191 protein-coding genes and 3 pseudogenes (2 of these 194 running past the window's edge) are annotated in these 227530 nt (G+C 73.3%); 89 read left to right on the top strand and 105 right to left on the bottom strand.

The features are described 5' to 3' along the window. Positions 1-38 carry the start of a methylmalonyl-CoA mutase gene (scpA, locus tag ACF09E_RS09800; protein ID WP_392204670.1) on the bottom strand. It extends 2137 nt beyond the left edge of the window, so 38 of the gene's 2175 nt are visible here — the first part of the coding sequence; its start codon is at positions 36-38; the stop codon falls past the left edge of the window. After that, the gene (locus ACF09E_RS09795; protein ID WP_392204669.1) at positions 38-1849 is read right to left on the bottom strand and encodes a methylmalonyl-CoA mutase family protein; all 1812 of its coding nucleotides are present in this window, start codon (positions 1847-1849) and stop codon (positions 38-40) included. The genes scpA and ACF09E_RS09795 overlap by 1 nt, the downstream gene beginning before the upstream one ends. A gap of 93 nt (positions 1850-1942) precedes the next feature. Between ACF09E_RS09795 and ACF09E_RS09790 the strand changes: the two genes are divergently transcribed. Beyond that, on the top strand, positions 1943-2218 hold the full coding sequence (locus ACF09E_RS09790) for a hypothetical protein (protein WP_392204668.1): 276 nt from the start codon (positions 1943-1945) through the stop codon (positions 2216-2218). A gap of 69 nt (positions 2219-2287) precedes the next feature. Here ACF09E_RS09790 and ACF09E_RS09785 read toward each other — a convergent pair whose 3' ends face one another. Continuing rightward, on the bottom strand, positions 2288-2758 hold the full coding sequence (locus tag ACF09E_RS09785; protein ID WP_392204667.1) for a hypothetical protein: 471 nt from the start codon (positions 2756-2758) through the stop codon (positions 2288-2290). A gap of 74 nt (positions 2759-2832) precedes the next feature. Continuing rightward, positions 2833-4134: a hypothetical protein gene (locus ACF09E_RS09780; RefSeq protein ID WP_392204666.1), complete on the bottom strand. Its 1302-nt coding sequence runs from the start codon at positions 4132-4134 to the stop codon at positions 2833-2835. A 198-nt stretch (positions 4135-4332) separates the two neighbouring features. Between ACF09E_RS09780 and ACF09E_RS09775 the strand changes: the two genes are divergently transcribed. Both ACF09E_RS09775 and ACF09E_RS09770 read left to right on the top strand, forming a co-directional pair. Continuing rightward, positions 4333-5037: a DUF2470 domain-containing protein gene (locus tag ACF09E_RS09775; protein ID WP_392204665.1), complete on the top strand. Its 705-nt coding sequence runs from the start codon at positions 4333-4335 to the stop codon at positions 5035-5037. Between the two features lie 137 nt (positions 5038-5174). Next, complete coding sequence (locus ACF09E_RS09770) at positions 5175-7451, top strand: MMPL family transporter (protein WP_392204664.1); 2277 nt, start codon at positions 5175-5177, stop codon at positions 7449-7451. A 9-nt stretch (positions 7452-7460) separates the two neighbouring features. Here the strand turns inward: ACF09E_RS09770 and ACF09E_RS09765 are convergent, their stop codons facing one another. Then, on the bottom strand, positions 7461-8393 hold the full coding sequence (locus tag ACF09E_RS09765; protein ID WP_392204663.1) for a TIGR03564 family F420-dependent LLM class oxidoreductase: 933 nt from the start codon (positions 8391-8393) through the stop codon (positions 7461-7463). Positions 8394-8529: 136 nt separating this feature from the next. On the opposite strand from ACF09E_RS09765, the gene ACF09E_RS09760 reads away from it, so the two are divergent. The 3 genes from ACF09E_RS09760 to ACF09E_RS09750 are packed head-to-tail and all read left to right on the top strand — an operon-like array spanning position 8530 to position 10810. After that, positions 8530-9084 (top strand): HD domain-containing protein, encoded by a 555-nt coding sequence (locus ACF09E_RS09760; protein ID WP_392204662.1) that lies wholly within the window; start codon positions 8530-8532, stop codon positions 9082-9084. Then, the gene (locus tag ACF09E_RS09755) at positions 9081-9746 is read left to right on the top strand and encodes an RNA polymerase sigma factor (RefSeq protein ID WP_392204661.1); all 666 of its coding nucleotides are present in this window, start codon (positions 9081-9083) and stop codon (positions 9744-9746) included. The genes ACF09E_RS09760 and ACF09E_RS09755 overlap by 4 nt, the downstream gene beginning before the upstream one ends. After that, on the top strand, positions 9743-10810 hold the full coding sequence (locus ACF09E_RS09750) for a CU044_5270 family protein (protein WP_392204660.1): 1068 nt from the start codon (positions 9743-9745) through the stop codon (positions 10808-10810). The genes ACF09E_RS09755 and ACF09E_RS09750 overlap by 4 nt, the downstream gene beginning before the upstream one ends. A 3-nt stretch (positions 10811-10813) precedes the next feature. On the opposite strand, the gene ACF09E_RS09745 is transcribed toward ACF09E_RS09750, so the two are convergent. Continuing rightward, positions 10814-11749, bottom strand: a complete 936-nt coding sequence (locus ACF09E_RS09745; protein WP_392204659.1) for a glycerophosphodiester phosphodiesterase — start codon at positions 11747-11749, stop codon at positions 10814-10816. A gap of 329 nt (positions 11750-12078) precedes the next feature. Between ACF09E_RS09745 and ACF09E_RS09740 the strand changes: the two genes are divergently transcribed. Then, on the top strand, positions 12079-13677 hold the full coding sequence (locus ACF09E_RS09740; protein ID WP_392204658.1) for a hypothetical protein: 1599 nt from the start codon (positions 12079-12081) through the stop codon (positions 13675-13677). Between the two features lie 55 nt (positions 13678-13732). Here ACF09E_RS09740 and ACF09E_RS09735 read toward each other — a convergent pair whose 3' ends face one another. The 4 genes from ACF09E_RS09735 to ACF09E_RS09720 all read right to left on the bottom strand — a co-directional run bounded on the left by ACF09E_RS09735 (position 13733) and on the right by ACF09E_RS09720 (position 18611). After that, entirely contained in the window at positions 13733-15175 is a 1443-nt protein-coding gene (locus ACF09E_RS09735; RefSeq protein WP_392204657.1) for a GH1 family beta-glucosidase, read from the bottom strand. An 82-nt stretch (positions 15176-15257) separates the two neighbouring features. Then, the gene (locus ACF09E_RS09730; protein ID WP_392204656.1) at positions 15258-16181 is read right to left on the bottom strand and encodes a carbohydrate ABC transporter permease; all 924 of its coding nucleotides are present in this window, start codon (positions 16179-16181) and stop codon (positions 15258-15260) included. A 4-nt stretch (positions 16182-16185) separates the two neighbouring features. Next, positions 16186-17187 (bottom strand): carbohydrate ABC transporter permease, encoded by a 1002-nt coding sequence (locus tag ACF09E_RS09725; protein ID WP_392204655.1) that lies wholly within the window; start codon positions 17185-17187, stop codon positions 16186-16188. Positions 17188-17273: 86 nt separating this feature from the next. Next, positions 17274-18611 carry an ABC transporter substrate-binding protein gene (locus tag ACF09E_RS09720; RefSeq protein WP_392204654.1) on the bottom strand — a complete coding sequence of 446 codons (1338 nt, stop codon included), beginning with the start codon at positions 18609-18611 and terminating at the stop codon, positions 17274-17276. 369 nt (positions 18612-18980) lie between these two features. Here ACF09E_RS09720 and ACF09E_RS09715 point away from each other — a divergent pair, with 369 nt between their 5' ends. Beyond that, the gene (locus ACF09E_RS09715; RefSeq protein ID WP_392204653.1) at positions 18981-20012 is read left to right on the top strand and encodes a LacI family DNA-binding transcriptional regulator; all 1032 of its coding nucleotides are present in this window, start codon (positions 18981-18983) and stop codon (positions 20010-20012) included. Between the two features lie 254 nt (positions 20013-20266). Here the strand turns inward: ACF09E_RS09715 and ACF09E_RS09710 are convergent, their stop codons facing one another. Then, positions 20267-22003: a glycoside hydrolase family 6 protein gene (locus tag ACF09E_RS09710; protein WP_392204652.1), complete on the bottom strand. Its 1737-nt coding sequence runs from the start codon at positions 22001-22003 to the stop codon at positions 20267-20269. 1179 nt (positions 22004-23182) lie between these two features. On the opposite strand from ACF09E_RS09710, the gene ACF09E_RS09705 reads away from it, so the two are divergent. From ACF09E_RS09705 to ACF09E_RS09690, 4 genes are all read left to right on the top strand, one after another. Further along, positions 23183-23608: a DUF4328 domain-containing protein gene (locus tag ACF09E_RS09705; RefSeq protein WP_392204651.1), complete on the top strand. Its 426-nt coding sequence runs from the start codon at positions 23183-23185 to the stop codon at positions 23606-23608. Between the two features lie 193 nt (positions 23609-23801). Then, positions 23802-24305: a hypothetical protein gene (locus ACF09E_RS09700; protein WP_392204650.1), complete on the top strand. Its 504-nt coding sequence runs from the start codon at positions 23802-23804 to the stop codon at positions 24303-24305. A gap of 22 nt (positions 24306-24327) precedes the next feature. Then, a complete protein-coding gene (locus ACF09E_RS09695) occupies positions 24328-27459 on the top strand; it encodes a tetratricopeptide repeat protein (RefSeq protein ID WP_392204649.1) in 3132 nt (1043 codons plus the stop codon). A gap of 83 nt (positions 27460-27542) precedes the next feature. After that, the gene (locus ACF09E_RS09690; RefSeq protein ID WP_392204648.1) at positions 27543-27998 is read left to right on the top strand and encodes a pyridoxamine 5'-phosphate oxidase family protein; all 456 of its coding nucleotides are present in this window, start codon (positions 27543-27545) and stop codon (positions 27996-27998) included. Positions 27999-28176: 178 nt separating this feature from the next. Here ACF09E_RS09690 and ACF09E_RS09685 read toward each other — a convergent pair whose 3' ends face one another. From ACF09E_RS09685 to xylA, 4 genes are all read right to left on the bottom strand, one after another. Then, positions 28177-28830 carry a lactate utilization protein C gene (locus tag ACF09E_RS09685; protein WP_392204647.1) on the bottom strand — a complete coding sequence of 218 codons (654 nt, stop codon included), beginning with the start codon at positions 28828-28830 and terminating at the stop codon, positions 28177-28179. Then, positions 28827-30230: a lactate utilization protein B gene (locus ACF09E_RS09680; RefSeq protein WP_392205005.1), complete on the bottom strand. Its 1404-nt coding sequence runs from the start codon at positions 30228-30230 to the stop codon at positions 28827-28829. The genes ACF09E_RS09685 and ACF09E_RS09680 overlap by 4 nt, the downstream gene beginning before the upstream one ends. Before the next feature lie 29 nt (positions 30231-30259). Further along, positions 30260-30976 (bottom strand): (Fe-S)-binding protein, encoded by a 717-nt coding sequence (locus ACF09E_RS09675; RefSeq protein ID WP_392205004.1) that lies wholly within the window; start codon positions 30974-30976, stop codon positions 30260-30262. Positions 30977-31236: 260 nt separating this feature from the next. Further along, complete coding sequence (xylA, locus tag ACF09E_RS09670; RefSeq protein WP_392204646.1) at positions 31237-32406, bottom strand: xylose isomerase; 1170 nt, start codon at positions 32404-32406, stop codon at positions 31237-31239. 138 nt (positions 32407-32544) lie between these two features. On the opposite strand from xylA, the gene ACF09E_RS09665 reads away from it, so the two are divergent. The 4 genes from ACF09E_RS09665 (at position 32545) to ACF09E_RS09650 (ending at position 37573) form a co-directional block, all read left to right on the top strand. Continuing rightward, a complete protein-coding gene (locus ACF09E_RS09665) occupies positions 32545-34149 on the top strand; it encodes an FGGY family carbohydrate kinase (protein ID WP_392204645.1) in 1605 nt (534 codons plus the stop codon). Positions 34150-34236: 87 nt separating this feature from the next. After that, complete coding sequence (locus ACF09E_RS09660; protein WP_392204644.1) at positions 34237-35448, top strand: ROK family protein; 1212 nt, start codon at positions 34237-34239, stop codon at positions 35446-35448. A 209-nt stretch (positions 35449-35657) separates the two neighbouring features. Further along, complete coding sequence (locus tag ACF09E_RS09655) at positions 35658-37094, top strand: WGR domain-containing protein (RefSeq protein ID WP_392204643.1); 1437 nt, start codon at positions 35658-35660, stop codon at positions 37092-37094. Next, positions 37091-37573 (top strand): hypothetical protein, encoded by a 483-nt coding sequence (locus ACF09E_RS09650; RefSeq protein WP_388795372.1) that lies wholly within the window; start codon positions 37091-37093, stop codon positions 37571-37573. Before ACF09E_RS09655 ends, ACF09E_RS09650 begins: the two co-directional genes overlap by 4 nt. Positions 37574-37628: 55 nt before the next feature. On the opposite strand, the gene ACF09E_RS09645 is transcribed toward ACF09E_RS09650, so the two are convergent. The 3 genes from ACF09E_RS09645 to ACF09E_RS09635 form a co-directional block, all read right to left on the bottom strand. After that, entirely contained in the window at positions 37629-38051 is a 423-nt protein-coding gene (locus ACF09E_RS09645) for a DUF350 domain-containing protein (protein WP_361851732.1), read from the bottom strand. 144 nt (positions 38052-38195) lie between these two features. Next, positions 38196-38798: an HdeD family acid-resistance protein gene (locus tag ACF09E_RS09640; RefSeq protein WP_392204642.1), complete on the bottom strand. Its 603-nt coding sequence runs from the start codon at positions 38796-38798 to the stop codon at positions 38196-38198. Positions 38799-38925: 127 nt separating this feature from the next. Then, positions 38926-40314 carry a dipeptidase gene (locus ACF09E_RS09635; RefSeq protein ID WP_392204641.1) on the bottom strand — a complete coding sequence of 463 codons (1389 nt, stop codon included), beginning with the start codon at positions 40312-40314 and terminating at the stop codon, positions 38926-38928. 212 nt (positions 40315-40526) lie between these two features. Between ACF09E_RS09635 and ACF09E_RS09630 the strand changes: the two genes are divergently transcribed. Further along, positions 40527-41084 (top strand): DoxX family protein, encoded by a 558-nt coding sequence (locus ACF09E_RS09630; RefSeq protein ID WP_392204640.1) that lies wholly within the window; start codon positions 40527-40529, stop codon positions 41082-41084. A gap of 83 nt (positions 41085-41167) precedes the next feature. After that, positions 41168-42124: a glucose-6-phosphate dehydrogenase assembly protein OpcA gene (gene opcA, locus ACF09E_RS09625; protein ID WP_392204639.1), complete on the top strand. Its 957-nt coding sequence runs from the start codon at positions 41168-41170 to the stop codon at positions 42122-42124. Between the two features lie 48 nt (positions 42125-42172). On the opposite strand, the gene ACF09E_RS09620 is transcribed toward opcA, so the two are convergent. Next, positions 42173-43360: a cytochrome P450 gene (locus tag ACF09E_RS09620; protein ID WP_392204638.1), complete on the bottom strand. Its 1188-nt coding sequence runs from the start codon at positions 43358-43360 to the stop codon at positions 42173-42175. 294 nt (positions 43361-43654) lie between these two features. Here ACF09E_RS09620 and ACF09E_RS09615 point away from each other — a divergent pair, with 294 nt between their 5' ends. Beyond that, positions 43655-44827 carry a cytochrome P450 gene (locus ACF09E_RS09615; protein ID WP_392204637.1) on the top strand — a complete coding sequence of 391 codons (1173 nt, stop codon included), beginning with the start codon at positions 43655-43657 and terminating at the stop codon, positions 44825-44827. A 139-nt stretch (positions 44828-44966) separates the two neighbouring features. Here the strand turns inward: ACF09E_RS09615 and ACF09E_RS09610 are convergent, their stop codons facing one another. After that, positions 44967-45443 (bottom strand): hypothetical protein, encoded by a 477-nt coding sequence (locus ACF09E_RS09610; protein ID WP_392204636.1) that lies wholly within the window; start codon positions 45441-45443, stop codon positions 44967-44969. A 178-nt stretch (positions 45444-45621) separates the two neighbouring features. Further along, complete coding sequence (gene surE / locus ACF09E_RS09605) at positions 45622-46530, bottom strand: 5'/3'-nucleotidase SurE (RefSeq protein ID WP_392204635.1); 909 nt, start codon at positions 46528-46530, stop codon at positions 45622-45624. A 312-nt stretch (positions 46531-46842) separates the two neighbouring features. Between surE and ACF09E_RS09600 the strand changes: the two genes are divergently transcribed. Together ACF09E_RS09600 and ACF09E_RS09595 are read left to right on the top strand one after the other, a co-directional pair. Further along, positions 46843-48150, top strand: a complete 1308-nt coding sequence (locus tag ACF09E_RS09600) for a hypothetical protein (protein ID WP_392204634.1) — start codon at positions 46843-46845, stop codon at positions 48148-48150. 122 nt (positions 48151-48272) lie between these two features. After that, positions 48273-48476: an EF-hand domain-containing protein gene (locus ACF09E_RS09595; protein WP_361855722.1), complete on the top strand. Its 204-nt coding sequence runs from the start codon at positions 48273-48275 to the stop codon at positions 48474-48476. Between the two features lie 307 nt (positions 48477-48783). Here ACF09E_RS09595 and ACF09E_RS09590 read toward each other — a convergent pair whose 3' ends face one another. Beyond that, a complete protein-coding gene (locus ACF09E_RS09590; protein ID WP_392204633.1) occupies positions 48784-49788 on the bottom strand; it encodes a hypothetical protein in 1005 nt (334 codons plus the stop codon). An 8-nt stretch (positions 49789-49796) separates the two neighbouring features. Beyond that, positions 49797-54527: a DUF6531 domain-containing protein gene (locus ACF09E_RS09585; protein ID WP_392204632.1), complete on the bottom strand. Its 4731-nt coding sequence runs from the start codon at positions 54525-54527 to the stop codon at positions 49797-49799. 391 nt (positions 54528-54918) lie between these two features. Here ACF09E_RS09585 and panD point away from each other — a divergent pair, with 391 nt between their 5' ends. The 4 genes from panD to ACF09E_RS09565 all read left to right on the top strand — a co-directional run bounded on the left by panD (position 54919) and on the right by ACF09E_RS09565 (position 58170). Then, a complete protein-coding gene (gene panD / locus ACF09E_RS09580) occupies positions 54919-55362 on the top strand; it encodes an aspartate 1-decarboxylase (RefSeq protein WP_392204631.1) in 444 nt (147 codons plus the stop codon). 29 nt (positions 55363-55391) lie between these two features. After that, entirely contained in the window at positions 55392-55736 is a 345-nt protein-coding gene (locus ACF09E_RS09575) for a GNAT family N-acetyltransferase (RefSeq protein ID WP_392204630.1), read from the top strand. Beyond that, the gene (locus tag ACF09E_RS09570; protein WP_392204629.1) at positions 55733-56413 is read left to right on the top strand and encodes an arylsulfatase; all 681 of its coding nucleotides are present in this window, start codon (positions 55733-55735) and stop codon (positions 56411-56413) included. Before ACF09E_RS09575 ends, ACF09E_RS09570 begins: the two co-directional genes overlap by 4 nt. 365 nt (positions 56414-56778) lie before the next feature. Further along, positions 56779-58170: a transglycosylase family protein gene (locus ACF09E_RS09565; RefSeq protein WP_392204628.1), complete on the top strand. Its 1392-nt coding sequence runs from the start codon at positions 56779-56781 to the stop codon at positions 58168-58170. On the opposite strand, the gene ACF09E_RS09560 is transcribed toward ACF09E_RS09565, so the two are convergent. After that, on the bottom strand, positions 58051-59055 hold the full coding sequence (locus ACF09E_RS09560; RefSeq protein WP_392204627.1) for a DMT family transporter: 1005 nt from the start codon (positions 59053-59055) through the stop codon (positions 58051-58053). The two genes, ACF09E_RS09565 and ACF09E_RS09560, sit on opposite strands and share 120 nt — an antisense overlap. A 257-nt stretch (positions 59056-59312) precedes the next feature. Here ACF09E_RS09560 and ACF09E_RS09555 point away from each other — a divergent pair, with 257 nt between their 5' ends. From ACF09E_RS09555 to ACF09E_RS09545, 3 genes are all read left to right on the top strand, one after another. After that, complete coding sequence (locus ACF09E_RS09555; RefSeq protein WP_392204626.1) at positions 59313-60026, top strand: (2Fe-2S)-binding protein; 714 nt, start codon at positions 59313-59315, stop codon at positions 60024-60026. A gap of 88 nt (positions 60027-60114) precedes the next feature. Further along, positions 60115-61599: an SDR family NAD(P)-dependent oxidoreductase gene (locus ACF09E_RS09550; RefSeq protein ID WP_392204625.1), complete on the top strand. Its 1485-nt coding sequence runs from the start codon at positions 60115-60117 to the stop codon at positions 61597-61599. Between the two features lie 292 nt (positions 61600-61891). Then, complete coding sequence (locus ACF09E_RS09545; protein ID WP_361861679.1) at positions 61892-62062, top strand: hypothetical protein; 171 nt, start codon at positions 61892-61894, stop codon at positions 62060-62062. 91 nt (positions 62063-62153) lie between these two features. Here the strand turns inward: ACF09E_RS09545 and ACF09E_RS09540 are convergent, their stop codons facing one another. Genes ACF09E_RS09540 through ACF09E_RS09530 form a run of 3 tightly spaced genes read right to left on the bottom strand, consistent with a single transcriptional unit; the run spans position 62154 to position 65066 of the window. Then, positions 62154-63560, bottom strand: coding sequence for a lipase maturation factor family protein (locus tag ACF09E_RS09540; RefSeq protein WP_392204624.1), 1407 nt, complete (start codon positions 63558-63560; stop codon positions 62154-62156). A 22-nt stretch (positions 63561-63582) separates the two neighbouring features. Further along, a complete protein-coding gene (locus tag ACF09E_RS09535; RefSeq protein ID WP_392204623.1) occupies positions 63583-64134 on the bottom strand; it encodes a DUF1990 family protein in 552 nt (183 codons plus the stop codon). Beyond that, complete coding sequence (locus tag ACF09E_RS09530; RefSeq protein WP_392205003.1) at positions 64131-65066, bottom strand: YndJ family protein; 936 nt, start codon at positions 65064-65066, stop codon at positions 64131-64133. Before ACF09E_RS09530 ends, ACF09E_RS09535 begins: the two co-directional genes overlap by 4 nt. Before the next feature lie 198 nt (positions 65067-65264). Here ACF09E_RS09530 and ACF09E_RS09525 point away from each other — a divergent pair, with 198 nt between their 5' ends. The 8 genes from ACF09E_RS09525 to ACF09E_RS09490 all read left to right on the top strand — a co-directional run bounded on the left by ACF09E_RS09525 (position 65265) and on the right by ACF09E_RS09490 (position 75487). Beyond that, the gene (locus ACF09E_RS09525; protein ID WP_392204622.1) at positions 65265-66452 is read left to right on the top strand and encodes a DUF6777 domain-containing protein; all 1188 of its coding nucleotides are present in this window, start codon (positions 65265-65267) and stop codon (positions 66450-66452) included. A 160-nt stretch (positions 66453-66612) separates the two neighbouring features. Next, the gene (locus tag ACF09E_RS09520) at positions 66613-68592 is read left to right on the top strand and encodes a SpoIIE family protein phosphatase (RefSeq protein WP_392205002.1); all 1980 of its coding nucleotides are present in this window, start codon (positions 66613-66615) and stop codon (positions 68590-68592) included. 258 nt (positions 68593-68850) lie between these two features. Continuing rightward, positions 68851-70197 (top strand): wax ester/triacylglycerol synthase family O-acyltransferase, encoded by a 1347-nt coding sequence (locus ACF09E_RS09515; protein WP_392204621.1) that lies wholly within the window; start codon positions 68851-68853, stop codon positions 70195-70197. 84 nt (positions 70198-70281) lie between these two features. Next, positions 70282-71154, top strand: coding sequence for an Fpg/Nei family DNA glycosylase (locus tag ACF09E_RS09510; RefSeq protein ID WP_392204620.1), 873 nt, complete (start codon positions 70282-70284; stop codon positions 71152-71154). A 39-nt stretch (positions 71155-71193) separates the two neighbouring features. Then, positions 71194-71952 (top strand): LytTR family DNA-binding domain-containing protein, encoded by a 759-nt coding sequence (locus tag ACF09E_RS09505; RefSeq protein ID WP_361862347.1) that lies wholly within the window; start codon positions 71194-71196, stop codon positions 71950-71952. A 99-nt stretch (positions 71953-72051) separates the two neighbouring features. Further along, entirely contained in the window at positions 72052-72468 is a 417-nt protein-coding gene (locus tag ACF09E_RS09500; RefSeq protein ID WP_392204619.1) for a hypothetical protein, read from the top strand. An 83-nt stretch (positions 72469-72551) separates the two neighbouring features. Further along, the gene (locus tag ACF09E_RS09495) at positions 72552-74291 is read left to right on the top strand and encodes a cation acetate symporter (RefSeq protein ID WP_392204618.1); all 1740 of its coding nucleotides are present in this window, start codon (positions 72552-72554) and stop codon (positions 74289-74291) included. Continuing rightward, positions 74288-75487, top strand: coding sequence for a sensor histidine kinase (locus tag ACF09E_RS09490; protein ID WP_392204617.1), 1200 nt, complete (start codon positions 74288-74290; stop codon positions 75485-75487). Before ACF09E_RS09495 ends, ACF09E_RS09490 begins: the two co-directional genes overlap by 4 nt. A 50-nt stretch (positions 75488-75537) precedes the next feature. On the opposite strand, the gene ACF09E_RS09485 is transcribed toward ACF09E_RS09490, so the two are convergent. From ACF09E_RS09485 to ACF09E_RS09475, 3 genes are all read right to left on the bottom strand, one after another. Beyond that, a complete protein-coding gene (locus ACF09E_RS09485) occupies positions 75538-76041 on the bottom strand; it encodes a hypothetical protein (protein ID WP_392204616.1) in 504 nt (167 codons plus the stop codon). Positions 76042-76299: 258 nt separating this feature from the next. Then, positions 76300-76713: a PaaI family thioesterase gene (locus ACF09E_RS09480; RefSeq protein ID WP_392204615.1), complete on the bottom strand. Its 414-nt coding sequence runs from the start codon at positions 76711-76713 to the stop codon at positions 76300-76302. Between the two features lie 4 nt (positions 76714-76717). Then, positions 76718-77275 (bottom strand): sigma-70 family RNA polymerase sigma factor, encoded by a 558-nt coding sequence (locus ACF09E_RS09475; RefSeq protein WP_361862127.1) that lies wholly within the window; start codon positions 77273-77275, stop codon positions 76718-76720. Between the two features lie 270 nt (positions 77276-77545). Here ACF09E_RS09475 and ACF09E_RS09470 point away from each other — a divergent pair, with 270 nt between their 5' ends. Next, the gene (locus tag ACF09E_RS09470) at positions 77546-78763 is read left to right on the top strand and encodes a CapA family protein (RefSeq protein ID WP_392204614.1); all 1218 of its coding nucleotides are present in this window, start codon (positions 77546-77548) and stop codon (positions 78761-78763) included. Positions 78764-78841: 78 nt separating this feature from the next. Here the strand turns inward: ACF09E_RS09470 and ACF09E_RS09465 are convergent, their stop codons facing one another. Further along, positions 78842-79246, bottom strand: a complete 405-nt coding sequence (locus tag ACF09E_RS09465) for a universal stress protein (RefSeq protein ID WP_392205001.1) — start codon at positions 79244-79246, stop codon at positions 78842-78844. A 147-nt stretch (positions 79247-79393) separates the two neighbouring features. Between ACF09E_RS09465 and ACF09E_RS09460 the strand changes: the two genes are divergently transcribed. Continuing rightward, positions 79394-80263 carry a polysaccharide deacetylase family protein gene (locus tag ACF09E_RS09460; protein WP_392204613.1) on the top strand — a complete coding sequence of 290 codons (870 nt, stop codon included), beginning with the start codon at positions 79394-79396 and terminating at the stop codon, positions 80261-80263. A gap of 63 nt (positions 80264-80326) precedes the next feature. On the opposite strand, the gene ACF09E_RS09455 is transcribed toward ACF09E_RS09460, so the two are convergent. Next, complete coding sequence (locus tag ACF09E_RS09455; RefSeq protein WP_392204612.1) at positions 80327-80989, bottom strand: class F sortase; 663 nt, start codon at positions 80987-80989, stop codon at positions 80327-80329. Positions 80990-81491: 502 nt separating this feature from the next. Between ACF09E_RS09455 and ACF09E_RS09450 the strand changes: the two genes are divergently transcribed. Next, entirely contained in the window at positions 81492-82010 is a 519-nt protein-coding gene (locus tag ACF09E_RS09450; RefSeq protein WP_392204611.1) for a hypothetical protein, read from the top strand. Between the two features lie 107 nt (positions 82011-82117). On the opposite strand, the gene ACF09E_RS09445 is transcribed toward ACF09E_RS09450, so the two are convergent. The 3 genes from ACF09E_RS09445 to ACF09E_RS09435 all read right to left on the bottom strand — a co-directional run bounded on the left by ACF09E_RS09445 (position 82118) and on the right by ACF09E_RS09435 (position 83834). Continuing rightward, positions 82118-82675, bottom strand: coding sequence for a hypothetical protein (locus ACF09E_RS09445; protein ID WP_392204610.1), 558 nt, complete (start codon positions 82673-82675; stop codon positions 82118-82120). A gap of 167 nt (positions 82676-82842) precedes the next feature. Further along, complete coding sequence (locus tag ACF09E_RS09440; protein WP_392204609.1) at positions 82843-83607, bottom strand: hypothetical protein; 765 nt, start codon at positions 83605-83607, stop codon at positions 82843-82845. 95 nt (positions 83608-83702) lie between these two features. Beyond that, a complete protein-coding gene (locus ACF09E_RS09435; protein WP_361860124.1) occupies positions 83703-83834 on the bottom strand; it encodes a hypothetical protein in 132 nt (43 codons plus the stop codon). A 1161-nt stretch (positions 83835-84995) separates the two neighbouring features. Between ACF09E_RS09435 and ACF09E_RS09430 the strand changes: the two genes are divergently transcribed. Next, the gene (locus tag ACF09E_RS09430; protein ID WP_392204608.1) at positions 84996-85808 is read left to right on the top strand and encodes an SAM-dependent methyltransferase; all 813 of its coding nucleotides are present in this window, start codon (positions 84996-84998) and stop codon (positions 85806-85808) included. Next, on the top strand, positions 85805-87970 hold the full coding sequence (locus ACF09E_RS09425) for a putative bifunctional diguanylate cyclase/phosphodiesterase (protein ID WP_392204607.1): 2166 nt from the start codon (positions 85805-85807) through the stop codon (positions 87968-87970). Before ACF09E_RS09430 ends, ACF09E_RS09425 begins: the two co-directional genes overlap by 4 nt. 141 nt (positions 87971-88111) lie before the next feature. Here the strand turns inward: ACF09E_RS09425 and ACF09E_RS09420 are convergent, their stop codons facing one another. After that, positions 88112-90289, bottom strand: coding sequence for a hypothetical protein (locus ACF09E_RS09420; RefSeq protein ID WP_392204606.1), 2178 nt, complete (start codon positions 90287-90289; stop codon positions 88112-88114). 130 nt (positions 90290-90419) lie between these two features. Then, positions 90420-91331, bottom strand: a complete 912-nt coding sequence (locus ACF09E_RS09415; RefSeq protein WP_392204605.1) for a LysR family transcriptional regulator — start codon at positions 91329-91331, stop codon at positions 90420-90422. A gap of 97 nt (positions 91332-91428) precedes the next feature. Between ACF09E_RS09415 and ACF09E_RS09410 the strand changes: the two genes are divergently transcribed. The 5 genes from ACF09E_RS09410 (at position 91429) to ACF09E_RS09390 (ending at position 96443) form a co-directional block, all read left to right on the top strand. Further along, a complete protein-coding gene (locus ACF09E_RS09410) occupies positions 91429-92154 on the top strand; it encodes a succinate dehydrogenase (protein ID WP_392204604.1) in 726 nt (241 codons plus the stop codon). Between the two features lie 3 nt (positions 92155-92157). Beyond that, positions 92158-94113 carry a fumarate reductase/succinate dehydrogenase flavoprotein subunit gene (locus ACF09E_RS09405; RefSeq protein ID WP_388795227.1) on the top strand — a complete coding sequence of 652 codons (1956 nt, stop codon included), beginning with the start codon at positions 92158-92160 and terminating at the stop codon, positions 94111-94113. Further along, on the top strand, positions 94110-94859 hold the full coding sequence (locus ACF09E_RS09400; RefSeq protein ID WP_392204603.1) for a succinate dehydrogenase/fumarate reductase iron-sulfur subunit: 750 nt from the start codon (positions 94110-94112) through the stop codon (positions 94857-94859). Before ACF09E_RS09405 ends, ACF09E_RS09400 begins: the two co-directional genes overlap by 4 nt. Positions 94860-95199: 340 nt before the next feature. Next, complete coding sequence (locus ACF09E_RS09395; protein WP_392204602.1) at positions 95200-95592, top strand: tyrosinase cofactor; 393 nt, start codon at positions 95200-95202, stop codon at positions 95590-95592. Positions 95593-95615: 23 nt separating this feature from the next. Then, on the top strand, positions 95616-96443 hold the full coding sequence (locus tag ACF09E_RS09390; protein WP_361858837.1) for a tyrosinase family protein: 828 nt from the start codon (positions 95616-95618) through the stop codon (positions 96441-96443). 24 nt (positions 96444-96467) lie between these two features. Here ACF09E_RS09390 and ACF09E_RS09385 read toward each other — a convergent pair whose 3' ends face one another. Next, positions 96468-98828 carry an ATP-binding cassette domain-containing protein gene (locus ACF09E_RS09385; protein ID WP_392204601.1) on the bottom strand — a complete coding sequence of 787 codons (2361 nt, stop codon included), beginning with the start codon at positions 98826-98828 and terminating at the stop codon, positions 96468-96470. A 121-nt stretch (positions 98829-98949) separates the two neighbouring features. Beyond that, positions 98950-99981 carry an LLM class flavin-dependent oxidoreductase gene (locus ACF09E_RS09380; RefSeq protein ID WP_392204600.1) on the bottom strand — a complete coding sequence of 344 codons (1032 nt, stop codon included), beginning with the start codon at positions 99979-99981 and terminating at the stop codon, positions 98950-98952. A 111-nt stretch (positions 99982-100092) separates the two neighbouring features. Between ACF09E_RS09380 and ACF09E_RS09375 the strand changes: the two genes are divergently transcribed. Together ACF09E_RS09375 and ACF09E_RS09370 are read left to right on the top strand one after the other, a co-directional pair. Beyond that, the gene (locus ACF09E_RS09375) at positions 100093-100584 is read left to right on the top strand and encodes a hypothetical protein (RefSeq protein ID WP_392204599.1); all 492 of its coding nucleotides are present in this window, start codon (positions 100093-100095) and stop codon (positions 100582-100584) included. A gap of 191 nt (positions 100585-100775) precedes the next feature. Then, positions 100776-100994 carry a dodecin gene (locus ACF09E_RS09370; protein ID WP_338491675.1) on the top strand — a complete coding sequence of 73 codons (219 nt, stop codon included), beginning with the start codon at positions 100776-100778 and terminating at the stop codon, positions 100992-100994. A gap of 173 nt (positions 100995-101167) precedes the next feature. Here the strand turns inward: ACF09E_RS09370 and ACF09E_RS09365 are convergent, their stop codons facing one another. Further along, positions 101168-102208, bottom strand: coding sequence for a vWA domain-containing protein (locus ACF09E_RS09365; protein ID WP_392204598.1), 1041 nt, complete (start codon positions 102206-102208; stop codon positions 101168-101170). Between the two features lie 360 nt (positions 102209-102568). On the opposite strand from ACF09E_RS09365, the gene ACF09E_RS09360 reads away from it, so the two are divergent. From ACF09E_RS09360 to ACF09E_RS09350, 3 genes are all read left to right on the top strand, one after another. Then, the gene (locus ACF09E_RS09360) at positions 102569-103816 is read left to right on the top strand and encodes an extracellular solute-binding protein (RefSeq protein ID WP_392204597.1); all 1248 of its coding nucleotides are present in this window, start codon (positions 102569-102571) and stop codon (positions 103814-103816) included. 137 nt (positions 103817-103953) lie between these two features. Then, the gene (locus ACF09E_RS09355; RefSeq protein WP_392204596.1) at positions 103954-104811 is read left to right on the top strand and encodes a GNAT family N-acetyltransferase; all 858 of its coding nucleotides are present in this window, start codon (positions 103954-103956) and stop codon (positions 104809-104811) included. Continuing rightward, a complete protein-coding gene (locus ACF09E_RS09350) occupies positions 104808-105710 on the top strand; it encodes a lysophospholipid acyltransferase family protein (RefSeq protein ID WP_392204595.1) in 903 nt (300 codons plus the stop codon). The genes ACF09E_RS09355 and ACF09E_RS09350 overlap by 4 nt, the downstream gene beginning before the upstream one ends. On the opposite strand, the gene egtD is transcribed toward ACF09E_RS09350, so the two are convergent. Genes egtD through egtA form a run of 4 tightly spaced genes read right to left on the bottom strand, consistent with a single transcriptional unit; the run spans position 105605 to position 109900 of the window. Then, positions 105605-106570: an L-histidine N(alpha)-methyltransferase gene (egtD, locus tag ACF09E_RS09345; RefSeq protein WP_392204594.1), complete on the bottom strand. Its 966-nt coding sequence runs from the start codon at positions 106568-106570 to the stop codon at positions 105605-105607. The two genes, ACF09E_RS09350 and egtD, sit on opposite strands and share 106 nt — an antisense overlap. After that, complete coding sequence (gene egtC / locus ACF09E_RS09340) at positions 106567-107319, bottom strand: ergothioneine biosynthesis protein EgtC (protein WP_392204593.1); 753 nt, start codon at positions 107317-107319, stop codon at positions 106567-106569. The genes egtD and egtC overlap by 4 nt, the downstream gene beginning before the upstream one ends. Continuing rightward, positions 107319-108644 (bottom strand): ergothioneine biosynthesis protein EgtB, encoded by a 1326-nt coding sequence (gene egtB / locus ACF09E_RS09335; RefSeq protein ID WP_392204592.1) that lies wholly within the window; start codon positions 108642-108644, stop codon positions 107319-107321. The genes egtC and egtB overlap by 1 nt, the downstream gene beginning before the upstream one ends. Then, complete coding sequence (gene egtA, locus ACF09E_RS09330; RefSeq protein ID WP_392204591.1) at positions 108641-109900, bottom strand: ergothioneine biosynthesis glutamate--cysteine ligase EgtA; 1260 nt, start codon at positions 109898-109900, stop codon at positions 108641-108643. Before egtA ends, egtB begins: the two co-directional genes overlap by 4 nt. 227 nt (positions 109901-110127) lie before the next feature. Here egtA and ACF09E_RS09325 point away from each other — a divergent pair, with 227 nt between their 5' ends. Both ACF09E_RS09325 and ACF09E_RS09320 read left to right on the top strand, forming a co-directional pair. Beyond that, positions 110128-110961: a TIGR02452 family protein gene (locus ACF09E_RS09325; RefSeq protein WP_392204590.1), complete on the top strand. Its 834-nt coding sequence runs from the start codon at positions 110128-110130 to the stop codon at positions 110959-110961. Positions 110962-111038: 77 nt separating this feature from the next. Continuing rightward, a complete protein-coding gene (locus ACF09E_RS09320) occupies positions 111039-111209 on the top strand; it encodes a hypothetical protein (RefSeq protein ID WP_392204589.1) in 171 nt (56 codons plus the stop codon). Positions 111210-111322: 113 nt separating this feature from the next. Here the strand turns inward: ACF09E_RS09320 and ACF09E_RS09315 are convergent, their stop codons facing one another. The 4 genes from ACF09E_RS09315 to ACF09E_RS09300 all read right to left on the bottom strand — a co-directional run bounded on the left by ACF09E_RS09315 (position 111323) and on the right by ACF09E_RS09300 (position 115083). Continuing rightward, the gene (locus tag ACF09E_RS09315) at positions 111323-112741 is read right to left on the bottom strand and encodes a flotillin family protein (protein WP_392204588.1); all 1419 of its coding nucleotides are present in this window, start codon (positions 112739-112741) and stop codon (positions 111323-111325) included. Positions 112742-112824: 83 nt separating this feature from the next. After that, positions 112825-113055, bottom strand: coding sequence for a hypothetical protein (locus tag ACF09E_RS09310; protein ID WP_361849883.1), 231 nt, complete (start codon positions 113053-113055; stop codon positions 112825-112827). A gap of 14 nt (positions 113056-113069) precedes the next feature. Further along, positions 113070-113777 (bottom strand): alpha/beta fold hydrolase, encoded by a 708-nt coding sequence (locus ACF09E_RS09305; protein ID WP_392204587.1) that lies wholly within the window; start codon positions 113775-113777, stop codon positions 113070-113072. A gap of 43 nt (positions 113778-113820) precedes the next feature. Further along, complete coding sequence (locus ACF09E_RS09300; protein WP_392204586.1) at positions 113821-115083, bottom strand: MFS transporter; 1263 nt, start codon at positions 115081-115083, stop codon at positions 113821-113823. A gap of 153 nt (positions 115084-115236) precedes the next feature. Here ACF09E_RS09300 and ACF09E_RS09295 point away from each other — a divergent pair, with 153 nt between their 5' ends. From ACF09E_RS09295 to ACF09E_RS09285, 3 genes are all read left to right on the top strand, one after another. After that, complete coding sequence (locus ACF09E_RS09295) at positions 115237-116271, top strand: LacI family DNA-binding transcriptional regulator (protein ID WP_392204585.1); 1035 nt, start codon at positions 115237-115239, stop codon at positions 116269-116271. Between the two features lie 109 nt (positions 116272-116380). Continuing rightward, entirely contained in the window at positions 116381-116650 is a 270-nt protein-coding gene (locus tag ACF09E_RS09290) for a hypothetical protein (protein WP_392204584.1), read from the top strand. A gap of 151 nt (positions 116651-116801) precedes the next feature. After that, a complete protein-coding gene (locus ACF09E_RS09285; protein WP_392204583.1) occupies positions 116802-117989 on the top strand; it encodes a thiolase family protein in 1188 nt (395 codons plus the stop codon). 60 nt (positions 117990-118049) lie between these two features. Here the strand turns inward: ACF09E_RS09285 and trxA are convergent, their stop codons facing one another. The 5 genes from trxA to ACF09E_RS09260 all read right to left on the bottom strand — a co-directional run bounded on the left by trxA (position 118050) and on the right by ACF09E_RS09260 (position 125696). Continuing rightward, entirely contained in the window at positions 118050-118415 is a 366-nt protein-coding gene (gene trxA / locus ACF09E_RS09280) for a thioredoxin (protein WP_361849873.1), read from the bottom strand. A gap of 125 nt (positions 118416-118540) precedes the next feature. After that, complete coding sequence (locus tag ACF09E_RS09275; protein WP_392204582.1) at positions 118541-119965, bottom strand: GH1 family beta-glucosidase; 1425 nt, start codon at positions 119963-119965, stop codon at positions 118541-118543. A gap of 83 nt (positions 119966-120048) precedes the next feature. Then, a complete protein-coding gene (locus ACF09E_RS09270) occupies positions 120049-121152 on the bottom strand; it encodes a DUF1996 domain-containing protein (protein ID WP_392204581.1) in 1104 nt (367 codons plus the stop codon). Positions 121153-121179: 27 nt separating this feature from the next. Beyond that, positions 121180-123378 carry a discoidin domain-containing protein gene (locus ACF09E_RS09265; RefSeq protein ID WP_392204580.1) on the bottom strand — a complete coding sequence of 733 codons (2199 nt, stop codon included), beginning with the start codon at positions 123376-123378 and terminating at the stop codon, positions 121180-121182. Positions 123379-123500: 122 nt separating this feature from the next. Beyond that, a complete protein-coding gene (locus tag ACF09E_RS09260; RefSeq protein ID WP_392204579.1) occupies positions 123501-125696 on the bottom strand; it encodes a discoidin domain-containing protein in 2196 nt (731 codons plus the stop codon). Positions 125697-125887: 191 nt separating this feature from the next. Between ACF09E_RS09260 and ACF09E_RS09255 the strand changes: the two genes are divergently transcribed. Then, positions 125888-126907, top strand: coding sequence for a LacI family DNA-binding transcriptional regulator (locus ACF09E_RS09255; protein ID WP_392204578.1), 1020 nt, complete (start codon positions 125888-125890; stop codon positions 126905-126907). Between the two features lie 94 nt (positions 126908-127001). On the opposite strand, the gene ACF09E_RS09250 is transcribed toward ACF09E_RS09255, so the two are convergent. The 4 genes from ACF09E_RS09250 to ACF09E_RS09235 are packed head-to-tail and all read right to left on the bottom strand — an operon-like array spanning position 127002 to position 131635. Beyond that, the gene (locus tag ACF09E_RS09250) at positions 127002-128402 is read right to left on the bottom strand and encodes a GH1 family beta-glucosidase (protein WP_392204577.1); all 1401 of its coding nucleotides are present in this window, start codon (positions 128400-128402) and stop codon (positions 127002-127004) included. A gap of 35 nt (positions 128403-128437) precedes the next feature. Continuing rightward, positions 128438-129277, bottom strand: coding sequence for a carbohydrate ABC transporter permease (locus tag ACF09E_RS09245; RefSeq protein ID WP_361861951.1), 840 nt, complete (start codon positions 129275-129277; stop codon positions 128438-128440). A gap of 49 nt (positions 129278-129326) precedes the next feature. Beyond that, positions 129327-130319: a sugar ABC transporter permease gene (locus ACF09E_RS09240; RefSeq protein ID WP_361861945.1), complete on the bottom strand. Its 993-nt coding sequence runs from the start codon at positions 130317-130319 to the stop codon at positions 129327-129329. Between the two features lie 11 nt (positions 130320-130330). Continuing rightward, positions 130331-131635, bottom strand: a complete 1305-nt coding sequence (locus tag ACF09E_RS09235; protein WP_392204576.1) for an ABC transporter substrate-binding protein — start codon at positions 131633-131635, stop codon at positions 130331-130333. 172 nt (positions 131636-131807) lie between these two features. Here ACF09E_RS09235 and ACF09E_RS09230 point away from each other — a divergent pair, with 172 nt between their 5' ends. Both ACF09E_RS09230 and ACF09E_RS09225 read left to right on the top strand, forming a co-directional pair. Continuing rightward, on the top strand, positions 131808-133115 hold the full coding sequence (locus tag ACF09E_RS09230; protein ID WP_392204575.1) for an ROK family protein: 1308 nt from the start codon (positions 131808-131810) through the stop codon (positions 133113-133115). 69 nt (positions 133116-133184) lie between these two features. Beyond that, positions 133185-134633 carry a dihydrolipoyl dehydrogenase family protein gene (locus ACF09E_RS09225; RefSeq protein ID WP_392204574.1) on the top strand — a complete coding sequence of 483 codons (1449 nt, stop codon included), beginning with the start codon at positions 133185-133187 and terminating at the stop codon, positions 134631-134633. Positions 134634-134640: 7 nt separating this feature from the next. Here the strand turns inward: ACF09E_RS09225 and ACF09E_RS09220 are convergent, their stop codons facing one another. After that, the gene (locus ACF09E_RS09220) at positions 134641-135288 is read right to left on the bottom strand and encodes a TetR/AcrR family transcriptional regulator (RefSeq protein WP_392204573.1); all 648 of its coding nucleotides are present in this window, start codon (positions 135286-135288) and stop codon (positions 134641-134643) included. Positions 135289-135478: 190 nt separating this feature from the next. Between ACF09E_RS09220 and ACF09E_RS09215 the strand changes: the two genes are divergently transcribed. Together ACF09E_RS09215 and ACF09E_RS09210 are read left to right on the top strand one after the other, a co-directional pair. Then, on the top strand, positions 135479-136894 hold the full coding sequence (locus ACF09E_RS09215; protein WP_392204572.1) for a purine-cytosine permease family protein: 1416 nt from the start codon (positions 135479-135481) through the stop codon (positions 136892-136894). A gap of 197 nt (positions 136895-137091) precedes the next feature. Then, complete coding sequence (locus ACF09E_RS09210) at positions 137092-138756, top strand: amidohydrolase (protein ID WP_392204571.1); 1665 nt, start codon at positions 137092-137094, stop codon at positions 138754-138756. Positions 138757-138881: 125 nt separating this feature from the next. Here ACF09E_RS09210 and ACF09E_RS09205 read toward each other — a convergent pair whose 3' ends face one another. From ACF09E_RS09205 to ACF09E_RS09195, 3 genes are all read right to left on the bottom strand, one after another. Beyond that, complete coding sequence (locus tag ACF09E_RS09205) at positions 138882-139526, bottom strand: DUF305 domain-containing protein (RefSeq protein ID WP_392204570.1); 645 nt, start codon at positions 139524-139526, stop codon at positions 138882-138884. A gap of 94 nt (positions 139527-139620) precedes the next feature. After that, on the bottom strand, positions 139621-140025 hold the full coding sequence (locus tag ACF09E_RS09200) for a DUF6153 family protein (protein ID WP_392204569.1): 405 nt from the start codon (positions 140023-140025) through the stop codon (positions 139621-139623). Positions 140026-140077: 52 nt separating this feature from the next. Then, positions 140078-140425, bottom strand: a complete 348-nt coding sequence (locus ACF09E_RS09195) for a tetratricopeptide repeat protein (RefSeq protein ID WP_392204568.1) — start codon at positions 140423-140425, stop codon at positions 140078-140080. 120 nt (positions 140426-140545) lie between these two features. Between ACF09E_RS09195 and ACF09E_RS09190 the strand changes: the two genes are divergently transcribed. Together ACF09E_RS09190 and ACF09E_RS09185 are read left to right on the top strand one after the other, a co-directional pair. Then, positions 140546-141514 (top strand): pirin family protein, encoded by a 969-nt coding sequence (locus ACF09E_RS09190; RefSeq protein WP_392204567.1) that lies wholly within the window; start codon positions 140546-140548, stop codon positions 141512-141514. Between the two features lie 504 nt (positions 141515-142018). Continuing rightward, positions 142019-143401 (top strand): FAD-dependent oxidoreductase, encoded by a 1383-nt coding sequence (locus ACF09E_RS09185; RefSeq protein WP_391165374.1) that lies wholly within the window; start codon positions 142019-142021, stop codon positions 143399-143401. Between the two features lie 259 nt (positions 143402-143660). Here ACF09E_RS09185 and ACF09E_RS09180 read toward each other — a convergent pair whose 3' ends face one another. Beyond that, positions 143661-144362, bottom strand: coding sequence for a TetR/AcrR family transcriptional regulator (locus tag ACF09E_RS09180; RefSeq protein ID WP_392204566.1), 702 nt, complete (start codon positions 144360-144362; stop codon positions 143661-143663). 293 nt (positions 144363-144655) lie between these two features. Between ACF09E_RS09180 and ACF09E_RS09175 the strand changes: the two genes are divergently transcribed. Continuing rightward, positions 144656-145345: a DUF1345 domain-containing protein gene (locus ACF09E_RS09175; RefSeq protein WP_392205000.1), complete on the top strand. Its 690-nt coding sequence runs from the start codon at positions 144656-144658 to the stop codon at positions 145343-145345. A 75-nt stretch (positions 145346-145420) separates the two neighbouring features. On the opposite strand, the gene ACF09E_RS09170 is transcribed toward ACF09E_RS09175, so the two are convergent. Beyond that, positions 145421-146482 (bottom strand): zinc-binding dehydrogenase, encoded by a 1062-nt coding sequence (locus tag ACF09E_RS09170; RefSeq protein ID WP_392204565.1) that lies wholly within the window; start codon positions 146480-146482, stop codon positions 145421-145423. A gap of 251 nt (positions 146483-146733) precedes the next feature. Between ACF09E_RS09170 and ACF09E_RS09165 the strand changes: the two genes are divergently transcribed. Beyond that, positions 146734-149949 (top strand): bifunctional cytochrome P450/NADPH--P450 reductase, encoded by a 3216-nt coding sequence (locus tag ACF09E_RS09165; RefSeq protein ID WP_392204564.1) that lies wholly within the window; start codon positions 146734-146736, stop codon positions 149947-149949. Positions 149950-150019: 70 nt separating this feature from the next. On the opposite strand, the gene ACF09E_RS09160 is transcribed toward ACF09E_RS09165, so the two are convergent. The 18 genes and pseudogenes from ACF09E_RS09160 to ACF09E_RS09075 form a co-directional block, all read right to left on the bottom strand. Next, positions 150020-150646, bottom strand: coding sequence for a TetR family transcriptional regulator (locus ACF09E_RS09160; protein WP_391165369.1), 627 nt, complete (start codon positions 150644-150646; stop codon positions 150020-150022). 270 nt (positions 150647-150916) lie between these two features. Continuing rightward, positions 150917-152281: pseudogene (locus ACF09E_RS09155) on the bottom strand (NAD(P)/FAD-dependent oxidoreductase). Between the two features lie 381 nt (positions 152282-152662). Further along, a complete protein-coding gene (locus tag ACF09E_RS09150) occupies positions 152663-154852 on the bottom strand; it encodes a SpoIIE family protein phosphatase (RefSeq protein ID WP_392204563.1) in 2190 nt (729 codons plus the stop codon). Positions 154853-155033: 181 nt separating this feature from the next. Further along, positions 155034-155897, bottom strand: coding sequence for a phytanoyl-CoA dioxygenase family protein (locus ACF09E_RS09145; RefSeq protein WP_391165366.1), 864 nt, complete (start codon positions 155895-155897; stop codon positions 155034-155036). A gap of 346 nt (positions 155898-156243) precedes the next feature. After that, positions 156244-157911, bottom strand: coding sequence for a transporter (locus tag ACF09E_RS09140; protein WP_392204562.1), 1668 nt, complete (start codon positions 157909-157911; stop codon positions 156244-156246). Beyond that, positions 157908-158180, bottom strand: a complete 273-nt coding sequence (locus ACF09E_RS09135; protein ID WP_392204561.1) for a hypothetical protein — start codon at positions 158178-158180, stop codon at positions 157908-157910. Before ACF09E_RS09135 ends, ACF09E_RS09140 begins: the two co-directional genes overlap by 4 nt. A 128-nt stretch (positions 158181-158308) precedes the next feature. Next, complete coding sequence (locus ACF09E_RS09130; protein WP_392204560.1) at positions 158309-159409, bottom strand: phosphotransferase family protein; 1101 nt, start codon at positions 159407-159409, stop codon at positions 158309-158311. After that, positions 159409-160647 (bottom strand): acyl-CoA dehydrogenase family protein, encoded by a 1239-nt coding sequence (locus tag ACF09E_RS09125; RefSeq protein ID WP_392204559.1) that lies wholly within the window; start codon positions 160645-160647, stop codon positions 159409-159411. The genes ACF09E_RS09130 and ACF09E_RS09125 overlap by 1 nt, the downstream gene beginning before the upstream one ends. Before the next feature lie 29 nt (positions 160648-160676). Next, positions 160677-161459, bottom strand: coding sequence for a glucose 1-dehydrogenase (locus ACF09E_RS09120; protein WP_391165360.1), 783 nt, complete (start codon positions 161457-161459; stop codon positions 160677-160679). Between the two features lie 3 nt (positions 161460-161462). Continuing rightward, a complete protein-coding gene (locus ACF09E_RS09115) occupies positions 161463-163142 on the bottom strand; it encodes a class I adenylate-forming enzyme family protein (protein ID WP_392204558.1) in 1680 nt (559 codons plus the stop codon). 42 nt (positions 163143-163184) lie between these two features. After that, a complete protein-coding gene (locus ACF09E_RS09110; RefSeq protein ID WP_392204557.1) occupies positions 163185-164741 on the bottom strand; it encodes a long-chain fatty acid--CoA ligase in 1557 nt (518 codons plus the stop codon). A 100-nt stretch (positions 164742-164841) separates the two neighbouring features. Next, the gene (locus tag ACF09E_RS09105) at positions 164842-166098 is read right to left on the bottom strand and encodes an aspartate aminotransferase family protein (RefSeq protein WP_392204556.1); all 1257 of its coding nucleotides are present in this window, start codon (positions 166096-166098) and stop codon (positions 164842-164844) included. Positions 166099-166115: 17 nt separating this feature from the next. Then, positions 166116-167231, bottom strand: a complete 1116-nt coding sequence (locus ACF09E_RS09100) for a zinc-binding dehydrogenase (protein ID WP_391165356.1) — start codon at positions 167229-167231, stop codon at positions 166116-166118. A 29-nt stretch (positions 167232-167260) separates the two neighbouring features. Beyond that, positions 167261-168619, bottom strand: coding sequence for an NAD-dependent succinate-semialdehyde dehydrogenase (locus ACF09E_RS09095; protein ID WP_392204555.1), 1359 nt, complete (start codon positions 168617-168619; stop codon positions 167261-167263). Between the two features lie 26 nt (positions 168620-168645). Further along, complete coding sequence (locus ACF09E_RS09090; RefSeq protein WP_392204554.1) at positions 168646-169350, bottom strand: transporter; 705 nt, start codon at positions 169348-169350, stop codon at positions 168646-168648. After that, entirely contained in the window at positions 169347-170741 is a 1395-nt protein-coding gene (locus ACF09E_RS09085; RefSeq protein WP_392204553.1) for a flavin monoamine oxidase family protein, read from the bottom strand. Before ACF09E_RS09085 ends, ACF09E_RS09090 begins: the two co-directional genes overlap by 4 nt. After that, positions 170725-171660: an alpha/beta fold hydrolase gene (locus ACF09E_RS09080; protein WP_392204552.1), complete on the bottom strand. Its 936-nt coding sequence runs from the start codon at positions 171658-171660 to the stop codon at positions 170725-170727. Before ACF09E_RS09080 ends, ACF09E_RS09085 begins: the two co-directional genes overlap by 17 nt. Next, entirely contained in the window at positions 171653-173188 is a 1536-nt protein-coding gene (locus tag ACF09E_RS09075; protein WP_392204551.1) for a flavin-containing monooxygenase, read from the bottom strand. Before ACF09E_RS09075 ends, ACF09E_RS09080 begins: the two co-directional genes overlap by 8 nt. Before the next feature lie 612 nt (positions 173189-173800). Here ACF09E_RS09075 and ACF09E_RS09070 point away from each other — a divergent pair. Beyond that, complete coding sequence (locus tag ACF09E_RS09070; protein ID WP_392204550.1) at positions 173801-175249, top strand: APC family permease; 1449 nt, start codon at positions 173801-173803, stop codon at positions 175247-175249. On the opposite strand, the gene ACF09E_RS09065 is transcribed toward ACF09E_RS09070, so the two are convergent. Further along, positions 175246-175848, bottom strand: coding sequence for a helix-turn-helix domain-containing protein (locus tag ACF09E_RS09065; protein ID WP_392204549.1), 603 nt, complete (start codon positions 175846-175848; stop codon positions 175246-175248). The two genes, ACF09E_RS09070 and ACF09E_RS09065, sit on opposite strands and share 4 nt — an antisense overlap. A gap of 750 nt (positions 175849-176598) precedes the next feature. Here ACF09E_RS09065 and ACF09E_RS09060 point away from each other — a divergent pair. The 3 genes and pseudogenes from ACF09E_RS09060 (at position 176599) to ACF09E_RS09050 (ending at position 180518) form a co-directional block, all read left to right on the top strand. Next, positions 176599-177834 (top strand): helix-turn-helix domain-containing protein, encoded by a 1236-nt coding sequence (locus ACF09E_RS09060; protein WP_391165348.1) that lies wholly within the window; start codon positions 176599-176601, stop codon positions 177832-177834. A 322-nt stretch (positions 177835-178156) separates the two neighbouring features. Continuing rightward, a pseudogene (locus tag ACF09E_RS09055) lies at positions 178157-178327 on the top strand (pirin family protein); the annotation flags it as partial. A 121-nt stretch (positions 178328-178448) separates the two neighbouring features. Further along, a complete protein-coding gene (locus ACF09E_RS09050) occupies positions 178449-180518 on the top strand; it encodes a SpoIIE family protein phosphatase (protein ID WP_392204548.1) in 2070 nt (689 codons plus the stop codon). A 62-nt stretch (positions 180519-180580) separates the two neighbouring features. Here ACF09E_RS09050 and ACF09E_RS09045 read toward each other — a convergent pair whose 3' ends face one another. Next, positions 180581-182080 carry a cryptochrome/photolyase family protein gene (locus ACF09E_RS09045; protein WP_392204547.1) on the bottom strand — a complete coding sequence of 500 codons (1500 nt, stop codon included), beginning with the start codon at positions 182078-182080 and terminating at the stop codon, positions 180581-180583. Between the two features lie 176 nt (positions 182081-182256). Beyond that, positions 182257-182436, bottom strand: a complete 180-nt coding sequence (locus tag ACF09E_RS09040; RefSeq protein WP_361860010.1) for a DUF6480 family protein — start codon at positions 182434-182436, stop codon at positions 182257-182259. Between the two features lie 324 nt (positions 182437-182760). On the opposite strand from ACF09E_RS09040, the gene ACF09E_RS09035 reads away from it, so the two are divergent. Further along, positions 182761-184281 (top strand): catalase, encoded by a 1521-nt coding sequence (locus tag ACF09E_RS09035; protein WP_392204546.1) that lies wholly within the window; start codon positions 182761-182763, stop codon positions 184279-184281. A gap of 73 nt (positions 184282-184354) precedes the next feature. Here ACF09E_RS09035 and ACF09E_RS09030 read toward each other — a convergent pair whose 3' ends face one another. After that, entirely contained in the window at positions 184355-185440 is a 1086-nt protein-coding gene (locus tag ACF09E_RS09030; RefSeq protein ID WP_392204545.1) for a mechanosensitive ion channel family protein, read from the bottom strand. A gap of 232 nt (positions 185441-185672) precedes the next feature. Between ACF09E_RS09030 and ACF09E_RS09025 the strand changes: the two genes are divergently transcribed. Next, the gene (locus ACF09E_RS09025; RefSeq protein WP_392204544.1) at positions 185673-187802 is read left to right on the top strand and encodes a SpoIIE family protein phosphatase; all 2130 of its coding nucleotides are present in this window, start codon (positions 185673-185675) and stop codon (positions 187800-187802) included. A gap of 69 nt (positions 187803-187871) precedes the next feature. Here ACF09E_RS09025 and ACF09E_RS09020 read toward each other — a convergent pair whose 3' ends face one another. From ACF09E_RS09020 to ACF09E_RS09010, 3 genes are all read right to left on the bottom strand, one after another. Next, positions 187872-188111, bottom strand: a complete 240-nt coding sequence (locus ACF09E_RS09020; RefSeq protein WP_392204543.1) for a hypothetical protein — start codon at positions 188109-188111, stop codon at positions 187872-187874. Positions 188112-188326: 215 nt separating this feature from the next. Then, positions 188327-189022, bottom strand: a complete 696-nt coding sequence (locus ACF09E_RS09015) for a sigma-70 family RNA polymerase sigma factor (protein WP_392204542.1) — start codon at positions 189020-189022, stop codon at positions 188327-188329. Positions 189023-189172: 150 nt separating this feature from the next. After that, complete coding sequence (locus tag ACF09E_RS09010; RefSeq protein WP_392204541.1) at positions 189173-189847, bottom strand: hypothetical protein; 675 nt, start codon at positions 189845-189847, stop codon at positions 189173-189175. A gap of 236 nt (positions 189848-190083) precedes the next feature. On the opposite strand from ACF09E_RS09010, the gene ACF09E_RS09005 reads away from it, so the two are divergent. Both ACF09E_RS09005 and ACF09E_RS09000 read left to right on the top strand, forming a co-directional pair. Beyond that, positions 190084-191307: an MFS transporter gene (locus tag ACF09E_RS09005; protein WP_392204540.1), complete on the top strand. Its 1224-nt coding sequence runs from the start codon at positions 190084-190086 to the stop codon at positions 191305-191307. Then, positions 191304-192407 carry a sugar ABC transporter permease gene (locus ACF09E_RS09000; protein WP_392204539.1) on the top strand — a complete coding sequence of 368 codons (1104 nt, stop codon included), beginning with the start codon at positions 191304-191306 and terminating at the stop codon, positions 192405-192407. The genes ACF09E_RS09005 and ACF09E_RS09000 overlap by 4 nt, the downstream gene beginning before the upstream one ends. A gap of 24 nt (positions 192408-192431) precedes the next feature. On the opposite strand, the gene ACF09E_RS08995 is transcribed toward ACF09E_RS09000, so the two are convergent. After that, the gene (locus tag ACF09E_RS08995; protein ID WP_392204538.1) at positions 192432-193667 is read right to left on the bottom strand and encodes an acyl-CoA dehydrogenase family protein; all 1236 of its coding nucleotides are present in this window, start codon (positions 193665-193667) and stop codon (positions 192432-192434) included. 141 nt (positions 193668-193808) lie between these two features. Here ACF09E_RS08995 and ACF09E_RS08990 point away from each other — a divergent pair, with 141 nt between their 5' ends. After that, positions 193809-195596, top strand: coding sequence for a CoA transferase (locus ACF09E_RS08990; RefSeq protein WP_392204537.1), 1788 nt, complete (start codon positions 193809-193811; stop codon positions 195594-195596). Further along, positions 195593-197257, top strand: a complete 1665-nt coding sequence (locus ACF09E_RS08985; RefSeq protein ID WP_392204536.1) for a class I adenylate-forming enzyme family protein — start codon at positions 195593-195595, stop codon at positions 197255-197257. Before ACF09E_RS08990 ends, ACF09E_RS08985 begins: the two co-directional genes overlap by 4 nt. A 44-nt stretch (positions 197258-197301) precedes the next feature. Here the strand turns inward: ACF09E_RS08985 and ACF09E_RS08980 are convergent, their stop codons facing one another. The 9 genes from ACF09E_RS08980 to ACF09E_RS08940 all read right to left on the bottom strand — a co-directional run bounded on the left by ACF09E_RS08980 (position 197302) and on the right by ACF09E_RS08940 (position 207092). Further along, positions 197302-198111 carry a metal ABC transporter solute-binding protein, Zn/Mn family gene (locus tag ACF09E_RS08980; RefSeq protein ID WP_392204535.1) on the bottom strand — a complete coding sequence of 270 codons (810 nt, stop codon included), beginning with the start codon at positions 198109-198111 and terminating at the stop codon, positions 197302-197304. Beyond that, positions 198060-198938: a metal ABC transporter permease gene (locus ACF09E_RS08975; RefSeq protein ID WP_392204534.1), complete on the bottom strand. Its 879-nt coding sequence runs from the start codon at positions 198936-198938 to the stop codon at positions 198060-198062. Before ACF09E_RS08975 ends, ACF09E_RS08980 begins: the two co-directional genes overlap by 52 nt. Next, positions 198935-199570 carry a metal ABC transporter ATP-binding protein gene (locus ACF09E_RS08970; RefSeq protein ID WP_392204533.1) on the bottom strand — a complete coding sequence of 212 codons (636 nt, stop codon included), beginning with the start codon at positions 199568-199570 and terminating at the stop codon, positions 198935-198937. The genes ACF09E_RS08975 and ACF09E_RS08970 overlap by 4 nt, the downstream gene beginning before the upstream one ends. A 93-nt stretch (positions 199571-199663) precedes the next feature. Continuing rightward, positions 199664-200437: a polysaccharide deacetylase family protein gene (locus ACF09E_RS08965; protein ID WP_392204532.1), complete on the bottom strand. Its 774-nt coding sequence runs from the start codon at positions 200435-200437 to the stop codon at positions 199664-199666. A 189-nt stretch (positions 200438-200626) separates the two neighbouring features. Continuing rightward, the gene (locus ACF09E_RS08960) at positions 200627-200815 is read right to left on the bottom strand and encodes a CsbD family protein (protein WP_392204531.1); all 189 of its coding nucleotides are present in this window, start codon (positions 200813-200815) and stop codon (positions 200627-200629) included. A 111-nt stretch (positions 200816-200926) separates the two neighbouring features. Continuing rightward, positions 200927-201289 carry a hypothetical protein gene (locus tag ACF09E_RS08955; protein ID WP_392204530.1) on the bottom strand — a complete coding sequence of 121 codons (363 nt, stop codon included), beginning with the start codon at positions 201287-201289 and terminating at the stop codon, positions 200927-200929. Positions 201290-201586: 297 nt separating this feature from the next. Continuing rightward, positions 201587-202837, bottom strand: coding sequence for an MFS transporter (locus tag ACF09E_RS08950; RefSeq protein ID WP_392204529.1), 1251 nt, complete (start codon positions 202835-202837; stop codon positions 201587-201589). After that, a complete protein-coding gene (locus tag ACF09E_RS08945) occupies positions 202834-205842 on the bottom strand; it encodes a DUF6271 family protein (protein WP_392204999.1) in 3009 nt (1002 codons plus the stop codon). The genes ACF09E_RS08950 and ACF09E_RS08945 overlap by 4 nt, the downstream gene beginning before the upstream one ends. A 41-nt stretch (positions 205843-205883) precedes the next feature. Continuing rightward, complete coding sequence (locus ACF09E_RS08940) at positions 205884-207092, bottom strand: phytanoyl-CoA dioxygenase family protein (protein WP_392204528.1); 1209 nt, start codon at positions 207090-207092, stop codon at positions 205884-205886. 404 nt (positions 207093-207496) lie between these two features. Here ACF09E_RS08940 and ACF09E_RS08935 point away from each other — a divergent pair, with 404 nt between their 5' ends. From ACF09E_RS08935 to ACF09E_RS08915, 5 genes and pseudogenes are all read left to right on the top strand, one after another. Then, a complete protein-coding gene (locus ACF09E_RS08935) occupies positions 207497-208354 on the top strand; it encodes a hypothetical protein (protein ID WP_392204527.1) in 858 nt (285 codons plus the stop codon). Between the two features lie 85 nt (positions 208355-208439). Then, a complete protein-coding gene (locus ACF09E_RS08930) occupies positions 208440-208673 on the top strand; it encodes an acyl carrier protein (RefSeq protein ID WP_361854490.1) in 234 nt (77 codons plus the stop codon). 7 nt (positions 208674-208680) lie between these two features. Continuing rightward, positions 208681-209208, top strand: a pseudogene (locus ACF09E_RS08925) (4-phosphopantetheinyl transferase); the annotation flags it as partial. Between the two features lie 391 nt (positions 209209-209599). Continuing rightward, on the top strand, positions 209600-210832 hold the full coding sequence (locus tag ACF09E_RS08920) for an AI-2E family transporter (RefSeq protein ID WP_392204526.1): 1233 nt from the start codon (positions 209600-209602) through the stop codon (positions 210830-210832). A gap of 134 nt (positions 210833-210966) precedes the next feature. Further along, complete coding sequence (locus ACF09E_RS08915; RefSeq protein ID WP_392204525.1) at positions 210967-212613, top strand: glycosyl hydrolase family 8; 1647 nt, start codon at positions 210967-210969, stop codon at positions 212611-212613. Here the strand turns inward: ACF09E_RS08915 and ACF09E_RS08910 are convergent. Beyond that, positions 212590-214266, bottom strand: a complete 1677-nt coding sequence (locus tag ACF09E_RS08910; RefSeq protein WP_392204524.1) for an FAD-dependent monooxygenase — start codon at positions 214264-214266, stop codon at positions 212590-212592. The genes ACF09E_RS08915 and ACF09E_RS08910 overlap by 24 nt on opposite strands. 234 nt (positions 214267-214500) lie before the next feature. On the opposite strand from ACF09E_RS08910, the gene ACF09E_RS08905 reads away from it, so the two are divergent. After that, on the top strand, positions 214501-214911 hold the full coding sequence (locus ACF09E_RS08905; protein ID WP_392204523.1) for a hypothetical protein: 411 nt from the start codon (positions 214501-214503) through the stop codon (positions 214909-214911). Between the two features lie 163 nt (positions 214912-215074). Here the strand turns inward: ACF09E_RS08905 and ACF09E_RS08900 are convergent, their stop codons facing one another. Together ACF09E_RS08900 and ACF09E_RS08895 are read right to left on the bottom strand one after the other, a co-directional pair. Further along, complete coding sequence (locus tag ACF09E_RS08900; protein WP_392204522.1) at positions 215075-216415, bottom strand: carboxyl transferase domain-containing protein; 1341 nt, start codon at positions 216413-216415, stop codon at positions 215075-215077. Between the two features lie 86 nt (positions 216416-216501). Beyond that, a complete protein-coding gene (locus ACF09E_RS08895; RefSeq protein WP_392204521.1) occupies positions 216502-217023 on the bottom strand; it encodes an SRPBCC family protein in 522 nt (173 codons plus the stop codon). Between the two features lie 77 nt (positions 217024-217100). On the opposite strand from ACF09E_RS08895, the gene ACF09E_RS08890 reads away from it, so the two are divergent. Continuing rightward, the gene (locus tag ACF09E_RS08890; RefSeq protein ID WP_392204520.1) at positions 217101-217691 is read left to right on the top strand and encodes a TetR/AcrR family transcriptional regulator; all 591 of its coding nucleotides are present in this window, start codon (positions 217101-217103) and stop codon (positions 217689-217691) included. Between the two features lie 107 nt (positions 217692-217798). On the opposite strand, the gene ACF09E_RS08885 is transcribed toward ACF09E_RS08890, so the two are convergent. After that, complete coding sequence (locus ACF09E_RS08885; RefSeq protein WP_361861622.1) at positions 217799-218257, bottom strand: cyclic nucleotide-binding domain-containing protein; 459 nt, start codon at positions 218255-218257, stop codon at positions 217799-217801. A 190-nt stretch (positions 218258-218447) separates the two neighbouring features. Here ACF09E_RS08885 and ACF09E_RS08880 point away from each other — a divergent pair, with 190 nt between their 5' ends. From ACF09E_RS08880 to ACF09E_RS08865, 4 genes are all read left to right on the top strand, one after another. Next, positions 218448-219218 (top strand): amino acid ABC transporter ATP-binding protein, encoded by a 771-nt coding sequence (locus ACF09E_RS08880; protein WP_392204519.1) that lies wholly within the window; start codon positions 218448-218450, stop codon positions 219216-219218. Between the two features lie 115 nt (positions 219219-219333). Then, the gene (locus tag ACF09E_RS08875; RefSeq protein WP_392204518.1) at positions 219334-220194 is read left to right on the top strand and encodes a glutamate ABC transporter substrate-binding protein; all 861 of its coding nucleotides are present in this window, start codon (positions 219334-219336) and stop codon (positions 220192-220194) included. A 10-nt stretch (positions 220195-220204) separates the two neighbouring features. Next, on the top strand, positions 220205-220870 hold the full coding sequence (locus tag ACF09E_RS08870) for an amino acid ABC transporter permease (RefSeq protein WP_329285723.1): 666 nt from the start codon (positions 220205-220207) through the stop codon (positions 220868-220870). Next, complete coding sequence (locus ACF09E_RS08865; RefSeq protein ID WP_392204517.1) at positions 220867-221781, top strand: amino acid ABC transporter permease; 915 nt, start codon at positions 220867-220869, stop codon at positions 221779-221781. The genes ACF09E_RS08870 and ACF09E_RS08865 overlap by 4 nt, the downstream gene beginning before the upstream one ends. A 91-nt stretch (positions 221782-221872) precedes the next feature. Here ACF09E_RS08865 and ACF09E_RS08860 read toward each other — a convergent pair whose 3' ends face one another. Both ACF09E_RS08860 and ACF09E_RS08855 read right to left on the bottom strand, forming a co-directional pair. Next, a complete protein-coding gene (locus tag ACF09E_RS08860) occupies positions 221873-222631 on the bottom strand; it encodes an anti-sigma factor domain-containing protein (protein WP_392204516.1) in 759 nt (252 codons plus the stop codon). Then, entirely contained in the window at positions 222628-223212 is a 585-nt protein-coding gene (locus tag ACF09E_RS08855; protein WP_361860458.1) for a sigma-70 family RNA polymerase sigma factor, read from the bottom strand. The genes ACF09E_RS08860 and ACF09E_RS08855 overlap by 4 nt, the downstream gene beginning before the upstream one ends. A gap of 225 nt (positions 223213-223437) precedes the next feature. Here ACF09E_RS08855 and ACF09E_RS08850 point away from each other — a divergent pair, with 225 nt between their 5' ends. After that, positions 223438-224049 (top strand): fasciclin domain-containing protein, encoded by a 612-nt coding sequence (locus tag ACF09E_RS08850; protein WP_361860460.1) that lies wholly within the window; start codon positions 223438-223440, stop codon positions 224047-224049. 88 nt (positions 224050-224137) lie between these two features. On the opposite strand, the gene ACF09E_RS08845 is transcribed toward ACF09E_RS08850, so the two are convergent. Next, positions 224138-224632 (bottom strand): MarR family winged helix-turn-helix transcriptional regulator, encoded by a 495-nt coding sequence (locus ACF09E_RS08845; RefSeq protein WP_392204515.1) that lies wholly within the window; start codon positions 224630-224632, stop codon positions 224138-224140. Between the two features lie 126 nt (positions 224633-224758). On the opposite strand from ACF09E_RS08845, the gene ACF09E_RS08840 reads away from it, so the two are divergent. Both ACF09E_RS08840 and ACF09E_RS08835 read left to right on the top strand, forming a co-directional pair. After that, positions 224759-226399: an SDR family oxidoreductase gene (locus ACF09E_RS08840; RefSeq protein ID WP_392204514.1), complete on the top strand. Its 1641-nt coding sequence runs from the start codon at positions 224759-224761 to the stop codon at positions 226397-226399. Between the two features lie 76 nt (positions 226400-226475). Next, positions 226476-227530: the 5' portion of a cryptochrome/photolyase family protein gene (locus ACF09E_RS08835; RefSeq protein ID WP_392204513.1), read on the top strand. Its footprint extends 325 nt past the window's final position; 1055 of the gene's 1380 nt are visible here — the first part of the coding sequence; its start codon is at positions 226476-226478; the stop codon falls past the right edge of the window.

Below are 227530 nucleotides of genomic sequence, written 5' to 3'. Positions count from 1 at the left end.
ACCCCGAGCTCGATCCCGGAGAAGTCGGGGATGGACATCAGGACACTCCCATGCGGTCGAGGGCGGTGGAGAGCAGGGCGACGGCGTCACAGCCCGCGAAGAGGTACGAGTCGACACCGGGGTGGTCCCCCGGGCGGCCGGCGAGGAGGACGTGCCCGGCACCCGCCGCGCGCAGCCCGGCCGCCGCGGTCGCGGCCTGCTCGGCGTAGAGCGCGTCGCTGGAGCAGAGGCAGGCCTCGCGCGCGCCGCTCTCCTCGAAGGTGCCCTCGGTGACCGGCTCGATGCCGCCCGCCTGGAAGAGGTTCGCGGCGAAGGAGAGGCGGGCCGAGTGCGCGGCCGCCGGGCCGAGCGCCGCGAGGTAGACGCGGGGCCGGGAGCCGGTCGCCGCCAGGTGCGCGTCCGAGCGGGCGCGCAGCGCCTCGTACGCCTCGTCGCGGCGGACCCGGGGGAGGCCGCCGGTCGGCTGCGCGGGCGCCGGGGCCCGCTCGACGGGCTTCTCCGTGAGGTGGGGGAACTCGCTGACCCCGGTGATGGGTTCGCGGCGGGTCGCGAGCCTCCTGCTGCGCGCGGACCACGTCTCGGCCAGGCGCTCGCCGATCGTGCCGGACCGCAGCGCGGCCTCTTGGCCGCCCGCCTGCTCGATCGACTGGAAGAAATCCCAGGCCGCGTGGGCGAGTTCGTCGGTGAGGCGCTCCACGTACCAGGAGCCGCCCGCCGGGTCGACGACCCGGGCGAGGTGCGACTCGTCGATGAGGACGGTGGAGGTGTTGCGGGCGATCCGGCGCGCGAAGGCGTCCGGCAGTCCGAGGGCGTCGTCGAAGGGGAGCACGGTGACGCTGTCCGCGCCGCCCACGCCGGCGGCGAGCGTGGCCACCGTGGTGCGCAGCATGTTCACCCAGGGGTCGCGGCGGGTCATCATCACCGGGGAGGTGACCGCGTGCTGCCGCTGGGCGCCGGCCGCCGGGGCGCCGCAGACCTCGGCCACCCGGGCCCAGAGCCGGCGCGCCGCGCGGAGCTTGGCGATGGTGAGGAACTGGTCGGCGGTCGCCGCGTAGCGGAACTCCAGCTGGGCGCAGGCCTCGGCGACGCTCAGCCCGGCGGCGGTCAGGCCGCGCAGGTAGGCGACGCCGGTCGCGAGGGAGCAGCCGAGCTCCTGCGCCGCGGAGCCGCCGGCCTCGTGGTACGGCAGCGCGTCCACGGTCAGGGTCCGCAGCCCCGGGTACCGGTCGGTGCAGCGGCGGGCGAGACCGGCCACGGAGGCCAGGTCGTAGGCGGCGGTCCCGGTGCGGGCCTGGTGGCCGAGCGGGTCCGCGCCGAGGTTGCCGCGGGCCGCGTCGTCGGCGACGCCGCGCTCCGCGTACAGGTCGAGCAGGCGCTCGGCGGCGGCCGCCGTCTCCTGGCCCGCGTCGAGGACGACCGGTGCCAGGTCGAGGTAGACGCCGTCGAGGACCGCGGCGAGCGAGGAGACCGGGATGCCGGCGCCGAGCCAGAGGGACGTGACGCCGTTCTCCAGGTCGGCGAGGACGGCGTCGTTGTCGGCGGCGAGGTGCCGCTGGCGCACGTCCCAGCCGCCGAGGGTGTTGCCCTCGGCGCGTCCGCCGCGCACGAACGGCGCGAAGCCGGGGAGGCCGGCGTCGGGCGCGTTCTCGGGCGCCGTGTCCGCCGTGTAGAGCGGACGGACGTGGAGGCCGTCCTCCAGGAGTGTGGAGAGGGCGTCCTCGGCGGCGTCGCCGGACACCTCTTTGCCGGACTTGCGCAGGACGCCTGCCACAAGGTGTTGCCACTGTTCGTGTGGCGCTTCGGGGAATTCGGACGCCAGGGTGAGCCCGTCGTCAGGCAGGACCGTCATGCTCGGATGCTAGGGGAGATCGACAAAGCAGCAGGAGAGCACGCGACTGTGACCTTCTTCTCGTTGTCAGTGGCGGCTGGGACGCTGTCTCGTATGGACAGGGACGAGGAGCTGCTGAGGGGCCGGGTCTACGGCCAGGACCACGACGACCCCCGGCCGGGCCCGCGGCCCGGCCGCGTCTACGTGGAGCTGGTGGGCGGTCCGCTCGACGGACTGCTGCTCGACGTCACCGACCGGACGCCGGAGCAGCGGGGGGCGGGCGTGGCCCTGGAGACGGAGCTGGGGCGGTTCGGTGCCGGGGGCCGGTCGCTGTACGACCCGCGCCCCGGCGATCCGGGCCGCCTCGACTGGTCCGCCGACGCGCCCTGACGGGCGGGGAGGGCGGCGGCGGTCCGCCGGTCCGCCGGTGGTCTCCGGGGCCGGCGCCCGTCGCGGGGGTCAGCCCAGGACGGAGGAGAAGTTGTCCAGCTGGATCCAGGTCACCTTGTTGGTCGCCTGGGGGCCGTAGACGTTGACGGCGCCGGCCGTGTTGGCCTCGATGCGGATGGCGTTGATGCCCAGGCTGTTGTTACGGGGGCAGACGCCGCGGGTGAGCTTGGGCGGGCGGATGGTGGCGGGGAGGGTGCCGAGTCGGCCGTCGGCGGTGAACGAGCAGGTGACCGTCCCGCGCAGCTGGAGGAACTCGGTCCCGGCGAGCCGGATCACCCGGGCCTCGACCGGCGCGCCGGGCTCGTTGGTCACGGCCGCGTCCACCGTGACCGGCGTCCAGTCGACGACGGTCTGGCAGCCGTCGACGGGGTCCGCGGCGGCGGCCGGGGTGGCCGTGAGCACCGGGCCGGCGACGACGGCGGCGGGGGCGGCGAGCGCCGCGGTGAGCAGGGAGCGGCGGCTGGTGTGGGGCTGGGTCATGGTCGGTTCTCCGGGTTCGGCGGGGTGCGCGGGCTGCGGGGCGGGGCGGTGCACGGGGCGGTTCGGGCGGCGGTTCATCGCCAGGCGACGGTGACGCCGTCGAAGTCGATCCAGGTGATGGCGTTGTCGCTGGTGGCGCCGTACACGCGGAGGGCGCCGGTGACGTCGGTCTCCAGCCGGCACACGCAGCGGCCCGTGTTGTTGTTGCGGGGCACGTTCTGGCGGGTCAGGTGGGTCGCGCGCAGCCGGTGCGGCAGGGTTCCGATTCTGCTGTCGGCGGTGAGGCCGGGGGAGCAGGCGACGGTGCCGCGGAGCTGGAGGTAGGTGGTGCCGGCGAGGGCGATCAGCCGGCCGCGCGGGCGGTCGGCGCCGGGGGACACGCCGGGTTCGAGCGCGAGGTCCTCCCAGTCGGCGAGGACCTTGACGCCGTCCACGGCGGGCCTGGTGGGGTACCAGCCGATGGTGACGTCGCGGGAACCGGTGGTGCCGGGGACGGTGTTGCTGAAGCCGAAGAGCAGCCGGGTCTCGCCGGTCGCGGGGTCGACCTCGGCGGTGACGCCCTCGGGCTCGCGGCGGGTGAGGCCGTCGGCGTTGGTGACCACCTGGCGGTCGATGCGCAGGCCGGTGGTCCACGAGTACGAGGTGAGGAAGGCGATGCCCGGGAAGACGTCGGCCGTGTCGTACGGAGCCCACTGGTAGGCGTAGAGGACGTCGCCCAGCGCGGTGTAGCCCTGGGAGACGAGGGTCTTCTTGAGCGGGTGGGGCGTGGGCACGTCGGGGGTGACGTCCTCGCCGGCCGGCATGACGAAGGTGGTGCCCACCGGGTTCCACCGGCCCGCGGCGGCCTCGGCGGCGTCGTAACGGGTGAAGTGCCGCTTCCCGTCCTTGTGGTACATCACGCACAGCAGCCCGCTCACCGGGTCCAGCGACGGGCCGGTGCTCGACGTGCTGCCGGGCGGGGTGAACTTCTGGCCCTGCGGTATCTGGGCGCCGTCGAGGACCGCGCCGTCGACGAAGCGGAACCGGGTGACGGCCTTGCCGAAGGCGGCGTTGTCGGCCGAGAGCTGCAGCGGGCCGACCTCGGTCCAGAGGTAGGTGTCGGCGCCCACGGGCTCGGCGCCCATGGAGAGGCCGTGGCCGAAGCCCTTCAGCTGCATCGAGCCGGTGATCGCGCCGGTGCGGCGGTTGATGCGGTTGAGCCAGAGATTGCCCTGCGGGGCCGTGGCGGAGCTCTCGACCTGGAGGACGAAGACGTGTCCGTTGACGGTGTCGGTGGCGATCGCCTGCGGGGCGGGGCCCTTCACCAGGTCGACCGTCTGGATGAGCCTGCCGGTGACGCCGGACAGGTCGACGCCGTTGGCGTCCGTGGTTCCCATGCTTTCTCTCCCCCTGGGGTGTCCGTGGATGCGGAATCGAAAGGGAGATCATCACATGAGCTGTCAGGTGCCCGACGCCAGGCCGGATCCGGGTGTTCCGTAGCGGATCGAGGATGAGTTAGCTTAGGCTTACCTAAGTAGGGCTTCTGAGCGCAGGCTCGGTGGCCTGCCCTCGTCACCTGTCCCGGGAGAAATCGGATGCGTCCCTTCACCACCCGCGTCACACGGCCCACCCCCGCCGAGCGCGTGCGATCGATCCTGGCCGCCGCCCACTCCATGACGGTGGTGTCCGACGGACACCACCAGGAGGTGCACCTCCTGGACGGGACCGGACCCATGGGGCACATCCACCTCCACGACCCCTCCGAGGAGAGCCACACCGGGGGAACCGGCCGGATCCCCGTCCGCCTGGAGTTCACGGACATCGCCCCCACCCCGGTCCGCGACCGCCTCCGGGGCCGCGTCACCCTCACCGGACTCCTCTCCGCTCCCTACCAGCCGGAGGCGGCCACGAGCATCTGCATGGAGTTCGGCCAGGCCCTCCTGGAGGACGCCGACGGCCGCACCTACATCACCCTGGAGGAACTCCACGCGACCGACGTCGACCCCATGGCCTCCTGCGAGGCCTCCATGCTGACCCACCTCGTCGACGGCCACGGCGAACTCGTCCCCCTGCTGCTGCGGCTCGTCCGGCCCCGCCCCGCCCGGGACATGGTCCGCGCCCTGCCGGTCGCGCTCGACCGGTACGGCATCACCCTGCGCCTCGAACACCCCACCGGCCACCAGGACGTCCGGCTGCCCTTCCCCACCCCCGTCACCGACATCGACGAAGCAGGCCCCCGCATCCACGCCCTGCTCGCCGCGGCCCGCCGCTCCTCCCACCCGAACAGCCTTCTCACCTGACCTGACCTGCCCGAACGTCCCCCCGACCCGGTCGAGATGCCGGACGGACGAGCCGGGCCAACAATGGACGGGTACACCCGCGCACGGTCGGTGCGGGGGACCGCTCGGGGACTTCCCTACCGGACACGGCCTTGCCCATGAACGCAGGAAGCCCGGCCGCCACCCGGCCGACACCCCCCAAGGGTGCGCTGTACCGACTGGGGCGCTGGTGCGCCCGCCACTTCATCGTCGTCATCGTGGTCTGGCTCGCGGCGATGGTGGGGCTCCAGATCCTCGACAGGGTCGTCGGAGGCCAGTACTCCGACGACTTCGACCTCCCCGGGGTGCAGTCGACGGAGGGCCTCGACGCCCTCCAGGCACACGACCCCGCCGCCGCGGGCTACGCGGCCCAGATCGTGCTGAACAGGTCCTCCGGGCCGCTCACCGACGAGGCCTCCGCCGTCAACTCGACGGTCGCCGCCCTGCAGAAGCTGCCCGACGTCATCGCCGTGCAGAACCCGCTGCCGCCGCCCGGCACCACGCCGCCCGCCCTCCCGGCCGGGGTCCCCAACACCGGTCCGCTGTCCACGGACGGCAAGACCGCCTACATCACCGTGCGCTTCAGCGAACAGCCCTCCACCCTCGGCACCGGCTACCTGCCCGGGGTCGACTCCGCCGTCCAGCCGCTCCGGGACGCCGGCGTCGAGGTCGAGTACGGCGGTCCGCTCGGCGAACTCGCGCGGCCCGAGGCCGACGACCGGACGAGCGAGGCCATCGGCTTCGCCGTCGCGATCGTGGTCCTCCTCATCGGCTTCGGCAGCGTCATCGGCGCCGTCATGCCCCTGGTCACGGCCCTCCTCGGGGCGATCTGCGGCCTCGCCCTCCTCGGCCTGACGGCCGCGGCGTTCACCTTCGGCACGGTCTCGCCCACCCTCGCCACCATGATCGGCCTGGGCGTCGGCATCGACTACGCGCTCTTCCTCATCACCCGGCACCGCCAGAACCTCATGAACGGCCACGATCCCGCCGAGTCGGCGGGCCTCGCGACCACCACCAGCGGACGCGCCGTCCTGGTCTCCGGCTGCACGGTCATCATCGCCCTCTCGGGACTCTGGGTCTCCGGCGTCAGCTTCATCGGCAAACTCGGCCTCGCGGCCGCCTTCACGGTCGTCACCGCCGTCCTCGCCGCCCTCACGCTCGTCCCCGCCATGCTCGGACTCGTCGGCCGGCGCATCGACCGCTACCACGTGCGCAAGCCGGTCGCCGAGACCGACGCCGAGCCCGGCGAACCCGCGCACGGCACCTGGCACCGGTACGCGCAGCGCGTGGAGAAGCGCCCCTGGTGGTTCCTCACCGGCGGCGTCGTGGTGCTCCTCGTCCTGGCCTTCCCGCTGCTCTTCATCCAGCTCGGCCACATCGGCGACGGCGCCGATCCCGAGTCCTTCACGGACCGGCGCGCCTACGACCTCGTCTCCACCGCCTTCGGCCCCGGCGCGAACGGCCCGCTGACCCTCGTCGTCGACCAGACCGCCGTGCCCTCCGCCGACCGCGCGGACCTCGCGGACAAGCTCAAGCAGTCCCTGACCGGCGTCCCCGACGCCGCCTACATCACCCCGCTCCAGCCCACCCCCGACGGGGACGTCCTGGTCGGCACCGCCTACTCGGTGGCGTCCCCGCAGGACGAGAAGACCACCCGGCTGACCAACCACCTCGTCGACGACGTGCTGCCGCAGGCGGTGGCCGGCACCGACGCCCAGGGGTACGTCACCGGCACCACGGCCGCCCAGGTGGACTTCCTCGACCTGGTCTCCAGCCGGCTCCCGCTGATCATCGCCGTGGTGGTCGGCCTCGCCTTCCTCGTCATCCTCACCGTCTTCCGCGGCCTCCTCGTCGCGGTGAAGGCCGCCGTGCTCAACGTCCTCTCCATCGCCGCCTCGTACGGCGTGGTCGTGGCCGTCTTCCAGTGGGGCTGGGGCGGACCCGCCCTCGGCGTCTCCGGCAAGGTGCCCATCGAGAGCTACGTGCCGATGATGATGTTCGCCATCGTCTTCGGCCTCAGCATGGACTACGAGATCTTCCTGCTGTCCCGCGTCCGCGAGGCGTGGCTGCGCACCGGGGACTCCAAGGCCAGCGTGGCCCACGCCCTGGAGATCACCGCCCGGGTGATCACCTGTGCCGCCCTCATCATGGTCAGCGTCTTCGCGGCCTTCATCGTCTCCGACAACATCGTCGTCAAGATGCTCGGCCTGGGGCTCGCGGCCAGCGTCCTCATCGACGCCACGGTGGTCCGCCTGCTGCTCGTGCCCGCCGTGATGACCCTGCTCGGCAAGCACGCCTGGTGGACCCCGCGGTGGCTGGACCGGATCCTGCCCCACCTGGACACCGAGGGCGAGGGGGATCCGGAGCCGGCGCCGGCCGGGGCGAAGAAGGGATGAGCCCGGAGCTCAGCCGCGCGACAGTTCGCCCAGCAGCCGCCAGGTGCGCACCCGGCCCTCCTCACCGTCGAGTTCGGTCGCCGTGAACACCACCTCCGTCGCCCCCGCCTCCCGGTAGCGCCGCACCTCCGCGGCGACCGCCTCCTCGTCGCCGATGACGGCGACCTCGGCCGCCCCCGCGGCGCCGGACGCCTCGATCGCCCGCCGGTACGACGGAATCCGCTCGTACAGCGCGAGCTCCGCGGCCGCCCGCTCCCGCACGGCCGCCACCCCGGACCGCGCGGTGACCACCCCCGGGACCAGGGCCACCACCCGGGGCGCGGGCCGGCCGGCCGCCTCCGCCGCGGCGGTCACGGCGGGCACGATGTGCTCGGCGAGCGCGCGCGGCCCCGCCAGGAACGGCAGGATCCCGTCGGCCAGCTCACCGCTGACCCGCAGGGTCTGCGGTCCCATCGCCGCGACCAGCACCGGCACCGTCGGCCGCGCGCCCGGCACCTCCGCCGAGTAGGGCGTCGTCGCCGTCAGCAGCTCCCCGTGGAAGTCGGCGGTGCCCGTCTCGAGCAGCGGGCGGAGCGCCGTCAGGAACTCCCTCAGCAGCCCGACGGGCCGCCGGTACGGGATGCCGAAACCGGTCTCGGTCAGATGCCGGGTGCCGAGGGCGAGCCCGAGGTGGTAGCGGCCGCCGGTGGCCGCCTGGGCGGTCTGCGCCTGGCTGGAGACGAGGAGCGGGTGGCGGCCGAAGACGGGGACGGCGGCGGTCCCGACGTGCAGCCCCGGCACCTCCCGCCCGACGATCGCGGCCAGCGAGGGAGAGTCGTACGCGAAGGTCTGGCCGAACCACGCCGAGTGCAGGCCCGCGTCGCGCGCCTCCCGCGCGAGGCGCACCGTGCTGTCGATCGTGCGCCGGACCGTGGTCGAGCCGAGCGTTATCCCGAGAGTCATACCGGCGCCAACCCGCCCGTCCGCTAAGGGGATTCCCGCCCTTCTGTGAAGAGTGTGTTGCACGGAGGCGGGGCCGCGCGCGGCGCCCGGCGGGGGAGGCGGGAGACGGCTCCGGCCACCCCGCGATGATGGGGCCATGATGACTCTCGCCGAAGTGGACGCGCTCGCCGGCCGCGCGCACGCCGGACAGACCGACAAGACCGGTGTCCCGTACGTCGAACACGTCCGCGCGGTCGCCGCCGGCCTGGCACCGCTCGGCCCCCACCTGGCCATGGCGGGACTGCTCCACGACATCGTCGAGGACACCGACTGGACGCCCGAGCGGCTCCGCGCCGCCGGGATCCCCGACCGCGTCGTCGACCTCGTCGTGGCCGTGACCAACACCCCCGGCACGGACTACGAGGAGAAGATCCGCCGGATCACCCGGGACCCCGAGGCCACCCTCGTGAAGATCGCCGACAACGCCCACAACAGCCGCGCCGACCGGTCCGCCGCCCTGCCGCCCGCACAGCGGGAACGGCTCGCCGCCAAGTACCGGGCGGCCCGCACGGTGCTGTGGGCGGCGGCCGACCCCGAACGGATCGCCACCGTCCTGCGCATCGTCAACCCCGACCTCCTCGCGGAGCTCCCCGAGCCCTGTGACGCGCGTCACCGGAACCCGCTCAGGGAGCCGGACAGACGAGAGACGTGAACATCGACCTGCGCACCCGCATCCGGGCCGGAGACCCCTCGGCCTACGCCGAACTCTTCGACTCCTACGCCCGGAGCGTCTACAACCACGCCTTCCGGCTCACCGGCGACTGGTCGGTCGCCGAGGACGTGATGGCGGCCACCTTCCTGGAGGCCTGGCGGCTCCGGCAGAAGGTGGACCCGGACGGGGGCTCCCTGCGGCCCTGGCTGCTCGGCGTCGCCACCAACGTCTCCCGCAACCACTGCCGCGGCAACCGCCGCTACCGTGCGGCCGCCGAGGCGTACGCCGCCGCCGGACGGGCCGACGCCGCCGTGCCCGACCACGCCTCCGAGGTCGCCGGCCGGATCGACGACCGCCGCCGCATCGCCGCCACCCTCCGGGCCCTCGGCACGCTCCGCCGCACCGAACGCGAGGTGCTCGTCCTCTGCCTCTGGGAGGGCCTCGCCTACACCGAGGTCGCCCGGGCCCTGCGCATCCCCGTCGGCACCGTCCGCTCCCGCCTCTCCCGGGCCCGCGCCAAGCTCCGTACCGGCGCCGAGGCCGAACTCGCCCGGGAGAGAACCGAACCGGCCCCGGGAAAGCGGGAACCCGCCTCCCGCACCCGACAGACAACAGGTGATCGCGAGAACGCGGTCCGGCCCGCGCAGGAAGGAATCCGATGAACCCCGAACCCGACGAGACCCGTACGGCGAACCGGCTCCACCCCGGAGGCCTTCCCGCGATCGAGGAGCACGACCTCCCCCCGGGCCGCCACCAGTTCCACAAGGAGCGCCTGATGAGCCAGATCCACGACGACCGCCGCACCGCCGCGGCCGCGCGCACCCCGCGCAACCCCCTGCTGCGCAAGGCGATCCTGCTGCCCGCCGTCACCGCACTCGCCGGCGCGCTCGCCGTCGGCGTCCTCGTCCTGACCCCCGGCGGCACGCAGCACACCGACGACCGCGCCGCCGGCCCGGCCCTCACCACCAGCATCGGCGCGGCCGACGCCGCGGGCGCCCCCCGGCTCCTCGACCGCATCTCGCTCGCCGCCGCCGGGGCCGAGGTGCCGAACGGCCGCGCCGGCCAGTACATCTACATCGAGACCCGCGCCGCGAACACCCACGTCAAGACCGTCGACGGCCGGAGCAGCCTCGTCAGCGACCCCCTCCACACCCGGCAGTCCTGGCGCTCGCCCGACGGCCTCAAGGGCTGGCTCATTGAGCCCGGCAACACCGGCCCCGAGGGCATCACCCTGGAAGGCCGCGACGAGAAGGGCGACGTGCCGACCCCGCACCTCGGCGCGCCCTCCCACGACTACCTCGCGACCCTCCCCACCGATCCCGACGCGCTGCTGCGGAAGATCTACAAGGAGACCGAGGGGCAGGGCAACGGCAGGGACCAGCAGGCCTTCACCACCATCGGAGACCTCCTCGGCGAGAGCTGGCCCACTCCGAAGCTCGCCGCCGCCCTGTACCGGGCCGCCGCGAAGATCCCCGGTGTGGTGAAGGTGGAGGAGGCCACCGACGCCGCCGGCCGCAAGGGCGTCGCCGTGGCCCGGCTCGACGAGCACAGCGGCGAACGCACCGAGTGGATCTTCGACGCCACGACCTACGCCTTCCTGGGCGAGCGCACCGTCCAGGTCGAGGGCGACGGCGGAGAGGGCGGCCTCATCAAGCCCGGAACCGTCGTCTACACCCACGCGGTGATGGTCCGGGCCTTCGTCGACGGCATCAAGGTCGTGCCGTAGCCCTCAGGACACCCGGCCGGACGACCAACCGCCCAGCTCCGTCGGGCGGTTGGTGATGATCCCGTCCACCCCGAGCGCGTCCAGGGCCTTCCACCGGGTCGGGCTGTCGACCGTCCAGACGTTCACGGCGACACCCGCCGCGTGCAGATCGCCGACCACCTCCGGACGGGCGGACAGCGCCCGGTCCGAGGGGTTGTACGACGCCAGGTGCAGGTCCGCCGCGAGCGCGACGGGGTCCGCGTCCAGGGTGTCCCGCAGCAGCCCCAGGGGGAGCTCGGGGGCCAGCTGGTGGACGTACCGCAGGTGCGAGACCTCGAAGCTCTGGACGAAGACCCGGTCGCTCATCCCCTGCGCGCGCACCAGATCGACGATCCGGCGCACCTGGTCGAGGGTGTGACGGCCCTTCACCTCCAGGAGCAGATTCCCGCCGCGCCGGCGCAGGTCCGCCAGCTGGGCCTCCAGCGTGGGCACGTGCGTGCCCGCGAAGGACGGCGCGAACCAGGAACCGGCGTCGAGGGAGTCCAGCTCGGCGGCGGTCAGCGAGCGGATCGGACCGGTGCCGTCCGTCGTGCGGTCGACGGTCGCGTCGTGGAGCACGTACGGCACGCCGTCCACGCTGGGCTGCACGTCGTTCTCGATCCACACGGCCCCGCCGCGCCGGGCGACCTCGCCGGCGACCAGGGTGTTCTCCGGGGCGGCCGACGAGGCCCCGCGGTGCGCGATCACGGTCACCGGGGCGCCCGCCGGACGCAGCCAGGGACTCGTCGCCGCGGCGCCGCCCGGTCCCGGGCGGACGGCCGGACGCAGGGCCGCCAGCGAGGGCGGGGCGGTGGTGACGAGCACGACCGCGAAACCGGCGAGGGCGGTGACGACGACGGCCGGGCCTGCGGTCCCGCGGAGCCGGCGGAACCGGGCGGCGGGCGAGTGAGGGTTGCTCATGATCGCCCACCCTAAGGGGAGGCGGGCCCGCCGGGCCGGACCGGGGAGCGGCTTCCCGCGTCGCGCCGGGAGCCCGCCGGACCGGCGGCCGCGGAAGAGCTCCGGAGGCCCCCCGCGACACGTCACCCGGAAACCGGCGAGGGCCCGCACACCGCCCGTGCCGCCCGAAGTCCGACCCGTCCCGGGCGCGCCGGAATGACCGGATCCTCCTCGCCGGCGCACCCGGTGTCGACCCGTCACGACCGACGAGAACACGTTTGCTTTTCGCTCGCGCGTTCTGGAACCCTCCGTTCGACTTGTCGACCCAGGAGCAACGGAGACAACCCCACATGCCCACAAGGCGCATACGCCGCACGTGGCTCACGGCCGTCGCGACGGCCTCGCTCGCGTTCACCGGCCTCGCGGCACCCGCCCAGGCGGAGGACCTGCCGCCGACGGCCCCGCAGAGCTGGATCCAGGAACCCCGCACCACCGAGAAGACCGCCTCCCCGTTCGGCACCCGCGCCTGGACCGAGCCCGGCGGCGCCGCCTCCCCGGGCGACTTCACGATGGCGCCCGGCGCGATGAACGCCGAGACCACCGCACGAGTGGCCCGACTGGACTCCGTCCTGCCCAAGTCGGGCGTCCAGAACCTGCTGACCGCGGCCAACCGGACCGCGCAGCCCTGGTGCTCCCGCGACCCCTTCGGCACGGCCCCCGACCCGGACATCAAGTACTGCCTGCAGAGCGACGACTCCGTCTCGCAGGAGTGGGTCCCCCAGGGCATGACCGGCGTCTCCGACGCCAAGCTCAACGAGCTGTGGGGCGAGGCCGGCAACATCCAGCTCTTCGCCTCCTACGACGGCTGGGACCCGGGCCGCGAGAACGACCCGCTCCCCTCGGCCGGCGACTGCACCACCGCCGAACTGGAGGCGAACGACGCCTGCAACCAGAAGGGCGTCCGCGTCACCTTCGTCCAGACCCGCACCAACCCGGCCACGGGCACGTCGGAGGTGAAGTACCGGCACGTGCTGCTCGGCTGGACCTACGTCAACTCGGCCGACCACGTCTCCTTCGACGGCCTGCACGCCGCCGAGTACCCGATCCAGAAGGGCGTGCACGCCGGCGGGATCGTCTGGTACGGCAACTACCTCTACGTCGCGGACACCCGCAACGGCCTGCGCGTCTTCGACATGCGCACCATCATGGACCTGGACCCGGACGGCGACCCCACGACGCACGACGCGATGGGGGCCGACTCGGACGGCGTGAAGACCACCGCCAACGTCGAGGACAAGACCAAGGTCGGCCGCCACAACAACGTCTGGTACAGCTTCGGCTACCGCTACGTGATGCCCCAGGTGGCCGCCTGGAAGTTCAAGGCGGACCAGACCAACCCCAAGGGCTCGTACGCCTGCGTCTCCACCGGAGCGCCCAAGGCCTCCTACATCTCGCTCGACCGCAGCACCACCCCGGACCGGCTGATCATGGGCGAGTACTGCCGGCCCGAGAGCGGCTACCCGTCCACCGGCCGCATCGCCTCCTTCCCGGTCGCGGCCCTGGAGGGCCGCTCGGCCGACGTCCCCGCGCAGGGCTGGGCGAACTACCTCCCCCTGACCAACGGCGGCGCGCAGGGCGCGGCGGTCGACGGGGGCACCCTCTACCTGAACGAGTCGAAGGGCACCGACGAGCCCGGCAACCTCTGGCGCCACACCTGGGACACCAGCGGGCGACTCGTCGCCTCCGGGCAGCCCGTCAAGACCGCCCGCGGGGCCGAGGACCTGTACATCGAGCGCGGCACGGGCCGGCTGTGGTCCCTCTCCGAGCACCGGCCGGGCCAGGCCTCCGACTGCAAGGCGAACCGCGCCTCCGGCGACCCGGAGGGCACGGACTACTGCCAGCGCGTGCTCTACGGACACAAGCTGAGCTGGCTCGACGCCCAGCCGTAGCGGAACACGGGAAGGCCGTACCGGACCACCGGCACGGCCTTCCCACCCGGGCGGGTCAGACGCCGTCGGGAGCCAGCAGCTCACCCGTCCGCGCCACCCGCGCGTACCAGCGGGCGCTGGACTTGGGCGTCCGCTCCAGGGTGTCGTAGTCCACCCGGACCGCGCCGAAGCGCTTCGCGTAGCCGTACGCCCACTCGAAGTTGTCGAGCAGCGACCACAGGAAGTACCCGCGGACGTCCGCCCCGTCCTCGATCGCCCGGTGCACGGCCTCCAGGTGCGCGTGCACATAGGCGGCGCGCTCCGGGTCGTGCACCGAACCGTCCGGGGACACCACGTCCTCGTACGCCGCCCCGTTCTCACTGATGACCAGCGGGAGACGGGGGTACGCCGCCGACACCCGGGTCAGCAGGTCGTACAGGGCGCTCGGGTCGACCGCCCAGCCCATCGCGGTCGGCTCGCCCGGCGCCCGGTGGAAGGCGACCGAGTCCGCGCCCGGCCACGGCGAGTGGTCGCTGGCGCCGTGACCGTCGTCCTGCGGCTTCTCCGCACCCTCCGGCACCTGTGAGACGAGCGTCGGGGTGTAGTAGTTGATCGCCAGCAGGTCCAGCGGCTGCCGCGCGGTCGCGGTGTCGCCGTCCTCGACGAAGGACCAGTCCGTGACCTGCGCCGTGTCCCGGATCAGGTCCTCGGGGTAGGCCCCCTCCAGCATCGGGCCCAGCCAGATCCGGTTGCCGACCGCGTCGATCCGGCGGGCCGCGTCGAGGTCCTCGGCGGACCGCGTCAGGGGACGCACCTCGTGGAGGTTGAGCGAGACCGAGATCTGCCGGTCGGCGGGGAGCGAGGAGCGGAGCGCCTGGACCGCCAGACCGTGCCCGAGGTTCAGGTGGTGCGCGGCGCGCAGCGAGGCCACCGGGTCCGTCCGGCCCGGGGCGTGCACCCCGGAGCCGTACCCCAGGAAGGCGCTGCACCACGGCTCGTTGAGGGTGGTCCAGCGGGTCACCCGGTCGCCGAGGGCGTCCGCGACGATCCCCGCGTACTCGGCGAACCGCTCGGCGGTGGAGCGCTCGGGCCAGCCGCCCGCGTCCTCCAGCTCCTGCGGCAGGTCCCAGTGGTAGAGGGTGAGCGCCGGCTCGATCCCGGCGCCGAGCAGCTCGTCGACGAGCGCCCGGTAGAAGTCCAGTCCCTTCTGGACCGCCGGACCGCGCCCGGTGGGCTGGACGCGGGACCAGGACACGGAGAACCGGTAGGCGTTCAGGCCGAGTTCGGACATGATGCCGACGTCCTCGCGGAACCGGTGGTAGTGGTCCACGGCCACGTCGCCGGTGTGCCCCTCGAAGACCCTGCCGGGGGTGTGCGAGAAGGTGTCCCAGATGGACGGGGTGCGGCCGTCCTCGGCCGCCGCTCCCTCGATCTGGTACGCGGCGGTGGCGGCGCCCCAGAGGAAGCCGGACGGGAACGAACGGGTGGCGGTGAGCGGCCGGGTTTCGGACGCGGTCATAGGAGAGGGCTCCCAACGCGGTTGCGGGGTCGGTACGTTCGGGACGTGCGAGAGGTTCGGAGGGGGCGGCCGGCGCGGCGGTTCAGCTCTTGACGGCGCCGGCCGTGATGCCGCCCACGATGTGCTTGCCCAGGAAGGCGAAGACCAGCAGGAGCGGCACGGTGGAGATGAGCGCGCCGGTCAGCACGACCGCGTGGTCCACCGTGTGGTTGCCCGCGCCGAGTCCGGCGAGCGCCACCTGGAGGGTGGGGTTGCCGTCCGGGGTGAGGGCGATGAACGGCCAGAAGAAGTCGTTCCAGGCCTGGACGAAGACCAGCATGCCGAGGACGGCCATGGCGGGCCTCGCCACCGGGAAGACCACGTGCCAGATGATCCGGAGGCTGTGCGCGCCGTCCATCCGGGCCGCCTCGACCAGTTCCACCGGCAGCGCCTCGACGAGGAACTGCCGCATGAAGAACACGCCGAACGCCGCGACGAGCGAGGGCAGCACGACGGACTGGAGCTGGTCGAACCAGCCGAGGTCGGTGATGATCTGGTACAGCGGGATCACGCTGAGCTGCGGCGGGATCGTCATGGTGGCGACCACCAGGGAGAGCAGCAGGCCCCGGCCCCGGAACGGCAGCTTGGCGAAGGCGAATCCGGCGAGCGTGGAGAACAGCACGGTGGACAGGGCCACCAGGCTCGCCACGACCGTGGTGTTGATCAGCGCCTCGCCCATGTCGACCTGGTTCCAGGCGAAGGAGAGGTTGTCGAGGAGGCGCTTGCCGGGAAGCAGCGGCGCCGGGGCCTCCACGACCCGCTCGCCGCTGTGCGAGGCGGCGACCACGTTCCAGTACAGCGGGAAGAGCGAGACGAACGCGGCCGCGACCAGCAGCAGGTAGGTGAACGGCCCGGCGTGGTGCTGGCGGCCGGCCGCCCGGCCGAAGCGCCGCCCGAGGCGTGCGGTCGCCGGGGCGGCGGCCGGGGTCCCGGCGCCGGCCGGGCTCCTGTCGAGTGTCTGCGCCATGAGGTCAGCCCCCCAGCTTCTTGCGGTTGTGGCGGGAGACGAGGGCCTGCACGCCGCCGACGAGCAGCAGGAGCAGCAGCATCACCCAGGCGATCGCCGAGGCCTGGCCCAGGGCGCCGGTCACCCAGCCCTTCTCGTACATCAGCAGGCTCAGCGTCTGGAACTGGTTGCCGCTGCCGCCGCTGATCCCGACGCTGCCGCCGAAGAGCATCGGCTCGCCGAACAGCTGGGTCGCGCCGATGGTGGAGACGACGACGGTGAAGAGGATGGTCGGCCGGATCGACGGGATGGTGACGCTGAGGAACTGGCGCCAGCGCGAGGCCCCGTCGAGCGACGCCGCCTCGTACAGGTCCTGCGGGACGGCCTGCATGGCGGCCAGGTAGATCAGCGCGTTGTAGCCGGTCCACCGCCAGGTGACGATCACCGAGATGGCGATCTGCGCCGGCCACTTGGAGGACTCCCAGTTCACCGGGTCGATCCCGGCCCAGCCGAGGAGACCGTTGATCATCCCGTAGTCGGTGTTGAACAGCTGGGCGAAGACCAGGGTCGCCGCGGCGATCGAGGTGGCGTACGGCGCGAGGATCGCGACCCGGAAGAAGCCCCGGCCGCGGAGCTTGTAGTTGAGGAGGTGGGCCAGGCCCAGCGCCATGAGCAGCTGGGGGACGGTGGAGATGACCCCGATGGTGAAGGTGTTGGCGAGCGCGTTCCAGAAGAACTCGCTGGTCGCGAGGTCGGTGTAGTTCTCCAGGCCCTTCCAGCTCGGGTCCCCGCCGAGCTCCACCCGGTGGAGCGAGAGCCAGCCGGTGTAGATCAGCGGGAAGAGGCCGAAGGCGGCGAACGTGAGGAAGAAGGGAGTGACGAAGACGTACGGGATCGCCTTGATGTCCCAGCGGTAGAGCGTGCTGCGCAGGCCGCCGGGGGAGCGGCGGGCGCGCGGGCCGGGGGAGGAGGGCGGTGCGGCGGGCGGCGGGGAGCCGTCCGGCTTCGCCCGAACGGAGGTGGCCACGGGGGCGTCCTTCCAGGGTCGATGCGTGCGGTGCTGCGGACGGTGCCGGGCCGCCGCGCGTCGGGGCGGCCCGGCAGGTGTCCCCGCTACTGGTCGATCTTGTCGTCGACCAGCTTCTTGACGTTCTCCCAGGCCTTGACCGGGTCGGTGCCGCGCTGCTCGATGTCGAGGATGCCGTTGTCGGTGAGGAAGGTCTTGACCTGGCCGTCGTAGCGGCTGATCGAGGCCGGGGTGATCCCGGAGGCGGCGCTGGAGAAGATCCTGCCGACCGGGGTGTCGCCGAAGTACGGGAGCTTCGCCTCCTGGACCGCCGAGGAGGTGAGCGTGTCCTTGGACGAGGGGATGTTTCCGTTGACCGCGAAGACCTTCGCGTGCTGGGCCGGAGCCGTCAGCCAGGCGGCCAGTTCGGCGGCCTCCTTGGTGTGCTTGCCCGCCTTGGGCACCGCGAGGAAGGAGCCGCCCCAGTTGCCGGCGACCGGCGGCGCGGCGATGTCCCACTTGCCCTGGTTGGCGGGACCGGCCTGGTCCTTGATGATGCCGGTCATCCAGCTGGGGCAGGCGACGGTGGCGAACTTCGAGTTCTTGAAGGCCGCGTTCCAGGTGCCCTTCTCGTCGAACTGGCGCAGCTTGGCGGTCAGTCCGCCCTGGGCGGCCTTGACCGCGGTGTCCCAGGCGTTCTTCACGCCGGGGCTGTTCTCCCAGTCGAGCTTGCCGGCGGCGTCGGCGTACTGCACCGGGTCGCTGGAGACCACGGCGTTGAAGAGCCCGCTGGCCGAGTCGTGGAAGGCGGTCCCGGCGGGGGCGGCGGCCTTGTACTTCTCGCCGGTCGCGATGAACTTGGCCCAGTCGCCGGACCAGAGCTTGCCGACGGCCTCGCGCTCGGTGGGCAGCTTGGCCTTGGCGAACAGGTCCTTGTTGTAGCAGATGGCCATGGGGCCGATGTCGGTGCCGAGGCCGATGACCTTGCCGTCGCCGGTCGTCGCCTGCTTGACCTTCCAGTCCAGGAAGGCGTCGATCCTGGCGCCGCCCTCCTTGCCGAGGTCGACCCACTTGTTCGCCATGGCCGGGCCGGTCGCCTCGGCGATGTAGCCCACCTCGACGGCCTGGATGTCGGCGACGCCGCTGTTCTGGGCGAGACGCAGCTTGAGCGTGTCCCAGTACTTCTGGCCGTCGGAGACGTTCGACTCCTCGATCTCGATGTTCGGGTGGAGCCGCTCGTACTCGGCGTAGAGCTTCGCGCCGGTCTTGTCGTCGTAGCCGAACGAACCGAAGGTCCCGATCCGCAGCGTGATCTTCTCGCCGCCGCCCTTGCCGCCGCCCTCGTCGTCGCTGCCGCAACCGGTGAGCAGGGTCGTGCCGGTCACGACGACGGCGACCGCCGCGATCGCCGCACGGCGTCCGCGTCTGCTGCTGGAAGTGCGCATTCCACTCTCCTCGTCCAAGGTGGTGCTCGTTGTGCGCCCAGAGGCCCGGCCGGCTGATCGCGGCTCGGCGGCGCCCGCCAGGACTCGATGCAAGGTTGTGTGCGTCCCGGGTGGGAGCGCTCCCACGTCGTTGCCGGAAGGTTGCTGCCTGGCGGGGGCGAGTGTCAAGACATGAACGCGGATTCGTTACCGGAAGGTTTTCCGGGGGTTTCGCGGACCTGGGCGGGCCCCGTCGCGTCATCTCCTGAACACACGTCATGGCGTCCGGGCGCGACCTTGGACTAGTGTGGGAGCGCTCCCATCCGCTGGGCCGACCTCGGCGCGGCGCTGGTGAGCTGCGCGTGGTCCTACGAGGGGAGTTCGGGAGCGGTGAGCGGACGGCAGAGCGGCAGACCCACCCTGGAGCAGGTCGCGGCCAGGGCCGGGGTCGGCCGGGGAACGGTCTCCCGGGTGATCAACGGCTCCCCCCGGGTCAGCGAGCGGACCAGGACGGCCGTCGCCCGGGCCGTCGCCGAACTCGGCTACGTCCCCAACCAGGCCGCCCGCGCCCTCGCGGGCAGCCGCACCGACGCGATCGCGCTGGTCATCCCCGAGGCCGAGGCCCGGCTCTTCGCCGAGCCCTACTTCCTCGACCTCATCCGCGGGGTCAGCGCCGAACTCGCCGAGGCCGACAAGCAGCTGCTGCTCACCCTGGTCCGCAGCGAGCAGGAGCGGCAGCGCTTCGAGCAGTACCTGGCGGCCCAGCGCGTCGACGGCGTCCTGCTCGCCTCGGTCCACGGGGACGACCCGCTGCCCGACCGGATCCGGGAACTGGGGCTGCCGGTCGTCATGAACGGACGCCGCGCGGAGGCGGAGCCCGTGCCGTACGTCGACTCCGACAACATCGGAGCCGGGCGCGCGGCGGTCGCCCACCTCGTGGGGCGGGGACGGACCAGGATCGCGACCGTCACCGGGCCCCTCGACATGTACGTGGCACGGGCCCGGCTCGGCGGCTACCGCGCGGGGCTCGCGGAGGCCGGGCTCGCCCCCGACGAAGGGCTCGTCTCGACGGGCGACTTCACCGAGGAGGGCGGCCGGCGGGCCATGCGCAGGCTGCTCGACCGCAGTCCCGACCTGGACGCGGTCTTCGCCGCCTCCGACGTCATGGCGGCCGGGGCGCGGGCCGCGCTGCGGGAGGCCGGCCGGCGGGTGCCCCGGGACGTCGCGCTCGTCGGCGTCGACGACTCCCCGGTGGCGCGGCTGATGGACCCGCCGCTGACGAGCGTGCGGCAGCCCATCGAGGAGATGGGCCGCACGATGGCCCGCATGCTCATCCGGGAGATCCAGGGGATGGAGACGGAACCCGGGGAGCCCCGCCGGCACGTGCTGCCGACGGAGCTGGTCGTACGGAGGTCGTGCTGAGCGGCCCGCGGGGCCGTCCGCGAGCGGGCGGTACCCGGGCGCGGCCGACGCGCGGCGGGTCCGGCGACCGGCCGTGACGATTCCCGCAGCCGACGCGCGACGGGTCCCGCCCCGGCGCGCGACGGCTGGTGCGGCCGACCGTGACGGGCTCCGGCGGCCGGCCGTGCCGTCTCCGGCGTCGGCTGTGACGGTTCCCGCGGCCGGCCGTGACCCGCGAGGGGGTGGGGCCGGCCGCGGGGTCTCCGTGGGAAGGGCTACAGCGCCGGGTGGGCGTTCTTCAGGAGCTCCTGGAACTGGGCCGAGAACCACTGCCCCGAGATCGGGGCGTCCGGCAGCGCGCCCGACATGCTGTTCCCGTTGCGGGCGTTGCCCGTGTACGTCGGGTCGCACATCCGGTCGAAGCCCTTGCCCTCGTTGTTCGGGATCTCCTTGCTGGCGCCGTCGGACTCGCCCGGGGGCTTGACCCAGACGTACGCGTCGATGCCCGCGGCGGGCGCCGCCTGGGGCCGCTCGCCGAGGCCGGCCCCGGACTGGTTGCACCAGTTGCCGAGGTGGATGCGCCGGTCGTAACGGCCGCCGTTGACGTACGTGTCGACGCTCGTGGTGGCGCCCGGACCGGTGGGCCGTGCGGTGCCGCCCCAGCCGTTGCGGGAGGTGTCGATCAGCATGCCGAGGTTGCCGTCGAAGCCGAGCGATACCAGCTTGGCGCGCATGGCCTGGGCGTACGACAGTTCGTCGGTGTACCGGTTCCAGTCGACCCACTTCGACTGGCGTACGGAGGTGCCGTTGACGCTGTCGGCGATGGTGAAGTGGTCCTCCTTCAGGGCGCTGTAGTTGGCGGTGTTGACGATGAAGCCGTGGACGTCGGCGAGGGTCGAGCCCTCGGCCGTGGCGGCCTGCTTGAACAGTTCGGCGGACGGGCCGAAGTTGTCGTCCCAGCCCAGCCAGCCGTGGTGGCCCGCGTCCACGTAGTTGTAGACGTTGCCGATCGCGCCCAGCTTCCGGAGCGCGTAGCCGACGCCGGTGATGTAGTTGCCGTTGGCCTTCATGACGTCGCAGTTGGGGGTGGCCGTCGGGCGGCCCGAGACGTTGGTGACCAGGTTCGGGAGCGAGTCGATCTCGACCGTGGTGACGATCCGCAGGCCCGCGTACTTGGCGTCGGCGAGGATCGCGGCGATCGGGTCGATGTACTCGGTCTTGTAGCGGTTGATCTCGGTGGGGCCCAGCTCGCCGTTGGAGGCGAGCGCGGCGCAGTCGCGGCCGGGCAGGTTGTAGACGACCAGCTGGACGACGAGCTCGCCGGAGCCCTTCTGTTCCAGGGCCTCGTCGAGGTGGGCGCGCAGCCCCATGGAGGTGCTCGACCCGTTGATGGCGGCGATCCGGTCCAGCCAGACGGCGGTGGGCTGGTCGGCCACCTTCGAGCCGCCCGGTTCGGCCGCCGCCTTCGCGGACCATTCGGGGTTCACGTACACCTTGGCTCCGGCGTACGGGTTGTCGGCCCTGCCGCCGGTCGGCGGCGGCGTGGTGGGGGGAGTGGTGGGCGGGGTGGTCGGGGGAGTGGTCGGCTCGGTGGCGCCGTTGCAGACGACCCCGTTGAGCCTGAAGACGGCGGGCACGGCGTTGGTGCCGCTGTAGGAGCCGTTGAAGCCGAAGGAGGTCGACCCGCCGGTGGCCAGGGCCCCGTTGTAGGAGAGGCTCTTGGCGGTGACGGCGGCGCCGGACTGGGTGAGGGTCGCGTTCCAGCCCTGGGTGACCTGCTGGTTGCCGGCGTAGGTCCACTCGAGGGTCCAGGAGGCGACCGGGTCACCGGTGTTGGTGACGGTCACGTTGGTGCCGAAGCCGGTGTTCCACTGGTTGGTGATCTGGTAGTCGACCCTGCAGCCGGGGGCGGCGGCGCCGGCGCTCGCGGTGCCGAGGACGGTGGCGGTGGCGCCGGTGGCCGTGACGAGGCCGAGGGCCGCCAGAAGGGCGGTGTGACGGGTGCGGCTCATGCGGGTGGGGGTTCCTCTCGGGGGTGGGACGGCGCGGGGTGACCGCGCGGTCCGGTGCCGAATGCGATGAGTGTGCCGTCGTGCGAAGGGGGCTGGTCGGGAGGGGAGTTCGGGTTGCGGGCATGCCGGATCCCGACTCCGTGCGGGAGGTCGCGCTCGTCGAACCGCTCCATGGCGCGGTCGACGGCCGCGGGTGCGGCGGGCATGGAGGTGCGGAAGGTGCGGCGGGCATGGAGGTGCGGGAGATGCCGAAGGTGCGGCAGTGCGTGCGGAAGGTGAACCTGCCGGGCGGAGCCGGGGCTCCGCCCGGCAGGCTCGCCGCGACGGCGGGTGACGGTGCCGGCGCCCCGGTGGCCGCCGGTCGGCGGCTCGGCGTTCCACCGTGGACGGGTGCGGCCGGTGCTCCGGCGGCCGCACCCACGGCGGCGGTGCGCGCCGTCGGAGGCGCCGCTCGTGCGGGCGGCGCCGACAGACGTGGGGATGTCGCATGAGCGATTCCTCGCAGTACGGGCACACCTGCGACGGTGCGCCGACCGGACGGATCCGCTCCCACTGGTCGGGCAGACCGTAGCGTCAACTCATGCCAAGGAAAAGAGGAGTTGAGTAAATTCCTCGTCCAGAGCCTTCAACTCTTCACGCGTCTTGACGCCGTTGCGTCCCCCCTGCACAGTGGGAGCGCTCCCACTGGTTCAGAACGTGTCTCCACGCACGTAGCGCTCTCCGCTCACCCGATGCCCCGAGCCGCGAGGAGAACCACTCGCATGCCACACCTCCGACCACGAGGGACCCGCCTCCGGGCGGACGTCACCCAGGCCGTGGACGCGTCCGAGGAGCCGCTCGGACAGCGGCCGCCCCGCGCGGAGCGGCTCCGCGGACGACGGGTCCTGGCGGCCCCCGAACAGGGATGTCGTCCGGGGACGACCCGGCCGGACCGCCCCTACCATTGCGGTGATCACCGCTGCCGCGGCGCACCGCGGCGGCGTCACCGCATCCCGGGGTGGATTCCATGGGCGCCTACGACGTGCCGGTCGGACCGGCCGCCGTGCGGGGCCCGCGCTTCAGATTCCGCAATCCGGTCGGCCCGGCCGTCCTGATCCAGTCGCTGATCGCCACCCAGGCCCTCACCGACGTCTACATCCTGGCGAGCGGCGGCAAGGACTCCCGTGGCTGGCCGAGGACATGGTCCCGTTCCCCGCGGTGCTCCAGTTGTCGTGCTGGGCCGCGTTCCTCGTCTGGTTCTTCCGCGTCCGCGCCAACGCCGAGGTCATCGCCCCGGGCGGTCACAGGTACCCGGTCGGCTTCGCCATCGGCGCCTGGGCCGTCCCGCTCGCCATGTGGTGGCTGCCGCGCCGCATCACCCTGGACATCCACCGGGCCGGCGGACCGCCCCGCGACGCCTGGCTGATCAACGCCTGGTGGTTCGTCTGGCTGGCCGACGGCCCCCTCTCCGTGGCGTTCCACTACCTGTTCCTCGACCACTTCGACTACCGCAATCCGGTCGACCAGAGCATCAGCCTCCTCTGCGCGCTCCTCGCGATCGCGGTGATCCGCCGGGTGACCGCCGGTCAGCCGGCGGGCCCGCTGCCGTACTTCAACATGACCTGACCTCCGGGTCCCACCCCGTGGGGGCAGGCCCGGCCCGCGCACGCCTGCCGGACCTCGCGACAGCGGCGCCCCCGGTGCCGATGAACGGCCCCGCTTGTGATGCTCAGGCGACTGACCTGATTCGGACCCCGTAGGTGACAGGCCGCAGGTATGTTGCCGATAGGTTTCCCAAGGCGAGGGGCGGGTGAGGGCCGTGTTGGCCGAGGCTCTGGCGGCGTTGGCCGCGGCGGGCGGCGGGGCGGTGGTCCAGGCCGCCGGAACGGACGCCTGGCACGAGGTGCGGGCCCGGGTCGCCGAGCTCGTCGGCCGCGGCGACGCCGAGCGGGGACGGGCCGAACTGGAACGCCTCGACCGTACGGCCCGCGCCCTCGAGCCGAGCACCGCCGACTCGGACCGGGAGGTACTCCGTCAGGAAGGCGCCTGGCAGGAACGGTTCACCGCCCTGCTCGAATCCCTCGACGGAGAGGACCGGGAGCGAGTCGTCCAGGGGCTGCGCACGCTGGCGGACCGCGTCGCCGATGCCACAGGGGACACAGCACTCGACACCGGCAACGCCTTGGCGCGCGACGGCGCCAGCGCGGTGTCGGGAGTGCAGCGCTCGGGCGGTGGACCGGCGGCCGCCCGGGCCGTGCGCACCGGGGACGCGGAGGCCACCGGCCTGGGATCCACCGCCGTCAGCGGCGTCGTCAACGGCTAGAAGAGGAGACGGGGTCGACGGCATGGCGAAGTGGCGGTGGGGAAGAAGGTACGACGCCGGGAGGCGCACCCTGGCCGGCGGGACGGTCGGCGGCGATCCCTCCGGGCAGCAGGTCTCGCACAGCGGCGACGCGACCGCGACGAACGGCGGGATCGCTGTCTCTGGCATCTACAACGACCACTCCAGCGTCGTGCTGCCGTCCGACGCGGTACGACCCGTGGCCAAGGTGAAGGCCCGGCCCGGGCTGGACAACCTGCCCTATCGGACGAGTCACTTCGTGGGACGCGCCGCCGAACTCGACCGCCTCGACGCCGCCATGAAGGCGACCGGTGGCGTGTGGCTCCAGGCCGTCCACGGTCTCGGCGGGGTCGGCAAGAGCACGCTGGCCGCGCACTGGGCCGCCACCCGAGCCGCCCGCCACGGACTCGCACCGGTCCGCTGGATCTCCGCCGACAGCGCGGCGAGCGTGGAGCAGGGCCTCGCCGCCCTGGCCACCGCCCTGCAGCCCGCCACTTCCAAGGTGCTGACGGTGGAGGCCCTCGCCGAGAACGCATTGCAGTGGCTGGCCGCCCACCGCGGCTGGGTCCTCGTCCTGGACAATGTCAACCACGTCGCCGACATCGCCCCGCTGCTGGCCCGGCTGCCCGACGGCCGCTTCCTCATCACCAGCAGACTCGCCACGGTCTGGCACGACGCCACCGCCGTCATCCGGCTCGACGTCCTGCAACCGGCCGAGTCGCTGGCCCTGCTCACCCACATCGCCCGGGCCGGTGGCGGTGGCCGGGACATGAACGGAGCGGCCGCCCTCTGCGAGGACCTGGGGCATCTCCCCCTCGCCGTCGAACAGGCCGCCGCCTTCCTCGCCCAGAACCCGCTGCTGACCCCGCGCGCCTATCTGGAGCTGCTCCGGCAGGAACCCGCCCCGCTGTACGAGCAGGGTGGTGAGGGCTTCACCGTCGCGGAGCGCACCATCGCCCGCATCTGGCGCGTGACCCTCGACCGGATCCGTGAACACCAGCCGCTCGCCTCCGACATGATGCGCACCTTGGCCTGGTACGCGCCTGACGGCATTCCCGCATACCTGCTGGAAGGCGATTACCAGCCGATCGCGGTCGCGGGCGCGATCGGCTCCCTCCACGCGTACAGCATGATCACGGTGGACCCCGCCGCGCGAGCGCTCTCCGTGCACCGGCTGGTGCAGTCCGTCGCCCGCACCCCCGACGGCGACGACCCGCACCGCACACCAGGCCTCGTCACCGCGGCACGAACCCGCGCGACGGACGCGCTGGAAGCCGCTGTGCGGCCGGTCGACTGGAACGACACCGGCACCTGGGCCACCGGGCGCACCCTGCTTCCCCATATGGACGCCATCGCCGCACACACGCCCTCGTCCGAGGACACCGACGCCACGGCGCGGCTCCTCCACCACGCCGGTGTGTTCCTTCTCGGCCAGGGCTTCGCCGCCAGGGCCACCGCCCACCTCCGCCGAGCCTCCGTCCACCACGAGCGGGAGTTCGGCCCCGACGACGTCCACACGCTCGCCTGCCGCCACAACCTGGCGCACGCCCTCGAGGCCTCGGGGCACGTGCGGCAGGCCGTCGCGCTGTACGAGCGGGCGCTCGACGACGCGCACCGCGTGCTGGGGCCGGCGCATCCCCTCACCCTCGCCGGCCGCAACAACCTGGCCGACGCCCACCGGGCCACGGGCGACCCGGAAGAGGCCCTCGCCCTGCTCGGCCCGGACAACGCGCCCGACCCGGTCGTCGACGGTGCCACGGGCGACGAGGACCTCAGCACTCTCGCCGCCCGTAACACCCGGGGCCACATACGGCTGGTGACGGGTGATCACGCCGAGGCGACACGCCTGTTCACGGAGAACCTCGTCGCGTGCCGCCGCGTCCTCGGTGAGGACCATCACCTCACCCTCGTGACGCGGAGCAACCTGACGGCAGCGCGTACGGCGCGCGAGGACCCGGCTCGGGCCGTTCACCTCTTCGAGGACATCGTCCGCGACATGAAACGCGTCATGGGCGAGGAACACCCGGACACCCTCCTCGTGCGGGGCAACCTGGCGGGTGCGTACCGGGAGGCGGGCGAGCCGGACCGGGCCGTCGAGCTGTTCGACGAGGTCCTGCCCGGCATGGAGCGGGTGCACGGCGAACAACACGGCATCACCCGCGCCCTCCGGGTCGCCTTCGCTCTCGCCCTCCGGGCGGCCGGCGATCCGGAGCGGGCTGCTCGCCTCGGCGCTCCCCGGCAGGGGAGCACGGCCCCGCAGGACGGGAGCCGTCCCGACACCCGTGGCGTCGACATCGGCTACGGGCTCCTGTCCGTCCACGATCCGCACCGGGCACTTCCGCTGTTCGCGCAGGCGGACCTCGAACACCGCGACCTGCTCGGCGCCGACGACCCCGCGTCCCTCACCGTGCGCCACAACCTGGCGGTCGCCCACCTCATGGCGGGAAGCCCCGAGCAGGCCGTTCCGCTCTTCCAGGAGATCCTCCGAGCACGGGAGAGCTCCCTGGGCGAGGAACATCCCGACACCCTCACCACGAGACGCCACCTCGCCGACGCCCACCGCGAGGCGGGTGACGCCGGTCTGGCCGTCCCGCTGTACGAACAGACGTACCGGGCCCGGACCCACGCCCTCGGCCCGCGCCACACGGACACCCTCGCCGTCCTCGCCATGCTCGCGCACACCCACCGGCTCGCAGGCAGCCCGGACCTGGCCGTGCCCCTCTTCGAGCGGGCTCTCGACGGCCTGGAGCAGGTGCACGGGCCCGTCCACCCCGACACGCTCGCCGCCCGCAACGGTCTCGCCGGGGCGTACCAGGAGGCGGGCCGACCGGACCGGGCCGTGCTGCTCCACGAGGACAACCTCATGGTCTGCACCATGAGCCTCGGAGAAAGCCACGCGCACACGCTCGTCACCCGCCACAACCTGGCCGTCGCCCTCGCCACCGCGGGAGACCTCGACCAGGCCCTCCCGCTCCTCAAGGACACGTACGTGCGGCAGAGGAGGCTGCTCGGCCCGAAGCACCCGGACACCCGCGCCACGTGGCTGAGTCTCTCGGGCGTGTACCGGACGGCCAAGCATGTCAGGCGTCGAGCGCGCCGCCGGCCGTGGCGCCGACGTCCGTCCTCATCCGGGTAGGCCGCGGCTGTCCTGGAGGAGGGGGGCGGACGCCGACCGGGACCACCACCCCCGCGTGATCCACTCGGCGTAGGGTCGGGGCCATGACGACGCACCCGATTCGAGAGCCCGAGCAGCGCAAGAAGGACGTCCTCGCCCGACTGGCGGAGGAGGTGGACATCTGGGTGGCGTCGGCGAGCGCCGACGCCCGGCCCTACCTCGTGCCGCTGGCCTTCCACTGGGACGGCGCGGACATCTGGCTGTGCACCCGGCTGACGAACCCCACCGGCCGCAACCTCGCGGCCGGCGCGCGGACCCGGCTCGCCCTCGGGCACACCCGGGACGTGGTGCTGATCGACGGGGACGTGACGACGCTCGCGGTCGGCGAGGTGCCGACCGAGGCGATCGACGGCTTCGCCGCGAAGTGCGGCTGGGACCCGCGGAACTCGGGTCCCTCGTACGGCTGGTTCCGGGTCCGCCCCACCGCCGTCGAGGCCTGGCTGGAGGAGCCCGAACTGGCCGGGCGCCACCTGATGCGGGACGGCGCCTGGACGGTCTGAGCCGGAGGCGGTCCGGGCCGGGTCGGTGGGCCGGCCCGGCACGGGGCCGGGTCGGTGAGCCCCGGGCCGGGCCATCGCATGGCGCCCGCCGGGGTCCCGACCGGCCCACCGACCCGCGGTCCGGCCCTCGACGGGTGTCCGGGGCCGCCCCGAGCCGCCCGGCACCTGTCGCGTCGCTTCAACTCTCGGTCAGCAGGACGACCTCCAGCGTCCGCGGGCCGTGGACGCCCTCGACCCGGTCGAGTTCGATGTCGCTCGTCGCCGAGGGGCCCGAGATCCAGGTCAAGGGGCGGGTCGGGTCGAGCCGGGGGAGCGCCTGCGGTACGGAGGCCGCCACCTGGCCGGGCGCCCGCACCACGCACACGTGGAGGTCGGGGACGAGAGTGAGGGCGCGGCGGCCCTGACCGGGGCCGCCGTCGAGGACGATCGTGCCGGTCTCGGCGACGGCGAGCGCGCATCCCGTCACGACGGCGTCGGTGCCGTCGAGTGCGCGCGGGGTGAGCCGGGGCGTGTCGGTCCGCCGTTCGGCCCGGGTCGCGGCGAGCCACTCCTCGGGGAGCCCGGGCGGGACCACCACACTGCGGGCGCCGCGCTCCGCGAGGATGCGGGCGACGAGCCCCGGCAGACCGCTGGGCGGGGTGCGGTGGACGTGGGCGCGGTAGTCGGTGAGGTTCTCGTGGAGCAGGTCGAGGAGGGCGTCGGGGTCCTCGGTGCCGTGGCGGCCGAGGTAGTCGCGGGTGACCTCCGGGGGCTCGGGCGCGTCGGCGACGGCGGCCCTGATCCTGGCGAGCACGCGCGCGCGTGCGTCGGGCACGGGGCTTCCCCCGGTCATGAGCGGTTCCTCTTCCACCAGTCGCGGAACGGTTCGGCGGGCAGTCCGGGGAGGTCCCGGTGCTCGGACCACGGTCCGGCGCCCGGCCCCGGGAGCCGCTTCGGGTGCAGCGCGCGGGTGGCAGAGGCGACGCGCTCGCCCGCGGTGAGGGCGGCCGGGTGGTCGAGCAGCCAGGACGCCGCCCTGATCGCCGCCCGTTCGAGGCGGTGCCCCTTCCCGCCCTCGCCGGCGACCCGCTCGCGCAGGTGCACCAGGACCTCGGGGATGTCGATGGCGACCGGGCACACCTCGTAGCAGGCCCCGCAGAGCGAGGAGGCGTACGGCAGGGAGGCGTCGACCTCGCTCGCCGTGCCCCGCAGCTGGGGGCTGAGGATCGCGCCGATCGGTCCGGGGTAGACGGAGCCGTACGCGTGCCCGCCGGCCCGCTCGTACACCGGGCAGACGTTCAGGCAGGCCGAGCAGCGGATGCAGCGCAGCGCCTGCCGTCCGACCTCGTCGGCGAGCGCGTCCGTGCGCCCGTTGTCGAGGAGCACCAGATGGAAGGCGGACGGCCCGTCGTCCTCGCTCGTGCCGGTCCACATGCTGGTGTACGGGTTCATGCGCTCGGCGGTGGAGGAGCGCGGCAGCGTCTGCAGGAACACCTCCAGGTCCCGCCAGGTCGGCACCACCTTCTCCACCCCGACGACGGAGATCAGGGTTTCGGGCAGCGTCAGGCACATCCGGCCGTTGCCCTCGGACTCGACCACGACCAGGGTGCCGGTCTCGGCGACCATGAAGTTCGCCCCCGAGATCCCGACCCGGGCCCGCAGGAACTTCTCCCGCAGGTGCAGGCGCGCCGCCTCGGCGAGTTCGGCCGGGGTGTCGCCCAGTGCCTCGGGCGCGGGCCGGCCCCAACGCCCCATCCTCTCGCGGAAGATGTCGCGGATCTCGGCCCGGTTGCGGTGGATGGCGGGAACGAGGATGTGCGAGGGCCGGTCGTCGCCGAGCTGCACGATGAGCTCCGCGAGATCCGTCTCGTACGCGGCGATCCCCTCGGCCGCCAGGTGCTCGTTGAGTCCGATCTCCTGGGTGGCCATCGACTTGACCTTCACGACCTCCGTCTCGCCGGTCGCGCGGACGAGACCGGTGACGATCCGGTTGGCCTCGGCGGCGTCGGCGGCCCAGTGCACGGTGCCGCCCGCCGCCGTCACCGCCTCCTCCAACCGGAGCAGGTGCTCGTCGAGATGACGGAGCGTCCGGTCCTTGATCTCCTTGCCGGCCCGGCGCAGCTGCTCCCAGTCGTCGAGTTCCGCCACGGCCCGCGCCCGCTTGTCGCGGATGGTGCCGGTGGCGTGCCGCAGGTTGGCGCGGAGCCGGGCGTCCCCGACCGCCGCACGCGCGGCCTCCGGGAAGGCCGGCATGCCGAGGAAGGTCCCGCCGTGCGTCTCGTTCACCGCCAGGGCTCCTCTTCCGTGCTCGCCAGGACGTCCGCCAGGTGCACCGTCCGCAGCGGCGCCCCCTGCCGGCTCAGCATGCCGCCCACGTGCAGCAGGCAGGAGTTGTCCGCGCCGCACAGCACCTCGGCGCCCGTGGACAGCGCGTTCGCGATCTTGTCGGCTCCCATCGCGGCCGACACGTCCGGGTTCTTCACCGCGAACGTGCCGCCGAAGCCGCAGCACTCCTCCGCGCCCGGCAGCTCCACGAGATCCAGGCCCTTCACCGCCTCCAGGAGCCGCCGCGGCCGCTCCCCGAGCCCGAGCAGGCGCAGTCCGTGGCACGACGGGTGGTACGTCACCCGGTGCGGGAAGTACGCGCCCACGTCCGTCACCCCGAGCACGTCCACCAGGAACTCCGTGAGCTCGTACACGCGGGGGGCCAGTTCCCCGGCCTCCGCGCCGAAGGAGGCGTAGTGGCGGCGCACCATCGCCGCGCAGGAGCCCGACGGGGTGACCACGTACGGATATCCGTCGAAGGCCCGGACCGTGCGGCGGACGAGGGGCGCGGTCTCGGCGCGGTATCCGGTGTTGAACTGCGGCTGCCCGCAGCAGGTCTGCGCGGCCGGGAAGTCGACCCGGACGCCCAGGCGTTCGAGGAGGCGGACGGTGGAGATGCCGGTGGCGGGGAAGAGGGCGTCGTTGACGCAGGTCACGAACAGGGCGACACGCAGCACGGGTTCCTCCGGCTTCTCTGCCTTCACGCGCGGCTCCTCCGGCACGGTGCCCCGGGCCCACCGCGTCCTCGGGGGCCTCGGTGTCCTCGGGGATCTCGGTGTTCTCGGTACGGACGGGTTCGGTGCGCGGCCGACCGCGCCCCGGCGGCCCCGCGGTCCGTAGTCTCGCAGGGTCCGGCCGCGGGCGACGAGCGGGTGTCCCGCGGGCGTGGCGCCACGCCCGCGCGTGGCGCCGCCTGCTGCGCGGGGCGCGGGCGTCAGCGGACCCCGAGCAGGTGCTCCAGGGCCAGCTGGTCGAGGTGCTCGAAGGCCATGGAACGGGCGGCCGCCGCGTCCGCGTCGAAGGTCTCGTACGCCGTGGGGTCGGCGAGCAGTTCCGCGAGGCCGTCGGCCGCGGTGGGAACGGCCAGTTCGGGCAGCCGGGAGGCGGCCAGGGCCTGCCGCACGTCCGGGTCGGCACGGAAGGCGGCCGCACGCTCCTTCAGGATCAGGTAGTTGCGCATGCAGTTCTTCGCGGACTCCCACACCCCGTCGGAGCCGTCCGTCCGCACCGGCTTGAAGTCGAAGTGGCGCGGGCCCTCGTAGCCGCCCGTCTCCAGCAGGTCCACCAGCCAGAACGCCTGGCGCAGATCGCCCGCGCCGAAGCGGAAGTCCTGGTCGTACTTGATGCCGGACTGGCCGTTCAGGTCGATGTGGAAGAGCTTGCCGGCCCAGAGGGCCTGCGCGATGCCGTGGGGGAAGTTCAGCCCGGCCATCTGCTCGTGGCCCGTCTCCGGGTTCACGCCCACGAGGTCGGGGCGCTCCAGGCGCTCGATGAAGGCGAGGGCGTGCCCGATGGTGGGCAGCAGGATGTCCCCGCGCGGCTCGTTCGGCTTGGGCTCGATGGCGAACCGCAGGTCGTAGCCCTGCTCGGTGACGTACTGGCCGAGCAGGTCGAAGGCCTCCTTCATGCGGTCGAGCGCGACCCGGACGTCCTTCGCCGCGCCGGACTCGGCGCCCTCCCGGCCGCCCCAGGCCACGTACACGGTGGCGCCGAGCTCGACGGCCAGGTCGATGTTGCGGAGGGTCTTGCGGAGCGCGAAGCGGCGCACGTCCCGGTCGTTGGCGGTGAACCCGCCATCCTTGAAGACGGGGTGGGTGAAGAGGTTCGTGGTGGCCATCGGCACCGCGAGCCCCGTGCGGTCGAGCGCGTCCCGGAAGCGCTTCACGATCGCGTCGCGCTCGGCCTCCGGCGTGCCGAAGGGGATCAGGTCGTCGTCGTGGAAGGTGACCCCGTACGCCCCGAGGGCGGCGAGCCGCTCGACCGTCTCGACCGGGTCGAGGGCGGGGCGGGTGGCCTCGCCGAACGGATCCCGGCCCTGCCATCCGACGGTCCACAGGCCGAAGGTGAAACGGTCCTCGGGGGTGGGGGAGAAGAGCTCCGGCATGGTGTGTCCCTCTCTTGCTCTCGGGATTTGTTTTCTGAGATAACTAATACGGGACGGAGACACCGGGGCGCCAGCCCCCGTCGCGAACCGGCTCCCGTGACGACCTTCGGCGACGCACCACAGGGAAGAGGTGAGGGCGTGCCCGCCAGACGCTCCGTCGTGATCGGCGTGGACAGCTCCACGCAGTCCACCAAGGCCGCGGCCGTCGACGCCGCCACCGGCGAACTGCTCGCCGTCGGCCGCGCACCGCACACCGTCACCGGCTCCTCCGGCGCGCGCGAGAGCGACCCCGGAGAGTGGTGGACCGCGCTCGCCGCCGCCGTCCGCACGGCCGTCCGGGAGGCGGGCGTCCCGGCCTCGGCGGTCACCGGGATCGCCGTCGCCGGACAGCAGCACGGCCTCGTCACCCTCGGCGCCGACGGACGCCCGCTGCGCCCCGCCCTGCTCTGGAACGACACCCGCTCCGCCCCGCAGGCCGCCGCCCTCGCCGGCCGGCTGGGCGGTCCGGCCGGCTGGCTGCGCCGCACGGGTTCGGTGCCCGTCGCCTCCATGACCGCCGCGAAGTGGCAGTGGCTCCGCGAGCACGAACCCCGCCGCGCGGAGGCCGTCACGGGGGTCCGCCTCCCGCACGACCACCTGACGGAGCGCCTCGCCGGCGTCGCGGTGACCGACCCGGGAGACGCCTCGGGGACGTGCTGGTACGGCAGCGGCGGCCGCGCGGAACCCGGCGGCGCGTCCGGGGCCGCACGCGCCGACGCGTCCGAAGGGAAGGAGCCCGCCGGCGCCTACGACCACGGGATCCTGGACCTCATCGGCCTCGACCCCGCCCTCCTGCCGGCCGTCGCACCCGGCGGCGCCACACCCGTGGGCACCCTGACCGCGGCCGCCGCCGAGGCCCTCGGGCTGCCCCGGACCGTCGTCGTCGCCGCCGGGACCGGCGACAACATGGCCGCCGCGGTCGGCCTCGGCCTCGGCGGCGCAGGCCTCCTCGACCATCCGGTCGTCAGCCTCGGAACCTCCGGCACGGTCTTCGCCGCGACCCGCGCACGGCCCGCCGACGCCGGACTCGCCGGCTTCGCCGCCACGGACGGGACGCACCTGCCGCTGGGCTGCACCCTCAACTGCACGCTCGCCGTGGACCGGTTCGCCACGCTCCTCGGCCTGGACCGCGACGACGCCCTGCCCGGCGGAGCCGGCGGTGGCGGCGGCGTGGTCGTGCTTCCGTACCTCGACGGCGAACGCACCCCCGACCTGCCGCACGCCGCCGGGCTCGTCACCGGCCTGCGGCACGGCACCGACCCGCGGTCCGTCCTCGGCGCCGCCTACGAGGGCGCGGCCTTCACGGTCCTGCGCGCCCTCGACCACCTGCTCGCCGCCTGCGGCCTCGACCCGGCCGCCCCCGACGTCCGCGACAGGCCGCTGCGGCTGATCGGCGGCGGTGCGCGCGGCCGGGTCTGGACCGAGACCGTCCGCCGGCTCTCCGGGCGGCCGCTGGTGGTCCCGGCCGCCGGCGAACTGGTCGCCCTCGGCGCGGCGGCCCTCGCGGCGGCCGCGGTGTCCGGCGCCGACCCGGTCGCCCTGGCGACCGCCTGGGGCACGGGCACGGGCGAGACCCTGCCCGCGGTCGGCCGCGACGAGGAGGCCTGGGACCGCATCGCGGGAGTCCTGTCGGCCGCCACACCGACCCTGCTGACGCCGGGGCCCCGCGAAGCCGGGAGCGCCTCCGCCGACGGGGTTCGGTGAACGAACCGTCGCGGTGGGGCGGTACGGCGGGCCGCCGGGAGCGCTGTTTCCCGGCGGACGGACGGGGCGGCTAGGCTCGCGCTCACCATGAACCAGCCCACGGAACCCAAGGCCGACAAGTCGGGCGTGCGCCGGCACAACCTGAGCCTCGTCCTGCGGACCGTCCACGACGCCGGCGAGACGACCCGGGCGGCCGTCGCCGCCCGCGTCGGGCTCACCCGCCCCGCCGTCTCCTCCCTCGTCGAACAACTCCTCGACCTGGGCTTCCTCGTCGAGTCGGGCAAGACGTTCAGCGGGCAGGCGGGGCGGCCGGGCACCGTCCTGAAACCGGCCGACACCGGACCCGCGGGACTCGGCGTCGAGATCAACGTCGACTACGTGACGGCCTGCGTCGTCGACCTCACCGGCACCGACCGCGTCCGCCGCACCGAACGGCTCGACAACCGCGCCGCCGGCGCCCCCGAGGTGCTCGCCCGCGCGGCCCGGCTCGCCGCCGACGTCCTCGACACGGCCGCCGGACGGCACCTGGCCCCGGCGGCCGCCGGACTCGCCCTGCCCGGCCTCGTCTCCGGCGGAGCCGTCCGGCAGGCGCCCAACCTCGGCTGGTACGGGGTCGACGCCGAGCGCCTCTTCGGCGAGGCGCTCGCCGCCGTCCGCCCGGGCGCCGCCCGCCTCCCGCTGAGCTCCGACAACGAGGCCAACATGGCCGCCCTCGCCGAGCTCTGGTTCGGGACGCTCGGCGACGTCCGCACCTTCCTGCACCTGACGGGCGAGATCGGCGTGGGCGGCGCGATCGTCGTGCACGGCGAACTCCTGCGCGGCGCGCACGGCTTCGCCGGAGAGATCGGCCACCTCGTCGTCGACGCCGAGGGCCCGCTCTGCCGCTGCGGCTCCCGCGGGTGCCTGGAGCAGTACGCGGGGCAGTCCGCGCTGCTCGACGCGGCGCGGGCCCCCGGGATCCCCGAACTGACCGGCCGCGCGGAGGCCGGTGAGCCGCGGGCCCTCGCCGCGCTCGCCGAGGCGGGCCGGATGCTGGGGCGTGCCCTGTCGGGCGCCGTGAACCTCCTCGACCCCGAGGCGGTCGTCCTCGGCGGCATCTACCCGCGGCTGATGCCCTGGCTGGCCCCCGCACTGGCCGGAGAGCTCTCCGCACGCGTCGTCTCGGGACTCTGGACGCCGGAGGCCGGCCGGCTGCGCGCCGCCTCCGCCGCCACCGACGCCTCACGGGGCGCCGCGGCGCTCGTCCTGCACGACGTCCTGGCCGACCCCCTGGCGTACGCCGCGTCAGCGGGCGCCTGACCCGCACCCCACCCGGCACCCCTGCCCGTGGTCCTCAGTCGGCGGGCCTCCTCGGGACATCGGCGAACGGCCGGGTCGGAGGGGCGCCCCGCGGGTCCGCCCGCCCCGAAGCCCCCCCCGGGCACGCCCCCTCCTGACGGAGGGACCGCAGACTCGCGGCCACGGCCTCACCGGGGCTGTTGTCAGTGGCTGCGCCTACCGTTCTCCTCATGACGACGACGACCTATCTGGAGCTGTCGCAGGACGACGGCGGCGCCCACAAGTTCTACGAAGTGACCGTGGACGACCTGACGGTGTCGGTCCGCTACGGCCGCATCGGTGCCGCGGGCCAGACGCAGACCTCCACCTTCCCGACGGTGGCGAAGGCGCAGGCGGCCGCGGCGAAGAAGATAGGGGAGAAGGTCCGCAAGGGGTACGCCCCGGCGGTTCGCGGGGAGCGCGCGGCCCGTGCCGTGACGCGCCGCGCGGTGGCCTCCGCGCCCTCCACCGCGCGCGCCGTCGCCCCCGTCCTCTGGCGCTTCCGGACCGGATCGGCCGCCTTCGGCATCCACGTGGACGAGGAGCGCTGCTGGGTCGGCAACCAGGCGGGTGACGTCTTCACGCTCGACCGCTCCGGCGAGGTCCAGGCCCGGTTCAGCCTGCCCGACGGTGTCAAGTGCCTGGTCGCCGACGACTTCTGGATCTACGCGGGCTGCGACGACGGCAAGGTGTACGACCTGTCGTCGAAGCTGCCCTTCGCCGCGTACGACATCGCCACCGACGTCGACATCTTCTGGCTCGACATCCAGGAGGGCGTCCTGCACGTCGCCGACCGCTCGGGCCGGCTCACGGTCATCGACCACGAGGACGAGCACCAGTGGGCGCGCGGCGGCCAGGGCGAGCACGCCTGGATGGTCCGCGCCGACGGGGACGCCGTCTACTACGGGGACACGCGCGGCGTCGCCGCCCACGCGCCGGACGGCGGCGGCGAGCTGTGGCACACGGCCACCGACGGCGGGGTGCTCTTCGGCTGGCAGGAGGACACCGCGGTCTACGCGGGCACGGCCCGCAAGAAGGTCCAGCGGCTCGCGAAGAAGGACGGGCGCGTGGAGGCGGTCTACGCCTGCGACAGCCCCGTGTACTCCTGCGCCACCTCGCCCGGCGGCCGGTTCGTCTTCGCTGCCGACTCCGCCTCCTCCGTCTACTGCTTCGCCGAGGACGGCACCCGGCTGTGGAAGCTCGGCACCGGGGGTGGCTCCGCGCTCTCCATGCAGTACCGCGACGAGCGCCTCTACCTGGTGACCACGGACGGCTCGCTGGTCTGCGTGGACGCGAGCGAGGCCGCGATCCAGGCCGCCCAGGGAGGCAGCGTGCCGGTCGCGCGGGACATCAAGCTCGCCGCGGCCATGCCGGTGTACGAACCGGCCACGACCGCCACGGCCGTCACGTCCGTCAGCGTCGCGCCGGCCGGTTCGGTGGTCGTGGAGTGCGTGAACGAATCGGGCAGGACCCGGGTCCGGGTGATCTCCGAGGGCTACGACTCCGCGTGGAACGTGCAGTTCCCGCGCGCGATCCGGGAGCCCGGCGCGCGGTACGTGGTCGACGCCCTGCACGCGGCGGCGGGAGGCTTCTACCGGGTCCGCGGTGACATCCGGCGGCTCCGGTGACGACGGGTCACGGGGGCGGCGGCACGTTCGAGGCGGCCACGGGGGACGGGCCGCCGCTGCCCCCGGCGGACGCCGAGCAGCGGTCCAGGGACGTCCGGGCCGCCCTCGACGGGCTGCTCCAGATCAGACGGCTGACCCACCGCCAGGGCGGCGGCGACCCGAAGGCCGTCCCCGCGGACTGGGAGCGCCGGCAGCCGGTCCGGGCCGTGGCGCTCGCCCTGGAGTCGGGCTCCCTCAGCCCCTCGGCCGTGGACGGCGCAGGACTCCGGACCGCCACCGGCTACCGCGTCAGGCCGGCGGACCGGCCGGGGGCGGTGGTGGTCGAATGGCTGGGCCCGGCGGGCTCGGGCGCGGCCCTGGAGGAGGCGACGGCCCTCGGCGGCTGCGTACCGGTGCTGGAGCGGCTCGGCTGGGAGGCCCTCCTCTACAAGGGGCCGCGCGGACGCCGTTACCTGGAGGTGGAGCCGTTGCCGGGCTGAGCCGACCGGGACCGGCGGGGCGCGCGGCGCCGGGTGCCCGGCCGTGCCCCGGGGTTCAGGCGATCGAGGCGGAGACGATCGCCGAGACCGCGATGTTGCAGGAGGCCGTCACCCAGACCGCGGGGTGCGGCTCGGGGTCGACCAGCGTGGCGCCCAGCTTGCCCGGCGTCACCAGGTCCACGACGAGGAACGCCACGGCCATCATCACGAGGCCGAGCAGGCCGAACGCGGCCGTCGACACGAGGCCCTTGCCGAAGTTCTCGTACGTCGTCCAGATCGAGGTGAAGACGATGCCGCCGATGCCCAGCAGCGCGGAGCTGAGCAGGATCGCGGCGTTGCGGTTCCGGTCCTCCCAGATCTGCCGGCGGAGCTTGCCCGGGGTCAGCACGTCCACGAGGACTATGCCGAGGATCAGCAGGACCACGCCGAGGGCGCCGTAGGCGCCGGCCCGGCCGAGGCCGTTGACGATGTCGCTCATGGTGTGCCGGTCTCCGGGGGTTCGCGATCACGGGGGATCGGTGGTCAAGGACCGGCAAAATGTAGCGCACGCGTCAACGGGGGCCGCCGTCCGCCCGTGAATCCGGGCGGACGGCGAGGGAGCCGGCGGGCGGCGCGGACGCCGTCAGACCCCTGGCGGCAGGTCCTTGGCGCGCGACCGCACCTGGAACGCGGTGACGATCTCGACCGCTCCGACGGCCAGCAGCCAGATGCCGCCCAGGACCATCAGCACCGCGGCCGACTCCAGCGGGGAGACGATGAGGACCACACCGGCGAGCGCGTTCACGATGCCGAGGAAGACGTGCCAGCCGCGCGCCGGCATCGTGGGGTCGGAGGCCGCCGCGATGGTCTCGGTGATGCCGCGGAAGAGCCAGCCGATCCCGATCCAGAGCGCCAGCAGCAGGATCGACTGCGTCGCACCCCGGAAGCACAGCAGACCCAGCAGGATCGACAGGGCGCCGCTGATGAAGGCCATGACGCGCAGGGCCGTCGTGGTGTGGGTGCCGAAGGCGGCGACCAGCTGCATGACACCGCTGCACAGCAGGAAGAGGCCGAAGAGCAGACCCGCCACGAACAGCGAGGCGTCCGGCCAGACCAGCACGATGACGCCGAGGATCAGCGAGGCGACGCCGGCGAAGAGGAGCGCCTGCCAGGCGGCGCCCGCGAGCGCGCTCAGCGGGCCGGGTGGTACGTCGTGGTGCCGCGGGCCGTCGTGAGTCTGTGCCATGGACGGTTCCCGTCCTTCCGTGGAGAGAGGGGCAGAGTCGGGGTCGTGCGGAACGGCCGGGGTCGGCACGCCGGGTGGACCGGGTTCGCGGTGCGGTCGGCCCGCGGGCGGGTGCCGCCCCGGCAGGTCACCCGTGCGGCACACGCGACCGGGCGTAGCCACGGAGGAAGAGCGCCTCGGCGAGCGCCATGTGCTCGATCTCGGAGGGGTCCACGCTCTCGTTCGGCGCGTGGATGAGGCAGCCGGGCTCCTCGACCCCGATCAGGGCGATCTCGGCGGTGGGGAACTGCGCGGCGAGCACATTGCAGAGGGGGATCGATCCGCCCTGCCCCGACCGGACCATGTCCTTCCCGTACGCTTCCCGGAGCGCCTCCCCGAGGGCCTCGTAGGCGGGGCCGTCCGTGCGCGCCCGGAACGCCTGGCCGCCGCTCTCCGCCTCCACCTCCACCCGGGCGCCCCACGGGGCGGCCGAGGTCAGATGCGCGGCGAGGGCGCGCTGCGCGTCGTCGGCGTCCACCCCCGGCGGGATCCGCAGGCTGACCCGGGCGCTCACCTTCGCCTGCACGGCGGCCGAGGAGCCGACCACCGGCGGGCAGTCGATGCCGAGCACGGTGACCGCGGGCCGCGCCCAGAGCTCGTCGGCGACCGACCCCGTACCGACCAGGGACACTCCGTCGAGGACGCCGGCATCGGCGCGGAACTGCTCGGCCGGGTAGTCCACCCCGTCCCAGACCCCGTCGCCCGGCAGCCCCTTGACGGCGGTGTTCCCGTGCTCGTCGCGGAGGCTGTCGAGCATCCGGATCAGCGCGGCCAGCGCGTCGGGCGCGGGCCCGCCGAACATGCCGGAGTGCATCGCGCCCTTGAGCGTGGAGACGGTGACGACGACGTTGGCGAGGCCGCGCAGCGAGGTGGTCGTGGTGGGCAGCCCGCGCGCGAAGTTGCCGGTGTCGCAGATCAACAGGGTGTCGGCGGCGAAGAGTTCCGGCTGCTGCGGGACGAGCTGCTCCAGCCCGCCGGTGCCCTGCTCCTCGGAGCCCTCCGCCACGAACTTGAGGTGCACCGGGAACTCCCCGCCCTCCGGACCGCCGAGCGCGCGCAGGGCCGTGAGGTGCATGGCGATGTTGCCCTTGCAGTCGGCCGAGCCGCGGCCGTACCAGCGCCCGGCGCGCTCGGTGAGCTCGAAGGGCGGGGTCTCCCACGCCGCGTCGTCCAGCGGCGGCTGGACGTCGTAGTGGCAGTACAGGAGCACCGTGGGCGCGCCCTCCGGTCCCGGCGCGTGCCCCACGACCGCGTCCGTGCCGTCGGGGGTCGTCACCCGGCGCATGTCCCGGAGCCCCGCCTCCGTGAAGGCCCGGACGAGGAAGTCGGCGGTCCTCGCGCACTCCTCGGGCGGGAACTGGCGGGGGTCGGCGACCGATCGCATGGCCACGAGGGCGGCCAGGTCCTCCTTCGCCCGGGGCATCAGCGCCCGGATCCTCTCCCGCAGGGTTGCGGTCCCGGTGGACTCGGTGGTCATGCGTACCCACTTCCCTCGGGCCGTGGCGGGGCGCGGCTCACGGCCCCGGGACGGCGACGGCCCTCCCAGACAAGCACCGGCGGACAACTGCCGCAAAAGGTGACTCGAACGGAGTATTCGCCCGGGGATCGGGCGGCGCGCGCCGAGCAGGGCGACGACAGTGGACCGCGTATCCCTCCGCCCCCTTTCCCCTCCCGCACCTGGAGCACGCCATGGGCCACCCCAACCGACGCGACCTCGGACTCCTCGTGCTGCGGGTCGGCACCGGAGCCGTACTCGCCGCGCACGGCACCCAGAAGCTCTTCGGCTGGTTCGGCGGCGGCGGCATCGACGGCACCACCAAGGCCATGGAGGCCATGGGCTTCCACCCGGCCCGGGAGAGCGCCGTCGCCGCCGGTCTCGGCGAGGCCGGCGGCGGGGCCCTGCTCGCCCTCGGACTCGCCACCCCGGCCGCCGGGGCCGCGGCCGCCGGAGCCATGACCGGCGCCGTCGCCGTCCACGCCCCGGCCGGGTTCTTCGCCCAGGGCGGCGGCTACGAGTACCCGGCGTTCCTGGGCTTCGTCGCCGCCGCGATCGGCGTCACCGGCGCCGGGCGCTACTCCCTCGACCACGCCACCGGCCATGTCCTCGACCGCCGCTGGGTGGTGGCCACCGCCTTCCTCGGCACGGCGATCGCGGCCGCCGCCGTGGTCAACCGACGGGCCGACGACCAGGCCGCGGCCCGGGCGGCCGCGGAGGAGGCGACGGAGACGGAGCCGGGATCCGCGTGAGGCGGCCCGGGGCAGGGGGCCCGCACGCGTCCACCGTGCGGGAGCGTTAGGCTCGCCGCAGAGGAAGGGACGGTCGCCGCGCAATGAAGATCGATCTGACGGACACCAACTCCAGCAAGATCAACAAGGCGATCCTGGAAGGCCGCCGGGCCGTCGGCACACCCGCCGCGGGTGTCGTGCTCACCCTCGTCGTCGTCACCGACGAGGAGAACGCCTACGACGCGGTCAAGGCCGCCAACGACGCCTCGCGGGAGCACCCCTCCCGCATCCTGGTGGTGATCAGGCGTCACGCCCGCTCGCCCCGCGGGCGCCACGAGACCCGGCTCGACGCCGAGGTCCGGCTCGGCACGGACGCCGGTTCGGGCGAGACGGTCCTGCTCCGGCTCCACGGCGAACTCGGCGACCGCGCCGACTCCGTGGTCCTGCCGCTGCTCCTGCCGGACGCGCCCGTCGTCGTCTGGTGGCCCGTGGACGCCCCCGAGGTGCCGTCCCGCGACCCGCTGGGCTCCCTCGCCCAGCGCCGCATCACCGACATGTACGCGGTCGAGGACCCCCTCGCCGCCCTGGCGAAGCGGGCCGCCTCGTACGCCCCCGGCGACACCGACCTCGCCTGGACCCGGCTCACCCCCTGGCGGTCGATGCTGGCCGCCGCGCTCGACCAGGCGCCGGTGACCATCACGTCGGCCGCCGTCGAGAGCGAGGCGGAGAACCCGAGCGCCGAACTCCTCGCCCGCTGGTTCGAGGTGCGCCTCGGCGTCCCCGTCGACCGGATCGTCACCGACGGGCCCGTCGTCACGGCCGTCCGCATGGGCACCGCGGGCGGCGAGATCCGCATCGACCGGCCCGAGGGCCCGGTCGCCCGGCTCGCCATCCCCGGCCAGCCCAGCCGGGTCCTGGCCCTGAAGGTCCGGACGACGGCCGAGCTGATCGCCGAGGAACTACGCCGCCTCGACCCGGACGACGCCTACGCGGCGGCCCTGCGCGGCCCCGACGGAGCCACCCGCCCGGCCGCCGAGCGGCGGTCGGGGAGCCGAGGCTGAGCGGCGCGCCCGCCGTCGCCGTGCGGCCCACCTCGCCGGCCGGGCGGCTCAGGCCTCGGGGGTGAACGCGACGGGCAGGGTCGCCATGCCGCGCAGGATGCCCTCGCGCCGGCTCAGATCCGCGTCGGGGTCGGCGAGCCGCAGGTCGGGGAGGCGGCGCAGCAGCGTGCCGAGGGCGATTCGCGCCTCCACGCGGGCCAGCGGTGCGCCCAGGCAGAAGTGCACGCCATGGCCGAAAGCGAGTTGTTGCGGGACTTCGCGGCGTGCGACGTCGAGGATGTCGGGACGGTCGTGGCGCGCGGGGTCGCGGTTGGCCGCGGCGAGCCCGATGATGATCATCTCGCCGGCCGGGACGGTGACCCCGCCGATCTCGTAGGCATCGGTGGTGAAGCGGGCGACGCCACGGCTCACCGGCCCCTCGTAGCGCAGGAGTTCCTCGATGGCGCCCGGGAGCAGCGCGGGGTCGTCGCGGAGCGCGGCGAACTGGTCCGGGTGGCGCAGTAGCGCGTGGACGCCGTTGGCGATGAGGCTCGCCGTCGTCTCGTGTCCGGCCAGGGTGAGGAGGATCGCCATGGCCGTCAGCTCGCGGTCGCTGATCCGCTCCTCGGCCTGCGCGGCGCAGAGCGCGCTCAGCAGGTCGTCCTTCGGTTCGGCCTTGCGCTGGGCGATCAACGGCTCGAAGAACTCGCTGAGTTCGGCGCGCGCTCGGGCGCCCTTGGCGAGACGTTCGGGAGTGTTCGGCGGCATGATCAGACCGACGGCGAGACGGGCGAAGTCGGGCTGGCCCTCGGCGGGGATGCCGATGAGCTCGCTGAGGACGGCCATGGGGAGCGGCAGCGCGAACTCCGAGACGAGGTCGGCGGTTCCGCGGGCGGCGAAGGCATCGACGAAGGCGTCGGCGTGCGCCTGGACACGGGGTGCCAGCTGCTCCACGCGGCGGAAGGTGAAGGCCTTCGAGACCAGGTTGCGCAGCCGGGTGTGGTCCTCGCCGTCGGCGACGAGCATGCTGGCCATCAGCACGTTGGTGCGCTCCTGGTGGGCCATCTCCTCTTCCAGGCCGGTGACCCCGACGGGGCTGCTGCTGAGCCGCGTGTCGGTCAGCGCGGCCACGGCCTCGTCGTAACCGGTGACCATCCAGACTTCAAGGGTGGGATTCAGCCGGACACGCTGGACGACGCCGTGCTCGCGGATGCGCTCGAAGAGCGGGTAGGGGTTGGGCTGTTGCGCGACGTTCACCGGGACATCGTGAACGATTGCCTGCTCTTGACCGGTCATCTTCCGTAACTCCCCGATGATTTGTGAAAGATCTCTGGCAAGTAGTCATACCAGCCACCCCAGTTGCGTGGTAGCGTCACCGGCGCTCGGCTCGGATCGATGTCCGGAGAAGGACCGGCGAACCGCCGGTGACAGGATCAGCGAGGCGCCCCGCCCACCGGTGACCGGCGCCCCGTACGCGCGACTCGGTAGCAGCCAAGGCCTCAACCAGGCCCTATGCGCAGGGGGATGTGTTTCGTGGAGCAAGCGGCAGCCGTGGACCCGATTCTGGATCTGGCCCGCCCGTCGATCCTCCGGAACCCCTACCCCTCGTACGCCCGGATGCGCGAGACCTCGCCCGTCCTCTGGCACGAACTGCTCGGCTCCTGGGTCCTCACCCGGCACGCCGACTGCCTCGCGGTGCTCACCGACAGCAACGGGTTCGCCTCCGACTGGCGGCGTGCGGGGGAGGAGATCCCCGCCCCCCTGCTCAGCGTGCAGACCCTCGACCCGCCCGAGCACACCGCCATCCGGCACCTGCTGCTCGACGGTTTCCGGGCACAGGACCGCCAGGCCCTGCACGACGACCTGGAAGGCCAGATCTCCGACCTGCTGGCGGAGTCGGCCCGACGTCCCTCCTTCGATCTCGTCGGCGAGCTCGCCGAGCCTCTCGCGCTCCGCTTCGTGACCGCGTTCCTCGGTGTGCCGGCTCCCGGGCTGGACTGGTTCGTCCCCATGTCCCGTACCGTCGTCGACGGCATGGACGCCGGCCTCTGGCCGGAGAAGCACGAACCGGCCATCGCCGCCCGCGCCCGGCTCGCCGAGTACGCGGGCGGCTGGCTGGCCGACCCGCCCGAGAAGGGCCTCATCGCGTACGTCGCCGCGCATGCGGCGGACAGCGGCGTCGCGGAAACGGTTCTGCGCAACAGTCTGCGGGCCGTCCTCCACGCCGGCTACGAATCCGCGTCCCGGCTCCTGGGCAACGCGGCGGCCGCGCTCCTCACCAACCCCGGCGCGCTCGACGCGTTCCGGGCCGCCCCGGCCGCGGCCGTGGACGAACTCATCCGGTACGACGCCCCGGTCCAGGCGGACGCCCGGGTCTGCGTCACCGACACCGAACTGGGCGGCGTCGCGATGAAGGCGGGTGATCCGGTCACGCTCTTCCTGGGCGCGGCCAACCACGACCCGCTCCGCTTCGCACGCCCCGCAGAGCTGCGACTCGACCGCGCCCCGAACCCGCACCTCGGGTTCGGCCGCGGGGCCCATGCCTGTCTGGGCGCGTCCATGGCGATCCGGCTCACCGGATCGGTTTTGGGCGCCCTGGCGAGGGAGTACCCCCGGGCGCGGGCGGTCGCGGAACCGGAACACCGGCGCAATCTGACCCTGCGCGGTCTCGACCGCTTCGAGGTCACCCTGCGTCCAGACACGGGGGAGGAGGTACGACCATGAAGTACTGGCACTGAAACCAGTGAGCGCGGTGCCGTCCGGGAGACGGGCACCACGCCGGTGCGCGACACCCGTGCACCCCGCCGGGGCCCGAGCCCGCTGCACGGCTCGGGCCCCGGCCCTCCCCGGCCGCCGTGCCCGGCTACCGGCCGACGGCCGGCGGGATCCGCGCGTCGTCGACGAGCAGGCCCAGCGCCCCGTCCTTGGGACACCGGAGGCCGACCCAGAGGCGCCGGAAGCGCGCCCCCGGCCCGAGCGTGTACGCGGCGGCCACCTGGAACAGCTCGTGGCCCGCGGGACAGCCGACCATGCGGGCGTCCGCCCCGGCACGCGCGGCCACGGGCGGCCTGAGCTCCCGCACCACCGGGTCCCCGCCGCCCTCCACGTCCTCGACGAGCACGTCGAGGGGCAGGCAGCACCCCTCGCAGAAGCACTCGTCCACCACGACCTCGAACCGGTCCCACCGGCAGTACGGACAGACGAGCGGCCCGGTCACGACGAGCGCCCCGTCCCCCTCCCCGACCCGCGCCCCGACGCCGTCGAGCAACCGCCGCAGCCCGTCGCTCCCGTCGGCGCCGCCACCCACCGGCCCCCGGCTCCACGCCCCCGAGTTCTCCACGCCGGAGATCATTCCACTGCCGCACCGGAACGGAGAGCACGGGGAGGCGATACCGGGAACGGGGACGAGGAGGGGTGCCGCCTGCCGGGCCGGCCCTCGGACGGCACCGACGACCCGGCCGCGCCTGCTGCCGGCCGCGCCAGGCCCGCGTCGGCCGGGCCCGGTTGTGGCGTAGGGGTCACGGGCGCAGGCCGGCCAGGAGGAGGGCGATCCTGGTCGCGTCCGCCGTGCCCGTGTTCCAGTCGGGGGAGATCGGGGCGATGGACACCTTGTCCGCCGTGACCGCCTCCGCGTCGCCGCCCCTCCGGTTCGGCGCCGGGACCAGGGCGACGCCGACCTTCCACGTGCCGTCGCCCGCGTCCGTGTACGTCGCCGCCAGCACGGGCTGAGGGTCCTGGCTGGTGACGGCGGCGCCCCGGGCCGTGCCCCGGCCGTCCCCACCCACCACCGGGTGGTTCACGTTCAGACCCACGCCCGCCGGGAGGAGCCGGCCGTTCCCGGCCCGCGCCCGCAGCCTGTCGATGAGCTTGACGGTGAAGTCGTTGGTGGGACGCATGGCGTTGAGGATCTGCTCGGGCACCGGGACGGCCAACTCGCCGGTGCTCACGGCGATGGCCGGCACGCCGCGCTCCAGGGCGGCGATCGCGCCGCCGACCGTGCCCGAATGGGTCGCCAGGGCCGCCACGTTGGGCCCGAAGTTCGTACCGGACACCACCAGGTCAGGCGCGCGGTCCCGGAACACCGCGGCGAGGCCGAAGGACACGGAGTCGCCCGGGGTGCCGTCCACGGCCCACACCCGCGGCTCGGGGTGCTCGACCCTGACGGAGCTTCCGCTCGTCAGCCTCGTCCCCGCCCCGCTCTGGTCGGTCGACGGGGCGACGACGGTGACCTCGTGCCCCGCGGCCGTCAGCCGCTGGAACAGCATGCGGAGTCCCGGCGCGGCGTAGCCGTCGTCGTTGGTCAGCAGGATGCGCAGCGGCCGGGCCGCGTCGCCCGCGCCGGGAGCGGATCCGGCCGAGGCCGTGCCGGTCAGCGCGGGGGTGCAGAGCAGCAGAGCGGCCAGGGGAAGAACACGCGTGCGTCTCATGGAGGGGCTCCTTCGGGGAACGGCGTACGGACGCGAAGGGGCGGAACCGGCCCGTGGTTCCAGGGAGTCCGCCCGGTGTGGTTACACGTGTAACACGCCGTCTGCGGCGCCGTAAACACTTCTGTCGCCCCTCCGTCGCGGCCGACCCGACGCCGTCACGCACCGGTGCCCGGTCGCCGGCGGCGCACCGCGCCGGAAGCCGACCGCCGCCCCGCGGGCCTCCGTCGGCCGCCGCCGTGATCCGGGGGAGCGGAATCCGTCGTCGGCGCGGGCCGACGGCCTTAGGGTGTGCGAGGGAACCAGGGGGAGAGAATGATCGACTACCGCAAGACCACCGTTCCGGTGTGGGCGCTCGCGACCCGTGACGTCCGGGTGGCCCCGTTCGGCGGCGAGCAGCGGATGACGGCCGGGCGACTGGCGGAGCTGCGCACCGTGCTGGCCGCCCTCGCGGACGAACCGGTCGCGACGCTCGAAGCGCACCCCCTGCCGGAGCGCCTCGACCGCGCCCGGGGCATCCCCCTCGACGCCGTGAGCCCGCTCGCGCAGCACCTCTCCCAGCTCGTCACGGCATCGGCGCGGAGCTCCTCCTCGGCGGCCACGGTCGCGGGCGAGGGGCTGTACCGGCTGGTCGTCCCGGCGAAGGTCGCCGGCGCCTTCGGGCAGGGCCTCGTTCGCCCGATGGTGTCGAAGGCCGTGACCGGCGGCTTCCGAGGGCCGCTCGTCGACACGACGGGCCGCATCGTCGCCGGTGCGACGTTCGTGCCGGTCAAGGCGGCGGCCGCGGGCGCCGCGGGCGGGGCCGGGGCAACCGCCGGAGTCGCGGTCGCCGGCAGCGCGGCCCTCACCGTCGCCGCGCCGCTCGTGCTCATGGCGCTGGCGGTGGGGGTGAGCGCGAACGCCGACGCCAAGCGCCGGGAGGCCGTCGAACGCATCACGGACCTGCTGGAGCAGCTGCACGAGGACAGGCTGGAGGCCGAGCACAGCGAACTCGACGGCTGCCGCGACGCCATCGACAAGGCCACCGCCGTCCTCCTCGACCAGGGCAAGATCGGGGCGTCGCTGGGGCTGGACTCGGCCGTGCACGCGATCAACTCGGCGCTCGGCGCCGCCGACCGCCGGCTGGCCCGGTGGCGGAGCGCCCTCGACCGGCTGCCCGGCGGCGAGGCCGTCGACATCGCCACGCTGGCCAAGCCCTTCCCCGGGATCGACGACGACGGCGGCGAGTTCCGCGCGCACCTCGAACTCGCCTCCCTCGCCATCGCGCTGAAGCAGCGCGTCAACGTCCTGCAGGCCGTCGAGCACGCCCAGAACGACCCCGGCAACCTGTTCGAGAACTTCACCCGCGCCCTGAAGCGCGACCAACAGCGCCTCGACGACATGGAGTCGGGCATCGCCGAGGTCCTGCTCCGCCTGTCGTCCCTGGAACTGGCCCGCCCGCAGGGGCTGCGACCGGTCTTCACGACGGGCGAGGTCGACCGGCTGATGCGGGCGACGCACCGCATCCACCAACTGGCCGACGCGGCACCGACGAACGGCCGCCCTTCGGACGTGGCGATCGAGATGGCCCGCGACAAGGACGGCTCGGTCGTCGTCTTTCCCGCGCTCCCCGCCGGGAACTGAGGCGGGATGGAGGGCGAACGACGGTCCCGTCCCGGGTCACGGTCGCCGGCGGGCCGTCGACGGTGTGGCAGGGTGGTGGGCACGTGGGCCTTCGGGTCCTGTGAACGTGAGAGAGGTATGTCGTGAACGAGACCGAGCTCAGGGCGCTGTTCGACGAGATCGACAAGGACGGCGACGGGCGGATCAACATCGTCGAGCTGGCGGAGGGCTTCAAGGCCGAGGGCGCTCATGGGCACTTGGCGGACGAGGTCAGGAAGGCCATGGAGGCCGACGCGAACCACGACGGTGTCCTCGACTTCGACGAGTTCCGCACCCTGCTGAAGTAGCGTCGTCGGGCCCGACGGCGCGAGCCCCCGCGACCGCAGCTGTGCTTCTCCGGGCGGGGAGGCTCGGGCGGTGTGCCACCGCGCCGTCGGCAGCGGCGCGCCGGCCCCTGGTCCCGTCGGTGTCGTCAGCGGGGCCGGCGCGGGACGTGACCGAGCGGGGCTGGTCGGCGGCGGCCCTGGAGGCCGGAGCCGACCACTCCCGTGAACGGCGAGGCATCCGACCGGGCGGCGCATCCTGGGCTGGATCGGATGGATGGCGACATGGCCCGACAGCTCGCCCGAGAGGCGTCCGGACGCCCACAGTGCGTCAGCCGGTACGCCAGCGGCGGACCGTGTCGCCGTCGAAGGTGAGCCAGGTTCCGTCGCCGAGGGGCAGCGTGCGGTCCGTCACCTCGACACCCGGCGGATACGCGACCTCGGCCCGGAGGCGCAGGTCGTCGGCGCCGAGCACGGCGTGACGGCACTCCTCCTCCCAGGGGTCCTCGCCGACCGCCACCAGGACCCGTTCCTCATCGAGGAAGCCCGGCCGCCCCATGAAGACGAGCTCCTCCGGGAGGACCGCAGCCGCTTTCGCCGTCGTCCGGCGGCGGGTCGGTGAGTCGTACCGGGTGAGCTCCTCCCCGGCGACGGCGAGCGTCAGGAAGGCGCCGGAAGGGAGGCTGCTGCCCGTGAAGGGTTCGTCGTGATCGCCGACCTGCGCGAACGCCACGTGCTCCCGCGTGGCGGTGACGATCAGAGAGTAGGCCTCCTCCTGCCCCTGGGCCGCGTTGAGGAAGACCTCCTGCGCGGCGGCCGGGCCGATCGGCTGCTGGAACTCGTACGTGCCCCAGCGTGCCGGGAGCTCCGTCGTGGCCAGGACCGCGCCGGTGGCGAGGTCCAGGTTCAGCAGCACCTCGGTCGGCTCGGTGTCGAGCGCGGGCCGGACGACCGCGAGCAGGGCGGTGCCGGTGGGGTCGGGGGTGCAGGCGCCATGGGCTCCGCTCGGCCACGCGGGGTGCGGGAAGGTCCAGCGGATGCTTCCGTCCGCCTCGTGGAGGGTGACGGAGTCGCTGCCGCTCACCGCCAGGCCGCCGCCCGGCACCGGGGTGGCGTACACGCGGTCCGCCCCGGGCAGCCGCCGGCTGTGCCGGACGCCGAAGACCGTGCCGGTGTCCGGCGAGATCCGGCCCGCTTCGACCCGCGCTCCGTCCCGCGCCACGATCCAGTGGGCTCCGTCTCTGACGAGGAACGTGTCGAGCCGGCCCAGCGCCGAGCCGAGGCCCGGCAGCTCCTGGGTGGCCGTGAGCAGGGCTGGAACGGCTTCGTACTCCATGCTGGTTCCTACTTCTTCTTGAGGTAGTTGTCGGGCCAGTAGAACTTCAGGTAGTTGCCGCTGGGCTCGTACAACTGTACGATCCGGCCTTCGCCCGCAGCCGCGCGGATGATCGGCGGGCAGATGTCCGAGCAGACCGGCCGGGACGCCGCGCCGTGCGTCGGCAGCCAGCTCTCACGGCCGCTCGCCTCGTGCCTCCTGTGGAGGAAGTGGAGGATGTTCTGTTCGGCGTGGCCGCCCCGCTCCTTGGGCGGAGGTTTGGGCAGGTACTCGTCCGCAGGGATCGGGATGAGGCCCATCTCCTTGGCCAGTTTCAGCTGCTCCTTGTTCAACGGCACCTTACTGGTTCCCGCGACGAACATCCGGGGTCCCTTAGGCGTGATCGCGTGGATGACCGCGACGGTCTGGTACCGCCGCTTGTCCTCCGGGAAGACGTGCGCGATCTTCGTGGCCATGTCCTGGAGGGCCTGGAGGCACGGCGCGAGGCCCAGGGGGTCGGCCTCGGTGAGCGGGTCGGCGACGTAGCCGACGGGGTTCGGGGCGGGATCGAGCCCCAGGGGGTCCGGGGTGAGGTACCGGCCGGCCTCCGGGTCGTAGTGCCGGAAGTAGTTGTAGTGGAGACCGGTCTCCGGGTCCGCGTACTGGCCGGGGAAGCGGAGCGGCGTGTAGGCGTCGGCGTCCTGGTTCCAGCTGGTGACGCCCCAGTGCGTGGCGCGGCTGCGCCACGCGATGCGGCCGGTCTCGTCGACCAGTTCCGTGGGCGTGCCGATCAGGTCGGTCACGACGGCGAAGAACCGCGAGTCGATCTCGGTCTGGTCGGCGCGGGCCGCATCGGCGCCCAGGGAGGGTGCGCGGTGCTCGATCTGGGCCAGCGGCCGCTGACCGTCGTGTTCCCAGGTGAGGGTGGTGGCGCCGACGCTGTCCGTCTGCTCCGCCAGGCGCGCGTCGTCCCAGGTGAACACCGTCTGCGCGACGACCGTACCGTCCGGACCGTGCCGCCGCTTCGCCGTCCGCCGGCCGAACGCGTCGTAGAGATACGTCCACAGCACACCGTCGGGCGTGGTGCAGGAGGTGAGCCGGTCCTCGGCGTCCCAGGTGTAGCGCCATACGTCGGGCTTGCGGGAGAGCCGTTTCCTGCGCCGTTCGACGACCCGCCCCGCCGCGTCGTGGACGTAGCTCATCGCCCCGGCGGAGCGGACGGCCGTCCCCTCGATGTCACGAGGGCCCCGGGACTCGGGGTACGGCGCGCGGTCCGGCCAGTGGGCGGCGGTCTGGTTGCCCTCGATGTCGTAGGCGTACGTCTCGCTCCATCCGGGGGACTCGATCCTCGACGCGCGCCCCGCCGCGTCACGTCCGAAGGTGCGGATGTGCCCCGTGAGGAGGTCGGTGAGAGAACGCACCCGGTCGTCGGGCCGGTAGTCGTACGCGTGCGAGCGCACCAGGCGGCCGGGCACGGCCAGCGTCTGTTCCCTGATGCGGCCACAGCCGTCCCACTCGGTGGAGAGGGTCAGTGGCTCGTCCGGCGGCCCGAGGGAGCGGCGGACCTCCCGGCCGAGCGCGTCGTGGGTGAAGGTCAGGGTGTGACCGCCGAGGTCGAGCGCGGAGCGGTTCCCGTTCGCGTCGTAGGTCAGCGTGGTCGTCACGCCGCTCGGGGTGATCCGGCCGGTGCGTCGGCCGAGCGCGTCGTGGTGGTAGCGCGTGGTGCGCCCGTCGACCGTCTCGGCGGTCACCCGGCCCCGGTCGTCCCGTTCGATGGTGAGGGTCGAGTACGGCGACCTGGCCGAGGTCATCCGCCCCATCACGTCGTAGGTGAGCCGGGTGACGGTGCCGTCCGCCTCCTTGGCGACCAGCAGGCCGTCGTCGTCGAATCGATGCGTGACGACCTGTCCGAGGACGTTGGTCCGTGAACTCCACCGGCCTGCGGCATCGTAGGCGTAGCGGACCGTCCGGCCGTCGAAGTCGGTCTCCGAGACGATGCGGCCGACGGTGTCGCGCGCATAACTCCAGCTGTGGCCAGCCGCGTTGCGGACCTCCGTGAGCCTGAGTTCCGTGTCGTAGCCGAACTCGTGGCGTGCGCCGTCCGGTGTGGTGCGGGCCGACGGGAGGTCGAAGTGGGTGTACTCGTGGAGGGTACGGCCCCCGGTGGCGTCGACCTCGGCCACGCAGTTGCCCTCCCCGTCGTACTCCCAGGTGTGCGTGGTGCCGTCGGGAGCGGTCCGCCGCGCCGGCAGGCCCTCGACGGTCCATTCGAGCGTGGTGACGGCGCCGCCGGCGTCGGCCGTGACGGGGCGGCCGAAGGCGTCGCGCGTGAACGTGACGGTGTTCCCGACCTCGTCCGTCCGGGAGAGCGGGAGACCCGCGCGGTCCGGTACGAACGTCTCCGTGCGGCCGTCGATGTCGGTGATGGAGAGCAGGGCGCCGTTCTCGTCGTAGGTGAAGTGCACCGTCGCGCCGTCCGGGCCCACCAGCGCCAGCTGGTTGCCACGCTCGTCGTACGTCCTCGTCCAGCGAGCGCCGTTCGGCGCGGTCGTGGCGACCGGCATGCCGAGGTCGCCGTACTCGGCCGTGGTCACCGCGCCGCCCGGCGTCGTCACGGCGGTGAGGTGCCCCTCCTCGTCCCAGGTCCAGGTCGCTGTCCTGCCGTGGGTGTCGGTGCGGCTCAGGAGGCGGTCGTACCGGTCCCAGTCCTGGCTGACCGTGTTGCCCAGCGGGTCGGTTTCGGCGACTGTCTGGAGGCGCTCGTTGATCATGTAGACCGTGGTGGCGCCCGTGGAGTCGGTGTAGTGGGTGGTGCGTCGTTCGATGTCGTAGGCGAAGGTGGAGGAGAGGCAGCCGTCGGGGCCGACGGTCTCGACGACCCGTCCGTCGCCGTCGTACACGTAGCGGAACGTCGAGCCGTTGCGATCGGTCCAGGACGTCACGCGGTCGGAGTGGTCGTAGGTGAAGCGCAGCGGCAGCCCCGAGGAGTTGACGACGGCGTCGAGGTTCCCCGAGACGTCGTACCCGTAGGACATGACGTCCACCGGCCCCTGTGGCGTGTCCATCGCGAGGGAGACGACCCGGTCGTCCTCGGCCGTGACCCGGACCCGGTAACCGCCGCTGTGCGAGACGGCGATCGGGGCGCCGTCCGAACGGCGGGAGAACGTCACGGAGTTGTCGTTGCGGTCGGTCAGCTCGCTCAGCCAGTACGCCGTCGACGTCCGGTACGGGCTGCCGGTGAAGGAGCGGGTGAGGCCGGTGTCGGGCTCCGTGACCGTGTACGTGGTCAGATCCTCGTGCGTGCCGCCGTGGGCCAGCGGGACGCGGGGGCCCTCGACGGGCAGGACGTCCTCGCCGTCCGGCCGGGGGAGGCGCGGATAGACCAGCAGGGAGCCGTCCGCCCGCGCCCAGACGGCGCCGCCGCCGACGGGGTCGGGTTCGATGCGTTCGTCGAGGGTGGAGGCCCAGCTGCGACCGAACCACTGCCCGTGGCGGTAGGCGGAGAGGTGGGTGCGCTCCAGGACGAGGGGCAGGGTGCCAGGAAGCGTCAGATCCGTCTGCGGCAGCGTCATGACACCGGTCGCCACGTCGACCGGGTCGTTCTTGCAGGTCTTCTTGTCCAGCGGGATGCCGTTGCGGCGGGGATCGTCCTTGGCGTTCCGCAGCGGTTCGGGGCGGGTGCGGCGCTCACCGTCGGAGCGCGAGGGACCGCGTCCGTTCCCCGTGCCGTCGTGGTCGCCCTTGCGCTGACGGGCGAGGCGATCGCGGGTGGCGTCGTCGTTGCTCTTGTGGTCGGTGGATATGCGCCTGACGGCTTTCGGCAGCGTCTCGCCGACGTGGTCGCCCATGGTCTTGGCGGACTTCACCAGGGCGCCCATGGCCTTCTCGATGACGGGGTCCAGGGCGTCGGCGATGTTGTCGCGCCCCTTGTTGCGGCCCTGGGCCGTTTTGGCCTTGGTCAGCTTTCCGGTGGTCTTGCCGTGGATCCCGGCGCTCACGCCGTTCAGCCTCGTGCCGGCGCTGTCGTGTTCGTCGTGCTCGATGTGGAAGCCCTTGCCCTTGCCGCCGCCACCGCCGCTTCCGGCGGAGGCGAGGTTCAGGCCCTCCTTCGCGCCCTGCACACCCTCGTCGAAGCCGTCCTTGCCGGCCTGTTTCGTCTGGTCGAGGTTCACACCGTTCTGGACGCCCAGGGCGTCCATGCCGACCTGGACGACCAGGTCGGCGGCCATGTCCTCCAGCGCCGCCACCGCCGGCTCCGTCATCACCGAGACGATGTGGCCTACCGCCTCCTCCATGGCCCCCGTGATGAGCTTCAGCAGCTGCTTCTTCGTGAACGCGATCGCTCCGGCGCCGAGCAGCGCGGACAGGCCACCGGTCACCGGGATCAGGGCCATGGCCAGGCCGGTCTGACCGGCCAGAATGCCGAGCTCCGCGACCGCCTTCCACTTCATGGCCTCGATCGCGTCCGCCGCCATGTCGAGGGCGCCGGCGATCGTGCGGCCCGCCGAGACGAGGTCCTTGAGGTGTTTGCCCTTGACCTTGGACCAGTGCTCGTTCAGAGCGTCCATGGCCTCGCCGTGGCCCGACGACAGCAGGCGCTCCATGTGGTTGTTGGCGAGCTGCCCGTCGTCGGCGAGGTCGTCGGCGAACTCCCGCAGGGCGTCCGCCATTTCCCGGTAGGCGTCCTCGTCGACGTTGGGCCAGTTCACTCCCACCAGGTCGAGCAGCGTGTCCGCCCAGTCCGGCACCGTGACAGCCATGAATCCGTTCCCCCGTCAGATGATGGTCGGTCAAACAGACAGTCCTACCATGCTGATTGACCGACCTGTCATCGGCTCGGCCGTGCGGGGGCCGCTGGTCTGCCGCTCGGGTCACCGAGATGCTCCGCTTCTCGCGGGCTCAGCGCCTCAGGGGCGGCCATGGGTACCCGCCACCCAGGCAGGCCGCCCGGGTTGCCGAACCGACTTCGGCCGGGCCGGGTCGGGGACGGTTCTCCGGTGACGCCCGAGTGAAGGGAAGGCCCAGGGGGGAAGCCGTCTCGTCTGCCGGAGCGATGTTCCTCACAAACGTCGTCCGGAGGTGTCGGTGTAGGCTCGGGGCCGCCCTTGACCTGCACAAAGCAGGCAGGGAGCCGTCTCAGAGGAGTCCACCGTGCTGCGCACTCTGTTCAAGTCCAAGATCCACCGGGCCACCGTGACCCAGGCCGACCTGCACTACGTCGGGTCCGTCACCGTCGACGCCGAGCTGATGGAGGCCGCCGACCTCCTGCCCGGTGAGCTCGTGCACATAGTCGACATCGACAACGGCGCCCGCCTGGAGACCTACGTCATCGAGGGCGAGCGCGGCTCCGGCGTCATCGGGATCAACGGGGCCGCCGCCCATCTGGTGCACCCCGGCGACCTCGTGATCCTCATCAGCTACGCACAGGTCGAGGACGCCGAGGCCCGCGCGTTCGTGCCGCGCGTCGTGCACGTCGACGCCGGCAACCGCATCGTGGAGCTGGGGACCGACGCCTCCGCGCCCGTCCCCGGCAGCGACACCGTCCGCGGCCCGCACGCCGTGCCCGCGTCCGCGCCGGTGTCCGTGACCGGCTGACCGCACCACGTCGAGGAGCGCCCCCCCGCATGGCAGAGCCGCAGATCCGTGACGACCGCGCGAAGGGGCGCCTGGAGGCGTTCGAGGACGGCGCCTACGTCGGTGTCGTCGTCTACTTCGTGCTGACCGGCGAGCCCCACGCCCTCGTCGCCGTCCACACGGCCGTCGAGGACGGCCACGAGGGCAAGGGCGTCGCCGGGTCGCTCGTCCGCGCTCTCTACGCGACGGCCGCCGCGGAGGGCGTTCCCGTCGTCCCGCTCTGCTCCTACGCCGCCGCCTGGGCCGAGCGTCATCCCGACGAGGCGCCGCCCGCCCCGCCCGCGCTGGTCGCCGCGGCGAAGGCCCGGCTCGAGGGCAGCCCGGAGCTGTGGTGACCGGGACGGGAACCCTCGGGCTGCTGCACACCTCACCGGTCCACGTCCCGGTCTTCGACGGGCTCCGCGACCGGCACCACCCCGGGCTCGGCCTGCGGCACCGCGTCGACGAGGGCCTGCTCGCCCGCGCCCGGGCGGAAGGCCCCGAGGCGGTGGCCGGGGAGGTGGCGGCGGCCCTCTCGGCGCTCGTCGCGGACGGAGCCGACGCCGTGCTCTGCACCTGCTCCACCATCGGCGGGGTCGCCGAGCGGCAGGCGGCCGCCGCGGGCGTCCCGGTGCTCCGGGTCGACCGGCCGATGGCCGCCGAAGCCGCCCGGCACCGCCGGATCGTCGTCGTGGCCGCCCTGCGCTCCACCTTCGAACCCACCGTCGCCCTCATCGCGGAGGAGTCGGGCCCCGAGCCCTCGCTCATCGGCACCGTCGTCGTCGACGGGGCCTGGGAGCTGTTCGAGGCGGGGGACCGGGACGGCTACCTCGACGCCGTCGCGGCCGCCGTGGACGGCGCGCCCCCGTCGGACGGCGTCGTCGTGCTGGCGCAGGCCTCGATGGCCGACGCCGTCGACCGGACGACCACCTCCCGCCCGGTGCTGGCGAGTCCCCGCCTCGGGCTCGCCGCGGCCGCCCGGGCGGTCGCCGCGCGGCACCCCGCCGAGGCGGTCGGACCGGCGGCGGACTGACCCGAAGGACGGGACCCGGCGGGCGCCCCGCCGCCCGCCGGGTCACCCTGGGGAGGGACGAACCCGTCGACCGAGAGGTCCGTGATGACCCACCCGACCCCCGATCCGCTGCCCCCCTCGCCCATCCCGCCGCCGGTCCCCCCACCGAACCCGGTCCCGGCCCCGCCGACCCCCGATCCGAGCCCGGCTCCGCAGCCCGGCGGACCCGTCCCGGAACCCGAGCCGCAACCCCAGCCCGGCCCCGCCTGACGGCTCCCGCGTCAACGGGAAGGTGACATAAGGGCCTTGGGGTTCGGCGAATCGCTTGTCACGGAGCGTGCGCACGCCCTAACTTGGACGGCTGTCGCAGTGTTCAAGGGGGGCCCATGGCCGTACGCGGACGTCACCGCCGCCACCAGCCGAGCCGGATCAACCGTGCCTCGCTGACCGTCACCGTGGGAGGCGCCGGAATGGCGCTGCCCCTCATCGGCGCGGGCACCGCCCACGCCGCCTCGCTCGACGTCTGGGAGAAGGTCGCGGCCTGCGAGTCGACCTCCACCTGGCACATCAACACGGGCAACGGCTACTTCGGCGGTCTGCAGTTCAGCCAGTCCACCTGGGAGGCCTACGGCGGCACGCACTACGCGCCGCGCGCCGACCTCGCCTCCAAGGACCAGCAGATCGCCGTCGCCGAGCGGGTCCTCAAGGGCCAGGGCCCCGGGGCGTGGCCGTCCTGCGGACCGAGCTCCGGGCTCGCCCGCGGCGGGGACGCCCCGGACGCCGCCCCCGCCACCGCGAAGGCGTCCCGGGGCGGGAACGCGCCCGTCGCCGCCGGCCTGCCCGGACAGCGCGCCCTGTCCGAGCGGCCGGCCAGGAACGTCGGCCCGACCGCCGTCCCCACCGTCCGCGAGATGTACACGGTGACCCCGGGCGACTCCCTGTCGAAGATCGCCCGCGAGGAACGGGTCCCGGGCGGCTGGAAGCGCCTGTACGACACGAACCGGCCCGTCGTCGGCGACGACCCCGACCTCATCCACCCCGGCCAGCGCCTGACCCTGCGCATCGCCGCCCCGAAGAAGCCCCCGACGAGGACGCCGGCGGCGAAGACACCGCCGCCCAAGGCCTCCGGACCGACCACCACGCCCCGGCCCGTCACCCAGCCGAGCGCCAGGCCGAGCCCCCGCCCGGTCGCGGAGCGGCCCACGGCGAAGCCGACGGCCAAGCCCGCCCCCAAGCCCGCGCAGACGACCCGGCCCGCCGCGAAACCCCCGGTCAAGCAGGTGGCCAAACCGGCCGCGAAACCCGCGGCGAAGCCCAGCACGAAGCCCGCCACCCGGCCCGCGACCAAGCCGCGCCCGCCCGCCACGGAGGAGCGCCGTTACAGCGCCCCCGTCTCCGCCGGCATCGGCACCCGCTACGGCAAGCCCGGATCCTCCTGGTCCAGCGGCTACCACACCGGCGTCGACTTCCCCGTGCCCACCGGGACCTCCGTGAAGGCCGTCGCCGGCGGACGGATCGTCTCCGCCGGGTGGGGCGGCGCGTACGGCTACCAGATCGTGCTCCGGCACGACGACGGCCGCTACAGCCAGTACGCCCACCTCTCCGCGCTCGCCGTCCGCGAGGGCCAGCGGGTCACCGCCGGCCAGCGCATCGGCCGTTCAGGCTCGACCGGCAACAGTTCGGGACCGCACCTGCACTTCGAGGTACGGACGGGACCCGGGTACGGCTCCGACATCGACCCCCTGGCCTACCTCAGGGCGCGCGGGGTCTCCCTCTGACCCCGCGCCTGGTCCTGAGCCCGGACCACCTCCCGGACCCGACGCCGGGAGGGGACCGGCCGGCGACATCCGGTCGAGCGTGAGCTGGATCAGGCCGCCCGCGGCCACCGCGCCGCTGATCAGCGCGGCGACGGTGCCCGCCGCGCCGTAACGGAAGCTCTCGCCGAACAGGGTCAGGCCCACGGCCGCCGCCACCACCGGGTTGACCACCGTGACGGTGGCCAGCGGGGCCGCGAGCCCCGCGCCCCGGTACGAGGCCTGGGACAGCAGCAGACCGGTCACGGCGAGCGCCGAGAGGACCAGCAGCGCGGTCCACTCGGCGAGCGGGGCCGAGGACGTCCACTCCTCCGCCACCGACTTGGTGAAGACGGAGGCGATGCCGAACGAGACGCCCGCGGCGGCGGCCAGGACGACGCTGCGCAGCACGGACCTGCCGATCAGGTGCGCGGCGGCGAACAGCGCGGCCACCACGCCGAACGTGCAGCCCGCCAGCAGCCACCGGTCGCCGTCGGACAGGGCCCGCGCCTCGGCGCCGCTCGTCAGGCTGAGCAGCCCGGCCAGGCCCGCCGTGGCCATCACGGCACCGCGCCAGGCGCGGGAGCCGGCCCTGCGGCCGACGAAGAGCGCCGCCATGGGCAGCGCGAACACGATGGTCAGGGCGCCCAGCGGCTGGACCAGGCTGAGCGGCCCGTACGCGAGGGCGGCGACGTGCAGGGCCGCCCCGACGCCGTTGAGCAGGACGGACCCCCACCAGGCCGGGCTGCGCAGCGGCGCGTAGCGCGGGCCCGCGGCGGAGGCGGCGACCCGCTCCTGCACGATCGCCGCGGCCGCGTAGGCGACCGCCGAGACCAGGGCCAGGAGAACGGACAGCAGGAGGGGACTCATACCTTCCACGATCTCTCTTCCCGGCCGATCGCGTCGTCGTACCAGGGGACGTCTTCCCGGGTACACCCCACGCAGTAGTTCGCCCCCACGTACGCCCGGAGATGTATACCCGTGCAGGTCAGAAGGGGTGCAAAGCGACTTTTCCGCGCCCTGTCGGGGACCCTCGTACGCCGGATACGGTGGTCGGAAACCGGGTCGGAGAACCCGCCCGGCGACACTCCGGCGCACGACCGGGACCGGAATCAGGGGGAGCTCGGGTGGATCTCGTCGAGAGCGCGTCCGTGGGCGGCTTCTTCGCCCTGCGCACCAGCGCGCCGGAGAACGGCGGGGCGCACCTGCCGCTCGCGCGCCTCTACGCGGGCGACGACGGACCGCTCCACGCGCGCGTGGACCGCGTCGCCGCCCGCCTCGGGGCCCCCGAGCGGCGCGTCGGGGCGTCCGTCGCCCACCTCGGGCTCGCCGCCCGGCTCTGGTCGACCGCCCTCGGGCCCGCCGCCCTGCACGGCCGCTTCCCCGCCCTCGACCCCGCCGAGCTGTACTGGGACGGGGCCCTCACCTCGCCCGACGACCTCTGGTGGGCGGGCTCCGACACCCGCCCCGCGACCGTCGAGGCGCTCCGCGCGGCCGTCCAGGAGGCGCACCTGGTGCCCCTCCACGCGGCACTGCGCCGCGACGGGCGCATCTCCCGGCGCCTGCTGTGGGGCAACGCCGGCTCAGCCCTGGCCGGCGCCCTGCGCGAGCTGACCCGCTGGGCCCACGCCCACGGCCGCCCGGACGCCGCCGCACGGGCCGCCGGCCTCGTCTCGGGACTCCTCGCCCACCCCGACCTCGCCGGGACGGTCCCCGGCCCCCGGCTGCGCCGTGCCAGCTGCTGCCTCTACTACCGCTGCCCCGCCGGGGGACTCTGCGGCGACTGTGTCTTCGACCACGCCCCCGGAACGGGTTTGGAGGGGCGGCCCGAGGCTCCGTAAAGTTGCGGGGGTCGCCGTCTCGTGAGGACCCCCGGACGGCGGCGCCCCACCCACGGTGACGAACGAGCGAACGAGGAACCCGAAGGCCATGACGGTGACCGAAGAAGACCAGGACCACGGGCCGGGTATCGACCCCGAGCGCCTGGCCGTCTGCCTGAGCGTCCTCGACGAGCTCGACCAGCTGGACGTCGACCACCCGGACGCCATCCGCGTCCGGCGCGCCACCGCCGGGATCTACCGGACCGTGAAGCAGCGCCGCCGCCAGGAGCGCCGGGCGTTCAAGACGGCCAACGACAAGGCGGTCACCGAGGCCACGGCCACCGGATCCGCTCAGCGCATCGACGACGAGACCGAGGGCATCCTGCCCACCTCGGTCACCGAGCAGGGCCGGATCGCCGGGATACTCCAGCGCCCGCGCTCCTGCTACGTCTGCAAGACGCGGTTCGTCGAGGTCGACTACTTCTACCACCAGCTCTGCCAGAAGTGCGCCGCCGAGAACCGGGCCAAGCGGGAGGCCCGCGCCGATCTCACCGGCAAGCGCGCGCTCCTCACCGGCGGCCGGGCGAAGATCGGCATGTACATCGCGCTGCGGCTCCTCCGCGACGGCGCGCACACCACCATCACCACCCGCTTCCCCAAGGACGCCATCCGCCGCTTCAAGGCGATGGAGGACTCCGCGGACTGGATGCACCGGCTGGAGGTCGTCGGCATCGACCTGCGCGACCCGGCCCAGGCCGTGGCCCTCGCCGACCGGATGACCGAGGCCGGGCCGCTGGACATCCTCATCAACAACGCGACCCAGACGGTGCGCCGGCTGCCCTCCGCGTACGCCGCCCTGGTCGAGGGGGAGAACGCCGGGCTGCCGGCCGGCGAGCTGCCCGCCCACCACGTCATCGGAGCCTTCAACTCCGGTGCGGTCGGTGAGCTCGTCGGCTCGTCCGAGCTCCCCGTCGGCGTGCGCGACCTGGAGGCCCAGCAGGTCGCCGACCTCGCGCTGGTCGCGGGCAACGCGACCATCGCCAAGCACCTCGACGGCACCGCCATCGACGCGGGCGGCCTCGTGCCGGACGTCGTCGAGTCCAACACCTGGGTGCAGAGCATCGAGCAGATCTCCCCGGTCGAGCTCCTCGAGACCCAGCTGTGCAACTACACGGCGCCGTTCATCCTGATCAGCAAGCTGCGTCCGGTGATGGCCGAGGCGGCGAAGAAGGCGGCGAGCGGCCGCTCGTACGTCGTGAACGTCTCCGCGATGGAGGGCGTCTTCAGCCGCGGCTACAAGGGCGCCGGACACCCGAACACCAACGCGGCGAAGGCCGCGATGAACATGGTGACGCGGACCAGCGGCGAGGAGATGTTCAAGACCGACGGCATCCTCATGACCTCGGTCGACACCGGCTGGATCACCGACGAGCGTCCGCACTTCGACAAGCTGCGCCTGGCCGAGGCCGGCTTCCACGCCCCGCTCGACCTGGTCGACGGCGCGGCCCGCGTCTACGACCCGATCGTGCGGGGCGAGGACGGCGTCGACCTCTACGGCTGCTTCCTCAAGGACTACGCCCCCGCGAACTGGTAGGAGCCGGCCGCGTGGCGGTCTCCCCCTGTCCTGACAAGAGCGCCCCACCGGCCAGGTGGGGCGCTCTTTCGGCTCGTTTCACCCGTTCGCGTCACACGTGGCAGCCCGGTAGAGCGCATGTGCGCTCATTTGGTTAGTCTGAGGTTCACGGTCGGCCACCGAGGAGACACACCGTCCTCACGGCCTTCCAGGGACAGGCCTTTCACCGGGGCCTCGGTCCCGCCCGACGAACGGCGCCACCGCGACCGAGCGGCATCTGTCCCACAGGTAGCGCGACACGAAGGAGTGCGCGGTGACACCAGAACTGACGAAGCAGGAACCGCGGCCGTCCGAACCCAAGGAACGGCCCCGCAGGAACGGCGAGCTGGGAAGCCTCGACGTGTGGGCCCATGCGGCCCCGATCCGTCTCGCGGGGTACGAGGACGACCTCGCCGAGCCCCACATCCTGCCCGGCATCGACTGATCCCCCCCGCTTCACCGGGTGCCCCCGGTCGCCGCGCGCGGCGACCGGGGGCACCGGCACGCGCGGCCCCGGCCTCGGCTCTCCCCGGTGCTCACCGCAGCCGGGTCGGCGGCAGGTACTCGCGGACCAGCGTCCGGTGCCACCAGGCGCCGGTCGCCCGGAGCTCGCGCCAGGTCGTGTAGCGGTACCGGTAGAGCCGGGCGCGGACGTAGACCGGCGGGGCGTCGGGGAAGGGGGTGCGGGCGAGCAGCCGCAGGGTGTCCCGGTCGCCGTCGAGCAGCCGCTCGACGAACGGGCCGAACCAGTCCCGCGCGTATCCCGGGCTGAGGGCCGCGAACCACATCAGCCAGTCGAGCCGCAGGTGGTAGGGGGCGAACTGGCCGGGCAGCCGCCGCGGATCGCCGGGCTTGCCCTTGAACGCGTACTCCCGCCACTCCGTGCCCGCGTGCGGCGCCGGGTCGGCGGTGCCCTCGACCACGATCTCGTCCCTGGTCCGTCCGACGGTGCCGAAGGCGCCGTAGCTGTTGACCAGGTGGTACGGGTCGTAGGAGCGGTTCATCGCCTGGTTGCGGGAGAGCAGGTTGCGGACCGGTCGGTAGCTCCGGACCAGGACGAACAGGGTGGCGGCCACGACCAGGACCACGTACCAGAGCGGTGGGTCGGGCCGCGGGTGGGTGCCGGTGACGGGGGAGGCGTCCACGACGGACAGGGCGAGCACGATGGTGAGCCAGTTGAGCCAGGCGAAGTTGCCGGACAGCACCAGCCACAGCTGGGTCGCGATCATCAGTCCGGCCGCGACGGTGGCCACCGGCTGGGGAGCGAACAGCAGGAACGGGACGAGGAGCTGGACGACGTGGTTGGCCGCCGCCTCCGCCCGGTGCAGCGGCCGGGGCAGGTGGTGGAAGAACCAGCTCAGCGGTCCGGGCATGGGCTGGGTCTCGTGGTGGTGGTAGAGGCAGGTCAGATCGCGCCAGCACGCGTCGCCGCGGATCTTGATCAGCCCGGCGCCGAACTCGACCCGGAAGAGCAGCCAGCGCAGCAGGAAGAGCACGAGGACCGGCGGCTCGGTGTCGTCGTTGCCGAGGAGGACGGCGAGGAACCCGGCCTCCAGCAGCAGGGACTCCCAGCCGAAGGAGTACCAGGTCTGGCCCACGTTCACGATCGACAGGTACAGCCCCCACAGCACCAGCCACATCAGCATCGACACGGGCAGCGGCACTGCGTCCCCGGCGCCGGCGAGGAGGGCGAGGGCCAGGGCCGCGCCCGACCAGGCCACTGCCGCGAACAGCCGGTCGGAGTAGCGCCAGTGGAAGAGCGAGGGCGTGTGCCGCGGCCGGGTCCCGCGCACGTACTCCGGTACGGGGAGCATGCCGCGCTCCCCGATCAGCGCCCGGAACTGCAGGGCAGCCGACAGGAACGCCACGCAGTACAGCCCGGCGAGGCCCCGCTGGAAGAGGATCCGGCTCAGCCAGTGGTCGGGCGCGGTGAACCACTCCATCCCCTCCAGTATCGGCCCGGGGTCAGGTCCTGACGAGACGCCGGAGGATCGCGCCCAGCCGGCGCGCGTACGCCCGCTGGAGGAGGGGCACCACGGGGCCGCCGAGCCGGGTGTACCAGACGGCGGGGCGGCTGAAGGCGGTGACGGCGAAGCGGACCGTGCCGTCGGGCTCCAGGTGGACCATGAAGGACTCCTCGCCGCACTCGGGATGTCCGGTGAGGGTTCCGTAGGCGAAGCCGATGCGCCGGTCCTCGTAGGCCGTCCAGACCACCGAGCAGCCCGCGCCGATCCGGAGCGGGCCGAGTCCGGCCGAGATGTCGACGGCCACGCCGGGCGCGGCCCGCTCGGCGTCGGCGAGGAGCCGGGCCCCGGTGGCGCGGTGCATCCGCCAGGTGGTGACGGCGGCTCCGGCGGTCTCGAAGGCGGCCCGGCCGTGGCCGACGACCGTGCTGTACCGCAGGTGGTGGTAGCCCTCGGGGAGGGCGGACGGGGTGCGGGTGGCGGCGACCTCGCGGTAGCTGAGGGTCGGGCGGGGGCGGTGGGGCCGGGACAGGCTGCTCATGAGGCGGGTCATGCCGGGGACTCCGTTCGCGGGCGGGCGGTGGGGACGGCGGTGGTCGTGGCGGTGGTGGGGACGGCGGTGGTCGTGGCGGCGGTGCGGGCCGGGGGGTGCGCCGGTTCCTGCGGGTCCCGGCGGAGGCGGCGGTGGGCGAGCAGGGCGCAGACGGCGAAGCCCAGGGCGTTGCCCAGGCCGTGCGTCGCGGCGGTCCAGGTGAGGTCGAGGTGCGGAAGGCCGGTCGCCTCGCCCAGGGCCCAGCTCAGCGCGAGCAGCATGGTGGCGAAGAGGACCAGGGCCGAGACGGCGAGGAGTCCCCGGGTGAAGCGGTCCGCGGCCCAGGCGCGGCGCTCGCGCAGGGTGAGGACCGCGACCGCCGTCATGCCGGCCGTCAGGACGACCGCGCCGAGCAGCTCGGCCCAGTCGTCGACGAAGTAGCCGAGCAGCACGAGCAGGGTGCCCGCGGGGACGCTCAGGGCGGCGAAGCGGGCGGTGGGGCCGTCGGAGGCGCGGCAGAGGAGACCGGCGACGAGCGCGGCGGCGAACCCGGCGAAGTGGAAGTGCGGGACGGTCAGCGCCAGGATGTCCAGGTCGAAGCCGAAGAGCGGGTACGAGGCCCGCTCCGCGACCAGGGCGAAGCCGGCCACCGAGGGGGCCACCAAGGCGGTGAGGACGGCGATCTCGCCCGGTGCGAGGGAGCGGGTCAGGACCAGCCGGGCCGGGGCCTGGAGGGCGAGGGCGAGGGTGGCGAGGGCGTAGACGGCGGCGAGCGCGGTCGCGGGTCCGGAGCGTGGCAGCCACAGGGCGAGCACGCCGGGCGCGGCCAGCAGGGGCCAGGCGCGGCGGAGCGCGTCGAGCCCGGGCGGCCGCGGGCCGTCGAGGAGCGCGAGTCCCGTCGGGACCACCCAGAGCATGCCGATCGTGACGACCGTGCCCACCAGGACCGACAGTGCGGTCATTGCTCATCCCCCCACTTGAACGTGTTCAACTGGACGTTCCGAGCGTAGAGCGTTTCTTGAACGCGTTCAAGCCCGTGGGTGGACACGGTCGGCGGCGCTCCGCTTGCGGGGGCCCGCGCACTGCGAAAGACATGGAGGACTGGCCGGAGCCGGGCGCAGCGGCCCGGGGAGAGAAAGCGGGACAAGCAGGTGCGCTCACCCCACCGCCGGACGCGGCGAACCCCCACCGCGTCCCGGACGACCCCCCGTGCCGCCGCGGCCCGGTCCGCGTTCGCCGCGCTCGCCGTCTCCCTCCTCCTCGCGGGGTGCAGCTCCGTCTGGGAGGGCTCCCGCGGCGGCGCCCAGCCCGCCGCGGCCGGCGCGCCGCAGGACGTCCTGCTCCAGCCGCTCGCCGCCCAGGGCCCCGACCCCTTCACCCAGTCCTCGGCCCGGATCACCGGTCGGCCGCCCGCCCCGGCCGGCGGCCCGCAGCCGGCGGGCGAGCGCGTCCGCGAGGTCACCGGCTCCACCCCCGGCCTCTACGGCGGAACGCGCGCCGAGGGCAGCTGCGACGTCGAGCGGCAGGTCGCCTTCCTCACCGCCGACCAGGACCGCACCGGCGCCTTCGCCGAGGCCGCCGGGATCCCCGAGAGCAACGTCTCCGACTGGCTGCGCGGCCTCACCCCGGTCGTCCTGCGCGCGGACACCCGGGTCACCAACCACGGCTACCGCGACGGCCGGGCCAACGCCTTCCAGTCCGTCCTCCAGACCGGAACGGCCGTCCTCGTCGACCAGTACGGCTCCCCGCGCGTCCGCTGCGCCTGCGGCAACCCGCTCCGCACCCCGGCCGCCGTCCGGGAGGGCATCCACCAGGGCGAGCCCTGGGACGACTTCGACCCCGACCGGGTGATCGTCGTCCGGCCGACCACCACCGTCGTCACCAGCCTGGTCATCGTCAACGCCGCCGACCGCAGCTGGATCGAGCGGGCCACCGGCAGCGACGGGGCCCAGGACCGCAAGCCCGCCGTGGAGCCGGACTGCGACCCGGACGCCTGCGCCCTCGCCGAAGGCACCGCGCCCGACCGCAGCGCGTCCCCCGACTCCGCCTCGCCGGACGCCCCCTCCAGGGCGCCCGTCCCGTCCACGCCGCAGGAGCCGCTCCCCGACTCGTCCGGGACCGGAGACACCGGTACGAGCCCGGCCGACCCCGACCCGTACCCCGTGCCCGACGGCGACCCGTACGCGGACCCCCGCACCGACCCTCGTACGCAGCCCGACCCCGCCGACCCGTACGCGGAACCCCCCGGCGAGCCGACCGTGCCGGACGGCGAGCTGCCGCCGGAGGAGCTCTTCCCCGCCGACCCGGTGCCGGACCAGCCCGAGACCTTCGAGGGGTGAAGCGGATCTTCATGGTGCGCACGGGCGGGGCTGCGCCTAGCGTGGCCCCATGAACGCGGGCAGCGGGGGCGGGGATGCGGCCGAGCGGCTCAGCCGCGCCCTGGCGGGAGAGGACGCCGGGGCGGCGCGGATCCTGGCCTCGTTCGGGACGGTCTTCCGCATGGGCGGCTTCGACTGGGACCTGGTCACCGGCACGATGACCATGGACGCGGCCGCCCTCGACGTCTTCGACATGGACCCCGCGCAGTACGACGGCCGCCCCGAGTCGCTCGCCTCCCGGGTCCTGCCGGACGAGGCACGCCGCCTCGACACCCTGGTCGCCCAGGCGCTGAAGGACGGCAGCGCGGAGTACGGCGCCTACCTGCGCATCCGCCGCCGCGACGGCGCGCAGCAGTGGACCCACACCCAGGGGATCGTCCACCGCGACGACGCCGGACGCCCGGTCCGCATCATCGGCGTCGTCCGGGACGCCACCCACGAACTCTCCGAGTCCGCCGCCCGGCTCGGCCTGGACGAGGGCCGCCGCCGCCGCGCCGGGGTGGTCGAGGGCACCACGGCCGCCCTCGCCTACGCGCGGACCGTGCAGGACGTCATCGACCTGCTGAACGACTCGCACGCACTGGAGCACTTCGGCGCCGCGAGCCTCGTGATGGGCCTGCTCGACGCCGGCCGGATCCATCTCGTCGCCGAGGGGCCCGAAGGGGCCTTCGTGCCGGGCACCCGCTTCACCCGGGTGGACGAGCCGTACCCCATGAGCGAGGTGATCCGCACCCTGCGGCCGCGGTTCATCGAGTCGCCCCGGGACTTCGCCGCCTCCTTCCCGGTGCTCTGGCCGCACATCAGCGGCCTCGGCATCACCGCGGCCGTCTACCTGCCGCTCATCGCCCAGGCCCGGCCCATCGGCGCGCTCGGACTCCTCTACAGCGACAAGAACGGCTTCAGCGAGGACGAGCGGACCCTGCTCGTGGCCCTGGGCAGCAGCATCGCCCAGAGCCTCCAGCGGGCGATGCTGTACGAGCAGGAGCACGACCTCGCCGAGGGACTCCAGCAGGCGATGCTGCCCCGCCGGATCCCCGAGGTGCCCGGCGCGCAGACCGCCGTCCGCTACCGCTCGGCCCGGCTCGGCCGCGACGTCGGCGGCGACTGGTACGACCTCATCCCGCTGCCCGGCGGCCGGGTCGGGGCGGTCATCGGGGACGTACAGGGCCACGACACCCACGCGGCGGCCGTCATGGGCCAGCTCCGCATCGTGCTGCGCGCCTACGCCGCCGAGGGCCACACCCCGTCCACGGTGATGGCTCGTGCCTCCGTCTTCCTGCACGAACTCGACACCGACCGCTTCGCCACCTGCACGTACGCCGAGGCCGACCTCGGCACCGGCGTGGTCCAGGTGGTGCGCGCGGGTCATGTCGACCCGCTGATCCGGGAGGTCGACGGACGGTGCCGCCGGATCCCGGTGGAGGGCGGTCTGCCGCTCGGTCTCTCCGCCGAGTTCGGCCGGCTCGACTATCCGGCGACCAGCCTGGAGCTGGACTCCGGCCAGACCCTGATGCTCTACACCGACGGCCTCGTCGAGAAGCCCGGAGCCGACCTCGACGAGGGGCTCCAGTGGCTGTCCGCCCTGGTCCGGCGCGGTCCCGCCGACCTCCAGGAGCTCGCCGACCACCTGTGCGACGTGGTCGCCGACCGGGGCGGCGAGGACGACGTCGCGATCCTGCTGCTGCGCCGCGAGAGCGCGAGCGCCGCACCCGGGGCGGGACGCTTCCGGCAGCACGTCGCCCAGAGCGACCCCGAGGCGCTGAGCTCCGCGCGGCACATGATCCGGGCCGCCGTCCGGGCCTGGGGCGCAGGCGAGCGCGCCGACGAGATCGAGCTGGTCGCCGACGAGCTGATGACCAACGCGCTGATGCACACCGACGGCGGGGCCATCGTGACCCTGCGGATCCTCGGCGGCTCCGGGCGGCGGCTCCGGGTCGAGGTCGAGGACCGCTCCAGCGCACTGCCCCGGCGCCGCGAGGCGGGGGAGGCGGGTGTGTCCGGCCGCGGCCTGCTGCTCGTGGACCAGCTCTCCGACGCGTGGGGCGTGGAGCCGCGGGGGAGCGGCAAGTGCGTCTGGTGCGAGTTCACCGTGCCGGACTGAGCGCGTCACGCCGGGAGCCGACCGCCCCGCCTGCCCATCGAGCCGCCGGGAGCCGACCGCCCCGCCTGCCCATCGAGCCGCCGGGAGCCGACCGCCCCGCCTGCCGGGAGTCGACCGACCCACCCGTCTGGGGCGACTTTTTTACACAAGACCGCGACTGTTAACAGAGCGTGCACTGATCGTACTTGACCGTAACTGTCGGTGCGCGATTGACTTCGTGCTTCCGGCTCTCCGCGCCGCATGTACGTGAGGACACCCGTGAGCAGCGAGCTACTGGCACCGCTAGACCTGGCCTTCTGGCACCTGGAATCCACCGCGCACCCCCTGCACCTCGGGGCGCTCGCCCACTTCGGCCCCGCCCCCGAGGGCACCGGCCAGGAGCCGCCGGACGTCCTCGGCCTCCTCGCCCGCCGCGCCGCCGCCGTGCCCCGGCTCCGGATGCGGGTCCGCGACGTCCTGCTGCCCGTCGGCGGCGCCGCCTGGAGCGCCGACCCCGACTTCGACGTGCTCCGGCACGTCCACGAGATCACCCTCCCCGGCGCGGACTTCACCGCCGAGGCCGCCCACCTCGCCGCCGAACTCATGGAGCGCCCTGTCGCCCGCGGCCTGCCGCCCTGGGAGATGTACCTGCTCAGCGGCGCCCCCGACGGCTCCTTCGCCGTCCTCGTCAAGCTCCACCACGCCCTGGCCGACGGGATGCGGGCCGTCGCCATCGGCGCCGGCATCTTCGACGAGATCGCCGCGGGCCGCCGTCCCGCCGGCCGCGCCCGTCCCGTGCCCCCGAGCTCCTGGCTCCCCGGCCCCGGGCGCCTCCTCGGCCTGGCCCGCGACCGGCTCGGCGAGCTCGGCCGGGCCGTCGAGGTCGGCGCCTCCGTCGTCCGCGCCAGCCGCCTCGACGGCCGGCCCACCGCCGCCCTCGCCGCCGAGTCCAGCGGCACCCGCCGGATCGCCACCGCCTCGCTGCCCCTGGAGCGGGTGCACCGGATCCGCCGCACCACCGGCGGCACCGCGAACGACGTCCTCCTCGCCCTCGTCGCCGGGGCGCTCCGCCGCTGGTTCGACGGACGCGGACGACCGCTCCCCGGAGCCGACCCCCGGGCCCTCGTCCCCGTCTCCCGGCGCCGCCCCGGCACCCCGGCCCGCTCCGGCAACAGCCTCTCCGGCTACCTCCTCGACCTGCCCGTCACCGAGGCGGACCCGGCGGCCCGGCTCACCGCCGTCCGCGGCGCCATGGACCGCAACAAGGCCGCCGGCCCCCTCAGGGGCGCCGGCGCCGTCGCCCTCCTCGCCGACCAGCTGCCCCCGCTCGCCCACCGCTTCGGAGCACCCTTCGCCGCGGGCGCCGCCCGGCTCCTCTTCGACCTCCTGGTCACGCAGGTGCCGCTGCCCCGCTCCGCGCTCTCCGTCGGCGGAGCGCCGCTGCGCGCGCTCTTCCCCATGGCCCCGCTCGCCCGCGGCCAGTCGCTCGCCGTCGCCATGTCCCCGTACGGCGGACAGGTCCACATCGGCCTCGTCGCGGACGGCGAGGCGGTCCCCGACCTCGACGCGCTGGCCCGCGCCCTCACGGCCGAACTCGACCTCCTGGACCCGCCCGGGACGCCGTAGCCCGGTGACGCGCCGGCCCTCGGGGGACCCGGATCCGCACGGGTCCGGCGGGCGTCCCGGTCACCCGTGCGGCAGGGTGGAACCATGCCGGAACTCCCCGAGGTGGAAGCCCTCCGCGCCTTCCTCGACACGCACCTGGTGGGCAAGGAGATCGCCCGCGTGCTGCCCGTCGCGATCAGCGTCCTCAAGACGTACGACCCGCCGCTGAGCGCCGTCGAGGGCGCCGAGGTGACCGCGGTCGGACGGCACGGGAAGTTCCTCGACCTCACCGCGGCCGGGCCCGCGGGCGAGCTGCACCTGCTGTTCCACCTGGCCCGGGCCGGCTGGCTCCGCTGGCAGGACCCGCTGCCCTCGGGGCCGCCCAAGCCGGGGAAGGGCCCGCTCGCCCTGCGGACCGCGCTCACCGGCGGCGACGGCTTCGACCTGACCGAGGCGGGAACCACCAAGCGCCTCGCCGTGTACGTGGTGCACGACCCGCAGGAGGTGCCGGGCGTGGCACGGCTCGGACCCGACCCGCTCGCCGAGGACTTCGGCCCCGAGGAGTTCGCCGCCCTGCTCGCCGGCGAGCGGCGCCAGATCAAGGGCGCCCTGCGCGACCAGAGCCTCCTCGCCGGCATCGGCAACGCCTACAGCGACGAGATCCTCCACGCCGCCCGGATGTCCCCCTTCAAACCCACCCGGAACCTCACCCCGGAGGAGACCGCAGCCCTCTACACGGCGATGCGGACCACCCTCCACGACGCCGTCGAACGCTCCCACGGCCTCGCCGCCGGCCGGCTCAAGGCCGAGAAGAAGAGCGGCCTCCGCGTCCACGGCCGCACCGGCCACCCCTGCCCCGTCTGCGGCGACACCATCCGGGAGGTCTCCTTCAGCGACTCCTCCCTGCAGTACTGCCCCACCTGCCAGACCGGCGGCACACCGCTCGCCGACCGCCGGCTGTCCCGGCTCCTCAAGTAGGCCGACACCCCCCGGCCGGCCCCCGTTACACTCCGCCGCATGCTGCGCGTACTGGCCGTCGACGACGAGGCGCCCGCCCTGGGGGAGCTGCTCTACCTGCTGCGCGCCGACCCCCGGGTGCGCTCCGCCGAGGGCGCGGGCGACGCCACCGCCGCCCTCCGCCGCATCGGCCGCGCCCTGGAGGCCGGGCCGGACGGCGACGAGGCCGTCGACGTCGTCTTCCTCGACATCCACATGCCCGGCCTCACCGGACTGGACGTGGCCCGGCTGCTCGCCGGCTTCGCCCGGCCGCCGCTCGTCGTCTTCGTCACCGCCCACGAGGGCTTCGCCCTCCAGGCCTTCGACCTGAAGGCCGTCGACTACGTCCTCAAACCCGTCCGCCGCGAGCGCCTCGCCGAGGCCGTCCGCCGGGTCCACGACCTGGTGCACGCCGCCCCCGCCCCGGTCCCGGCCGTGCCCGCCGCGGCCGAGCAGATCCCCGTCGAGCTGGGCGGCGTCACCCGGTTCGTCCCCGTCGACGACATCGCCTACGTCGAGGCGCACGGCGACTACGCCCGACTGCACACCGACCACGGCAGCCACCTCGTCCGCATCCCGCTCTCCACCCTGGAGGAGCGCTGGGCGGCCCGCGGCTTCGTCCGCATCCACCGCAGCCACCTCGTGGCCCTCGACCGGATCGACGAGCTCCGCCTCGACGGCGGCGCCACCTCGGTGCGCGTCGGCGACACCGACCTGGCGGTCAGCCGGCGGCACGCCCGCCCCCTCCGGGACCTGCTGATGCGCCGGGCCGGCGGCTGAACCCTTCCCGGCCGCCCCCTACCGCGACTGCCCCCACCTGCGTAGACTCCACGCGATCCGGGCCCCGAGGGCCGCTGAAGCCGACGGAAGCGGACGCCGATGTCCGAGCAGCACCTCCCCCCGGCCCCCGACCGGGGGGACGCCCCGCGCAGGCCCCGCCGCGAGACCGTCACGTACGCCTCCGCCCACGGCGACGGGACCACCGTCCCGGGCCCCGCCCGGCGCCGCCCCGTCCACCCGCCGGCCCGCTCCGAGATCGACGAGCAGACCACCCTCGGCCACACCTACGTCCGCTCCCTGATGCGCAGCCAGCTGCGCGCCGCGCTCACCGCCCTCGGCGCCCTCGCCCTGCTCGTCGTCCCGCTCCCGCTGCTCCTCGCCCTGCCCGCCCCCGAGGCCTTCGTCTGGCTCGCGCTCGGAATCGGGGTGTACCCCGTCGTCTGGGGGACGGCCCACTGGTACGTGCGCCGCGCCGAACGCAACGAGCGCGACTTCGCCGGCCTCGTCGAACGCTGAGACCGTCCCGTGAACGCGCCCCGCCCGTACGCACCACCGCGCCCCGCGCGGCACCGTCCCCCCGGATCCCGCGCGGGCGCCGCGTGAACCAGGCCTACGCCGTCGCCGCCGTCACCGCCGTCGTCCTCGCGACCGTCCTCATCGGCGCCCTGGGCCTGCGGATCTCCCGGACGACCTCCGACTTCTACGTGGCCTCGCGCACGGTCCGTCCCGGGCTCAACGCCGCCGCGATCAGCGGCGAGTACCTCTCCGCCGCCTCCTTCCTCGGCATCGCGGGCCTCGTCCTCGTCCAGGGCCCCGCCATGCTCTGGTACCCGGTCGGCTACACCGCCGGATACCTCGTGCTGCTGGTCCTCGTCGCCGCCCCGCTGCGCCGCTCCGGGGCGTACACCCTCTCCGACTTCGCCGAGGCCCGCCTCGAATCCCCGCAGGTGCGCCGCCTCGCCAGCCTCTTCGTGGTCGGCGTCGGCTGGCTCTACCTGCTGCCCCAGCTCCAGGGCGCCGGACTCACCCTGGAGATCCTCACGGGAGCCCCCGACTGGGTGGGCGGGCTGCTCGTCGCCCTCGTCGTCACCGGCACGGTCGCCGCGGGCGGGATGCGCAGCATCACCTTCGTCCAGGCCTTCCAGTACTGGCTGAAGCTCACCGCCCTGCTCGTCCCCGTCCTCTTCCTGCTCGCCGCCTGGTACGGCGACGGGGCGCCCCGGGCCCGTTTCGACGCCCCCGCCGTGCTGCGCGGCCACACCGTCGTCAAGCTCGCCGACACGGTGCGGATCGGGCTCGACGCCCCCCTCACGGCCACCGTCACCGGCACCGTCGACGCGGTCCGGTACGAGCGGCGGTCCGTGACCCTGGCCCCCGGCACCCACGAGGTCCTCGGCGGCACGACCCTCGCCCTCGACCCGGGGGCGCCGCTGCCCGAGCGGGTCGCCGGCGGCACGGACCCGCTCGGCTGGTCCCAGCCGCTGGCCGGCGGCCGCGACGGCCATCAGCTGTACGCCACGTACGGGCTGATCCTCGCGACCTTCCTCGGCACCATGGGCCTGCCGCACGTCGCCGTCCGCTTCTACACCAGCCCGCACGGCCGCGCCGCCCGCCGCACCACCCTCGTCGTCCTCGGACTCGTCGGCTGCTTCTACCTCCTGCCGCCGCTGTACGGGGCGCTGGGCCGGATCTACGCACCCGAGCTGGCGCTCACCGGCTCGGCCGACGCCGCCGTGCTCGTGCTGCCCGACCGCATCCTGGGCGGTCTCCTCGGCGACCTCCTCGGTGCGCTCCTCGCGGGCGGCGCCTTCGCCGCCTTCCTCTCCACCGCCTCCGGGCTCACCATGTCCGTCGCAGGCGTCCTCACCCAGGACGTACTGCCGTCCCGGGGCGTACGCCACTTCCGCCTCGCGACCCTCCTCGCCACCGCCGTCCCGCTGGCCGTCGGGGTGGTCGCCTCGAAGGTGCCGGTCGCCGACGCCGTCGGCCTCGCCTTCGCCGTCTCCGCCTCGTCCTTCTGCCCGCTGCTCGTCCTCGGCATCTGGTGGCGCCGCCTCACTCCGCCCGGCGCCGCGGCCGGCCTGCTGCTCGGCGGCGGCTCCGCGCTCGCCGCCGTGATGGCGACCCGGGCCGGACTCGCCCCCGAGGGCTGGCCGCACACCCTGATGGCCTGGCCGGCGGTCTGGTCGGTCCCGCTCGGCTTCCTCACCATGGTGCTCGTCTCGCTGGCGACCCCGCGCCGCGTCCCACCCGGCACCCCGGCGCTCCTCGCCCGCCTCCACCTGCCGGAGGAGATCACCGGAACCGTCCCCGCCGCCGCCCAGGAGGCCCGCCGATGAGCGGCACGGCCCTCGCCGCCGCGGCCGCCGTGCTGTCGGCCGCGGGCTTCGTCCTCGGCCGGTTCACCGCCCGGCGCGGCGGCCGCGCCGCCGATCCCGGCCTCGGCACCCCCGTCGAACGCGCCACCTTCCACACCCTGCACACCGCCTCCCTCGCCGCTCCGCCGCTGCGCGCCGGGCTCACCGAGGACACCGCGCGCCGGGCGGCGGGCACCCTCCGCTCGCTGCTCGGCACCGAGGCGCTGTGCCTCACCGACCGCGGTGCCGTCCTCGCCTGGGACGGACCCGGCGAGGACCACCACCGGGCGCACGTCCCGGAGCAGGTCGCCGAGACCCTGGAGACCGGCCGCAGCCGCTCGGTGCACACGGACTGCGCCGACCCGGCCTGCCCGCTCCGCTGGGCGGTGATAGCCCCGCTGGCCGGGGAGGACGGGGTCCTGGGCGCACTCGTCGCCTACGGCTCCCGGGAGTCGGCGGTCCTGGTCCGGGCGGCGACCGAGGTGGCGCGCTGGGCCTCCGTCCAGCTGGAGCTCGCCGAGCTCGACCGCTCGCGCACCCGCATCGTTGAGGCGGAGATCCGTGCGCTGCGGGCCCAGATCTCGCCGCACTTCATCTTCAACTCCCTCGCCGCCATCGCGTCGTTTGTCCGCACCGACCCGGAGCAAGCGAGGGAACTCCTCCTGGAGTTCGCCGACTTCACCCGGTACTCCTTCCGCAGGCACGGCGAGTTCGCCCAGCTCGCCGACGAACTGCGCTCCATCGAGCAGTACCTGGCGCTCGCCGGCGCGCGCTTCGGGGACCGGCTCAAGGTGACCCTGCAGATCGCCCCCGAGGTGCTGCCGGTGACGTTGCCGTTCCTCTGCCTCCAGCCTCTCGTGGAGAACGCCGTGAAGCACGGCCTGGAGGACCGGGAGCGGGGCTGCCGGGTCACGATCGCCGCCCGTGACGCGGGAGCGGAGGCCGTGGTGACCGTCGAGGACGACGGCATCGGCATGGACCCGGAGCTGCTGCGCGCGGTCCTGCGCGGAGAGCACCCCGCCGGCTCCGGCATCGGCCTGTCCAACGTGGACGAGCGGCTGCGCCAGGTCTACGGGGCGGAGTACGGGCTCGTCATCGAGACCGGGGTCGGCGCGGGCATGAAGGTGACCGTGCGGATCCCCAAGTACCGCCCCGGTGTGCATCGTTCACCGTCGTGACCGCTCGCGCGGAACCGGAGCCGGCCGCGGGCCGCGGGACGGGGCCCGAGTCAGCGCAGGTGCAGCGAGAGATGGGCGAGCGGCAGGCCCAGCTTCCAGGCGGGCAGCCAGATCTGCTCCTCCTCGTCGACCGTGCAGCCGGACTCCTCGCCCGGCGGGCCGTCCAGGTCGGCGGCGCGGACCCAGGTGTCCCGCAGCCGGCGCCACGCGGTCTCCGCGAGGACCAGGTCGGGTCCGTCGCCGCAGGCCGCGCGGCGCGCCGCGAGCCGCTCCTCGACCCAGGGCGGCCACGGGCGGTCGTAGGCGGTGTGCCGCAGCCACGCGTCGATCCCGCCTGCCGGCCGGCCGGCCGCCGGCCCGTCCGGTTCCTCCGAGAGGTGGACGGTGAGGGCGAGGGCCTGGAGGCCCGCCCGGTACTCCAGTGACCCGGGGGCCACGAGGGCGGCGGCCCGCAGCACCTCGTCGGCCAGGTACTCGGCGCACAGCCAGGCCATCGGGACGGCGAGTTCGCCGCCGCTCGTGCCGCCGGCGCCGTTCGTGCTCTCGGGGCGCAACACTCCCACCTTCTCCCGGAGATCGGGGACCCGGACGTGTGGGACCCGGGGGAGAGCTTCCTCCGTGGAGGGCGCCCGCGTGTCCCGCTTTGCTCAACTCGCCGGTGTGGATTCGGATACGTTTCCCGGCCGGATCGGTGCCGGTGGGACTGCCGGTGCGCGGGGAGGCGGAGGGGACGGGGGAGGCGCGCCGGGCGCCGGGCGCGCCGGTTCCCCGGGCCGCCCGCGCGGGGGCCCGGGGAACCGGTGCGTGGCGGTTCAGCCGAGCAGCGCGTACACCGCGGTCGCGTGGGCGGCGGTCTCCTCCGTGCCCTCGGCCGTCATGGTGATGTCGGCGAAGGCCATCCGCTTCCCGGTCTTGGTGAGCCGGGCCCGGACCAGGACGTCGGCGCCGACCACGGCCCGCTGGAAGCTGATCGACTGCTGGACGGTGGTCATGGGCACGAAGCCGCCCCGGGACGCGGCGACGGCGATCACCGTCGCCGTGTCGGCGGCGGCCATCAGGGCCTGGCCGGACAGACCGCCGCCCTCCCGGGCCAGCCGTTCCGACCAGGGGAGCAGGAGCAGGGCCTCCTGGGCGTCGACCGAGGCGACGGTGAGGCCCAGATCGAGCACCCAGGGCGCGAAGTTGTCGGCGAGGATCTTTTCGGCGGCGGCGAGGGTCAGCGTCACGGCGTCATTGTGGGGCCGCGGCCCGGGGCCGGGCAACGGCCGCGCGGTGCGGCCGGTAGCCGGGCAGCGAACGGCCCAGCTGCCGCAGCGCGTAATGGGAGCGGGACTTGACGGTGCCGGCCGGGATGCCGAGGTCGTGGGCGGCCTCGTTGACGGTCAGGCCGTGGAAGTAGATCCGCACCAGGACCGCCCGGTGCTCGGGGCTCAGCTCGCGGACGGCCGCCCGGACGTCGAGCGCGGCCTCGGCCGAGGCGGTGGCGTCGGCGGGGTCGGGGGTGACGGCGAGGACCCCGTCCCCGATCTCGGCGGGCCGGGCGAGACGTGAGCGCCGGGCGTCGATGGCGAGGCGGCGGGCCACGGTGAAGAGCCAGGGGCGCATCGAGTCGTAGGGGCCGTCGAAGGCCTCGGGGTGGAGCCAGGCCCGTACCAGGGTCTCCTGGGCGAGGTCCTCGGCCCGCTGGCGGTCCCCGTAGGTGAGGCCGAGCAGGAAGGAGAGGAGCGCGGGGCCGTGGTCCCGCTGCAGCTCCTCCAGGGTCCGTTCGTCGGTGGTCGCCGTGGTCATGCTCCCCGCCTCTCTGCGGCTCGTCGTCCGGGGCGTATCGCAACCCATGCGGACGGCGAGGGACAGGGAGCGGACACCGGTCTGCGACGAACGGTCGCACCGAGCGGCGAGTGGTACGGCGAGCGGTCGCACGGCGGTCCGCCGGAGTCCTTGCGTCCGTTTCAGCGGGGTTCCTGGCGATCCGCGGCCTTGACCCTTGACTGCGGCTTTCCCGCGAGATGAATTCGTATGAATACATGTTCATCTTAGGAATCGGGCGGAGTGCCGCACATGACCTCACGCATCAGACCGGCGGGCGTGGTCGCGCTCGCCGCCGTCCTGCTCGCGGCGGCCGGCTGCTCCGGCGGGGGCGGCCCCGCGGGCGGCGGCGCCCCCAGTCCCGGGGCGACCTCCGGGCGGCCGGGCTCCGAACGGCCCGCCGCCCCGTCCGCGGCCCCCGGCGGTGCGTCCGCGCCCGCCGGGTTCACCCTCGTCGCCTCCGGGGACGTCCTCCCGCACGACTCGATCATCCGGCGCGCCGCCGAGGACGCCGGCGGGGACGGCTACGACTTCGCACCGATGCTCGCCGGGGTGCGGTCCGTGGTCTCCGGGGCGGACCTCGCCCTCTGCCACATGGAGACCGTGTACGGGGAGGAGGGCGGGCCCTATACCGGCTACCCCGCCTTCAAGTCGCCGCCCGAGGTCGCCGCCGCCCTCGGCGCCACCGGCTACGACTCCTGCTCCACCGCCTCCAACCACACCCTGGACGACGGGGTCGCGGGCCTCGGCCGCACCCTGGACGCCCTGGACCGGGCGGGCGTCCGCCACGCGGGATCGGCCCGCACCGCCGAGGAGGCGGCGCGGCCCACGCTGCTGGAGGCGGGCGGAGCCACCGTGGCCCAGCTCGCCTACACGTACGGCACCAACGGCTACCCCCTGCCCGAGGGGCGGCCCTGGGCGGTGCGGCTGCTCGACGAGCGGCAGGTCGTCGCCGACGCGCGCGCCGCCCGCGCGGCCGGCGCCGACGTGGTCGTGGTCAGCCTCCACTGGGGCACCGAGTGGCAGACCGAACCCGACGAGCGGCAGCTCTCGCTCGGCCGCTCGCTCACCGCCTCGCAGAGCGGCGGCCGCCCCGACATCGACCTGATCCTCGGCACGCACGCCCACGTCCCGCAGGCCTACGAGAAGGTCAACGGCACCTGGATCGTCTACGGGATGGGCGACCAGATCGCCGGGGACATGATCAACCACGAGGGCGCGCACGACCCCCGCGGAAACCAGGGCAGCATCGGCCGGTTCACCTTCGGCCCGCCCAGGACCCCCGGCGGGCGCTGGGAGGTGACCAGGGCGGAGTTCGTGCCGCAGTGGTTCGACACCGGACGCGGCCGGGTGGTGAACCTGGGCGCCGCCGACGTCTCCGATCCGCGCCACGCCGGGATCCGGGACGGGATCCGGCAGGTGGTCCTCAGCCGCGGCGCCGCCCGGCACGGCCTCGTGATGGGCCGGTAGTCCGCCCCCGTGCCCGGCCGCGGGTCACGCCGCGGGACGGCTTCGGTGCCGGTGCCGCCGGCTCCCGCACGCGGTCGGTCACGGGACGACCGTGACCGGCCAGCGGCCCGCCTTCACGAGGCGGACGGCCACGGAGCCCGCGATCCGGTGCCCGGCCGACTCCGAGGCGCCCACCACCACGGCGTCCGCCGTCAGCTCCTCCGCGGCCCGCACCAGGCCGGTGTAGGCGTCTCCCCGGAAGGTGTGGAACTCCCACCGGATCCGCCAGAGGTCCTTCACCTGCTCCGCCGACCTGCGGATCTGCGCGACGAGGTCCTGCGCGATCTCCTCGGTGGTCCCGGCGGTCGGCGCGCCCAGGGCGGCCCCCGCGCCGAGCACCGGCTGCACGTAGACGAGGGCCAGCAGGGCGTTCTGCCGACGTGCCAGCCCGGCCGCGTACGCCGTCGCGCGCAGCGAGGAGTCGGAACCGTCGACTCCCGCCATGATCACCTTCGGACCGTCGGTACCCCGTTCGAACCCACCGGGCTGCTGTTCGCTCACCCGTCGAGGCTATCGGCTCATCGGGTGCATTCGATGGGGCGGGCGGTGTCGATGAGCCGCACGGGAACTCATCCGTAGGGACCATTGGTCATGAAAAAGGATCAGATGCCCAAGGGGCGCCGCTCGGTGCTGCGGCTGGCCGCCGCCCTCGGCGCCACCGCCACCGTCGGCGCCATCGCGGCCGACCGCCTGGTGGCACCCGACCCGCCGGGCGGCGCCGCCGGGCCGCCGGCCCCGCCGAGCCGTGGAGCCGGCCCCGCCGCGGGCCCCCAGGCGCAGAGCGCGCGGCTGGGCCCCGCGTCCTACCGCCTCCAGCCCATGACGGCGTACGCGCCCCCGGCCTACCGGCGGGGGACGCCCCCGGTCCGGCAGCGGCCGTTCCTCAGCATGTCCGGCGTCGGGCGCTCGATGGTGCTGAGCTTCGACGACGGGCCAGACCCCCGCTACACCCCGGGGATCCTGGAGACCCTGCGCCGCCACGACTGCCGGGCCATGTTCTTCGTCTGCGGCGAGATGGCCGTCGAGAACCCCGACCTGCTGCGGGAGATGGCCGCGGACGGCCACGTCGTCGGCAACCACTCCTGGTCGCACCCGCTCATCCCCAAGCTGCGGCCCTCCCGCATCCGGGACGAGCTCGGCTCCACCAGCGAGGTCGTCGAACGGACCCTGGGAACGGCCCCGCTCTGGTACCGCGCGCCCTACGGCGCCTGGAACCGCCACTCCTTCGAGATCGGGGCCGAGCTGGGCATGGAACCGCTCGCCTGGACCGTCGACACCCTCGACTGGAAGGAGCCGGGCACCGACACCATCGTCCGCCGGGTCCTCGACGGAGCCGCGCCCGGCGCCGTCGTGCTCTCCCACGACGCCGGCGGCGACCGCGCCCAGAGCGTGGCGGCGCTCCGCCGCTATCTGCCCGAACTCCTCGACGCGGGCTACCACATCACCGTTCCCCGGCGCTGACCGCCGGGGGACGGCGAAGGCCCCCGCACCCGTCTCGGGTACGGGGGCCTTCGCCGTGCCGCGCTAGCGGGAGCCGACCATGCGCGCGTACACGACGACGTTCCCGTCGTAGCCACGCGCGCGCGTGTAGCCGCCGCCGCAGGTGATGACCCGCAACTCGGGAGCGCCGGTGTCGGCGTACACCTGCACGCCCGGGAAGTCGTCCTTCGCGTACACCTCGACCCCGTAGATCTCGAAGACCGCGATGCGGCCGTCGTACCGCTCGACCTCGATGTGCTGACCCTTCTCCAGCGACCCCAACCCGTAGAAGACCGCGGGTCCCTGGGCGTTGTCGACGTGGCCGACGACCACGGCGGTGCCGCGCTGGCCGGGGGCGATGCCGTTCTGGTACCAGCCGGCGAGATTGGTGTCCTGCGGCGGCGGGGCCGCCACCCAGCCGTCCGGGTCCAGGCCCACGTCCATGATGGGCGCCGCCACCTGGATCGCGGGGATCTTGATCCGGGAGGCGGGCGCGAACGGCAGCGGCTCCAGGCCCTCGGTCGCGCCGTCCTGCGGCGGCGTGACCGGGTGCCCCACCGGGCGGGCCGCCGCGGCGGGCTGCGGCGGCCCCTGCGCGAGGTCCACGCCGTTGCGCATCATCGCGATCCCGGACAGCATGGCGAGGGCCAGGACGCCCCACGGCCGGCGTCTCCTGCGCGGGACGACGCGGAAATCCTTCGGGGGCATGGTTCTCCCTTCGTGGCGTCGTCAGAACGGTAAGGGCGGCCCGACGGGCCGTCGCGCCGGACGGCGCGAACGGGTGGGGGCCGCGTCCGGACGGGTGGCGGAGCGGGGCGCGGGGCCTCGGAAGCACCCCTCGCGGCCCCCTCGTCGCCCCTCCTCGGCCGGTCGTCACCCGGTCCTCGACCGGCCCTCGACCCCTCGCCCGGGACCCGCGAGGAGGGTGTCCCGGGCGGCTCGCGGACCGCGCCGCCGGGGGTGCCCCGGGCCGACAGGCGGGTGACACGGGGCTGACCCATCCGAGTAATCGTCAGATAAGCGACCTGCTCGGCTCTGACCTGCGGTTCTGACGGCTGCAAGGGCCGGATTCCGGGCGTGTCGCCTCACCGGGGTGGACCAGTCACAACATGCACGGCTTGCTGTGATTTGTGATGGTTCGTCATGGAAGGCGTACTCGTCGACACTCCCGGAGCACCGCTTTGGGGCGTCTTCCACTGGAGGTTCAACCATGCGTGCTGCACGCACTCTGGCGGTGACCGCCACCGCGATCGCGGCGGTCGGCCTCGCGGCCCCCCTCGCCGCCGCCACCTACGGCCCGGGCAACGTCCTCAGCGGTGGGTCCAACAACAGCCCGACCAACGTCACCGTCAGCCCCTCCGAGGTCCACCCGGGGTCGACGCTCACGATCACCGCCAGGGGCTGCAACCGGGGCGGCACGGTCACGTCCAACGCCTTCCCGGACGCCACGCTGTCCGGCGGCCCCGGCGTCTCCACCGCCGTCGCCCGCGTCTACAACAACGCCACTCCCGGCAACTACAACCTGGCGGTCCGCTGCAACGGCGGCTCCTCCGTGGTCACGGAGCCGTTCCGCGTCCTCCCGGGCCGCGGCGCCCAGGGCGGCCTCGGCGGCTCGCTGGCTCCCAGCTCCACGGAGATGGCCGTCGGCGGCAGCCTGGTCGCCGCCGCCGCGCTCGGCGGCGGGCTCTTCATCGTCCGCCGTCGCCGCATGACCGGTGCGGGCGTCTGACCGGTCGAACCTCCCGGTCGACCCGCCCCGCCCGTCGCCCCCGAGTCCCGGCAGGGACCCGGGGGCGACGGGCGTTCGGGACGTCCGCCGCGCACCGGGCCGGCCGCTCAGTGCCGGCGGGCCGCACCGGAGCGGCGGCGCAGCACGTACACGCCGCCTGCCGTGGCGGCCAGCACCAGCGCACCGCCGGCGGCCAGTTCGAGCGGCTCGAAGCCGCCGACCGAGCCGCCCAGACCGCCCCGCACCCCGCGCGGGGGAGTGAGGATGGTGGAGCTGATCGTGGGGGTGGCGGTCGGAACGCCGCTGATCGTCAGGTTCACGGTCTCGGCGATGCCGCCGGTGCAGTTGAACGACACCGTGTACACGGCGCCGCGCCGGGCGTCCGCGTCCACGGTGGCGATGGCCGCCGACCCCGATGCGATGGTGACGGTGTCGAAGATGCCGGCCGAGGCGGTCGCCGTGCTGGCGCAGCCGGGGGCGCTCAGCGTCACCCGGCCGCCGGGGGCGACGACCGAGGGCGACACGACGAAATCGCCCGGTGCCTTGGCCCGTGCCGCGCGCGGGTTCGGTGCGGGAGCACCGTCCGCCGCGACGGCGGTGGGAGCGGCCAGGGCGAGGGCGGCCGCCCCCAGCAGGGCAGTGGACGCGGCACGTATCGCGCGCATGGTGAATCCTCCGGGTCCCGAGGGGCAGCCGCGGAAGGGGGTTTCCGCGAAAGACCGTGCGTACACCTCGATGCCGGAAACGCTAGGAGCGCACTATCACAGCCGCGATCCCAGACGTGCGAATGGGGCACGCATGTCCCCCGATCGGCTCACCCGGTCGTGGCGCCTCAGCGCCTGAGCTGCGGGAACAGGTCGGTGAACGGCGCGGCGGTGGCCGAGATGCCCCGGCCGAACGGCGCGTCGAAGTCCCAGATCAGGAAGAGCAGGAAGGCGATCAGCACGCTGAAGAGTCCGGCGAGCAGCAGTTCGCGGCCGGTTCTGCGGATCTGCAGCGTGAAGATCAGGCCCACCGTCACCAGGGCCCCGATGATCAGGCCGAACCACACCACCCCCGGCATCGTCGCACCCGCGTTCTGCCCCCGGGCCCCCCGCGCGTCATCGGCCACCGCCACCTGGTCGACCAGCGGCTGGTACGCCTGGCCCTCGAAGTCGTCCGCCGGCCGGTAGTCGGTGACGCTGCGGCGCACCTTCTCCAGGAGCGCGGTGCCCTCCTCGCTCAGCTCCCCGTGGTCCGCCATGTACCGCCACTCGTCGTCGACCACGTAGGAGACGTACGCGTCGACGTCGGCGCGGATGCGCTCGCGGACCGCCTGCGGGTAGACCTCGGCGCGGGCCGAGATCTCGTGCATCGCCTGCGCCTCCTGCCGCACCGTCTCCTGCGCCGCGCCGCGGGCCTCCCAGACGCCGGCGATGGCGAGGCCGAGCACGATGGCGTAGATCACGCCGATCATCATCGTCATGTACTCGATGACGTCCGGGGTCTCGCTGGGGTCGTCGTCCTCGGGGATCCGGCGGTTGTTGATGACGACGATGGTCAGGACGACCGCGCACGCGGCGGCCATCGCAAGGGTGAGAACAAGCCATTCGGACATGGATTCCTCGGGTGGGACTCAGAGGGGCAACGGGAGCGTCGGGACGACGGCCCGGGGCGGGGTGGGGCGTTCGCGTGGTTCGCCGGGACGACGGCTCACTTGGACCGGGCGCGCAGGATCGCCGTCGCGAGGACCGCGGGCGCGGTGATCATGAGCGTCGCGGTGACGACGGACGGGGTGCTCTTCGGCTGGGGCCGCGCGGTACGGCGGTAGTGGGGCAGCGCCACGGGGGCGAGCGTCGGCGGCCGCACGGTGGGCGAGGGCGTCGGGCTCGGCGGCGGAGGCGGGGGCGGCGGTGCGGGTGCGGGCGCCGGGGGCCTCGTCGTGGCGGGCGGCGCCGGCGGCGGTGGCTCGGGACGAGGCGCCGGCCGGGCGGCCGGGGGCCTGGGTGCGGGCCGGGGCGGCTTCGGCGCGGGCGGGGGAGGCGGCTCGGGCTTCGGGGCGGGCGGAGGTGTCGGCGAAGGCGTCGGGGACGGCGGCTCGGGGGTGGGCGTCGGCTTAGGAGTCGGCGTGGGCGTGGGCGTGGGAGTCGGGGTCGGCGTCGGCGTGGGGGAGGGGCACGGCGGCGGCGGCGGGGTGGGGCACGGCTTCGGGTGGTGGTGATGGCCGTGCCCCTTCCCCTTCCCCTTGCCGTGCCCCTTTCCCTTGCCGTGGCCCTTGCCCTTCCCTGAGCCGTCGTGGCCGTCGCCGGCGATCGCCACGGCGACGTGGGAACCGCCCGGACCGGTCGAGGCATAGGCGCAGGCGTCCGCGGCGGCGGGCACGGGAGCGGCGAGCAGCCACACCAGTCCGAGGGCCGCCAGCGGCCGCGCGAGGAGTGATCCGTACAGAGACACGCCGTCGAGCTTGATCAGAGGCGCCGCGCGCCGGGGTGGAAACGCCTCCGATTCGCCGGATGGAGCGGATCTCGGGCCGCATCGGTTTGACCTTTCGCCCCATCCGGCACAGTCCCGGTGGCACGTCGGTGCGCAATGCCCCCGTACCGCGGGGCCGGTGGTTTCCGGAAGGCGGCGGACCGGGGCCGTTCCGGCCTCGGATCGATAACTGTCCGGTTGTCGCCCTGTCGGAAGGGAAGAAGAAGGAGGCATCCTGCACCGGCGACCAGCCCCCTCCCCGGGCAACACCCGAGGTACGGGCGGGACCTGAGCGCCTGTCGCGGGAGGCCGCTCAGGACCGAGGAGCCGACGCACACTCATATGCACGTGAATTTGCACAGCCTGAAGGCGTGAACTCTTCGTTCCCGAGAGCACGTGTCAAAGGCGTGTGACCAAGAACGGATCGCGAATTTCCGTTTCCACTCGCTCTCTCGGCGGGCGATCAGTAGCCTCACCTCGAACACCGGCCGCGAACACATGGCCGCATCCCGTGGCGACTTGTTGGAGACATTGATGGAGCGTCCCGCCTGGGCTCCGCCTGGTATCGACATTTCGGTGCCGAGCGTGTCCCGTATGTACGACTTCTATCTGGGCGGCTCGCACAATTTCGAAGTGGACCGGGAAGCGGCGCGCAAGGCCATGGAGTTCATGCCTGGCCTGCCCAAGGTCATGCAGGCGAACCGCGCCTTCATGCGCCGCGCCGTCCGGCACGCCGTTGACAACGACGTCACCCAGTTCCTCGACATCGGCTCCGGCATACCGACCTTCGGCAACGTGCACGAGGTCGCCCGGGCCGCGGACCCCGCCGCGCGCGTCGTCTACGTCGACCACGACCCGGTCGCCGTGGCCCACAGCCGCGCCGTCCTGGCCGGCGACGAGGGCGCCGCGGTCGTCGCCGCCGACCTCCGCAAGCCGGCCGACATCCTCCGCAGCCCCGAGGTGTCCCGACTCCTCGACCTGGAGCGGCCGGTGGCGCTGCTCCTCGTCGCCGTCCTGCACTTCCTGGAGGAGGAGGACCGGCCGCACGAGGCCGTCACGGAACTCCTGGACGCGCTCGCCCCCGGCAGCCTCCTCGTCATCACCCACGCCTCGTACGAGGGGATCCCGCTCTCCGAGGAGCAGGCCGGCGGCACCGTCGGGGTCTACCGGAACATCCGCAGCCCGTTGGTGATGCGCTCCGGCGCCGAGATCACCCGCTTCTTCGCGGGCACCGAGCTGATCGAGCCCGGCCTCGTCCCGATGCCCCTCTGGCGTCCGGACAGCCCGGTCGAGGAGGAGGATCCCTACGCCTTCTCCGGTTTCGCAGGGGTGGGGCGCAAGGCGTGAAGGTCCCGTCTCAGCCGCCCGGCAGGGGTGCCGAAGCCGACGGCCCGGAGGACAGACTCAGGCGGTTCGTCACCATCTGGAGCCGCGCGATCTTCCCGGTGACCGCCACCTCGCTGACCCGTGCGGAGTTCGAGGGCCATCTGCTGCCGCTGGCCCGCACCCTGAACGACGCGCTGCACGCCCGGCCCTTCGACACGGCCCCGGCCCAGCGCGCCGGCGCGGCACTCGTCGCCGCCCACTGCACCGACCCCGACGCCCTCGGCCGCAGCCTCGGGGTCGTCGACTCGTACCTGGTGCTCTACTGCGGTACGGAGTCCGAACTCCCCGCCGAGGAGCTGCGGGCCCGCTGCGCCCGGCTCCAGCACGCCATGGCCACCGGCTACGCCCAGGCCCTGCGCGAGCGCACCCGGGCCGAGCAGGAGGCCATCGCGCGCTCCGCGCTCTCCGCCCGCAGCGCCGCCGAGATCGCCCTGCACGCCACCGAGAGCCGTTTCCGCGCGGTCTTCGACGGCGCGGCCATCGGCATCGGCATCGCCGACCTCGACGGCAACGTCCTGGAGGTCAACGAGACCCTCACCCGCATGTTCGGCGGGATGGAGGGGCCCCTGCGCAGCCGCAAGGTGAGCGAGTGGGTCCACCCGGAGGACGGACCGCACGTCTGGAAGCTGTACGAGGAACTCGTCCGCGGCGACCGCGAGCACTACCGGGTCGAGAAGCCGTACTACCGCGGCGACGGGACGGTCCTGTGGACCAATCTCACCGTCTCCCTCCTCCGGGACGCCGAGGGCAACCCCCAGTACCAGCTGGCACTCATGGAGGACACCACCGAGCGCCGCCTGCTCCACCTGCGCCTGCGGTACGAGGCCACCCACGACGCGCTGACGGGCCTGCCCAACCGGACGCTGTTCTTCGAACGGCTGGAGAAGGCCCTCGCGCCCGGCGACAACGCCCGCTTCGGCCTCTGCTACCTGGACCTCGACGGCTTCAAGGTCATCAACGACAGCCTCGGCCACTCCACCGGCGACCGGCTCCTCGTCGAGGTCGCCGACCGGCTCCAGAGCTGCGTCACCGGATCCGGCGAGATGGTCGCCCGGCTCGGCGGGGACGAGTTCGTCGCCCTCACCACCGGCGCGGGCGGCGAGCAGGACGTCACCGAACTCGCCGACCGCATCCTCGCCGCCCTCGCCACGCCCCTGCGGATCGATGGCCGCGAACTGACCGTCCGCGGCAGCCTCGGCGTCGTCGAGGGCCCGGCCGGCGAGCGCACCCCGGCCGAAGTCCTGCGGAGCGCCGACATCACCATGTACCGGGCCAAGTCCGCCGGCGGCAACCGCTTCGAGCTCGCCGACCCGGAGGCCGACGCCCGGGCCATCACCCGGCACGGCCTCACCACGGCCCTGCCGACGGCCCTGGAACGCGGCGAGTTCTTCATCGAGTACCAGCCGCTCGTCCACCTCGGCGACGGCAGCGTGCACGGGGCCGAGGCGCTCGTCCGCTGGTGCCACCCGCAGCACGGGGTGCTCGGTCCCGACCGGTTCATCCCGCTCGCCGAGGACACCGGCCTCATCGTCCCGCTCGGCCGCTGGGTGCTCCAGGAGGCCGTGCGGCAGGCCCGGTTCTGGCAGGCCCGGCACGCCGACGGCGGGCCGCTGCGGATCAACGTCAACCTCTCGCCGACGCAGCTCCACCACCCGCGCCTGGTCGCCGACACCGTCGACGTCCTGGAGCGCTCCGGCCTCGAACCGGGCGCGCTCTGCCTGGAGGTCACCGAGTCGGCCCTCATAGGAGCGGACGAGGGCCTGCTCAAGCCACTGCGCCAACTCGCCGAGATGGGCGTGGACATCGCGCTCGACGACTTCGGCACCGGCTACTCGAACCTGGCCAACCTGCGCCGGCTGCCGGTGAGCGTCCTCAAGCTCGACCGCTCCTTCACCCGGGGCATGCAGCAGCACCCGGTCGACCCGGTCGACCTCAAGATCGTCGAGGGGATCGTCTCCCTGGCGCACAGCCTGGAACTCGCCGTCACCGTCGAGGGCGTGGAGACCGGCGCCCAGGCCCGCCAGCTCCGCGACCTCGGCTGCGACACGGCCCAGGGCTGGTACTACGCCCGCCCCGGCGCGCCGGACCGCATCCACTCCCTGCTCCTGGCCGACGCGGTCTGAGACCCCGGCCGACGAAACCGGCCTCCCCGCACGGAGCGGGGAGGCCGGAACGAGGTACGGGGGAGGAAAGCGGAGAGACTGTTCATGGAGTGAGGAGAAGGAAGCCTCTCCATGGCCTCGCCCCGGGAACGACCGTAGCACTCAGGCGGGCAGCAGGTCGCGGAGATTCTCCGGGGTGAACACCCGCGAGCCGGGGGCGAGCCCCTCGGGCCGCTCCAGACCGACGAACGTCACCGGCACCTCCGGCACGGTCCGGCCGTCCCACAGGGTCGTCAGCGTCCCCGACTCCTCCATCAGCGCCACCAGATGGCGGACCGTCAGATGACGGCGACCCATCAGGGCCCGCATCACGGCCGTGATCGTCACCCGGTGCCCCTCGACCCGGTTCGCCGAGGGCGCGCCCCTCAGATACAGGTGCAGCCAGTGCGCGTGCCACCTCCCCTCGGCGTCCCGCCGGAAGGCGAGCGGCAGCGCCACCCGGCCGGCGCCGCGCAGATCCGACTTCATCCGCACGGTGCGCGGCTCGAAGGGGCGTCCCCGCTGCTCGCCCTCGCGGAGCATGAACCCGAAGAAACCCTCCGCGACCTCGTCGAAGCCCTCACCCGAGTAGACGTGCACCTGCGGGACGACGTACGTGCCGCGCACCGCGCCGAGCCGCAGGTCGATGAACTCCGACGCCCCGTCGGGCGCGTCGGTGACATCGCCCGAGTGCCGGCCCTCGACGTCGGTCAGCGCCGTGTACGACAGCCAGGTCACCGTCGCGTACTCCTCGTCCAGGACCAGCGCCGACAGGTCCAGGTCCGTGGAGCGCCGCGCCTGCCGCCAGTACGTGAAGAAGCGCAGCAGCTCCCCTTCCACGGGCGAGACCGATCCGCGCGGCAGCACGCCGAGCCCCGCCGACGCGGCGCGGCCGCTCAGCGGCAGTGCCACGTCCAGCACGTCGGGGTCGATCAGCAGGCGTCCGGGAGACGGGAGGCGGCGCCGGGTCTCGGCGTCGAGGACCGCCATGACCCGCTCGCGGTCGGCGTCCTCCAGCGCCGGACGCGTGTCCTCGGCGACCCAGCCCCTGGCGTCCCGGTTCACGAACACCCGGGGCACCCCCGAGCTGCCGCCCGCGCGGTTGCGGACGTGCTCGCGGACCGACAGGACGACCCGGCCCGACACCCGGGGCGCGGCCCGTTCGACGGCCGCGAGGACCGCCCCCCGCTCCTTGTCGCCGTGTGCCGAGCGCAGCAGCCGGTCCAGGGCGCGGAACAGCCGCCCCGGGGCGTGGTCGGCGAGCAGCTCCGCCGCCCCGGCTACCTCGCCGCGGACCAGCAGCTCCTCCACCCGGCTGTCGAAGGACGGCACCCGCCGCTCGCCGCGGGCCACCGCGAACACCTCGGCGGCGTGCGGCCAGTGCGGGTACTCGTGAGGGTGCAGCCGCTCCCCGAGACGCTTCCACGCCTCCCCGTGGGCGGACACGTCCGACAGCTTCGCGGGGGAGGCGGCCACGAGGGCGTCGAGCCCCGCGAGCAGGGCCCGGCGGTGCCGGCGCGGCAGCGCACGGAACCGGGTCGGGGCGCGCAGGGTGACGTCCCCGCCCGTGAGGGCGCAGGCCAGCCGCAGGACATCGGTCACGGTGTCGAGGAGCGGGGCGGCGCCCCGCCGCAGCCGGGCCCGGTTGACGACCGCGCGGATCTCCCGGACCGGCATCGCCTCGGGCTGCGGGCCGTCGGCGCAGTGCTCGGCGAGCAGGGCCAGATCGCCGAGGTGCTCCTCGCCGAGCGGTGTGGTGCTGCCGGCCAGGGCCAGGTAGAGCGCGCCGGCCTCGGTGTCCGCGTCGGCGCCGAGGTGCAGCACCGTCAGCCGGTCGCCGGCCGCCGCGATCAGCTCGTCGTGGACGGCGAGCATGTCCTCGTAGCCGTGCCGGTAGCGGCCGTACGACGGGAGGGTCAGCAGGTCGAGGACCCCGGCGCGGAGCCCGTCGACCGTACGCGCGCGGGAGTCGTCGTCGGCGAGGGCCTCGGCCACGCACTGCCGCCAGAAGTCCAGGGTGTCCGGCACGTTGGCCGGGAAGTCGATGAAGTAGACGTTGTGCCGGACGTGGTCGCCGACGATCTCGCGGACGGTCGCGAGGGTGCGGACGGCGGTCTCCGCGACCGAGGGTCCGGACAGCCGCGACAGGTGCCCGACCAGCTCTCCCGACAGCTTGAACCCGACGCTCATCAGGGCCGCGTCGAACCGGTGGGCGAGCGCGGCCCCGTCCCCGGCCGGTCCGGCGGGGGCGGGAAGACGGCGGGTGTGCTGGACGACCAGACGTTCGAGAGCGTGGACCATGGGGGAATGCTCGCAGTCGGCGGAGCCCCGCCGCACATGGATTTACCGGCCGTGGCCGCGCGCCGGTCGTGCCGCGCGTGGTGCCCACGAGGCCGGCAGGCCGTCGGCCGGGCGGTCCCCGTGCGGCCGGTCAGCCGACGGCCGCGGCCCGGCCGGGGCCGCCCCTGCGCGACGCCAGCAGCATCCGCTGGAGCTCCCGGGCGGCCCTCGGGGGCGCGACGTCGCTGCGGTGGGCGAGGGCGATCGTCCGCCGCAGGCCCGGCCGGGCGAGGGCGGTCACCCGGAGGTCGCGGCCCGCCCGCGACGCCACCATCGCGGGGACGACCGCGAGCCCCAGCCCGGCCCGTACGAACCCGAGGACCGCGTCCAGCTCGCCGCCCTCGACGGTGAACGTCGGCTCGAAGCCCTCGGCCCGGCAGGCCGCCACGGTGAGTTCCCTCAGGTCGTAGCCGTGCCGGAACATCACGAGCGGCTGCTCGCGGAGGTCGGTGATCCGCACCGGGCGGCGCGGCGCCGGGGCCGAGGCGGAGGAGACCACCACGAGGTCCTCCCGGAGCAGCTCCACCGTCGTCAGCGCCGGCGACGGACTCGGCAGCGGCAGCACGACCAGGGCCAGGTCGAGGGCCCCGCGGGCCAGCTCCCGCACCAGGTCGTGCGAGCCGCCCTCCTCGATGAGCAGCTCGATCCCCGGGTGCAGGTCGTGGAAGGCGCGGAGCACGTCCGGCAGCAGGCCCGTGCAGAGGCTCGGGGTCGCGCCGAGCCGCACCCGGCCCCGCTTCAGCTGGGCCAGTTCCTGGACCTCGATCCGGGCGGTCTCGGTGTCGGCGAGGATCCGGCGCGCGAGCGGCAGCAGGGCCTCGCCGGCGTCGGTGAGCGTGATGTTCCCCCGGGCGCGGCTGAAGAGCTCGGCGCCCAGCTCCTGCTCCAGGGCCTTGATCTGCTGGGAGAGCGAGGGCTGCGACACGTGGACGCGCTCGGCGGCCCGGGTGAAGTGCCGGGTCTCGGCGACGGCGACGAAGTAGAGGAGCTGCTGGAACTGCATGGGCACCAGGGTAGGACAGGTTCATAGGGCAGGCCTATCGAGATCAGCCGGACCATGTCTTGGACCTCTCGGGCCCTTAGGCCCTAGCGTCGTGGGCATGGCTCTGGCACCCACGAGGGACCGGACGACGGGCCGCCCGCCGTCCCCCACACCGCACCGCGGCTTCCTGTCGTCGACCCTCGGCAAGAAGACGGTCATGGCAGTCAGCGGGCTGATCATGCTCGGCTATCTCGTCGCCCACGTCGCCGGCAACCTGAAGGTCTTCTTCGGCCCCGAGGAGTTCAACGGCTACGCCCACTGGCTGCGGGTCCTGGGCGCCCCCGTCCTGCACCACGAGTGGGCCCTCTGGCTCGTCCGGATCGTGCTCCTCGCCGCCGTCGGGGCCCACGCGGTCTCCGCGTACCAGCTCAGCCGCCGCGACGTGCGGGCCCGGCCCACCGCCTACGTGCACCGGCGCAGGCGCTCCTCGTACGCGACCCGCACCATGCGCTGGGGCGGGATCATCCTCGCCCTCTTCATCGTCTGGCACATCCTCGACCTGACCACCGGCACCGTGCACCCCGGCGGCTTCGAGGACGGCAAGCCCTACCAGAACGTGATCGACACCTTCTCCACCTGGTACGGCAACGTCGTCTACATCGTCGCCATGCTCGCCGTGGGCCTCCACGTCCGGCACGGCTTCTGGAGCGCCGCCCAGACCCTCGGCGTCGGCAGCGCCCGCCGCGAGCGCCTCCTGCGGGGCCTCGCCGACACCCTCGCGATCGTCCTGACCGCGGGATTCGTCTCCGTCCCCGTCGGCGTCATGACCGGAGTGGTGAGCTGATCCATGAACCCCACCGAATTCGCGGACTACACCGTCGGCGAGCCGATCACCGACACCAAGGCCCCCGCGGGACCCGTCGCCGAGCGCTGGGACACCCGCCGCTTCGAGGCGAAGCTGGTCAACCCCGCCAACCGGCGCAAGCACCGCGTCATCGTCGTCGGCACCGGCCTGGCGGGCGGCTCGGCCGGCGCCACCCTCGCCGAACAGGGCTACCACGTCGTCCAGTTCTGCTTCCAGGACTCCCCCCGGCGGGCGCACTCCATCGCCGCCCAGGGCGGCATCAACGCGGCGAAGAACTACCGCAACGACGGCGACTCGATCCACCGGCTCTTCTACGACACCGTCAAGGGCGGCGACTTCCGCGCCCGCGAGTCCAACGTCCACCGACTCGCCCAGATCTCGGTCGAGATCATCGACCAGTGCGTCGCCCAGGGCGTCCCCTTCGCCCGCGAGTACGGCGGGCTCCTCGACACCCGCTCCTTCGGCGGCGTCCAGGTCTCCCGCACCTTCTACGCCCGCGGCCAGACCGGCCAGCAGCTCCTGCTCGGCGCCTACCAGGCGCTGTCCCGGCAGATCGCCGCGGGGAACGTCGAGATGCACGCCCGCACCGAGATGCTCGACCTGGTCGTCGTCGAGGGGAGGGCCCGCGGGATCGTCGCCCGCGACCTGGTCACCGGGGAGATCTCCACGCACTACGCCGACGCGGTGGTCCTGGCCAGCGGCGGCTACGGCAACGTCTTCTACCTGTCGACGAACGCGATGAACTCCAACGCCACCGCCGTCTGGCGGGCCCACCGGCGCGGCGCGTACTTCGCCAACCCCTGCTTCACCCAGATCCACCCCACCTGCATCCCGCGCACCGGTGACCACCAGTCCAAGCTGACCCTGATGAGCGAGTCCCTCCGCAACGACGGCCGCATCTGGGTCCCCAGGGCCAAGGGCGACACCCGGGCCGCGGCGGACATCCCCGAGGACGAGCGGGACTACTACCTGGAGCGGATCTACCCCTCCTTCGGCAACCTCGTCCCCCGGGACATCGCCTCCCGCGCCGCGAAGAACGTCTGCGACGAGGGCCGCGGCGTCGGACCCGGCGGGCAGGGCGTCTACCTCGACTTCGCCGACGCGATCCGCCGCATGGGGCGGGCCGCCGTCGAGGAGAAGTACGGCAACCTCTTCGACATGTACGCGCGGATCACCGCCGAGAACCCGTACGAGGTCCCCATGCGGATCTACCCCGCCGTCCACTACACGATGGGCGGACTCTGGGTCGACTACGACCTCCAGACCACCGTGCCCGGGCTCTTCGCCGTCGGCGAGGCCAACTTCTCCGACCACGGGGCCAACCGGCTCGGCGCCTCCGCCCTCATGCAGGGCCTCGCCGACGGCTACTTCGTCCTCCCCGCCACCATCAACGACTACCTCGCCCGGCACCCGCACGCGGAGCCCGTCACCGACGACCACCCGGCCGTCCGGGAGGTGCTCGCCGAGACGGAGGACCGGCTGAACCTCCTCCTCGCGGTCGGCGGCGACCGCACCCCCGACTCCTTCCACCGGGAGCTCGGTGAACTCATGTGGGAGTACTGCGGGATGGCCCGGACTGAGGAGGGGCTGCGCACCGCCCTCGCCCGGATCCCGGAGATCCGCCAGGAGTTCTGGAGCCGGATCAGGGTCCCCGGCACCGGCCGGGAGTTCAACCAGTCGCTGGAGAAGGCGAACCGCATCGTCGACTACCTGGAACTCGCCGAGCTGATGTGCCTCGACGCGCTCCACCGCGCCGAGTCCTGCGGCGGCCACTTCCGCGAGGAGTCCCAGACGCCGGACGGCGAGGCCGCCCGCGACGACGAGCGCTTCGCCTACGCGGCGGCCTGGGAGTTCGGCGGCACCGGCACCGCCCCCGTCCTCCACAAGGAGGACCTGACCTTCGAGTACGTCCACCCCACCCAGCGGAGCTACGCATGAGGCTCACCCTGCGCGTCTGGCGCCAGCGGAACGCCGACACCCCCGGCGCGATGTCCACCTACGACGTGGACGGGATCTCCGCCGACATGTCGTTCCTGGAGATGCTCGACACCCTCAACGAGGACCTCATCCTGCGCGGCGATGACCCCGTGGCCTTCGACCACGACTGCCGCGAGGGGATCTGCGGCGCGTGCAGCCTCGTCATCAACGGCGACGCGCACGGGCCGGAGCGGACCACGACCTGCCAGCTCCACATGCGGTCGTTCGACGACGGCGACACGATCGACGTCGAGCCCTGGCGGGCCGCCGCCTTCCCCGTCGTCAAGGACCTGGTCGTCGACCGGTCCGCCTTCGACCGCGTCATCCAGGCCGGCGGGTACGTCTCCGTCCCCACCGGAGCGGCCCCCGAGGCGCACGCGACCCCCGTTCCCAAGGCGGCCGCGGACTCCGCCTTCGAGCACGCCGAGTGCATCGGCTGCGGCGCGTGCGTGGCGGCCTGCCCCAACGGCTCGGCGATGCTCTTCACCTCCGCCAAGGTCAATCACCTCAACGTGCTGCCCCAGGGCGCCCCGGAACGCGAGACCCGGGTCCTCGACATGGTGGCCCAGATGGACGCCGAGGGCTTCGGCGGCTGCACCCTGACGGGGGAGTGCGCGACGGCCTGTCCCAAGGGGATCCCACTGCCGTCGATCGCCGCCATGAACAGGGAGTGGCTGCGGGCGCAGCGCAAGGCGGGCCGCGGCTGACGCCGGACGACCGGCCTTGGCTGAGGCCGGACGACGGGCCGCGGCTGAGGCCGGATCAGGCCAGTCTCCTGGCGTGGGCTCCGCCACACGAAGCACCCCGAGACGAAAGATCCTTCACGAGAACATCACTTTCTCCGTAGGATCTTCTCTCCGGGGTGCTTTCGACTGCCCGGACGGCAAGATCAACTCTGTTCAATCCTGTATATAATGTGACAAGTTGGCTACTTCCTGGCCAACCCTCCGGCCGCGATTTCCGCCGCGCCGCCACCCCCGGGTACTGATGTGGGCTGCCGGGGGCATATGACCAAACCCCCGGTCGCACAGACCATTTGGGGGTTCCATGTCCAGCATCACCCGCCGCCGGGCTCTCGGCGTCGCGGCCGGCGCCGCAGGTGCGGCCGCCGGCCTCGCCCTGGCCGGCTCCGCGCTCGCCGACACTCCCCGGGACGCCGCTCCCGCGGCCGGACCGGCTCCGGCGCCCTTCGACGAGGTCTACCAGGGCCGTCGCATCAAGGGCGGGCCCGCGCACGGGGGCGGCCACCACGGGGGACATCACGGAGGCGGCTACACCGTGACGATCGACGGCGAGGAACTGCACGTCATGCAGAACGCCGACGGCACCTGGATCAGCGTGATCAACCACTACGAGCCCGTCGCCACGCCCAAGTCGCTGGCCCGCGCGGCCGTCCGCGAACTCCAGGGCGCCCCGCTCGTACCCCTCACCCTCGGCTGACCGATCCAGGAGCGACACCCGTCATGACCGTACGCAAGAACCAGGCCGCCCTCACCGCCGACGAGAAGCGACGCTTCGTCGCCGCCCTCCTGGAGCTCAAGCGCTCCGGACGGTACGACACCTTCGTCACCACCCACAACGCCTTCATCATGAGCGACACCGACAACGGCGACCGCGTCGGCCACCGCTCGCCGTCCTTCCTGCCCTGGCACCGGCGCTTCCTCATCGAGTTCGAACAGGCCCTCCAGGCCGTCGACCCGACCGTCGCCCTGCCCTACTGGGACTGGACGGCCGACCGCACCGCCCGCTCCTCGCTCTGGGCGCCCGACTTCCTCGGCGGCACCGGACGCGCCCGCGACGGCCAGGTGACCGACGGCCCGTTCGCCCGGCTCGGCAACCGCTGGACGATCAGCGTCCGCGTCGACGGCCGCGACTACCTCCGGCGCGACCTCGGGGCGGGCGGGCGCCAGCTCCCCACCCGTGCCGAGGTGGACTCCGTCCTCGCCATGGAGACCTACGACACGGCCCCGTGGAACAGCTCCTCGGACGGCTTCCGCAACCACCTCGAAGGGTGGCGCGGAGTGAACCTCCACAACCGCGTCCACGTCTGGGTCGGCGGCCAGATGGGCACCGGGGTCTCCCCGAACGACCCGGTGTTCTGGCTCCACCACGCCTTCATCGACAAGCTGTGGGCCGACTGGCAGGCCCGTCACCCCCGGTCCCCGTACCTCCCGGCCGCGGGCACCCCGAACGTCGTCGACCTCGGCGACACCATGCGCCCGTGGAACGACGTCACCCCGGCGGACATGCTGGACCACACCCGCCACTACACCTTCGACACGGCGGCCTGACCCGCGGCCGCGGGCCCGCCGGACTCAGTCCCGTCCGGCGGACCCCAGCGCCCGGAGCAGATACGGCGCGGTGCGGCTCTGTGCCGCCCGCGCCACCCGGTCCGGCGGCCCCTCGGCCACGATCCGGCCGCCCTCGTCCCCGCCGCCCGGACCGAGGTCGACCACCCAGTCCGCGGCGGCCACCACATCCATGTCGTGCTCGACGACCACCACCGAGTGGCCCGCGTCCACCAGCCCGTGGAGCTGGCGCATCAGCACCTCGACGTCGGCCGGGTGCAGCCCCGTGGTCGGCTCGTCCAGGACGTACAGGGTGGGGGAGCGGTGCGGCCGCTGCAGCTCGGACGCGAGCTTGATCCGCTGCGCCTCGCCCCCGGACAGCTCCGTCGCGGGCTGCCCTAGCCGCAGATAGCCGAGGCCCACGTCGAGCAGGGCGCGCAGGCTCCGCGCGGCGGCGGGCGCGGCCTCGAAGAACTCCGCGGCGGCCTCCACGGTCAGGTCGAGGACCTCGGCGATGGTCAGGCCCCGCAGCCGCACCCGGAGCGTCTCGGGGTTGTAGCGGGCGCCGTGGCAGTCGGGGCACGGCGCGTACGTACTCGGCAGGAACAGCAGCTCGACGGAGACGAACCCCTCTCCCTGACAGGTCTCGCACCGGCCCCCCGGAACGTTGAAGGAGAACCGGCCCGCCCGGTAACCGCGGGCCCGCGCCTCCTCCGTCTCGGTGAACAGCCGCCGCACCACGTCGAACAGACCCGTGTACGTGGCCAGGTTGGAGCGCGGGGTGCGGCCGATCGGCCGCTGGTCCACCGTCACCAGCCGCCCCACCCCGGAGACCTCCTCCGTCAGCGCGCCGACCAGGGTCGACTTGCCCGAGCCGGACACCCCGGTGACCGCGGTCAGCACCCCGACCGGGAACGCCGCGTCGACCTCCCGGAGGTTGTGCCGGGTCACCGGCCCCGTCCGCAGCCAGCCGGCGGGTGCGCGGACCTCCCGCAGGGGCCCGGGCTCCCGGTCGAAGAGGAAGCGGCGGGTCGCGGACTCCCCGACCGTCGCGAGCCCGGCCGGCGGACCACTGTGCAGGACCCGTCCCCCGTGCACCCCGGCGAGCGGCCCGACGTCCACGAGCCAGTCCGCGTGCCGGATCACGTCGAGGTGGTGCTCCACGACGAACACGGAGTTGCCCGCCGCCTTGAGCCGGTCGAGCACGACGAGCAGCGCCTCCGTGTCGGCCGGGTGCAGTCCCGCGGAGGGCTCGTCCAGCACGTACACCACGCCGAAGAGCCCCGAGCGCAGCTGGGTGGCGAGCCGAAGCCGCTGGAGCTCCCCACTGGAGAGGGTGGGAGTGGCCCGGTCCAGACTGAGGTAGCCGAGGCCGAGTTCGGTCACGGTCGCGATCCTGGCGACGAGGTCACCGGTCAGGACGCGCGCGGTCTCGCCCACTCCGGCCGCCGGTGCGGAGAGGAGAGCGGACAGGGCGGTGAGCGGGAGCGCCGCCAGATCGGCGATGCTCCGGCCCGCGAACGTGACCGCCAGCGCCTCCGGACGCAGCCGCCCGCCGCCGCACACGGGGCAGGCTGCGCTGGTCAGGAACCGCTCCGCCTTCGCCCGCAGGGTCGCGCTCTTCGAGTCGGCGAAGGTCCGCAGCACGTACCGTCGGGCACTCGTGTACGTACCCTGGTAGGGGCGTTGAATGCGGTCGGCGTCCCGGACCGGATGGACGGTCACGACCGGCTGCTCGTCCGTGAAGAGGATCCACTCGCGGTCCTTCGCGTCCAGCTCCCGCCACGGCCGGTCGACGTCGTGACCCAGGGCGTCGAGGACGTCCCGCAGGTTCTTCCCCTGCCAGGCGCCCGGCCAGGCGGCGACGGCGCCCTGACGGATCGACAGCTCCGGATCGGGGACCAGGAGCTCCTCGCTCGTGTCGTGGACCCGGCCGAGACCGTGGCACGAGGGGCAGGCGCCCGCCGCCGTGTTGGGGGAGAAGGCGTCGGAGTCGAGCCGCTCGGCGCCCTCCGGATAACGGCCCGCGCGGGAGAACAGCATGCGGAGCGAGTTGGAGAGGGTGGTGACCGTCCCGACGGAGGACCGGGCGTTCGGCGAGGACCGGCGCTGCTCCAGCGAGACCGCCGGCGGAAGCCCGGTGATCTCGCCCACCGCGGGCGCCCCCACCTGGTGGATCAGCCGCCGCGCGTACGGCGCGACCGACTCGAAGTAGCGCCGCTGGGCCTCGGCGTAGAGGGTGCCGAAGGCGAGGGACGACTTCCCGGAGCCCGAGACCCCGGTGAACGCGACGAGCGCGTCACGGGGGATGTCGACGTCCACCCCCGCGAGGTTGTGCTCACGGGCACCGCGGACGCGGACGTACGGATCATGGCGGCTTTCGGGCATGACGTGATGGTATCTCCGGGTTCGTCCACGACCCGGTCGGGACCGCACGGGGCCGGTGCGACACGACCGTGGTGGGCAGGGGGCGGCGTGCGTCAGGGACCGGGGCGCGTCGGGCGGTGCGTCACGTGGTGGCCGACGACGCCCCGGCCGTCAGGCCGACCGCCGCCGCGAGCCCGCGGTACGACCCGCTCAGCGCGGCCCGGTCGTACGTACTCGTGGTGACCAGGACCTCCTGCGCCCCGGTCTCCCGCACCGCCTCCGCCAGCGCCGCGGCCACCTGCTCCGCCGTGCCGTGCACATGGCCGGTCAGCCCCGACTCGTAGAGGCCCCGCTGCCTCTCCGTCATCGTGAGCCCGTCGATCGCCTCGGGCGCGAGGAGCGGCGGGAAGGCGCCCAGGGTCCGCGCGTGGGCGAGCGACCAGGCCTCCGGCATCAGGAGGCGGCGGGCCTCCGCCTCGGTGCCGGCCACCGCGACCGTCCCGGCGATCACCACGTACGGCTCGGCGGACCACGGCGAGGGGCGGAAGGCGGAGCGGTACGTCTCGACGGCGGCGAGCAGCCGGTCGCGGCCGCGGAGGTCCCCTATGACCAGCGGCAGCCCGGTGGCCGCGGCGAGGGACGCGCCCTCGCCGGTCGCCAGCACGAAGGGCGGCACCCGCAGCCCCTCGGCGGGCCGGGCGTGCACCTGAGGGTGGGCGGACTGTTCGCCCGTGAACCAGCCGAGCAGCTCGACGAGCTGCTCCCCGAACCGGTCGGCGTCCTCCTTGTCCCGTCCGAGCGCGCGCCGGATGCCGTCGGTGAAGCCGACCGAGCGGCCGACGCCCATGTCGATCCGGCCGGGGAAGAGGGACTCCAGCACGCCGAACTGCTCCGCCACGACCAGGGGCTGGTGGTTGGGGAGCATCACCCCGCCCGTGCCGACGCGGATGCGGGACGTGGCGGAGGCCACGGCGGCCGCGAGGACGGTCGGCGCGGAACCGGCCACGCCGGGCACGCTGTGGTGCTCCGACACCCAGAAGCGGTGGTAGCCCAGGGCCTCGGCCTCCCGGGCGAGGGCCACCGTGTCACGCAGCGCCTGGGAGGCGTCCTCGCCCTCCCGGGTGCGGGAGCGGTCGAGGACGGAGAAGCGGACGCCGCCGGGAAAGGTGCTCACAGGGGGTTCAACGTCCTGGTCCGGGAGGGATTCCCGGAGCGCGGCCCCGGCCCGCCGAACCGGGCTCCGCGACACCCGCGTGATCGGCGGGACACCCCTAGGCTGGGCCGTGTGACAGCGGACAACCTCCGGCCTCTGGCCGTCTTCGACCTCGACAACACGCTGGCCGCCACGGCCCACCGTCAGCACTTCCTGGAACGGCGTCCCAAGGACTGGGACGCCTTCTTCGCGGCGGCGCCCGACGACCCGCCGCTCGACGAGGGGGTCGCGCTGTGCCGGGAGGCAGCCGAGGAGTGCGACGTCGTGTACCTGACCGGGCGCCCGGAGCGCTGCCGCCGGGACACCCTGGCCTGGCTGGCCGCACAGGGCCTCCCGGAGGGGCCGGTCCACATGCGCCGCCACCGGGACTTCCGGCCGGCCCGGGTGACGAAGGTGGAGACCCTCCGCCGGCTCGCGGCCGACCGCGCGGTCAGGATGCTCGTCGACGACGACCTGCTGGTCTGCGACGCCGCCGAGGCGGCCGGCTTCCCGGTCGTCCGCGCCGGGTGGGCGACCCCGTCGGAGGAGCTGAGGGACGCCCAGGAGAAGGAGGGCCGTACCTGACGGCGGCGGCCGGCTCCCGGCGCCCGGACCCCGAGGGCGAGGGGGCGCTGCCGGCCCCCGGCCCCGACGGGCGCCGGCGGCCCGGCCGGGCGCTCGTGATCCGGCGGCGCGGGGCGCGCTCCGGCTCGACTCGCGGGGGTCTCCGCTTCCGTGCAGGGTGGATGGAGTCGGAACCCTAAGGAGAGGCCGCCATGGGAGACCACGTTTACCGCGTCACGGAGATCGTCGGATCGTCCTCGGAGGGCGTGGACACCGCCATCCGCAACGGCATCACCCGGGCCTGCGAAACGCTGCGCTCGGTCGACTGGTTCGAGGTCACGGAGATCCGCGGTCACGTCGAGGACGGCCAGGTCGCCCACTTCCAGGTGGGCATGAAGGTCGGCTTCCGGCTGGAGGAGCCGGGCGCCTAGGACCGATCTGCCCGCCATCCACCTCCACCGACCTGCCGGCCCACCCGGCCCGCGCCGATGGCCGACGCGGGCCGCGCACGGCGGGCCGGCGCCGGCCCGGGCCCCCGCGTCGACGCGCGCGGCTGGCGGCCGGAGCGGACGTCCGCTCCGGCCGCCGGTCGCGCCGCCCCTTCTCAGAGCATCAGCAGCAGCCGGGTGTTCGGCACCAGCTTCCGGTTCACGCTGGTGCTCTGTACGAAGATCGTGAAGTCGTCGTTGTGGTCGGGCCGGACGCGGGCCTCCGCGTCCGGCAGGCCGAGCAGGGCGCGTGCCTCGGGCCCGGTGTACACCCGGTCCGTCTTCTTCTCCAGGACGGCGATCCGCTTCTTCGCCTGCACCTTCTCCGACTTGCTCAGCTGGTAGAAGGCGCCCCCGGTCCGGTAGGTGTGGCCGGACTCGACGACCCACTCGCGGATCGCCGCGTCACGGGCCACCGGGATCAGGCGGTAGTCGGACGGGTCCACGGCGGCGAGGCCGGCCGCCTTCACCGTCTCCGGGTTCACCGCGTCCGCCCCGGTCGAGAACACCGCGCGCGATCCCCGGATGCCCTTGGTGCGGCCCACCATGAACTTCTCTGTGGCCTCCTGGATGACCTGCCCGGCCTCTTCGAGGCCCTGGGTGCTGGTGGCGTCCCAGACGGCGACGTTGTCCTTCGGGAAGCCGCTCTGGACCGCCTCTCGCTTGCCCACCTGGTCCGGCACCAGGACGGCCAGCGTCCAGTTGTCCTCCTGCGTCTCGATCATCCGGGTCACCGCCTGGACGAGGCCGCGCGCGTCCTTCGAGGGCGCGTCGGGGCAGCGGTGGCTGGCGTTCTCCTGGCCGTCGGTGAGGACGAAGGTGAGGAAGCTGTGGTCGCCGTAGAGCTGGGCCGTCTGCGCGAGCTCCCGCTGCGACTTCAGCGCGGCCGCCAGCAGGGCCGTCATGCCGCCGACCCGGTAGAGCTGCTTCAGCGAGGGCATCCGCAGGACGTCCTTGTCGTAGATGACGCACTCCACCGTGTCGGCGAAGACGTACACCGTGACGCGGGTCTCCTGGTCCAGCTCCCGGGACCGGCGGGCGAGGTAGGCGATCTGCTGGTCGGCGACGTCGACCACCTTGCGGCTCAGGTGCGACATGGACGAGCTGGCATCCAGTACGAGAGCGACGTGGTTGATGTAGTTCTGGCTTCCGGACATGGCAACTCCCCCTGGTTCGCGGGCCTTCCGACCCGATGCCTCTACGTTCCCACCCACCACTGACAATCGATCACCTGTTCGCGTGCGGGAGGGCGGGTCTCGTCCCGCCGGTCGCCGGGGGATTCCGGGCGGTGCGGCCCGAGAGGTTCGGCCAAAGGTGACCGACGGGTAATTACCGCCGGTAACGGAACAGATGGTGCGTCTGAGGCGCGGGACGGGATGGTCAAGGACTTGACCATCCCGTTGGTCCAGACCAGAATCCAGGCCACATACCCGCGCGAACACCCCGTTCGGTCCCCCCATGTCGGGTCAGCCCCCCATGCCGCACGACCCTGTGCTGAACCGCAGAAGGTGACCTACGTGAAGAACCGCCATCTGGCCTGCCCCCTGGCAGCCGCCACTGCGCTCGCCCTCGCCGGCTGCGGGATGCTCCCGGGCGGCGGCGGGACGAAGACCGTCGACATCTGGCTCATGCGGAACAGCGTCAGCGAGGACTTCCTCAACCGCTTCACCGAGGCGTACGAGGAGGAGCACGACGGCGTCGAGCTCAGGGTCACCATCCAGGACTGGACCGGCATCGGGAAGAAGGTCACCGAGGCCATCCAGGGGCCCGGCGGCCCCGACGTCATCGAGGTCGGCAACACCCAGGTCGCCCAGTACGCCGACACCGAGAGGCTCTTCGACCTCACCCTGGAGTCGGTCCGCGACCTCGGCAGCGAGGACTGGCTCCCCGGCCTCGCCGAGCCCGGCAGCATCGGCGGCGCGCAGTACGGCATCCCCTGGTACGCGGCGAACCGCATCGTCATCTACAACAAGGACCTGTTCGCCGACGCCGGCATCGACAAGCCGCCGGCCACCCGCGAGCAGTGGCTCACCGACACCGAGAAGCTCAACAGCAAGGGCTCCCAGGGCATCTACCTGGCCGGCCAGGACTGGTACACCCTCGCCGGATTCGTCTGGGACGAGGGCGGCGAACTCGCCGTCGACAAGGGCGGCGAGTGGGCCGGCGCGCTCGACACCCCGGCGGCCCGGCGCGGCATGGCCTACTACAAGGAGCTCCAGTCCCTCGGCTCCGGACCCAAGGACGCCGACGAGCAGAACCCGCCGCAGACCGACGTCTTCGCCAAGGGCGACGTCGCCCAGCTCATCGCCGCGCCCAGCGCCGTCGCCGCGATCGTCCAGGCCAACCCGGCCCTCAAGGACAAGCTCGGCTACTTCCCCATACCCGGGAAGGCGGAGGACCGGCCCTGCGCCGTCTTCACCGGCGGCTCCGACCTCATCATCCCCAAGAACGCGCCCCAGCGCGGCGCCGCCCTCGACGTCGTCAAGGCGCTCGCCGGCGAGAAGTGGCAGACCGACCTCGCCCGCACCATGGGCTACGTGCCCAACAAGAAGAGCCTCGCCTCCGTGGTCGCCGGCCAGGAGGCCACCGCCGTCATGGCCCGGGCCGCCGCCCGCGGCCGTGCCACCCCCAACTCCCCGCAGTGGGCCGACGTCGAGGCCGACAACCCCATCAAGCCCTACATGACGGCCGTCCTCCAGGGCGAGGACCCCCTGAAGGCCGCCCAGACCGCCTCGGCCGAGATCACGGACACCCTCGCCGAATAGCATTCAGCGCCTCCACACCCGCGGGCCCCCGGCCTGTCACGTCGAATCCAGCCGCTCACGGAAGAAACGAGGAGCCGGACCACCGCTCACCGGTCCGGCGCCGTCCTTTCCCCTTCCGTACGCCGGAGGAGTCCGACATGGCCGCACCGACCCCCGCGCTCGCCGTCCCCGCCCCGCCGCACGCCGTCCCCGACCGGCCCCACGGCGAGCGGCCCGCGCCCCGGCGCCCCGCCGAGCAGACCGCGCGCCGGGCGCCGGGCGCGGACCCCCGCTACCAGGTGGGCCTCGCCCGGGACCAGCAGGACGTCCGGGCCGCCCAGCGACTGCGCCACCAGGTGTTCGCCGGCGAACTCGGCGCCCGGCTCGACGGCCCCGAACCCGGCCTCGACGCCGACGCCTTCGACGCGTACTGCGACCACCTCCTCGTCCGGGAGGAGACCACCGGCGAGGTCGTCGGCACCTACCGCATCCTGCCGCCCGGCCGGGCCGCGATCGCCGGGCGCCTCTACTCCGAGAGCGAGTTCGACCTCGGCCGGCTCGCCCCCATCCGGCACGACCTGGTCGAGGTCGGGCGCTCCTGCGTCCACCCCGCCCACCGCAACGGCGCCGTCATCGCCCTCATCTGGGCCGGACTCGCCCGCTACATGACCGACACCGGCCACAACTGGCTCGCCGGCTGCTGCTCCCTCCCGCTCGCCGACGGCGGCGCCCTCGCCGCCGCCACCTGGGACACGGTCAGGACCAAGCACCTCGCCCCCGAGGAGTACTGGGTCACCCCGCACAAGCTCTGGAGCCCCGACGGCGTCACCCGCCCCGAGGGCCGCACCGAACTGCCGCCGCTGCTCCGCGGCTACCTCCGGCTGGGCGCCCAGGTCTGCGGCGCCCCGGCGCACGACCCGGAGTTCGGCACCGCCGACCTCTTCGTCCTGCTCTCGCTGCGCCGGACGCACCCGCGCTACCTCGACCACTTCCTCTCGCTCGTCCCGGCACGGTGACCGGGACCGCGGCCGCCTCGCCGTGGCTCCCCACGGCGCCCTGCACCCCGGGCCGGTGCGCGGCCCATCCCGCGTCCGGCCCCGGCGGCGCCGGGACCGCCGGGGCCGGGCCCGTCCGGTCCGCGCTCCGGCTGGTCGCCGGGCTCGGCGCGGTCCTCCTCGGCCTCCTCCTCGCCGCGCCTGCCGCCCTGCTCCCGGCCGCCGCCCGGCTCGCCCTGGTCCGCCTCTGGACGAGGGCGACGGTCCGCGCCTTAGGCGTCCGCGTCCGCTACGAGGGAGCGCCGGCCCCGGCCACCGGGCCGCTCCTCGTCGTCGCCAACCACATCTCCTGGCTCGACATCCCGCTGCTCGCCGCCCTCCTGCCCGGCCGGGCGGTCGCCAAGGCGGAGGTCCGCCGCTGGCCGGTGCTCGGCACGCTCGCCGCGCTCGGCGGCACCCTCTTCATCGACCGGGACGGCCTGATGGCCCTGCCCGGCACCGTGCGGTCCCTGGCCGGGGTGCTCGCGGCCGGCGGCCGGGTGCTGGTCTTCCCCGAGGGGTCGACCTGGTGCGGACGGGAACGCGGCCGGTTCCGCCCGGCCGCGTTCCAGGCCGCCCTCGACACCGGCTGCGCCGTGCAGCCGGTACGGATCGACTACCGGCCCACCGACGCGGCGGCCTACGTCGGGGCCGACCCGCTCGGCTCCTCGCTGTGGCGGGTGGTCTCCACCCGCCGGCTCACCGCCGTCGTCCGCCTCGGCGAGCCCCTGACCGCGGCCCTCCACCGGGACCGGCGCGCCCTGGCGGCCGCCGCTCAGCGTGCGGTGGCGAGGGACAGCGCGAACCGGCCCGCACTGTCGGTCCACCAGCGGTCGAGCTCCAGGTCCGCCTCCGCGAGCTCGGCCCGCACCCCGGCCTGACGGAACTTCGCGGACACCTCCGTCCGCATCTCCTCGCCCGCCGCGAACGGCACCGCGAGATCCAGCTCCGGGATCTTCACGGTCAGCGCGCGGCGGGCCCGCAGCCGCATCTCGATCCACTCCCGCTCGTCGTCCCACACCGCCACGTGCGCGAACGCGTCCGGGTCGAAGTCCGCCCCCAGCTCCCGGTCGATCACCGCGAGGACGTTCTTGTTGAAGGCCGCCGTCACCCCGGCCGGGTCGTCGTACGCGGCCACGAGCGTCGCCTCGTCCTTCACCAGGTCCGTGCCGAGCAGCAGCGCGTCGCCCGGCGTGAGCATCGCCCGCACGGAGCGCAGGAAGGTCCGCCGCTCCCCGGGCAGCAGATTGCCGATGGTGCCGCCGAGGAAGGCCACCAGGCGCGGACCGGGCGTCCCGGGCAGCGCCAGCCCCCGGGTGAAGTCGGCCACGAGTGCGTGCACGTGCAGCTCGGGCCGCTCGTCGAGCAGCGACTCCGCCGCGCCCGTCAGCGCGGACTCGCTCACGTCCACCGGAACGTAGGCGTCGAGCCCCGGCAGCAGCGCGTCGATGAGGAACCGGGTCTTCTCCGAGGAGCCGGAACCCAGCTCCACCAGGGTTCTGGCCCCGGTCGCGGCGGCGATGTCCGGCGCGCGCTCCTTCAGGATCTCCCGCTCGGCCCGGGTCGGGTAGTACTCGGGAAGCCGGGTGATCTCCTCGAACAGCTCGCTGCCCCGGGCGTCGTAGAACCACTTGGGCGGCAGTTCCTTGGGCGAGCGGTTGAGCCCCTGGAGGACGTCGGCGCGGAGATCGGCGCCGGCGGCGTCCGGGGCGAGGGTGCGGGTCAGCTGGAACGGGCTCACGCGGAGGGCTCCTTGAGCGGGGTGAGGGTGACGTCGGCACGGGTGGCGGTCACGAGCGTGCGCCCGGGGACCTCCCGCCAGCGCGGATCGTCGTCGTACGGTTCGGAGGCCACGACCACCCGGTCGGGGCCGGTCAGGTACCAGAGGCTGTTCTCCCAGGCGGTCGCGGTGATCCGCGCCCCGTCGGTCAGCAGCAGGGTGAGACCGGAGCCGGGGGCCGCCGCGGCGACCTCCCGCACCGTGTCGGCGAGGGCGTCCGCCGGGGCGTCCCCGGACCGCAGCCGGTGCAGCACCAGCGCCCAGACCAGCGCCGAGTCCGTCCGGGCCTCCAGTCCGAGCAGCTCCCCGGCCGGGAGGGCCGCGGCGAGCGGCGCCAGCGAGCCCGGCCAGCCCCGGACGGCGCCGTTGTGGCTGAACAGCCAGGGCCCGGCGGCGAACGGCGCGGCGGCCGCCTCCCCGTCCGCGCCCGGGAGCGTCGCCCCCCGGACCGCGGCGAGCAGGGCACCGGAGCGCACCACCCGGGCGAGGTCGGCGAAGGAGAGGTCGGCCCAGATCGGGCCGGAGCGCCGGTACCGGGCCGGGACGGGGTCCCCCTCGGCGTACCAGCCCACCCCGAAGCCGTCGGCGTTCACCGTGCCGCTCGTCTGGGACCGGGGCTCCCAGGACTGGCGCAGCAGGGCGTGCGCCGGCTCGACGAGCAGCTCTCCCAGGGCCGCCGGATCGCCCAGGAAGGCGATGTGGCGGCACATCAGTCGAGCTCCGCGCTGCGGGCCGTGCGGAAGCCGGCGAAGATCTGGCGGCGCACGGGCAGGTCCCAGTTGCGGAAGGTGCCCCGGCAGGCGACCGGGTCGACGGCGAAGGACCCGCCGCGCAGCACCTTGTGGTCCGGGCCGAAGAACACCTCCGAGTACTCCTTGTACGGGAACACGGTGAACCCCGGGTACGGCAGGAAGTCGCTCGCGGTCCACTCCCAGACGTCCCCGATCAGCTGCCGTACGCCGAGCGGCGAGGCGCCCTCCGGATAGCCGCCCGCGGCGGCGGGCCGCAGGTGCCGCTGGCCGAGGTTGGCGTGCTCGGGGCCGGGGTCGGAGTCGCCCCAGGGGTAGCGGCGCGAGCGGCCGGACGCCGGGTCGTACCGGGCGGCCTTCTCCCACTCGGCCTCCGTCGGCAGCCGCCGCCCCGCCCAGCGCGCGTAGGCGTCCGCCTCGTACCAGCTGACGTGCAGCACCGGCTCCTCGTCCGGGACGGGTTCGGTGACCCCGAACCGGCGGCGCAGCCACTGGGCGCCGTCCCGGCGCCAGAACAGCGGGGCCGCGATGTCGTGCTCCCTGATCTGCGCCCAGCCCTCGGGCCGCCACCAGCGCCGGTCGGTGTAGCCGCCGTCGGCCATGAAGGCCCGGTAGGCGCCGTTGGTGACCGGAACGGTGTCGATGTGGAAGGCGGGCACGACCCGGGTGTGCGCCGGCCGCTCGTTGTCCAGGGCCCACGGCTCCTCGGAGGTCCCCATGGTGAACGGGCCTCCGGGCACCAGGACTTCGGCGGGCAGCGGGCCGCCGCGCGGCGGGGGCGGCGGGGGAGCGGTCAGCGCCGCGGGCCCCTTCCGCAGCTGATGGGTGATCAGCATGGTCTCGTCGTGCTGCTGTTCGTGCTGGGCGACGAGGCCGAAGGCGAAGGCGGCGCGGAGCAGCGGACGCTCGTCGAACTCGGCGTGCTCCAGCACGTCGAGGACGCGCAGCCGCACGTCCGCCGCGTAGGTACGGGCCTCGCCCGGCGCGAGCAGCGGCAGGGTGGGGCGGGTCGACCGGGGGTGCTCGAAGGCGTCGTAGAGCGAGTCGATCTCGGGCCGCAGGGCCTCCTGCCGGGCCACGGCCCGCCACAGCCACAGCTCCTCCTGGTTCCCGATGTGCGCCAGGTCCCAGACCAGCGGCGACATCAAGGGGGAGTGCTGGGCGGTGAGTTCACCGTCCTCGACGCAGGACGTCAGCAGCGCGGTGCGGGCCCGCGCGGCGGTGAGTGCCTCCAGGGCGCGCCGGCGCAGCGCCTCGGGGTCCCGCTCGGTCCGGGTCTCCGTCATGACGCCACCACCTCCAGCTCGTCGGCCGGGCAGCTCCCGGGGACCACGTACCGCTCGTGGAAGGCGGCGACCGCCCGCCGCACCTCCTCGCTCGCCCCGATCCGGGGCAGCGCGTCGAGCGCCGCGGCGAACACCGCCAGGGCGGTGGCGTGCAGCTCCGGGTCGGCCAGGCCGTCGCGGGCCGCCGCCAGCCAGAGCGGGTTGCGCGGGGCGGGCGCGCCGTCGGCCCGCTCCGCGAGCGGCTTCACCGCCCGGTACACGGTCTCCGCCGCCTCCGGGTCCTCGAAGGCCGCGGTCGTCACGGCCACCGGCACCATCCACCCGTCCGTCCCCGGCTGCGCGTCGACCATCCGCAGCTCCAGGTGGCCGCGGGGCCGCACCGGCGGGAAGAGCGTCGTCATGTGGTAGCGCAGGTCGTCCGCGTCGGCCGGCCGGGGCCCGCCCGAGCGCAGCCAGTCACGGAAGGTCATCCCCTCCGGCACGTCCCAGGGACCCTCCTCGGCGCGTACGCACATCACCGGGGTGTCCAGGACGTGGGCGGCGTACTCGGCGCGGGGCTCCCCGTCCGGCGGGGGCGCGAGGGTCCGCAGGGGGTCGAGGTCCGCCCACAGCGCCTGCCGCGTCGAGCGCCAGCCGGTGGGACGGCCGCCGTGCAGCGGCGAGTTGGCGAAGGCCGCCACCAGCACCGCGCCGAGGAGATGGGCCAGCTGCCAGCGCCGGTGGTAGCCCAGCGGCCCCGGTTCCTCCAGGCCCGCGTCCAGGCAGATCTGCACGGAGGCCGAGTCGCACATCATGGCCCGCCCGGCGGGGCCGGTGCGGTCGAGCGCGGCCTCCATGGCGTCGTACCGCGGTTCGTGGAGCACCCGGCCGCGCGGCGAGTGCCAGGGGTCCACCCCGTATCCGCTGAGACCGAGGCCGAGCGGACCGAGCGCCGACCGGACCGCACGGAGGTCGGCCGCGAGGGAGTCGAGGCATTCCATGAGCGAACCGGCCGGGCGCGAGCTGAGCTCCAGCTGCCCGCCGGGTTCGAAGGTCAGGGACGACACCAGCGGCAGGGACCGCACGCTGTCGAGGGCGGTCGCGAGCCGCGGCGGCCGGACGGGTCGCCGGGGGTCGCGCAGCTCGTGCACCAGCCATTCCAGTTCCACCCCGACGGTGCGGGGCGGGCCGGTCTTGAAGCAGATACATCGCAGCAGTTCCTCCGCGTCCGCCTCCGCGAGGGGCGGGTCGCCGCGCCGTATGCCGCTGGACGACATCCGTACACCTCCAGTCGTCGGGCCGGTCGTCGGGACCGGCCCCGGGACGTTCTGCTTCCACCTAAAGCCACCGCCGAGCGGCGTGCAAGAGCGCCCCGGACCGGCCGGACGCGCCCCCCGCGCCCCCGTACGGCCGGAATCCGCCCGTGTGAGGGCCCGGCCGGAACCCGGCGGGGCCGCCGGAAAACCCGTTGTCCCGGCCGATCGGGAACGATCATTCTGGGGCCATGAGTGCACGACTGCGCGCGATCGCGCGGCAGACCGAGGAGATCGTCGCCGCGGGCCGCTACCGGGCCCCCGACGGCCGGACCGTCTCCCTCGCGGAGGACCTCGCCGCCGCCCTGGCCGGAACACGCCTGCACGGCCCCGAACCGGTCCCGGTCACCCCCGACACCGACCGGACCCCCACCCTCGACGTCACCGGCGAGAGCAGCCTGGCCGCCGCCCGGCGGATGACCGGCGCCGATCCCGCCCGCCCCGTCGCCGTCCTCAACTTCGCCTCCGCCCGCAACCCCGGCGGCGGCTACCTCAACGGCGCCCAGGCCCAGGAGGAGGCGCTCTGCCGCTCCTCCGCCCTCCACACCACCCTGCTCCGTGCCCCCGCCTACTACGCCCACCACCGCGAGGACAAGGACGTCCTCTACACCGACCGGGTCATCCACTCGCCGCGGGTGCCGGTCTTCCGCGACGACCGCGGCGCCCTCCTCGACGCCCCCTTCACCGTCGGCTTCCTCACCTCGCCCGCACCCAACGCCGGCGTCCTCCGGCGCCGCACCCCCGCCCTCGCCGACCGCCTGCCCGCCGCCCTCGCCTCCCGGGCCGAGCGCGTCCTGGAGACGGCCGCCGCGCACGGCTACCGGCGGCTCGTGCTCGGCGCCTGGGGCTGCGGCGTCTTCCAGAACGACCCCGGACAGGTCGCCGGCGCGTTCGCCGCCCTGCTCACCGGCGACGGCCGCTTCGCCGGGCACTTCGAGGAGATCGTCTTCGCCGTCCTGGACCGCGCCCCGGGCACCCCCACGCTGGCCGCCTTCGCGCGGGTCATCGGGGCGGCGGCCGCCTGACGTGCGGCGACCGCACCCCCGTGCCAGGCTGAAGGGATACGGACCACCGTCCGACACCCGTCACGGGAGGCACGATCGTGGGCAGGAAACAGACCCGGACGAACCGGGGAGCCCGTACCGGCGGCCATGAGCACCGCACCGGGGCGACCACGAAGGAACAGACCTCGACGGCGCCCAAGAGCGAGACGTCGATGCCCCTGGTGGAGCACGCCGCACACCGCAAGGAACGGAAGTTCGGCCACAACTGACGCGCGCCGGCCGAGCCGGCGGAGAAGCGAGGCGGGGAGCCGACGGGGGCACGGCACCCGGGTCCGGCGCCGACCGGCACCGGACCCGGTCCGTGTCCCCTTCCGCCCCGCCGCTACTCCTCCCCGCCGACGACCTTGATCTCCACGCTCGCCTCCGGCGCCCGCGGCGCCGGAGGCACCGCTGTGCCCGGCCGCTCCTGGGCGGCCGGGTTCATCGTGGCCAGCAGCTGCCGGGCCAGCCCCAGACCGGTCCCGCCCATGGTCAGCGCCTTGGCGAACACGTCCGCCATGCCGTCGGCGCCGTTCAGCAGCACCATCTGGTCCACGTTCCCGAAAGCCGACGCGCCCGCGGACACGATCTCCGGCCACTTCTCGGCCAGCTGCTGCGCGACGACGGCCTCCTGGTTCTCCGCGAGCGCCGCCGCACGGGCCTTGATCGCCTCGGCCTCCGCCAGGCCCTTCGCCCGCGTCGCCTCGGCGACCGCGAGCCCCCTGGCGTGCTGGGCCGCCGCCTCCGCCTCACCGGTGAGCCGGGTCGCCGTCGCCATGGCGGCGCTCGCCAGCTCCGTCTCCTTGGCCTCGGCCTCGGCCGCCGAGATCCGGGCGTCCCGCTCGGCCGCGGCCAGCGTCCTCGTCTCGTACGCCATCGCGTCGGCCGGCTTGCGGACCTCCGCCTGGAGCTGCTGCTCCTTGCGGTGGCCCTCCAGCTCGGCGACCCGGGTCTCCTGGACGACGACCTCCTGGCGCGAGGCCGCCTCCGCCAGCGGACCCGCCTGCCGGGCCTTCGCGGACGCCTGGTCCCGCTCCGCCTGATAGCCCGCCTGGAGGATCTCGCTGTCGCGGGTCGCCTCCGACATGCGCGCCGCTGCCTGCTGCTCGGCCTCGGTGGCCCGGCGGTTGGCCTCGGCCTGGGCGATCCGCGCGTCCCGCTGGACGGCGGCCGCGTGCGGCGCGGCCAGGTTCTTGATGTACCCGGTCGGGTCCTCGATCTCGTGGATCTGCAGGGAGTCGACGATCAGACCGAGCTTCTCCATCTCCGTGCCACAGGCCGAGCGCGCCTGCCCGGTCAGCTTCTCCCGGTCACGGATCATGTCCTCCACCGTCAACCCGCCGACGATGGCGCGGAGATGGCCGGCGAAGACGATGTGCACCCGCTCGCTCATGAGCTTCTGCTGGTCGAGGAAGCGGCGGGCCGCGTTGGCGATCGACACGAAGTCGTCACCGACCTTGAAGATCACCACACCGCGGACCTTCAGCGGAATGCCCTGGTGGGTGACGCACTCGACGGACAACTGGGTCTCGTTGAGGTCGAGCGAGAGCTTGCGCACCGCCTGCACACCCGGCAGCACCAGCGTGCCCCGCCCGGTGACGATGCGGAACCCCATGCCCGCGCCGAGAGCCTCGTTCTTGTGGTTGGAGCCGGAGATGATCAGAGCCTCGTTGGGTTCCGCGACGCGCCACATCATCTTGAAGACGATGATCAGGACGGCTATGGCGCCGACGACGGCGCCCGCGAGAATGCCGATGCCCATGGACATGGTCCCCCTTCACCGGAGCCGGTGCGGATCCGGTGAAGGGAGTGTGCGCCCGCGGCGGGCGCGGCTCAACGGTCCGGTCAACCCCCGTACGCGGCTGTGACATAGACGGTGCGTGGAGGGAGATGTTCCATGACGGTCACCACCGTTCCCACGTCGATCCGCTCCTTCGGGGAGGCCGGATGGGCGAGGAAGTGCTCGGCACCGCCCCGGATCCGGACGATCACCTCACCGACGAGACCCGGCCCGACGGTGCCGGTCACCCGGCCGAGCAGTCCCACCATCGAGGAGTCCATCGACGCGTCGTCCATGCCTGAACGGTACGTCAGATCCACTCGTCCAGAGCGGACATGAACCCGTCGAACTCGTCCCGGTGGACCGTGTGGCCCGCTCCCTTCACGGTACGGACCTCGAAGCCGCGGTCCGTCAGCATCCGGGCGTGCTCCGGCCGGACCAGCGAGCTCGGATCGGCCAGGGTCACCAGCGACGGCACCTCCGCCCGGACCGGCCACAGGTCGGCGCCCACGAACTCGGTGAGGCCGTGCGCCGACCGCTCGTCCCACGTCCGCACCGACGCCATTTCCGTCTCCACGTCCTCGTCCGGCCAGTGCGGGTTGAACGCCTTGATCTGCTCGCGGGTCAGCGACTTGCCCCGTACGAACATCTCGGCCCGGTAGCCGCAGGGTCCGGCCGCCAGGTGCCAGGCCGGGTCGGAGTACACCGCACGGGCCGGCGCGAGGCGCCCCACCGTCCGCGCGAGGACGAGACCGCCGAGCGAGTGCCCGACGGCCAACTCCGCCCCGGACGGCAGGGTTTCGACGAGATCGTCGGCGTAGTCCTGCGGACGGTACCCGGCCGGTCCCGCCGCGCGCCCGCTCCGGCCGTGCCCCCGCAGGTCCACCGCGATCACCCGGTAGCCGCGCTCCGCGAGCGCCGGCCCGACCCGCCGCCAGGTGCGGTGGTCGGCCATGATGCCGTGGACGAGCAGGGCGATCCGGTCGCCCGACCCCCACGTGGTCGTGTGCAGGAGCACGGTGCGGCCTCTCTGACGGTGCTGGGCGGACGCCGGCCGAGGGTCAGCGCACGCTGCGGACGGGGCGCACGGCGAGCGCGCCGAGTACCGACAGTACGGCGGCGATCAGGAACAGCGCCGTGTACCCGCCACTCAGCGAGACGACCAGCGAGGCGGCGAAGGGGGCGACGATCTGCGGCCCCGCGTTGGCGACGTTGAGGACGCCCATGTCCCGGGCCGCGTCCTCGGCCTTCGGCAGCACCATGGTCACCAGCGCGGTGTCGACGGCCATGTAGCAGCCGAAGCCCAGGCCGTTGACCGCCGAGAAGACCAGCATCGCGGTCCAGCTCGCCGAGACGGCCGGGACGAGCAGCGCCGCCGCGGCCAGCGCCGCCGAGGCGCCCACGAAGAGCTTGCGCCGGTCGTAGCGGTCCGAGAGCCAGCCGCCGAGCACGGTGGACACCACCATCGCGAGCGCGTTGAGCGGCATGAGGACCGCCACCGCCTCCTCGGGACTCAGCCCGGCGGGCAGCTCGGTGTGGTCCTTGAGGATGTACAGCTGGAACCCCGCCACCGCGAAGTAGCCGAGGACCAGCAGCGCGCGGCCGATGAAGGCCCACCGGAAGTCGTGGTGCCCGAGCGCGCTGCCGAAGGCCCTGAGCTGCTCCCTCACCGGCAGGGGCGCCTTCGCGGGCATGCGCCGCTCCCGGGCGCAGGCGGTGAAGAGCACGGCGGTGGCGGCGACGAGGGCCCCGAGGACGAGGTAGCCGGTGCGGTAGTCCTCGGAGAACGCGGCCCCGACCAGGGCGCCGATCGTCGAGCCGACGGGGAGGCCCAGGCCGACGGCCGCCGAGGCCTTCCCGCGGGCGCCCACCGGGACCCGGTCCGGCACCACGGAGGTGAGGGCTGCCTGGTAGACGTTCATGACCGCCTGTCCGAGGCACCAGACGATGGTCACCAGCAGGATCGTGTGGACGCCGCCCAGGAGCAGCATCACCGGGAGCGCGAGCAGGCCGCCGGCGAGGATCCACGGGTTGCGGCGGCCCGAGCGGTCGGAGAGGGCGCCCGCGACCGGGTTGAAGACGGTGGCGAAGATCGCGGATATGCCGGAGACCAGGCCGAAGTTGGCCACCTTGCCGGCCGGGTCGATCTCCTCGATCTGGAGCGCGAGGAGCAGTCCGGGGACGCCGACGTACAGGGCGTACATCGCGGTGTTCCCGGCGAACAGCAGGGCGAGCAGGCCGCGGGCGGGGCGGCCGGCCGCGGGGGAGCCGGGAGCGGGTGAGCCGGTGCCGGAGGCGGTGGAGCCGGGGGAGGAAAGGGCCACGGTGCCCTCCTGGGGAGATCGCCCGACGGGGGCGAGAGACGGATCGAACGGGTTAGTTACACGTGTCACTGACACGTGTGAGCATTGTGTAGCACTCGTTTCCGGCCATCCGCCAGACCTCGGGCCGGATCGTTCTGGAAAGATGCCGAAGCGATGAGTCAGCCAACCGAACACACCCCCGAACGCCCCCTCGGGCGCACGGTCCCGACCAGCGCCGACGTCGCCCGCCTCGCGGGCGTCTCCCGGGCCACCGTCTCGTACGTCCTGAACAACACCTCCGCCGTGCGCATCAGCGAGCCGACCCGCCGCCGGGTGCGGGAGGCCGCCGAGGAACTCGGGTACGTGCCGCACGCCGCCGCCCGGAGCCTGCGCGCCGGCCACAGCCGGATGGTGCTCCTGCCGACCTCCCACGTACCGGTCGGACCGCTCTACAGCCGCTTCTTCAACGACTTCCAGTGGGCCCTGCGCCGCCTCGACTACACCGTGGTCCAGTACGGCAGCGTCGGACTCGAGGGCGAGGAGGCCGCCCGCGCCTGGGCCGAGCTCCGGCCCGTGGCCGTCGTCTCCCTCGGCGCCGTCCAGCTGACCGGACAGGGCGTCGGGATCCTCAAGCGGTCCGGGGCGCGCGCCGTGATCACCCTCGGCACCGGACACGTCGAAGGCACCCACGCCCTCCTCATGGACCAGGGACGCGTCGGCGAGGTCGCCACCGCCCACCTCGTGGAGACCGGCCGCCGCAGGATCGGCGTCGTCCTCCCCGAGGAGCCCGGCCTCGACATCTTCTCCGGGCCCCGCCTCGACGGCGCCCGGCGCGCGGTCCGCGGCACCGACGCCACCGTCGTGCCCCTCCCGCTGCGGTACGACGAGGAGTCGGCCGGCGCGCTCGCCGGACGCTGGCGGGACCTCGGCCTGGACGCCGTCTTCGCCTACAACGACGAGTACGCGATGCTCCTGATGCGCGCGCTCCAGGACGCCGGCGTGGCCGTGCCCGAGGACACCGCCGTCGTCGGAGCGGACGACCTGCTGCTCGGCCGGCTGCTGCGCCCCCGGCTCAGCACCGTACGGATCGACATGGTCCTCGGACGCGAACTCGCCGAGCTGGTCGACCGGGCCGTCCGGGAACCCGACGTCCCGCCCCGCACCCGCTCGCTGCTCGCCTCGGAGGTCGTCCGCCGCGAGTCCAGCTGACCGGACCGCCCGGCGGCCACCCGCGGGAGCGCCACCCGCCGGGCGGCTCCGGGACACGCCGCCCGGTGGTCGTCCGGCGCTCCGGCGGCCGAGCGCATAGCGTCGGTCCATGAGCACAGTTCCGCAGCGTTTCGAGATCCTGCTGGTACCGGCCCACGTCGAGGACCGGGGCGGCGCGGCCGTGGCCGACAGCGCCGTGCGCACCGCCGTCGTGGAGGCCACCGGACGGCACGGCGAGACCGGGTACCCGATCTACGAGGGCCACGGCATCAGGGCCGACATCGACCCCGCGACGCCCACCGTGGAGGCCCTCCTCGTCGACGGCCGCGAGCTCGACTACGGCCTCACGGCCCTCGTCCGGCCCGCGCGACGCGACTGACCTGGGGCGTCCCGGCCGGAGGGGGCCCGTTGACAGCGCGGTCCGACGGGCACAGACTCGGCGCGCGCCGGGTCGGACGCCCCCTCCCGGGGCGACGGACCCGCCGCCCCGGCGAACAGAGTCGTTCCGAAGGCCACGTGGGAGAGAACCGATGAGCATCCGCGACGTCTACATCGTCGACGCCGTCCGCACCCCGATCGGGAAGTTCGGGGGCGCCCTCGCCGCCGTACGCCCCGACGACCTCGCGGGCCACGTCGTCCGGGCCCTCGTGGACCGCACTCCCGACCTCGACCCGGCCCGCGTCGACGACGTCTACTTCGGCGACGCCAACGGCGCCGGCGAGGACAACCGCGACGTCGCGCGGATGGCCGTGCTGCTCGCCGGGCTGCCGGTCTCCGTGCCCGGCGTCACCGTCAACCGGCTCTGCGGCTCCGGCCTCGAAGCCGTCATCCAGGCCGCCCGCGCCATCGCCCTCGGCGACGCCTCCGTCGTCGTCGCCGGCGGCGTGGAGTCGATGTCCCGCGCCCCCTGGGTGCTGCAGAAGCCCGAGCGGGCCTTCCCGGCGGGCCACCAGCAGCTGCACTCCACCACCCTCGGCTGGCGCATGACGAACCCCCGCATGCCCGCCGAGTGGACGGTCCCCCTCGGCGAGGGCGCCGAGCTGATCGCCGACAAGCACGGCATCACCCGCGAACAGCAGGACGCCTTCGCGCTCGCCAGCCACCGCAAGGCGGCCGAGGCCTGGGCCAAGGGCCTCTACGACGGCGAGGTCGTCCCCTGCCCGGACGTGGAGCTCACCCGCGACGAGTGCATCCGCGACGCCACGTCCATGGAGGCCCTCGCCCGGCTGAAGCCCTCCTTCCGCCCCGACGGGGGCACGGTCACCGCGGGCAACTCCTCACCCCTCAACGACGGCGCCGCCGCCCTGCTGCTCGTCGACGAGGACGGGCTGCGCGAGACCGGCCGCGAGCCGCTCGCCCGGGTCCGCACGTCCGCCGTCACCGGCATCGAGCCCCAGCTCTTCGGCCTCGGCCCGGTCGAGGCGGTCCGGCGGGCCCTCGGGAAGGCCGGTCGCTCCTTCGCCGACCTGAGGACCTTCGAGCTCAACGAGGCCTTCGCGGCCCAGTCGCTCGGCTGCCTCGCGGAATGGCCGGAACTGGACCCCGAGATCGTCAATCCGCGCGGCGGCGCCGTCGCCATCGGCCACCCGCTGGGAGCCTCGGGCGCCCGCCTCGCCGGATCGGTCGCCCACCAGCTGGCCGCGGCGGGCTCGGGCACCGGCCTCGCGGCCCTCTGCATCGGCGTCGGACAGGGCCTCGCCCTCGTCCTGGAGCGCTGACCGCCCGGACACCACGCGAGGGGGGTACGGGAGGCGCTCCCGTACCCCCCTCGCGGCGGATCACTTCTGCTTGGCCTCTTCCACGGACTTGCGGACCTCGTCCATGTCCAGCTTCCGCGCCTGCCCGATGACGTCCTCCAGCGCGGCCTCCGGAAGCGCCCCGGGCTGGGCGAAGATCGCCACGTTCTCACGGACGATCATCAGCGTCGGGATCGAGCGGATCTCGAAGGCCGCCGCCAGCTCCGGCTGCGCCTCGGTGTCCACCTTCGCGAAGACCAGGTCCTCGTGACGCTCGGACGCGGCGTCGTAGACCGGGGCGAACTGACGGCACGGACCGCACCAGGAGGCCCAGAAGTCGATCAGGACGAACTCGTTCCCGCTGACGACCTCGTCGAAGTTGTCCTTGGTGAGCTCTACGGTACTCATGCTGGTCGGCCTCCGACGTGCGTGAATGGTGGGTCCCGGCTGATTCCCGAGACGCGCACGGGAACACTGGGGCGTCATCCGAGCCTAACCACGCACGGGGGTCGGGAATTCCCTGTTATCGGCCATCAGGCCCCGTGCGCACCGCCGCCGCGGACCCGCCGGGCCGTGTCGCGCAGCCACAGCGCGCTGCGCTTGGGCGTCCGCGTCTGGGTGGCGTAGTCGACGCGCACCAGACCGAAGCGCTTGTCGTAGCCGTAGGCCCACTCGAAGTTGTCCAGGAGCGACCAGGCGAAGTAGCCGCGGACGTCGGCGCCGCGGCTGCGGGCCTCCGCCACGGCGGCGAGGTGCGCGGCCAGGTAGGCGGTGCGGTCGGTGTCCTCGACGAAGCCGCGCGCGTCCGGGACGTCCTCGTACGCGGCGCCGTTCTCCGTGACCACCATGGGCGTGCCCGGGTAGTCCCGGGAGATGCGCAGCAGCAGCTCGGCGAGGTCGTGCGGCATGACCTCCCAGCCGAGGCCGGTGACCGGCAGGCCGCCGTGCGGCAGGTTCCGGGTGACGGGCACGCCGTGGGCGTCGGTGGCGGCGCCGGCCTCGTCGGTGCCCGAGGTGCGCATCGAGCGGTAGTAGTTGACGCCGAGGGTGTCGAAGGGACTGGAGATGACCTCCAGGTCGCCGTCCCTGACGGGGATCTCGACGGAGCGGGCGGCCAGGTCGTCGATCAGGTCCTGCGGGTACCGGCCGCGCAGGATCGGGTCGAGGTAGAAGCGGAAGCCGAGGGCGTCGGCCCGGCGGGCGGCCTCGCGGTCGGCCGCGGACCCGGTGGCGGGTCCGCTGGTGCCGAGCAGGTGGGTGACGGCCAGGTCCAGGGGCCGGCGGGCCGCCGCGCGCAGCCGCCGGACCGCGAGTCCGTGGGCGAGGTGCAGGTGGTGCACGGCGCGCACCCCGTCGGCGAAGGAGCGTCCGCCGGGGGCGTGGACGCCCTCGACGTGGCCGAGGATCGCCGAGCAGAACGGTTCGTTGAGAGTGGTCCAGTGCGTGACGCGGTCGCCGAGGCGCTCGTGGACGAGCTCCGCGTAGTCGGCGAACCGGTGGGCGGTGTCGCGGGCCGGCCAGCCGCCGGCGTCCTGGAGCTCCTGGGGCAGGTCCCAGTGGTAGAGGGTGAGCCAGGGGGTGACGCCCCGGGAGAGCAGCTCGTCGACGAGTCGGTCGTAGAAGCCGAGCCCCGCAGGGTTGGCCCGCCCCCGTCCGCGCGGCTGGACCCGCGACCAGGAGACGGAGAAGCGGTACGTGTCGAGGCCGAGGGCGGCGAGCAGGGCCACGTCCTCGGGCATGCGGTGGTAGTGGTCGCAGGCGGTGTCGCCGGTGTCGCCGTTGTCGACGGCCCCGGGGACGCGGCAGAAGGTGTCCCAGATGGACGGGGTGCGGCCGTCCTCGTCGACGGCTCCCTCGATCTGGAAGGCGGAGGTGGCGGCGCCGAAGCGGAAGTGCGGGGGGAGGAGGTCGATGAGCGCGTCGTGGCGGGCGGTGACGGACGGGGCGGGGGCGGTCACGGGGTCCTCCTGGTGCCGAGAGGGCGGACGGGAAAGCGGCCCGGGCGCCCTCGCGGGCGTCCGGGCCGGGTGCGGGAGCGGGGTCAGGGCAGGCGGTGGTTCTCGTCCAGCACGACGCCGCGCTCGGGGCGGTAGAGGTCGAAGCCCCGGGTGTCGCACTGGAGGCCGCCGTTGATGCAGTGGTCGACGAGGGCCTTGAGGGTGCGCTCCTCCCACGCGTTGAAGAAGTCGTAGTGGAAGGAGTAGCCGCGTCCGCTGGCCAGCCGGACCCGGCTCATGTCGCCGTTGACCGGCCACGCCATCTTGAACTCGATCATGGGCAGGGCGACCGGGTGCGAGGCCGGGCACATGTTGTCGTTGGTGCCGGGCTTCACCACCGGGTACGCCATGTGGCTCTTGTGGTCGGGGGTGTCGAGGTAGAGGCCGTTCCAGCAGCTGGGGGCCTGCATGCGCAGGTTGAGCTGCACGTCGGGCCGGCTGGGACAGCTTGCGGGGATGTCGGTGTTGAAGAAGCTGTCACCGCACTCCCAGCCCTCGACGAAGCCCTTGTGGCTCCGGAACTCCTCGGCGGTCTGCATCGGGTTGCCGACGACGAAGCGCAGGCCCTTGGGGAAGGGCCGGACGCTCCGGTAGTCGGTGACGCCCGCCTTGTAGTAGATGACCTGCGGGCCGACGGGCAGGATCTTCTGGTCGCCGTTGTACAGCGACGGCATCCAGTAGGCGGAGGCGTCCGCGGGCGCCTTGCAGGTGGTGCCGCCCCCGTAGAGCGAGGCGGTGGTGCTGGCGGCGTTCGTGGAGGTGTTGCCCATGAACGTGTGGTCGTGGGACTTGCCGAACTGCCCCGGGTAGACGATCGGGTCGTCCGGCGCGGTGTGGGTGACGGAGCAGCCGGCCTGGAACTCGTGGTGGTAGGCCGGGGGCGGGGTGGCGGTGGACGGGGTGACCCCGGTGACCTGGGGGACGGCCGGGATGTAGCCGTCGCCGTCGGCGTCGTCGCCCGAGGCCTGGGTGGAGGCGGCCATGACGTGGCCGGTGGCGGCGCCGCCCGCTCCGTGTGACCCGTGGGCGGCGGCCGGGGCGGTCTCCCCGTGGGCGGTGGCGGCGGTGTAGGTGTCGACGGTCAGGGCGGAGACGCCCAGGGCGGCTGCGAGCAGCAGGGCGGACAGGGTCCGGCCGCGGATTCTCATCGTGTTCTCCTCGTTCTCCTCAGGGGGTCAGCTGTAGACGCCGAACTCGTGGAGCGAGTAGCCCCAGCCGGTGCCGCGTGCGGTGAGCTGGAGCCGGACGTACCGGGCGGTGGTGGCGGTGGTGATGGTGTCGATGTCACCGTTGCCCGTCGTGGTGGTGTGGATCGTCCGCCAGGCGTTGCCGTCGTCGGACACCTGCACCTCGTAGGACTTGGCGTAGGCGGGGTCCCAGACGAGCTGCAGGGTGCGCAGGGGCCTGGCCGAGCCGAGGTCGACCTGGATCCACTGCGGGTCGCTCCAGTCGCTGGCCCAGCGGGTGCCGGTGTTCCCGTCGGTGGCGTTGGTCGCCGGACAGGGGCAGTCGCCGTAGGAGGCCTGCGCGGAGGAGGCGGTGGTGGGCCGGTTCAGGGCGATGTTGGTGCCGGCGACGGGCGGGGCGACGACCTTGACGGACCTGGTCTCGATGCCGACGTTGCCGCGGCCGTCCTCGGCCTGGACGTACACCTTCCACACGCCGAGCTTCTCGGGCGCCGTGACGGCGAAGGAGCCGTTGCCGAGGGAGCGGTACGGGACGTCGATCAGGCGCTTGTCGCCGTTGGCGTAGTTGCCGCTGAGGAGGATCTTGGTGGTGACGCGGTCGCCGTCGGGGTCGCGCACGTCGGCGCGGACGGTGAACTCGCCGCCGGCCGGGGCGGATCCGGCGGGGGTGACGGTCATCCCGCTGATGACCGGCGGGGTGTTGTCGCCCGCGACGGAGCCGGTGTAGGCCTTCTTGAGGGCGTAGTAGGAGAGGCGCTTCAGGCCGTCGGGGAGCAGGTTGAACCAGACGCCGCCGAAGTCGTGCTCGATGCCGTAGTGGAAGGCGGTCGCGCCGAGGGCGACGCCCTGGTGGCCGGTGACGCAGTTCCAGGCCTTGGTGTAGCCCTCGGCCTTCTGGACGTCGGTGGGCTCCTCGGGGACGCCGTTGGCGTCCTTGGGGGTCTCCCACTCGCCGGCCGGCCCGGTCTCGGTGATGATGTACGGCTTGGTGTAGCCGCCCTCCACCCAGTCCTCGCGGACCCCGCAGATGTCGCCGTAGGCGTTCATCGAGTAGAGGTCCAGGTCGGGTGCGTTGCGCTTGTAGTACGGCCACGCGCCGGTCCACGCGTCCGTGGAGGTCACGGGGTGGTCGGGGTCGATGGCGTGGATCCGCTTGGCGACGTCGTTGACGAAGGTCGTGTACGCGTTGCGCTGGGCCTCCAGCTCGGTGCCGCCGTAGCAGTTCTGCAGGCCGAGGACGGACTCGTTGCCGACGTTCCACATGAGCGTGGCCGGGTGGGACTTGTAGGTCTCGACCCACTTGGCGAACTCGGTGAGCATGGTGCTCTTGTAGGCCGTGTCCGTCACGTAGTTCACGCAGCCGCCGGAGCCCGGGCCGCCGCCCGGCTGGAGCCAGAAGCCGTTGATCACCTTGACGCCGTTGGCGGCGGCGGCGTCGAGCAGCGGCTTGGTGCCGGCGTCCGTTCCCCAGGTGCGGACGGTGTTGACGCCCATGGACCGCACGTCGGGCATGTAGCGGGGCGCGTCGGCCATCGCGGGTCCCCAGGTGACGCCCTTGACGGTGTACGGCTGTCCGCCCACCGTCAGCCGCCAGTCGCCCTGGCCGCCGGTGACGCGGACGGCGCCGCCGGGCTCGGGCTGGGCGGATCCGCCGCCGTAGACCCGGAACTCCCAGAGCGAGTAGCCGTATCCGGTGCCGCGGGTGACGCCCTGGAGGCGCACGTAGCGGCCGGTGCCGCTGACCGCGAGCTCGTCGGTGCCGCCGTCGCCCGCGGTCACGGAGGTGACGGTGCGCCAGTCCGTGCCGTTGTCGGAGAGCTGGATGTCGTACGCCTTGCCGTAGGCGCCCTCCCAGTTCAGGACGACCCGGCTGATGTCGGTACGGGTGCCCAGGTCGACCTGGATCCACTGGGCGTCGCTCCACTGGCTGGCCCAGCGGGTGCCGGTGAGGTCGCCGTCGAAGGCGGCGGAGGCCTTCCAGGCCTCGCCCTCGGAGGAGGAGGCGGTCGCCGTCCTCCCCTGGGAGAGGAGGGTCTCGGCCGCTGCGGCGGGGGGCGCGGCCAGCACCGTGGCGGAGCCGAGGGCGGTGGCGAGCAGGGCCCCGACGGAGACGAGCGAGGCCGTCGTGCGGGTGCGGGTGCGGGCGCCGGGGCGCCGTGGGGTGGTGGGGGAGGTGGTCGGGGACATGGCGGCTCCTGGCCGGAGGGGGAGGGGGGATCGCCTTCCGGGCGGCGCGGCGGGGACTGGGCGCCGCCCGGAAGGGGTGTGGGGGGCGGGGCGCCCCGGCTGGGGGGCGCCCCGGCGGGCCGTCAGGGGAAGTTGACGACGGTGGACGGCACGGTGGAGGTGCCGGCGGGGATGGTGGACGCCCCGGTGTCGTTGATGACGTGGTTGTAGTGGCCCATGCCGCCGAGGGACACGACGAGCAGGCTGTGGAACTTCACCCCGGGCTTGACGGGTGCCTTGAAGCCGTGGTCCTGGACGATCGTCGGGTCCACGTTGTAGTTGCAGTAGCTGCCGAGGCCCCAGGCCTCGTGGGTGTTCACCGAGTCGTCGACCCGGTAGGCGGCGTAGCCCTTCGTGCTGCCGTTCTGGATGGCGGCCTGGTTCGGGGCGTCGTACGCCTTCTCGTTCTGGTAGAAGATCGTGCGGCCGCGCTCGCCGTACCACTCGACGTCGTACTTGTTGAAGTGCTCGACGAACAGGCCGGTGGCCAGCACGTCGTCGCCGTTGACGCGGACGCCGTAGTCGGCGCGGTTGGTCTCCCAGCCCCAGCCCTCGCCGTGGTCGGCGCGCCACACCCAGGTGTGGTCGATGATGGCGTCGTCGCTGTTCACGACCATGCTGGTGGTGGCCTTGCCCGCGCCGGCGCCGCCGATGCGGATGTACACGTCCTGGACGGTGGTGGGGTTGGCGGCGTGGTCCGCGGAGGAGTTCTGCGGCCCGAGCTCCAGCAGGGTCGGGGAGTTGACCGGGCCGGCGTCGATCAGGAAGCCGGCGAGGCGGACGCCGTCGACGTCGGCGACCTTCATCGCGGTGACGCCGTTGTCCGGGATGATCGTGGCGAGGCCGAGGCCGAGCACGATGGTGTCGGCGCGGTTCACGTTGATGGTCTGGTCGACGTGGTAGACGCCCGGCGTGAACAGCAGGTGCAGGCCCTGGGCCAGTGCCTGGTTGATGGTGGCGGCGGTGGCGCCCGGCTTGACCACGTAGAACTGGCTCAGCGGGATCGACGTGCCCTGCGGGGTGCCGTTGGCCCAGCTGGTGCCGCGGGCGTTCACGCGCTTGGCCGGGGCGAAGACCTTGTACTCGTTGCCGTCGAGGTAGAGGTACGGCTTCTCGCGGGAGATCGGCGTGGTGTCGAGCGTGGTGTAGCGGGGCTCGGGGAATGAGGTGGCCGGAGCGCCCTCGACGCCCGAGAAGGTCTGGTTCCAGACGCTGTTGGACCAGCCGCCGATGCTGCTCTCGCGGGTGTACCACTGCTGCTGGGAGTAGTTGCCGACCTGGCCGTCGATCTTGGAGTCGGCGATGTAGCCGCCGCTGGCCCAGCCGTAGCCGTTGGGCGCGAGGTTGAGGCCGCCCTTGACGTGCATGCGGCGGAAGGAGGAGGCCTGCGAGACGGCCCACCGGTTGGTGCCGCTGACCGGGTTGAGGGTGAGGCCCTCGGCGCCGCGCCAGAAGTTCTGGGTGGCGTTGCCGTTGAACCAGCCGGCGTCGACGGTCACGTCGCCGTTGATGGTGGTGTCGCCGGGGCGGAGCCCGAGGCCGGCTATCTGGGTGTAGAAGCCGATCTGGGCGTTGAGGCCGTTGTACGTGCCGGGCTTGAACAGGAAGGCGTGCCGGCCGTTGCCGAACTGGGCGGACTCCTGCTGCTGGAAGACCTGGTCCAGCTTGGCCTGGATGCCGGGCGTGGCCGGGTCGACGACATGCACGTTCGGGCCGAGGTCGCCGCCGCCGGGCAGCGTCGGGCCGGTGCTGTCGGTGGAGCCGTAGACCTGGAACTCCCAGAGGGAGAAGCCGTAGCCGGTGGCCCGGGTGCGGCCGTTCATCCGGATGTAGCGCCCGGTCCCGGAGAGGGTGACCTCGTCGGTGCCGCCGTCGCCCGCGGTGACCGAGGTGACGGTCCGCCAGTCGGTGCCGTTCTCGGAGGCCTGGATGTCGTAGCTCTTGCCGTAGGCGGCCTCCCAGGTCAGGACCGCGCGGCTGAGCGTGGCGCTGCTGCCGAGGTCGACCTGGATCCACTGGGAGTCCTGCCAGGCGCTGGCCCAGCGGGTCCCGGTCAGGTTGCCGTCCACGGCGGCGGAGGCGGTGAACGCCCCGCCCTCGGTGGAGGAGGCGGTCGCGGTCTTCCCCTGGGAGAGCAGGGTGGGGGCCGCTTGCGCCGTCGTGGCGGGGGCGAGGGCGAGCAGGCCGCCGGCCAGGGCGGTGACGAGTGCGCCGACGGTGGCCCGGCGGACGCGTGAGGCGGGTCGCCGGAGGACCGGCGGGGACCCGAGGGAAGACATGGGGTCTCCTCTGGATACATGGGGGAAACGTGGGAGAGCGCTCTCCCGAAACCTTGCCCGCCGGGCGAGTTGACGGTCAAGGCGTATGACACGACTTTTCTTTTGGCTTTCATTAAGTGTCGACAGCAACAGGTTCCGGCCGCCCGCGGACCGTCCTCCCACCGGACACACGGCACCGTTAAGGTGCGTGGGTGGGGAATCGAGCACCGACTCTGGAAGACGTCGCACGGGAGGCGGGGGTGTCGCGCGCGACGGTGTCCCGCGTGGTCAACGGCGTGCGCAACGTGGCTCCCGAGATCCAGCGGAGCGTCCGCGACGCCATCGACCGCATCGGCTACACGCCCAACCAGGCCGCGCGCTCCCTGGTCACCCGGCGCACCGGGACCGTCGCCCTGGTGCTCTCCGCCACCGGCCGGTCCTTCACCGCCCGGGTCTTCTCCGACCCCTTCTTCGGCCGGGTCGTCGACGGCGTCCTGCCCGTCCTGCGCCGCCGGGAGATCCAGCCGGTGCTGCTCGTCGCCGAGTCCGAGCAGGCCAGGGCGCAACTCGTCGAGTACCTGCGACAGGGCGGCGCCGACGGGGCGCTCGTCGTCCCGCTGGACGAGGACGACCCGCTCCCGTCCATGCTCCTGGCGGCGGGCCTGCCCACGGTGCTGTTCGGCCGCCCCCGCGAGGGGGAGCGGTGCGGCTACGTGGACCTCGACAACCCCGCGGGCGCCCGCCTCGCGGCCGAGCACCTCTGGACCACCGGACGGAGGCGCCCGGCCGCCATCGCCGCCCCCGTCACCGCGCCCACGGCCGGGGAGCGCTTGGACGGGTTCCGGGACGCCCTCGCGGCCCGCGGCGTGACCTCGGTGCCCGTCGTACGGGGCCGGTACACGGTGGACAGCGGGCGGCGGGCGATGGCCCGGCTCCTCAAGGACCATCCCGACCTCGACGCCGTGTTCGCCGCCAACGACCTGATGGCCCAGGGCGCCTGCCAGTACCTGCGCGAGCAGGGCGTCTCCGTCCCCGGCACCGTGGCCGTCGTGGGCTTCGACGACTCGGTGGCGGCCCGCAAGGCGCGACCGCAGCTGACCACCGTGCGCCAGCCGGTGGAACGCATGGCCGCCGCGATGGCCACGCTGCTGGTCGAACAGCTCGACGGCACCCGCACCGAGCCGGCCTCCGAGGTCTTCGCACCGGTCCTGGTCGTCCGCGAGTCCGCCTGACGGCCGCGGCGCGAGGGACCTGCGGCACGGGGACACGCCGGAAGGCCGCCCCGGGGATGCGGGGCGGCCTTCCGGAGGTGCGGGGCGGGCGGGGTCAGTTCCCGTGGGCCTGCCGGTGGGCGCGGACGAGCTCCGCGTACCGCCGGCCGCTCGTCTTCACGGTCCGGCGCTGCGTCGCGTAGTCGACGTGGACGAGGCCGAAGCGCTTGTCGTAGCCGTAGGCCCACTCGAAGTTGTCGAGCAGGGACCAGGCGTAGTACCCGGCGAGCGGCGCGCCCTTGCGCAGGGCCCGGGCGCAGGCCGCGAGGTGCTGCTCCAGGTAGCGGGTGCGCTCGGGGTCGTGGACCGCGCCGTCGGGGCCGACGGTGTCGGGGAAGGCCGAGCCGTTCTCGGTGACGTACAGCTTGCGCACGCCGTAGTCCTCGGTGAGGCGCAGCAGGAAGGCCTCCAGGCCGCCCGCGTCGATCTGCCAGTCCATGCCGGTGCGGGGCACCTCGGGCAGCCGCACCTCGCGGGCGTACGGGACGGGGCCGGTCGGGTCGTCGGCGACGGTGACCGGGAAGTAGTAGTTGAGGCCGTGCCAGTCCAGGGGGGCCGCGATGGCCTCCAGGTCCCCGGGCCGCTCCGGCAGTTCGACCCCGTACAACTCGCGCATGTCGGTCGGGAAGCCGCGGCCGTAGACCGGGTCCAGCCACCAGCGGTTGGTGTGGCCGTCGGCGCGGGCGGCGGCGGCGATGTCCTCGGGCCGGGTGGAGGCCGGCGCGACGGTGGAGTGGTTGGTGACCAGGCCGACCTGGGCCCCGGGCGCGGCGGCGCGGACGGCCTGGGTGGCGAGGCCGTGCGCGAGGAGGAGGTGGTACGAGGCGCGGACGGCGGCGGTGAGGTCGGTGAGGCCGGGGGCCATCCGGCCCTCCAGGTGACCGATCCAGCCGGAGCAGAGCGGTTCGTTGAGGGTCGCCCACTGGGTGACCCGGTCGCCGAGGCGTTCGGCGACGACGGAGGCGTAGGCGGCGAGGTGTTCGGCGGTGGCCCGCTCGGTCCAGCCGCCGCGGCTGTCCCGCACCCGGTCCTGGAGGGCCTGCGGCAGGTCCCAGTGGTAGAGGGTGACGGAGGGCGTGATGCCGGCGTCGAGGAGTCCGTCGACGAGCCGGTCGTAGAAGTCGAGGCCGGCGGCGTTGACGGGGCCGTCGCCGCCGGGGACCACGCGGGGCCAGGCGACGGAGAGCCGGTAGGCGTCGGTGCCGAAGCCCTTCATCAGGGCGATGTCCTCGGGCCAGCGGTGGTAGTGGTCGCAGGCGGTGTCGCCGTGGTCGCCGTTGTCGACGGCGCCCGGGACGCGGGAGAAGGTGTCCCAGATCGACGGGGCCCGGCCGTCCTCGGCGACGGCGCCCTCGATCTGGTAGGCGGAGGTCGCCGTGCCCCAGGAGAAGTCCGGCGGGAAGGCCTCCAGGTCGAGCGCGGTGCGGGAATCGGCGGAGCCGGGGGAGACGGACACGGGGAACCTCTTCGTGATGGGTGTGGAGAGGGGCGTCACTTGACCGCACCTGCGGTGAGGCCGGCGACGAGATAGCGCTGGAGGAGCAGGAAGCCGACGACGACGGGGACGCTCACCACGAGGGAGGCGGCCATCACCTGGTTCCAGTAGACGTCGTTCTGGGTGGCGTACCCCTGGAGGCCGACGGCGAGGGTGCGGGTGGTGTCGTTGGTCATGACGGAGGCGAAGAGGACCTCGCCCCAGGCGGTCATGAAGGCGTAGACGGCCACGGCGATGATGCCGGGGGACGCGGCGGGGACGATGACGCGGAACAGCGCGCTGATCGGTCCGCAGCCGTCGACCTTGGCGGCCTCGTCGAGCTCGCGCGGGATCGAGTCGAAGTAGCCGGTGAGCATCCAGATGGAGAACGGCAGCGAGAAGGTCAGATAGGTGAGGATCAGGCCTTCGCGGGAGCCGAAGAGGGCGATGCCGGTGGCGTTGCCGATGTTGACGTAGATGAGGAAGAGCGGCAGCAGGAAGAGGATGCCGGGGAACATCTGGGTGGAGAGGACCGTCACGGTGAAGACCCGCTTGCCCCGGAAGGTGTAGCGGCTGACGGCGTACGCGGCGAAGATCGCGACCACCACCGAGAACACCGTGGCCGCGCCGGCGACCACGATCGAGTTCACGAAGTAGTCGGCGAGCGGGACGGTCTCCCAGATGTCGAAGTAGGGCCGCAGCGTGAGCCCGGACGGGATCCACTCGAACTTCCCCGAGACGTCCGCGAGGGGCTTCAGGGAGCTGGAGATCATCACGTACACCGGCAGCACCACGAAGGCGGTGAGCAGGGTGAGGAAGATCCGCCGGGTCCACAGGAACGAGCGGGGCGCCGCCATGGGGGAGCGGCCGGGGCGCGGGCGCGGAGCCGCGTGCCGGGAGGTGTGCTCAGACATCGGCTGCCTTCCTTCCGCGGCTGGTGAGCAGGAGGTAGACGCCCGTGACGACGAGGAGGAAGAGCAGCAGCAGGACGGACATGGCCGAGCCGGTGCCGAAGTTCCACGTCTGGAAGGACGACTGGTAGATGTGGAGCGAGATCAGGTCGGCGGCCTCGGGCGCGGCCTTCCCGAAGAGCACGAACGGCGTGTTGAAGTCGTTGAAGGTCCAGAGGAAGAGCACGAGGACGAGGACCTGGTTGACGGAGCGCAGCGACGGCAGGGTGATGTGCCGGATCTGCTTCCACACGCCGGCCCCGTCGAGGGCCGCCGCCTCGTACATGTCGCGGGGGATGTTCTGGAGCCCCGCCATGACGGTGAGGAAGGCGAACGGCCAGCCCTTCCAGACGGAGACGACGAGCAGGGCCCAGAAGCTGTTGTCCCCGATGAGCCAGAAGGCGGGGCTGTCGCCGATGCCGAGCTGGTCGTGGAGGACGTGGTTGACCAGGCCGTTGTCCCTCTGGAACATGAACGCCCAGGTGATGACGGCCGCGTAGACGGGCAGGGCGTACGGGACGAGGAACAGGGTCCGCAGGAAGCCCCGGCCGCGGAAGTTCTCCTGGAGGAAGATCGCGGCGGCGGTCCCGAGGAGCCAGCACAGTCCCACGGACAGGACGGTGAACAGACACGTCGTCAGGAAGGACTTCAGGAGCGCCTGCCCGACGGGGGCGTCGAAGTCGATCGCGACGGAGTAGTTGTCCAGGCCCGACCAGGGAGCCTCGTTCCAGTTCCGGATGTAGAACTGCGTGAGCTCCTTGAAGCTCATGGCGATGCCCATGAGCATCGGTACGAGGTGGACGAGGAGTTCGAGGAGCAGGGCGGGCAGGAGCAGCAGGTAGGGCAGTGCGATGCGGCGACGCCCGGAGCGGCGTGGTGCGCGTGCCTCTCCGGGTGTGGCCTTGCGCACCGCCGGCTCGGTCGGGTGAGCGACGGCGGTCTCGGTCATGGTGGGGCTGCCTACTTCTTGGGCATCTGCTGCTGGGCCTTGGCGAGCTTGGCCTTCACGGACTCCGTGGTGACCGGCCGGCCGGCGGCGGCGTCGGCGAACAGCTCCTTGACCGCGGTGCCCACGACCGTCTCGAACTGGGACTCCTCGGGGACCTGCGGCAGGGCGGCGGCGCTGGTGGCGAGGGTGTCGCGGATGACGGTGAGCGACGGGGCGGCGAAGGCGGCGTCCTTCTGCGCGCCCTTGACCGGCGGGACGGAGCCGTACGCCTTGTTGAGGACGATCTGCTCCTCGTCGCTCGTCATGTACTTCACGAACTTCAGGGCGCCGTCGAGGTTCTTGGTGTTCTTGAAGACGGCCATGTTGATGCCGGCGACCATGGAGTTGGTCTGGGCGCCCTGGCCGGGCTTGCCGGACGCGACCGGGGCGGGGGCCACGCCCCACTCCTCGGGGCCCATGCCCTGCGCGGAGAAGGTCTGCTGCGGGGTCTGCCACAGGACCATGCCGGTCTTGTTCTTGGCGAAGTCGCTGAGGGACTGGTTCTGCGCGTACTCGGCGTTGCCGGGGGCGACGATCTTCTGGGCGGCCATCAGGTCGATGTACTGCTTGACGGCGGCGACGGCCCCGTCGGAGGTGAAGTCGGGCTTGCCGTCGGCGGTGAAGAAGTCGGCGCCGTGCTGCTTGCCGAGGACGAACACCTGGTGGATGTTGTTGGAGAGGTTGGAGCCCTCGACCCCGATGCCCGCGTTGCCGCCCTTGGTGAGCTTCTTGCCGGCGGCGATCACCTCGTCCCAGGTGGCCGGCGGCTTGGCTATGCCGGCCTCCTTGAACATCTTCTTGTTGTAGTAGAGCGCGTAGGCCATCGAGTAGAGCGGGACGGCGGCCGGGTCCTGGCCCGGGACGCCGGTGGAGCCGAGCGCGGACTCGACGAACCGGTCCCGGCCGCCGATGGCCTCCAGGTTCTTCGCGTCCCAGGGCAGGAGTGCGCCGGTGGACTGGAGCGAGGCGCTCCAGGTGTTGCCGATGTTGAGGATGTCCGGCCCCTGGCCGGAGGTGGTCGCGGTGAGGATCCGGTTGAGCAGGTCGGACCACGGGATCACCTCCAGCTTGACCTTGATCCCGGTCTCCTTCTCGAACTGGTCGAGCTCGGGCTGCAGGACCTTCTTGTCGACCTCCAGGCTGGCGCCCTGGTTGGAGGCCCAGTAGGTGAGGGTCTTCGGCGACGACTCGGTCGCCTCGCCGCCGCCGCAGGCGGTGGCGGTGAAGGCGAGGGAGAGGGTGACGACACCGGTGACAGCGGCTCTGACTCTGCGCATGGCTCCTGGGCCCTTTCAGGGACGAGGGGGCGTGCCGATGAGGGTGGGCTTCTGGGCGCCTCGCCGTAACATCGGCTTAATTTAGGATGTGAGTTAAACCCCATGAGAAGGTCGCGTCAAGGCCTGTGCTGCGGGTATGTTGCAACGAACGACTTCAGAGACGGGGACCCACGTGCACGCGAGAACTGGCCGTACGGTGCGTGACCTGCGGCGCGAGAACCGCACCGCGGTTCTGCGCAGGCTGTACTTCGAAGGACCGATGAGCCGCCTCACGCTCGGCCCGGCGACCGGCCTCAGCTCGGGATCCGTCAGCAACGTGGTGGCCGAACTCGTCGCCGACGGACTCGTGGAGGAGGCCGGCAGCGTCGACTCGGCCGGCGGGCGCCCCCGCACCCTCGTCCGGATCGCCCCCTCCAGCGGCTTCATGATCGGCGTCGACATCGGCGAGACCCGGGTCAGGATCGAGCTGTTCGACCTCACCCTCACCGAACTGGCGCGCACCGAGCGCCCGTTGGCCTGCTCCGGGCCCCGCACGGCCCGTTACGACGTCGACCTGGTCGTCGGTCATCTCCGGGACGGCATCGCGGAGGTGCTGCGCCTCGCCGAGGTGCCCGCCGACCGCCTCATCGGCGTCGGCGTCGGGGTGCCCGGCATCGTGGCCCGGGACGCCGGGGACGGCGCGGTCGTCCACGGCCAGACCGTCGGCTGGGACGCCGTCCCCTTCGAGCGCCTGCTCCGCGCGGCCGTCGACCTGCCGGAGTCCGTTCCGTACTGGATCGACAACGGCGCCAAGACCCTCGGGCAGGCCGAGATGTGGTTCGGCGCCGGGCGCGGGGCGCGCAGCGCGGTGGTGGTCCTCTTCGGCTCGGGTGTCGGCGCGTGCGTGGTCACCGATCCGATGGGGCCGGGCCGGGCGATCGAGTGGGGTCATCTGACCGTGGGTGTGCGGGGGCGGCGCTGCCGCTGCGGGGCGCAGGGCTGCTTGGAGGCGTACGCCGGGGCGGAGGCGCTTCTCGAGCGGTGGCGGGAGGCGGGCGGGGTGCCGCCGGCGGGCGCGGACGAGGAGACGGCGCTGACCGCGATGCTCGCCGCGGCGTATCCGGCGGAGCCGGGGACGGAGCCCGACGCGACGGCGCTCGCGGTCCTGGCCGAGACCGCCGAGTACCTCGGCGCCGGCTTCGCCGACCTCATCAACCTCTTCCAGCCCGAACGGATCCTCGTCGGCGGCTGGGCCGGCCTCCAGCTCGGCACCCGCTTCCTGGAGACCGTCACCGGCTACGCGCGGGACTACGCCCTCACCTACCCGGCCAGCCGGACCGGCATCGGACTCGGCACCCTCGGCCCGGAGGCGGTCACCGTCGGCGCGGCCCTGCTGCCGCTGGTCGACTTCTTCGCGCAGGGCGGCCGGCGCCCCGAGCGGGAGCCCGCCGTCCCCGCGCCCGCCTGGCAGTCCGCCCTCCAGGACCGCGTCTCCACCTGAGCCGGAACCCGTCCCCGCCCCGGCGTATCGAGCCGTGCGAGGCGGCGCGGTTGGGCCAGACTGTCCCCCATGACACGAACGGTGCAGAGCGAGCACGAGCACGAGTACGACGTGGTGGTCCTGGGGGCCGGGCCGGTCGGGGAGAACGTCGTCGACCGGGTGCGGGCCGCCGGCCTGAGCGCGGCGATCGTCGAGAGCGAGCTGGTCGGCGGTGAGTGCTCCTACTGGGCCTGCATGCCCAGCAAGGCCCTGCTGCGCCCGGTGATCGCCCGCTCCGACGCCCGCCGGGTGGCGGGTCTGCGCGCCGCGGTCCACCGTCCGCTCGACGTCCCGGAGATCCTCGCCCACCGGGACGAGGTCGTCGGGGACTGGACGGACGACGGGCAGGTGGACTGGCTCGACTCGATCGGCGTACGGATCTTCCGCGGCCACGGCCGCCTCCTCGGGCCCCGCCGTGTGGAGGTCGCGGCCCCCGAGGGGGAGCGGCACGTCCTCACCGCACGCCACGCCGTCGCCGTCTGCACCGGCAGCCGCGCCGTCCTGCCCGACCTGCCGGGACTGCCCGGGGCGCACCCCTGGACCAGCCGCGAGGCGACCAGCGCCGACCGGGTGCCGGGCCGGCTGATCGTGGTCGGCGGGGGAGTGGTGGGGGTCGAGATGGCCACCGCCTGGCACGCCTTCGGAGCGCAGGTCACGATGCTCGTGCGGGGCGGGGGCCTGCTGCCCCGGATGGAACCCTTCGTCGGGGAGCACGTGGCGGCGGCCCTGACCGCGCGCGGCGTGGACGTCCGCACCGGAGTCACCGTCAGCGCGGTCGTGCGCGACGGGGGCGCGGGACCGGTCACCGTCGTCCTGGAGGGCGGCGACCACGTCGAGGGCGACCAGGTGCTCTTCGCGACCGGGCGGGCCCCGCGCACCGAGGACCTCGGCCTGGAGACGGTCGGACTGAAGCCGGGCTCCTGGCTCGACGTCGACGACAGCCTCAGGGTGGTCGGAACCGACTGGCTGTACGCCGTCGGGGACGTCAACCACCGTGCGCTCCTGACCCACCAGGGCAAGTACCAGGCACGGATCGCCGGTGCCGCGATCGCCGCCCGCGCCCAGGGCGACGGCTCCCTCGACGCGTCGGGCTGGGGCCCGTACGCGGCCACCGCCGACCACGCCGCGGTGCCGCAGGTGGTGTTCAGCGACCCCGAGGCGGCGGCCGTCGGGCTCTCGCTCGCCGAGGCCGAGCGGGCCGGTCACCGGGTCCGCGCCGTGGACCTCGACATGCGCCAGGTCGCCGGGGCCGGGCTCTACGCCCAGGGCTACCAGGGGCACGCCCGGATGGTCGTGGACCTCGACCGGGAGGTGATCCTCGGCGCCACCTTCGTCGGCCCCGGCATCGGGGAACTGGTCCACTCGGCGACGGTCGCGGTCGTCGGAGAGGTCCCGATCGCCCGGCTGTGGCACGCCGTGCCCTCGTACCCGACGCTGAGCGAGGCGTGGCTGCGCCTGCTGGAGGCCTACCGGGGCTGAGGATCCGTCAGGTCGCGGGCCCGGCCGCCGGGTCGGCGCCCGCGGCGTACGGGGCGACGAGTGCCCGCACCGCGGAGCGGGCCACCTCCAGGGCCGGCCGCGGATCGCGGCCGGACTGCTGGCCGAGCACCACGCGGGTGCTCAACCCGTCGAGGAGCGCAAGGAGTTCGGAGGCGCGCGCCGCGGTGTCGAGGGGGGCGAACCGCCGCCGGGCGACCCCCGCCGCGAGCAGCGCCTCCAGGTCCTCGTGCCAGCCGCGGTCCAGCTCCTCCTGCGCCTCGCCGAGCGCGCCGTTGCCCGGGGTGCGGGCCCAGAGCTCGATCCAGAGCGTCCAGCGGGGATCGCGCGGCCCGCGCGGCAGGTACAGCAGCAGGAACCGGTCGAGCTTGCGCTCGGCCGGGATCCGCCGGGACAGCAGCGCCCGGCGCTCCCCGGCCAGCGCCGCCTCGCTCCACCGGAGGGCGGCGAGCAGCAGCAGGTCCTTGCTGCCGAAGTAGTACAGGATGTGGCCGCCGCTGGTGCCGAGCCGCTCCGCGAGCGCCGACATCGTGAGCGAGGAGAGGCCGTCCTCGGCGATCGCCGTCATGGCCTCCTCCAGCATCCGTTCCTGGGTGACGTGCCCGTCCCGCCGTCGTGCCGACCCTGCCACCGCCATCGTCCCCGTTCCGTCGATCCGCCCTGCCTCTGCCGGATCGACCTTAATCGCAACCGCCGGGGGTCTTGACGCGGCCGGAACTCATCGCACATCTTGAATGTCATTCAAGAATTTAGAACGTCATTCAAGGTGTGGTCGAGGCAGCGCCCCGGCGGCGCACCGAGGCAGCGTTCACGACAGGAGGTGCGGTGTGCTCGGACACGAGACGACGCCCGGGACCGCGGAACCCGCGGCGGCCACGGCCCGGGACGAGGTGTTCCAGGTCGAGGAGCACGGGATCGACCCCATCCCCGACGCCGAACGGCACGGCGGCGCCAAGGACGTCTTCTGGCTCTGGTTCGGCTCGAACCTCACCTTCACCTATGTCATCAACGGCGCCCTCGCCGTCGCCTTCGGGCTCTCCTTCTGGCAGGCCACCGCCGTCGTCGTCCTCGGCGGCCTGGCCTTCTTCGCCATCGGAGCAGCCGGCCTGAGCGGGGTGCGCACCGGCACCGCCACCCTCGTCATCTCCCGCGCCGCCTTCGGCCGGCGCGGGAACTGGCCGGCCGGACTCCTCAACTGGATCGTGAGCATCGGCTACACCATCGTGAACACGGTGGTGGGCACCCTCGCCCTCGAAGCCTTCTTCGCCGATCTCGGCTGGAGCGGCGGCTCCACCGCCCGGGCCCTCGCCCTGGGCATCACCCTCGCCCTGACCTTCGCCGTCGCCCTCTGGGGCCACGCCACCGTCCAGTTCGCCGAACGCTGGATGGCCTACGTCCTCGCCGTGGGCTTCGCCGCCCTGCTCCTCCTCGTCCTGCCGGGCGCCGACACCTCCGCGTCCGCCGCCGCACCCGGCGCCGCCGGCTGGAGCCTCGCCTTCGTCGTGATGCTCGCCGGCCCCTTCTCCTACCTCCCCATGCCCGCCGACTACACCCGCTACCTGCCCCGCACGACCTCACTCAAGGCGCTGACCTGGAGCGGAGCCCTCGGCGGATTCGTCTCCTCCGTCGCCCTCGGCGTCGCCGGGGTGGCCGCCGCGACCCAGGTCGACATGACCGACGCGGTCGCCGGCACCGAGAGCCTTCTCCCGGGCTGGTTCCAGCCGCTCTTCCTCGCCCTGGTCCTGGGCGGCTCCGTCACCAACTCGATCATCACCCTCTACTCGTCGAGCCTGAACCTCCAGGTCCTCGGCATCCCCTGGAGCCGTGCCCGCGCCATCGTGATCAGCGCCGGAGTCACCGCCGCCGGCTCCCTCGGTGCGCTCTTCCTCACCGACTTCACCACCTCGCTCCTCTCCTTCCTCTCCCTGCTGATCATCGTGTTCGCCCCCTGGGGCGGGGTCTTCCTCGCCGACATGGTGCTCCGGCGCTGCACGTACGACTCCGCCGGACTGCACGCGAGCACCGGCGGGGCCTACTGGTACCGCTCCGGCTGGCACCCGCCCGGCCTGGCCGCCCTCCTCGCGGGCCTGCTCTTCTCGGCGCTGACCTGCGACTCCGAACTCTGGACCGGCCCGCTCGTCGCCCCCCTCGGCGGCGCGGACCTCACCCTGCTCGGCGCGGCGGTCTCGGCCCTCGTGTACGTGCTCCTCGCCCGCCGGACGGTCCGCCCGATCCGGGCCTGACGCCCGGCCGCACCACGCCCCGGGCCGACCGCCCCGTAAGGGCCCCGAAACCCCTGCCCGCCACCCGGCGCGGCCCCGGAGACCCGCCCGTACGCCCCCATCCGCACCCCGAGGCGCCGCGCACGCCCCGCCGGGACCGCCGGCGCCCCCGACACCGCTCGAACACCCCTCGACCGCACGTCACGGAGTCACCCCGCATGAACCGCACCACCGCCCCGTCCCCCGCCCCGGCCGACCTCCTCCTCACCGGCGCCCGGATCCACACCGTCGACCCCGCGCTGCCGGAGGCCGAGGCCCTCGCCGTCAGCGACGGCCGGATCGTCTGGATCGGCTCCGACGCGGAGGCGGACGCCTGGGCGGGGCCGGGCACCCAGGTCCTCGACGCCGGCGGGCGCCTCGTCCTGCCCGGGTTCATCGACGCCCACAACCACGTCCGCCTCGGCTCCGACGACGCCTGCGTCCAGCTCGCCGGAGCCCGCACGCTCGACGCGATCCACGACCGCATCCGCACCTGGCACGCCGCGCACCCCGACGCCGAGTGGATCGAGGCCGAGGCCTTCGACTACTCCGCCGTCCCCGACGGGCGGATGCCCACGGCCGCCGACCTGGACCCGGCCACCGGCGACACCCCCGCCCTCGTCCTCAGCTACGACGTCCACACCGCCTGGCTCAACACCGCCGCCCTCCGCAGGCTCGGGGTCGACCGCGACCGCACCGAGCTGCCCTTCGGGCGGGCGGTCACCGACCCGGAGACCGGAGAGCCCACCGGATTCGTCAAGGACTTCGCCATCAAGGGACTCTCCCGCGAAGGCCACCGCGCCCTGCGCGAACTCGGCCTCCCGTGGGCCTCGCCGGACCGGCAGTACGGCCGGCTCGCCAAGAGCCTCGACGACGCCATCGGCTTCGGCATCACCACCGTCGTCGAACCCCAGAACTCCCTCGACGACCTCGCCCTCTTCCAGCGCGCCCGCGCCGAGGGCCGGCTGCGCTCCCGGATCGTCGCCGCGCTCTTCCACCCGCGCGGCACCACCGACGCCGACCTGGACGAGTTCCGGGACGCGGCCGAGCGGTTCGCCGACGACCGGCTGCGGGTCGGACCGCTCAAGCTGTACATCGACGACGTCGTGGAACCCCGTACCGCCGCCCTCCTGGAGCCGTACGCGGGCTGCTCCCACCACCGCGGCGACACCTTCTACCCGCCCGAGGAGTTCGCCGAGCTGCTCACCCGGCTCGACGCGCGCGGCTTCCAGTGCTTCGTGCACGCCACCGGGGACCGGGGCATCCGGACCGTGCTGGACTCCGTCGAGCGGGCTCGCGCCGCCAACGGACCCCGCGACGCGCGCCACCAGGTCGTCCACGTCGAGTGCCTCGACCCGGCCGACACCCCCCGCTTCGCGGAGCTCGGCGTGGTGGCCTGCATGCAGCCCCGCCACGCGGCCCCGGACATCGCGGGCCCGGGCCAGGACTGGGCCGAGAACGTCGGCCCCGACCGCTGGCACAAGGCCTGGCCGCTGCGCAGCCTGAGCGAGGCGGGCGCCGTGCTCGCCCTCTCCAGCGACTGGAACGTCGCCGAGATGGACCCCATGGTCGGCATCCACGCCGCCGTGACCCGCCGGCCGCCCGGCGGCGGGGAGGCGTGGACGGCGGGGGAGACGATCGACGTCGAGACCGCGGTCGAGGGCTACACGATGGGCTCGGCGTACGCCAACTTCCTGGAGCAGGAGCGCGGCTCGCTGACCGTGGGCAAGCTCGCCGACTTCGTCGTCCTCTCCCGCGACATCCTGCGCGTGCCCCCGGAGCAGATCCCCGGCACGGTGGCGGAGACGGTCGTGGTGGGCGGCGAGGTGGTCGTGCGGCACTGACGGACGGACACGGGGGAGGGCCCGTCGCCGCGACGGGCTCGCGGCCGGTCGAGCACCGTCCCCGCGGGCCGGAGACCGGTTCGGCGGCGGTCGCGAACCTTCCGCTCGCGGGGACGGCGAGCCGGTCAGAGCCGGTCGAGGATCTTCCGGAGTGCGGTGACCTCGGCCGACTGGGTCCGTACGACGTCGTCGGCGAGCGCCTTGGCGGTGGGGTTCTCGCCGCCGCGCCGCTCGTCCTCCGCCATGGCGACGGCGCCGTCGTGGTGGGCGATCATCAGCTCGGCGAACCTGCGGTCGAAGGCCTTGCCCTCGGCCGCGGCGAGGGACTTCATGTCCTGCTCGGACATCATCCCGGCCATGCCGTGGCCGCCGGAGCCGTGACCGGCGGCCTCGGGCCTGCCCCAGCCCGCGAGCCAGGCCCTCATCTTCCGGATCTCCGGGTCCTGGGCCCGCTCGATCGCGGTGACCAGCTTCCTGACCTCGGGGTCCTGGGCCCGGCCGTCGGCCAGCCGGGCCATCTCCAGGGCCTGCTCGTGGTGGGGGATCATCATCTGCGCGAACATGACGTCCGCGTCGTTGAAGGGGCCGGGAGCGGCGGCCGCGCCACCGGAGGCGGATGCCGGGGCGGAGGGGGTGGCGGAGGCCGTGGCGGCCGCGCCGCCGTGGTCCGTGCCGCTCTTGCCGTCGTCCGCGCCGCAGGCGGTGAGCAGGAGCGCGGTCGCGCCGGCGAGAGCGATCTTCCCGGCGGTGCGGTGGGTGAAGGAACGCATGGGTGCTACCTCGTGGTGCTGGTCGTGCATACGGATGGGGGGCAGGCCGAGACGTTCACCGGGCGCGCGAGACGGCGCCCGCGGGTCGGTCGGTCTAGATCCGCAGGACGGACAGCAGCGTGAGGTCGGGGGGGTGGTGCGGGGGCGCGTGCGGCGCCCGCGCGGGCAGCAGCCGCGCGATCAGCAGGGCGAGCCAGTCGGCACGGCGGCCGGGCGCGGCCCGGAGGAGCCCCGTGAACAGCCAGCCGGCGAGGACGGCCACGCACAGGGTGGTCATGTCCGTCGCCGGATCCGGCTCGTGCCCGGTGCCGTCGTCGCCCTGGGGTGCGGCGGAGTGGTGGGCCGCGGTCGACGCGTCGCTCGCCGTACCGCCGCCGGACCCCTCGGGGTGGCCGACGGCATGCATGAGGAACACCCCGAGCGCGAGCACGACCACGAGCAGAAGGTGCGCCAGAGCACCCTCCGCCCGCCTGCGTCGTTCCGCTCGGTGTGCACGCACGGTCAGGACCTCCCGGCCGCCGAATATACCGGACGGGGGTATCAGGACCGCGTCAGGCCCGCGGTGTCTCGCCCGCCATCGCCGCGGCCATCCGCAGGTGCGGCGCGGCCTCGTCCGCGCGCCCCAGCCGCTCCAGGGTGCGGCCGAGCATCAGCCGCGCGTAGTACTCGACCGGGTCGCGGTCCAGGACGGCCCGCAGCTCGGTCTCGGCCCGGGAGAGCTGGGCGGAGTGGTAGTAGGCCCGCGCGAGGAGGAGGCGCTGGGCCGTCTGCTCCGGGTGCTCCTCCACCAGGCCGGTGAGGATGCGCACGGCCGTTCCGTACTCCTTCGCGTCGAAGAAGAGCCGGGCGCGGTCCCAGCGCTCGCCGGCCGTTCCGAACTCGTAGTACGTGTCGCTCACTTGCCCGCCCCTTCCCGAGGCCCGGATCTGCCACCCTGTGGGGTGGTCGACCAGGTCAACACACCGAGATGGTTGAACATTCCACGAGGGTGGCCGTCTCCGGACAGGAACAGGTTGAGCATGAGCAATCTTGATCGCCAGGCCGCGCTGACCGTGTGCGGCGGCCGCGGGTTCGTCGTCGCCGAGCCGGTGCGGGAACTCCTCAGCCCCCGCCACGTCCGGCTCGGCGAGTCGACCGAGGTCCGCCGTCTCCTCCCGAACCTGGGTCGACGCATGATCGGGGCGTGGGCGTTCGTCGACCACTACGGTCCCGACGACATCGCCGACGAACCCGGCATGCAGGTGCCGCCGCACCCCCACATGGGACTGCAGACCGTCAGCTGGCTCCACGACGGCGAGGTCCTGCACCGGGACTCCACCGGAAGCCTCCAGACCATCCGGCCGCGCGAGCTCGGCCTGATGACCTCGGGCCGGGCCGTCTCCCACTCGGAGGAGAGCCCGCGGCCGCACGCCCGGTTCCTGCACGGGGCGCAGCTCTGGGTGGCCCTCCCCGACGCCCACCGCCACGTGGAGCCGCACTTCCAGCACCACGCCGACCTGCCCCGGATCGACGGCGGCGGCGGCCTCACGGCCACGGTCGTCCTCGGCGAGCTCGACGGAGCCCGCTCGCCGGGCACCACGTACACCCCGATCGTCGGCGCCGACCTCGCGCTGGCCCCGGGCACCGACGCACGCCTCCCGCTGGACCCCGACTTCGAGTACGCGGTCCTCGCCATGTCGGGAGAGGTGCACGTCGACGGCGTCCCGGTCCTCCCCGGCTCCATGCTGTACCTCGGCTGCGGCCGCACCGAGCTGCCGCTGCGCGCCGACTCCGCCGCCGGGCTGATGCTCCTCGGCGGTGAGCCGTTCGAGGAGGAGATCGTCATGTGGTGGAACTTCGTCGCCCGATCCGGTGAGGAGATCGCGCAGGCGCGCGACGACTGGGAGCGGGGCTCGCGGTTCGGCGAGGTGCATGGTTACGGCGGTGCCCGGCTGCCCGCCCCGGCGCTGCCCACCACTCCTCTAAAGCCGCGCGGACGGGTGCGTTGAGCTGGGGAAACTCGTGGTCTGCCTGCCCCTGCTCCCGTTGACGATCGCCCTGCCGAGACCCCCGATCCGCATCTTGTTCCGTGGTCGGCGTCGGGGGTCTCCCGGGTTCGCGAGGGGGTGCGTCGAGTCTCGTGTTCGGACTTGTGAGTCAGGGTTTGATCGGATCGATGCTGACCTTTTGCTGACTTCTCTGACGGCTAATCAGGTGATCTCGGTCGCTGTTCGCCGTCCGGATGTCGCTGGGGCTCGCGCCTCGGCCTGCGGGTGTCGGCCGGGCGTGTCGCATCGGCGGGATGGTCCCCCCTGTTGAGCTCCACGGGGTGCGGCCCCGGGGCGTAAGGGCCCGAGAGGCGGCGTCGGCAGTCGCCGATGGTGGTCAGGATCTTGACGCGGGCGCGCTGCCCGCTCTCACCAGGTGGAGGCAACGGTCACTTCTCCCGCTTCGCCGTTTCCATACAACGTATGGTAACAATGGAAAGACGCTTCCGAGTGAAGGAGAAAACCGTGAAGAAGGAAATCAAGGGCAACTCCGAGACCACGTCGGTCGACGTCGTGATCGTCGGTGCCGGCTTCGCCGGCTTGACCGCCGCGGAGCGGCTCGTGGACATGGGCGCATCCGTCCTGGTCCTCGAAGGCCGGGACCGGGTCGGTGGCCGTTCGTTCTCAGGTGAGGTGGCCGGGGTCAAGGTCGACCTCGGGGCCACGTGGGTGGCCGAGCGCCACACCGCGGTCCTCGACCTCGCGAAGCGGCTGGGGTGCTCCACGACCGCCCAGTTCCACGAAGGTGTCAATGTCCTGTGGATGGCCGGGCAGCGTCGCACCTGGACGGGCACCATGCCGACGGTCGAGCCGGTCGACCTGGAGGACCTGGGCCGCGTCCAGGTGGCGATGGACGAGCTCCTGGCGACCATCGACGTCGACGCCGCCTGGAAGTCTCCCGACGCCGAGAAGCTCGACTCGATCTCGTTCGGCGAGTGGCTCGACCAGCACCAGGCGGCGACCAGCACCCGTGCGCTGATGACCATCGCCAGCAAGGTGCAGTGGGGCTGCAACCCGGGAGAGGTGTCGCTGCTGCACGTACTGCGCTACATCCAGGCCGTCGGCGGGCTCGACCACATGCTCGCCGTCGAGGGCGGCCAGCAGCAGGACCGCATCACCGAGACCACTCAGGAGATCGCCAACCGGCTCGCCGAGAAGCTCGGCGACAGGATCGTCCTGGACACCCGTGTCCGCGAGATCTCCCAGGACGACGACGGCGTCACGGTCCGCACCGACTCGGCGGTCATCAGCGCCAAGTACGTCATCGTCACCGCGGCCCCCGAGCACCGTTCCTACATCGACTTCCTCCCGGCCCTGCCGGAGAAGACCGAGGGGCTCACGAAGACGTGGCCCATGGGCAAGCTGAGCAAGGCGTTCGTCGCCTACGACAAGCCCTTCTGGCGGGCCGAGGGCCTCTCGGGCGAGGCACTCATGGACAGCGGGACGGCGTTCATCACCTTCGACGTGTCGCCGGACGACGGACCGGGCATCCTGATGGTCTTCTGCGCCCCCCGTATGTACGACGGCTTCGACGAGGAAACCCGCCGCAGCCGTATCATCCAGCAGATGGTCGACCTGTACGGTCCCCAGGCGAGCACCCCCATCGACTACGTGGACCACTGCTGGGGCACCGAGCCGTTCGCCCCCGGAGGCCCCCACCCCGCCGTGGGTCCCTACGCGGTCACGAGCTACGGCAGCGCCCTCACCGAGCCTCACGGGCGTGTCCACTGGTCCGGCACCGAAACCGCAGGCGAGTGGGTCGGAACCCTGAACGGCGCCGTCCTGACGGGTCTGCGCACCGCCAAGGAGGTCGCTCAGCGACTCGGCGTCGAAGGAGCCGCCGAGTAAGTCTTCCCGGAGGGCCGTCTCCACGTTGACGGCCGCCCTGTGACGCACGCCGGATGCACCTGCATCCGGCGTGCGTCACCCTGTCGTGGCGCGCGCCGGCTGCCAGGGGCGAGAGCGGCAGTCACCGCGTGGCGACGATCAGGTGTCGCTGTCCCGGTCCGGGGGTCTTGCCTCGCGCTCGTGGCAGGAGTGCTCGGTGGCATGGTCACTTCGCCCGACTGCGGGACAACTCAAGGGCCGGCGCCCGGAAGGACCTGGTTCACGCGCCGGCGTCCCAGCCGTTGTGGTCGCTGTGGAGCCGGCTTTCCAAACCTGCGATCAACGTGTCCATCATGAGACGGAACATGTGCTCCTGGTCAGGTCCGCAGGGCGCTGCATCCGCAGATTCAGGGGCTGCATTCCCGGCTCCGTCTTCGAAATCGTCGAAGCCGCGGGGCTGGAGGGACGACCACCGGTGGAGCGAGCCGTTGAGCTCGGCGGAAAGGACGCCGATAACAGTGGCGACCAACAGTGCCGCGACCTTCGAGACTTCCGACCGCGGAACACCGGCATCCTCCACGGACTCGGTGAGCGCGGTCCAGAACGGGTCGTCGGAGTGGAGGAAGTCGGGCTGGCGGCTGAACGAGTAGGCCATCAATTTGGGGTGACGGTGCGCCAGTGCCCGGAGGTCCGCCGCGAGCAGGCGGAGACGCTCCTGCCAAGTATCGTCCTCGGGCGTAGCGGTGAGGAACTGGGCGCCGACCATTCTGGTCACGCCGCGCATGACGGCTTCCTTGTTCGGCACGTGGTGGTACAGCGACATCGGGTTCGCGTCGAGCTCGGTGGCGAGTTTGCGCATGGTGACCGCCTCGACACCATCCGCGTCGATCAGCCGCAGGGCGGCCGAGTAGATCCCGACCTCGCTCAGGGGCACGTCCCTCTTCTTCGTCCCCCTTGGAGGGCGCCTCGTCTTCTTCTCCATACGTCGTATGGTACTCACGCCCCGTATGACGTGGGTTTTCCTGCGGTGCCGCAGTCGGCCGACCGGGCAGTTACAAGGCTGCTGGGGCTGCGCCCACGGCCGTGCCAGTGCCCGCGCCCGGACGAAGGGCAAGCGCGGCGGGGCAGTAACCGTGTGCGTACCAGCGCGGCGTTAGGTGGACGGCGGCCATTGATGTCCGCCCCTTCGTACGATCACGTTCTGTTCCACGTTCCTTCGCGGGTCCGGGCGATTGTCGTCAGGTGCGCGGGGATGTTCGAGAGGAGGCACTGCCGGTGCATTCATGGCTCTCCGAGCGCCGCCGATCCGCGGTGAGCACGGTCGTCGGATGCTGTGTCGCCGTGCTTCTCGGTCTGCTGGGAGTTCTCACGCCGGGGTTGGTGTCCGCCTCGAGTGCCGACCTGGGCGTGGCGGCGCTGTTCGCCTACCTGCTGTGTTACCTGGGGGTCACACTGAGAGCCTTCTCGACCGCGCCGCCGGAACGCATCCGGGTGTGGGCCCGGCGGGAGGCACGGGGCACCGTGCTGCAGCGCTACCTTCTCGGGACCGCGCCGGGGCCCGGGGTGTCGGTCCTCATCGCGTCGGCGGCGCTCGTGGTGTCGGCGGTCTGGCGACCTGGGCATCTGGGTTCCGCCCTTCCGGGGACCGCGCGGGTGCTGATGGCGCTCGGTCTCGTGGTCGTCGCCTGGATCTGTGTCCTGACCGCCTTCGCGGTCGCGTTTCATGCCGACAACCTCGTGGAGGACGAGGCGGCGCTGGACTTTCCGGGTGACAAGACGGCGGTCTGGGACGACTACGTGTACTTCGCCCTGTCGGTCATGACGACGTTCGGTACAACGGACGTCACGGTGGTGTCGCGGGAGATGCGCCGGACGGTATCGGCCAACGCGACCATCGCGTTCGTCTTCAACACGGTGATCGTGGCCGGCACGGTCGCGGCGCTGGACAGCGGGCAGGGAGCCTGACGGGTTCCGTTGAGCCCCGGGCGGCGGCCGGATCGTCCGCGCCGTGCGTGGTGAGCCGGCCGCCGCCCCTCCTGCTCAGGGGGTGAGCACGAGGCGGATCGGGTCTCCGATCTTCTTCTCCAGCCGGGCGACGGCGTCCGCGGCCTCGGCCAGGGGGATGTGGGCACTGACGGAGGGGCCGAGGTCGATCCGTCCCGCTGCGACCAGTCCGACGAGCTGTTCCACGTGCTCCGGTTCGGAGCCGTAGTGTCCGCGGATCTGCCGGACGTTGAAGCAGAAGTCGATGCTGTCGGCGACGGTGAGCGGCTCCGGGGTGAGGCCGGCGAGCACCAGGACGCCGTTCGGGCCAAGGGCGGCGGTGGCCTGGGTGCGGGCCGCTCCGACACCGGCGAAGTCGAAGGCCACGTCGATGCCCCGGCCCGCCGTGGCCTCGCGCACCGCCTCGGCGAAGTCTCCGGCCATGGGGTCCAGCGCGTGGTCGGCGCCGAAGAGGAGGGCGCGCTCACGGGCGGAGGGCAGTGGGTCGACGGCGATGACGGGCGCGGCGCCGACCAGGCGGGCGAGCCGAATGCCGTGGGCGCCGAGGCCTCCGGCTCCCCAGATGCCGACCGCCTGCGCGGGCCGGACGGCGCCGGTGTCCACGATCGCGGCGTACGGGGTGGAGACGGCGTCGGGGATGATCGCGGCCTGGTCGAACGGCAGGTGGTCCGGGATGGGGAGCAGGGTGTCCTCCCGGGCGAGGGCGTACTGCGCCCAGCCCCCGTCGTAGTCCACCCCACGGGTCCGGGGCTGGCGGCAGAGCGCGTGGCGCAGGCAGTCGGCGCATTCGCCGCACGCCTGCCCGGCCTGGAGCACGACCCGCCGGCCGGGGGTCCAGTCGCCCTTCACGTCGGGACCGATGGTGTGGACGACCCCGGCCACCTCGTGACCGGGGGTGATGACGCCGGAGTCCTTGACGGCGTCGACGGGGTAGAAGGGGCTCAGACTGCCGTCGATCAGATGGATGTCGGACAGGCAGACGCCGGCCGCTCGCACTTCGACGAGGACCTCGCCCGGGCCGGGAACCGGCATCGGGACCTCCTCGACGGCGAAGGTACGGGTGTCCAGGCGCAGCCGTCCGGCCAGCATGGTGTTCATGCGGAAACCTCGATGTGCTCGGTGAGAAGCGCGCACGCAGCTCATGCGCTCGACATGATCGACTGACCATGTCGCTCAACCGTGTCGAGTGACAAGGTCGCCTGTCAAGCGGCTGCCGCTGGGACGTTCTCAAGGGTCGACAGGTTCCATCAAAGGACCGTGTCGCTCAATACAGTCACTCGACATGTTCACCTGACACAGTCGAGTGTAAGTTGGTTAGTGACTGCTGGAGTGCAACGAAAGGCACGTTTATGACTCAGGTGTCCGTAGGTGCGGCGCGGGCGATCCCCGAGCGCCCCCCGCTGCCCCTCGTAGGCCACGCGTTCAACGTTCCCGCGGGCGCGGACTTCCTGGCCTACCTGCAGAAGGAGTTCAGGGAATTCGGGCCCGTGTACCGGCTGCGGCTCTTCGGTCGGGACACCGTCATGGTCGGCGGTCTGGACCTCGTCACCGAACTGTCGGACGAGACCCGTTTCCGCAAGCACGTCCACGCCGACTTGGTCGAGGTCCGGGCTCTGGCCGGAGACGGTCTGTTCACCGCGTACAACGACGAACCGAACTGGCGCAAGGCCCACGACATCCTGATGCCCGCGTTCTCGCTCGGCGCGATGCGCAGCTACCACGACCCGATGCTCAAGGTCGCCCGCTCGCTGATCGACAAGTGGGACCGGCTGGCCGGAGTGCAGTCGGTGGACGTGCCCGACGAGATGACCCGTCTGACCTTCGACACGATCGGTCTGTGCGGCTTCGGCTACGACTTCCAGTCCTTCCGCCGGAACGACGTGCACCCGTTCGTCGAGGCGATGTCCCGGGCCCTCGTCTTCGCCCAGGAGAAGGGCGAGTCCATCCCGGGCTCCGAGCTGTTCAAGAGGAAGAAGGTCGAGCAGTTCCGCGCGGACATCGACCTGATGACGGACCTCGTCGACGACGTGATCAGGGAGCGCCGCGCCTCCGGCGACACCAGCACGGACGACCTAATGGGGCTGATGCTGCACACGAAGGACCCCGTCACCGGCGAGCCGCTGGACGACGTCAACATCCGGCACCAGGTGATCACCTTCCTGATCGCTGGCCACGAGACCACCAGCAGCGCGCTCTCCTTCGCCCTGTACTACCTGACCAAGCACCCGGAGGTCCTCGCCCGGGCCCAGGCCGAGGTGGACGCCCTGTGGGGCGACACCGAGTCCCCGGATCCGCAGTACGGCGACATCGGCAAGCTCACCTACATCCGCCAGATCCTCAACGAGAGCCTGCGACTGTGGCCGACGGCTCCCGCGTACGCCGTCGAGCCGATCGAGGACACCGTCATCGGCGGCAAGTACTTCGTCCGCAAGGGCGAATCGCTGATGGTGATCGCCGCGGCCCTGCACCGCGATGCGGCCTGGGGGGAGAACGTCGAGCTGTTCGACCCCGAGCGCTTCACCCCCGAGCGGGAGGCGGCCCGCTCGGTCCACGCCTTCAAGCCGTTCGGCAGCGGCGAGCGGGCCTGCATCGGCCGCCAGTTCGCGCTGCACGAGGCCACCCTGCTGCTCGGCCTGCTGGTGCACCGCTACCGCCTGATCGACCACACCGACTACCAGATGAAGATCAAGTCGACACTGACCATCAAGCCCGACGGCTTCAGCCTGCGGCTCGCGCGTCGCACCAGCGACGAACGACGTCTGCCCGCCGTGACGGCGGCGGACCCCGTCGCGGGCCGGACCGCGACCGTGACCCGCCGGGCGAGCGGCACCACGCTGACCCTTCTGCACGGCTCCAACCTCGGCACCTGCGCCGGCATCGCCCGCGACCTCGGTGCGGACGGCGAGGAGCACGGCTTCACCCCGTCCGTCGCCTCCCTCGATGCGTACACGGAGAGGCTGGCCGGCTCCAAGGGCCCCGTCGTCATCGTCGCCGCCTCCTACAACGGCCGCCCCACCGACGACGCCGCCCAGTTCGTCGCCTGGCTGGAGAACCTCGCCCCCGGCTCGTTCGCCGGGCTGCGGTACGCCGTCCTCGGCGTCGGCGACCGCAACTGGGCGGCCACCTACCAGCGGATCCCCACCCTGATCGACGAGCGGCTGACCGCCGCCGGCGCCGTCCCGCTCCTGGAGCGCGGCAGCGCCGACGCCTCCGGCGACTTCGGCGGAGTGGTCGACCAGTGGACGGAAGACCTGTGGAAGGCGCTCCTGGACGAGTACGGCGAGGCGGTCGCCGGCGAAGCGGCCGACCCCGTACCGCAGGCGGAGGGCGAGGGGCTGTACGAGCTGGAGGACACCTCGGAGTCGGTCCTCGGAGGCCTCGCCGAGCGCCACGGCGTCCGGCCGATGGAGGTCCTCGAAGCGTACGAACTCGTCGACACCGATCACGAACTGGGCCGCTCCAAGCGGTTCCTGCGCCTCCGGCTGCCCGAGGGCGTCACCTACCGCACCGCCGACCACCTGGCCGTCCTGCCCAGCAACCCCGAGGCCCTCGTCCAGCGCGTCGCCGACCGCTTCGGCCTCGACCTGGACCGCACCGTCCGGCTGCGCGCCCGCCGCCGGAGCCGGGGCGCCCTGCCCGTCGACCGGCCCCTGCCCCTGCGCCGCCTGCTCACCGACTTCGTCGAGCTCCAGGACGCGGCCACCCAGGAGCAGGTCGCCGTGCTCGCCGAGCACACCGCCTGCCCGCCCGAGAAGCAGCCGCTCACCGCCTTCGCCACCGCCGATCCCGAGACCTTCAGGGAGCAGGTGACCATCCCGGGACTCAGCGTCCTGGACCTCCTGGAGCGCTACCGCGCGTGCGAGCTGCCCTTCGAGCGCTTCCTGGAGCTGCTGCCGGTCCTGCGGCCCCGGCACTACTCGATCTCGTCGTCCGCCGCGGCCCGGCCCGGCGAGGCCGACCTGATGGTGTCGCTGCTCGCGGCGCCCCACCGGTCGGGCGAGGGCACCTTCCAGGGCATCGCCTCGCACTTCCTGCAGACCGTGAACGCGGGCGACGTGATCCAGGCCCGGGTCCTGCCGTGCAGCGAGTCCTTCCGTCTCCCCGAGGACACTTCCGTACCGGTGATCCTGGTCAGCGCGGGCACCGGTCTGGCGCCTTTCCGCGGCGCGGTCCTCGACCGTCACCACACCGGCTCGACCGGCACTCTGCTCTGCTACTTCGGCTGCGACCACCCCGACGTGGACTTCCTGCACCGGGAGGAGTTCGAGGCGGCCGAGGCGGCAGGCGCCGTCAGCATGCGCCCCACCTTCATGCACGCGCCCGAGAACGGAGCCCGCTTCGTCCAGGAGCGCATCGCCCGCGAGAGCGAGGAGGTGTGGTCGGTCCTGGAGGCCGGCGGACGCGTCTACATCTGCGGTGACGGCCGCCGTATGGCCCCCGCAGTACGGGAGGCGTTCATGGCGATCCACCGCGAGCGGACCGGCGCGAGCGACGAACAGGCCGTGGCCTGGCTCGCCGAGCTCGTCGAGTCCGGACGCTACGTCGAGGACGTCTGGGCCGGCTGATCCTCACGAGGAGGCAGAAACGCCTGTGGGCGCACCTTCCAGGTGCGCCCACGGGCGTTCTCGCGTCGTGTCAGGCCATCGGTACGTCGGGGAGGTCGAGGTCCCCCTTGGCCAGCGCCACGGTCGCTGCCACGAGTGCTTTGAGGCCCGTCCGCTCGGTGGCCTCGTCGGGCAGGGCCACGAGGACCTGCATGGTGAGGCCGTCGAACGCAGAGAGGAAGAACCGGGCCACTGTCTCCGGGGACTCGGCCAGTTCCTGCCCCGTCCTCTCCGCCGTCTCGCTGATCACCTGTGCGGTCACCTCTATGACCCGCCGGTAGTGGCCCTGCCGGGCCTCGTTGAGCCCGGGCACGCGCAGGGCGAACATGGTCAGCTCACTGAGCAGCCGATGGTGCGACGCCGGCTCGCGCACGGTGCCCCACAGGGCCCCCGCGAAGGCGCTGATGGTCTCCTCGAAGCCCGCGTCCGCCGGCGCCGCCCGCTGCACCCGGGCGACCAGCTCGTCGGTGATCTGGTCCATGACCGCGCGGTAGAGGTCCTCCTTCGAGCCGAAGGTGTAGTGGACGGTGGTCTGCGCGACACCGAGCTCCGCGGCGATGGCGCGGGTGCTTCCCGCGGCCACACCCTCCCGGGTCATGAGATCGATGGCCGCCTTGATCAACTGAGGGCGGCGCTCCGCCGCGGAAACATGAGCCATGAGCTCACTATATCGACTCAGTCGACCGACACAGTCGGCTCGATCGGTAGCTGACCACCGGTCGAGCGGATGCTTTGGTCGATCTCGTCCCTGTCCCCCCGGGGCCCGGCCGGGGGAGGAGCCTTCGGTGCCGGGTTCTGTCGCCCAATGTCAGGCCTACGTCAGAAGTGATGCGGGGGCGACGGCTGCTCCGTAGGACTTGGCACGGTCTTGTCGTACCGGGTGGTGATCTCACACCACGCCCTCACGGATCAGACGCCACCCAGACCTTCAGGAATTTCCGCGCCTGTCACGGCGGAGCGTCCGCCGGGCCAGTGTCTTGCTGCCGTTGAAGAAGTCGTTGAACCGGTCGATCCCCGAGACGGCTCGGAGGACGAGCGGTTGCAGCAGCAGCGACATCGACGCCGGGTACTTCGAGGCGTCCGACCAGATGCCGGCGAGGTCCTCCGGCATCTCACCGTCGACGATGTAGTCGGCGAGCTGGTGGGCCACGTACGGCACCTGACAGAGGCCGTGGCCGTTGCAGGCCATCGCGTAGAAGACGTTGTCGCCCACCTGCCCGGCGATCGACAGCCAGTCCGGGCTGATGCCGATCCAGCCGCCCCAGGCCCGCTCGATGGCCACGTCGGACAGCTACGGGAACCGGTTGGCCAGGTCCTTCCCCATGTCCCGCACGACACCGGGGTCCGGGACCCGGTCCGGGAGCGGGTAGGTCTGGCCTCGCTGCGCTTTGCGGACCCCGCAGACGATGGTGTTGCGCTCGGTGAGCCGGTAGTGGGTCATCAACTGGTGCTGGGTGATGATGCCGGACCGGCTGGTCCAGTCCAGTTCGGCGAGCCGCTCCGGCGCGATGGGTTCCGATTCGATCTCGATGACGTACAGCGGCGTCGCGAGGTTCTTGGGCCAGATGTCCCACTCGCCGCCGTAGACGTTGGTCGCGAGCACCACCTTGTCGGCCCGCACGGTGCCGTGCGGTGTCGTGAGCTCGACGATGCGGCCTGTCCGCCGGACATCGCTCACCCGCGACTGCTCGAAGACCTTGGCGGAGGAGGTGAGCACCGCGCGACGCACACCACGAGCGAGCTTGCCCGGGTTCAGCATCCCGCCGATGGATTCCCGCATACCGCCCACGAAGCCGGCAGGGAGGCCGAGCTCTTCCCTGCTGCCGACAGTCCCGCCCCCACCGAAAGCGCGCAGGATCGCCGCCTGAGTGCGCACCCTGAGCATCATGAGGGGTGAGACCGCACCCCACACCAGGCCGTTCGCCACGTAGTCGCAGTCGATGTCATGCGTCTTGATGAGGTCTTCCACGTAGCGGCCCGCGTGCTCCGCCAGTTTCGCCATGACCGGCATCTTCTTCGGGGACTGGAGGCTGAGCATCCGCAGGTCGCCCCCCGGCGCCCCGGCGATCTGACCACCGTTGCGCGAGGCTGAGCCGTATCCGCAGAACTCGGCCTCCAGCAGGACCACGTCCTGGCCGCGCTCCGCGAGGCGCAGCGCAGCCGCCATGCCGCCCATGCCGCCGCCGATGACGGCGATGTCGCAGGTGAGGTCGCCGTCCAGCGCGGGCTGTACGTCGTCCGGCCGGTCGATCCAGCCGGTGAAGTTGCTGTATTTCGTGGTGTCGGTCCTCATGCTGTTCCTTCAGAAGGAGGGTCTGTCCTACTTCGTGCTCCGCGTCAGGACCTGCTCGGCACGCGCCGCAAGCCCCCGTTCCCGTCCGAAGCAAGAAGCGATGGCCCGACCAGGCGCACCCAGACCCGCAATGACGGTCTGATCACTCAAAGCCACTTCCTAGGCGCCTCGGTCGGCACGCTCACGGCACGGTGTTCAGCACCACGAAACTTCGGTGGTACCTCGTACTTCACTGTTGCCGGTGATGACTGCGGTGAGAACGACGCTTGGCACCTGCTTCCCCCGAGTACGGTGCACGGTGCACAAGCCAGGCGTGCCATTGCGCTCATACGTAGTCGACTCGACTGCCACGCCGAGCCCGGTTACAGACCTGGTCCGAGATCATTTGAAGACATCGTGCAGCCCACCGCCCGCTGGGAGGGCCTGCTCGGCCCAGATGACCTTTCCCCCGCGATGGTGTCGCGTGCCCCAGCGTTCGGTGAGCTGGGCCACCAGGAGCAGGCCTCGGCCGCCTTCGTCGAAGATCCGGGCGCGGCGCATGTGCGGGGCGGTGCTGCTGGCGTCGGAGACCTCGCAGGTGAGCGTCGACTGAAGGATCAGCCGCAGCTGGACGGGGGCCTTGCCGTAGCGGATCGCGTTCGTCACCAGTTCGCTCACGATCAGCTCCGTGGTGAAGGACAGCTCCTCCAGCCCCCAGGCCGCCAGGGCGTCGGAGGCGAAGCGGCGGGCCCCGGACACGGCCGCCGGATCGGACGGGAGGTCGATCGTCGCGACGTGGTCGGGATCGAGGGCGCGGGTCCGGGCCACCAGCAGTGCCACGTCGTCGGCAGGGCTGCCGGGCAGCAACGCGGTCAGCAGCCGGTCGCAGGTCTCCTCCAGCGAGTCCGGTGCCGAAGTGAGGACGTCGTGCAGCACGGCGAGTCCGAGATCCACGTCACGCGTGCGGTCGGCGATCAGCCCGTCGGTGTGCAGGACCAGCAGGCTGCCCTCCGGCAGTTCGAACTCGGTCGTCTCGAAAGGGAGCCCGCCCAGGCCGAGGGGAGGGCCGATCGGTACCTCGGACAGCTCGGCCACGCCGGAGGTCCGAGTCGCCTCGCCGGTGGTGGGGAGGGTCACCACGGTCGGCGGGATGTGGCCGGCACTGGCGAGGGAGCACACGCGGGAGACGGGGTCGTAGATCGCGTACAGACAGGTGGCGCTGGTCTCGCCCTCGTCCGGTGACTCCTCGCGCTGCATCCGGATGACCACGTCGTCCAGATGGGTGAGGAGCTCGTCGGGCGTGAGGTCGATGTCGGCGAAGGCGCGGACGGCCGTGCGGAGCCGGCCCATGGTCGCGGCGGCGTGCAGGCCGTGACCGACGACGTCACCGACGACGAGCGCGACGCGGGCCCCGGACAGCGGAATCACGTCGTACCAGTCACCGCCCACACCCGCGCGGGACCCGGCGGGCAGGTAACGCGAGGCCGATTCGACGGCCGACTGTTCCACCGTGTGCCGCGGCAGCAGGGTCCGCTGGAGGGCGAGCGCGGTGGAACGCTCATGGGTGTACCGGCGGGCGTTGTCGATGGACACCGCCGCCCTGGAGACGATCTCCTGCGCGAGGAGGAGATCGTCCTCGTCGAAGGGGGCCGAGGTGCGATGGCGCACGAACTGCACCAGGCCCAAGGTGTCCCCGCGGGCGTGCAGGGGCACGAGGAGAACCGAGTGCAGGCCGAGCGCGCGCAACACCCGGCCGTGGGACTCCGACGGCGCCATCCACGGGGGCATCCCGGCCCCCGCGACGTGGTGCAGGACGGATCGTCCGGTGGCCAGTGCGCGAACCGGTTCCGAGCCGTCGGGATAGGAGTGGGCCTGGCCTTCGCGGAGCAGGGACTCCGGACAGTCGTCGAGGACGGAGCGCTGGGCGACCCGGCGCTGCGTCAGAGCCTCCGGCGAGCCCGTGCCGGGTTCGTGGAGGGCGGAGTCGAAGAGGTCGACGGTGACGAGGTCGGCGAAGTCCTCGGTGCAGACCTCCGTCAGCTCCTCCGCGGTGCGGGTGACGTCGAGCGTGGTCCCGATCCGCTTGCTCGCCCTGTTGGTGAGGGCGAGCCGGCGCTGCAGCAGGTGATCGCGCTCCTCCTGATAGGCGGCGACGACCTCTTCCGAAGAGCGGTCCACGTAGTCGAAACCGATCGAGACCAGCCTCATCGTGGCCAGGTGGATCATGCGCCAGTCGTCGGTGAGGCGGGGAGCCTCGGTCTGCACCCGTTCGAGCAGGCCGAGGTGGCCGAGCCGGTAGACACGCAGGAGTCTGCTCACCGGGATGCCCCGCTGGGCATAGAGGCGCCCTATGTCCAAGGCGGCCGGAGGAACGTCCGGGGGGCTCGTACCGGGGTGGGTCTCCAGGAGGTCCAGAAAGGCGCTGACGTGCTGGGCCGTCTCGTCCAGGGTCAGGGCCGCGATGTCCGCGTCCTCCCACAGCTCGGGGGCTTCGCCGTTCAGGCGCTGGAGCAGCAGGCCGGCCAGCTTCTTCACCTGTGGCCTCAGGTGGCGGGCCAGCTGCCCAAGGAACGCATCGACGTCGGTTCCCATAGTGCGAATGTACGGGAAGGCCTCGGCGTGCGCTCCCCGGGCAGCCCCGGCATCCCCGTGACCTGGCAGGCTCCGGTCCGATGACCGTCGCTCGGGAGGGAGTGCCGCTGACCCGGTCCCCGTCACCATGACGGAACAAGACGGTCGGGAGTCACAGCGCGTGTGCTGATCGGGACGCTCCTCAAAGCTTGAGGTACTCGCTCAGGTCGGCGTAGTCGACCTGCCACAGCCCGGGGGAACCCGTCGGGTACTGGGAGCGGAACCCGAGCATGCGCTGGACGCGCGGCGACAACGTCCTGGCCAGTTCCAGGTCGACCAGGAAGGGGTACGCCTCCTCGCCGGTGAGGAACCCCGGGTTGAGGGCGAAGGCCACGGCCCGCCGGTACTCGTCGCCCGTCCGGTTCGCTCCGCCCCCGTGCGCGGTCTTGCCGCTGAACAGCAGGGCGTCGCCGGCGTTCATGACCGCCGGAATCGTCTGCTCGGGAGTCCCGCGGTCCTCGAAGTCGCTCCAGTGGTTGCTCCCGGGGATGACGCGGGTGGCGCCGTTCTCCTCCGTGAAGTCGGTCAGGGCGATCAGGAAGTTGAGGGCGACTTCCGGGCCGCTGGGGCCCATCCCGACGAACGGGAACCAGTTCTCCAGGTCCCGGTGCAGCATCTGTGCCTGGCTGTGAGGACCGATCTCGATCACCTGTGCGGTGGTCATCCAGTACGTGCCCGACTCCGGCAGGAGGGTCCGGTCACAGATCTCGTGGACCAGGCGGTGTTCGAGGATCTCGTTGCGGAACGTGGCGCTGTGGGTGACCAGGTTCGTGAGCCGCTTGGTGTTGCTGCCGTGGAACGCGGCCACGATGTCGTTCTCGTGGGTCGAACCCGGGCGGAGCGCCTGCAGGGGCGGCTCGATCTCGGAGTTGAAGCGGTGCATCTGCTCCTGCGTCAGGAAGCCCTTGACGATGAGGCCGCCGTCGCGGGCCAGGAGCTCGAGGATCTCGTCCACCGGGGTGTCGGCCGACACCGACGACAGGGTCTGGGGCTGCTGTGCTGTCATGTGAATCTCTCTCCCTCGACATGAACTCCGGCTGATCGGACCCCCGACCGGACGCCGGCGTCCTGGGTTTCGTGCTTGCCGTGCGCTGCCCCGGCGGCGTTCAGGTGGTTCGGTCGTCATGGCGTCCTCTCGCCGCTCCTGTGGCTGGCGTCACTCTCGCCAGCCATGACCGCCCACGAGAACGACAGCGAGCACCTATTTCGCTCGCGCCTGGTGCACGATGCACAGGCCGGTCGCACCACCGAGCCCCTACGGCTGTCGACGGCCGGGCGCCGCCTGACGGTGCGCCCTGACGAGGTCGCCGGTCCGGGGCCCGGACGTCCGCGGCCGCAGTGGGTCCGTTCGGTTACGCCGTCCCGGTCGGAGCCGATGCACGTCCCGCAGCACCACGGTCAGGAATCAGGACGTGCCCCCGATCCCCTGTCTCCCCCGATGCCGTGCGCCGGTGCCGAGGGGTTCGCTCCCACGGACGCGCGCTGCCGAGCCATCCGAGCAGGAACGCTGCCGGGACGGAGACCAGCCCGGGGGTGTGCAGCGGGAACAGGTCGAAGTCCCGGTCCGGCAGCAGGGCGTACGCCGTCCCGGACACGGCGGGGGAGAAGAGGGTCAGCAGGACGCAGAGGGACAGTCCTCCATAAACGAGCCACAGCAGCCCTCGGCGGTCGAAGCCGGCCCAGAGGAAGGAGTAGACGAGCGCGGGGAACACGCACGAGGCCGCGAGGCTCAGGGAGAAGGTGAGGAGGAACTCGATGGGGTAGCGGTGTACAGCGGTGGTGAGAACGAGACTCACGACGCAGAGCGCGACCACGGAGAGCCGCATGACCATCGGCTCTCCGATGCCGGTCCTGATACGCCCCCTACGCCCGACCAGGTCGCGGGTCACGGAGACGGCGGCGGCGAAGGTCACGCTCGCCACGGCTGTGAGGACGGCGAGGAAAGCGACGCAGGCGACGAGGGTGATGAGTGCGATCCGGCTGGTGGAATGGTGGGGGAGGACCTCCGACGCCAGGAGGATCGGGGCTCCCTGCCCCTTCGCGTCGACCGCCCCGATCCGCCCGCCGCCCACCACCGCGGTCGCGGCGAAGCCGGTCGCGATCAGGAGGATGTAGAAGAGGCCGGTCAGTCCTACGGCGACGCCCAGTGAGCGTCGAGCGGCGGGCACGTCCCTGCCGGCGCTGACGCGCAGGAGCAGGTGGGGCATCATCGCGGTACCGAGGATGATGACGATGTGGTCGCTGAGCGTGCCGAGGGGCCCGAGGCCGGCGGAGTGCGCCCACAGCCCGGGGCTGAGGTACTCGTCCGGCGACGTGCTGTTGTCCACGGCGGCCGACAGCAGGGACGCGGGGCTCCAATCGAACCGTCGGAGCGCCAGCAGGATCACCGCGGTGAGCGTCGCCAGGGCCACGGGCACCTTGGCCGCCTGCACGAAACTGTTACCGCGCAGATCGGCCACTCCCGCGAAGCAGGTGATGAGGCATCCCATCAGGACCGTGCACACCACCTGGGCCGTCTCGGTCGGCATGCCGATCAGAAGAGCGGCGGTGATGCCGCCGGCACGCAGTTGGACCATGAGCAGGGGGACGGCGATGCACAGTGTCACCACCGCACCGGCCACCCGTGCTCCCGGCCCCTCGGCACGCAGGGAGAACAGCTCGCCGAGGGTGTAACGGCGGGTCTCGCGGATCCTGGCGGCGAGGAGCAGGAAGACACCGAGGGCGAGCGCGCTGTCGACGGCGGACGAGATCCCGTCGTAACCGAAGAGGGCGATGGCTCCCGGCAGTGAGACCAGGATGACGACCGTGATCTGTTCTCCCGCCATCGCGACGCCGTTGAAGACGGGCGGGAGGGACCGGCCGGCGACGTAGAGGTGTTCCGGGTCGTCGGTCTGCGTGGCGAGGGCGAGGACCCACAGCAGACAGAGGCCGATGAAGACGAGGAAGGCACAGATGACCGCGCCCCTCGCGGCGGGGCCGATGAGGTCGAGCGAGCCGACGCTCAGGAGGTGCGTCGTCACCACGTGCCCCCGGTCGGCTGCGATGCGGTGGTCGTCGGCTCAGGTTCACCGGAGGACGCGGCTCGGGCCTCGTACCACCAGGCCCCGCCGACGAGGACGACGAGCTGTGTGAGCGCCCATCCGGTGGCGAGGGTGAGACGTCCGTACAGGGAGATCTCTCCGAGGGTCGTGGAGCAGGAGAGCAACACGCCGACGGCGAGCGGCAGTGCGTTGATCGTGACCAGGACCCGTGTGTCGCGGGAGCAGAGTCGGGAGGGAGCGGAGGGCACGGTACCTCTCTCTGAGGGGAAGGAAAGGCGGAGACGAGGAAGGACGGCACGCCTGTGACCGCGGGGTATGAGCGGGACGGCCCGGCCGCGCCGGGCCGATGAGGACTTCGTACCGGGATGCGCCGGTGTCAGCGGCGCGTGGCCGCCGTCAGGTCGGCGTAGTGGCCGGCCCGTTCCAGCAGACGGGGGACGCCCGTCTCGAGCGACGGCCCGAAGGACGTGTCGTGGGGACGCTCACCGCGCTGCCAGCGGGTGTAGATGGCCTCGCAGAAGATCGCTGCTTTCCACAGGGCGAGAGTCTGGTACCAGGGCAGCGGGGTGAGATCGAGGCCCGTACGAGACTGGTAGCGCTCTGCCAGTTGGCGCTGGGTGAGGTAGCCGGGCGACCGGGTCACCCGGGTGAGTTCGAGAGGGGTGGCGGGGTTGCCCGCCTCGGAGTACGTGGCGGTGAGGTACCCCAGGTCTGCGAGCGGGTCACCGAGCGTGGCCATCTCCCAGTCCAGGATCCCGAGGACCCTGGCCGGTGCTTCGGGAGCGAACATGAGGTTGCCCATGCGGTAGTCGCCGTGGACCACCGAGGCCGCCTGGCTCGTCGGGAGGTTGCGGGCGAGCCAGTCCCCGATGCGCTCCACCGCGGGCAGGCTGCGCGTGGTGTTGACCTCCCACAGTCCGCTGAAGCGGTCGACCTGGCGACGGAGGTACCCCTCGGGCAGGCCCAGGGAGGCAAGCTCCCCCCGGGTCACGTCGATGCCGTGCAGTGTCACGAGGGCGTCGACGACCGCCTCACTGGTGGCCCGGCGCTGTTCGGAGGAGGAGAGGTGCGGCGGGACGGTGTCGGTGATGACCGTGCCGTCGAGCCGGGACATGAGGTAGAACGGCACGCCGAGGAGCGACTCGTCCTCACAGACTGCGATGATCTCCGGCACCGGCACCCCGTGCTCGCCGAGGATCTTCTGGACGCGGGCCTCGCGCCTCATGTCGTGCGTGGACTTCGGCAGCGGTGGCCGGGGGCCGCGGCGCAGGACGACGGACTCGTTGCCGCGCTCGATCAGATAGGTGATGTTGGACTGGCCGTCGCCGATGCGTTGCCATGCAAGCGGGCCGCTGCCGATGCCGTGTCGGTCGAGGAAGCCGGTGACCGCGTCGAGGACCAGGAGCGGGGGGCTGTCGAGGTGAGAGGCCCGATTCCAGCTCGCGACGACTTCCACCCCGTCGGGGACGGTGTGCATCACGCGCCTCCGTCCCGGCCGACGACGGCGTCGCCCTGGTACGGCTCGCCGGCCTGGACCGCTGCGCGTCGGGCGGCCGAGGCCCGGCGGGCGATGGCCCACCTGTGGGTCTCGTTGGAGCCGTCGTAGATGCGGAACGGGCGCACCTCGTTGAGGTACTGCGCCAGCGGGAGGCCGTCGGAGACGCCGTCCCCGCCGCAGATCTGGATGGCGCGGTCGATCACCCGGAAGATCGCCTCCGAGCAGTGCACCTTCGCGACCGAGGACATCGCGGACCCCGCCTTCGGATCGCTGTGCAGCAGCGCCGCGGTCTTCGTGATGATCGCGTCGGACGTCTCGATGTCGATCACCGACTCGGCGATCAGGTGCTGCGCCAGGCCGAGCGAGTCGATCGGACCGCCGAACAGCTCCCGCCGCGCCGCCCGGTCGAGGGCGATGTCGTGCGCCCGCCGGGCCAGACCCAGCCACCGCATGCAGTGCGTGAGCCGGGCGGGGCCGAGCCGTACCTGCGCATACCGGAACCCGAGTCCGACCTCGCCGAGCACGGCGTCGTCGGGGACGAAGCAGTTCTCGATGTACAGGTGGGGATGGCCACCGTCGATGGAGCGGTCGACGGTGTGGATCGCCTCGCCGACCCGGATCCCGGGGTTCGTCATGTCGACGAGGAACATGGTGGCCCCCTCCGGGGAGCCGTCGACGGCCGGGGTGCGTGCCATGACGATGCAGAACCCGGCGCCGACGGCGCCGCTGGTGAACCGCTTGTGGCCGTCGATGACCCAGCCGCCGTCGGCGCGCACGGCCCGGGTCCGCAGCGCTGCCGGGTCGGAACCCGCTCCGGGGTGGGGCTCGGTCATGCCGAAGCACGAGCGGACGTCCCCCGCCGCCAGAGGCGCGAGGTAGCGCTTCTTCTGCTCCTCGGTCGCGATGAGGTTGAGCATGTGCATGTTCCCCTCGTCGGGGGCCATGCAGTTGAGCGCGACGGGGCCGATCGGTGAGTAGCCGGCCTCCTGGAGGATCGGTGACCAGTGCTGGATGGGCAGGCCCTGCCCGCCGTACTCCTTCGGCACGAGCGGCGCGAAGACGCCGGCCTCCTTCGCTGCGGCCTGCAGCCGGTCGCGGGCGGCCTGGTCGAGGCGTCCGCCCGGTGCGGGCTCGGCGTCGACGACGACCTCGTGGACGAACCGGCGGGTGCGCTCACGCAGCTCCGTGATCTCCGACGGAAGGTGAGGGGTGGTCATGGGTGTCCTTTGTGGAGTTGGCGAGGTCGTTACGCGGTGCCGCCGGCGACGGTGAGGCCACCGTCGACGGTGAGGACGTGGCCGGTGACCCAGGAGGAGTCCTCCGAAGCCAGGTACGCCACGGCGGAGGCGATGTCCGCGGGCACACCCAGGCGGGCCAGGGGATAGTCCGCGGCCACCTCGGCTTCCCTGCCCTCGTACAGGGCTTCGGCGAACCGTGTCTTCACCACGGCCGGTGCCACCGCGTTGACACGTATCTCGGGGCCGAGTTCGACGGCCAGGGTCCGGGTCAGGTGGGACACCGCCGCCTTGCTCACGCCGTACAGGCCGATGCCGGGGGAGGGGGTGTCGCCGGTGACGGAGGAGAGGTTCACGACGGTGCCGCGGCGTTCGGTGAAACCGAGCTTCGGGTGGGCCACGGCGTCCTGCACCCAGGCGAGGGTGGCGAGGACGTTGACCTCGAGGACCTTGCGGGCGACATCGAGGTCCAGCTCGGTGAGGGGGCCGTAGGCCGGGTTGATGCCCGCGTTGTTCACCAGGACGTCAAGGCCGCCGAATTCGCGCGCGACGGTGTCGAAGACCTCGCGGCGGTGCTCGGGGTCGTCCGCCTTGCCGGCGACGGTGACGACGCTGCCCGCGGGAAGAGCGGCGGCGGCCTCTTCGAGCGGTCCTGCCTTGCGTGCCGTGATGCACACGCGTGCCCCTTCGGCGACGAGCCGTTCCGCGACGGCGAGACCGATGCCCCGGCTCGCTCCGGTCACGACGGCGACGCGGCCCGAGAAACGGCCCTGGTCGGTGTGGTTCTCACTCATGGATCAGTCCTTCGAGGGGGAAGCCGGTTCCGGGCCGTCGAGCCCGCGGAGCTCGGCGCGCCGGATCTTGCCGCTCTGGGTCTTGGGCAGGTCGGCGAGGAAATGGATCGTGCGCGGGCACTTGTAGGCCGCCAGCCGCTCGCGGGTGAAGGCGATCAACTCGTCCGCCGTGGCGTTCAGACCCGCTTTGAGCGAGACGTAGGCGACGACGGTCTCGCCGCGGTAGGCGTCCGGCTGTCCGACGACCGCGGCCTCGAGCACCGACGGGTGTTCGTACAGGGCGTCCTCGACCTCGCGCGGCCAGACCTTGTACCCGGACACGTTGATCTGGTCCTTGAGCCGGTCCACCAGATAGACCCAGCCCTGCTCGTCGATGACGGCGACGTCGCCGGTGCGGAGCCGGCCCTCCGGCATGGTCCGGCGGGTGGCCTCGGGCTTGTCCCAGTAGCCGGGCACCACCTGCGGCCCGCTCAATTCGAGTTCGCCCTGCTCCCCGCTCGGCACCGGCTCACCGTGCAGGTCCACGACGCGCGCGGTGAGGTGAGGCAGGGGCCTGCCGATGGACAGCGTCCCGCTCGGCAGGTGTACCGGCGCCCTTTCCCCCGGCGGCACGGCGATGACGGCGGACGTCGTCTCGGTCATCCCGTAGCCGTTGTGGAGGTAGACGCCGAACCGCTCCTGGAACCGCTCGACCGTGGCCGGCGGGATCGGTGCGCCGCCGGAGTACAGGGCTTTCGCCGAGACGAAGTGTTCCGGTCCGGCCTGCGGCAGCTCGTAGATCGCGTTGTACGCGGTGATGGAGCCGATCGTGTAGGTCACCGCGTGTTCGGCGAAGGCCTCCAGGGCGACCTCGGGGTGGAAGCGGCCCGTCAGGACGAGCGTGGTGTCGGTGAGCAGGGAGAGCGTCGCGTTGACCACCGCGCCGGTGATGTGGAACAGCGGGGCCATGGCGAACACGACGTCCCCGTCACGCACGCCCATCCACGACGTGCAGGTCGCCACCACGCCCAGGACGTTGCCGTGGGTGTTCATGGCACCCTTCGGCGGCCCCGTCGTTCCCGAGGTGTACGTCAGGAACGCGACGTCGTCGCGGGTCAGCTCCACGGGCGAGGGACCGCGGCCCTCGAACTCACCGATCAGCGCCGTCAGATCGCCGTCCGGGGCCGGAGCGTGGCGCTCCGTCGTCGCGAAGACCCGCGGGTCGTTCCTCGACTGGTAGTCCAGCGCCGACGTGCTGACCAGCCAGCGCACCGTGCTCCCCGCCAGCGTCCCGAGCGTCTCGTGGACGTCCGCGTCCGCACAGACGACCCCGACCGCCCCGGAATCGTCGATGATGCGGCGCAGCTCCTGGCGCCGGTACATCGGATTGAGTCCCAGTGCCGTGGCGCCCAGCTTCCACAGGGCCAGCAGCACCAGCGCGTACTGCGGGACGTTCTGCAGGTACACCCCGACGCGGTCGCCGCGCCCGGTCCCGCGCGCCTCGAACGCGGCGGCCAGGGCGTCCGACGCCGCGTCCACCTCCCGCGCGGACAGGACGCCGTCGAAGTAGCGCAGCGCCGCGCCCTCCGGGTTCTTCTCCACGCGTGCCTTCCAGACCGCCACGAGCGAGCCGGGAACCGCATCCGCCCCCGTACCGAACCCGTCGGGGAACGTCTCCCGCCGTCGGCCCTCGTCCACTGTCATCTGCCGTCCTTCCCACCCATGTCCGTGCGCCTGTCGTGCCGGTCACGCGAGTTCGCGCTTGAGGATCTTTCCGGTGGACGTCATCGGCAGGGTCGGCACGATCTCCACGATGCGCGGGTACTTGTAGCCGGCCATCTGCTCCTTGCCCCAGGCGATCAGCTCGTCGGGACGGGCCTCGGCACCGCGGTCGAGGATGACGAACGCCTTGATCTCCTCGCCGTGGCTCGCGTGGGGCACGCCGACGACCGCGGCCAGGCTGACCGCCGGGTGCGTCATCAGGACCTCCTCGATCTCGCGCGGGTACACGTTGAAGCCACCGCGGATGATCAGGTCCTTCGCCCGGTCGACGATGTAGTAGAAGCCGTCCTTGTCCCTGCGGGCCAGGTCGCCGGTGCGGAACCAGCCGTCCCTGACGGCTTCGGCGGTGGCCTCGGGTCGGCCGTGGTAGCCCTTCATGACGTTGTGGCCCCTGACCGCGATCTCCCCGATGGCGGTGCCCGTGCCGTCGTCCTCGACCTCGGACCAGTCGGAGTTGACGAGCTTGACCTCCACGCCCCAGATCGGCACGCCGATGGAGCCGGGCCGGGGCTCTCGCGCCGGATCGCTGAAGGTCACCACCGGCGAGGTCTCGGAGAGGCCGTAGCCCTCCAGGACCTGGACGCCCAGTCGCTCCCTGACCTGCTTGATGAGTTCCGCGGGGAGCGAGGCGCCGCCGGAGACACCGACGCGCAGGTTCCTCGCGATCCTCTCGACGTCGACGTCGTCGGTGAGCGCCTGCAGCAGGCCCCACCACATGGTGGGGACGCCCGCGAAGAAGGTGATGTCCTCCCGCTGCATCAGGGACACCGCCTGCCCGGCGTCGAACCGCGGCAGCAGCACCAGTGTGCTCGCCGTCGAGAAGCCGGCGTTCATCTGCACGGTCGCGCCGAAGGAGTGGAACAGCGGCAGCGTGACCAGGTGGGTGTCCAGGGCGGGCCGGTTCTCCAGCAGCCGGTTGCACGCCAGGGCGTTGAGGACGAGGCCGGTGTGGCTGAGTTCGGCGCCCTTCGCCTGTCCTGTCGTCCCGCTCGTGTAGAGCAGCACGGCGGGGTCGTCCCCCGAGGTCCCGATGCTGTCGAACGTCGTCGGGGTGCCTTGCAGCGCGGCGCCCATCGTTTCGACGCCCTCGATCGGGCTGTCGGCCGCAGGGTCGGCGGTGATGAGGAAGAAGTGCTCGCAGCCCGGGGTCTCGGTGAACCCGGCGTGTCCCTGCGCACCCATCGGCAGGCCCTCGCCGCCCTCGAAGCAGAAGTACGCCTTCGCCTCCGAGTCCGCGAGGTGGTAGGCGACCTCCCGGCCCTTGAGCAGGACGTTGAGGGGTACGACGACGGCGCCGGCCTTGAGGATCCCGTAGTAGACGATCGGGAACCAGGGCACGTTGGGACAGCTGAGCGCGACCTTGTCGCCGGGCCAGATGCCGCGGTCGACCAGGAGGTTGGCGACCCGGTTGGCGGCGGCGTCGACCTGGGCGTAGGTGAGGCGTGTCGTGCCGAGGACGACGGCGTCCCGGTCCGGGTGCGTGCGGGCGGAGTCCTCGAGCAGGACCGAGAGGTTCAGCATGGTGTCTTCCGGGAAAGTGGACCGGGCCAGGCCGCGGGGGGAACGGAACACGCGGCCTGGCTCGGAGCGGGTGGGGGTTGTGCGCGACGTGACGGGGGTGTCACGACTTCCGCAGCAGCCGGTCGAGGGCCTCGGCCGTCGCCTCGATGTCGGAGGTAGTGTGCGCCGTACTGATGAAGACCTTGCCGGACGGCATGAACAGGAAGCCCTGACGCAGCATCCCTTCGAGGATCTCGGTCCAGAGCCCGCTGGTCCCGTGCAGCCCGGTGGCCCCGCCGGGGGGGACGTACTGGAGGAGCGAGCCGACCCGGTTGAAGCGGCCGAACTCGGCGGACGGACCGAGAGCGCCGCCGACGAGCGCTTCGAACTCGGACGAGGTCCGTTCGAGCAGCTCGTAGACCGCGGGATCGGCCAGGGCCCGCATCGTCGCCGTGACGGCCGCCAGCGCGATCGGATTGGCGTTGAAGGTTCCGGCGTGCACGACGCCGGTCGTCACCTGATCGACCAGGTCGGCCCGGCCGACGACGGCGCTCTGGGTGAACCCTCCGGCCATCGCCTTCCCGAAGACGGACAGGTCGGGCAGCACGCCGTACTTCTCGGCCGCCCCGCCCCGTGCGATCCGGAACCCGGCGATCACCTCGTCGAAGACGAGGACGACGCCGTGCCGGTCGCAGAGGGTCCGCAGCGTCGACAGGAACTGCGGTGTGGGTGCTTCGACGCCGGCGTTGCTCATCACCGGGTCGACGAGCACGGCCGCGATGTCGCGCTCGGCGGCCTCGCCCAGCAGGCGCTCGGCCAGCTGTACGTCGTTGAAGCGCGCCACGACCAGGTCGTCGAGGACGCTTGCCGACTGTCCCGGTCCGCCGGGGGTGGCGGGGCGGTCGCAGTCGTCCTCGGACATCCCGGCGTACACGGTGTCGTGCCAGCCGTGGTAGCTCTTGGCGAACTTGAGGACGCGGCGTCGCCCGGTGGCGGCCCGCGCGAGGCGCAGCGCCACCTGCACCGCTTCGGTCCCCGTGTTGCTCCACAGCAGTCGCTCGCCGTGCGGCACGGCATCGAGGACCGCTTCCGCCGCGAGGTACTCCAGCGGGTGGCCGGTGCCGACGACCTGCATCTTCGTCGCGACCTCGGTCACGGCGGACACCACGCGCGGGTCGCCGTGACCGAGGACGAGCGGGCCCCAGGCCATCACGTAGTCGATGTACCGGTCGCCGTCCAGGTCCCAGACGTACGCACCTCGCGCCTCGCGCACGAAGAGCGGATGGGGAGGCATCGCGGCGCGCAGGCCCGACCCCACTCCTCCGCCGACGCTGCGGCGGGTTCGCTCGAAGGCCGAGCGTGATGATTCCAGGGCCATGGGATCGCCCCTGCCTTTCAGTACGTGATCACCGAGCGGATGCCGATGCCGCGCTTCATCTGGTCGAACGCCTCGTTGATGTCCTGGAGACCGACCTCGCTCGTCACGAGGGAGTCCAGGTCGATGCGGTTGTTCATGTAGTGGTCGATCAGCAGCGGGAAGTCGGAAGCCGGCTTGCTCGATCCGTAGTTCGAGCCGATGAGCGACAGTTCCTGGTCGGACATGACGAAGGGGTCGATGGAGATCCTCATGCCGTCCGCCACCTGCCCGGCGACCACCGCCGTGCCGCCCCGGGCCAGGACCTCGTAGGCCGCCTCGATGGTGCGGGGCAGTCCGATGGCCTCGATGGCGATCTCCACGCCGCGTCCGTCGGTGAGCTGGTAGACCCTGCCCACGAAGTTCTCGCGGGCGTTGTTGATCAGGTCGGTCGCTCCGAAGACGCGTGCCTGTTCGAGCTTCTCGTCGGAGACGTCCGCGGCGATGATCTTCCGCGCGCCGGCGAGCCGGGCCCCCTGGATCGCGTTCAGACCGACGCCTCCGCAGCCGAGGACCAGCACGGTGTCGCTCGGCCGCACGCCTGCGGTGTTGACGGCCGCGCCGACGCCGGTGGTGACGGCGCATCCGACCAGAGCCGACTGAGGGAACGGGGCGTCGTCCCGGATGGCGATCGCGGCCGATTCGGGCACGAGGGTGTACTGGCCGAAGGTTCCGAGGCCCGCGAAGCTGTAGACGTCGCCCTCGTCCGCGGACGTGATCCGGGTCCGGCCGTCGAACGACAGGTGGTTCGCCGAGTGCTGGCTGACCATGTCGCACAGGACGGGCCTGCCGCTGATGCAATAGCGGCAGCGGCGACACGAAGGAGTCCAGGACAGCACGACGTGGTCGCCCTTCTTCAGCGTCGTGACGCCTTCGCCGACGTTTTCGATGATCCCGGCCCCTTCGTGACCGAGGATCATCGGCGAAGGAACCTCCCAGTCGCCCACGAGCACGTGCAGGTCGCTGTGGCACACTCCGCTCGCCTTGAGCCGCACCAGCACCTCGCCGGGCGGAGGCGTCGAGGGAAGATTCACTCGTTCGATGGTCAGTGGTTCATTCGGCGTCCTGAAGACGGCGGCGTCGAATTCGATGGTCATGGCGGTTTTCCTTCTGCGCGGTGCGGCGATCACGTCCGGGCGGTGCGGATGAGCTTCTTGTTGGCGAACTCGTCGATTCCGGCCCGCCCCAGTTCGCGGCCGAAACCGGACTGCTTGACCCCGCCGAAAGGCAGTTCCGCGCCTTCGAGGCCGACGCCGTTGACGAAGACCATGCCGGCCTCGATCCTGTCGGCGACGCGCAGCGCCTGCTCGGCGTCCGTCGTGAACACGTAGGAGCCCAGCCCGTACGGGGTTGCGTTCGCCAGCTCGACGGCCTCGTCCTCGGATCCGACGCGGTAGACGGTCGCCACGGGGCCGAAGAGCTCCTCGGCGGCCGACGCCGACGTCGGCGAGACGCTGGTCAGAACGCCGGGCGGGAAGTACGCTCCTTCGCGCTGTCGCGCGGAGACGAAGGTCGCCCCGTCGGCGACGGCCCGCTCGACCTGCTCCTCGAGGTACTCGGCTGCGGCGACCGAGGAGAGCGGCGTCAGCCCGTCGGTCAGGGCGAGCACCTTCTCGGTGAACGTGGCGAGGAAGGCGTCGTAGAGGTCCTCGGCGACGATGAAGCGCTTCGCGGCGTTGCACGCCTGCCCGGTGTTCTCGAACCGCGTCTCGACCGCCGCCTGGACCGTGGCGTCGAGGTCGTCGGTCGACAGCACGACGAAGGGGTCCGAGCCGCCCAGCTCGAGCACCACCTTCTTGAGGTTGCGCCCGGCCTTCTCGGCGACCTCCGCGCCGGCCCGCTCCGAACCGGTGAAGGAGACGCCCTGCACCCTGGGGTCCGCGATGGCGCGGGCGATCTGCTCGCCGGTGGCGTGGACGTTGACGTAAGCGCCCTGAGGGAAGCCGGCGTCCGTGAACAGCTGCTGGAGGGCCTCGGACGACTCCGGACACTGCGACGCGTGCTTGAGCACGATGGTGTTGCCCAGCGCGAGGTTGGGCGCGGCGAAGCGGGCCACCTGGTAGTACGGGTAGTTCCAGGGCATGATTCCCAGCAGCACGCCGACCGGCTGGCGACGGACGAAGGCGGTGCCCTCCCCTTCGAGGAGCTCGATCGGTTCGTCGGCGAGGAACTTCTCCGCGTTCTCGGCGTAGTACCTGTAGATCGAAGCGCTGAACTCGACCTCCGCGACGGCCTCGTCCACCGGCTTGCCCATCTCCCGGTGGATCATCTCGGCGAGCTGAGCGCTGCGCTCGTCGTGGAGGGCGGCGACGGTCTTCAACAGCCGGGCGCGCTGCTCCACGGAAGTCTGCCTCGACCACTGCGCGTAGGCTTCCGCCGCCGCGTCGACGGCCCCCTCGACGACCTCGTCCGTCGCGGTCGGGTACTCCTTGACCAGCTTGCCGCTGGCAGGGTCGACCACCGCGTACACGTGCCTCTTCGCCATGCTGACTCCTTCTTCGTTTTCGGGGTTCATGCGAGGGTTCCGGTGGTGCGGGCCCGGTTCGTGTCCAAGGCCGCGTTGTGGTCGTGCAGCGCGCGGTAGGCACGGAAGTAGACGAATCCCTGGGTGCCCCACGTCGCCAGTGCGGCGGTGTAGAAGATCGTGCGGTTCGCGTCGTCGAACGGCAGGGGGAAGAAGTCGTAGGTCAACGCGATGGCCGTTCCGGCGGCCGTGACCAGGCCCGTCCAGATCGCCGGCCGCTTCGCGCCCGCGTTCCAGAGCCGCTTGGCGAAGTACCCGAGGAAGGCCGCCGTGAGGAGGTTGGTGGCCACGTAGAAGACGGCGACCCAGAACGCGGCGCGGTCGGTGTGCAGGTCCGCGCCGTGGAACTGCCGGAGGAAGAGGCCGGCCACGATCGCGACTCCGAACACGGCGACGTCGACGCCGCGGCTCGGCTTGTAGCGGTGGGTGACCTTCATCAGACCCATGATCAGGATGAGCGTGATGCCGACCGACCTGGAGAAGGCGTCGAGGAAGTACGCCAGGTCGTACAGGATGCTGCCGGTGTCGGCTCCGGACAGTGACCAGAGCAGGAAGTTGGTGCCCGATGTGGCGACGACCATCCACTCGATACCGAGGAGGTAGTTGCCGTACCGGCGGATGAACTTCCAGCCGTAGAAGTAGCCGGCGAAGATCATCCACAGGTCGGCGAGCAGGAACAGCGTCTCCTTCATCGCGACGCCCCCTCTCGGACGTCGCGGGACAGGAGGGTGAGGATGCTCTCGGCGGTGCGCTGGCCGGTCAGAACCGCGCCGTTCATGGTGCCGGCCCATTCCCCGGCGGTCTCGCTGCCGGCCCAGTGGACGCGCCCGTGGGGCTCGGACAGCGCCTTGCCGAAGCTCGTGGTCGCGTAGGGGGCGACGGCGGGATTGGGGCCGCCCGGGGCGAAGGGCTCCGCTCCCCAGCAGTGGTCCACGTAGTCGATCGGGGTGCGGGCCTGCGGACCGTAGAGGTCGGCGAGCTGCTGGACGACCCGGTCGCGCCGGGTCTCGGGGTCGAAGCCGTCGAAGACGCGCGGATCGCAGAAGGCCATCAGGACGCCCGGTCCGCCGGGGGCGGGGGACACGTCGAAGGTGATGAAGACGGTTCCGGTGTCGGTCACGGCCTCACCGGAGAACCCATCGGCCCGCCAGAACGGCTTCTCGTAGGCCACGAAGGCCTTGCTCAGCACGCCCATGCGCCAGGTTCGCGTGAGCCCCTCGCTCCGCTCGGGCAGGGCGGGCTCGAACTCGATGGCGGCGCGGTGCGCCGGTGAGGCCGTGACGATCGCGTACCGGGCGTGGATCTCGCCGGAATCGGTGCGGACGGTGACGCCGTCGTCGTTCTGCGTGATGCGGCGCACCGGTGTCTCCAGGCGCACGCGGTCGCCGAGCCGCTCCGCCACCCGCTTGGCGATCTCCTGGGTGGTCTCGACGATCCGGTCCTGCTGCTGTCCGCCCTCGACGTCCAGCATGTGGTCGAGTCCGCCCGCCGAGCGGATGTAGCGCAGGGCGTGCAGCAAGGAGACGTCACCCGGGGTGCACCCCCACTGCACCTTGCTGATGACGGTCATCAGCGCACGGGTGCTGGGCAGCGCGTTCTTCCGGTCGAGCCATTCGCCGAACGAGATGGCGTCGAGCCGGCCGGCCCCGGGCGTCTCCCAGGCGGCGTCGACGTCGATGGTCGCGACCAGCTTGTTCACCGCCGTCTGCATGCGGGCCATGTCCACCAGGGCCAAGGGGGAGACCTTGGGGATGGTGCCGCTGTAGGTGCGACGCCGACCCGTCATCCACAGCACGTTGCGGCCCTGGGCGAACTGGTCGGTCGTGGTACACCCCATCCGGCTCGCCAGATCCCGGACGGCGGTGTGGCGCCGTGCCACCCACGTCGCTCCGAGGTCGACCTTCACGCCCGCCACCTCGCCGGACAGCGAACGTCCTCCGACTCGGTCGCGGCCCTCCACGACCACGACGGACCGTCCCGTGCTCACCAGCCGCTCGGCAGCGCTCAGACCGGCGAAACCGGCACCGACGACCACGGCGTCGACCGTGGTGTCCTTGGAGCGCGGTTCACGAGATCCGGACATGGCTTCCTCCTTCACCCACGCGGTTCGCGTGCTGCGAGACATAGGTCGTGATGGGGTCGACGAGGGCCTCGGGGATGTGGTGTCCCATGCCGGGGATGACCACGTGCTGCGCCGAGCGGATCGCCCGGACGGTCGCGGCGCCACCGCTCGGGTCGACCAGCGGGTCCCGGTCGCCGTTGATGACCAGGGTCGGGGCCGTGATCCTGCGCAGCTCGGCCGTCCGGTCTCCGGAGCGCTGGATCGCCTGGATCTGGCGCGCCGTACCGGCCGCCGGCTCACCGGCGCTGCGGTCCCACCCACGAGCCGCGATGGCGGCCTCGGCCGCGTCGTCGATGGGATGGTCCGTTCCCGCGACGTGCCGGGTGAGTCGCAGGTGAGCACGGACCGCCGCGGTCCTGTTCCGCGCAGGCGGGGCGGCGAGGAGCCGGATCGTCGACAGTGCCGGCCGGCCCACCTTCTTCGCTCCGGTGGTCGAGTAGAGCGAGGTCAGCGACAGCACGCGCTCGGGCGCCGTGGCCGCGATCGTCTGCGCGATCATCCCGCCCATCGACCGCCCCAACAGGTGCACCCGCGAGATCCCGAGGTGGTCGAGGACGCCGATGCCGTCCTGGGCCATGTCGGCCAGCGTGTACGCGTCGCCGCGCGGGCGCGCGGCGATCTGGCGCCAGAGCCCGGGAGGAGGAGTCGCGACGAACGTCGACTGGCCGACGTCGCGGTTGTCGATCGCGACGACCCGGAAGCCGCGGGCGACGAGTGAGGCGACGAACGAGTCGGTCCAGAAGGTGAGGTCCTCGCCCAGTCCCGCGATGAGCAGCATCGCGGGGTCTGCCTTGTCGCCGTGGTCCCGGAAGCAGATCGTCATCTCGGACGGCAGGGTCGCGTACTGGTCGACGCTCTCGGTGCCGCTCGTCTCAGGCATGGGTGGCTCGCCGCCGGTCGGATGACTGCGCGGCCGCCCGGCGGGAGCCGAACTCGAGGTGCTCGTCGGCCACCGGGCCGCGAAGGGCCTTGGCGTCCTCGGGGTAGGACATCGCCATCCGCCAGGGCTTCTCGAGACCCTGCTTGGGCATGAGCTTCTCGCCGCGCTTGGCGTACCCGGCCTGGAGGTCCATGACGGGCTTCCGCTTCGTCCCCGAGGGCGCGACCGGAACCACCGTGTCGTATCCGCGGGTGTCCATGTGCTTGACCAGGTCGATGAAGTAGCGGCACATCAGGCTCACCTTGAGCGTCCAGGACGAGGTGGTGTACCCGATCGCCATCGCCCAGTTCGGCATCCCGCTCAGCAGCATTCCGCGGTAACAGAGCGCGTCCGCGATGTCGATCTGGCGCCCGTCGACCACGATGGGCATGCCGTCGAAGAGCTGCAGGTTCAGGCCCGTCGCGGTGACGATGACGTCGGCTTCCAGTTCCTCGCCCGACGCCAGGACGATCCCGCGCTTGCTGAACCTCGCCACGGCGTCGGTGACGACGGAGGCCTTTCCTTCCTTGATGGCGTCGAAGAAGTCGCCGTCCGGTGCCAGGCACAGCCGCTGGTCCCACGGGTCGTACGGCGGGTTGAAGTGCTTGTCGACGTCGAATCCCTTGGGGAGGCGCTTGATGTTCTCGCGCCGGATCAGCGCCCGCCCGGCCTTGGGGAAGGTCCGCAGGCCCTTGACGACGGCGCGGTCGGCCCAGATGTTCTTGAACCGCGTCACGGCGTACCCGCGCTCTTCTCCGAGCAGCTTCGTGAGCGCCAGGGCGACCTTGTCGACGCGGGGGAGCGCCATGACATAGGTGGGGGTGCGCTGCAGCATCGTCACGTGCTGGGCGGCGCCCGCCCCGGTGGCCATGTTCGGCACCAGCGTGATCGCGGTCGCGCCGCTGCCGATGACGACGACCTTCTTCCCGCTGTAGTCGAGGTCCTCGGGCCAGTGCTGCGGGTGGACGATCCGGCCCTCGAAGTCGTCCCGTCCCGGGAACTCCGGGGAGAATCCCTCGTCGTACCGGTAGTAGCCGGTGGCGGCGAAGACCCATCCCGCCCGGATCGTCTTGGTCCGGGTCGTTCCCGTGGCGGCGTCCGACGTCTGGACGGTGAGGGTCCACTTCGAGTCCGTCGAGGACCACTCCGAGCGGACGACCCGGTGGCGGAGCCTGAGGATGCGCTCCAGGCTGTTCTCCCCGACCGTTTCCTGGAGGTACTCCTTGATGAGGGGGGCGTCGGCGATCGCGGCTTCGTGGCGCCAGGCTTTGAACTCGTAACCGAACGTGTGCAGGTCGGAGTCCGAGCGGATGCCGGGATAGCGGAACAGGTCCCAAGTGCCCCCGATGTCGTCGCGTGCTTCCAGAACGACGAGCGACTTGTCGGGCAGCTCTCGGCTGAAATAGGTGGCCGCGCCGATCCCGGAGATCCCTGCTCCGATGATCACCACGTCGAACTCCTCGACGGCGTCCAACACCTCAGCTGTCATGGCGTTTCCTCGCTGTTCCTGTGGCGGTTGCTTCACTGTCGCCAGCTGCGGCCGTGGTGAGAACGACAGCGAGCACCTGCTTCGTCTGGCGCTGGTGCACGATGCACAGGCGGGTCGCGCCGCTGTGCCCATACGGTGGCCGGCGCCTGGCCCGCGACCTCGACCGAGGTCGTGCTCGGCCCTTCTGAGGGCGGGGGCCGTCGGTGTCTGCGTAGCGGTCGGCCTGGCCACAGCCATTGCGGCGGTAAGACCGGCGTGATAGAGGTTTGCCCCCGGTGTTTAGTGCTCCTAAACACCCCGCTGCTGTCGCGCGCAGAGGTCGAACCCACTGTCGTCGCGACCTCGCCGCGCGCCGGGAGCCACGTGCGTATCGAGCCGGGGCGGATCACGGCCGTCACTCATGCGGTCGCTGCCGAGAGAAAGCAACGAGCGATCCGGGTCTCACTCGAGTCCCCGTCTTCCCAGGGCTGAGCCGGTGAGGCAGGACCGGATCTCCTCACCCCGCTGAGCGGGAGCCGCTCCGGTTCGCTCCCCGTGGGCGTACCGCCTCACGTACTCATTCATCCATCCATCACGAGCCGGCGTCGGCCCGTGAGCCGAAAGGTGGTCTCGATGACCGACCTCTCCAAGACAGAGCACGTCCAAGGGTCCGGCGGTGAAACAGGATCGGAGAACCCGCTCAACCGCGGGCTCGGCGTGTCGCAGATCGTGTTCATGGTCGTCGCCGCTGCGGCGCCGCTCGGCCTTGTGGCCGGCGGGGTGCCGCTCGCCTTCGCCGTGAGCGGCAGTCCGGGGATGCCGCTGTACTTCGCGCTGTCCACGGTGATGCTGCTGATCTTCGCGGTCGGCTTCACGTTGATGGCCGGGCGGGTGCGCAACGCGGGCGCCTTCTACGCCTACGTCCAGGCGGGGCTGGGCCGCGTACCGGGCCTTTCGGCCGCGACCCTCGCGCTCTTCTCGTACACGCTGCTTCTCGTCGGGGTGAACGCCTATGTCGGCGTCGCGACGAGCAACGTCATCGAGCGGTACGCCGACGTCGCCTCTCCGTGGTGGGCGTGGGCGCTCGTCTCGCTGGGCGTCATCGCCTTCCTCGGTTATCGCGACATCGAGCTGAGCGCCAAGGTGCTCGGCGCCGTGCTGGTACTGGAATCCGTGCTGCTCCTGGTCATGGACTTCGGCATCGTGGGCCACGGCGGCGCCCACGGCCTGACGGCCGAACCGTTGCTGCCCTCGATCGTGGGGACCGGCTCCCTGGGCCTCGGCGTCATGTTCGCCATCTTCGGGTTCATCGGCTTCGAGGCGACGGCCGTGTTCCGCAACGAGGCGAAGGACCCCGACGCCACTGTCCCGCGGGCGACGTACATCGCGATCCTGGTGATCGGGGTCTTCTACTCGTTCACCGTGTGGGCGATCGTGGTGGGCGTCGGCGTCGACGCGGTGACCGGCGCCGCGACTGCCGACCCCGAGGGGCTGGTCCTCGGGCTGGCGCAGAGCTACGTCGGGTCCGTCTGGGCCGACGTGATGCAGGTGCTCCTGGCCACCAGTCAGTTCGCTTGCGTGCTCGCCTTCCACAACGTCGTGACGCGCTACCAGTTCGCGCTGTCCCGTGCCGGCGTGCTTCCGGCGCCGCTGGGCGTCGTGCACCCCCGGCACCGCGCGCCGTCGGCGTCCTCGGCCGTCGCCTCCACGGTCGCGTTCGTCATCACGCTCGTCGTCGCCACGCTCGGCCTCGACCCGATCGGGGACCTCTACACCTGGTTCTCCGGCGCCGCCACCCTCGGCATCGTCCTGCTGATGGCGGCCACCAGCCTCGCGGTCATCGGCTTCTTCCGGCGCGCCGACGAGCGGCAGTCGGTGTGGCGCACGGTCGTGGCCCCGGGCGTGGCCTTCCTCGGCCTGGCCTGCGTGGTCTGCCTGATGGTCGCCAACTTCCCGATCCTCGTCGGTACCGTCGGGGGCGCCTGGGTCATCGGCGGGTTCGTCGTCCTCTCGGCCGTGACCGGCGCGGTGCAGGCCCTCGTCCTGCGGGCGCGCCGGCCGGCCGTCTACGAGCGGCTCTAGGCGGGGCCTCGCGCGGCGCGCAACAGGGGAGGTGACAGGACCCAGAGGACCTCGCTCGCCGTAGTACCCGGATTGTCGAACTGGTGGAGCGTCCGACCGGAGAACGAGGTGGACACGCCGGCCGACAGCATCCGGGTCTCGCCCCCGACGATCAGACGGGTCGAACCGCTCAGCCCCATTGCGAAGATCGTGGTGGTGTCGAGCCGATAGGGACCTCCGGTGCCCCCGCCCGGTTCGATCACGGAACGGAAGACCTGGAACGCCGTGGTGTCGGCGGGCGTGAGCAGGTACTCGGTCACGCCCTCACCCCCCATGTCGATCCGGCGTCCGCCCTCCACGACCTGCTCGTCGGGGTACGCGAACAGCTCGCCGACTCCGATCTGCAGCACCTCGCAGACGCGCAGCAACGTCGGAACGGACACGCTGGTGAGCCCACGTTCCAGCTGGCTCAGAAAGCCCTTGGTGACCTCTGCCTGCTGCGCCGCCTCCGTCAACGACAACCCGCGGCTGAGCCTGATCTTCCTCAGCTGCGCGCCCGCGGACGCTTCGAGGGCGGCGGAGCCCCTGGCCCCTCCGCCTGCTCTCCTGTCGTCGTTCATGGACATCGTGTACTCACCGCCCGTCCCGAGGCCGAGGTCGTGTGCCCGTCGGGTGACAAGCCGACCTGGACGGGCCCCTCCGTGACCTGAGGCTAAGGCATGCCCGTTGTGGGCAACCTGGTGTGCCGCTCCAGAGGGGCGGCGGTGCCGAACACCTTGTGACGCCATCGACGGCGTGATAAACCTGCCGCCGTTTAGTGGTACTAAACTCCTCCCCGACCCTTGGAGACCCATGCGCACGGTCGTGTTCGAAGACCCGGCTCTGCCCGCCGAGGTGGCGGACGGCGATCTTGGCGACCCGGAGGCGGACGAAAGCGGGATCCGCGTTGCCGCGGCGGGCGTGGGGCATTATGCATCCGCTTCCAAGTCCGCAGAGAAGGAGGACGCCGACCGTGCCAGGGCTGCGAGCCTGTACACCCGTAACCATCGGCCAGTGACGCGCGCCCCTCGCGAGCTGAGCGTCGGAGGCATGCGGATATCGACACCCGCGTTCCGTCGGCCACGAAGACACCGCAGGGCCGCCCCCGCAATGCGGGGCACGGCAAGGACCCCTCGATTCGAGCGCACGGCGACATCGGGATTCGGCAGCCACTGCCGCGTGGTGGTGGCGACCCGACGTCTCTCGGTGTCGCCGGCGGACCGACGGCCCTCGTCTCCGTCCCCGGCCATGCTGTCGGCGGACCTTGTATCTGTCCGTGACACAGCATGTCGGGAGCGTCGGCTCCTCGCGACGAAGGGGACACTGAAGACATGGAAGAGCTGTGGCCCGCGCCCTCCCGCGAGGTCGCTGACGCGATCAGGTCACTGTGTCAGCGCCTGCTGACGGAGACGGACGCCCTGGTCGATGCCTTCGTCAGGCCCTCCCTCGTCGCTCAGAACGATCCCGCCCTCCTCGCGGACGCATCCCTGATCAAGGAGGACCGCGCGCTCAACCGCTCCGACCTCGTCCAATGGCTGACCGCGAACGTCCAGCATCCGGGGCGTCGGGTGGAGCCCTACGTCGGCCCGCGGGCCACGGCGTACATCAACGATCTCGTCTCCCGGGGCCTCGCCCCCGACTTCGCCGTCGCCTGGCGCGTGGCCCTGGGGATCGGCTGGCGGCGATGGCTGCAGGAATGCGTGGCGGACTGCGCCGACCCCGACCTCCTCGTGGGGGTCCTGGACGTGACGGCGCAGTCGCTCGTGCAGTACGCCCTCGACTCGGTCGCGGCCCTGCGCCAAGTCGGCCTCGCCGCGGCGATGGGCAACACGGATGCCGAGGGGATCGCGATGATCCAGCTGATCGCCAGCGGGGCACCGATGGCGGAGGATCTCGCAGAAGGGCGCCTGCGCTATCGGATGGCACGGTGGCACGTGGGTCTCGTCCTTTGGATCGACGATCCCCAACGTGCTGATGTCCTGGACGAGGCAATCGCCGCCGGGCGTTCCGCCGCCGGCGGCTGGAGCGCACTGGTGGCGCGCGCCAGCACCACGTCGCGGTGGATCTGGTTCTCGGGGGAGGCCGTCCCGGACCTTCACCACGTGGAGAAGGCCCTCGCGACGGCCGACGAGGTCCGCGTGGCGGTGGGAAGGCCGGGGCGCGGACTCGAAGGGTTCCGGTCCAGCCACCAGGACGCCCTCGCGGCACAGGCGCTGGTCATCCGACTCGGATCCGACCGGCGATTCACCCCTTACGCCGACGTCGAGCTGATCGACGCCCTCACGAAGGACCGTGCCGGCGCACATCGGTTCGTCATCAACACCCTCGGGCCGCTGGCCGAAGCCGACACGGCCCTACGACAGGCACTTCTCACCTACGTGCAGTGCGGTTTCAATACCACCCGGGCGGCCGCCAACCTCTACGCGCACCGCAACACCGTCGAACGGCGTGTCTCACGCGCCAACGAGCTCTCGGCCGTCAAGGTGGAGGAGAACCCGACCCACGTGGCGGCGGCACTCCTGCTCCTGGACCTCGCGCCCGACATCGGGGCGACCGAGCCGAGCTGAGCTCGTATCACGGGGCCACGGTATCGAGCTTCCGCACAGGTGAGTGCGGGAGAGTGAGCAGGACCGTGAAGGCGCTCCCGGGTCAGGTGGTAAGCCAACTCCTCCTGGAGCGCCGCCGTGCCGTCGAGTTCAGGGCCTGTCCCGGAACGCGGGTGAGAGTCGCGGCTGGCGGCCCCGATATTGCGGCTACGATGCGACCAACTGAGTTCTCCACATCATTGTCGTACGAAGACGATCAGCATGGGCCAGATCCGGCCGCGCATGCTGACTTTTGCTGACCTTCGTGGCTTCTAACCCGTCTGACCTGCGGTTATGTGTTTTGATCGTCATGTGGTGGAACTTCGTGGGCCGCACCGACGAGGAGATCCGCCGGGCCCGCGAGGACTGGGCGACCGGCGACCGCTTCGGCGAGGTGAAGGGCTACGACGGCGACCGCCTGGACGCCCCGCCGGTCCCCGCCGCCCACCTGAAGGCCCGCGGCCGGGTGCGCTGACCTCCGGCGGGCCCTCCGCGCGCCCCCCCGCGGTCCGCGAGCCGAACCGTGGGCCCGCCCCCATACTGAGGAGGACGGCAGCCCGTCCCGGGGGTGTGGGCCTACGGGAATCGTGGTGGCGATGGAACAGGTGCCCTTCGACGACGCGACCACCGCCGCCGCCCGTGACGCGGGCGGGTGGCTCGGGGACCTGACGGTCGCCGTGGTGGCCACCGGCGCGGACGGCGCGATCGTCCGCTGGGACCACGCGGCGGAGGAACTGCTCGGCTACACCCCGCACGACGTGCTCGGCCGGCACATCGCCGACCTGCTCCACCCGGGTGCGGACCGCGGCCTCGGCCGCTCGCTCTGGGAGGGCGCCGCCACCGGCCACGGCGTCACCGGAACGGTCACGGCCTGGCACAAGGAGGGACGCCCCCTCGACCTGGAGATCTGGGCCGCCCCGGTGCCCGCCCGGCACCGCGGCGGCACGACGGTGCTGGTGTTCGCCGCGGAGGCGGAGGCCGCCCGCCGGATCCGCGGCTCGTCGGTCGTGTGGGACGGACTGTTCGCCCGCTCCCCGGTCGGCATCGCGGTCCTCGACACCCAGCTGCGCTTCCTCCGCGTCAACCCGGCCCTCGAAGCCATGAACGGCCTGCCGCAGGCCGCCCACATCGGACGCCGCCTCGTCGAGATCCTGCCCGACGTCAACGCCCCCGACATGGAGCGCTCGATGCGCCGCGCCCTCGACGAGGGCCGGCCCGTCGTCGACTCCCGCCGCACCGGCCGCACCCCGGCCGACCCGGACCACGACCACGTGTGGTCGGGCTCGTACGTCCGCCTGGAGGACGCCGACGGACGCCCCATCGGGCTGGCCGCCACCCTCATCGACATCACCGCCCAGCAGCGGGCGCAGCTGGAGGCCGAGGCGGGCCGCCGCCACCTCGCCCTGGTGAACGAGGCCACGCTGAAGATCGGCACCAGCCTGGACCTGGAGCGCACCGCGCAGGAGCTCGCCGACGTGGCGGTGCCCGACCTCGCGGACGTCGTCACCGTCGACGTCCTGGAGTCCCTGGCCGCCGACGGCGAACCCGGCGCGGGCCTCGTCGGCGGCGCCACGCTGCGCCGGCTGGCCAAGGCCCCGCTGACGGGATCACCGGTCGCGGCCGCCCTCGCCCCGCTGGGCCGCACGCTCGACTTCCCGGCCGCCGCGCCGTACGCCCGGGCCCTTGGCGACCGCCGCGCCTACGTCGTCGGCGAGCTCGACGAGCGGGCCGTCGAACCGGCGGCCGGCCACTCCGGCACCCCGGCGGAGCTGCTGCGCCTGGGCGTCCACTCGTTCATGATGACCCCGCTGCTCGCCCGCGGCGTGGTGCTCGGCCTGGCCACCTTCTACCGGACCCGCCCGGTCGGCCCCTTCACCAAGGACGAGGTCGACCTCGCCGGCGAACTGGCCGCCCGCGCGGCGGTCTGCGTGGACAATGCGCGCCTCTACAGCCGCGAGCACGACACGGCCACCGTGCTGCAGCGCAGCATGCTCCCTCAGCACATCACCCCGCCGCCGGGGATCGAGGTCGCCCACCGCTACCTGCCCGCCAGCGACGTGAACGAGGTCGGCGGCGACTGGTACGACGTCGTCGACCTGACGGACGGCAGGGCCGTCCTCGTCATCGGGGACGTGATGGGGCACGGCACCGCGGCCGCCGCGGTCATGGGACGGCTCTCCGCCACCGTACGGGCCCTCGCCCGCCTCGACCTCGCCGCCGACGAGATGTTCCACCAGCTGGAGGCCGCCCTGCGCGACCTCGCCGAACCGATGATCGCGACCTTCCTCTCCGTGGTCGTCGACCCGGCCACCGGCCGCTGCGGCATCACCCGCGCGGGCCACCCGCCGCCCGCCGCCGTCCTCCCCGACGGCACCGTGCGCCTGCTCGACGTCCCGCCGGGCCTGCCCCTGGGCGTCGGCGGGGTCGACTACGCGACCACCGAGGTCGTGCTGCCCCTCGGCAGCGTCCTCGTCCTCTACACCGACGGCCTCGTCGAGTCCCGGAGCAGCGACATCGACGCCCGCCTCACCGAACTGACCGATCTGCTCGCCGCACCCGTGCCGTCCCTGCCCGCCCTCTGCGACCGGCTGCTCACCCACCTGGTGCCGGCCTCCGCGGACGACGACATCGCGCTGCTCGCCGCCCGGGTCGGCACCGCGACCTGAGCCGCGCGGGCACCGGCCCGCGGCGGGCACACCGTACTCACGGGCGGCGCTTCACGGACGGCTCACGGCGGGCCCTCGCCCCGCTCCCGCTCCTGATCCAGCAGGGCCGACAGGTCCTTGAGGCGGTCCAGGCCGTGCACCGCGCGGGAGATCCGGGCGTTGTGCTCCAGCGTGCCGCGGTGCCGGTGCAGGAAGTTCCAGTAGCCCGCGGTGAACGGGCAGGCGTCCTCCCCGACCCGCCGGTCCGGGCGGTAGCGGCACGGCCCGCACAGGTCGCTCATGCGGTCGATGTAGGCGCCGCCCGAGGTGTACGGCTTCGTGGTCATCCGGCCGCCGTCCGCGTACTGCGACATGCCCACGACGTTGGGGAGCATCACCCAGTCGTAGCCGTCGACGAAGCAGCGGTGGAACCAGTCCGTCACGGCGGCCGGATCCCAGCCCCGCTGGAGGGCGTGGCTCCCCAGCACCATGAGGCGCGGGATGTGGTGGGTCCACCCGGTGTCCCGGACCTGGCGCAGCACCGTGGCCAGGCACCGGGCCGACACGGCGTCCGCGTCGAGCTCGTTCCACCAGTCGGGCAGGGCGGCGGTGTGGCCCAGCTCGTTCGACGACCGGTAGTCCTCGCCGAAGTACCAGTAGAGGTGCCAGACGTACTCGCGCCAGCCGGCGACCTGCCGCACGAAGCCCTCGACCGAGTTCAGCGGCGCCTCGCCGGCCCGCCAGGCCGCCTCGGCACTCTCCACGCACTCGGCCGGGTCGAGCAGCCCCAGGTTCAGCGAGGAGGACAGGAGGCTGTGGCTCATCACGCCGTCGCCGGCGAGCATCGCGTCCTCGTGCGCGCCGAACCCCTCCAGCCGCTCGCTCAGGAAGCGCTTGAGGGCGGTCCGGGCCTCCCGGCGGGAGGCGGGGAACCGCCGTGGCCCGTCGCGGCCCACGAAGGAGACGTCCCCGTCCCGCTCCCAGCGGTCGAGGTCGTGGCGGACCTCCTCGTCGACGTCGCTCTCCCGCGGCTTGTACGGGGCGGGGGCCCCGAGGGTCCGCCGTCCCCGCGGCGGCGGCTCCCGGTTCTCGTGGTCCAGGTTCCACGTGCCGCCCGCCGGGCTCCCGCCGTCCATCAGGAGGTCGTGGTCGCGGCGGACGTGCCGGTAGAAGGACTCCATCCGCAGTCCGCGCTGCCCGTCGGCCCAGGCCCGGAAGTCGTCCTGGCCGACGAGGAACCCGCGCGGCGGGAGGACCGTGACGTCGTCCAGGGAGCGCACGAGGGCCAGCGCCGCCCGCGAGGTCGGATGGTGCACCGTCACCGGGCCCCGGCCGACCGCCGCGAGCCCCTCCCGGTAGGTGTCGGCCCGCACGTACGTCACCCGGTCGCCCAGTTCCGCGGCGCGGTGCCGCATCGCCGAGAGGATCAGGTGCGCCTTCGCGCGGTGGAAACGGCGCCTGCGGAAGACCGCCCGGGACTCGATCATCACCACGGGGGCCTCGCGCGACGGGCCCTCGCCGTCCCCCGCGCCGAGGAACGCCGGCCCCAGTTGGTCCCCGAAGAGCCAGTGCGTACGGGTCATGCCGTCTCGATCCGCTCGGTCGCCGTGCGGCGCCTCCTGGCGCCCCGACACGTCTTCGGCGCGCGGGTGCCCCGCGGATGCGGGGTCCCGCGGACGATCCGCCGCCGGGGCGCTGCCGCGTACGGCTCCGGAACGGCCGGCGACCGGCGCGATGCCGGCCGGCGGCGGACCGCGGCTCAGAAGGAGAGGAACCGGAAGAGGAAGAACAGCCCTCCGAGGACGGCGCCCGCGGCGATCAGCGCGAGCCACACCGTCGGGTGCTCCCAGACGCCGCCGTCGGCGCGCTCCTGGTGGGCCGAGGACGTGGACCCCTCCGCGGGCGGGGTCTCCTGGGGCGGTACGAGCGGCTGGGTCATGGCCTCTCCCAGGGGGTACGGGACGGCGTTGCGCCGCCGGGTCTCCACCGTCCCTCGATCGGCGGATGCCTGCCACGCGCGTCGTTCGTGCGTCGAAGCCCGGCCCTGCCGGGCGGCCCCGGGCCGCCCGGCAAAGTCACAGGTGGTGACCTGGGGATTGTGGGTACACGCTGGGACGAGTGCCCGGGGCGGAGAGAGCCGCCCCGCGACACCGGCCCCATCCGTCGAGGAGGCCTATGTCGGCAGTGCTTCCGTTCGCCGCTGCCCCGCCCCCGACCACGGGTGAGCGCCACCGTCCAGCACGAGGGAAAGGCAGCACGACCGATGACCGAGAGCCGACCCGCCACCACGACCGACTCCGGCGCCCCGGTGGAGAGCGACGAACACTCGCTCACCGTGGGCCCGGGCGGTCCGATCCTGTTGCAGGACGCCTATCTGATCGAGCAGATGGCGCAGTTCAACCGTGAACGGATCCCCGAGCGCCAGCCGCACGCCAAGGGCAGCGGCGCGTTCGGCCGGTTCGAGGTCACGCACGACGTCAGCGCCTACACCAAGGCGGCGCTGTTCCAGCCCGGCACCCGCACCGAGCTGGTCGCCCGCTTCTCCACCGTCGCGGGGGAGCGCGGGAGCCCGGACACCTGGCGCGACCCCCGCGGGTTCGCGGTGAAGTTCTACACGTCCGAGGGCAACTACGACATGGTCGGCAACAACACGCCGGTCTTCTTCATCAAGGACCCGATGAAGTTCCAGCACTTCATCCGGTCGCAGAAGCGCCGCGCGGACAACAACCTGCGCGACCACGACATGCAGTGGGACTTCTGGACCCTCTCCCCGGAATCCGCCCACCAGGTCACCTGGCTCATGGGGGACCGGGGCATCCCCCGCACCTGGCGCCACATGAACGGCTACACGTCCCACACCTACATGTGGATCAACGCGGCCGGCGAGCGGTTCTGGGTGAAGTACCACTTCAAGACCGACCAGGGGATCGAGTACTTCACCCAGGACGAGGCCGACCAGATGGCCGCCGTCGACACGGACTACCACACCCGCGACCTCTTCGAGCACATCCGCGACGGCGAGTTCCCGAGCTGGACGCTGCACGTCCAGGTCATGCCGTACGAGGACGCGGCGACGTACCGCTTCAACCCCTTCGACCTCACCAAGGTGTGGCCGCACGGCGACTATCCGCTCATCCCGGTGGGCCGCATGACGCTCGACCGCAACCCCACGGACAACCACGCCGAGATCGAGCAGGCCGCCTTCCAGCCCAACAACCTCGTCCCCGGCATCGGCCCCAGCCCCGACCGGATGCTGCTCGCCCGGCTGTTCTCGTACGCGGACGCCCATCGGCACCGCATCGGTGGCAACTACCAGCAGCTGCCCGTGAACGCGCCCGTCGTCGACGTCCACACGTACTCCAAGGACGGGGCGATGGCGTACCGCAAGACGTCCGACCCGGTCTACGCGCCGAACTCCAAGGGCGGGCCCGCCGCCGACACCGAGCGGTACGGGAACCCGCCGAGCTGGACCGCGGACGGCGAGATCACCCGGTCGGCCTACGTCTCCCACCCGGAGGACGACGACTGGGGCCAGGCGGGCACCCTCGTGCGCGAGGTACTGGACGACGCCGCCCGCGACCGGCTCGTCGACAACGTCGTGGGCCACCTCCTCAACGGAGTCACCGAACCCGTCCTGGAGCGCGCCTTCACCTACTGGTCCCGCATCGACGAGGACCTCGGCAAGCGCATCGCCCAGGGCGTGCGCGCCAAGGCCGACGAGAGGGACCCCAAGGCGGCCGACCAGGGCAACCCCGCCCGCCGCTCGATGCAGGACAAGGCCTGACACACCACGACGGCCGGTGGGCGCCCCTCGTCTCCGAGGGGCGCCCACCGGCCGTTCGGCGCTCCGGGAAGGGTCACCGCCCCGGCACGCCGGCCTCTTCCTCCCGCAGCTCCAGGAGGTCGGCCGCGGGAGCCGTGACCACCTTGGGAAGGGCACCCGGATGCTCGCGGGCGAGCCAGCCGACGAGCTCCTCCCGGACGGCGCATCGGGTCGTCCACAGGTCGTCGGGGTCCTTGGCCGTCACGATCGCCCGCACCGTGATGCCGGTCGGCGAGGTGTCCGTCACGGCCAGGTCCCAGGCGCGGCCGTCCCAGGTCTCGCACTTCGACAGGAACTCCTCCAGGTGCGCCCGCGCGAGGGCGACCGGAGTCGAGTGGTCGCAGTGGAGGAACACCGATCCCGTCATCTCCGCACCGCCGCGCGACCAGTTCTCGAACGGGCGCGAGGTGAAGTACGAGACGGGGAGGGTGACCCGCCGCTCGTCCCAGGTGCGGACCGTGAGGAAGGTCAGGGTGACCTCCTCCACGACACCCCACTCGCCGTCCACGACGACGGTGTCGCCTATCCGGACCATGTCGCCGAAGGCGATCTGGAAACCGGCGAAGAGGTTGCTCAGCGTGGACTGGGCCGCCACGCCCGCCACGATGCCGATGATCCCCGCCGAGGCCAGCAGCGAGGTGCCGAGCGTACGGAAGGACGGGAAGGTCACGAGTGCCGCGGCGGCGGCGACCACCCCGACGGCGACGGTCACCACCCGCATGATCAGCGTCACCTGGGTACGGACCCGGCGCAGCCGCGCCGCGTCGCGCGAACGGCCGGCGTACCGCGCGTACGAGGACTCGACCACCGCCGCGACCGTCCGCACCATCAGCCACGCGCCGCCGCCGATCAGGGACAGCAGCAGGACGTGGCCCACCGTGTCCGCGTGCTCCTTGAGCGACTCCTGTCCCCGCGCCGCCACCGGGTACGTCCATCTCAACAGCGCCGCCAGCACGACCACGTACAGCGGTGTGCCGCCGCGGCGCAGCAGCCCCCACAGCGGTGTCTCCGGATGCCGTCGGTCGGCGAACCGCGCCAGCATGTCCACCGCGCGGCAGACGACGAAGGCCGCCAGCGCCGAACCGCCGACGGAGATCGCCAGGCGAATAACGCTCTCCATATGCTCCCCAGTCGATAGTCGAACAGGCCGTGGATACGCCTCACCGCCGCCCGGTACGCCAAACATCGACCCGGGGCGACGGCGTCCGTCTCGCGGGGGTGCCGACCGGCGCCCGCCCGCCCGGGGGTTCACCCGGCCGTCCGGCTGCGGTGGCCGGGCGGGCGCGGATCGCGTTGCATGGAGAACAGCGTGAGAACAGCGCACTCCGCCGTCTCGTCGAGGGGGCTCCCCCGTGGTTGGTGAGGATCAGCAGGACCAGCGGTCCGTGCCCCGGGGGCTGGGGGACGCCGTGCTCGACGCCCTGTTCTCGCAGTCGCCCCTGAGCCTGCACGTCTACGACCGGGACCTGCGCCTGGTCCGGGTCAACAAGGCCGCCCGGCTGATGCGGGACTTCCCGGTCGACCGCTTCCTCGGCCGCCCCCTCGCCGAGATCCTGCGGTCCTTCGACCTCTCCGAGCCGGCGGCCGTGGAACGGGCCGCCCGCGGGGTGCTGGAGACCGGCACGGCCGCCTTCGACCTGAGCATCCGGGTGCGCGACCACCGCGTCCCCCCGGCCGAAGCCGTGGTCTCGGCGTCCGCGTTCCGGCTGCAGCGGGCCGACGGCACCGTCCTCGGACTGGCGGTCGCGCTGACCGACATCACGGCCCGGGCGAGGGCGGAGGCGGAACTGCGCCTGCTGAACGAGGCGGCCGCGCGGATCGGCACCACGCTCGACATCTTCCGCACCGCCGCCGAGTGCTGCGAGGTCGTGTCCCCGGCCCTGGCCGACACCGTGACCGTCGACGTCTACGACACGGTCCTGAGCGGCCGGGCTCCGACGGTGGACGCCACCGACCGGGACCAGACCCTGCGCCGCGTCGGCTACCGCTCGGTCGCCGGACCGGAGCGGCAGGGCGTCCCCGTCGTCGGCGAGGTGACCGTCTACCCGCCCGGCACACCCCATCGCGCGGCCCTCGACACCCTGGCCCCCAAACTGGTCCGGCGACTGCGCCCCGACGCCCCCTGGCTCGACACCGCGCGCCGCCGCGACGCCCGGATCGTGCGGGCGGGGGCGCACTCGATGCTCCTGGTCCCGATCCGGGCCCGCGGCGTGGTCCTCGGCCTGGCCTGCTTCTACCGCTGGCGCGACCCGGCGCCCTTCGACCACCGGGACCTGCGGCTCGCCCGGCAGCTCACCGCGCACGCGGGCCAGTGCCTGGACAACGCCCGCCTCTACGGGCGCGAGCGCTCCGCCGCCCGCATCCTCTCCGGGGGATTCGCCCACACCCAGGCCAGCGTGGGCACCGCCGTCGAACTGGCCCGCACCCACCTGCCGGCCGGCACGGGCGGCGGCTGGTCCGACGCCATCCCCCTCTCCGGATCCCGGGTCGCCCTGGTGGCCGGGGACACCACGTCCGGGACGTCGGGCCCGGGGGCGATGAGCGAACTCCGCGCGGCGATCGAGGTGCTGGCCGATCTCGACCTGCCGCCCGACGACATCCTCCAGCGGCTCCACGACCTCGCCAGCCGCCCCGGCGGCCCGCCGACCGGGACCGGCTACGAACCCGCCGACGGACCGCCCGCCACCTGCCTCTGCGTCGTCTACGACCCGGTGTCCCGGCTCTGCACGGCGGCGAGCGCGGGACACCCCCCGCCCGTCCTGGTGCACCCGGGCGGCGACGTCGAACTGCTCGACGTCGCCGCGGGTCCGCCGCTGGGACAGGGCCTCGCCCGGTACGGGCTCACGGAACGCGCCCTGCCCGCCGGCTCCACCCTGCTGATCTACAACAACGCCCTGCTGGCCGGGGCCGGCGGCAGGGAGTCGATGCTCGGCCGGCTGACCGGCCTGTTCGCCGCACCGCACACCTCCCTGCAAGCCGCCTGCGACACGTGCGCCGACGCCCTCGCCCCCGAGCAGACGCCGCGCGACGCCTACCTGCTGCTGGCCCGCACCCGCACGATGGACGCCTCCCGTACGAAGGCCTGGACCTTCCCCAACGCCCCGGAGAGCGCCGGGGAGGCCCGCCGGCGGGCCACGGAGCAACTCGCGGAATGGGGCGTGGACCAGGACGTCATCGACGACACCGCACTGGTCGTCAGTGAACTGGTCACCAACTCCGTCCGCTACGCGAAGGGACCGATCCGGCTGCGCCTCATCCGGGACAGCACGCTCGTCTGCGAGGTCACCGACGACAGCAGCGCCAGCCCCCACCTGCGCCGCGCCCTGAACACGGACGAGAACGGCCGCGGCCTGTTCATCACGGCCCAGCTCACCCGCCGCTGGGGCGTGCGACCGTCGGGCCGCGGCAAGACCCTGTGGGCCGAACGGAGCCTGCTGTCCGGCGAGGACGCCCCCGGGCGGGCCGCCGACGACGCGGTGTGACCCGGGGGCGAGGCCGCACGCCGTCCCCCGGGCCGGGTCCCGCCCACCCGTGACCACCGTCGTCGGCCGTCAGGGGTGCCCGCCGTCGTGCACGTGCTCCGTGACCCGGGGCGGGGCCGGGGCCGGCGGTCCGTCCTCCCGGCCGATCGGCCCGACGGCGGCGCCCAGGGCGTACGAGCCGAGGAACACCACCACCAGCACGGCGAGGAACCCCCAGACGGCGGCGGGCGGTCCGTACCGTCGCCGAGGCGTCCTTCCCGCTCCACCGCCCCGCGCCGCGGGCGACGTCGAGTCCCGGGTGGTGTCCACCGGCCCCCCTCCAGAGCACGAAGGGGCGCCGCAAGGCCGGGCGCCCGGAGGAGGAGTCGGATCGCGGGGCGCTCCGGTTCCGGCGGGCGGGAGGGAATCCCGGTGAGTGCCGTTCCGGTTCAGATCCGGCGGAGGGGACGGGATCCCGAGGGTTCCGCGGTCCCGTCCCCTCCGCCGGACGCTCCGGGCCCGGGCGGCCCCCTCCCCGTACCGGATCAGGCCAGCGCGGGAGCCCTCGTCGTGCCCCGCTGGGCCGGCACGGAGGGCGGGGACGCCGCGCCTCCCTCGCCCGCCGGCTCCTCGTCGCCCCGCAGCAGCGCGACCAGGGACGTGCGGGCCCTGGCGACCCGCGAGCGGACCGTGCCCACCGGACAGCCGATGGCCTCGGCGGCCTCGGCGTAGGGCAGGCCCAGGAGTTGGGTGAGGACGAAGGCCTCGCGCCGTTCCGCCGGGATCGAGTCCATGAGCTCGGCGAGGGCCACGCCGTCCTCGAATCCCGGCAGGCCGAGCGGCTGCGTGTGCTCGGCCTCCGCCTGCCAGTCGTCGCGGTCGGAGAGTCTGGGGCGGGCGGCGGCGCGGCGCAGGCTGTCGACCACGGTGCGGCGCGCGATCGACAGGAGCCAGGTCCGCGCCGAGGAACGGCCCTGGAACCGGGGCAGCGCGGCGATCGCGCGCAGGAAGACCTCCTGGGTGAGGTCGTCGGCGGCCTGGCGGTCGGCGCTCAGGTACGCCACGTACCGCCAGACGTCCCGGTGCAGGGCCCGGACGAACAGGTCGGCCTTCGCGGGGTCGCCGTCCCGCGCGGCCAGGGCGAGCAGCGTGGTCGCGGCGTCGGAAGCGGCGTCCGGCGTGCGGGTCGCGCGGGAGGGGGTGTTCGGTCCCTGGTGGAGGGTGCCGTGGGCAGGGGTCATCGCCACAAGTCCTTACGGGGCAAGGGAGGTCCGGCGGCGCGCGGGCGCGCGGCTGCGCCGGTGAAGGGGTCGCGGCCTGCCGGGGCGGCAGGCCCGGGGCCCGGGCGACGGCGGCGCGGAGGGCGCGCCGTCGCGTCGGGGAGCCGGCTGTCAGGAGGAGACAGCGAGGGCGCGCGGCGGACCCCGGGAGACGACGGAATGGGCGAGGAGCAGCCGCCGGGGGGCCCGCTCGTCCTCGGCGCGGACGCGCCGGACCCGCGGGCGACGCGGCGGTACGGGGACGACGGCGGCGAGCAGCAGCCGCAGCGGTGACCTGAACCGCCACAGCGGCAGGGAGCGCGCGAGGCGGAACGCCGCCCGCTCCCCGTACGCCAGCCAGAGACCGCTGAGCAGACCGGCGAGGAGGTGCGCGGACAGCATCCCGAGAGACGACGACATCTCTGACATCTCTGTCATGTCGTGGGCGACGGCCCCGGAATCCACGGGCGTGCCCCGCGCGGCCCCGTGGGCCGCGTCCATGCCGCCCATGCCCAGGTGCCCCGCGTGCCCCATGGCCGTGTGGGCCGCCGCGGCGCTGTCCGCGGCAGGTCGCCCGGGCGTCGGGGAACCCTGCCGCTGCGACCAGGAGAACACGGTGTGGAGCCCGGTCTGGACGGCCACCGTGGCCGCCGTCACCGCGAGAAGGCCCTGTTCACGCCCCGCGAGGACCCAGGCGACGCCGAACGTCGCCGCGAACGCCGGGCCGAGCACGGCGGCCGGCAGGTCCTGACCCGACATCAGCACGTGGCCGGTGGCCGCGAGCAGCACGCAGACGGCCGCGAACATCGCGGCCCGGGCTCCTCGCGCACATCGGCCTGGTGTCATGGCGCGCCCATCCTTGCACCCCTCCGGAGACACGGGGGCGGGAAGGGCGACCGCGGCCGCCCCCTCGACCTGTCGGGTCATCAGTACGCGACTGTGGCGCGGCCCACAAGAGCGCATCGGGAACTTCCGGCACCCGTGCCACGACTTCTCCACGGCGACGGCGGGCGGCCCGACCGTCGCACGGAAGGGGGAGCCACGTGAAGTCCGCAGGCAGGACGGCGGCCACCGGTACGGCGGCGGAGCCCGGGCACGCCGTGCCGCGCGGACTGACCGCGCTGCTCACCACCGCCATGGCCTTCTCGATGATGCAGCTCTTCCTCCTGGGGGCGCTCGGGCCGCGCCTCGTGGACGGTCTCGGCGTCTCCGAGACGCTCCTCGGCCTCACGACCACGGTCGGCTTCGGGACCGCCGCCGCCCTCTCCCCGGCCGGCGGCCGGGTCGTGGACCGGGTCGGTCCCCGGCGGGCGCTCGTCGCGCTGCTCGTCGTGTCGGGCGCGGCGCTCGGGCTGATCGGCGCGGCCCCCGGACCGGGCCTGCTCCTCGTGGCGGTGGCGCTGGGCGGGCTCCCGCAGGCCCTCGCCAACCCGGCGACGAACAAGGCGATCCTGGCGTCCGTCCCCGCGCCCCGGCGGGGTGCCGTCACCGGCGCCAAGCAGTCCGGGGTCCAGCTCGGCGCCTTCGCCGCGGGGCTGCCGCTCGCGGCGGCGGCGGGCCTGCTGGGCTGGCGGGGCGCGGTGTGGGTGGCGGCCGCGGCCGCCTTCGGCGCCGCCCTGTGGGCCCGGCGGGCGCTGCCGGCCGACCCGCCGCCCGTGCCCGGCGCCGCGCCCGGCGCACCGGCCCCGCCGGGCGGCCCCGTTCCGTGGCTCGCCGCCTTCTCGCTCTTCCTCGGCGCGGGCATCGCCTCCGTGAACACCTACGTGGCGCTCTTCGGCGTCCAACGGCTCGGCATGGGACCGGCGGTGGCGGGTGCGCTCGTCGCGGTCCTCGGCCTCGCGGGGATCGCCGGCCGGGTCGGCTGGTCCCGTGCCGCGACACCGGAACGCGCCCCGTGGTTCCCGGCCCTCCTCGCGGTCGGCGCGGTCGGCGCGGCCCTGCTCCTGGCCGCGGCGCTCCGGATGGGGCCCCTCGTATGGGTGGCGGCCGTGGCGGTCGGCGTGTTCGCCGTGTCGGGCAACGCCGTCTCCATGGTCCTGGTGATGCAGCGCTCGGCCCCGGGACGGGCCGGGCAGGACTCGGCGCTGGTCGCCGCCGGCTTCTTCGCCGGGTTCGCCGTGGGCCCGCCGCTGTTCGGGCTGCTCGCCGAGCGCGGCCGGTACGGCGCCGGCTGGGTCCTGGTCGCGGCGGAGTTCGCGGTCGCCGGGGCCGTCGCCCTCCTCTGGGCGGTCGGTGACCGGCGTACCCGGCGGGGCGGGGCGACGTGACGGGCACGACGGACTGGGCCGAGGACGCGCTGCGCCTCGTCCTCGGGCGGGTGGCGGAGACCGCCGCGCAGGTGGGCGACCGCTTCCCGCTGTACGCGGACCCCGACGACGGCCGCTGGACGACGACGGGGCGCGGATCGTGGACCGGCGGCTTCTGGGCCGGACTGCACCGGCTCCGCGCCCTCGACACCGGCACGGCGGCCGACCGCCGGGCGGCCGCCGGGGTGACGGCCCGCCTCGCGCCCTGGGCCGAGGCCGACACCGCGGCCCGCGGTCTCGTCCTCTGGTACGGCACCGCCCCGGCCGACGGCGCGGACGGGGCGGCCGCCGCCCTGCGCGAGCGCGCGGCGAAGGCCGTGCTGGCCGCCTGGGACCCGCGGCTCGGCCTGGTCCCGTGGGGCGCGGCCCTGGGCGGGCCACGGCTGCGGGCCCGCGCGGACGGCGTCCCGGGGCTCGTCCCGCTGCTGGCCGCCGCGGGGCCGGAGGGACGGGCGGCCGCCGCCGCCCATCTGCACCGCCATCTCGACCTGTGCCTGGACGGCCGGGGAGGCGGCGGGCGGCCCGTCCCGGCATGGCGCCTGGACGGGCCGCACGGGAGCCGGGCGGCCGAGGCCGACCCCGCGCCGGGCTGGACGCGGGGCGAGTCGTGGCTGCTCCTGGCGGTCGCCGACGGCCTGCTCCTGGCGGGCGGCGACCCCGCGTGGCGCGCCGACCGCCTGGCGAAGACCGCCGAAGTCCTGCTGCGGAGCGGGGACTTCCTCGACGGACCGGTCGTCCCGCCGGCCGAGGCCGGCGCCCCCGACGGGCCTGCCGACACGTCCGCCGCCGCCGTCGCCGCGGTCGCCCTGCTGAAGCTCGCGCGCGTCCCCGGCGTGGCCGGGGCCGCGGCCTGCGCGGACCGGGCGGAGACCGTCCTGCGCGGGCTCGTGGACGGCCACCTCACCAGGCCGGGCGGCGACCGGCCTGCGGGCATGCTGCTCGACGGCTGCTATGACGCCGGGACCGGGACGGCGGTCCGCCACGAACTGGTCTGGGGGGACTACTTCCTGGCCCTCGGTCTCACGGCGCTCCTCGGGCGCGTCGACCTCAGCCTGATCTGACGGCGCTCCTCCGCCGCGTCGACCTCAGCCTGATCTGACGGCGGTCCCCGCCGCCGCGCTCCGCAGCGCGCGCCGGGCGACCGCGCCGACGTGCTGCTCGTCGGGACCGTCGAGGATCCTGGCCGTCCGCCCCGTGCGGAGCAGCGCCGGGAGCGCGGTGTCCGGGCCCAGGCCGGCCGCGCCGAAGACCTGGACGGCCCGGTCCGCGACCTCCTGGAGCGTGCGGGCCGCCGCGGTCTTCGCCAGACCCACCTCGACGCGGGCGTCGCGCCCCTCCGCGACCAGCGCCATCGCCTCGTACACCAGGGGGCGGGTGCTCCGCAGCGCCAGCAGCGACTCGAAGACGTGCTGCTGCACCAACTGCCGGTCCGCGAGCGGTCCGTGGGCCCCCTGCCGGGCCAGGGCCCGGCCGCACAGCAGGTCGTACGCCCGCTGGGCCTGCCCCACCCAGCGCAGGGCCCGCAGGGTGCGCCCGAGCTGGAGCCGCTCACCGGCGATCGCCAGCGCCTGCCCGGCCTCGCCGACGAGCTGGTCCTCGGCGACCTCGACCCGGTCGAACGCGATCTCGTACTGGCCGCCGGCGCCCAGGACGGGCAGTTCCCGGACGACCCGGAACCCGGGGGAGTCCGTGGGCACGAGCAGCAGGGACAGCCCCCCGCGGTCCCCGACGGCGCCGCCGGTCCGGGCGAGCACGGTCACCAGGTCCGCCTCCGCGGCGTGCGACACGAACCACTTGCGGCCCGTGACCGTCCAGCCGCCGGCCCGCCGCTCCGCCCGGGTGGCGGTGAGCAGCGGTTCGGTGCCCGGGACGTCCGGCTCGGTCATCGCGTAGCAGGTGCGGAGACCGCCGGAGACCAGACGGCGGAGGTACGCCGAGCGGACCCGCGCCGAACCGTGGCGCGCCAGCATGGTCACGTCCAGCAGGGGCGCCGACCCCAGGGCCGCCGGGCCGTGGTCGCTGGCCCCCTCGGCCTCGGCGACCGGACCGTACGCGCTCAACGACAGTCCGCCGCCGCCGAGTTCGGAGGGCAGCGGAAGGGCCCACAGTCCCGCGGCCCGCGCCTCGGCACGCAGCCGCCGCCGCGCTTCCGCCGTGCCGGGCCCGCCCGCGTCCAGCAGCGCCTCCACCGGGAACACCCGGTCCCGGACGAACGCGGAGACCCGCTGCCGCAAGGGCTCGGGGCCGCCGTCCTCGCCGGCGCCCGTACCGGGCACGCGGGCGGATTCGCGGCGGGCCGTCGCTACGTCATGATCCGTCACTGTTTCCTCCGTCTTGGGAACTCGACAGAACACGCGTCCGACTGCCTGCCCGTGGAAGAGGTCGGGCGCACCCGTCCGCCGGTTCCCGCGAACGTCACAGACCCCTGCGCCGGCCACCGCCCGCGCGAGGAGAGGAGAGGCATGGCGTCACCAGCGACCCCGTACGACGCGGTCCGCCGCAGGCCCGACGGTCCGCGTCCGCTCGACGCACTGCGCGTCGACGTCGGCGGGCCCCCGGCCCTCACCCGTGTCGTCGCGGACCACCTGGGGCGCCTCGGCGGACGGGTGAGGAGCACGGACGCGGGCCGGATCGGCGTCGACGGCGCCGGATTCGCCCCCGTCACCGCCGACGCGGCCTGGGGAGCCCACGGCTCCGGCGTCGAGGACGAGGCCACCGCCCAGGCCGCCACCGGCGTGATGGCCGTCCACGGCCGCCGCCACGGCTCCCCGCGCGGTCTCGGCGTCGACTACCTGGCCACCGCCACCGGCGTGCTCACCGTCCAGGGCCTCCTCGCCGCCCTCGTCGCCCAGGCCCGCGGCGCCGAAGGCCCCCGCCGGGTGAGCACCACCGCCGACGGGGCCGGTCTGCTCGCCGTCTCCCAGTACCTGGCCGCGTCCGGCGCCGACGAGCAGGAGGCCGTCGAACTCGCCGCGGGGGGACCGCCCTTCACCTCCGCGGAAGGCGTCGTCTTCGAGCTGGAGACCCTCGACCCCGGAGCCTGGGCCGCCTTCTGGCGCGCTCTCGGGGCACCCGCCGACGCGATACGCGCGGGCTGGCGGCCCTTCCAGTTCCGGTACGCGACGGCCTGCGCGCCCTTCCCGCCCGCCCTGCACGCGGTCACCCGGCGGCACGGCATCGGGGAGGCCCTGGGGGCCGCCGCGACCTCCGGGGCCGAGGTGTGCCGGCTGCGGACCCTGGCCGAGCGCGCGCGGGAGGACGACGGGGCCGACCCCTGGTCCCTGCGCCCCCTCCTGCCCGCCGCGCCCGCGGCCCCGCGGCCCGCGCCGACCGCCGGGCCGCTCGCGGGCCTGACGGTGCTGGAGGCCGGCCGGCGGATCCAGGCGCCGCTCGCCGCCCACCTGCTCGGACTGCTCGGCGCCCGCGTCGTCAGGATCGAGCCCCCGGGCGGCGACCCGCTCCGCGGCATGCCGCCCGCCTGCGACGGCGTCTCCGCCCGATGGCTCGCCCTCAACCGCGGCAAGGAGGCCGTCGAGATCGACATCAAGTCGCCCGGCGACCGCCGCCGGCTGATCGAACTCGCCGCCGAAGCCGACGTGTTCCTGCACAACTGGGCCCCGGGCAAGGCCGCCGAACTCGGTCTCGACTCCGCCGACCTGGCGGCCGCCGCCCCCTCCCTCGTCTACGCCTACACCGGCGGCTGGGCGGACCGGATCGCGGACGCCCCCATGGGAACGGACTTCATGGTGCAGGCCCGGACCGGCGTCGCCGAGGCCGTCCGGCCCGCAGATGAACCGCCCGCCCCCTCCCTGATGACCCTGCTCGACCTCCTCGGCGGTCTGCACGGCGCCGAAGCGGTGCTGGCCGGACTGCTCCTGCGCGAGCGCACCGGCCACGGCGTACGGGTCGACTCCTCGCTCCTCGGCGCGGCCGACACCCTGCTCGCTCCCGCCCTGGACCGGGTCCGCCGCGGGGACGACCCGCGCCCGCCCGCCGGATTCCGGCGTCCCCTCCGCACCTCCGACGGCTGGGTCGCGCCCAGCGACGGCTGCGCCGCGGCCGCCGCCGCCCACGACCTCGGCGGCATGTGCACCGAGGACGCCCTGCACCGGCTGCGGTCCCGCGGCCTGACCGCGACCGCCGTCACCACCGACCTCGCCGCCCTGCCCCACGACCCGCGCCTGTCCGGCCCGATCGGCCGGGACGCGCACGGCGCCCCCGCCGTCCCCGACCCCTGGAGCCTCGCGTGACCGTCGCCCTCCCCGACCTCCTGCCCGCCGGACTCCGCCGCTCCTGGGCGGTCGACGGCACCTGCCCGGACCTCGACCTCTACAGCCTCTTCCGGGCCCGGCAGATCGCCGACCTGCACCGGACGGCCGTCCTCGACGCCAAGGGCGCGCTCTGCTACACCGCCCTCGACCGCAAGGTGCGCAGCCTGGCCGAGGGCCTGCGCGCCCTGGGCGTCCGCCCCGGTGACGTCGTCGCCGTCCAGCTCCCCGACCAGCGCAACGCGGTCGTCGCCGACCTGGCCGTCGCCGCCCTCGGCGCGGTCGCCCTGCCCTTCCCCGTCGGACGGGGCGCGAACGAGGCGGAGTGCCTGCTCCGCGGCTCGGAGGCGGTCGCCGTCATCGCCGCCACCGAGCACCGGGGCCGGGCGCCCGCCGCCGACCTGCTCGCCCTCGCCCCCACCCTGCCGGCCCTCCGGCACGTGGTGTCCGCCGGCCCGGGGACCCCGCCGCCGGGAACCGTGCCGCTGCGGGACCTGCTGCGCACCGACCCCGCCGGCTTCGTCGCGGCCCGCCCCGACCCCGACGGCCCCGCCCGCATCCTCGTCTCCTCCGGGTCGGAGGCGGAGCCGAAGATGATCGCGTACTCCCACAACGCCCTCGCCGGGGGCCGCGGCAACTTCCTCGCCTCCCTCATGCCCGACGACACCCCGCCCCGGTGTCTCTTCCTCGTCCCGCTCGCCTCGGCCTTCGGCTCGAACGGCACCGCCGTGACCCTCGCCCGGCACGGCGGATCCCTCGTCCTGCTCGACCACTTCACCCCCGGGGCCGCGCTGGAGGCGATGCGCGCGCACGCCCCCACCCACGTCCTCGGCGTCCCCACGATGATCCGGATGATGCTGGAGCACATGGAGCGGACCGGTGAGCGGGTGCCCGCGCCCACCGCCCTCGTCCTCGGCGGCGCGCCGCTCGACGAGGCCACCGCGGCCGCGGCCGCCGCGTCCTTCGGCTGCCACGTCGTGAACCTGTACGGATCGGCCGACGGCGTCAACTGCCACACCGGCCTGGACCACAAGGTCCCGCCCACCGACCGCTCGGGCGTGGTCGCGGGCCGGCCCGACCCGCGCGTCGCGGAGATCCGCGTCACCGACCCCGAGACCCACGAGCCGCTGCCCGACGGGCGGATCGGCGAGATCGTCTCGCGGGGCCCCATGACCCCGCTCTGCTACGTCGCCTCCCCGGAGCTCGACACCCGCTACCGCACCCCCGAGGGCTGGGTCCGCACCGGAGACCTCGGCTACCTCGACGAGGACGGCGTCCTGCACGTCGTCGGCAGGCTCAAGGACGTCGTCATACGCGGCGGGGCCAACATCAGCCCGGCCGAGGTGGAGCGGGAGCTGGCGGGACACCCGGCCGTCCGGGACGTCGTCTGCGTGGGCGTGCCGGACCCGCTCATGGGGGAGCGGCTGGTGGCCTGCCTCGTGGCGCGGGACGGCGGGCATCCCACCCCGGACGGCCTGGGCGCGCACCTGGCCGCGCGCGGGGTCGAACGGTACAAGCACCCGGAGCACGTCCTCGTCCTGGACGCCCTGCCCCTCACGGCCGCGGGCAAGCCGGACCGCGCGGCCCTCCGGCGGCGCGCCCTCGACGAGAGCACCGCCGCCACCGCACCCAGGCCGAGGTGAACGCGCGGGAGGGGCACGCCGGCCGCGTGCCCCTCCCCGTACGGTCAGGCCGTGCCCATGGCCTTCCTCAGTTCCGCGGCGGCGTTCCGGTACACGGCCAGCAGGTCCAGGTCCTCGCCCGGGTAGTTCACGATGCTCACCTGCTTCGCCCCCGCGTCCGGCAGCACGGTGCCCGTCGACATGTGCGCGTTGTCGAGGACGAAGGCCGGCTTCTTCGCGGAGAGTTCGGCCAGCTGCGCCGGGGTGACCGGCTCGGGGCCGTAGGTGCCCACGGTCGTCGCGCCCGCCAGCCCGGCGGCCCATCCGGTGAACACCTGGCTGACCACGGCCGGGCTCTTCCCGCCCGGCCAGGCCGACCGCAGCTCGCCGTTGAGCTCGGCGACCTCCTCGTCGAGCCGCGTCTTGAACCGCGCGGCGGCGTCCTTCGTACCGAACAGCCCGCCCAGCCGCGTCACTTCCGCGGCCGCCTTCGCGGGGTCGTTGTCGAGGTTCACCTCGACCAGCCGCGCCTTCGAGCCGGCCGCCTCCTTGATCTTCGCCGTGTACGGCTCGAAGGGGGCGTAGAGCACGAAGTCCGCCTTCGCGACGGCCGCGAGGTCGGAGGGCTTCGGGTCGTAGTCGGGTGCGTGGTGGACCGACTGCGGGACGATCACCGTGACGTCCTCGGCCCCGGCGGCCTTGGCGAAGGCTCCCTCCCAGGTGGTCGTGACCACCACCACCGGCTTGCCGCCGGCCCCCTTCGCGGCCTCCGGCGCGGGGGCGGCCCCGCTCCCGCACGCGGCGAGGAGCGGAAGGGCCGTGGTCAGTGAGAGGAGGGAAGCGATGCGGGTGGTGCGGACGCGGGTGCGCGCCATGAGCTGTTTCTCCGTTCGGGGAAGAGGTGCGCGGCGAGGACGACGGCCCCCGCCGTGAGGACGAGGACGGGGCCCGGGGGCCAGTCCAGCCAGAGGGCCAGCAGGAAGCCGGTCAGGTTGACGGCGATCCCGATGCCGACCGCCCACAGGGTGATCGACCACAGGGACCGGCCGAGGCGCCGCGCGGCCAGCGCGGGGAGCAGGGTGAGCGCGTCGACCAGCAGGGCGCCGGTCAGTTTGATCGCCCCCGCCACCGCCACCGCCACGAGCACCAGGAGCGCGGTGGTGAGCAGCCGGACCGGGACCCCCGACAGCTGGGCGAGCTCGCGGTCGTACAGCAGCAGGGCGACGTCCCGTCGCTTCCACCAGAACAGGGACGGGACGACCGCGGCGAGGACGCCGAGGACGACGAGGTCGGCGGTGCCGACGGAGAGGATCGAGCCCCACAGGAGGGCGAAGGCCCCCGAGGCGTTGACGCCGGAGACGGCGAGGACGAGCAGGGCCGCCGCTACGGCCAGACTCATCAGCAGGCCCATGGCGCCCGACAGTCCGTCGGGCGTCCGGGCCAGCGGGGCGACGCCCGCTCCGGACAGCGCGCAGGCCACCAGCGCGCACAGCATCGGATCGAGACCCGTCAGGAGCCCGACGGCGATGCCGAGGAGGGCCACGTGCATCATCGCGAACCGCACCGGCATGATGTCCAGACCCACGATGATCACGCCGATCACCGGCAGTCCGACGGCGGCCAGGAGCAGGGCGGCGCCCGCCCGCTGCACCGGCACGAGCTCCAGCATGGCACCGAGGTCGGCCGCCGCGAGCGCGCTCACCGGACCTCCCGCAGCCGCCCGGCGGCCATCTCCAGGACCCGGTCGCAGCGCTCGGCGAGCGTCCGGTCGTGGGTCACGACCACGAGCGTCACCGGAAGGGCGGTCAGTACGTCCGCCGCCTCCTCCTGCCCGGCGAAGTCGAGCGCGGCGGTCGGCTCGTCCGCGAGCAGCACCTGTGCCCCCGCCGCGACGGAGCCCATGGCCCGGGCCAGGTACATCCGCTGCAGCTGCCCGCCGGACAGCGTGTCCACCGGTCTCCCGGTCAGCGCGCCGACGCCCAGCCGCCGCGCGGCCTCCGCCGCGTCGGCCGGGGCGCCGCTGCTCGCCAGGAGTTCGTCGCCGCGCAGCGGGAACCGGCCGGCGGCCGGCTTCTGCGGGATCCAGGCGCAGGCCCGGCGCCGCCAGGCCCACTCGGCCGCCGTGCGGGCGGTCCGTCCGCCGACCTCGACGGTTCCGTCGACCCGGCGGTGCAGCCCGAGGACCGCGCGCAGCAGGGTCGTCTTGCCCGAACCGTTCGTACCGGTCAGCGCCACGCGCTCGCCGGCGGCGATCTCCAGGTCGACGCCTGCGACCGCCTCGGTGCGGCCGTGCCGGCACGCGACCCCCCGCATGCGTATGTCCAGTCCGCCCATCCCGTGCCCTTCACCGCCGGTGTGCCCGTGCGGTGGAGGAGTCGGACGGGAGGGCCGCCGGGTTCCCGCGGGCCGGCCGGATCCGCGGGCGGCTCAGCGGACGGGGTAGCCGTAGACGCGGCCCTGCTCCGTGAGGCGGGGGAGGAGCCGGCGGAGCGCCTCGACGGTCTGGGACCGGTCGCCGCCCGCGTCGTGGAAGAGGAGCGTCGGACCGTTGGGCAGCTCGCGTTCGACGGTGGCGACGATCGAGGCGGTACCGGGCCGCTCGAAGTCCTTGGTGTCGACGTTCCAGCCGAGGGGCCGCATGCCGTGCGAGGCGGCGAGCTTGCGGCTGTAGGGGGTGAAGGCACCGCCGGGGGCCCGGTAGTAGACGGGCCGCACGCCGCCGGAGGCCTTGGTGATCATGCGTTCGGCGTCGAGGATCTGCTGCTTCTGGTAGTCCTCGGAGGCCTTGTCCATCGCGGTGTCGTGCGAGACCGAGTGGTTGCAGAGCCGGTGCCCCTCGGCGACGACCCTCTTCACCAGGTCGGGGTGGGCCTGGGCCTGCGTCCCCACCATGCAGAACGTGGCCTTCACCCCGTACTCCCGCAGCACGTCGAGCACCCGGGGCGTCCACACCGGGTCGGGGCCGTCGTCGATGGTGAGGTTGACGCCCCGCGCGCCAGCCTCCGAGGCGTGGGCGATGGTGATCGAGACCGGCTTGACGGCGGTGGGCGGCGCTGCGGGCCTGCTCGCCTTCGGCGGCGCGTCGTCCGCCGGGCCGGCCTGCGCGGTCCACACCGAGGCGCCGGCGGCCAGCACCGTCACTCCCATGGCCGCTCCCACCAGCTTGCCGTACCAGCCCCGCCTGCCACCGTGCCGCGCCATGACCGCCCCACCCTCTCCCGCACTGCCCCACCGGTTTCCGATCGCGTCGCGACCAGGTGGGAGGACGGTGGCCGGCGGCCGGAGGATGCGTCCGTTACCGATCCCGGACAATTCCGGGACCGTACGCGCGGACGGCACGCCCGCGGGCGTGCCGTCTGTGTGTGGGGGGAGAGAGAAGCCGTGTGCGGCTCAGGACATGCGGCGCCTCATGTCGTCGCGCGCCTTCAGCGCGCTCTCGTGCACCTTCTCGATGGCCTCGCGGGCCTTGGCGGCCATCTGGTCGGCCTTGCCCTCCGCCTCCAGGCGCGTGTCGCCGGTCGCCTTGCCCGCGCCCTCCTTGGCCGCCCCCTCGCCCTTCTGCACGGTGCTCTTGCGCATGACCGCATTCCTTCCGTCGCATCCCACGTCGGGTCCGCATCTCTGTCTACGGACGCGACTGCCCCTGCCGCCGGAAATCATGCGGCGGCGCCGGGACGGCGGATCAGGGGCTCAGTCCGCGCTCCGGTGCGGCGCCGCGTTCCTGCGCCGCGCGACCGCCCGCAACAGCAGTCCCATCAGGCACACCGCGGTGACCACCCAGACCGCGGCGAACAGCCACAGCGGCCCGGACGACGAGGACAGGGCCGCCAGGACGAACAGGGCCACGCACGCGACGCCCAGGACGCCGGTGATCAGACCGAGGCGGCGCCCCAGGACCGCGCCCCGGGCGCCCTCGGACCGCCCGTGGCCCCCGCCGGTGTGTCCGAGGGAACGCAGCCTGCGGCTGAGGGACGCGTCGCTCCGAAGGCCCTGCTCGATGCCCTCCAGGATCTTCCGTTCCTGCTGGGTGAGCTTGGGATTGGCATCGTGCATGGCGAACTCCCGTCGAGCGTCGAGCGGTCCGGTCAGGTGCCGTGGCCCCGGAGGGCGGGGTCGAGGCCCCGGACGGCGTGAACGTCCCGGGCCTCGGTGCATGCTGCTCGCAGTAGGGGAAACATGTTCCCCGACCGGTCCTCGCCCGGGAATCCCCGCGCACGCCCTTCGTGCGCGACGAGCGGGCGGTGCGCCCGGTTCCCCGGGCTCTCATTCGGCCTGTTCCCGCAAAACGCCCCCCGTAAGCACCGCGCGGCCCGGCAGCTCACTCCCGTGTCCGCGACCGGTCGCCCTCCGTCAGGAGACGGGCTCCTTCGGTGACCGCCCCAGGGCGCGGACCGCGGGCACGGCCAGCATGACGCCGATCAGGACGACCCCCGTCACCGACGAGAAGAGCAGCACCCGGTCCGCTCCGTACGCCTCCGCGGCCGGGCCCGCCAGGGCGCGGCCCACGGGGATGACCATGATGGAACCGGCCACGTCGTAGGCGGAGACGCGGCTCAGGACGGCGAGCGGGATGTGGGACTGCACGCTGGTCGCCCACATGACCCCCCAGAAGGCGAAGCCGCACCCCGCCAGGACCCCCGTGAGGGCGGTCGCCGTGAACGACCAGCCCAGGGCCGGGGCCAGCGGGTTGAGGGAGAAGAAGAACATCGCGCAGGCTCCCGCGACCAGCGGCCTGGTCGGCCGGACCCGCATGCCGAGCAGGCCGCCGACGATCGTGCCGGCGCCGTCGGCCGAGGCGATCCAGCCGTACCCGCTCGCGCCGTGCTGCTCGGTGAGCAGCGCCGCGCCCAGCGGCAGGGCCGGGCCGAAGACGAACAGGCCGTACACCGCCCACACGGCGATGACGCCCCACAGCCAGGAGCGTGAGCGGAACTCGTGCCAGCCGGTGGCGAGCCGGTTCCACAGCGGGTCGTCGCTCTCGTCCTTCGCGGTGCCGAGACCGCGCAGCGGCGCCAGGCCGAGCGCGCTGAGGGCGTACGCCGCCGCGATGACGACGAAGGAGCCCGCCACGTTCCAGTAGGCGACGAGCAGTCCCGCCACGCCGGGCCCGAGCAGGGTGCAGATCGCCTCGGAGATCCGCAGCAGCGCGTTGGCCCGCTGGATGTCCTCGGCGACCCGCGGGACCAGGCTCGCCAGACCCGGCTGGAACATCGCGGTGGCGGCGCCGCTGAGCGCGAGGAGCGCCATGATGTGCCAGAGGCGCACGTGCGAGCCGATCAGCAGCACCGCGAGCGCCAGCATGGCCACCATGCGCACCACGTCGGCGCCGACCATCATCACCTGCGGGGTGAAGCGGTCGGCGAGCACGCCCCCGAACAGGACGAGCAGCACGATCGGCGCCATCCACGCGGCCAGCGCGTAGCCGACGCCCGACGCCCCGTACCCGGCGCCGAGCACGGCCGTCGTGAGCGACACCATCAGCATGCCGTCGGCGAGCAGCGAGGTGCTGCGCGCGGTGAAGAAGAGCCGGAAGCGGCGCGATCGCCACGGGCTGGGGGGAGCGTCCTGCTCCCGCTGTGCGGTTGCCTCGTCCATCGTCATGTCACATCCCGGTCCCGGCCGGTCCCTTCCCTGAGAATCTGCTGCCGGAGCCAGGCGCTGGTCCGGTCCGCCTCCGCCGGCGGTCGCTGGACGATCACGTACCGGCGCGGGGCCAGCACCCCGGGGCGGCCGGGGAGCGCGTCCATCAGTGCGGTGTGGGCCGCGGCCGGAGTCAGCGTGCGGTCGCCCGCGGCGACGTACGCCGTGAGGCCGCCGTCCTCGCTCCGGCCGCCGTCCTCCGCGGGGCCGCCGTCCGGGCCGGGGGGCCCGGCGGTGACGTGGACCGGCAGGCCCCGCAGGGCCTCGCTCAGCGCCCGTGCCACGAGCGGCGGCGAGGTCCAGGAACCGTCGACCCGGTGCCAGTCCGGTCCGCGGTCGACCGGCCCGACGCCCGTCATCCGGGTCAGCTCGGCCAGCGGTACGTCGTCCTCGGCGGCGGCCTCCAGGAGCCGGACGAGACCGGTGAGGAAGGCCTCCGCCTGGTCCGCCGTGAAGAGCGCCGGGTCCAGCCAGGCGGCCAGGTGGAGCTCCGGCTCGATCGCGTGGACGAAGGTCAGCACGCGGGTCGGCAGCACCTGGCCGGGGCCCCAGCGGAGGTCGAGCCCGGCCGTCCCGTCCTCGTCGGCCGTTTCCGGGCCCGCCGCCGACGTGACCGCGGCGACGGTCGGCGGCAGCGTGCTGACGTCGTTGAAGACGACGTCCCGCGCGAACCGGCTGCCCCGCTCGCGGGTCGTCTCGCCGATCATCTCCCAGAGGGCCACCGCGTCGAACTGGCTGTGCCGGTACGCGTTGAGCGCGGCGCCCCAGGCCTTCTTCAGCAGTGCGTCGAAGCTCGGCACCCGGACGTCCAGGGAGAGCAGCGCGTCCTGGGACAGGGTGTTCACCGACCGGGCCAGCCGCGGGTGGTAGCGGTTGGACGTCGGGACGGCGGCCACGCAGACGGGCTGGTCCGCCCGGTGCGCCACCAGGGCGCACCAGGCGGTCAGCAGCACGGTCGCCGGCATGCCTCCGGTGCGCTCCGCCACGCGGGCCAGGGCCCGGGCCGCGCGCCGGGACCGGAGGGTGAGCCCCGGCGTCGGCACGTCCGTCCCCTCGGCTCCGGGTTCCGCGAACATGGCCTGCGGCTCGGTGCGGATGATCCGTTCCCAGTGCCGCAGCGACGCGGCGGACCGGCGCAGCCCGGCCGGGGCGGCCTCCTCGGCGGCGAGGGCGAGCGGGGTGAGGGAGGCGGGCGGGGGGAGCGTCTCACCGGCGAGCAGGCCGAGCCACTCCTCCTTGAGGACCGCGAGGGCGCCGACGTCGGTCACGGCGTGGCTGGCCGCCATGGCCGCGAAGACGGGAGCCCCCGACCGGGCGACCAGGCGGACGCGGAGGGGGAAGTCCCGCTCCAGCCGGAAGCGTTCGGCGCGGGCCCCGCGGGCCAGGGCGTCGGCGTACCCGGCGGGGTCCTCGGGAAGGTCCTCGTGGTCGAGGACGGTCACCGTGAACGTCCCCCCGGTCGCCACCGCCTGCTCGCGCGGCGCGCTCCCGGCGGCGTGCGGGAAGGTCGTGCGCAGCGCCTCGTGGCGTACGGCGAGCGTCCGGAGGGCCTCGACGGCGGCGTCCTCCGTGGTGCCCGCGGGAACGGGCCACACGTCGTGGATGTTGATGTGCTCGGGCTCGTCCCGCAGCATGCAGCGGATCATGTTGGCCTGCCCCATGGTGACGGGGCCCCGGCGCTCCTCGCCCCCGGTGGCGTACGCGACCGTGTGGACCCGGGCGCCGCCGGGGGGCCGCGCCGACCGGCTCGCGCCGGTCAGCGCCTCCCATGCCTCGATGAGCAGGGCGAACTCCTCCATGTCCCGGCGCGCCTCGTCGAGGAGCCGTTCCCGGAGCGGGGCGAGGACGTCGGCGGCGGTGGCGTAGCGGCCGCCGAGGGAGCGGTAGGAGCGGTCGAGGACGTCGAGCCGTGCGGCGTTCGCCGCGCGGTCCGCGCGGGCGCCGTCCCGGACGAGTCCCGCGACGGCGGCGGCCCTGAGCCGGCCCCCGGCGTCGAGCAGACCGTCGCCGGCCTCCTTCGCCGCGGTGTGCACGGCGTCGAAGTGGGGCGTGGAGAGCAGGAACTTGGCGAACCGGAGCTGGTAGGCGAGGAATCCCTCGTCGGAACGGCGTTCCCCGGTGTGGAAGTTGACGATGTGCCGGTTGTGGAGGACGCCCGGCAGCCGGGCGTTCTGGACCAGGTGCACGAGGAAGTAGTCGCTGCCGATGGTGTCGGTCGCGGGCGGCAGCGGCACCCGGCCGTACACCTCGCGGTGGAGCGCGATGTTGCACATGTCCACCCGCGTCGGACTCACGCTCGTGAGCGTGGTCAGGTCGCCGTTGTACGGGGTCGTCCCGGCGCCCCGGAAGGACTGGGCGATGAGGTTCCTGCGCCAGACGTCCGGATGGCCGGAGGGGATCGAGAGGCCGACGACCTCCTCGTAGACCTCCGGGTCGAGGCGGCGGATCTCCTCGACGTCCACGGACATCGCGCCGACGAAGGAGCCGCCGACCAGGGACACGGGCCGGTGGGCGGACGTGGGGTCGAGCCTGCTGCGGGAGACCAGACCGGCCGCGTCGGCGGCGCGCAGCCCGAGCGCGGCGAGCTCGTGGTGGATCGGGAAGACCGGCTCGCCGTCGAGCTGCTGGTAGCGGCTGTCGGAGTCGCGGCGGTGGACCGACGCGCACCCCAGGGCCTCGGCGAGGAGGAACGCGCGGTTGGTGCAGGCGCCGTAGGACGCCCGGTCCGGCAGCATCAGGTCGAGCACGCGGTCCGGGGCGGCGACGCCGGACCGGTCGATCACGGCGCGGAGGAAGGCCCGCTGCTCGTCCTCGTCGAGGTGGTGGACGACCACGCCGGGCGCGGCGGGCAGCGCGGCGACGACCTCGCGGTGTTCGGCGGCGCTCGCCGCGTCGGAGGAGTCCAGGACGAGGAACCGCACCTCGACGCCGAACGTGCGGGCGCCGTAGGCGGCCTCCTCGGCCACCGCCCGCAGGGTCTCGGCGCAGGGCCGGTCGGTGGGGAGGGTCAGGCAGACGCGGCGCACGCCGGCTCCTCGCCCCGGCCGGCGGCGGCGCCCCGGTCCGTGTCCGCCGCGGGGCCGTCGCCCGCGTCCGCGCCCCGGGCCGCGTCCGCGCCGGAGCCGGTGCCGGCGTCCGTGCCGGTGTCCGCGGTCCGGTCGGCCGCCGGGGTCTCCCAGGCGTCCTGCCACGAGGTGAGGCCCAGCAGCCGGCTGCCCAGCTCGTCCAGGGTGGCCGTGGGGTACCGCTCGGACTCGTGGCGCACGGGGTCGCCGACCAGGGTCCGGTTCCAGCGCGGGGTCCGCAGGTGCCGCCAGGAGTCGACGCGGGACCGCCTGAGCCGCTCGTGCTCCTCCAGGGCCGGCATCATCGACAGGTACTGCACCGCCCGGACCTGGTCCCGGGAGACGTTGCGCGCCACGCCGTGGGCCAGCAGGCCGTTCCAGATCAGCAGGTCGCCGGGGCGCAGTTCGGGGCGGACGACGGGGTACTCCGAGCGGTCCACGGAAGGGCGCAGCGGGTCGCGGTCGGCCGGCTGGGCGACCTTCCACTCCTCGAACCGCCGGAAGAGCTCCGGGTTGCACTGGAAGCCGCCGGACTCCGGCCCGGTCTCGTTGAGGGCGATGATCCCCTGCACCCGCTGCGGCGGCACCCCGAGGGTGGTGTCGATGTCCCAGTGCAGCTCGATGTCGAAGCCGCGGTCCGTGGGTTCGATGAGGGCGCGGTCGCGGTTGCCGACGTTGGGCGGGTTGAGGTTGAGCCGGTCCTGGGTGACCCACAGCTCCTCGCAGTCCCAGACGTCGACGAAGGCGTCGTAGACGCGCCGGGCCTGGCGGTTGTCCCAGAGGAGCTGGTGGTGGTACGCCTCCACGAAGCCGTAGACGTGCAGCTGCCGGTCGAGCTCCGAGCGGAACGGCCGGTCCGCGTACCAGCCGTCCGGATCCTCCGGGTCGAGCCCCTGGAAGTCCCAGGTGAAGTCGAGCAGGCGCTTCGCCGCCTCGGCGGGGATCGCCTCGCGGACGACGACGTAGCCGTACGTCTGCCAGTGCGCGAAGTCCTCCTCGGACAGCACCCGCAGCGGCCGTGACTTCTCCAGCTCCCGCAGGGTGGTCTGGGCGAGGTAGGACTCGCCGTCGGCGCTGAAGTACGGCAGGTCCGAGGCCGCCCGGTGCAGGCGCGGGCGGCGGCGGGGACGGTGGGAGGCGGGCGTCGTCATCTGGTCGCTCCAGGGCGGGAGTCGGGGCCGCGTTCCCCGGCCGGTGGACAGCACGGAGAGACCCTCGGCGCGGCACCGGGGGGCGCGTGGCCCGGACGGAGGGCGGGTGGAGGGCGTGGACGCACGGCAGCGCCCGGCGCGGGGTGCGGGACCACGCCGTTCAGAACAATTGGTTTAGACCATACTCGTTGTCAAGTGACCACTCAATATGCAGAGTTGCACGTGACAGCCTTTCGGCTTTGGTCTAGACAACATCGGAGGGGCTGTCCTAGTGTCCCCCTGCGCAGTCCGGCCGCGGTGCCGTCGGCGGCCCCGCCGCCCCTGCGCTCCGCGGTCGACGGCGACCGCGTCCACGGGCCTTCGCCCACATCGCGGTTCGCCCACGCCCAGAGGGAGCGGATTCCATGAGCACAGCCGGCGCCACCGTCCTGCCGGACGGCGGCCTGAAGAGTCCGGGTGCGGGCCTGGTCACGCTGGACCCGGTCCGGACCGCGCTCCTGCGCGGCCTCGACGAACTCCTCACCGGTCTCGCCGCACGCCTCTCCGCACCCGAGGTCCTCGGCCCGCCCCTGCTGTCCGTGCCGGGCCTCGCCCGGCTCGACTTCTTCCGCAACTTCCCCCACCTCGGCGTCTCCGCCGGCCGCTTCGCCCCCGACGCGCTCGACGGACTCGCGGCCGGCGCGACGCCGGAGGAACTGCCGCTGCGCCCCACCGGCTACCTGCTGCCCTCCGCCACCTGCTACGGACTGCTGCTCAGCCTGGAGGGCCGGGACGTCGGCGAGGAGGGCCTCCGCCTCTCCGCCACCGGCCGCTGCTTCCGCAACGAGACCCACTACGACGGACTGCGCCGCCTGTGGGGCTTCCACATGCGCGAGGTCCTCTACCTCGGGACCAAGCAGGGCTCGGTCGAGCACCTGGAGAGCGGCGCCGCGTTCGTCCTGGAGACGGCCGCGCTCCTCGGTCTCGACCTGACCAGGGCCGTCGCCGACGACCCCTTCTACGACAAGGGCGGCTCCCGCGCCCGGCTGATGGCCCTCGACCCGGTCAAGCACGAGTTCTGCGCGCCCGACGGAACCGCCATCGCCTCCGTGAACCGGCACCGCAACTTCTTCGGCGAACGCCTGGACATCCGCGCGGGCGCCGAGGGCCCGGCGTACAGCGCCTGCGTCGCCTTCGGGGTCGAACGCTGGATCCACGCGATGATCCTCGCCCACGGCACCCCCGAGCGGGCCCTCGACCGCCTCGACGCCGTCCGCGCATGAGCCGGGCACCGCACCCGCCCCGCCCGAACCCCGTACCCGTACCCGTACCCCCGCGACAGCGGTGAGCAAGGAGCGACCCCTCCCCATGGAACGCATCGCCGAGTGGCTGCACGAGAAGAACCCCGGACTCGACGGGCCGATCGCCCCCGACGAGGACCTGATCGAGGCGCGCCTCATCGACTCGATGGACTTTCTGGAGTTCATCGACCTCCTGGAGGAGCTCTCCGGGAGCACCATCGACCTCCAGGAGGTCACCATCGACGACTTCCGTACCCTCGGCCGCGTCCGCGAGCGCTTCCTGAGCGCCGCCACCGGCTGAGCCCACGGTGACCGACGGCCCGGACCGGGGCGGGGCCACGGCGCTGGCGCTCGTGGCGACGACCGCGGAGGTGCTGGCCCACCCGGAGCTGGACGAGGGCCTGCTGGCCCCCTGGGAGCGGCGCCGACTCGCCCCGATCAGGCTGCCCGGCCGCCGCGCCGACGTCCTCGCGGCACGCCTCCTCGTGCGGCTGTGCGTCGCCCGCGCCACCGGACTGCCGCTGGACACCCCGGCCCTCGCCCAGCGGTGCCCCGGGTGCGGCGAGGAGGGCCACGGCCGCCCGTACCTGCGCGGGCGCCCCGGCACCGGCGTCAGCCTCAGTCATGCCGACGGCCTGGTCGCGGCGGCCGCCGGACCGGGTGCGATCGGCATCGACGTGGAGCCCGCGACCCGCCGTCCCGGCCCCCGCCAGGTCCTGCGCCGTCTCCTCCCCGAGGCTGACCGCGCGGAGGGGACGGCACCCATGGAGGGCCCGGAGCTGCTCCGCCTGTGGGTCCGCGCCGAAGCCCGGCTGAAGGCGGGAGGGGCCCCGGGCGCCGAACGGTTCGCTCAGGCCGGCTGGTTCGGCCAGGGCGAACGGTTCGGCCAAGGCGACCAGGGCGACCGGGACGGTCACGGCGGCCAGAGCGGCCAGAGCGGCCAGAGCGGCCAGAACGGTCAAGGCGACCAGGACGGCCGAGGCGGCAGGGGAGGCCAACCCGGCCGGGGTGGCCAGGACGGCCGGGGAGGTCTCCGTCTCCTGGACTGGACGGACCGGCCCCGCGCGGCCGTCGTCGCGGTGGCCGCGACCACCCGGGTCGTGCGCACCTCCGTCTGAGGCCCCGCGAGCCCGCCGCTCCGCCGTCCGCACCGCCGATCGGCGGAGTTCGCGGCACCGGGCCTGCGTCCTCACGGGCTGGGGAAGCGGCGGATGGTAGGTCGGGGGGATGCAGCCAGGCACCTCACCGACGGTCACCGTCACCCCCTTCCTCCGGACGGCAGCCGCCTACGCGTGGCGGCTGCTCGTCGTCGGCGTGCTCGTCTACAGCCTGTTCGCGGTGCTCGGACGCTTCCACGAGATCGGCGTGGCCCTCTTCCTGGGCCTCGTGATCACCGCACTGCTCAGGCCCGTCGCCGACGTCGTCGCCCGGGGGCTGCCGCGGCCGCTCGCCGTCGCCCTCACCCTCCTCGGCAGCATCGCGCTGGTCCTGGGCGTGCTCGCGCTGGTCGGCGAGGCCGTGGCCGGGGAACGGACCGCCCTCGTGCGCGAGTTCCGGACCGGCGTCGGCCGGATCGAGGACTGGCTGGAGCAGCCGCCGTTCCGGCTGAACCCGGGTGCTCTCAGCGACCTCCAGGCCAAGATCGGGGAGTTCCTCTCCAGCCACCGCTCGACCCTGGTCAGCACGGCGGTCAGCGGCGCCCACCAGGTGGTGGCCGTGCTGACCACGCTGGCCCTCGCGGTCTTCTCCGCGGTGTTCTTCGTCCACTCCGGCGACCGCCAGTGGGCCTGGTTCCAGAAGCAGCTGCCCGGGCCGGTCCGTGACCGGGTGGTGGTCGGCGGGCGCGCGGCCTGGCGCACCTTCACCGGCTACACCCACGGGATCGTCCTCGTGGCGGCCGTGAACGCGGTGCTCGTCGGGCTCGCCCTGTGGCTGCTCGGCGTCCCCCTCGCGGTGCCGCTCGCCCTCCTGGAGTTCGTCGCCGCGTTCGTGCCGCTGATCGGCTCGCCGATCGCCCTGGCGGTCGCCGCGGTCGTGGCGCTGGCCTCGAAGGGCCCGCTGGTGGCCGCCATCGTGATCGGTCTGATCGTGGTGATCGGCCAGATCGAGGGCCACCTGCTCCACCCGCTGGTGATGAGCTGGGCCGTGCGCCTCCACCCGCTGGTGGTCGCGATCTCCGTCGTCGCGGGCTCGATCGCCGCCGGCATCGTGGGCGCCGTGGTGGCCGTCCCGCTGGTCTCGGTCGTCTGGTCGGTGCACACGGCGCTGCGGGACGCCCGAGCGGCGGCGAAGGAGACCGGCGCCGCGCCCCCGCCGTCCGACCCGGAGCAGGACGACCCGGATGCGCACGGTCCTGGCCAGGGCGGCCCCGATCCGCACGGCTCCGGCCAGGACGGCTCCGATCCGCACGGTCCCGGCCCCCAGGCCCCGCCGTCCGGGCCGCGGGATCCGGCGACGTGACGTCACGGCGTTCCAGCGCGTGAACCCCCGTGTTCGCAGGGGGACTTGCGCGGGGCGTCCGGCCTCTCTACTCTCACGGGCCAATGGTTAGGAAATATTCCTAACCATTGGCCATGGAGGGAAAGGGAGTTGTCATGCGTCGACGAAGCGTCTCGCTTCTCGGGCTCGCAGGTCTGCTGGCGGTGCCCCTGACGGTGCTGCCGCAGGCACAGGCCGCCGACGGTCTGGTGTCCACCGGCAAGACGGTGACGGCCTCGTCCGTCGAGACCTCGGCCTTCGGGCCCGGACTCGCGGTGGACGGCAGCACGGCCACCCGCTGGGCGAGCCTCGAAGGGGTGGACCCGCAGTGGATCCGCGTCGACCTCGGGGCCGTCCACACGATCTCCCGGGTCAAGCTGAACTGGGAGGACGCGTACGGGAAGACGTACCGGATCCAGACCTCGGCCGACGGCTCGACCTGGTCCGACGTCTACTCCACGACGACCGGCGACGGCGCGACCGACGACCTGGCGGTGTCCGGCAGCGGCCGCTACGTCCGCATGTACGGCACCGGCCGCGGCACCGCGTACGGCTACTCCCTCTGGGAGTTCGAGGTGTACGGCGCGCCCACCGGCGCGGGCGGCGGGGGAGGCGCGGCCGTGCCCTTCGGCAGCCACCTCAAGCCCTACGCGGCCGGCACCCTGAGGCCCTCAGGCTCCCAGGCCGCCCTCGACCAGAAGGTCGTCGACTACTACAAGCGCTGGAAGTCCGCCTTCGTCCGCCAGAACTGCGGCAACGGCTGGTACCAGATCATCTCGCCCGACGCCGACCACCCGTACGTCGCCGAGGCGCAGGGCTACGGCATGGTGGTCGCCGCGACCATGGCCGGCGCCGACCCCGACGCCAAGAAGATCTTCGACGGGCTCGTCAAGTGGAAGATCGACCACCCGTCCTCCGTCAACCCGAACCTGCTCGCCGCCGAGCAGGACACCGCCTGCCGCAGCGTCAACGGCGGCGACGGCGCCACCGACGGCGACATGGACGTGGCCTACGGGCTGCTCCTCGCCGACAAGCAGTGGGGCAGCACCGGCACCTACAACTACAAGGACCTCGCGCTCAAGCACATCGCCGCGATCAAGAAGGACGAACTCAACCCGACGACCAAGCTCCTGAAACTCGGCGACTGGAGCAGCTCCGGCGACCAGTACTACTACATATCGCGGACCTCGGACTGGATGGTCGACCACTTCCGCGCCTTCCGCACGGCCACCGGCGACACCACCTGGGACGCCGTGCGCACCGCGCACCAGAACCAGATCTCCCGCCTCCAGTCGACGTACGCCTCCGGCACCGGACTCCTCCCCGACTTCGTCGTCGACACGAACACCACCCCCCGGCCCGCACCCGGCCAGGTCCTGGAGGACCCCAACGACGGCGCCTACTGGTGGAACGCCTGCCGCACCCCGTGGCGGATCGCCGACGACGCGGTGACCAGCGGGGACGCCACCTCGCTCGCGGCCGCCCGGAAGCTCAACGGCTGGATCAAGACGAAGACCGGCGGCGACCCGAACAAGATCGCCATCGGCTACAGGCTCAACGGCACCCAGATCTCCGCGGGCAGCGAGGCCGCCTTCTTCGCCCCGTTCGCGGTGGCGGCGATGACCGATCCCGGCAGCCAGGCCTGGCTGGACGCCCTGTGGAACAAGATGCTGGCCACCCCGATCGACACCGGCAGCTACTTCTCCGCGAGCATCCAGCTCCAGGTGATGATCACGGCCTCAGGCAACCACTGGGTCCCGTAGCGGCACGGCCAGCGCCCTGAGGCAGTCCGTCAGGGCCGCCGTGGTCGCGGCGAGCGGGAAGCGCGCGGCGAGCTGCCCGTCGGGGCGCACGACGAAGCCGGTGGCGCCGTCGGGGAGGTAGATCCGCTCGAACTCCCCGGCGGCGTCCCGGTACGCCGGAGCACCCACGGCGGGGACGGAGTCCGCCTCCCCCTCCCGGGGGAGCAGGGCGACGACGTCCAGCGGCAGCCGCTCGCCGGCCGCCGCCCGCGCCGCGGCCACCGCCCGCGACAGCCCGGTCGCCTCGGCCCCGTACAGCAGGGCCACGTGCCCCGGGCGGTCGCGCAGGACGTCCAGGAGGCGCACCGGGTGGACCGCGATCGGCGTGCTCAGCCCGCCGCAGTCCGGTGCCCGGTCCCCGGGCTGCGGCGCCTCGGCCGGCCCGTACGGGGCACCGGCCAGCGGGCCGTCCCGGTAGCCGACGAGCAGCTGGGCCTCCCGGAGCAACAGGGTCGTCATGTCGTCCCGGTCGGAGCCGATCCCGCTGGTGGCGTGCCGCACCGTACGGCCGACGACCTCCTCGCCCACCGGACGGCGCTCCGCGTCGTAGCTCGCGAGCAGCCCGGGGCCGGCCTCGCCCCGCACCACGAGCGCGAGCTTCCACGCCAGGTTGGCGGCGTCCTGGATGCCGGTGTTCATCCCCTGGGCGCCGGTGGGCGGATGGATGTGCGCGGCGTCGCCCGCGACGAACACCCGTCCCGAGCCGTAGCGGCCGACGATGCGGTGGCTGATGCGGAAGACCGACGACCAGCGCAGGTCGGAGAGCCGGGCCGGGCCCGGACCCAGTCGGTCCACCACCGCCTGCAGTGCGGACAGCCCGGGGCCCGTCCCGCCCTGGAGGCCGTGCGCGGGACCGTCCGCGGAACCGGGGCCCCCGGCCGGTCCCGCGAGCTCGGGAGGCACCTTCATCGACATCCGGTAGCGGCCGGCGCCGGGCAGCGGGATGCAGACGAGGACGTCGTCGAGGGTCCCGTCGTCGGTCCGGTGCTCGGAGCGGAGCGCGTACCCGGGCGGAAGGCCCCAGTCGGCGTCGGCCACGACGTCGCCGAGCATGTACGCCTCCGGGAACGCACCGCCCTCGTAAGACAGCCCGAGGGTCTTGCGCACGACGCTGTGGGCCCCGTCGCAGCCGATCAGATAGGGGACCCGCAGCTCCTCGGTGAACCCCGAAGCGCCGCGCAGCAGGGCGGTGACGCCGTCGGAGTCCTGGACGAACGACACGAGCTCCGTGCCGCGTTCGATGCTCGTGCCCAGGCCGGCGAGGTACTCCTCCAGGAGCCGCTCCGTCTCGTACTGGGGGAGGGCGGCGAAGCCGTACGGGACCTCGGGCGGCAGCGCGAGCGCGATCCGCGCCGACTCCGCGCCGTTGACGTGCACCAGCTGGCCGCGCATCGGGACGGCGGCCTCCAGGACCGCGCGGACGAGGCCCATCCGGTCCCACAGCTCCAGGGTGCGGGGCTGGATCCCGACCGCCTTGGCGTACGGCAGCCGGGCCGGCAGCCGGTCGACGAGGCGGCAGCGCACGCCGTGCCGGCGGAGCTCGGCCGCGGCGCTGAGGCCGACGGGACCCGCGCCCGCGATGAGTACGTCGGTGGTGGTGCCGGTGTGCGCCACGGATGCCTCCAGTGCCGGCCGGTCTCTCGCCAGGTCCGTCCTCCATGGTCACCCGCGACTCCCCGTTCGGCGAGCGGTGCGGGCCGCCGCCCCGCGGGCCGGCCCCGCTCCCGCACCCCCGTGCGCCCGCGGGCCTGCCTCCGCGGCCCGGGACCGGCGGTCCCGCCGTGCGCACCGGCCGTGGCGGAACCGGCGGCGGAACCGTCGAGCGGCCCCCGGGCGTCCCTCCCGGGCATGAGCGAAAATCCCGCCCCGGCCCCGGACGGCGCCCGAGGGCACGGCGGGGACGGCGACGACGGGGAAGGCCCCGACGGCGGCCCGGCGCAGGGCGCCCTCGGCTGCCTGCTCGCCCTCGCCGGGGGCACCGCCGCCGGGGCCTTCGCCCTGCCCCGGGCGGCGTACAGCATCGACGGAGGGTTCGAGGCCGAGGCGCGGGACTGGGGCGTCGTCCTCGTGGAGCTGCCGCTGGTCCTGCTCGTCGGCCTCCTGGTCCCGCCCCTCGTCTGGGCGGCGGCGACGCGGTGGCTCCGCCCGTGGGCGGCGCTCCTGGTCTGCGTCGCCGTCCTCGCACTCGGCCTCTGGGGCGTCGCGGCCGTCTGGCACCCGCGGCAGGCCCCCGATCCGGGCGACGGGCCCGGCATCTGACGGCGGCGGGTACGGCGCCGGGCGGCGGGTCGCCGGGCGGGCGGAGAGGACGAGGGCCGCCCCCGTCGAGTCCCGCACGGCGGAGTGCGGCCGCGGCGGACCCGCACCATCGCCTGGCCCAGGTGCCTGCGCGCCTGCCGGCCGCCGCTCCGGCCGGCCGGGCTCAGGGCTCCACGATGCCCCTGATCACGCCGAGGTCCAGCAGGTCCCGGGGGCGCAGCCGGAGCCGGTCCGCGACCGCGGCGGACTCCTCCGGCGGACGCTTGAGGATCGACGCGGCCGCCTCCGGGGCGATCACCGAGAAGTAGCTGTCGGGAGTGGCCCAGAGGCGGCCGGGCGCGGCCAGGGCCAGAGCCCCGCCCGAACCGCCCTCGCCGATGAGGAGCGAGGTCACCGGGGCCCGCGCGGTGGCGACGGCCGCGAACAGGTCCGCGATCGCGGGGCCCGCGCCGGCGCGCTCCGCGGCCGGGTCGTTGGCCGCCCCCGGCGTGTCGATCACGGTGAGGACCGGGATGCCCAGCCGGTCGGCGAGCCGCACGAGCCGGGCGGCCGTCCGGAAACCGGCCGGGAGGGTCGCGGTCCCGCACTGCGCCGCGTACGCGACCGTGCCGCCGCCGGGTACCCGCCCGAAGCCGCACCGCATCCCCGGGTCGACACCGCCGGCGCGGTCGCCGGAGATCTCCGCGCGGTCGGACAGGTACGCGTCGAGGTAGGCGTCCGCCCGCGGACGCCCGGGATGCCGGGCCCGGGCCACCGCCTCCCGGCCGCTCGCCGAGGGCGGGGCGTCCGGGTCGCCGAGCGCGCGTGGCGGCGCCGGCGGGCCCTCGGCGGGCCGGGTCAGCAGGGCGAGCCAGCGCCCGAGGGTGTCGCGGAGCGCCTCGGGGGCCACGACCGCGTCGACGTGGCCGTGCGCGAGCTGCGCCTCCGCGGTGTACGCGGCGGGGTCCGCGTCCGGCGGGCGGACCCGGGACCCGGCGAAGCCGACCTGGGCGCCGGGCAGCGCGAGCACCACGTCCGAACCGGCGCCGAGGGTGGCCCAGCCGCCCCCGGTCGTCGGATCCCGCAGGACGGCGATCTGGGGCAGCCCGGCGGCCCGGGTGTGGGCCGACTCGCCGGCCAGCAGCTGGAGTTGGAGCAGGGCCCGCATGCCCTCGTGCATCCGGCTGCCGCCGGTGGCCGGCAGGACCACCACGGGCAGCCGCCGTGCGCGGGCGTGCGCGTGGGCGGCCGCGGCCCGGGCCCCGGTCCGCTCGCCGAGGGAGCCGCCGAGGAATCCGAACTCGAAGGAGATCAGGACGGCCCGGACCCCGCCGACCACACCCGTGCCGCAGACCACGGACTCGGTCTCGCCGGTCCGCGCGGCGGCGCGCGCGTGGGCCGCGGAGTAGCCGGGCCAGCCCAGCGGACCGTCGTCCGCCAGGGGCTCCTCGGTGAAGGCGAACTCGGTGAAGTCGTCGTCGGCGACGAGGGCGATCGCCCCGCGTGCCGTCGTCGGGTCGCTCATCGGGACCTCGCAGCTCGTCGACGGAGGGGAGGACCCGGCAGCCCCGCACGGCGCGCCGGGACCGGACCCGCCGGTACACCGCCACCCTAGGGGGCGGCGTCCATCCGGTCTGCCCCGCCCTGCGCGCGACGACGGCCGTGCGACGCGGCCGTGCGCAGTAGTCGGACGTACGGGCTCCAGCGGGCGGGCCGGGCGGTCGGCTCGGCGCGGTCCAGGCCGTCCTCCACCAAGGCGTCGTGGAGCGGGCGGTAGAGGAGGGGCCAGGACAGGCGGGCCGCTCCCGTGGTCCGCATCGACAGGGTGTGCCGCAGACGGGTGCGGTGCGCGTCGACCGGGACCACGGCGAACTCGTGGAAGCCGTGGAATCCCGGTGGCCCGGTGAAATCGAACCGCACCCGCACACCGGGCTCGTAGGCGCTGACGGTGTACCGGATCGGACCGTGCCCACCGGCCGATCCGGGCGACAGCCCGCGGTCGAGCCGCATCGCGGGCCACTGGTCCGAGGGCCAGAGCCGGTCCCCGGGCCCGGCGGAGAGGGTGTCGAGCAGCTCCCCCACCGCGTCGGCGCCCGCGGCGACCAGACGTTCGTGCACATTCAGGACGGCCATGTGTCTCCCCAGGACAGAGGTCGGAAGTGTATTAGAGAGATCTCTCTAATATGGAATTGGAGGGTACTCTCCGATTCATGGCCCGGCCACCCCGTTTCGACAGCGACCGACTCCTCGACGCCGCCGTCCGCCTCGCCGCCGACGGCGGGCCCGCCGCCGTCACCATGTCCGCCGTCGCCCAGGCGGTCGGCGCGCCCAGTGGCTCCGTCTACCACCGGTTCGCGGGACGGCCGGTGCTGCTCGCCGAGGTCTGGCTGCGGACCGTCGAGCGGTTCCAGGAGGAGTACGCGCACTCCCTCGACCAGGAGCCCGACCCGCACCGGGCCGCCCGCGCGGCCGCCCGGCACGTCGTCGCCTGGAGCCGGGCCCACCCGCGGCAGGCCGCGCTCCTGCTGCACGGCCCCGAGGAGTTCGGGCAGACCGACTGGCCCCCCGAGCACCGGGAGCGCGCGGACGGCGGCAACCGCCGCACGCTCGCCCGGCTGGCCGCGCTCGGCACGGCCCTCGGCGCGACCGGCCCCCAGGACCGCGAGCGGATCGCCCTCGCCGTGATCGAGGTACCGCTGAGCGTGGTCCGCCGCCACCTCCGCCCCGGCGGGGCCCTCCCGCCCTACGCCGAGGACCTCGCCGAGGACAGCGCCGCCGCGTTGCTCGACCGCTTCCGCTGACGCCTGACCCGAAAGACAGGCCCCGGCGCCGGGCCTGCGGGCGTCGGGCCGCCCCGGCGTCGGGTCGGCCCGACCCCGAGGCCCTCTCGCAGGCCCCCCGCCGCTCCTCAGGCCAGGATGCCGCTTCCGTGCGGCGCGTACAGGTCGAGGAGCCGGACCCGGGTCACCTGGAGACGGTGGGCCAGGATCGCCCCCACCCAGAACATGACCGAGGCCCCGAACTCCGCGTCGGAGCGGCACATCGAGCGCACGGCCGGGGCGTTGAACTCGTGGGCGCGGACCGGCGTCATCGCCTCCGCGCCCGACTGGCACAGATACGGCGGGAACATCCACGACAGGCCCACCAGCTCGCCGTGGTGCAGGGTCTCGATCACCGGGGCCCCGCGCCCCGGCACCCTCGCGTCCAGGGTCACGGCCCCCGTCTTCACGATCCAGAACCGGTCGGCGTGCTGCTGCTCCTCGAACAGCCGGTGACCGGACTCGAAGTACACGTCCTCGGCGAAGGCCATCAGGCGCTCCCGGTGCTCCGGCGGCAACGTGCTGACCTTGGGTGCGGCACTGCTCATGGCGGACCCTCCTCGCGCACTCGGCTCCCACCCCCAGTGTCCGCCAGCCCGCCCCTTAGCGCGCGGACGCCACCGGGAGGCCGCTCCCGCACGGGATACCCGCACCCCTCCGGCGTGCGGCTACCGGACGGAGGGCGGAGCATGAACGTGAGAGGGAGCGGCAAGCGGGGGCGTGAGCCAGGAGGGTGCCATGCCCGTCCCGGAAGGCGGCGTCCCCGAGGGCGGCGACGCGCTCGTCGTGCTGCGCGGGGTCGACAAGCACTTCGGCACGCTGCACGTGCTGCAGTCCATCGACCTCACGATCCACCGCGGCGAGGTCGTGGTCGTGATCGGGCCGTCCGGATCCGGGAAGTCGACGCTGTGCCGGGCCGTCAACCGCCTGGAGACCGTCGACGCCGGCGAGATCGTCGTCGACGGTCGGCCCCTCCCCGCCGAGGGCCGTGAACTCGCGGCCCTGCGGGCCGACGTCGGCATGGTCTTCCAGTCCTTCAACCTCTTCGCGCACAAGACCGTCCTCGACAACGTCACCCTGGGCCAGATCAAGGTCCGCAAGAAGGACCGGAAGGCGGCGGAGGAGCGCGCCCGCGCCCTCCTCGACCGGGTCGGGGTCGCCTCGCAGGCGGAGAAGTACCCGGCCCAGCTCTCCGGCGGCCAGCAACAGCGCGTGGCGATCGCCCGCGCCCTCGCCATGGATCCTAAGGTGATGCTCTTCGACGAGCCGACCTCCGCGCTCGACCCCGAGATGATCAACGAAGTCCTGGAGGTCATGCAGCAACTCGCCCGGGACGGCATGACGATGGTGGTCGTCACCCATGAGATGGGCTTCGCCCGGTCCGCCGCGGACCGGGTCGTCTTCATGGCCGACGGCAGGATCGTCGAGGAGACCACCCCGGACGAGTTCTTCAGCAATCCGCGCAGCGACCGTGCCAAGGACTTCCTGTCCAAGATCCTCCACCACTGACACCACTGACACCACTGACACCACTGACACCACCAACCCACTGACACCGCGGCGCCGCAGCACCGCACCACACGGCGGGTCGCCGCCCGACCAGCAGCCCCCAGGGGTGATCCTCATGAACGCGACCAGGACCGGCGGGAAGACCGCCAGGGCCGGCGTGGCCGCCGCCGCGGCCGTCGTCCTCTCCCTCACCTCCGCAGGACTCGCCGCCGGCGCGACCGCCGCCGTGCCGCGCGACCACGGAGGCGACGAGATCACCGTCGGCATCAAGTACGACCAGCCCGGCATCGGCCTCAAGACCCCGGACGGCACGTACACCGGCTTCGACGTCGACGTGGCCACCTACATCGCCAAGGAGCTGGGCCACGACCCGTCCGACATCGTCTGGAAGGAGGCCAAGAGCGCGGACCGCGAGACGCTGCTCCAGCGCGGTGACGTGGACTTCATCGCGGCCTCGTACTCCATCAACGACGAGCGCGCGGAGAAGGTCGACTTCGCCGGCCCCTACCTCCTGGCCCACCAGGACGTGCTCATCCGGGCCGACGACGACTCCATCAAGAAGCCCTCGGACCTGAACAACAAGCGGCTCTGCTCGGTCACCGGCTCGACGTCCGCGCAGAACGTCAAGGAGAAGCTGGCACCCGACGCCCAGCTCCAGGAGTACGGCGGCTACTCCGAGTGCCTGACCGGACTGGAGAACGGCGTCATCGACGCCGTCACCACCGACGACTCGATCCTCGCCGGATACGCCGCACAGAGCCAGTTCAAGGACAAGTTCAAGCTCGGCGGCTTCAAGATGAGCAACGAGAACTACGGCATCGGCGTCCAGAAGGGCAGCGAACTCAAGGACCGGATCAACACGGCCCTGGAGAAGATGGTCGCCGACGGCTCCTGGGACGCCGCGGTGAAGAAGAACTTCGGGCCGGCGAACTACCAGAACGAACCCGCCCCCGAGATCGGCGTCATCGTGAAGTGAGCGGGCCGCCGTGTTCGACTTCCTCCAGGGGTACGACCTGCTCGGAGCCTTCTGGGTGACGGTGCAGCTCACCGTCTACTCGGCGATCGGCTCCCTCGTCTGGGGGACGCTGCTGGCGGCGATGCGCGTCAGCCCCGTCCCCCTCATGCGGGGCTTCGGCACCGTCTACGTCAACGTCGTCCGCAACATCCCCCTCACCGTCATCATCGTCTTCACCTCGCTCGGCCTCTTCCAGACGCTCGGCGTCAGCATGGGCGCGGACCGGTTCACCACGATCAACTTCCGGCTCGCCGTCCTCGGCCTCATCGCCTACACGAGCGCCTTCGTCTGCGAGGCCCTGCGCTCCGGCATCAACACGGTCCCCCTCGGCCAGGTCGAGGCGGCCCGCGCGATCGGGCTCAGCTTTCCGCAGGTCCTGCGGATCATCGTGCTCCCGCAGGCCTTCCGCTCCGTCGTCGGCCCCCTCGCCAACGTCCTCATCGCGCTCACCAAGAACACCACGGTGGCCGCCGCCATCGGGGTCGCCGAAGCGGCCCTGCTGATGCGGGAGATGATCGAGAACGAGGCCCAACTCATCCTGATCTCCGCGATCTTCGCCGTCGGCTTCATCTGCCTGACCCTGCCCACCGGCCTGTTCCTCGGCTGGGTGGCCAAGAAGGTGGCGGTGAAGCGGTGAAGACCAGACCCACCGTCCTCTACGACGTCCCCGGACCCCGCGCCCGGCGCCGCAACCTCCTCTGGACGCTGCTCTTCCTGGTCGCGCTCGCCCTCGTCGTCTGGTGGGTCGTGGCGGGCCTCGCGGCGAAGAACCAGCTCGAATGGTCCAAGTGGGCCCCCTTCTTCACCGACGCCCGCGTCTGGGAGACGTACCTCCTCCCGGCCCTGGAGAACACCGTGATCGCCGCCGGCCTGGCCATGGTGATCGCGCTGCCCCTCGGCGCCCTCCTCGGCGTCTCGCGCCTCTCCGAGCACCGGACCGTGCGCGGCGTCGCGGGCACGGTCGTCGAGTTCTTCCGCGCCATCCCCGTCCTGATCCTCATGCTCTTCGCCAACGCGGCCTACTCCGAGTTCACCGACATCAGCCCGGACACCCGCCCGCTGTACGCCGTCGTGACCGGCCTCGTCCTCTACAACGCCTCCGTGCTCGCCGAGGTCGTCCGGGCCGGCATCCTCTCGCTCCCCTCCGGCCAGACCGACGCGGCGAAGGCCATCGGCTTGCGCAAGGGCCAGACCATGGCGTACGTGCTCCTCCCGCAGTCGGTCACGGCGATGCTGCCCGCGCTCGTGTCCCAGCTCGTGGTCATCGTCAAGGACACCGCGCTCGGCGGCGCCATGCTCGGCTTCTCCGAACTCCTCGCCTCGGTCCGCCCGATGAGCGCCAACTACGGGGCCAACACCATCGCCTGCTTCACCGTCGTCGCGGTGATCTTCGTCCTCCTCAACTTCGCCCTCACCAGCTTCGCCTCCTGGCTCGAAGGACGGCTGCGCCGGGGCAAGAGGTCCACGGGCGCCGTCGTCGGAGCGGGCGCCGTGGAGGAGCTGGCCACCCCGGGCGAACACCGGGGGCCGACCGACGGGACCCCCTGACGCCTCGGCTCCGCACGCCCCCGGCAGTCGCACGCCCGTGCCGGACGGCGCCTCGCGCGCGTGCCCCGGCGGGGGCACGCGCGCGCACCGGTCACGCCCGGGGGAGGGCGAGCACCGCCACCGGGTCGGAGGTCGGACTCGGCGAACCACCGGCCGGTTCGACGGTGACCCCCACCCCGGACGCCTGCCGCACGGGCCCTTCGAGGAGGGTCGCCTCGGCGGTCGCGTCGCCCGGGTCCATCAGCCCGGCGGACCGCATGCTCCCGCCGTCGTCGTACCAGAGCTGGTAGACCTTGCCGGCCGGCGGCGGCGCCATCCCGGAGGCCGCGAACACCGCCCGGTCGAGGGAGGACGAGACGACGACCGTCCCCACGGCGCCCCCTTCGAGCCGCGTGGTGGAGACCCGGGCGTCCGGGGCCGCCAGGACCTCGGCCACGGAGTCGTTCGCCTGACGCGCCCGGTCCGCCTCCTGCCGGGCGTCCTCGGCCGCGCCGTGCTGCCAGACGGCGACCCCGCCGAGCCCGACCGCCCCGGCCAGACACGCGGCCAGCGCCCAGTGCGACCACCGCCGGAAGCCGCGGACCCGGCGCGAGCCGCCGCCCGCCTTCGAGGTCGGCGGCGGCTCCTGGCGTACGGTCGCGATCCGCTCCAGGACACCGGCCCGCAGCGAGGCGGTCGGCGTCACCGCGACGGCGACGCCGAGCCGGGCGACGGTCTCGGAGAACTCGTGCACCTCCTGCGCGCAGGACGGGCACTGCGCCAGATGGCGCCGTACGGCCGCGTGCTCCTCGACGTCCAGGGCGTCGAGCACGTACGCGCCGGTCAGCATGTGCGGATCCACGGCGTTCACACGCCCACCCCCAGACAGTCACGGAGCCGGATCAGACCGTCGCGCATCCGCGCCTTGACGGTCCCCAGCGGCACGGACAGCAGTTCCGCGACCTCGCGGTAGGTGAGGCCCCGGTAGTACGCCAGGGTCACCGACTGGTGCTGCAGCTCGGTGAGACCCCGCAGACAGCGCCGGACCTGCTCGCGCTCCAGCCGGCCCTCCACCTGCTCCACCACCTCGTCGTAGGCCGCCGCGTGGTCCAGGAGCGCCGCCCGCCTCTCGCGGTCCGACGCGGCCTGCTCCGAGCGGACCCGGTCGACGGCCCTGCGGTGCGCCAGCATCAGGACCCAGTTCATCACCGACCCCCGCTCGGGCTGGTAGCGGGCCGCCGTGCGCCACACCTCGACCAGCACCTCCTGAGCGACCTCCTCCGACTGGGCGGCGTCCCTCAGGACGGTCCGGACGAGGCCCAGCACGGGGCCGGACACGGCGTCGAACACGGCCGTGAAGGCCTGCTGGTCGCCGAGCGCCACCCGGCCCATCAGCTCGGGAAGGTCCGGGGCCGCGGGTCGGACGTCTCCGATCCACACGTTCTCTGTCACCGGCGGTTTCCTCCAGGGATCACATCAGTACGGGAGGTGTTCGGAGCCGACGGCCCCGCGGACGGGTGTCCGGGCGACCTTTCCGCACAGGCCGGTCCGCCGAGGCGGGTCGGCCGTTCCTCATCCCTCATTCGGCCGATCGGGGGCATCCGGACGCGGCCCCGCCCCGAATCACTCGTGAGGGCCGCTCCGACCGGTCGGCCCCGAGGCTAGGAGTGATCGATCATGAACACCCAGACCTTCAGCCGTGCCACCGTCGCCGTCACCGCCGCCGTCCTGCTGCCACTCGGCCTGACCGCCTACTCGGCCCAGGCGGGCGACGGCGGGTCGGCGTCCTCGTCGAGCGCGGCCGCCGCGAAGGCAGACGGCCCGTTCGGACCCGGGTGCGCCGCGATCCCCGAGGAAGGCGCCGGCTCCCTCGCCGGGATGGCCGACGACCCGGTCGCCACGGCGGCCTCGAACAACCCCGAGCTCTCCACACTGGTCACCGCCGTCAAGCAGGCCGGACTCGTCGACACCCTGAACAACGCGAAGGACATCACGGTCTTCGCGCCCACCAACGCCGCCTTCGCCAAGATCCCGAAGGCCGACCTGGACAAGGTCCTCGCCGACAAGGCGATGCTGACGGACATCCTCACGTACCACGTGGTGGGGCAGAAGCTGACCCCGCAGCAGATGGAGAACGGCTCCTTCGAGACCCTCCAGAAGAGCAAGCTGACCACCAAGGGCTCCGGCGAGTCCTTCACCGTCAACGACTCCGCGAAGGTGGTCTGCGGCAACGTCCCCACCGCCAACGCCACGGTCTACATCATCGACACCGTGCTGATGCCCAAGTAGCGGCGTCCGCCGCGGGGGCACCCTCCTCCGGCCCCGTCGCGGCCCGGCCGATCCGGCCGGGGTGCGGCGGGGCCGTCGTACGAGGACGTCAGCGGCGGGGGACGGGCACCTCGCCCAGCTCCTCGTTCAGGGCGTCCAGGAAGCGCACGGCCGCGGCCAGCTCCTCGCCGTCGAACCGCAGCCGGGCCCGCTCCGCCGCCTGGGCCAGCGGCATGAAGTAGTTCCGCGCGGCCGCCCGCGCCCCCTCGGCGTAGTGCACGTGGACGACCCGGCGGTCGGCGCTCTCCCGGGAGCGGCGGATGTGCCCGGCCCGTTCGAGCCGGTCCAGGCAGGCCGTGACCGCCCCCGAGGTCAGCCCCAGGTGCTCGCGCAGCCGGCCGGGCGTCAGCGGCTCCGGACTGTCCAGCACGACCGAGAGCGCCTGCACGTCCGTGGGATGCAGTCCCTGCGCGAGCGCGAAACCATGGACCAGCCGATTGATCTCACCGTTCGTCCGACGCAGCGCGCGGGCGAAGCTGTGCGCATCACCCGGCGTCCGCCCGTGCGCGGTCCCACCGGTCTCGGGTTCCTCTGTTCTGGCCACACGATCAGCCTATAGAAACCGGCCCCGCGCATCCGAGGCGGCCGCACCCGTGGAAGAGAACAGGTGGAAACCCATCCCCCGGCCGGTGGGGGAGTGCGACACCCGACAGCGGAACGGAGCAGATCCATGAGCGACGCGTCAGGGCACGAGACACCGGGGCCCCTGTGCCTGGTCACCGGTGCCAGCGGCTACATCGGCGGCCGCCTCGTCCCCGAACTCCTGGAGGCCGGCTTCCGGGTGCGGTGCCTGGCCCGCACCCCCGCGAAGCTGCGGGACCACCCCTGGGCCGGGGAGGTGGAGATCGTCAAGGGGGACGTCACCGACGCCGACACCCTCGGCCCCGCCTTCGACGGCGTGGACGTCGCCTACTACCTGGTGCACGCGCTGGGGGCGGGCCCCGGCTTCGAGCACACCGACCGCGCCGCGGCCCGCACCTTCGCCGTGCGGGCCCGCTCCGCGGGCGTCGGGCGCATCGTCTACCTGGGCGGTCTCACCCCCCGCGGCGTCCCCGAGGAGGAGCTCTCCCCGCACCTGCGCTCACGCGCCGAGGTCGGACAGATCTTCCTGGCGTCCGGGGTCCCCACCACGGTCCTCCGCGCCGCCGTCATCATCGGATCCGGCTCCGCCTCCTTCGAGATGCTCCGCTACCTCACCGAGCGGCTCCCCGTGATGGTCACCCCGAGCTGGGTCCGCACCCGGATCCAGCCGATCGCCGTCCGGGACGTCCTGCGCTACCTGGTCGGCAGCGCGCGCATGCCCGCCGAGGTCAGCCGGGCCTTCGACATCGGCGGCCCCGACGTCCTCACGTACCTCGGCATGATGCGCCGCTACGCCTCCGTCGCCGGCCTGCCCCGGCGGCTCATCTTCCCCGTGCCGGTCCTCACCCCGCGGCTGTCCAGCCACTGGATCGGCCTGGTCACCCCGGTGCCCCGGTCGATCGCCCGCCCGCTCGCGGAGTCCCTCCGCCACGAGGTCGTCTGCCACGAGCACGACATCGCCGAGTGGGTGCCTGACCCGCCCGGCGCCCCGCTCCGCTTCGAGCGGGCGCTCGACCTCGCCCTCCAGCGGGTCCGCGAGGCGAAGACCACCACCCGCTGGTCCTCCGCGTCGCTGCCCGGGGCGCCGAGCGACCCCCTGCCCACCGACCCCGACTGGGCGGGCGGCAGCCTCTACACCGACGAGCGCGAACTGGACGTCGGCGCCTCCCCCCAGGCGCTGTGGCGGGTCGTCGAGGGCATCGGCGGGGAGAACGGCTGGTACTCCTTCCCCCTCGCCTGGGCCGTCCGCGGCTGGCTGGACCGACTCGTCGGCGGCGTCGGCCTGCGCCGGGGCCGCCGCGACGCCCAGCACCTGCGCGCGGGGGACTCCCTGGACTTCTGGCGGGTGGAGGAGATCGAGCGCGGCCGACTGCTGCGGCTGCGCGCCGAGATGAGGATCCCGGGACTCGCCTGGCTGGAGATGTACGCCGAGAGCGACGGGAACGGGGCCGCCCGCTACCGTCAGCGGGCCCTGTTCCACCCCCGCGGACTGGCCGGCCACGCCTACTGGTGGAGCGTCGCCCCGTTCCACGCCGTGGTCTTCGGCGGCATGGCCCGCAACATCGCGCTGACGGCGGAGGCGAGCGAGGCCGAGGGCACGGGCGCCCAGGACCGGGGCCCGGCCGGGGAGCCCGAGCCGGCGGGGACCGCCGCCACGGGGAAGCGGCCGCTTTCGGCCGGAGAGTCGCCCGGATCCGGCGCATCCGGCGCGCCTCCGGGGGCGGAATGACCCCGCACGCCCGTACAGCGACCACCGGAGCGGCGCCCCGCCGAGCCGGTCGGCGATCCCCTCCAGGAGCGGTCCCATGAACGTCTCGGTCGTCCTCTTCACCTCGGACCTCCGTGTCCACGACCATCCGCCGCTGCGCGCCGCGCTCGGCCGGGGAGGCGAGGTCGTCCCCCTCTTCGTCCGGGACCCGGCCGTGGCCCGGGCGGGCGGCACCTCGCCGAACCGCGACGCGTTCCTCGCGGACTGCCTCGCCTCCCTCGACGCGGGACTGCGGGAGCGCGGCGGCCGGCTCGTGGTGCGCTCGGGCGACCCGGTCGAGGAGGTGTGCGCCGTCGTGCGCGAGGCCGACGCCGACATCGTCCACATGGCGGCCGGCTGCAGCGGCTTCGCCCGGCGCCGCGAGGACCGGCTGCGCCGCGCCCTGGAGGCGGACGGACGCCGCCTGTACGTCCACGACGCCGTCGTCACGGCGCTGCCCACCGGCGCGGTGACCCCGGCCGGCTCGGACCACTACGCCGTCTTCACCCCGTACTTCCGCCGCTGGGCGCAGGAGCGGCTGCGCGAGCCGATCACGGCCCCGCGCGTGGTCCGGATGCCGCAGGGCGTCCGCTCGGAGGACCTGCCGGCCCGGGCGGACGTCGCCGACGTCTCCGAGGGGCTCGCCGCGGGCGGCGAGGCGGAGGGCCGGAAGCGGCTCTCGGCCTGGCTGTCGCGGGGTGTCGACGCCTACGAGGACGGTCACGACGACCTGGCGGGCGACGCCACCTCCCGTCTGTCGCCCTACCTCCACTTCGGGGCCGTCTCGGCGTCCGAGGCGGTCCACCGGGCCCGCGCGCGGGGCGGGGCGGGCGCCGAGGCGTTCGTCCGCCAGCTCTGCTGGCGCGACTTCCACCACCAGGTGCTGGCCGCGCGCCCCGAGGCCTCCGTCGACGACTACCGCACCAGGCACGACCGCTGGCGGCGCGGGAAGGAGGCGGAGGCCGACCTCCTGGCGTGGCGCGAGGGCCGCACCGGCTACCCGGTGGTCGACGCCGCGATGCGGCAGCTCGCCCACGAGGGGTGGATGCACAACCGGGGGCGGCTGCTCGCCGCGTCGTTCCTGACCAAGACGCTGTACATCGACTGGCGGGA

Source organism: Streptomyces sp. NPDC014891, from assembly GCF_043081085.1.
Classification (GTDB): Bacteria; Actinomycetota; Actinomycetes; order Streptomycetales; family Streptomycetaceae; genus Streptomyces.
Note: the sequence above shows the minus strand (reverse complement) of the source record. Positions and strands in the feature narration are given on the sequence as shown.

Excerpts from the sequence above, each read along its gene's own strand:
- ACF09E_RS09795 (WP_392204669.1), bottom strand. The coding sequence starts at position 1,849 with ATGACGGTCCTGCCTGACGACGGGCTCACCCTGGCGTCCGAATTCCCC.
- ACF09E_RS09790 (WP_392204668.1), top strand. The coding sequence starts at position 1,943 with ATGGACAGGGACGAGGAGCTGCTGAGGGGCCGGGTCTACGGCCAGGAC.
- ACF09E_RS09785 (WP_392204667.1), bottom strand. The coding sequence starts at position 2,758 with ATGACCCAGCCCCACACCAGCCGCCGCTCCCTGCTCACCGCGGCGCTC.
- ACF09E_RS09780 (WP_392204666.1), bottom strand. The coding sequence starts at position 4,134 with ATGGGAACCACGGACGCCAACGGCGTCGACCTGTCCGGCGTCACCGGC.
- ACF09E_RS09775 (WP_392204665.1), top strand. The coding sequence starts at position 4,333 with ATGCGTCCCTTCACCACCCGCGTCACACGGCCCACCCCCGCCGAGCGC.
- ACF09E_RS09770 (WP_392204664.1), top strand. The coding sequence starts at position 5,175 with ATGAACGCAGGAAGCCCGGCCGCCACCCGGCCGACACCCCCCAAGGGT.
- ACF09E_RS09765 (WP_392204663.1), bottom strand. The coding sequence starts at position 8,393 with ATGACTCTCGGGATAACGCTCGGCTCGACCACGGTCCGGCGCACGATC.
- ACF09E_RS09760 (WP_392204662.1), top strand. The coding sequence starts at position 8,530 with ATGATGACTCTCGCCGAAGTGGACGCGCTCGCCGGCCGCGCGCACGCC.
- ACF09E_RS09750 (WP_392204660.1), top strand. The coding sequence starts at position 9,743 with ATGAACCCCGAACCCGACGAGACCCGTACGGCGAACCGGCTCCACCCC.
- ACF09E_RS09745 (WP_392204659.1), bottom strand. The coding sequence starts at position 11,749 with ATGAGCAACCCTCACTCGCCCGCCGCCCGGTTCCGCCGGCTCCGCGGG.
- ACF09E_RS09740 (WP_392204658.1), top strand. The coding sequence starts at position 12,079 with ATGCCCACAAGGCGCATACGCCGCACGTGGCTCACGGCCGTCGCGACG.
- ACF09E_RS09735 (WP_392204657.1), bottom strand. The coding sequence starts at position 15,175 with ATGACCGCGTCCGAAACCCGGCCGCTCACCGCCACCCGTTCGTTCCCG.
- ACF09E_RS09730 (WP_392204656.1), bottom strand. The coding sequence starts at position 16,181 with ATGGCGCAGACACTCGACAGGAGCCCGGCCGGCGCCGGGACCCCGGCC.
- ACF09E_RS09720 (WP_392204654.1), bottom strand. The coding sequence starts at position 18,611 with ATGCGCACTTCCAGCAGCAGACGCGGACGCCGTGCGGCGATCGCGGCG.
- ACF09E_RS09710 (WP_392204652.1), bottom strand. The coding sequence starts at position 22,003 with ATGAGCCGCACCCGTCACACCGCCCTTCTGGCGGCCCTCGGCCTCGTC.
- ACF09E_RS09705 (WP_392204651.1), top strand. The coding sequence starts at position 23,183 with ATGGTCCCGTTCCCCGCGGTGCTCCAGTTGTCGTGCTGGGCCGCGTTC.
- ACF09E_RS09695 (WP_392204649.1), top strand. The coding sequence starts at position 24,328 with ATGGCGAAGTGGCGGTGGGGAAGAAGGTACGACGCCGGGAGGCGCACC.
- ACF09E_RS09690 (WP_392204648.1), top strand. The coding sequence starts at position 27,543 with ATGACGACGCACCCGATTCGAGAGCCCGAGCAGCGCAAGAAGGACGTC.
- ACF09E_RS09685 (WP_392204647.1), bottom strand. The coding sequence starts at position 28,830 with ATGACCGGGGGAAGCCCCGTGCCCGACGCACGCGCGCGCGTGCTCGCC.
- ACF09E_RS09680 (WP_392205005.1), bottom strand. The coding sequence starts at position 30,230 with ATGCCGGCCTTCCCGGAGGCCGCGCGTGCGGCGGTCGGGGACGCCCGG.
- xylA (WP_392204646.1), bottom strand. The coding sequence starts at position 32,406 with ATGCCGGAGCTCTTCTCCCCCACCCCCGAGGACCGTTTCACCTTCGGC.
- ACF09E_RS09660 (WP_392204644.1), top strand. The coding sequence starts at position 34,237 with ATGAACCAGCCCACGGAACCCAAGGCCGACAAGTCGGGCGTGCGCCGG.
- ACF09E_RS09655 (WP_392204643.1), top strand. The coding sequence starts at position 35,658 with ATGACGACGACGACCTATCTGGAGCTGTCGCAGGACGACGGCGGCGCC.
- ACF09E_RS09645 (WP_361851732.1), bottom strand. The coding sequence starts at position 38,051 with ATGAGCGACATCGTCAACGGCCTCGGCCGGGCCGGCGCCTACGGCGCC.
- ACF09E_RS09640 (WP_392204642.1), bottom strand. The coding sequence starts at position 38,798 with ATGGCACAGACTCACGACGGCCCGCGGCACCACGACGTACCACCCGGC.
- ACF09E_RS09635 (WP_392204641.1), bottom strand. The coding sequence starts at position 40,314 with ATGACCACCGAGTCCACCGGGACCGCAACCCTGCGGGAGAGGATCCGG.
- ACF09E_RS09630 (WP_392204640.1), top strand. The coding sequence starts at position 40,527 with ATGGGCCACCCCAACCGACGCGACCTCGGACTCCTCGTGCTGCGGGTC.
- opcA (WP_392204639.1), top strand. The coding sequence starts at position 41,168 with ATGAAGATCGATCTGACGGACACCAACTCCAGCAAGATCAACAAGGCG.
- surE (WP_392204635.1), bottom strand. The coding sequence starts at position 46,530 with ATGAGACGCACGCGTGTTCTTCCCCTGGCCGCTCTGCTGCTCTGCACC.
- ACF09E_RS09600 (WP_392204634.1), top strand. The coding sequence starts at position 46,843 with ATGATCGACTACCGCAAGACCACCGTTCCGGTGTGGGCGCTCGCGACC.
- ACF09E_RS09590 (WP_392204633.1), bottom strand. The coding sequence starts at position 49,788 with ATGGAGTACGAAGCCGTTCCAGCCCTGCTCACGGCCACCCAGGAGCTG.
- ACF09E_RS09585 (WP_392204632.1), bottom strand. The coding sequence starts at position 54,527 with ATGGCTGTCACGGTGCCGGACTGGGCGGACACGCTGCTCGACCTGGTG.
- ACF09E_RS09575 (WP_392204630.1), top strand. The coding sequence starts at position 55,392 with ATGGCAGAGCCGCAGATCCGTGACGACCGCGCGAAGGGGCGCCTGGAG.
- ACF09E_RS09565 (WP_392204628.1), top strand. The coding sequence starts at position 56,779 with ATGGCCGTACGCGGACGTCACCGCCGCCACCAGCCGAGCCGGATCAAC.
- ACF09E_RS09560 (WP_392204627.1), bottom strand. The coding sequence starts at position 59,055 with ATGAGTCCCCTCCTGCTGTCCGTTCTCCTGGCCCTGGTCTCGGCGGTC.
- ACF09E_RS09550 (WP_392204625.1), top strand. The coding sequence starts at position 60,115 with ATGACGGTGACCGAAGAAGACCAGGACCACGGGCCGGGTATCGACCCC.
- ACF09E_RS09540 (WP_392204624.1), bottom strand. The coding sequence starts at position 63,560 with ATGGAGTGGTTCACCGCGCCCGACCACTGGCTGAGCCGGATCCTCTTC.
- ACF09E_RS09535 (WP_392204623.1), bottom strand. The coding sequence starts at position 64,134 with ATGACCCGCCTCATGAGCAGCCTGTCCCGGCCCCACCGCCCCCGCCCG.
- ACF09E_RS09520 (WP_392205002.1), top strand. The coding sequence starts at position 66,613 with ATGGGCGGCTTCGACTGGGACCTGGTCACCGGCACGATGACCATGGAC.
- ACF09E_RS09510 (WP_392204620.1), top strand. The coding sequence starts at position 70,282 with ATGCCGGAACTCCCCGAGGTGGAAGCCCTCCGCGCCTTCCTCGACACG.
- ACF09E_RS09505 (WP_361862347.1), top strand. The coding sequence starts at position 71,194 with ATGCTGCGCGTACTGGCCGTCGACGACGAGGCGCCCGCCCTGGGGGAG.
- ACF09E_RS09500 (WP_392204619.1), top strand. The coding sequence starts at position 72,052 with ATGTCCGAGCAGCACCTCCCCCCGGCCCCCGACCGGGGGGACGCCCCG.
- ACF09E_RS09490 (WP_392204617.1), top strand. The coding sequence starts at position 74,288 with ATGAGCGGCACGGCCCTCGCCGCCGCGGCCGCCGTGCTGTCGGCCGCG.
- ACF09E_RS09475 (WP_361862127.1), bottom strand. The coding sequence starts at position 77,275 with ATGACCACGGCGACCACCGACGAACGGACCCTGGAGGAGCTGCAGCGG.
- ACF09E_RS09470 (WP_392204614.1), top strand. The coding sequence starts at position 77,546 with ATGACCTCACGCATCAGACCGGCGGGCGTGGTCGCGCTCGCCGCCGTC.
- ACF09E_RS09465 (WP_392205001.1), bottom strand. The coding sequence starts at position 79,246 with ATGGCGGGAGTCGACGGTTCCGACTCCTCGCTGCGCGCGACGGCGTAC.
- ACF09E_RS09460 (WP_392204613.1), top strand. The coding sequence starts at position 79,394 with ATGAAAAAGGATCAGATGCCCAAGGGGCGCCGCTCGGTGCTGCGGCTG.
- ACF09E_RS09455 (WP_392204612.1), bottom strand. The coding sequence starts at position 80,989 with ATGCCCCCGAAGGATTTCCGCGTCGTCCCGCGCAGGAGACGCCGGCCG.
- ACF09E_RS09450 (WP_392204611.1), top strand. The coding sequence starts at position 81,492 with ATGCGTGCTGCACGCACTCTGGCGGTGACCGCCACCGCGATCGCGGCG.
- ACF09E_RS09445 (WP_392204610.1), bottom strand. The coding sequence starts at position 82,675 with ATGCGCGCGATACGTGCCGCGTCCACTGCCCTGCTGGGGGCGGCCGCC.
- ACF09E_RS09440 (WP_392204609.1), bottom strand. The coding sequence starts at position 83,607 with ATGTCCGAATGGCTTGTTCTCACCCTTGCGATGGCCGCCGCGTGCGCG.
- ACF09E_RS09430 (WP_392204608.1), top strand. The coding sequence starts at position 84,996 with ATGGAGCGTCCCGCCTGGGCTCCGCCTGGTATCGACATTTCGGTGCCG.
- ACF09E_RS09420 (WP_392204606.1), bottom strand. The coding sequence starts at position 90,289 with ATGGTCCACGCTCTCGAACGTCTGGTCGTCCAGCACACCCGCCGTCTT.
- ACF09E_RS09415 (WP_392204605.1), bottom strand. The coding sequence starts at position 91,331 with ATGCAGTTCCAGCAGCTCCTCTACTTCGTCGCCGTCGCCGAGACCCGG.
- ACF09E_RS09410 (WP_392204604.1), top strand. The coding sequence starts at position 91,429 with ATGGCTCTGGCACCCACGAGGGACCGGACGACGGGCCGCCCGCCGTCC.
- ACF09E_RS09405 (WP_388795227.1), top strand. The coding sequence starts at position 92,158 with ATGAACCCCACCGAATTCGCGGACTACACCGTCGGCGAGCCGATCACC.
- ACF09E_RS09400 (WP_392204603.1), top strand. The coding sequence starts at position 94,110 with ATGAGGCTCACCCTGCGCGTCTGGCGCCAGCGGAACGCCGACACCCCC.
- ACF09E_RS09395 (WP_392204602.1), top strand. The coding sequence starts at position 95,200 with ATGTCCAGCATCACCCGCCGCCGGGCTCTCGGCGTCGCGGCCGGCGCC.
- ACF09E_RS09390 (WP_361858837.1), top strand. The coding sequence starts at position 95,616 with ATGACCGTACGCAAGAACCAGGCCGCCCTCACCGCCGACGAGAAGCGA.
- ACF09E_RS09385 (WP_392204601.1), bottom strand. The coding sequence starts at position 98,828 with ATGCCCGAAAGCCGCCATGATCCGTACGTCCGCGTCCGCGGTGCCCGT.
- ACF09E_RS09370 (WP_338491675.1), top strand. The coding sequence starts at position 100,776 with ATGGGAGACCACGTTTACCGCGTCACGGAGATCGTCGGATCGTCCTCG.
- ACF09E_RS09365 (WP_392204598.1), bottom strand. The coding sequence starts at position 102,208 with ATGTCCGGAAGCCAGAACTACATCAACCACGTCGCTCTCGTACTGGAT.
- ACF09E_RS09355 (WP_392204596.1), top strand. The coding sequence starts at position 103,954 with ATGGCCGCACCGACCCCCGCGCTCGCCGTCCCCGCCCCGCCGCACGCC.
- egtC (WP_392204593.1), bottom strand. The coding sequence starts at position 107,319 with ATGTGCCGCCACATCGCCTTCCTGGGCGATCCGGCGGCCCTGGGAGAG.
- egtB (WP_392204592.1), bottom strand. The coding sequence starts at position 108,644 with ATGACGGAGACCCGGACCGAGCGGGACCCCGAGGCGCTGCGCCGGCGC.
- egtA (WP_392204591.1), bottom strand. The coding sequence starts at position 109,900 with ATGTCGTCCAGCGGCATACGGCGCGGCGACCCGCCCCTCGCGGAGGCG.
- ACF09E_RS09325 (WP_392204590.1), top strand. The coding sequence starts at position 110,128 with ATGAGTGCACGACTGCGCGCGATCGCGCGGCAGACCGAGGAGATCGTC.
- ACF09E_RS09315 (WP_392204588.1), bottom strand. The coding sequence starts at position 112,741 with ATGGGCATCGGCATTCTCGCGGGCGCCGTCGTCGGCGCCATAGCCGTC.
- ACF09E_RS09310 (WP_361849883.1), bottom strand. The coding sequence starts at position 113,055 with ATGGACGACGCGTCGATGGACTCCTCGATGGTGGGACTGCTCGGCCGG.
- ACF09E_RS09295 (WP_392204585.1), top strand. The coding sequence starts at position 115,237 with ATGAGTCAGCCAACCGAACACACCCCCGAACGCCCCCTCGGGCGCACG.
- ACF09E_RS09290 (WP_392204584.1), top strand. The coding sequence starts at position 116,381 with ATGAGCACAGTTCCGCAGCGTTTCGAGATCCTGCTGGTACCGGCCCAC.
- ACF09E_RS09285 (WP_392204583.1), top strand. The coding sequence starts at position 116,802 with ATGAGCATCCGCGACGTCTACATCGTCGACGCCGTCCGCACCCCGATC.
- trxA (WP_361849873.1), bottom strand. The coding sequence starts at position 118,415 with ATGAGTACCGTAGAGCTCACCAAGGACAACTTCGACGAGGTCGTCAGC.
- ACF09E_RS09270 (WP_392204581.1), bottom strand. The coding sequence starts at position 121,152 with ATGAGAATCCGCGGCCGGACCCTGTCCGCCCTGCTGCTCGCAGCCGCC.
- ACF09E_RS09265 (WP_392204580.1), bottom strand. The coding sequence starts at position 123,378 with ATGTCCCCGACCACCTCCCCCACCACCCCACGGCGCCCCGGCGCCCGC.
- ACF09E_RS09260 (WP_392204579.1), bottom strand. The coding sequence starts at position 125,696 with ATGTCTTCCCTCGGGTCCCCGCCGGTCCTCCGGCGACCCGCCTCACGC.
- ACF09E_RS09245 (WP_361861951.1), bottom strand. The coding sequence starts at position 129,277 with ATGGCGGCGCCCCGCTCGTTCCTGTGGACCCGGCGGATCTTCCTCACC.
- ACF09E_RS09240 (WP_361861945.1), bottom strand. The coding sequence starts at position 130,319 with ATGACCGAGACCGCCGTCGCTCACCCGACCGAGCCGGCGGTGCGCAAG.
- ACF09E_RS09235 (WP_392204576.1), bottom strand. The coding sequence starts at position 131,635 with ATGCGCAGAGTCAGAGCCGCTGTCACCGGTGTCGTCACCCTCTCCCTC.
- ACF09E_RS09225 (WP_392204574.1), top strand. The coding sequence starts at position 133,185 with ATGACACGAACGGTGCAGAGCGAGCACGAGCACGAGTACGACGTGGTG.
- ACF09E_RS09220 (WP_392204573.1), bottom strand. The coding sequence starts at position 135,288 with ATGGCGGTGGCAGGGTCGGCACGACGGCGGGACGGGCACGTCACCCAG.
- ACF09E_RS09210 (WP_392204571.1), top strand. The coding sequence starts at position 137,092 with ATGAACCGCACCACCGCCCCGTCCCCCGCCCCGGCCGACCTCCTCCTC.
- ACF09E_RS09205 (WP_392204570.1), bottom strand. The coding sequence starts at position 139,526 with ATGCGTTCCTTCACCCACCGCACCGCCGGGAAGATCGCTCTCGCCGGC.
- ACF09E_RS09190 (WP_392204567.1), top strand. The coding sequence starts at position 140,546 with ATGAGCAATCTTGATCGCCAGGCCGCGCTGACCGTGTGCGGCGGCCGC.
- ACF09E_RS09180 (WP_392204566.1), bottom strand. The coding sequence starts at position 144,362 with ATGGAGAAGAAGACGAGGCGCCCTCCAAGGGGGACGAAGAAGAGGGAC.
- ACF09E_RS09170 (WP_392204565.1), bottom strand. The coding sequence starts at position 146,482 with ATGAACACCATGCTGGCCGGACGGCTGCGCCTGGACACCCGTACCTTC.
- ACF09E_RS09165 (WP_392204564.1), top strand. The coding sequence starts at position 146,734 with ATGACTCAGGTGTCCGTAGGTGCGGCGCGGGCGATCCCCGAGCGCCCC.
- ACF09E_RS09160 (WP_391165369.1), bottom strand. The coding sequence starts at position 150,646 with ATGGCTCATGTTTCCGCGGCGGAGCGCCGCCCTCAGTTGATCAAGGCG.
- ACF09E_RS09150 (WP_392204563.1), bottom strand. The coding sequence starts at position 154,852 with ATGGGAACCGACGTCGATGCGTTCCTTGGGCAGCTGGCCCGCCACCTG.
- ACF09E_RS09145 (WP_391165366.1), bottom strand. The coding sequence starts at position 155,897 with ATGACAGCACAGCAGCCCCAGACCCTGTCGTCGGTGTCGGCCGACACC.
- ACF09E_RS09130 (WP_392204560.1), bottom strand. The coding sequence starts at position 159,409 with ATGCACACCGTCCCCGACGGGGTGGAAGTCGTCGCGAGCTGGAATCGG.
- ACF09E_RS09125 (WP_392204559.1), bottom strand. The coding sequence starts at position 160,647 with ATGACCACCCCTCACCTTCCGTCGGAGATCACGGAGCTGCGTGAGCGC.
- ACF09E_RS09120 (WP_391165360.1), bottom strand. The coding sequence starts at position 161,459 with ATGAGTGAGAACCACACCGACCAGGGCCGTTTCTCGGGCCGCGTCGCC.
- ACF09E_RS09115 (WP_392204558.1), bottom strand. The coding sequence starts at position 163,142 with ATGACAGTGGACGAGGGCCGACGGCGGGAGACGTTCCCCGACGGGTTC.
- ACF09E_RS09110 (WP_392204557.1), bottom strand. The coding sequence starts at position 164,741 with ATGCTGAACCTCTCGGTCCTGCTCGAGGACTCCGCCCGCACGCACCCG.
- ACF09E_RS09105 (WP_392204556.1), bottom strand. The coding sequence starts at position 166,098 with ATGGCCCTGGAATCATCACGCTCGGCCTTCGAGCGAACCCGCCGCAGC.
- ACF09E_RS09100 (WP_391165356.1), bottom strand. The coding sequence starts at position 167,231 with ATGACCATCGAATTCGACGCCGCCGTCTTCAGGACGCCGAATGAACCA.
- ACF09E_RS09095 (WP_392204555.1), bottom strand. The coding sequence starts at position 168,619 with ATGGCGAAGAGGCACGTGTACGCGGTGGTCGACCCTGCCAGCGGCAAG.
- ACF09E_RS09090 (WP_392204554.1), bottom strand. The coding sequence starts at position 169,350 with ATGAAGGAGACGCTGTTCCTGCTCGCCGACCTGTGGATGATCTTCGCC.
- ACF09E_RS09085 (WP_392204553.1), bottom strand. The coding sequence starts at position 170,741 with ATGTCCGGATCTCGTGAACCGCGCTCCAAGGACACCACGGTCGACGCC.
- ACF09E_RS09080 (WP_392204552.1), bottom strand. The coding sequence starts at position 171,660 with ATGCCTGAGACGAGCGGCACCGAGAGCGTCGACCAGTACGCGACCCTG.
- ACF09E_RS09075 (WP_392204551.1), bottom strand. The coding sequence starts at position 173,188 with ATGACAGCTGAGGTGTTGGACGCCGTCGAGGAGTTCGACGTGGTGATC.
- ACF09E_RS09070 (WP_392204550.1), top strand. The coding sequence starts at position 173,801 with ATGACCGACCTCTCCAAGACAGAGCACGTCCAAGGGTCCGGCGGTGAA.
- ACF09E_RS09065 (WP_392204549.1), bottom strand. The coding sequence starts at position 175,848 with ATGAACGACGACAGGAGAGCAGGCGGAGGGGCCAGGGGCTCCGCCGCC.
- ACF09E_RS09060 (WP_391165348.1), top strand. The coding sequence starts at position 176,599 with ATGGAAGAGCTGTGGCCCGCGCCCTCCCGCGAGGTCGCTGACGCGATC.
- ACF09E_RS09050 (WP_392204548.1), top strand. The coding sequence starts at position 178,449 with ATGGAACAGGTGCCCTTCGACGACGCGACCACCGCCGCCGCCCGTGAC.
- ACF09E_RS09045 (WP_392204547.1), bottom strand. The coding sequence starts at position 182,080 with ATGACCCGTACGCACTGGCTCTTCGGGGACCAACTGGGGCCGGCGTTC.
- ACF09E_RS09040 (WP_361860010.1), bottom strand. The coding sequence starts at position 182,436 with ATGACCCAGCCGCTCGTACCGCCCCAGGAGACCCCGCCCGCGGAGGGG.
- ACF09E_RS09035 (WP_392204546.1), top strand. The coding sequence starts at position 182,761 with ATGACCGAGAGCCGACCCGCCACCACGACCGACTCCGGCGCCCCGGTG.
- ACF09E_RS09030 (WP_392204545.1), bottom strand. The coding sequence starts at position 185,440 with ATGGAGAGCGTTATTCGCCTGGCGATCTCCGTCGGCGGTTCGGCGCTG.
- ACF09E_RS09015 (WP_392204542.1), bottom strand. The coding sequence starts at position 189,022 with ATGACCCCTGCCCACGGCACCCTCCACCAGGGACCGAACACCCCCTCC.
- ACF09E_RS09010 (WP_392204541.1), bottom strand. The coding sequence starts at position 189,847 with ATGTTCGCGGCCGTCTGCGTGCTGCTCGCGGCCACCGGCCACGTGCTG.
- ACF09E_RS08990 (WP_392204537.1), top strand. The coding sequence starts at position 193,809 with ATGGCGTCACCAGCGACCCCGTACGACGCGGTCCGCCGCAGGCCCGAC.
- ACF09E_RS08980 (WP_392204535.1), bottom strand. The coding sequence starts at position 198,111 with ATGGCGCGCACCCGCGTCCGCACCACCCGCATCGCTTCCCTCCTCTCA.
- ACF09E_RS08970 (WP_392204533.1), bottom strand. The coding sequence starts at position 199,570 with ATGGGCGGACTGGACATACGCATGCGGGGGGTCGCGTGCCGGCACGGC.
- ACF09E_RS08965 (WP_392204532.1), bottom strand. The coding sequence starts at position 200,437 with ATGGCGCGGCACGGTGGCAGGCGGGGCTGGTACGGCAAGCTGGTGGGA.
- ACF09E_RS08960 (WP_392204531.1), bottom strand. The coding sequence starts at position 200,815 with ATGCGCAAGAGCACCGTGCAGAAGGGCGAGGGGGCGGCCAAGGAGGGC.
- ACF09E_RS08955 (WP_392204530.1), bottom strand. The coding sequence starts at position 201,289 with ATGCACGATGCCAATCCCAAGCTCACCCAGCAGGAACGGAAGATCCTG.
- ACF09E_RS08950 (WP_392204529.1), bottom strand. The coding sequence starts at position 202,837 with ATGACGATGGACGAGGCAACCGCACAGCGGGAGCAGGACGCTCCCCCC.
- ACF09E_RS08940 (WP_392204528.1), bottom strand. The coding sequence starts at position 207,092 with ATGACGACGCCCGCCTCCCACCGTCCCCGCCGCCGCCCGCGCCTGCAC.
- ACF09E_RS08935 (WP_392204527.1), top strand. The coding sequence starts at position 207,497 with ATGAGCACAGCCGGCGCCACCGTCCTGCCGGACGGCGGCCTGAAGAGT.
- ACF09E_RS08930 (WP_361854490.1), top strand. The coding sequence starts at position 208,440 with ATGGAACGCATCGCCGAGTGGCTGCACGAGAAGAACCCCGGACTCGAC.
- ACF09E_RS08920 (WP_392204526.1), top strand. The coding sequence starts at position 209,600 with ATGCAGCCAGGCACCTCACCGACGGTCACCGTCACCCCCTTCCTCCGG.
- ACF09E_RS08915 (WP_392204525.1), top strand. The coding sequence starts at position 210,967 with ATGCGTCGACGAAGCGTCTCGCTTCTCGGGCTCGCAGGTCTGCTGGCG.
- ACF09E_RS08905 (WP_392204523.1), top strand. The coding sequence starts at position 214,501 with ATGAGCGAAAATCCCGCCCCGGCCCCGGACGGCGCCCGAGGGCACGGC.
- ACF09E_RS08900 (WP_392204522.1), bottom strand. The coding sequence starts at position 216,415 with ATGAGCGACCCGACGACGGCACGCGGGGCGATCGCCCTCGTCGCCGAC.
- ACF09E_RS08895 (WP_392204521.1), bottom strand. The coding sequence starts at position 217,023 with ATGGCCGTCCTGAATGTGCACGAACGTCTGGTCGCCGCGGGCGCCGAC.
- ACF09E_RS08890 (WP_392204520.1), top strand. The coding sequence starts at position 217,101 with ATGGCCCGGCCACCCCGTTTCGACAGCGACCGACTCCTCGACGCCGCC.
- ACF09E_RS08885 (WP_361861622.1), bottom strand. The coding sequence starts at position 218,257 with ATGAGCAGTGCCGCACCCAAGGTCAGCACGTTGCCGCCGGAGCACCGG.
- ACF09E_RS08880 (WP_392204519.1), top strand. The coding sequence starts at position 218,448 with ATGCCCGTCCCGGAAGGCGGCGTCCCCGAGGGCGGCGACGCGCTCGTC.
- ACF09E_RS08875 (WP_392204518.1), top strand. The coding sequence starts at position 219,334 with ATGAACGCGACCAGGACCGGCGGGAAGACCGCCAGGGCCGGCGTGGCC.
- ACF09E_RS08850 (WP_361860460.1), top strand. The coding sequence starts at position 223,438 with ATGAACACCCAGACCTTCAGCCGTGCCACCGTCGCCGTCACCGCCGCC.
- ACF09E_RS08840 (WP_392204514.1), top strand. The coding sequence starts at position 224,759 with ATGAGCGACGCGTCAGGGCACGAGACACCGGGGCCCCTGTGCCTGGTC.